The 226075-nt window shown below is 69.3% G+C and carries 192 protein-coding genes, 15 tRNA genes, 1 other RNA gene and 2 pseudogenes (1 of these 210 only partly in view); 125 read left to right on the plus strand and 85 right to left on the minus strand.

Annotated features, from left to right (window positions below; genetic code table 11):
- The first annotated feature begins 117 nt into the window (after nucleotides 1-117).
- Nucleotides 118-3477 (plus strand): error-prone DNA polymerase, encoded by a 3360-nt coding sequence (locus ABD679_RS07165; RefSeq protein ID WP_344759283.1) that lies wholly within the window; start codon nucleotides 118-120, stop codon nucleotides 3475-3477.
- A 12-nt stretch (nucleotides 3478-3489) separates the two neighbouring features.
- Here the strand turns inward: ABD679_RS07165 and ABD679_RS07170 are convergent, their stop codons facing one another.
- The 8 genes and pseudogenes from ABD679_RS07170 to ABD679_RS07205 all read right to left on the minus strand — a co-directional run bounded on the left by ABD679_RS07170 (nucleotide 3490) and on the right by ABD679_RS07205 (nucleotide 12860).
- Nucleotides 3490-4041 (minus strand): phosphatase PAP2 family protein, encoded by a 552-nt coding sequence (locus ABD679_RS07170; protein WP_425561859.1) that lies wholly within the window; start codon nucleotides 4039-4041, stop codon nucleotides 3490-3492.
- The gene (locus tag ABD679_RS07175; RefSeq protein WP_344759284.1) at nucleotides 4019-5164 is read right to left on the minus strand and encodes a glycosyltransferase family 4 protein; all 1146 of its coding nucleotides are present in this window, start codon (nucleotides 5162-5164) and stop codon (nucleotides 4019-4021) included. The genes ABD679_RS07170 and ABD679_RS07175 overlap by 23 nt, the downstream gene beginning before the upstream one ends.
- A gap of 190 nt (nucleotides 5165-5354) precedes the next feature.
- Nucleotides 5355-6611 carry a Ppx/GppA phosphatase family protein gene (locus ABD679_RS07180; protein ID WP_344759285.1) on the minus strand — a complete coding sequence of 419 codons (1257 nt, stop codon included), beginning with the start codon at nucleotides 6609-6611 and terminating at the stop codon, nucleotides 5355-5357.
- Between the two features lie 37 nt (nucleotides 6612-6648).
- A pseudogene (locus ABD679_RS07185) lies at nucleotides 6649-6729 on the minus strand.
- Nucleotides 6730-6898: 169 nt separating this feature from the next.
- Nucleotides 6899-8989 carry a polyphosphate kinase 1 gene (gene ppk1, locus ABD679_RS07190; RefSeq protein ID WP_344759286.1) on the minus strand — a complete coding sequence of 697 codons (2091 nt, stop codon included), beginning with the start codon at nucleotides 8987-8989 and terminating at the stop codon, nucleotides 6899-6901.
- Entirely contained in the window at nucleotides 8986-10326 is a 1341-nt protein-coding gene (gene phoR, locus ABD679_RS07195) for a phosphate regulon sensor histidine kinase PhoR (protein ID WP_344759287.1), read from the minus strand. The genes ppk1 and phoR overlap by 4 nt, the downstream gene beginning before the upstream one ends.
- A 179-nt stretch (nucleotides 10327-10505) precedes the next feature.
- Nucleotides 10506-11195, minus strand: a complete 690-nt coding sequence (gene phoB, locus ABD679_RS07200; protein WP_344759288.1) for a phosphate regulon transcriptional regulator PhoB — start codon at nucleotides 11193-11195, stop codon at nucleotides 10506-10508.
- Nucleotides 11196-11285: 90 nt separating this feature from the next.
- Nucleotides 11286-12860: a M48 family metalloprotease gene (locus tag ABD679_RS07205; RefSeq protein WP_344759552.1), complete on the minus strand. Its 1575-nt coding sequence runs from the start codon at nucleotides 12858-12860 to the stop codon at nucleotides 11286-11288.
- A gap of 184 nt (nucleotides 12861-13044) precedes the next feature.
- Between ABD679_RS07205 and grxC the strand changes: the two genes are divergently transcribed.
- The 4 genes from grxC (at nucleotide 13045) to ABD679_RS07225 (ending at nucleotide 16433) form a co-directional block, all read left to right on the plus strand.
- Entirely contained in the window at nucleotides 13045-13326 is a 282-nt protein-coding gene (gene grxC, locus ABD679_RS07210) for a glutaredoxin 3 (RefSeq protein ID WP_425561861.1), read from the plus strand.
- Nucleotides 13323-13715, plus strand: coding sequence for a carboxymuconolactone decarboxylase family protein (locus ABD679_RS07215; protein WP_344759290.1), 393 nt, complete (start codon nucleotides 13323-13325; stop codon nucleotides 13713-13715). The genes grxC and ABD679_RS07215 overlap by 4 nt, the downstream gene beginning before the upstream one ends.
- 191 nt (nucleotides 13716-13906) lie before the next feature.
- Nucleotides 13907-14920, plus strand: coding sequence for an isocitrate dehydrogenase (locus ABD679_RS07220; protein ID WP_344759291.1), 1014 nt, complete (start codon nucleotides 13907-13909; stop codon nucleotides 14918-14920).
- Nucleotides 14921-15107: 187 nt separating this feature from the next.
- Nucleotides 15108-16433 (plus strand): Na+/H+ antiporter NhaC family protein, encoded by a 1326-nt coding sequence (locus ABD679_RS07225; RefSeq protein WP_344759292.1) that lies wholly within the window; start codon nucleotides 15108-15110, stop codon nucleotides 16431-16433.
- 108 nt (nucleotides 16434-16541) lie between these two features.
- Here the strand turns inward: ABD679_RS07225 and ABD679_RS07230 are convergent, their stop codons facing one another.
- The 6 genes from ABD679_RS07230 to ABD679_RS07255 form a co-directional block, all read right to left on the minus strand.
- The gene (locus ABD679_RS07230) at nucleotides 16542-17300 is read right to left on the minus strand and encodes a Bax inhibitor-1/YccA family protein (RefSeq protein ID WP_344759293.1); all 759 of its coding nucleotides are present in this window, start codon (nucleotides 17298-17300) and stop codon (nucleotides 16542-16544) included.
- 112 nt (nucleotides 17301-17412) lie between these two features.
- Nucleotides 17413-17497, minus strand: a tRNA-Leu gene (locus tag ABD679_RS07235).
- Between the two features lie 62 nt (nucleotides 17498-17559).
- Nucleotides 17560-17635, minus strand: a tRNA-Lys gene (locus tag ABD679_RS07240).
- Between the two features lie 86 nt (nucleotides 17636-17721).
- Nucleotides 17722-17798, minus strand: a tRNA-His gene (locus tag ABD679_RS07245).
- Nucleotides 17799-17876: 78 nt separating this feature from the next.
- Nucleotides 17877-17953: transfer RNA gene (locus ABD679_RS07250), tRNA-Arg, on the minus strand.
- Nucleotides 17954-17998: 45 nt separating this feature from the next.
- Nucleotides 17999-18075, minus strand: a tRNA-Pro gene (locus tag ABD679_RS07255).
- 277 nt (nucleotides 18076-18352) lie between these two features.
- On the opposite strand from ABD679_RS07255, the gene tig reads away from it, so the two are divergent.
- From tig to ABD679_RS07315, 12 genes are all read left to right on the plus strand, one after another.
- Complete coding sequence (gene tig / locus ABD679_RS07260; RefSeq protein WP_344759294.1) at nucleotides 18353-19654, plus strand: trigger factor; 1302 nt, start codon at nucleotides 18353-18355, stop codon at nucleotides 19652-19654.
- A 65-nt stretch (nucleotides 19655-19719) separates the two neighbouring features.
- A complete protein-coding gene (clpP, locus tag ABD679_RS07265; RefSeq protein ID WP_344759295.1) occupies nucleotides 19720-20352 on the plus strand; it encodes an ATP-dependent Clp endopeptidase proteolytic subunit ClpP in 633 nt (210 codons plus the stop codon).
- A 101-nt stretch (nucleotides 20353-20453) separates the two neighbouring features.
- Nucleotides 20454-21743, plus strand: coding sequence for an ATP-dependent Clp protease ATP-binding subunit ClpX (gene clpX / locus ABD679_RS07270; RefSeq protein WP_344759296.1), 1290 nt, complete (start codon nucleotides 20454-20456; stop codon nucleotides 21741-21743).
- 54 nt (nucleotides 21744-21797) lie between these two features.
- Entirely contained in the window at nucleotides 21798-22997 is a 1200-nt protein-coding gene (locus ABD679_RS07275; RefSeq protein ID WP_344759297.1) for a PAAR domain-containing protein, read from the plus strand.
- 118 nt (nucleotides 22998-23115) lie between these two features.
- On the plus strand, nucleotides 23116-23526 hold the full coding sequence (locus tag ABD679_RS07280) for a hypothetical protein (RefSeq protein ID WP_344759298.1): 411 nt from the start codon (nucleotides 23116-23118) through the stop codon (nucleotides 23524-23526).
- Nucleotides 23527-23562: 36 nt separating this feature from the next.
- Nucleotides 23563-24075: a hypothetical protein gene (locus ABD679_RS07285; RefSeq protein WP_344759299.1), complete on the plus strand. Its 513-nt coding sequence runs from the start codon at nucleotides 23563-23565 to the stop codon at nucleotides 24073-24075.
- 13 nt (nucleotides 24076-24088) lie between these two features.
- On the plus strand, nucleotides 24089-24781 hold the full coding sequence (locus ABD679_RS07290) for a PAAR domain-containing protein (RefSeq protein ID WP_344759300.1): 693 nt from the start codon (nucleotides 24089-24091) through the stop codon (nucleotides 24779-24781).
- 291 nt (nucleotides 24782-25072) lie between these two features.
- A complete protein-coding gene (gene lon, locus ABD679_RS07295) occupies nucleotides 25073-27514 on the plus strand; it encodes an endopeptidase La (RefSeq protein WP_425561862.1) in 2442 nt (813 codons plus the stop codon).
- A gap of 219 nt (nucleotides 27515-27733) precedes the next feature.
- Entirely contained in the window at nucleotides 27734-28006 is a 273-nt protein-coding gene (locus tag ABD679_RS07300; RefSeq protein ID WP_344759301.1) for an HU family DNA-binding protein, read from the plus strand.
- 53 nt (nucleotides 28007-28059) lie between these two features.
- A tRNA-Val gene (locus ABD679_RS07305) sits at nucleotides 28060-28134 on the plus strand.
- A 36-nt stretch (nucleotides 28135-28170) separates the two neighbouring features.
- Nucleotides 28171-28247 (plus strand) — tRNA-Asp (locus tag ABD679_RS07310).
- A 117-nt stretch (nucleotides 28248-28364) separates the two neighbouring features.
- Nucleotides 28365-30347 carry a SurA N-terminal domain-containing protein gene (locus ABD679_RS07315; RefSeq protein ID WP_344759303.1) on the plus strand — a complete coding sequence of 661 codons (1983 nt, stop codon included), beginning with the start codon at nucleotides 28365-28367 and terminating at the stop codon, nucleotides 30345-30347.
- A gap of 103 nt (nucleotides 30348-30450) precedes the next feature.
- Here the strand turns inward: ABD679_RS07315 and ABD679_RS07320 are convergent, their stop codons facing one another.
- From ABD679_RS07320 to gloB, 3 genes are read right to left on the minus strand one after another with little or no spacing between them, the layout of a single operon-like run.
- On the minus strand, nucleotides 30451-31239 hold the full coding sequence (locus tag ABD679_RS07320; protein ID WP_344759304.1) for an enoyl-ACP reductase FabI: 789 nt from the start codon (nucleotides 31237-31239) through the stop codon (nucleotides 30451-30453).
- Between the two features lie 27 nt (nucleotides 31240-31266).
- Entirely contained in the window at nucleotides 31267-32508 is a 1242-nt protein-coding gene (locus ABD679_RS07325) for a lytic transglycosylase domain-containing protein (RefSeq protein WP_344759305.1), read from the minus strand.
- On the minus strand, nucleotides 32505-33269 hold the full coding sequence (gene gloB / locus ABD679_RS07330) for a hydroxyacylglutathione hydrolase (RefSeq protein ID WP_344759306.1): 765 nt from the start codon (nucleotides 33267-33269) through the stop codon (nucleotides 32505-32507). The genes ABD679_RS07325 and gloB overlap by 4 nt, the downstream gene beginning before the upstream one ends.
- 37 nt (nucleotides 33270-33306) lie before the next feature.
- Here gloB and ABD679_RS07335 point away from each other — a divergent pair, with 37 nt between their 5' ends.
- The 3 genes from ABD679_RS07335 to dnaQ are packed head-to-tail and all read left to right on the plus strand — an operon-like array spanning nucleotide 33307 to nucleotide 35165.
- Nucleotides 33307-33960 carry a methyltransferase domain-containing protein gene (locus tag ABD679_RS07335; protein ID WP_344759307.1) on the plus strand — a complete coding sequence of 218 codons (654 nt, stop codon included), beginning with the start codon at nucleotides 33307-33309 and terminating at the stop codon, nucleotides 33958-33960.
- Nucleotides 33957-34412 (plus strand): ribonuclease HI, encoded by a 456-nt coding sequence (rnhA, locus tag ABD679_RS07340; RefSeq protein ID WP_344759308.1) that lies wholly within the window; start codon nucleotides 33957-33959, stop codon nucleotides 34410-34412. The genes ABD679_RS07335 and rnhA overlap by 4 nt, the downstream gene beginning before the upstream one ends.
- 54 nt (nucleotides 34413-34466) lie before the next feature.
- A complete protein-coding gene (gene dnaQ / locus ABD679_RS07345) occupies nucleotides 34467-35165 on the plus strand; it encodes a DNA polymerase III subunit epsilon (RefSeq protein ID WP_344759309.1) in 699 nt (232 codons plus the stop codon).
- Nucleotides 35166-35177: 12 nt separating this feature from the next.
- Here dnaQ and ABD679_RS07350 read toward each other — a convergent pair whose 3' ends face one another.
- Both ABD679_RS07350 and ABD679_RS07355 read right to left on the minus strand, forming a co-directional pair.
- Nucleotides 35178-35882: a PP2C family protein-serine/threonine phosphatase gene (locus ABD679_RS07350; protein WP_344759310.1), complete on the minus strand. Its 705-nt coding sequence runs from the start codon at nucleotides 35880-35882 to the stop codon at nucleotides 35178-35180.
- A 277-nt stretch (nucleotides 35883-36159) separates the two neighbouring features.
- Nucleotides 36160-36250: transfer RNA gene (locus tag ABD679_RS07355), tRNA-Ser, on the minus strand.
- Between the two features lie 112 nt (nucleotides 36251-36362).
- Between ABD679_RS07355 and ABD679_RS07360 the strand changes: the two genes are divergently transcribed.
- Nucleotides 36363-36770: a DUF6165 family protein gene (locus ABD679_RS07360; RefSeq protein ID WP_344759311.1), complete on the plus strand. Its 408-nt coding sequence runs from the start codon at nucleotides 36363-36365 to the stop codon at nucleotides 36768-36770.
- Between the two features lie 18 nt (nucleotides 36771-36788).
- On the opposite strand, the gene ABD679_RS07365 is transcribed toward ABD679_RS07360, so the two are convergent.
- Nucleotides 36789-37139, minus strand: a complete 351-nt coding sequence (locus ABD679_RS07365; protein ID WP_344759312.1) for a hypothetical protein — start codon at nucleotides 37137-37139, stop codon at nucleotides 36789-36791.
- Nucleotides 37140-37207: 68 nt separating this feature from the next.
- Nucleotides 37208-38281 (minus strand): glycosyltransferase family 9 protein, encoded by a 1074-nt coding sequence (locus ABD679_RS07370; protein WP_344759313.1) that lies wholly within the window; start codon nucleotides 38279-38281, stop codon nucleotides 37208-37210.
- 20 nt (nucleotides 38282-38301) lie between these two features.
- Here ABD679_RS07370 and ABD679_RS07375 point away from each other — a divergent pair, with 20 nt between their 5' ends.
- The 6 genes from ABD679_RS07375 (at nucleotide 38302) to ABD679_RS07400 (ending at nucleotide 42236) form a co-directional block, all read left to right on the plus strand.
- Complete coding sequence (locus tag ABD679_RS07375) at nucleotides 38302-39066, plus strand: 3-deoxy-D-manno-octulosonic acid kinase (RefSeq protein WP_344759314.1); 765 nt, start codon at nucleotides 38302-38304, stop codon at nucleotides 39064-39066.
- 11 nt (nucleotides 39067-39077) lie between these two features.
- A complete protein-coding gene (locus ABD679_RS07380) occupies nucleotides 39078-39836 on the plus strand; it encodes an MBL fold metallo-hydrolase (protein ID WP_344759315.1) in 759 nt (252 codons plus the stop codon).
- A gap of 23 nt (nucleotides 39837-39859) precedes the next feature.
- Nucleotides 39860-40855, plus strand: a complete 996-nt coding sequence (gene moaA / locus ABD679_RS07385) for a GTP 3',8-cyclase MoaA (protein ID WP_344759553.1) — start codon at nucleotides 39860-39862, stop codon at nucleotides 40853-40855.
- Between the two features lie 222 nt (nucleotides 40856-41077).
- A complete protein-coding gene (gene moaC, locus ABD679_RS07390) occupies nucleotides 41078-41572 on the plus strand; it encodes a cyclic pyranopterin monophosphate synthase MoaC (RefSeq protein ID WP_344759316.1) in 495 nt (164 codons plus the stop codon).
- The gene (locus ABD679_RS07395; RefSeq protein ID WP_344759554.1) at nucleotides 41569-41814 is read left to right on the plus strand and encodes a MoaD/ThiS family protein; all 246 of its coding nucleotides are present in this window, start codon (nucleotides 41569-41571) and stop codon (nucleotides 41812-41814) included. The genes moaC and ABD679_RS07395 overlap by 4 nt, the downstream gene beginning before the upstream one ends.
- Before the next feature lie 2 nt (nucleotides 41815-41816).
- Nucleotides 41817-42236, plus strand: a complete 420-nt coding sequence (locus tag ABD679_RS07400) for a molybdenum cofactor biosynthesis protein MoaE (RefSeq protein ID WP_344759317.1) — start codon at nucleotides 41817-41819, stop codon at nucleotides 42234-42236.
- Nucleotides 42237-42479: 243 nt separating this feature from the next.
- Here the strand turns inward: ABD679_RS07400 and ffs are convergent.
- Both ffs and ABD679_RS07410 read right to left on the minus strand, forming a co-directional pair.
- Nucleotides 42480-42576: signal recognition particle sRNA small type (gene ffs / locus ABD679_RS07405), an RNA gene on the minus strand.
- A gap of 40 nt (nucleotides 42577-42616) precedes the next feature.
- A tRNA-Ser gene (locus ABD679_RS07410) sits at nucleotides 42617-42709 on the minus strand.
- Between the two features lie 199 nt (nucleotides 42710-42908).
- On the opposite strand from ABD679_RS07410, the gene dnaX reads away from it, so the two are divergent.
- From dnaX to ABD679_RS07430, 4 genes are all read left to right on the plus strand, one after another.
- A complete protein-coding gene (gene dnaX / locus ABD679_RS07415) occupies nucleotides 42909-44666 on the plus strand; it encodes a DNA polymerase III subunit gamma/tau (protein ID WP_344759318.1) in 1758 nt (585 codons plus the stop codon).
- Nucleotides 44667-44670: 4 nt separating this feature from the next.
- Nucleotides 44671-44991 carry a YbaB/EbfC family nucleoid-associated protein gene (locus ABD679_RS07420; RefSeq protein WP_344759319.1) on the plus strand — a complete coding sequence of 107 codons (321 nt, stop codon included), beginning with the start codon at nucleotides 44671-44673 and terminating at the stop codon, nucleotides 44989-44991.
- A gap of 171 nt (nucleotides 44992-45162) precedes the next feature.
- Nucleotides 45163-45756 carry a recombination mediator RecR gene (recR, locus tag ABD679_RS07425; protein WP_344759320.1) on the plus strand — a complete coding sequence of 198 codons (594 nt, stop codon included), beginning with the start codon at nucleotides 45163-45165 and terminating at the stop codon, nucleotides 45754-45756.
- An 85-nt stretch (nucleotides 45757-45841) separates the two neighbouring features.
- The gene (locus tag ABD679_RS07430; protein WP_344759321.1) at nucleotides 45842-46189 is read left to right on the plus strand and encodes a histidine triad nucleotide-binding protein; all 348 of its coding nucleotides are present in this window, start codon (nucleotides 45842-45844) and stop codon (nucleotides 46187-46189) included.
- Between the two features lie 213 nt (nucleotides 46190-46402).
- On the opposite strand, the gene ABD679_RS07435 is transcribed toward ABD679_RS07430, so the two are convergent.
- The 4 genes from ABD679_RS07435 to ABD679_RS07450 are packed head-to-tail and all read right to left on the minus strand — an operon-like array spanning nucleotide 46403 to nucleotide 50891.
- On the minus strand, nucleotides 46403-46891 hold the full coding sequence (locus ABD679_RS07435; RefSeq protein ID WP_344759322.1) for a Slp family lipoprotein: 489 nt from the start codon (nucleotides 46889-46891) through the stop codon (nucleotides 46403-46405).
- Between the two features lie 38 nt (nucleotides 46892-46929).
- Nucleotides 46930-48912: a transglutaminase TgpA family protein gene (locus ABD679_RS07440; protein ID WP_344759555.1), complete on the minus strand. Its 1983-nt coding sequence runs from the start codon at nucleotides 48910-48912 to the stop codon at nucleotides 46930-46932.
- Between the two features lie 34 nt (nucleotides 48913-48946).
- The gene (locus ABD679_RS07445) at nucleotides 48947-49933 is read right to left on the minus strand and encodes a DUF58 domain-containing protein (protein ID WP_344759323.1); all 987 of its coding nucleotides are present in this window, start codon (nucleotides 49931-49933) and stop codon (nucleotides 48947-48949) included.
- 4 nt (nucleotides 49934-49937) lie between these two features.
- A complete protein-coding gene (locus ABD679_RS07450) occupies nucleotides 49938-50891 on the minus strand; it encodes an AAA family ATPase (protein WP_344759324.1) in 954 nt (317 codons plus the stop codon).
- Between the two features lie 49 nt (nucleotides 50892-50940).
- On the opposite strand from ABD679_RS07450, the gene ABD679_RS07455 reads away from it, so the two are divergent.
- Entirely contained in the window at nucleotides 50941-52773 is a 1833-nt protein-coding gene (locus tag ABD679_RS07455; RefSeq protein ID WP_344759325.1) for an ArnT family glycosyltransferase, read from the plus strand.
- 30 nt (nucleotides 52774-52803) lie between these two features.
- Here ABD679_RS07455 and ABD679_RS07460 read toward each other — a convergent pair whose 3' ends face one another.
- Both ABD679_RS07460 and ABD679_RS07465 read right to left on the minus strand, forming a co-directional pair.
- Nucleotides 52804-53376 carry a Maf family protein gene (locus tag ABD679_RS07460; RefSeq protein WP_344759326.1) on the minus strand — a complete coding sequence of 191 codons (573 nt, stop codon included), beginning with the start codon at nucleotides 53374-53376 and terminating at the stop codon, nucleotides 52804-52806.
- A gap of 12 nt (nucleotides 53377-53388) precedes the next feature.
- Nucleotides 53389-53751, minus strand: a complete 363-nt coding sequence (locus tag ABD679_RS07465; protein WP_344759327.1) for a hypothetical protein — start codon at nucleotides 53749-53751, stop codon at nucleotides 53389-53391.
- Between the two features lie 137 nt (nucleotides 53752-53888).
- Between ABD679_RS07465 and ABD679_RS07470 the strand changes: the two genes are divergently transcribed.
- The 13 genes from ABD679_RS07470 (at nucleotide 53889) to ABD679_RS07530 (ending at nucleotide 65120) form a co-directional block, all read left to right on the plus strand.
- Nucleotides 53889-54407: a YceD family protein gene (locus ABD679_RS07470; RefSeq protein WP_344759328.1), complete on the plus strand. Its 519-nt coding sequence runs from the start codon at nucleotides 53889-53891 to the stop codon at nucleotides 54405-54407.
- Nucleotides 54408-54497: 90 nt separating this feature from the next.
- On the plus strand, nucleotides 54498-54692 hold the full coding sequence (gene rpmF, locus ABD679_RS07475) for a 50S ribosomal protein L32 (RefSeq protein ID WP_344759329.1): 195 nt from the start codon (nucleotides 54498-54500) through the stop codon (nucleotides 54690-54692).
- A 124-nt stretch (nucleotides 54693-54816) separates the two neighbouring features.
- Nucleotides 54817-55812 (plus strand): beta-ketoacyl-ACP synthase III, encoded by a 996-nt coding sequence (locus tag ABD679_RS07480; protein ID WP_344759330.1) that lies wholly within the window; start codon nucleotides 54817-54819, stop codon nucleotides 55810-55812.
- 48 nt (nucleotides 55813-55860) lie between these two features.
- Nucleotides 55861-56658: a BUD32 family EKC/KEOPS complex subunit gene (locus ABD679_RS07485; RefSeq protein ID WP_344759331.1), complete on the plus strand. Its 798-nt coding sequence runs from the start codon at nucleotides 55861-55863 to the stop codon at nucleotides 56656-56658.
- A gap of 78 nt (nucleotides 56659-56736) precedes the next feature.
- Nucleotides 56737-57678, plus strand: coding sequence for an ACP S-malonyltransferase (gene fabD, locus ABD679_RS07490; RefSeq protein ID WP_344759332.1), 942 nt, complete (start codon nucleotides 56737-56739; stop codon nucleotides 57676-57678).
- Between the two features lie 113 nt (nucleotides 57679-57791).
- Nucleotides 57792-58535, plus strand: a complete 744-nt coding sequence (fabG, locus tag ABD679_RS07495) for a 3-oxoacyl-ACP reductase FabG (protein ID WP_344759333.1) — start codon at nucleotides 57792-57794, stop codon at nucleotides 58533-58535.
- A gap of 155 nt (nucleotides 58536-58690) precedes the next feature.
- On the plus strand, nucleotides 58691-58930 hold the full coding sequence (gene acpP, locus ABD679_RS07500; protein ID WP_027081355.1) for an acyl carrier protein: 240 nt from the start codon (nucleotides 58691-58693) through the stop codon (nucleotides 58928-58930).
- Between the two features lie 178 nt (nucleotides 58931-59108).
- Nucleotides 59109-60344, plus strand: a complete 1236-nt coding sequence (gene fabF, locus ABD679_RS07505; protein WP_344759334.1) for a beta-ketoacyl-ACP synthase II — start codon at nucleotides 59109-59111, stop codon at nucleotides 60342-60344.
- 300 nt (nucleotides 60345-60644) lie between these two features.
- Complete coding sequence (locus ABD679_RS07510) at nucleotides 60645-61997, plus strand: aminodeoxychorismate synthase component I (RefSeq protein WP_344759335.1); 1353 nt, start codon at nucleotides 60645-60647, stop codon at nucleotides 61995-61997.
- Between the two features lie 81 nt (nucleotides 61998-62078).
- A complete protein-coding gene (mltG, locus tag ABD679_RS07515; protein ID WP_344759336.1) occupies nucleotides 62079-63134 on the plus strand; it encodes an endolytic transglycosylase MltG in 1056 nt (351 codons plus the stop codon).
- Nucleotides 63131-63790 (plus strand): dTMP kinase, encoded by a 660-nt coding sequence (gene tmk / locus ABD679_RS07520; RefSeq protein ID WP_344759338.1) that lies wholly within the window; start codon nucleotides 63131-63133, stop codon nucleotides 63788-63790. Before mltG ends, tmk begins: the two co-directional genes overlap by 4 nt.
- Entirely contained in the window at nucleotides 63787-64764 is a 978-nt protein-coding gene (locus ABD679_RS07525; RefSeq protein WP_344759340.1) for a DNA polymerase III subunit delta', read from the plus strand. The genes tmk and ABD679_RS07525 overlap by 4 nt, the downstream gene beginning before the upstream one ends.
- Nucleotides 64761-65120, plus strand: coding sequence for a PilZ domain-containing protein (locus ABD679_RS07530; RefSeq protein WP_344759341.1), 360 nt, complete (start codon nucleotides 64761-64763; stop codon nucleotides 65118-65120). The genes ABD679_RS07525 and ABD679_RS07530 overlap by 4 nt, the downstream gene beginning before the upstream one ends.
- A 215-nt stretch (nucleotides 65121-65335) precedes the next feature.
- Here ABD679_RS07530 and ABD679_RS07535 read toward each other — a convergent pair whose 3' ends face one another.
- Nucleotides 65336-67408, minus strand: coding sequence for a 3-hydroxyacyl-CoA dehydrogenase NAD-binding domain-containing protein (locus ABD679_RS07535; protein WP_344759342.1), 2073 nt, complete (start codon nucleotides 67406-67408; stop codon nucleotides 65336-65338).
- Nucleotides 67409-67634: 226 nt separating this feature from the next.
- On the opposite strand from ABD679_RS07535, the gene rpoE reads away from it, so the two are divergent.
- The 9 genes from rpoE (at nucleotide 67635) to recO (ending at nucleotide 76808) form a co-directional block, all read left to right on the plus strand.
- Nucleotides 67635-68264: an RNA polymerase sigma factor RpoE gene (rpoE, locus tag ABD679_RS07540; protein ID WP_344759343.1), complete on the plus strand. Its 630-nt coding sequence runs from the start codon at nucleotides 67635-67637 to the stop codon at nucleotides 68262-68264.
- Nucleotides 68261-69250, plus strand: coding sequence for a sigma-E factor negative regulatory protein (locus ABD679_RS07545; protein ID WP_344759344.1), 990 nt, complete (start codon nucleotides 68261-68263; stop codon nucleotides 69248-69250). Before rpoE ends, ABD679_RS07545 begins: the two co-directional genes overlap by 4 nt.
- Before the next feature lie 93 nt (nucleotides 69251-69343).
- Nucleotides 69344-70852, plus strand: coding sequence for a DegQ family serine endoprotease (locus ABD679_RS07550; RefSeq protein ID WP_344759345.1), 1509 nt, complete (start codon nucleotides 69344-69346; stop codon nucleotides 70850-70852).
- A gap of 193 nt (nucleotides 70853-71045) precedes the next feature.
- Entirely contained in the window at nucleotides 71046-72836 is a 1791-nt protein-coding gene (gene lepA, locus ABD679_RS07555; RefSeq protein WP_344759556.1) for a translation elongation factor 4, read from the plus strand.
- 154 nt (nucleotides 72837-72990) lie between these two features.
- A complete protein-coding gene (gene lepB / locus ABD679_RS07560; RefSeq protein WP_344759346.1) occupies nucleotides 72991-73800 on the plus strand; it encodes a signal peptidase I in 810 nt (269 codons plus the stop codon).
- Between the two features lie 31 nt (nucleotides 73801-73831).
- Nucleotides 73832-74221 (plus strand): DUF4845 domain-containing protein, encoded by a 390-nt coding sequence (locus ABD679_RS07565; protein WP_344759347.1) that lies wholly within the window; start codon nucleotides 73832-73834, stop codon nucleotides 74219-74221.
- Nucleotides 74211-74885 (plus strand): ribonuclease III, encoded by a 675-nt coding sequence (rnc, locus tag ABD679_RS07570; RefSeq protein WP_344759348.1) that lies wholly within the window; start codon nucleotides 74211-74213, stop codon nucleotides 74883-74885. Before ABD679_RS07565 ends, rnc begins: the two co-directional genes overlap by 11 nt.
- Nucleotides 74886-75027: 142 nt before the next feature.
- Nucleotides 75028-75933, plus strand: coding sequence for a GTPase Era (gene era, locus ABD679_RS07575; protein WP_344759349.1), 906 nt, complete (start codon nucleotides 75028-75030; stop codon nucleotides 75931-75933).
- A gap of 95 nt (nucleotides 75934-76028) precedes the next feature.
- Nucleotides 76029-76808, plus strand: coding sequence for a DNA repair protein RecO (gene recO / locus ABD679_RS07580; protein ID WP_344759350.1), 780 nt, complete (start codon nucleotides 76029-76031; stop codon nucleotides 76806-76808).
- On the opposite strand, the gene ABD679_RS07585 is transcribed toward recO, so the two are convergent.
- The gene (locus ABD679_RS07585) at nucleotides 76766-77491 is read right to left on the minus strand and encodes a response regulator (RefSeq protein ID WP_344759351.1); all 726 of its coding nucleotides are present in this window, start codon (nucleotides 77489-77491) and stop codon (nucleotides 76766-76768) included. The two genes, recO and ABD679_RS07585, sit on opposite strands and share 43 nt — an antisense overlap.
- A gap of 110 nt (nucleotides 77492-77601) precedes the next feature.
- Between ABD679_RS07585 and ABD679_RS07590 the strand changes: the two genes are divergently transcribed.
- The 7 genes from ABD679_RS07590 (at nucleotide 77602) to ABD679_RS07620 (ending at nucleotide 84546) form a co-directional block, all read left to right on the plus strand.
- A complete protein-coding gene (locus ABD679_RS07590; protein WP_344759352.1) occupies nucleotides 77602-79623 on the plus strand; it encodes a translocation/assembly module TamB domain-containing protein in 2022 nt (673 codons plus the stop codon).
- 95 nt (nucleotides 79624-79718) lie between these two features.
- Complete coding sequence (locus tag ABD679_RS07595) at nucleotides 79719-80324, plus strand: DUF1318 domain-containing protein (protein ID WP_344759353.1); 606 nt, start codon at nucleotides 79719-79721, stop codon at nucleotides 80322-80324.
- A 79-nt stretch (nucleotides 80325-80403) separates the two neighbouring features.
- Nucleotides 80404-81756, plus strand: a complete 1353-nt coding sequence (gene rlmD, locus ABD679_RS07600) for a 23S rRNA (uracil(1939)-C(5))-methyltransferase RlmD (protein ID WP_344759354.1) — start codon at nucleotides 80404-80406, stop codon at nucleotides 81754-81756.
- A gap of 190 nt (nucleotides 81757-81946) precedes the next feature.
- A complete protein-coding gene (locus ABD679_RS07605) occupies nucleotides 81947-82432 on the plus strand; it encodes a CYTH domain-containing protein (RefSeq protein WP_344759355.1) in 486 nt (161 codons plus the stop codon).
- 118 nt (nucleotides 82433-82550) lie between these two features.
- Nucleotides 82551-83540, plus strand: a complete 990-nt coding sequence (gene nagZ / locus ABD679_RS07610; protein WP_344759557.1) for a beta-N-acetylhexosaminidase — start codon at nucleotides 82551-82553, stop codon at nucleotides 83538-83540.
- Nucleotides 83537-84097, plus strand: a complete 561-nt coding sequence (locus tag ABD679_RS07615) for a hypoxanthine-guanine phosphoribosyltransferase (protein WP_344759356.1) — start codon at nucleotides 83537-83539, stop codon at nucleotides 84095-84097. The genes nagZ and ABD679_RS07615 overlap by 4 nt, the downstream gene beginning before the upstream one ends.
- 56 nt (nucleotides 84098-84153) lie before the next feature.
- Complete coding sequence (locus tag ABD679_RS07620) at nucleotides 84154-84546, plus strand: GFA family protein (protein WP_344759357.1); 393 nt, start codon at nucleotides 84154-84156, stop codon at nucleotides 84544-84546.
- An 86-nt stretch (nucleotides 84547-84632) separates the two neighbouring features.
- On the opposite strand, the gene tsf is transcribed toward ABD679_RS07620, so the two are convergent.
- Nucleotides 84633-85505 (minus strand): translation elongation factor Ts, encoded by an 873-nt coding sequence (gene tsf, locus ABD679_RS07625; protein WP_344759358.1) that lies wholly within the window; start codon nucleotides 85503-85505, stop codon nucleotides 84633-84635.
- A gap of 180 nt (nucleotides 85506-85685) precedes the next feature.
- Nucleotides 85686-86597: a 30S ribosomal protein S2 gene (gene rpsB, locus ABD679_RS07630; protein ID WP_344759359.1), complete on the minus strand. Its 912-nt coding sequence runs from the start codon at nucleotides 86595-86597 to the stop codon at nucleotides 85686-85688.
- Nucleotides 86598-86972: 375 nt separating this feature from the next.
- Here rpsB and map point away from each other — a divergent pair, with 375 nt between their 5' ends.
- The 7 genes from map to asnB all read left to right on the plus strand — a co-directional run bounded on the left by map (nucleotide 86973) and on the right by asnB (nucleotide 96981).
- The gene (gene map, locus ABD679_RS07635; RefSeq protein WP_344759360.1) at nucleotides 86973-87749 is read left to right on the plus strand and encodes a type I methionyl aminopeptidase; all 777 of its coding nucleotides are present in this window, start codon (nucleotides 86973-86975) and stop codon (nucleotides 87747-87749) included.
- A 1-nt stretch (nucleotide 87750) separates the two neighbouring features.
- A complete protein-coding gene (gene glnD / locus ABD679_RS07640) occupies nucleotides 87751-90378 on the plus strand; it encodes a [protein-PII] uridylyltransferase (RefSeq protein WP_425561863.1) in 2628 nt (875 codons plus the stop codon).
- Nucleotides 90375-91286 carry a 2,3,4,5-tetrahydropyridine-2,6-dicarboxylate N-succinyltransferase gene (gene dapD / locus ABD679_RS07645; protein WP_344759361.1) on the plus strand — a complete coding sequence of 304 codons (912 nt, stop codon included), beginning with the start codon at nucleotides 90375-90377 and terminating at the stop codon, nucleotides 91284-91286. Before glnD ends, dapD begins: the two co-directional genes overlap by 4 nt.
- Before the next feature lie 82 nt (nucleotides 91287-91368).
- On the plus strand, nucleotides 91369-93255 hold the full coding sequence (locus ABD679_RS07650; RefSeq protein WP_344759362.1) for a CocE/NonD family hydrolase: 1887 nt from the start codon (nucleotides 91369-91371) through the stop codon (nucleotides 93253-93255).
- An 88-nt stretch (nucleotides 93256-93343) separates the two neighbouring features.
- Nucleotides 93344-93703, plus strand: coding sequence for an arsenate reductase (locus tag ABD679_RS07655; protein ID WP_344759363.1), 360 nt, complete (start codon nucleotides 93344-93346; stop codon nucleotides 93701-93703).
- A gap of 36 nt (nucleotides 93704-93739) precedes the next feature.
- Nucleotides 93740-94870 (plus strand): succinyl-diaminopimelate desuccinylase, encoded by a 1131-nt coding sequence (gene dapE / locus ABD679_RS07660; RefSeq protein ID WP_344759364.1) that lies wholly within the window; start codon nucleotides 93740-93742, stop codon nucleotides 94868-94870.
- A gap of 416 nt (nucleotides 94871-95286) precedes the next feature.
- Entirely contained in the window at nucleotides 95287-96981 is a 1695-nt protein-coding gene (gene asnB / locus ABD679_RS07665) for an asparagine synthase B (protein ID WP_344759365.1), read from the plus strand.
- A 24-nt stretch (nucleotides 96982-97005) separates the two neighbouring features.
- On the opposite strand, the gene ABD679_RS07670 is transcribed toward asnB, so the two are convergent.
- The 5 genes from ABD679_RS07670 to ABD679_RS07690 all read right to left on the minus strand — a co-directional run bounded on the left by ABD679_RS07670 (nucleotide 97006) and on the right by ABD679_RS07690 (nucleotide 103360).
- Nucleotides 97006-99501 carry a penicillin acylase family protein gene (locus ABD679_RS07670; RefSeq protein WP_344759366.1) on the minus strand — a complete coding sequence of 832 codons (2496 nt, stop codon included), beginning with the start codon at nucleotides 99499-99501 and terminating at the stop codon, nucleotides 97006-97008.
- 158 nt (nucleotides 99502-99659) lie between these two features.
- A complete protein-coding gene (locus ABD679_RS07675; RefSeq protein WP_344759367.1) occupies nucleotides 99660-100319 on the minus strand; it encodes a thiopurine S-methyltransferase in 660 nt (219 codons plus the stop codon).
- Nucleotides 100320-100337: 18 nt separating this feature from the next.
- Complete coding sequence (parC, locus tag ABD679_RS07680; protein WP_344759368.1) at nucleotides 100338-102593, minus strand: DNA topoisomerase IV subunit A; 2256 nt, start codon at nucleotides 102591-102593, stop codon at nucleotides 100338-100340.
- 111 nt (nucleotides 102594-102704) lie between these two features.
- Nucleotides 102705-103127 carry a nucleoside diphosphate kinase regulator gene (gene rnk, locus ABD679_RS07685; RefSeq protein ID WP_344759369.1) on the minus strand — a complete coding sequence of 141 codons (423 nt, stop codon included), beginning with the start codon at nucleotides 103125-103127 and terminating at the stop codon, nucleotides 102705-102707.
- A gap of 146 nt (nucleotides 103128-103273) precedes the next feature.
- Nucleotides 103274-103360: transfer RNA gene (locus tag ABD679_RS07690), tRNA-Leu, on the minus strand.
- Between the two features lie 91 nt (nucleotides 103361-103451).
- Here ABD679_RS07690 and rnr point away from each other — a divergent pair.
- Both rnr and rlmB read left to right on the plus strand, forming a co-directional pair.
- Nucleotides 103452-105890, plus strand: a complete 2439-nt coding sequence (gene rnr / locus ABD679_RS07695; RefSeq protein ID WP_344759370.1) for a ribonuclease R — start codon at nucleotides 103452-103454, stop codon at nucleotides 105888-105890.
- 133 nt (nucleotides 105891-106023) lie between these two features.
- A complete protein-coding gene (gene rlmB, locus ABD679_RS07700; protein WP_344759371.1) occupies nucleotides 106024-106782 on the plus strand; it encodes a 23S rRNA (guanosine(2251)-2'-O)-methyltransferase RlmB in 759 nt (252 codons plus the stop codon).
- A 95-nt stretch (nucleotides 106783-106877) separates the two neighbouring features.
- Here the strand turns inward: rlmB and rnt are convergent, their stop codons facing one another.
- The 10 genes from rnt to pstS (ABD679_RS07750) form a co-directional block, all read right to left on the minus strand.
- Nucleotides 106878-107555, minus strand: a complete 678-nt coding sequence (gene rnt / locus ABD679_RS07705) for a ribonuclease T (protein ID WP_344759372.1) — start codon at nucleotides 107553-107555, stop codon at nucleotides 106878-106880.
- A complete protein-coding gene (locus tag ABD679_RS07710; protein ID WP_344759373.1) occupies nucleotides 107552-108355 on the minus strand; it encodes an HvfC family RiPP maturation protein in 804 nt (267 codons plus the stop codon). Before ABD679_RS07710 ends, rnt begins: the two co-directional genes overlap by 4 nt.
- Nucleotides 108345-109187, minus strand: a complete 843-nt coding sequence (locus ABD679_RS07715) for an HvfB family MNIO-type RiPP peptide maturase (RefSeq protein ID WP_425561864.1) — start codon at nucleotides 109185-109187, stop codon at nucleotides 108345-108347. The genes ABD679_RS07710 and ABD679_RS07715 overlap by 11 nt, the downstream gene beginning before the upstream one ends.
- A 30-nt stretch (nucleotides 109188-109217) precedes the next feature.
- Entirely contained in the window at nucleotides 109218-109646 is a 429-nt protein-coding gene (locus ABD679_RS07720; protein WP_344759374.1) for an EF-hand domain-containing protein, read from the minus strand.
- Between the two features lie 126 nt (nucleotides 109647-109772).
- Entirely contained in the window at nucleotides 109773-110477 is a 705-nt protein-coding gene (gene phoU / locus ABD679_RS07725) for a phosphate signaling complex protein PhoU (RefSeq protein WP_344759375.1), read from the minus strand.
- 102 nt (nucleotides 110478-110579) lie between these two features.
- Nucleotides 110580-111413, minus strand: coding sequence for a phosphate ABC transporter ATP-binding protein PstB (gene pstB, locus ABD679_RS07730; protein WP_344759376.1), 834 nt, complete (start codon nucleotides 111411-111413; stop codon nucleotides 110580-110582).
- A 38-nt stretch (nucleotides 111414-111451) separates the two neighbouring features.
- Nucleotides 111452-112333, minus strand: a complete 882-nt coding sequence (pstA, locus tag ABD679_RS07735) for a phosphate ABC transporter permease PstA (RefSeq protein WP_344759377.1) — start codon at nucleotides 112331-112333, stop codon at nucleotides 111452-111454.
- Entirely contained in the window at nucleotides 112333-113304 is a 972-nt protein-coding gene (gene pstC / locus ABD679_RS07740) for a phosphate ABC transporter permease subunit PstC (protein ID WP_344759378.1), read from the minus strand. The genes pstA and pstC overlap by 1 nt, the downstream gene beginning before the upstream one ends.
- 21 nt (nucleotides 113305-113325) lie before the next feature.
- Complete coding sequence (gene pstS / locus ABD679_RS07745) at nucleotides 113326-114423, minus strand: phosphate ABC transporter substrate-binding protein PstS (RefSeq protein WP_344759379.1); 1098 nt, start codon at nucleotides 114421-114423, stop codon at nucleotides 113326-113328.
- A gap of 392 nt (nucleotides 114424-114815) precedes the next feature.
- The gene (pstS, locus tag ABD679_RS07750; protein ID WP_344759380.1) at nucleotides 114816-115835 is read right to left on the minus strand and encodes a phosphate ABC transporter substrate-binding protein PstS; all 1020 of its coding nucleotides are present in this window, start codon (nucleotides 115833-115835) and stop codon (nucleotides 114816-114818) included.
- Nucleotides 115836-116057: 222 nt separating this feature from the next.
- Here pstS (ABD679_RS07750) and ABD679_RS07755 point away from each other — a divergent pair, with 222 nt between their 5' ends.
- Nucleotides 116058-117440: a LysM peptidoglycan-binding domain-containing protein gene (locus tag ABD679_RS07755; protein WP_344759381.1), complete on the plus strand. Its 1383-nt coding sequence runs from the start codon at nucleotides 116058-116060 to the stop codon at nucleotides 117438-117440.
- 88 nt (nucleotides 117441-117528) lie between these two features.
- Here ABD679_RS07755 and ABD679_RS07760 read toward each other — a convergent pair whose 3' ends face one another.
- Nucleotides 117529-118674, minus strand: coding sequence for an OprO/OprP family phosphate-selective porin (locus tag ABD679_RS07760; RefSeq protein WP_344759383.1), 1146 nt, complete (start codon nucleotides 118672-118674; stop codon nucleotides 117529-117531).
- 304 nt (nucleotides 118675-118978) lie between these two features.
- Between ABD679_RS07760 and ABD679_RS07765 the strand changes: the two genes are divergently transcribed.
- Nucleotides 118979-120598, plus strand: a complete 1620-nt coding sequence (locus ABD679_RS07765) for a M28 family metallopeptidase (protein WP_344759384.1) — start codon at nucleotides 118979-118981, stop codon at nucleotides 120596-120598.
- A gap of 200 nt (nucleotides 120599-120798) precedes the next feature.
- Here ABD679_RS07765 and nth read toward each other — a convergent pair whose 3' ends face one another.
- The 3 genes from nth to ABD679_RS07780 are packed head-to-tail and all read right to left on the minus strand — an operon-like array spanning nucleotide 120799 to nucleotide 122665.
- Entirely contained in the window at nucleotides 120799-121434 is a 636-nt protein-coding gene (nth, locus tag ABD679_RS07770) for an endonuclease III (protein ID WP_344759560.1), read from the minus strand.
- Between the two features lie 35 nt (nucleotides 121435-121469).
- Nucleotides 121470-121874 carry a hypothetical protein gene (locus ABD679_RS07775; protein ID WP_344759385.1) on the minus strand — a complete coding sequence of 135 codons (405 nt, stop codon included), beginning with the start codon at nucleotides 121872-121874 and terminating at the stop codon, nucleotides 121470-121472.
- An 8-nt stretch (nucleotides 121875-121882) separates the two neighbouring features.
- Nucleotides 121883-122665 (minus strand): enoyl-CoA hydratase/isomerase family protein, encoded by a 783-nt coding sequence (locus ABD679_RS07780; RefSeq protein ID WP_344759386.1) that lies wholly within the window; start codon nucleotides 122663-122665, stop codon nucleotides 121883-121885.
- Nucleotides 122666-122854: 189 nt separating this feature from the next.
- Between ABD679_RS07780 and ABD679_RS07785 the strand changes: the two genes are divergently transcribed.
- The 3 genes and pseudogenes from ABD679_RS07785 (at nucleotide 122855) to ABD679_RS07795 (ending at nucleotide 125446) form a co-directional block, all read left to right on the plus strand.
- Nucleotides 122855-123559, plus strand: a complete 705-nt coding sequence (locus ABD679_RS07785; RefSeq protein WP_344759387.1) for an FKBP-type peptidyl-prolyl cis-trans isomerase N-terminal domain-containing protein — start codon at nucleotides 122855-122857, stop codon at nucleotides 123557-123559.
- 203 nt (nucleotides 123560-123762) lie between these two features.
- Nucleotides 123763-124595 (plus strand): annotated as a pseudogene (locus ABD679_RS07790) (NUDIX hydrolase).
- Nucleotides 124592-125446 (plus strand): sulfurtransferase, encoded by an 855-nt coding sequence (locus ABD679_RS07795; RefSeq protein ID WP_344759388.1) that lies wholly within the window; start codon nucleotides 124592-124594, stop codon nucleotides 125444-125446. Before ABD679_RS07790 ends, ABD679_RS07795 begins: the two are co-directional and overlap by 4 nt.
- Before the next feature lie 13 nt (nucleotides 125447-125459).
- Here ABD679_RS07795 and ABD679_RS07800 read toward each other — a convergent pair whose 3' ends face one another.
- Entirely contained in the window at nucleotides 125460-126218 is a 759-nt protein-coding gene (locus tag ABD679_RS07800) for an enoyl-CoA hydratase/isomerase family protein (RefSeq protein WP_344759389.1), read from the minus strand.
- A gap of 67 nt (nucleotides 126219-126285) precedes the next feature.
- Here ABD679_RS07800 and ABD679_RS07805 point away from each other — a divergent pair, with 67 nt between their 5' ends.
- A complete protein-coding gene (locus ABD679_RS07805) occupies nucleotides 126286-126738 on the plus strand; it encodes a copper chaperone PCu(A)C (protein WP_344759390.1) in 453 nt (150 codons plus the stop codon).
- A gap of 17 nt (nucleotides 126739-126755) precedes the next feature.
- Here the strand turns inward: ABD679_RS07805 and ABD679_RS07810 are convergent, their stop codons facing one another.
- On the minus strand, nucleotides 126756-127169 hold the full coding sequence (locus tag ABD679_RS07810; protein ID WP_344759391.1) for an acyl-CoA thioesterase: 414 nt from the start codon (nucleotides 127167-127169) through the stop codon (nucleotides 126756-126758).
- Nucleotides 127166-130102 (minus strand): excinuclease ABC subunit UvrA, encoded by a 2937-nt coding sequence (gene uvrA / locus ABD679_RS07815; protein WP_344759392.1) that lies wholly within the window; start codon nucleotides 130100-130102, stop codon nucleotides 127166-127168. Before uvrA ends, ABD679_RS07810 begins: the two co-directional genes overlap by 4 nt.
- Nucleotides 130103-130752: 650 nt before the next feature.
- Between uvrA and rplU the strand changes: the two genes are divergently transcribed.
- The 3 genes from rplU to obgE all read left to right on the plus strand — a co-directional run bounded on the left by rplU (nucleotide 130753) and on the right by obgE (nucleotide 132652).
- Nucleotides 130753-131076, plus strand: coding sequence for a 50S ribosomal protein L21 (rplU, locus tag ABD679_RS07820; protein WP_344759393.1), 324 nt, complete (start codon nucleotides 130753-130755; stop codon nucleotides 131074-131076).
- A 12-nt stretch (nucleotides 131077-131088) separates the two neighbouring features.
- On the plus strand, nucleotides 131089-131349 hold the full coding sequence (gene rpmA, locus ABD679_RS07825; protein WP_344759394.1) for a 50S ribosomal protein L27: 261 nt from the start codon (nucleotides 131089-131091) through the stop codon (nucleotides 131347-131349).
- Between the two features lie 223 nt (nucleotides 131350-131572).
- Entirely contained in the window at nucleotides 131573-132652 is a 1080-nt protein-coding gene (obgE, locus tag ABD679_RS07830) for a GTPase ObgE (RefSeq protein WP_344759395.1), read from the plus strand.
- A 138-nt stretch (nucleotides 132653-132790) separates the two neighbouring features.
- On the opposite strand, the gene rpsT is transcribed toward obgE, so the two are convergent.
- On the minus strand, nucleotides 132791-133060 hold the full coding sequence (gene rpsT, locus ABD679_RS07835) for a 30S ribosomal protein S20 (protein ID WP_344759396.1): 270 nt from the start codon (nucleotides 133058-133060) through the stop codon (nucleotides 132791-132793).
- A 119-nt stretch (nucleotides 133061-133179) separates the two neighbouring features.
- On the opposite strand from rpsT, the gene murJ reads away from it, so the two are divergent.
- The 9 genes from murJ (at nucleotide 133180) to radA (ending at nucleotide 144039) form a co-directional block, all read left to right on the plus strand.
- Nucleotides 133180-134838: a murein biosynthesis integral membrane protein MurJ gene (gene murJ / locus ABD679_RS07840; protein WP_344759397.1), complete on the plus strand. Its 1659-nt coding sequence runs from the start codon at nucleotides 133180-133182 to the stop codon at nucleotides 134836-134838.
- 106 nt (nucleotides 134839-134944) lie between these two features.
- On the plus strand, nucleotides 134945-135901 hold the full coding sequence (locus ABD679_RS07845) for a bifunctional riboflavin kinase/FAD synthetase (protein ID WP_344759398.1): 957 nt from the start codon (nucleotides 134945-134947) through the stop codon (nucleotides 135899-135901).
- A gap of 116 nt (nucleotides 135902-136017) precedes the next feature.
- Nucleotides 136018-138813 (plus strand): isoleucine--tRNA ligase, encoded by a 2796-nt coding sequence (gene ileS, locus ABD679_RS07850; protein ID WP_344759561.1) that lies wholly within the window; start codon nucleotides 136018-136020, stop codon nucleotides 138811-138813.
- Between the two features lie 127 nt (nucleotides 138814-138940).
- A complete protein-coding gene (lspA, locus tag ABD679_RS07855; protein ID WP_344759399.1) occupies nucleotides 138941-139444 on the plus strand; it encodes a signal peptidase II in 504 nt (167 codons plus the stop codon).
- A 228-nt stretch (nucleotides 139445-139672) separates the two neighbouring features.
- On the plus strand, nucleotides 139673-140623 hold the full coding sequence (gene ispH, locus ABD679_RS07860) for a 4-hydroxy-3-methylbut-2-enyl diphosphate reductase (protein ID WP_344759400.1): 951 nt from the start codon (nucleotides 139673-139675) through the stop codon (nucleotides 140621-140623).
- A gap of 64 nt (nucleotides 140624-140687) precedes the next feature.
- Nucleotides 140688-140763 (plus strand) — tRNA-Thr (locus tag ABD679_RS07865).
- A gap of 24 nt (nucleotides 140764-140787) precedes the next feature.
- On the plus strand, nucleotides 140788-141105 hold the full coding sequence (locus ABD679_RS07870) for a hypothetical protein (protein WP_344759401.1): 318 nt from the start codon (nucleotides 140788-140790) through the stop codon (nucleotides 141103-141105).
- Between the two features lie 92 nt (nucleotides 141106-141197).
- Entirely contained in the window at nucleotides 141198-142529 is a 1332-nt protein-coding gene (locus tag ABD679_RS07875) for a hypothetical protein (RefSeq protein WP_344759402.1), read from the plus strand.
- Between the two features lie 133 nt (nucleotides 142530-142662).
- Nucleotides 142663-144039, plus strand: a complete 1377-nt coding sequence (gene radA / locus ABD679_RS07880) for a DNA repair protein RadA (protein ID WP_344759403.1) — start codon at nucleotides 142663-142665, stop codon at nucleotides 144037-144039.
- 180 nt (nucleotides 144040-144219) lie between these two features.
- On the opposite strand, the gene ABD679_RS07885 is transcribed toward radA, so the two are convergent.
- The 5 genes from ABD679_RS07885 to ABD679_RS07905 all read right to left on the minus strand — a co-directional run bounded on the left by ABD679_RS07885 (nucleotide 144220) and on the right by ABD679_RS07905 (nucleotide 149878).
- Nucleotides 144220-145824, minus strand: coding sequence for a DHA2 family efflux MFS transporter permease subunit (locus tag ABD679_RS07885; RefSeq protein WP_425561873.1), 1605 nt, complete (start codon nucleotides 145822-145824; stop codon nucleotides 144220-144222).
- A complete protein-coding gene (locus ABD679_RS07890) occupies nucleotides 145821-147017 on the minus strand; it encodes an HlyD family secretion protein (RefSeq protein WP_344759562.1) in 1197 nt (398 codons plus the stop codon). Before ABD679_RS07890 ends, ABD679_RS07885 begins: the two co-directional genes overlap by 4 nt.
- 8 nt (nucleotides 147018-147025) lie before the next feature.
- Nucleotides 147026-148531 (minus strand): efflux transporter outer membrane subunit, encoded by a 1506-nt coding sequence (locus ABD679_RS07895; RefSeq protein ID WP_344759405.1) that lies wholly within the window; start codon nucleotides 148529-148531, stop codon nucleotides 147026-147028.
- Nucleotides 148532-148534: 3 nt separating this feature from the next.
- Nucleotides 148535-148987 (minus strand): MarR family winged helix-turn-helix transcriptional regulator, encoded by a 453-nt coding sequence (locus ABD679_RS07900; protein ID WP_344759406.1) that lies wholly within the window; start codon nucleotides 148985-148987, stop codon nucleotides 148535-148537.
- Nucleotides 148988-149086: 99 nt separating this feature from the next.
- Nucleotides 149087-149878 carry a cytochrome C assembly family protein gene (locus tag ABD679_RS07905; protein WP_344759407.1) on the minus strand — a complete coding sequence of 264 codons (792 nt, stop codon included), beginning with the start codon at nucleotides 149876-149878 and terminating at the stop codon, nucleotides 149087-149089.
- Nucleotides 149879-149990: 112 nt separating this feature from the next.
- Between ABD679_RS07905 and ffh the strand changes: the two genes are divergently transcribed.
- From ffh to rplS, 6 genes are all read left to right on the plus strand, one after another.
- Nucleotides 149991-151361 (plus strand): signal recognition particle protein, encoded by a 1371-nt coding sequence (gene ffh / locus ABD679_RS07910; RefSeq protein WP_344759408.1) that lies wholly within the window; start codon nucleotides 149991-149993, stop codon nucleotides 151359-151361.
- Nucleotides 151362-151506: 145 nt separating this feature from the next.
- Nucleotides 151507-152358 (plus strand): aminotransferase class IV family protein, encoded by an 852-nt coding sequence (locus ABD679_RS07915; RefSeq protein WP_344759409.1) that lies wholly within the window; start codon nucleotides 151507-151509, stop codon nucleotides 152356-152358.
- A 50-nt stretch (nucleotides 152359-152408) separates the two neighbouring features.
- Entirely contained in the window at nucleotides 152409-152684 is a 276-nt protein-coding gene (rpsP, locus tag ABD679_RS07920) for a 30S ribosomal protein S16 (RefSeq protein WP_344759410.1), read from the plus strand.
- Nucleotides 152685-152717: 33 nt separating this feature from the next.
- Nucleotides 152718-153230, plus strand: a complete 513-nt coding sequence (rimM, locus tag ABD679_RS07925) for a ribosome maturation factor RimM (RefSeq protein WP_344759411.1) — start codon at nucleotides 152718-152720, stop codon at nucleotides 153228-153230.
- Between the two features lie 6 nt (nucleotides 153231-153236).
- Nucleotides 153237-154022 (plus strand): tRNA (guanosine(37)-N1)-methyltransferase TrmD, encoded by a 786-nt coding sequence (trmD, locus tag ABD679_RS07930; RefSeq protein ID WP_344759412.1) that lies wholly within the window; start codon nucleotides 153237-153239, stop codon nucleotides 154020-154022.
- A gap of 133 nt (nucleotides 154023-154155) precedes the next feature.
- Nucleotides 154156-154572, plus strand: coding sequence for a 50S ribosomal protein L19 (rplS, locus tag ABD679_RS07935; RefSeq protein ID WP_425561865.1), 417 nt, complete (start codon nucleotides 154156-154158; stop codon nucleotides 154570-154572).
- 554 nt (nucleotides 154573-155126) lie between these two features.
- Here rplS and ABD679_RS07940 read toward each other — a convergent pair.
- Nucleotides 155127-156581 carry an MATE family efflux transporter gene (locus tag ABD679_RS07940; protein ID WP_344759413.1) on the minus strand — a complete coding sequence of 485 codons (1455 nt, stop codon included), beginning with the start codon at nucleotides 156579-156581 and terminating at the stop codon, nucleotides 155127-155129.
- A 64-nt stretch (nucleotides 156582-156645) separates the two neighbouring features.
- Here ABD679_RS07940 and ABD679_RS07945 point away from each other — a divergent pair, with 64 nt between their 5' ends.
- Nucleotides 156646-156924 (plus strand): hypothetical protein, encoded by a 279-nt coding sequence (locus tag ABD679_RS07945; protein ID WP_344759414.1) that lies wholly within the window; start codon nucleotides 156646-156648, stop codon nucleotides 156922-156924.
- Nucleotides 156925-157069: 145 nt separating this feature from the next.
- Nucleotides 157070-157459, plus strand: coding sequence for an RNA-binding S4 domain-containing protein (locus tag ABD679_RS07950; protein WP_344759415.1), 390 nt, complete (start codon nucleotides 157070-157072; stop codon nucleotides 157457-157459).
- A gap of 226 nt (nucleotides 157460-157685) precedes the next feature.
- On the opposite strand, the gene ABD679_RS07955 is transcribed toward ABD679_RS07950, so the two are convergent.
- The 4 genes from ABD679_RS07955 to mutS all read right to left on the minus strand — a co-directional run bounded on the left by ABD679_RS07955 (nucleotide 157686) and on the right by mutS (nucleotide 163453).
- On the minus strand, nucleotides 157686-159209 hold the full coding sequence (locus ABD679_RS07955) for a catalase (RefSeq protein WP_344759416.1): 1524 nt from the start codon (nucleotides 159207-159209) through the stop codon (nucleotides 157686-157688).
- Between the two features lie 281 nt (nucleotides 159210-159490).
- The gene (locus ABD679_RS07960) at nucleotides 159491-160120 is read right to left on the minus strand and encodes a DUF937 domain-containing protein (protein WP_344759417.1); all 630 of its coding nucleotides are present in this window, start codon (nucleotides 160118-160120) and stop codon (nucleotides 159491-159493) included.
- A gap of 58 nt (nucleotides 160121-160178) precedes the next feature.
- Nucleotides 160179-160880 carry an MOSC domain-containing protein gene (locus ABD679_RS07965; RefSeq protein WP_344759418.1) on the minus strand — a complete coding sequence of 234 codons (702 nt, stop codon included), beginning with the start codon at nucleotides 160878-160880 and terminating at the stop codon, nucleotides 160179-160181.
- Complete coding sequence (mutS, locus tag ABD679_RS07970; protein WP_344759419.1) at nucleotides 160877-163453, minus strand: DNA mismatch repair protein MutS; 2577 nt, start codon at nucleotides 163451-163453, stop codon at nucleotides 160877-160879. Before mutS ends, ABD679_RS07965 begins: the two co-directional genes overlap by 4 nt.
- A gap of 286 nt (nucleotides 163454-163739) precedes the next feature.
- On the opposite strand from mutS, the gene ABD679_RS07975 reads away from it, so the two are divergent.
- The 9 genes from ABD679_RS07975 (at nucleotide 163740) to ABD679_RS08015 (ending at nucleotide 172985) form a co-directional block, all read left to right on the plus strand.
- Nucleotides 163740-166373 carry a TonB-dependent receptor gene (locus tag ABD679_RS07975; protein WP_344759420.1) on the plus strand — a complete coding sequence of 878 codons (2634 nt, stop codon included), beginning with the start codon at nucleotides 163740-163742 and terminating at the stop codon, nucleotides 166371-166373.
- 102 nt (nucleotides 166374-166475) lie between these two features.
- Complete coding sequence (locus tag ABD679_RS07980) at nucleotides 166476-166973, plus strand: CinA family protein (protein ID WP_344759421.1); 498 nt, start codon at nucleotides 166476-166478, stop codon at nucleotides 166971-166973.
- 31 nt (nucleotides 166974-167004) lie between these two features.
- Nucleotides 167005-167649 carry a transcriptional repressor LexA gene (lexA, locus tag ABD679_RS07985; protein ID WP_344759422.1) on the plus strand — a complete coding sequence of 215 codons (645 nt, stop codon included), beginning with the start codon at nucleotides 167005-167007 and terminating at the stop codon, nucleotides 167647-167649.
- A 196-nt stretch (nucleotides 167650-167845) separates the two neighbouring features.
- The gene (gene recA / locus ABD679_RS07990) at nucleotides 167846-168886 is read left to right on the plus strand and encodes a recombinase RecA (protein ID WP_344759564.1); all 1041 of its coding nucleotides are present in this window, start codon (nucleotides 167846-167848) and stop codon (nucleotides 168884-168886) included.
- 8 nt (nucleotides 168887-168894) lie between these two features.
- Nucleotides 168895-169431 (plus strand): recombination regulator RecX, encoded by a 537-nt coding sequence (recX, locus tag ABD679_RS07995; protein WP_344759423.1) that lies wholly within the window; start codon nucleotides 168895-168897, stop codon nucleotides 169429-169431.
- A gap of 150 nt (nucleotides 169432-169581) precedes the next feature.
- The gene (gene alaS, locus ABD679_RS08000) at nucleotides 169582-172245 is read left to right on the plus strand and encodes an alanine--tRNA ligase (RefSeq protein ID WP_344759424.1); all 2664 of its coding nucleotides are present in this window, start codon (nucleotides 169582-169584) and stop codon (nucleotides 172243-172245) included.
- Nucleotides 172246-172397: 152 nt separating this feature from the next.
- On the plus strand, nucleotides 172398-172622 hold the full coding sequence (csrA, locus tag ABD679_RS08005) for a carbon storage regulator CsrA (protein ID WP_344759425.1): 225 nt from the start codon (nucleotides 172398-172400) through the stop codon (nucleotides 172620-172622).
- Between the two features lie 57 nt (nucleotides 172623-172679).
- A tRNA-Ser gene (locus tag ABD679_RS08010) sits at nucleotides 172680-172772 on the plus strand.
- 136 nt (nucleotides 172773-172908) lie between these two features.
- Nucleotides 172909-172985: transfer RNA gene (locus ABD679_RS08015), tRNA-Arg, on the plus strand.
- Between the two features lie 329 nt (nucleotides 172986-173314).
- Here ABD679_RS08015 and ABD679_RS08020 read toward each other — a convergent pair.
- Genes ABD679_RS08020 through ABD679_RS08030 form a run of 3 tightly spaced genes read right to left on the minus strand, consistent with a single transcriptional unit; the run spans nucleotide 173315 to nucleotide 175992 of the window.
- Nucleotides 173315-174622 carry a cytochrome b gene (locus ABD679_RS08020; RefSeq protein WP_425561866.1) on the minus strand — a complete coding sequence of 436 codons (1308 nt, stop codon included), beginning with the start codon at nucleotides 174620-174622 and terminating at the stop codon, nucleotides 173315-173317.
- 19 nt (nucleotides 174623-174641) lie between these two features.
- Nucleotides 174642-175223, minus strand: a complete 582-nt coding sequence (locus tag ABD679_RS08025) for an OsmC family protein (RefSeq protein ID WP_344759426.1) — start codon at nucleotides 175221-175223, stop codon at nucleotides 174642-174644.
- A complete protein-coding gene (locus tag ABD679_RS08030) occupies nucleotides 175207-175992 on the minus strand; it encodes an SDR family oxidoreductase (RefSeq protein ID WP_344759427.1) in 786 nt (261 codons plus the stop codon). The genes ABD679_RS08025 and ABD679_RS08030 overlap by 17 nt, the downstream gene beginning before the upstream one ends.
- A 344-nt stretch (nucleotides 175993-176336) precedes the next feature.
- Between ABD679_RS08030 and ABD679_RS08035 the strand changes: the two genes are divergently transcribed.
- Both ABD679_RS08035 and ABD679_RS08040 read left to right on the plus strand, forming a co-directional pair.
- Nucleotides 176337-176816, plus strand: coding sequence for a carboxymuconolactone decarboxylase family protein (locus tag ABD679_RS08035; protein ID WP_344759428.1), 480 nt, complete (start codon nucleotides 176337-176339; stop codon nucleotides 176814-176816).
- 26 nt (nucleotides 176817-176842) lie between these two features.
- Entirely contained in the window at nucleotides 176843-177292 is a 450-nt protein-coding gene (locus ABD679_RS08040) for a cupin domain-containing protein (RefSeq protein WP_344759429.1), read from the plus strand.
- A gap of 320 nt (nucleotides 177293-177612) precedes the next feature.
- Here the strand turns inward: ABD679_RS08040 and ABD679_RS08045 are convergent, their stop codons facing one another.
- From ABD679_RS08045 to ABD679_RS08095, 11 genes are all read right to left on the minus strand, one after another.
- A complete protein-coding gene (locus ABD679_RS08045) occupies nucleotides 177613-178305 on the minus strand; it encodes an HD domain-containing protein (RefSeq protein ID WP_344759430.1) in 693 nt (230 codons plus the stop codon).
- A gap of 11 nt (nucleotides 178306-178316) precedes the next feature.
- A complete protein-coding gene (locus tag ABD679_RS08050) occupies nucleotides 178317-179369 on the minus strand; it encodes an alpha/beta fold hydrolase (protein ID WP_344759431.1) in 1053 nt (350 codons plus the stop codon).
- Nucleotides 179370-179393: 24 nt separating this feature from the next.
- A complete protein-coding gene (locus ABD679_RS08055; RefSeq protein ID WP_344759433.1) occupies nucleotides 179394-180194 on the minus strand; it encodes an alpha/beta fold hydrolase in 801 nt (266 codons plus the stop codon).
- Nucleotides 180195-180590: 396 nt separating this feature from the next.
- Entirely contained in the window at nucleotides 180591-181355 is a 765-nt protein-coding gene (locus ABD679_RS08060; protein WP_344759434.1) for an SDR family oxidoreductase, read from the minus strand.
- Nucleotides 181356-181545: 190 nt separating this feature from the next.
- Nucleotides 181546-182409 (minus strand): hypothetical protein, encoded by an 864-nt coding sequence (locus ABD679_RS08065; protein WP_344759435.1) that lies wholly within the window; start codon nucleotides 182407-182409, stop codon nucleotides 181546-181548.
- Between the two features lie 22 nt (nucleotides 182410-182431).
- Nucleotides 182432-183439 carry a LysR family transcriptional regulator gene (locus ABD679_RS08070; protein WP_344759436.1) on the minus strand — a complete coding sequence of 336 codons (1008 nt, stop codon included), beginning with the start codon at nucleotides 183437-183439 and terminating at the stop codon, nucleotides 182432-182434.
- Between the two features lie 176 nt (nucleotides 183440-183615).
- Complete coding sequence (locus ABD679_RS08075; protein WP_344759437.1) at nucleotides 183616-186531, minus strand: ATP-binding protein; 2916 nt, start codon at nucleotides 186529-186531, stop codon at nucleotides 183616-183618.
- Nucleotides 186532-186795: 264 nt separating this feature from the next.
- On the minus strand, nucleotides 186796-188331 hold the full coding sequence (locus ABD679_RS08080) for a tannase/feruloyl esterase family alpha/beta hydrolase (protein ID WP_344759438.1): 1536 nt from the start codon (nucleotides 188329-188331) through the stop codon (nucleotides 186796-186798).
- 47 nt (nucleotides 188332-188378) lie between these two features.
- Nucleotides 188379-189395: an acyltransferase family protein gene (locus ABD679_RS08085; protein WP_344759439.1), complete on the minus strand. Its 1017-nt coding sequence runs from the start codon at nucleotides 189393-189395 to the stop codon at nucleotides 188379-188381.
- 331 nt (nucleotides 189396-189726) lie between these two features.
- On the minus strand, nucleotides 189727-190278 hold the full coding sequence (locus tag ABD679_RS08090; protein WP_344759440.1) for an acyloxyacyl hydrolase: 552 nt from the start codon (nucleotides 190276-190278) through the stop codon (nucleotides 189727-189729).
- Between the two features lie 60 nt (nucleotides 190279-190338).
- Nucleotides 190339-191160, minus strand: a complete 822-nt coding sequence (locus ABD679_RS08095; protein ID WP_344759441.1) for an alpha/beta fold hydrolase — start codon at nucleotides 191158-191160, stop codon at nucleotides 190339-190341.
- Nucleotides 191161-191469: 309 nt separating this feature from the next.
- Between ABD679_RS08095 and ABD679_RS08100 the strand changes: the two genes are divergently transcribed.
- The 6 genes from ABD679_RS08100 to ABD679_RS08125 all read left to right on the plus strand — a co-directional run bounded on the left by ABD679_RS08100 (nucleotide 191470) and on the right by ABD679_RS08125 (nucleotide 197894).
- A complete protein-coding gene (locus tag ABD679_RS08100; protein WP_344759442.1) occupies nucleotides 191470-192219 on the plus strand; it encodes an SDR family NAD(P)-dependent oxidoreductase in 750 nt (249 codons plus the stop codon).
- A gap of 26 nt (nucleotides 192220-192245) precedes the next feature.
- Nucleotides 192246-193199, plus strand: a complete 954-nt coding sequence (locus tag ABD679_RS08105; protein WP_344759443.1) for an alpha/beta fold hydrolase — start codon at nucleotides 192246-192248, stop codon at nucleotides 193197-193199.
- Nucleotide 193200: 1 nt separating this feature from the next.
- On the plus strand, nucleotides 193201-193920 hold the full coding sequence (locus tag ABD679_RS08110) for an HD domain-containing protein (RefSeq protein ID WP_344759444.1): 720 nt from the start codon (nucleotides 193201-193203) through the stop codon (nucleotides 193918-193920).
- A gap of 251 nt (nucleotides 193921-194171) precedes the next feature.
- The gene (locus tag ABD679_RS08115; RefSeq protein ID WP_344759445.1) at nucleotides 194172-195140 is read left to right on the plus strand and encodes a bestrophin family protein; all 969 of its coding nucleotides are present in this window, start codon (nucleotides 194172-194174) and stop codon (nucleotides 195138-195140) included.
- Nucleotides 195141-195189: 49 nt separating this feature from the next.
- A complete protein-coding gene (locus ABD679_RS08120; protein WP_344759446.1) occupies nucleotides 195190-196299 on the plus strand; it encodes an HlyD family secretion protein in 1110 nt (369 codons plus the stop codon).
- Nucleotides 196299-197894 (plus strand): MFS transporter, encoded by a 1596-nt coding sequence (locus ABD679_RS08125; RefSeq protein ID WP_344759447.1) that lies wholly within the window; start codon nucleotides 196299-196301, stop codon nucleotides 197892-197894. The genes ABD679_RS08120 and ABD679_RS08125 overlap by 1 nt, the downstream gene beginning before the upstream one ends.
- A gap of 164 nt (nucleotides 197895-198058) precedes the next feature.
- Here the strand turns inward: ABD679_RS08125 and ABD679_RS08130 are convergent, their stop codons facing one another.
- Nucleotides 198059-198478, minus strand: coding sequence for a hypothetical protein (locus tag ABD679_RS08130; protein ID WP_344759448.1), 420 nt, complete (start codon nucleotides 198476-198478; stop codon nucleotides 198059-198061).
- A gap of 64 nt (nucleotides 198479-198542) precedes the next feature.
- Complete coding sequence (locus ABD679_RS08135; protein WP_344759449.1) at nucleotides 198543-198914, minus strand: SPW repeat protein; 372 nt, start codon at nucleotides 198912-198914, stop codon at nucleotides 198543-198545.
- A 1229-nt stretch (nucleotides 198915-200143) separates the two neighbouring features.
- Here ABD679_RS08135 and ABD679_RS08140 point away from each other — a divergent pair.
- The 4 genes from ABD679_RS08140 (at nucleotide 200144) to ABD679_RS08155 (ending at nucleotide 204054) form a co-directional block, all read left to right on the plus strand.
- Nucleotides 200144-200215 (plus strand) — tRNA-Pro (locus tag ABD679_RS08140).
- A 3-nt stretch (nucleotides 200216-200218) separates the two neighbouring features.
- Nucleotides 200219-200286: transfer RNA gene (locus ABD679_RS08145), tRNA-Asn, on the plus strand.
- A gap of 357 nt (nucleotides 200287-200643) precedes the next feature.
- The gene (locus ABD679_RS08150; RefSeq protein WP_344759565.1) at nucleotides 200644-201765 is read left to right on the plus strand and encodes a slipin family protein; all 1122 of its coding nucleotides are present in this window, start codon (nucleotides 200644-200646) and stop codon (nucleotides 201763-201765) included.
- A gap of 666 nt (nucleotides 201766-202431) precedes the next feature.
- Nucleotides 202432-204054: an ABC-F family ATP-binding cassette domain-containing protein gene (locus ABD679_RS08155; protein WP_344759450.1), complete on the plus strand. Its 1623-nt coding sequence runs from the start codon at nucleotides 202432-202434 to the stop codon at nucleotides 204052-204054.
- 136 nt (nucleotides 204055-204190) lie between these two features.
- Here the strand turns inward: ABD679_RS08155 and ABD679_RS08160 are convergent, their stop codons facing one another.
- The gene (locus tag ABD679_RS08160; protein ID WP_344759451.1) at nucleotides 204191-205030 is read right to left on the minus strand and encodes a methyltransferase, TIGR04325 family; all 840 of its coding nucleotides are present in this window, start codon (nucleotides 205028-205030) and stop codon (nucleotides 204191-204193) included.
- A 113-nt stretch (nucleotides 205031-205143) separates the two neighbouring features.
- Between ABD679_RS08160 and ABD679_RS08165 the strand changes: the two genes are divergently transcribed.
- Nucleotides 205144-205959, plus strand: coding sequence for a 4'-phosphopantetheinyl transferase family protein (locus ABD679_RS08165; protein WP_344759452.1), 816 nt, complete (start codon nucleotides 205144-205146; stop codon nucleotides 205957-205959).
- A gap of 222 nt (nucleotides 205960-206181) precedes the next feature.
- Nucleotides 206182-207570 (plus strand): TIGR03013 family XrtA/PEP-CTERM system glycosyltransferase, encoded by a 1389-nt coding sequence (locus ABD679_RS08170; protein WP_344759454.1) that lies wholly within the window; start codon nucleotides 206182-206184, stop codon nucleotides 207568-207570.
- A 24-nt stretch (nucleotides 207571-207594) separates the two neighbouring features.
- Here the strand turns inward: ABD679_RS08170 and ABD679_RS08175 are convergent, their stop codons facing one another.
- Together ABD679_RS08175 and ABD679_RS08180 are read right to left on the minus strand one after the other, a co-directional pair.
- Nucleotides 207595-208281 (minus strand): hypothetical protein, encoded by a 687-nt coding sequence (locus ABD679_RS08175; RefSeq protein WP_344759455.1) that lies wholly within the window; start codon nucleotides 208279-208281, stop codon nucleotides 207595-207597.
- 83 nt (nucleotides 208282-208364) lie between these two features.
- A complete protein-coding gene (locus ABD679_RS08180; protein ID WP_344759456.1) occupies nucleotides 208365-210041 on the minus strand; it encodes a GMC oxidoreductase in 1677 nt (558 codons plus the stop codon).
- 190 nt (nucleotides 210042-210231) lie between these two features.
- On the opposite strand from ABD679_RS08180, the gene ABD679_RS08185 reads away from it, so the two are divergent.
- The 6 genes from ABD679_RS08185 to ABD679_RS08210 form a co-directional block, all read left to right on the plus strand.
- Nucleotides 210232-210867, plus strand: coding sequence for a phosphopantetheine-binding protein (locus ABD679_RS08185; protein WP_344759457.1), 636 nt, complete (start codon nucleotides 210232-210234; stop codon nucleotides 210865-210867).
- A 38-nt stretch (nucleotides 210868-210905) separates the two neighbouring features.
- Complete coding sequence (locus tag ABD679_RS08190) at nucleotides 210906-211697, plus strand: alpha/beta hydrolase family protein (protein WP_344759458.1); 792 nt, start codon at nucleotides 210906-210908, stop codon at nucleotides 211695-211697.
- Complete coding sequence (locus tag ABD679_RS08195) at nucleotides 211694-212527, plus strand: alpha/beta hydrolase family protein (protein ID WP_344759459.1); 834 nt, start codon at nucleotides 211694-211696, stop codon at nucleotides 212525-212527. The genes ABD679_RS08190 and ABD679_RS08195 overlap by 4 nt, the downstream gene beginning before the upstream one ends.
- A 287-nt stretch (nucleotides 212528-212814) precedes the next feature.
- Nucleotides 212815-213774 carry a cupin-like domain-containing protein gene (locus tag ABD679_RS08200; protein WP_344759460.1) on the plus strand — a complete coding sequence of 320 codons (960 nt, stop codon included), beginning with the start codon at nucleotides 212815-212817 and terminating at the stop codon, nucleotides 213772-213774.
- Entirely contained in the window at nucleotides 213771-221033 is a 7263-nt protein-coding gene (locus ABD679_RS08205) for a hybrid non-ribosomal peptide synthetase/type I polyketide synthase (RefSeq protein WP_344759461.1), read from the plus strand. The genes ABD679_RS08200 and ABD679_RS08205 overlap by 4 nt, the downstream gene beginning before the upstream one ends.
- Before the next feature lie 2 nt (nucleotides 221034-221035).
- Nucleotides 221036-226075, plus strand: partial view of an amino acid adenylation domain-containing protein gene (locus ABD679_RS08210; RefSeq protein ID WP_344759462.1) — the 5' portion only. 765 nt of this gene lie beyond the right edge of the window; 5040 of the gene's 5805 nt are visible here — the first part of the coding sequence; it begins with the start codon at nucleotides 221036-221038; its stop codon lies beyond the right edge, outside the window.

The raw sequence follows: 226075 nt of genomic DNA on the forward strand, positions 1-226075 counted from the left end.
TGAGAGCAACCGCATCGCGGCCATGGCCGCTCCCACAGGGATCGCATGGTCACAGGAGGTTGGCGTGGATGAAGGCAGGCGCTGCGAGGTGAAGGCCTTCCCGGTGGAGGAAGCACCATGAGCGCCGACCGCGACTACGGCCTGCCTCCCGGCGTCGCCCCCGACACCCCGGGCGCGCAGGTCCCGCGCATCGTCCGCATGCGTGCGCGCCTGCGCGACGCCGCCAACGAAGATCCCCATGGCGATGCGCCTGCCTACGCCGAACTGCACTGCCTCTCCGATTTCACCTTCCTGCGCGGCGCCGCCAGCGCGGAAGAGCTGTTCGAACGCGCCGCGCGCTGTGGCTACGAAGCACTGGCAATCACCGACGAATGCTCGCTGGCCGGCATCGTGCGTGCGCGCGATGCGGCGGAGGTCACAGGCATCCATCTCGTCGTCGGTGCCGAGTTCCGCCTCGATGATGGCCTGCGGCTGGTGCTGCTGGTCGAAAACCGTGCCGGTTACTCGCAGCTGTGCCGGCTGATCACCGTCGCCCGGCGCGCGGCGGAAAAGGGCGAATATCGCCTCAGCCGCGTCGATGTTGAAAAGGAAGCCTTCGATGACGGCGCAACGGGCCTGTTCGCGCTGTGGCTGCCCGGCGCCGACCTGGATCCGGGCGAGGGCGCCTGGCTGCGCACCTTCTTCGGCGACCGCGCGCACCTGGCGGTGGAACTGCACCGCGACGACGACGATGCCACGCGCCTGGCGGACCTGCTCGCGCTGGCCGAGGCGTTGCAGCTGGCGCCGGTCGCCGCCGGAGACGTGCACATGGCCACCCGCCGCCAGCGCGTGCTGCAGGACACGATGACCGCGATCCGCCACGGCCGGCCGCTGGCCGAATGCGGCGCGCACCTGTTCCGCAACGGCGAGCGCCACCTGCGCACGCGGCGCGCGCTCGCCAACATCCATGCATCGGCCGAAGGCGGACGCGCGCTGTTGCAGGCGGCAGTGGAACTGGCGCGGCGCTGCAGCTTCAACCTGCGCGAGGTCAGGTACGACTATCCCGCCGAGCTGGTTCCCGAGGGAGAGACGCCGGCATCGCACCTGCGCAAGCTCACCAGGGTTGGCATGTGCAAGCGTTGGCCAGAAGGCGTGCCGCCCGAGGTCGCGAAGCAGATCGACGACGAGCTGGCGCTGATCGCCGAACTCAAGTACGAAGCCTTCTTCCTCACCGTCGAGGACATCGTCCGCTTCGCCAAGCGAAACGGCATCCTCTGCCAGGGCCGCGGCTCGTCTGCCAATTCAGCGGTCTGCTTCGCGCTGGGCATCACCGCGGTGGACCCGACTGAAAGTCGGTTGCTGCTGGCGCGCTTCCTGTCGAAGGAACGCAACGAGCCGCCGGACATCGACGTCGATTTCGAGCATGAGCGGCGCGAGGAAGTGATCCAGTACGTCTACAACAAGTACGGACGCACGCGCGCCGCACTGGCTGCCACCGTGATCCGCTACCGCGGCAAGAGCGCGGTGCGCGACGTGGCCAAGGCCTTCGGCCTGCCGCCTGACCAGATTGCACTGCTCGCGGAGTGCTACGGCTGGGGCAACGGTGAAACGCCAATGGAGCAGCGCCTGCGCGAGGCCGGTTTCGACATCGACAACCCGCTCATTGCGCGCGTGCTGGCGGTGACGGACATGCTGCGCGGCCGCCCGCGCCACCTGTCGCAGCACGTCGGCGGCTTCGTGATTTCCGACCAGCCGCTGTGGCAGCTGGTGCCGGTGGAGAACGCGGCGATGGCCGACCGCACCATCATCCAGTGGGAGAAGGACGACCTGGAGTCGATGGGGCTGCTCAAGGTCGATTGCCTGGCGCTGGGCATGCTGACCTGCCTGCGCAAGGCGCTGGACCTGGTGCGCGTGCATCGCGGGCGCGATTACGAGTTGGCAACGATCCCGAAAAAAGACACGGCCACCTACGACATGATCTGCCTGGCCGACACTGTCGGTGTGTTCCAGATCGAATCGCGCGCGCAGATGGCAATGCTGCCGCGGCTGCGGCCGAGGAAGTTCTACGACCTCGTGGTCGAGGTGGCGATCGTGCGGCCCGGGCCGATCCAGGGCGACATGGTGCATCCCTACCTGCGACGACGGCAGGGAAAGGAACGCGTGACATACCCGTCGGCGGGCATCGAAGAAATCCTCGGTCCCACGCTCGGGGTGCCGCTGTTCCAGGAACAGGTGATGGAACTGGTGATCCATGCCGGCTACTCGCCGGAAGAGGCGGATGGCCTGCGGCGTTCGATGGCCGCCTGGCGTCACGGCGGCGACATGGAGCCGCATCGCGAACGCATCCGCGAACTGATGCTGAAGCAGGACTACGCCCCGGAATTCATCGACCAGATCTTCGAACAGATCAAGGGCTTCGGTTCGTACGGGTTCCCGCAGAGCCACGCGGCCTCGTTCGCCAAACTGGTTTACGCCAGCTGCTGGCTCAAACGTCATGAACCCGCGGCGTTCGCCTGCGCGCTGCTCAACTCGCAGCCGATGGGTTTCTATTCGCCCAGCCAGATCGTGCAGGACGCGCGGCGGGGGAGGGCGGCGCGCGAGGGCGTGGAGTTCCTGCCCGTCGATGTGGTGCAGAGCGACTGGGACAACACGCTGGTCGATGGACCGGGAAATGGAGAAAACTCCAATCCCTCTCCTTGTGGGAGCGGCCATGGCCGCGATTGGGCAGGAGTGAGCCGCCGGTTTCCTGGCAAAAAGCATCGCGGCCATGGCCGCTCCCACAGTCATCCTGTCCAGCCGGCGATCCGCCTCGGCCTGCGCGAGATCCGCGGGCTGTCCGAAGAGGTGGCGGCTGCCATCGTTGCCGCGCGCAGGCAGCATCCGTTCCGCAGCGTCGCCGACCTGTGCCTGCGCGCGAACCTCGACGAGAAAGCGCGCAGTGCACTCGCCGAAGCCGGCGCACTGCGCACCCTGGCGGGCCACCGCAACGACGCGCGCTGGCTCGTCGCCGGCATCGAACGCCAGCGCCCGCTGCTGCCGGGCAGCCCCGACGAGGATGCGATCGCGTTGCCGGCCCCCGGCATGGGCGAGGAGATCCTGTCCGACTACCGCGCCACCGGCCTGTCGCTGGCCGCGCACCCGCTGTCGCTGCTGCGCGAACGCCTGCGCGCGCGGCGCGTGCTCGGATCGAAGGACCTGCACGGCCAGCGCCACGGCCGCAGCGTCTACACCGCTGGCATCGTCACCCAGCGCCAGCGCCCGCAGACCGCCAGCGGCACGATCTTCGTCACGCTCGAGGACGAACACGGCATGGTCAACGTGATCGTCTGGCCGCGCGTGGCGCAGCGGCGGCGCAAGGCGTTGCTCAATTCCACGCTGCTCGCCGTGCGCGGGCGCTGGGAGTGCGTGGATGGCGTCGAACACCTCATCGCCCGCGACCTGGAAGACCTGAGCGGCCTGCTCGGCGGCCTGCGCGCCGAGTCGCGTGATTTCCACTGAAGGCAGAAGCCCTCAGGCGAACAACTGCACGCCCGGCGCCAGCCACAGCGAGGCACCCGCCAGCGCGCAGCCGAGGCCGGTGGCGGCCAGCACGTCGCTGGGGTAGTGCAGGCCGAGCACCACGCGCGAGGCGCCCACTGCGGCGGCGAACGGAAGCACCAGCCATGCCAGCGCGGGGTAGTGGGCGACAGCCACCAGGGCGAAGGCGACTGCGTGCAGCGTATGGCCGGAAGGAAAGCTGAACTCGTCCAGCGGCGCCACCCAGGCACGGATGCGACCGTCGGCTGCATACGGCCGCGGCCGGCGCGTCCAGCGCTTGAGTGCCTTGTACATCGCCAGGGCGATGGCCCCGGTGGCGGCCATGTGCAACGACGCGAGCAGCCCGTCCGCGCCGTCCACCGCGACCAGCGCGGCCATCAACAGGTACCAGAACACGCCGTCGCCGAGCCGGCTGACGATGGCGAACAGGTGCCGTACCCCGTTCCTGGCGCACATGCGATTGGCGCGCAGGCACCAGCGGGCTTCGCGGGCGCGGATGCGGTCAAGCGGCGGCGAGGCGTTCATGCGGCTTGCTCCTGGCGAGGCGGGCGAGGATCCCGTCGAAGGCGGCGGCCACCTGCTCCGGCCGCAGGCCGGACACCGCTTCGCGCGCGGCCGTGGCCATGACGTGGCGCAGGTCCGCGTCGCTGCCGATGTGGCGCGCCGCGGCGATGAATCCTTCCTCGTCGCCCGGGGCGACCGCCGCGCCGTGGGCGCCGTCGCGCAGGTGCTCGCGGGTTGCGCCGTAATCGAAGGCGACCGTCGCCACGCCGCTGGCCATGGCTTCGAGGGTGACGTTGCCGAAGGTTTCCGACAGGCTCGGGAACAGGAACAGGTCGCCGCTGGCGAAGTGTCGTGCCAGCGCCTGTCCGCGCTGCACGCCGCAGAAGATGAAGTCCGGGTGTTCGCGCTGCAGGCGCGCGCGCTCGGGACCGTCGCCGATCCACGCCATGCGCGCTTCCGGCCGCACGCGCTGCAGCGTGCGGAAGGCACGGACCACCAGCCCGAGGTTCTTCTCGGCGGCGATGCGGCCGACATGGATCGCCACCGGCGCATCCGCCGCGACGCCCCAGGATTCGCGCAGTGCCGCGTCGCGCTGTGAGGGATTGAAACGTCGCGTGTCGACCGCTCGTGGCAGCAGCACCACGTCGTGGAACCCGTGCCCGAGCAGGAAGTCGCGCAACTCGCGCGTGGGCACCAGCGTGGCGTCGGCGAGGTTGTGGAAGTGGCGCATCCAGCGCAGCGCAACCGGTTGCAGGAAGGCGACGCCGTAATCACGCATGTAGCGGTCGAAGCGGGTGTGGAAACCGGTCGCCACCGGGATCCCCAGCCGCCGCGCCGCGCGCAGCGCCGACCAGCCCAGCGGCCCCTCGGTGGCGACGTAGATCGCGTCGGGCCGTTCCCCGGACCACAGTCGCAGCAGCGTACGCGTTGCCGGCAGGCCGAACTTCAGTCCCGGGTAGCGCGGCAGGTTTGCGCCCCGCACCAGTGTTTCGCCGGCGTCGGCGACCTGGCCGGGTGACTGCCGCGGCCGCACCAGCGACACCTGGTGCCCGCGCGACCGCAGCCCCTGTGCCAGCGATTCCACGGTCAGCGCGACCCCGTTGACCTCGGGTGGCCAGGTTTCGGTGACGATCGCATGGCGCATCGGTGACCCGGCGGAAGCGGCGGATACGGGCATCGTCGCGGGGCGCGGTGAAACGCGTGTTGCAGCTGTGTAGCGGAACGATGACAGCGCATGGCTTCCACACGTCCCGATGCTGGCCGTTGCCGCTGCCGTGGATCTTGATCTTGCGTTGCAGCGACGCGAGGAAGAAGAGCAAAAGTGCAAAAGCAACCTAGATCGGCTCAAACGCCAGCGCGATATCCAGCGCCGCGAAGTTCGCCGGCTCTCCCGCCAGGTCAGTCCGCAGCAGCGGACGCGGCTCCAGCCAGCTGCGGGCCAGCGCGACCGCCAGCGAGCGGCCTTCGGCGGCAGCATCCAGGCGCGGGATCTCGCGTGCGTCATAGCCGCGGTGCAACAGCACCGCGATGCGCAGCAGCGCCGCGCATCGACGCGCGGGGGACAGCAGGCGGTCGGGCAGGGCGTTGAACGCGGACTTGGGGATCTTGCGCCGGTGCGTGCGCACCAGCGCGGCCAGGTACTGCTGCTCCTGGCGCGAGAAGCCGGCGATGTCGGAGTTTTCCAGCACGTAGGCGCCGTGCACGTGGTACTGGCTGTGCGCGATGACCAGCCCCACCTCGTGCAGGCGTGCGGCCCAGCCGAGCATCAGGCGGTCGTCGGGCCCCAGCTTCCAGGCGGTGGCGACCTGGTCGAACAGCTGCAGCGCGGTGGTTTCCACCCGCAGCGCCTGGTCGGCGTCGATGCCGTAGCGCAGCATCAGCGCCGCCACGGAGGTGTCGCGCGGGTCCTCGTCGCGGCTCCTGCCGAGCATGTCGTGCAGCACGCCCTCGCGCAGTGCCGCCTTGCTCACCGCCATGCGTTCCAGCCCGAGCGCGGCGAATGCGGCCTCGAGTACCAGCACGCCGCCGGCGATGATCGGGCGGCGCTCTTCCGACAGCCCCGGCAGGTCGATCGCGTCGATGCGGCCGGCGTCGAGCAGGCGGTCGCGCACGACCGCCAGCGCCTCGGGCGTGACCGAACCCTTGGTCAGGCCCAGCTCCGCGCAGATCTCGCCGATGGCCTTGTTGGTGCCCGACGACCCCAGTACCTCCTGCCAGCCCAGCGTGCGGTAGGTGCCGGCGAACTGCTGGAACTCCGCACTGACTTCGACCAGTGCCTCGTCCCACTTCCTGCGCGTGAGCTTGCCGTTGTCGAAGAAACGCCGGGTGCTGGCGACGCAGCCGACCTGCAGGCTTTCGCGCTCGATGGCGTCGAAGCCGGCGCCGATGATGCACTCGGTCGAGCCGCCACCGATGTCCACCACCAGCCGCAAGTGGCCTTTCTTCGGCGGCTGCGCGTGGGCGACGCCGAGGTAGATCAGGCGCGCCTCCTCGCGGCCGGCGATCACTTCGATGGCGTGGCCGAGCGCGGTTTCCGCGGGGACCAGGAATGCCTGTGGCGCGGACAGCGCGCGCACGGTGTTGGTCGCCACGGCGCGCACGCGTTCGCGCGGGATGTCGCGGATCCGCTGGCCGAAGCGCGACAGGCATTCGAACGCGCGCTGCCGCACTTCCGCGTGCAGGCCGCCCTTGCCGTCGAGGCCTTCGGCCAGCCGCACCATCTCGCGCAGGCGGTCGACGGTGCGCAGCTGCCCCAGCGTGTAGCGCGCCACGACCATGTGGAAGCTGTTCGACCCCAGGTCGATGGCGGCCAGCATGTCGCCGTCGCGCAGTGGTTCGGCGGTGGTCGGCACGAAGGCGGGGATGGGCAGGGACGGTTTCATGCGCAGATCTTCGCCAGCAGCGCGGCCTGCGCGGAGTGTGGCGTTTCGTCGCCGGCCGGTTCGGCCTTGCGGTACTCGCCGTCGGCCTGCAGTTCCCAGGCATTGAGGTTGTCGGCCAGGTAGTTGTCGAGCACCTCGTCGCGGATTCGCGCGGCGACGGCAGGATCGAGGATCGGGAAGCAGGTTTCCACGCGCCGCAGCAGGTTGCGTTCGAGCCAGTCGGCGCTGGCGCAGAAGGTTTCCGGGTCGCCGTCGTTGCCGAACCAGTACACGCGGCTGTGTTCGAGGAAGCGGCCGACGATCGAGCGCACGCGGATGTTCTCCGACACGCCCGGTACGCCGGGGCGCAGCGTGCAGGCGCCGCGCACGATCAGGTCGACCTGCACGCCGGCCTGCGAAGCCGTGTACAGCGCGCGCACCACCTGCGGTTCGTTGAGTGCGTTCATCTTGGCGATGATGCGCGCCGGGCGTCCTGCGCGCGCGAACGCGGCTTCGCGTTCGATCCGTTCCAGCACGCCGGCGTGCAGGGTGAAGGGCGACTGCAGCAGGCGTTCGAGACGGATCGCCGGTGCCAGCCCCGACAGCTGCTGGAAAACAAGGTGCACATCGTTGCCGATCGCCGGGTCCGCGGTAATCAGCCCGAGGTCGGTGTACGCGCGTGCGGTGCCGGCGTGGTAGTTGCCGGTGCCCAGGTGCACGTAGCGGCGCAGCTTGCGGCCCTCGCGGCGCACCACCAGCAGCATCTTGGCGTGGGTCTTGTAGCCGACGACGCCGTAGACGACCTGCACGCCGGCCTCCTGCAGGCGGTCTGCGAAGGCGAGGTTGGCCTCCTCGTCGAAGCGCGCGCGCAGCTCCACCACCGCGGTGACGTCCTTGCCGTTGCGCGCCGCCTGCACCAGGTGCTCGATGATCGCCGAGTCCTTGGCGGTGCGGTACAGCGTCTGCTTGATCGCCAGCACGTTCGGGTCTTCCGCCGCCTGGCGGATCAGCTCCAGCACCGGCGTGAATGCGTCGAACGGATGGTGCAGCAGCACGTCGCCGGCGGCTACGCGCTCGAAAATCGCATCGCTGGCGGGCAGCTGGCGCGGTACGAACGGCGGGTACTTCAGGTCCGGGCGGTCGACCTGGTCGTAGATCTGGATGATGCGGTTGAGGTTGACCGCGCCGTGGATGCGGTAGACCGCGTTGGCCGGCAGCTCGAAGTTGTCCAGCAGCGTCTGCACGATCGGCTTCGGGCAGTTGGCGGCGATCTCCAGCCGCATCGCGCGCAGGTAGCCGCGGCCGATCAGTTCGTCGCGCAGTGCGAGCGCGAGGTTCTCGACTTCCTCCTCGTCGACGATCAGCTCGGAGTTGCGGGTCACGCGGAACTGGTACGCGCCCTTGACCTCCATCCCCGGGAACATTTCGGCGACGAATTCCGACAGCACCGAAGACAGGAATACGAAGTCGTGCTCGCCGCCGGATACCTTCTCCGGCAGCTGGATGATCCGCGGCAGCGAGCGCGGTGCGCGCACGATCGCCAGGTGGCCGCTGCGTCCGAACGCATCGGTGCCGTCGAGCACCACCACGATGTTGAGCGACTTGTTGAGGATCTTGGGGAACGGATGCGCCGGGTCCAGGCCGAGCGGCGACAGCACCGGCATGATCTCTTCGCGGAAATAGGCGCGCAGCCAGCGCGACTGGCGCGCGTTCCACGATTCGCGCCCGAGCACGCGCACGCCGGCGTCGCCCAGCGCCGGGCGCAGTTCTTCGCTCCAGCAGCGGTACTGTGCGTCGACCAGCTCGGCGGCGCGGTCGTGGATCCGGCGCAGCAGTACCGCCGGCGGGATGGCATCGGCCGAGAACGGCACCGCGAAGTCCTGCGCGTGGCGCACGGTGGCCGCGCGGATCTCGAAGAATTCGTCGAGGTTGGTGCAGGAGATGCACAGGAAGCGCAGCCGTTCGAGCAGCGGCACGGATTCGTCGCGCGCCTGCGCCAGCACCCGGAAGTTGAAGTCCAGCTGCGACAACTCGCGGTTGAAGTACAGCATCGGGTCGCGCAGTGGATCGTTGTCGAGCGCGGGCGCAGGGGGGACTGGAGGATTCATGGCTGTTCCACCGGGGAAGGCGCCGCACCGGCGCGGTCGCGCGCGATCACGCGCCCGGGACCGAAGCGGCAGGTGAAGACGCTTCCGCGCCCGACCTCGCTTTCGATGTCCAGGCGCGCCTGGTGCAGGTGCAGGATGTGCTTGACGATCGACAGGCCCAGGCCGGTGCCGCCGGACTCGCGCGAGCGGCTGGTCGAAACGCGGTAGAAGCGTTCGGTGATGCGCGGCAGGTGCGCGGCCGGGATGCCGTAGCCGCTGTCGCGCACCGACAGCGTCGCGCCGCCGTCTTCGCTGCGCGCCAGCACGATGGCGACATGGCCGCCGGCCGGCGTGTAGCGCACGGCGTTGGCGACGAGGTTGGAGAACGCGCTGTGCAGCTCGCGGGTGGAGCCGAGCAGGTCGATGCCTGCGTCGTCGTCGACCCGGATTTCATGGCGCCGCTGGCTCAGCGCCTCGGCCTCGCGGCGCAGCGTCACCAGCATCGAGTCCATGGCCACGTGCTCGTCGGCCACGCCGTCCTGCGCCTCCAGGCGCGACAGGGTCAGCAGGTCCTCGACCAGCTGGGTCATGCGCAGCGACTGGCGGCGCATCTCGTCGAGGATCGGTGCCCATTCGGGCTGGTCTTCCGGATCGAGCATGTCGAGGTAGCCGTGGACCACGGTCAGCGGCGTGCGCAACTCGTGCGAGACGTTGGCGACGAAGTCCTGGCGCATCTGCTCCAGGCGGGTGAGCTTGCTGACGTCGCGCGCGACCAGCAGCCACAGCGCGTCGGAGTAGGGGATCAGGCGCAGGCTCAGGCGCACGGCCGGGTCGACGGGCGAAGCCGCGTCCAGGATCGGCTCGGCGCGGCGGCCGCCGGCCAGCCAGTGCGAGAGCGGCAGCGGCTGCAGGCGCTCGCCGAGCGAGGCCTCGATGTCGTCGGGATAGCGCAGGCCGAGCAGCCCGGTGGCGGCGTCGTTGAACCAGCGCACGCGCTGGCTGTTGCGCTCCAGCACCACCACCGCATCGGGGAGTGCCGCGGCGGCGGCGCTGTAGGCGCGCAGCATTTCGACCAGGCGCCGGTTGCGGCCGCGCATGTCCTCCTGGCCGCGATGGACCAGGCGGTCGAGTTCGTTCCACACCCCGCCGTCGCCGGTGGGCGCGACGCGCTGGCGGGCGGCCAGGCGCAGCAGCAGGCCGTGCAGCTTCCAGCCGTGCCAGGCGGACATCCCGAGCGCGGCGATCGCGAGCGCCGGCCATGGATGCCCAAGCGCGAACCCAACCAGCAGCGCCACGGCCAGCACGATGGCGAGCTGGCCGAGCGTCCTGGTCCATGCGCTGCGGGTCTGTGGCGGCATTGTCAGGGGTTCGGGCGGGGCGTGGGGCACGTCGATCGGGAAAGCGGGTCCCGGTCGATGGTACGGGCCGCGGGCGCGCTTTGGAAAAGCGCGCTGCGCGTGGGGCGCCACGTGGCCGCGGCCGCGGACGGCACCACGGACAGGATGCGAGCCGCCCCGCGACGGCCCGCCGCGGCGCTTCACGGAGACGCGGAGAAGCGGTAGCCCGAGCCGCGCACCGTCTGCACCATGCCGTCCAGCGCGGAAGGTTCCAGCGTCTTGCGCAGGCGCCGGATGTGCACGTCGACCGTCCGCTCCTCGACATAGACGTTGCCGCCCCAGACGTGGTCGAGCAGCTGCGAACGGGTGTACACGCGCTCGGGGTGGGTCATGAAGAAGTGCAGCAGGCGGTATTCGGTGGGGCCGATCTGCACCGGCTCGTCGTGGGCGAACACGCGGTGCGCGGTGCCGTCGATGCGCAGGTCGCCGACGCGCACGCTGCCGTCCTCGTCGTCCTCGCGCGAGCGGCGCATCACCGCGCGAATGCGCGCGAGCAGTTCGCGCGAGGAGAACGGCTTGACCACGTAGTCGTCGACGCCGGCCTCGAGGCCGCCGACGCGGTCGTTTTCCTCGCCGCGCGCGGTGAGCATGATGATCGGGATCTCGCGGGTCAGGTCCTCGCGGCGCCAGCGGCGGGCCAGCTCGATGCCGCTGGTACCCGGCAGCATCCAGTCGAGCAGGATCAGGTCCGGGACGCGCTCGGCGATGGCTTCCTGCGCTTCGCGCGCGTCGCCGGCGTGGGCGGGTTCGTACTCGCCCTTGCGCAGCGCGAAGGCGACCATCTCGCGGATGGCGGGTTCGTCGTCGACGATCAGGATGCGTTTGTGCATGGCGGGCCGCGTGTTTCACTCCCCGGTTTTCCGGTGCGGCCAGTAGACTACGTTTTTGTGACAGCCGCATGACAGCCGCCGGCTGCGTGGTTACCGGCGCTGGAGGTCCGGGTCGCGCACGCCCTGGCGGCGCAGCTCCAGCACCACCGGGGTAATCGCGGCGATGCGCGCGTCGATCCGGGTGCGGGCGTAGTAGTCCAGGTCGTCGCGCTTTTTCAGGTTGTTGAGCTGGACCAGGGCGCGCTCCGGGCGGCCGTTGAGGTAGGCCGCTTCCGCCCAGGCTTCGCCGGCGCGGATCGGGTCGCCGGCGATTTCGTTGATGCGCGCGTAGGTGGACTGGAACAGCGGGTCGTTGCCGGCGTTGGCCAGCAGCGGCCGCAGCACGTCCTGCGCCCGCTTGCCGGCGGCCTGGTTGTTGCGCTCGGACAGCACCGCGGCGTAGGTCAGCGCCACCGCGCGGTTGCGCGGCATCCGCGCGACCAGGTTTTCGAAGATCGCGTCGGCTTCGGCCGGGTTGCCCGCGCGAGCCTTCGCCTGCCCCTGCGCCAGCAGCAGCCAGGTGTCGCCGGGATGCTTTTCCAGCAGCGGGGTCAGTTCCTTCACCGCCTCGCTGCCGTGGCCGGCGAGCAGGTGCGCATAGGCCAGTCCGTAACGCTGCGCGTCGTCCAGTTCCGCGGTGCGGCGCATGCGCTCGTATTCGTTGATCGCCGCGCTGGGCGTATTGGCGCTGAGCACGCGCAGGCGCTCGCGCACCCATCCGAAGCGGACGCCGTCGCCGCCCGCGGACGCCGTGCTGATCTGCAGCGTCGATGGCAGCAGCGGGTTGGCGCTGGTGGTGAAAGTGGGCGAGAAGCTGCCCTGCGCCTCCACCCTGGCCGCACGCTCCTTGGCCTCGGCGATGCGGGTAGTGGTGACCGGATGGCTGCGCAGGTAGTCGGGGGTGCGCTCCTTCTCGCCGCCGCGGTTGCTGCGTTCCAGCGCCTGCATGCGCTCGAACATGTCCGCCATCGCCTCCGGGTCGTAGCCGGAGCGCGCAAGCGTGCGGATGCCGACGCGGTCGGCCTCGGACTCGTTGCTGCGGGTGTAGTTGATCTGGCGCTGCGCGGCGATGCCCTGCGCGCTGGCCATCGCGGCCATCGCCGCGTCTCCCGAGGAGTTGCTGCCCGACTGCGCGATCGCGATCGCGCCCAGCATCGCCAGCAGGATCGGCACGCTGTCGCGCTGCGCGCGCTCGACGCTGCGCAGCACGTGCATCTGGGTGACGTGCGCGATTTCATGGCCGAGCACGCCGGCCACCTCGTCCTCGCGCTCGGCCACCAGCACCAGGCCGGCGTTGACGCCGACGTAGCCGCCGACCGTGGCAAAGGCGTTGACCTGGCGGTCGGCCATCATGAAGAAGGTGAAGTCCTGCTTCGGATCGTCGCTGGCCGCGGCCAGGCGGTTGCCGAGCCCGCGCAGCCAGCTGTCGACCAGCGGATCCTCGAGGATGTAGTCGTAGTTGCGCAGCTGGCTCAGCATCATCTCGCCGTAGGCCTTCTGGTCGGCGGGGCTGAGCACGGTGCCCGCGGACGAGCCGATATCCGGCAGCCGCGCACCCTCCTGCGCCGGCGCGCACACGCTGGCGACGGCGAGCATCAGGGCGGCAATGGCGGGCAGGGGGCGCATCGGCATCGGGAGGGGTCCGGCGGGCGGGAATGCAACATGCAGAATGGCGAGGAGCGGGGTCGGGCGTGTGAATCCGCGGTTAACCCCGCGCGGGCGATCATTACGTTCCATGCACGCGCGTTGAAATGGCGCGTCCGTGCCGCATCATTCGACCATATCTTGCCCACCAGAGTTTCAGGAGCCTGTGTTGAACGCCCCGTCCACCCCGCCGATCACCCTCTACACCAGCGCCGTGTGCGGCTACTGCGTCGCCGCCAAGAACTTCCTCCGCAGCCGGGGCCTGGAGTGGCAGGAGGTGCGCATCGACACCGATCCGGCCGAGCGCGAGAAGATGGTCGAGCGCACCCGCCGCACCAGCGTGCCGCAGATCTTCATCGGCGACACCCACGTCGGCGGCTACGACGAGATGATGGCACTGCACCGCGCCGGCAAGCTCGATCCGCTGCTGTCAGGTGAAACCCCGTGAGCGGGAGGGAAGGCGAGGCCGACCGCGTCCAGGCGTTCACCGAGTTCCGCCAGCGCATGAACGAGCGCATCCTGGCCGAGCCCAACCAGGTCGTGCGGCGCTTCTTCGCGCTCGACACCCAGGCCTACCAGGCCGGCGCGCTGGACGTGAAGACCAAGGAGCTGCTCGGCCTGGTGGCGTCGCTGGTGCTGCGCTGCGACGACTGCATCAGCTACCACGTGGCCCAGTGCCGCGAGGCCGGCGTCAACCGCGACGAGATGTTCGAGGCGTTTTCGGTGGGGCTGGTGGTGGGCGGCAGCATCGTCATCCCGCACCTGCGCCGGGCGGTGGATTTCCTCGACCGGCTGGAAGGCGGCGAGCCGGCACCCGCGCAGCACGCGCACGACTGAGTCTCGCCTGTTGCGGGCGTTGCGGGAGCGGCCATGGCCGCTCCCACTGTGCTTCCGCTGCATCGCGACGCCTGCCGCGCCGCGAGCCGATGGGCGTGGAATCGCCGCATCCGGCATAATAGGCGGCTGATTTTCCCGCTTTTGACGCCCGCGCCCCCGGCCGGCGTCCTCTCTGCATGGACCCCACGAAAATGCCCCACACGATTACGGTCATCCGCGGCGACGGCATCGGCCCGGAGATCATGGACGCCACCCTGCACGTGCTCGACGCCATGGGCCTCGGGCTGGTTTACGAAGAAGCCGACGCCGGCATGGTCGCGCTGGACAAGCACGGCGAACTGCTGCCGGAAGCGACCATGGAGTCGATCCGCCGCAACAAGGTCGCGCTCAAGAGCCCGCTGACCACGCCGGTCGGCGGCGGCTTTTCGTCGATCAACGTCGAGCTGCGCAAGCGCTTCGACCTGTACGCCAACGTGCGCCCGGCCAGGAGCTACCCGAACACGAAGTCGCGCTTCCCGTCGGGCGTGGACCTGATCACCGTGCGCGAGAACACCGAGGGCGCCTACATCGGCGAGGGCCAGGTGGTCACCGAGGACGGCGCCACCGCGACCCTGATCCAGAAGGTCACGCGCAAGGGCTCCGAGCGCATCGTCCGCTACGCCTTCGACCTGGCCCGCAAGACCGGCCGCAAGAAGGTCACCGTGGTGCACAAGGCCAACATCCTCAAGTCGACCTCGGGCCTGTTCCTGAAGGTCGCGCGCGAAGTGGCCGCGCAGTACCCGGAGATCGAGTGCAACGAGCTGATCGTCGACAACACCTGCATGCAGCTGGTGATGCGGCCAGAGCAGTTCGACATCATCGTCACCACCAACCTGTTCGGCGACATCATTTCCGACCTGTGCGCCGGCCTGATCGGCGGCCTCGGCCTGACCCCGGGCGCGAACATCGGCGAGGACGTGGCGATCTTCGAGGCCGTGCACGGCTCAGCCCCCGACATCGCCGGCAAGGGCGTCGCCAACCCCTGCGCGCTGCTGCTGGGCGCGGCGCAGATGCTCGACCACCTGGAGATGCCGGAGCAGGCCACGAAGCTGCGCGAGGCCATTGTCGCCACGCTGGAGGCGAAGGACTCGCTGACCCCGGACCTGGGCGGCGAAGGCACCACGATGGCGTTCGCCAGGGCGATTGCGGGCCGCGCCGCGGCCTGATCCCGCCGCGCCAGATGGACCACTGGACGGGGCGCTTCGGCGCCCCGTTTCCGTTTCCGGGGGCGGGATTCCCGCCCGTCCCGTGCTGCCGTCGTCCCGCTGCTGGAACGCCGCCTTCCCATCGCCGGCGATGGACAGCATCCGGGCGACTCCGCACAATCGCGGATCCTTTTATCCGGATGAAGCGATGCAGCAGTCCCGCCCTAGCGCCGTCGCCCTGACCCCGCTGCTGCTGTTCCTGGTGCTGTTCTTCGGCGCCGGGATCTGGTTCACCGTGCAGGGCGAGGCCATGGGCTTCTACCAGCTGCGCGCGCCGGTGGCGATCCTGCCGGCGCTGGCGCTGGCCGCGTGGATCGCGCACCGGCGCCGGCTGCCGGCGATGGACACGCTGCTGGCCGGCATGGGCGACAGCAACGTGGTGCTGATGTGCCTGATCTTCCTGCTGGCCGGCGCATTCGCGATGGTGTCCAAGGCGATCGGCGCGGTCGATGCAATCGTGGCGCTGGGCCTGGGCGCGCTGCCGCCGGCGCTGATCCTGCCGGGGCTGTTCCTGGTGGCCGGCTTCGTATCGCTGTCGATCGGCACCTCGATGGGCACGATCGCCGCGGTGGTGCCGATCGCGCTGGGCGTGGCCGACGCGGCCGGGCTGGACCGCGCGCTGGTGGTGGGCGCAGTGATCGGCGGCGCCATGTTCGGCGACAACCTGTCGGTGATTTCCGACACCACCATCGCCGCCACCCGGAGCCAGGGCTGCGAGATGCGCGACAAGTTCCGCGAGAACTTCAGGATCGCGGCACCGGCCGCGCTCGCCACCGCCGTGTTGCTGGGGTTCCTGGGCGATGCGGCGCCCGTGCAGGCGCCGGATGCGGCGACCGGCTGGCTTGTGCTGCCGTACGTGGCGGTGCTGGTGCTGGCGCTGTGCGGGATGAACGTGATCGTGGTGCTCGGCATCGGCATCGCGCTGGCGGGCGTGTGCGGCTTCGCCTTCTCGCCCGGCTACGACTGGCAGGCCTTCGCCGGCGACATCTACGGCGGCTACGAGAGCATGGTCGAGATCACCCTGCTGTCGCTGCTGATCGGGGGACTGGCGGCGCTGACCAAGGCCAGCGGCGGCCTGCAGTGGCTGGCCGACGCGATCGCCCGCTTTGCGCGAGGGCATGTCGGGCGGCGCACCGGCGAATTCAGCATCGCCGCACTGTCGGCGCTGGGTGACCTGTTCACCGCCAACAACACCGTGGCGATCCTGGTCGGTGGCGGGGTGGCGAAGGACATCGCCACGCGCCACGGGATCTCGCCGCGGCGCTCGGCCAGCCTGCTCGACATCTTCGCCTGCGTGGTCCAGGGCGTCCTGCCCTACGGCGCGCAGATCCTGCTGGCCGGCTCGCTGGCCGCGGTGTCGCCGCTGGCGCTGGCGGGCAAGGTTTATTACTGCTGGATCCTGGCCGCGGTGACGATCGGGTTCATGCTGTGGCCGGCGCGGCGGCCGGCGGCTGCGCTGCCGGATGCCGCATGACCGTCCCGCTGCAGGAGCCGATCCTGCGGATCCGTGCGATCGGCTTCTTGCCGGACCAGAAACGGAAAAAGGCGCCGAAGCGCCTTTTTCCATGAACCGCCGGTGGCCTCAGTTGCGCGACTGCAGCTTCGACAGCAGCCGCAGGAACTCGATGTACAGCCACACCAGCGTGACCATCAGGCCGAACGCGCCGTACCACTCCATGTACTTCGGCGCGCCGCGCTCGACGCCGGTTTCGATGAAGTCGAAGTCCAGCACCAGGTTCAGCGCTGCGATCACCACCACGAACAGGCTGAAGCCGATGCCGACGAGGCCGTTGCCGTGGATCATCGGGATCTCGACCCCGAAGAAGCCCAGCACGATCGTCGCCAGGTACACCAGCGCGATGCCGCCGGTGGCTGCGACCACGCCCAGCTTGAAGTTCTCGGTGGCCTTGATCAGGCCCGAGCGGTAGGCCATCAGCAGCGCGAACAGTGTGCCGAAGGTCAGCATCACCGCCTGGAACGCGATGCCCGGGTAGCGGGCCTCGAACACCGCCGAGATGCCGCCGAGGAAGAAGCCCTCGACCAGCGCGTACATCGGCGCGGTCACCGGCGCCCATTCCTTCTTGAACACGGTGACCATGGCCAGGATGAAGCCACCGATCAGGCCGCCCCAGACGTACAGGCCGCCGGTCATGCCGTCGGGCGTGACCTCGACCTTGCTCCAGGCGAAGGCCGCCGTGATCACGGCCAGCACCAGCAGCGTGGCGGTCTTGCCGATCGTGCCGTTCAGGGTCATCGCGCCGCCGTCGGCGCGCGAGACGACGGTGCCGCTGCCGAGGTCGAGGAAGGTGGATTCCTTCAGGACGGGGTTGCCGCTGCGCATGGGGATGGATCCTCAGGAAAGGTGTTCAGTCCGAAGATATGAGGATACAGGGCAAACGGTTTCAAGGCCGCGTCAAGGTGAACGGCGGCATGCCGTCGGGCAGGCCCGGGGATGGTGCGAAAGGGGGGACTCGAACCCCCACGCCTTGCGGCACCGGCACCTAAAGCCGGGGCGTCTACCAATTCCGCCACTTTCGCGATGTTTCCGGGCCGGCACCCGGTCAAAAAAAAGCGCCCGGCTGGGCCGGGCGCTTCGGGTTTGGTGGGCCGTCAAGGATTCGAACCTTGGACCTATTGATTAAGAGTCAACTGCTCTACCAACTGAGCTAACGGCCCCGGAAGACGAATGATAACGCAGCCCCGTGCCGCGCGACAATCGTTTTTGCATCGCCCCGGCAGGGCCGGGAAACGGTGCGAAAGGGTGGGGTGGCTGAGGGGACTCGAACCCCCGACATCTGGAATCACAATCCAGGACTCTAACCAACTGAGCTACAGCCACCACTGGAACGCTTCCGGGAAGATCCATCTCGGGATTCCCGCCGATGCCGGAAGGCACCGGTCGAACTGTCCGGCGTCGTGGCGCGCCCGGCAGGACTCGAACCTGCAACCACCGGCTTAGAAGGCCGGTGCTCTATCCGGTTGAGCTACGGGCGCCCGGAGAAGGACGCATGATAGCGGGCCGGAAGAGCCGTCGGCGGATGGTCGGGGTAGAGGGATTCGAACCCCCGACATCCTGCTCCCAAAGCAGGCGCGCTACCAGACTGCGCTATACCCCGCCGGTGCCGCACGGTTGGTTCGGGTTCCCCGGCCAGTGCCACGGTCGCGGAAGGCCGGCCATTGTCCGGAGCGCGCCTCGCGCTGTCAACGCGCGCGCGGGGCATGGCGCTCTCGGCGGACGGGGATTTTCGCTGGCGGCGAAGCGCGGAATCGGCGAAACTAGTCCGTTCCACTGTCCGGTCGGGCCGCCGGCTGCCTTCGCGCCGCGCTCCCGCCGACAGTCGCTGGTTTCCATCATCAATCCCCGCGAAGGCCTCGCGGGCTGCAGGAGTGGGTATGCAAGTTTCGGTCGAATCCCTGGGCAATCTCGAGCGCCGCATGACGTTCCGCCTGCCGGCGGAGCGCCTCGAGGACCAGGTCGGCGGTCGCCTGCGCGAGATCGCGCGCACGGCCCGCATCAAGGGTTTCCGTCCCGGCAAGGTGCCGGCCAAGGTCATCGAGCAGCGCTTCGGCAAGCAGGTCCGCGACGAGATCCTGGACGGCATGCTGCGCGAGGGCTTCGACGAGGCCGTGCGCGAGAACGAGCTGCGCCTGGCCGGCAGCCCCAACATCGAGCGCACCGAAGAAGAAGGCAAGGACCTCGCCTACGTGGCCACCTTCGAGGTCGTGCCGGACTTCGGCGAGATCGACGTGGCCAAGCTCAACGTCACCCGCCACACCGGTGAAGTGACCGAGGCCGACATCGACCGCATGATCGAGAACCTGCGCATGCAGCGCCGCAGCTGGACCGCGGTGACGCGCCCGGCGAAGGACGGCGACGCGGTCGACGTGGAGACCTGGTCGCAGGTGGGCGACGAGCGCCTGCCCGCCGAGGGCACCGAGCGCGGCGTGACCGTGATCGGCACCGGCGGCATGTACCCGGAGATCGAGAAGGCGCTGGCCGGCATGGCCAAGGGCGACGAAAAGGCGATCGACGTGGCCTTCCCGGCCGACTGGCGCGTGCCGCAGCTGGCCGGCAAGTCGGCGCAGGTGCACGTGAAGATCGAGCAGGTGTCCGAGCAGGTGCTCCCGGAGGTCGATGCGGCCTTCATCCGCAGCTTCGGCGTCAAGAGTGGCGAGATGGACCAGTTCCGCACCGACATCCGCACCAACCTGGAGCGCGAGCTCAAGGGCGCACTGATGAACCGCCTGCGCCGCGAGGTCGGCGAGAACCTGGTCGCCGCCTATGCCGACGTCGAGATGCCGCCGAAGCTGGTCGAGCGCGAGGCCCGCGCGATGCTGGCGCAGGCCGTCGAACAGGGCCGCCGCCAGGGCCAGCCGCAGCCGGAGGTGCCGGAAAACGCGCACGAAGGCTTCATGGACGCCGCGCGCAAGCGCGTGCTGGTCGGCCTGCTGGTGGGCGAGGTCGCCCGCCGCAATGAGCTGCGCCTGGACCCGAAGCGCCTGAACGAGACGCTGCGCCTGATCGCCTCGACCTACGAGGAGCCCGACCAGGTCATTGAGTTGTACCGCAACGATCCCCAGTTGATGTCGGGATTGCAGAACCGGGTGATGGAAGAGCAGGTGATCGACTGGATCGCCGAGCGCGCCCAGCACACCGAGCAGGCCCTGAGCTTCCAGGAAGCCATCGGGAACTGACCCGGGTCCCTCGCAAGAGCCCGCGCATCCACGTGCGGGCTTTCCAACAACAGCCAGGCGGACAGATGACAGTGCACAAGCCCGAAACAGCCCTGAACCTCGTCCCCATGGTGGTCGAACAGACCAGCCGTGGCGAACGGGCCTACGACATCTACTCGCGCCTGCTCAAGGAGCGTGTGATCTTCCTCGTCGGTCCCATCGACGACCACATGGCCAACGTGATCGTGGCGCAGATGCTGTTCCTCGAGGCCGAGAATCCCGAGAAGGACATCAGCCTGTACATCAACTCGCCCGGCGGCGTGGTGACCGCCGGCATGTCGATCTACGACACGATGCAGTTCATCAAGCCCGACGTGAGCACGATCTGCATCGGCCAGGCGGCGAGCATGGGCGCGCTGCTGCTGGCGTCCGGCGCCAAGGGCAAGCGCTACGCCCTGCCCAATTCGCGGGTGATGATCCACCAGCCGTCCGGCGGCTCGCAGGGCCAGGCGACCGACATCGAGATCCAGGCGCGCGAGATCCTGACCCTGCGCCAGCGCCTCAACGAGATCCTCGCCCGCCACACCGGGCAGTCGATCGAGACCATCGCCACCGACACCGAGCGCGACAACTTCAAGAGCGCCGAGGCCGCCCGTGAATACGGGCTGGTCGACGAGGTCCTGGAGCGGCGTCCAGAAGAGTCCATCCAGCCGGCGTAACTGGCTGATTTCATTGAAGCATCCGGTGTTCCGCCCCCGTCTTTGCGGGAGCGGACGCTATGCTATTCTCGAACCATGATCCAACAAGATCGACCAAGGGCATGACCGAAGATCGACAGGGCCGTTCCGGCGACAGCAGCAAGATCCTGTATTGCTCGTTCTGCGGGAAGAGCCAGCACGAGGTCCGCAAGCTGATCGCGGGCCCGAGCGTGTTCATCTGCGATGAATGCGTCGAGCTGTGCAACGACATCATCCGCGAGGAGCTCGAGGAGAAGGCCCAGTCGGCGCGCAGCTCGCTGCCCAAGCCGCGGGAGATCCTGGAGGTTCTCGACCAGTACGTGATCGGCCAGGCGCGCGCCAAGAAGACGCTGGCCGTGGCCGTGTACAACCACTACAAGCGCATCGAGAGCCGGCAGAAGAACGACGAGGTCGAACTGGCCAAGTCCAACATCCTGCTGGTCGGCCCGACCGGTTCGGGCAAGACCCTGCTCGCCGAGACGCTGGCGCGCATGCTCAACGTGCCGTTCACCATGGCCGATGCCACCACGCTCACCGAAGCCGGCTACGTCGGCGAGGACGTGGAGAACATCATCCAGAAGCTGCTGCAGAAGTGCGACTACGACGTCGACAAGGCGCAGCAGGGCATCGTCTACATCGACGAGATCGACAAGATCTCGCGCAAGAGCGAAAACCCGTCGATCACCCGCGACGTGTCCGGCGAAGGCGTGCAGCAGGCGCTGTTGAAGCTGATCGAAGGCACCGTGGCCAGCGTGCCGCCGCAGGGTGGACGCAAGCACCCGCAGCAGGAGTTCCTGCAGGTCGACACCAAGAACATCCTGTTCATCGTCGGTGGCGCGTTCGCCGGCCTGGACAAGATCATCCAGCAGCGCAGCACCGACGCCAGCGGTATCGGCTTCGGCGCCAAGCTCAAGAGCGCCGAGCGCAAGATCGAGGTCGGCAAGGTGCTGGCCGACGTCGAGCCCGAGGACCTGATCAAGTTCGGCCTGATCCCCGAGTTCGTCGGCCGCCTGCCGGTGGTCGCCACGCTCGAGGAACTCGACGAGGCGGCGCTGGTGAAGATCCTCACCGAGCCGAAGAACGCCATCACCAAACAGTTCTACAAGCTGTTCGACATGGAAGGCGTGGAGCTGGAATTCCGCCAGGACGCGCTGCTGGCGATCGCCCGCAAGGCGCTCAAGCGCAAGACCGGCGCGCGCGGACTGCGCACCATCGTCGAGTCGGTGCTGCTGGACACCATGTACGACCTGCCGTCGCTGGACAATGTCAGCAAGGTGGTCGTCGACGAGTCGGTGATCGAACACAAGTCCGACCCGTACCTCATCTACCAGACGCCGCCGGCGGCAGCCCCGAAGGTGGCCGCGGCCGAATAGCGGAAGGGACACCCACCGGCGGCGCGAGGCCGCCGGTCATGCACGGAGCGCATGATGGCGAAGAACTGGATCGTGGTGGGCGACCCCACCAGCAGTGGCGGAAGCGTGCTCACAGGCTCGTCCTTCACCGGTATCGACGGCCTGCCCGTCGCCCGCGTCACTGACCAGGCGACGTGCCCCAGCCACAAGGGCGCGTTCCCCATCGTCGACGGCGACGCCACGATCATCATCGACGGCCAGCCCGTCGCCCTGCACGGCAGCTCGCTCGCCTGCGGCTGCAAGGTGCTGTCGGCGAAGCAGATGCGGGCGTTCGTGGAGCCGGGCGGTGGCGGAAGCGGCGGAAGTGGTATAGCTGCTTCCGCGATTGCTTCCGTCTCCGGCTTGATGGCCGGGGCAGCGGCTGGCAAGCCCGAGGCCGAAGAGAACAACGAATATGACGAGGCCCTTCGCTTTTGCGGTGAGTCCGGAACACCATTGGCCGGCGTTCGATACACGGTGCACTTGGCAAGCGGGGAAACACGCAACGGTGTTACCGACAGTGACGGCAAGACCGAGCGCATCTGCACGAGTGCGTGCGAGCCGTTCCTCAAGGTCGTACTTTCACCACCAGACGGTATGGCTTCCTGCTGTTCGCTCCACGGCAGCGATGGCGGGGACGAGGTTGTCATCGAACTGGAGGATGTGCGGACCAATGCGAGTGGTCTGGGGCAGTCGACTGTCGAGGTCAGGGCGGAGGGCCATGAGAGAGAGCTGACCCAAGGCGAGCTGCGAATTGCGCGCCTGGTGTTTGGCGATTCGGTGGACTACACGAAAATAAAGATTCACAACCACGGATACTGGATGCTGTTCGGCTTCCAGCGTGACAGGACTGCTGTTACCCCAAATGGCCAGATGTATTTCCCGAAGCCGATCCATGTGGATGATTTTTCCGCGGCAGCGGACCACCGAGCATTGTTCATGCATGAGATGGTGCATGTATGGCAATACCAGCTCGGTTACTCCGTAAGGTGGCATGGGCTGTTTGTTTCATCCAAGGGGGCAGAAGCATACGAATATCGCCTTTCCCCCGGTTCATCCCTTTCCGACTACAACATGGAACAGCAGGGTGACATCATTTCCGACTACTACATGACGGTGATTTCGGGCGAACCGGAGTTCGCAAGGGGGTCAGGCGCATCCTCACTGCAGTTCAAGGAAGTGTTGAGGCTGTTTCTGGATGACCCATCATCAAGGGCCAACCTCCCCAAGCATTGAAAACAGGTTTCCTATGCAATGGTTTGTCGCTGCGGCCGTACTCGTCTCACTGCTTGCGTCATCATGCGCGAGCGCAACCTCACGGGCCCCGAGACCGCTCGAAATACGTTCCGAGGGGATGCGGGTTGTTGCCTGCATCCCCCTCGATGAGGGGGAAAGTGTTGCGGTGGAGGCTGCAGGGGTGTCGGCGGTGTGGGTCAACGGACAGGGTTTGCCGAAGCCGTGGGGAATTTCTTCTGAAGATGGCCAGCCAAAGTTCCGGCTTGCGCCGGGGGAATGTCTGGCGTACGGGCAAAATCCCGATGGCTATACCAACGTCTCTCTCGACGTCGAACTTCGGAACGACTGGCCCTATTCGTTCGCGATCAGGTCACCGCACTGGGGAAAGCATGGCACGCGCAATCATTCGGGCACCTTTTGCGTTCGGCAATCGGTTGGACAAACCACGGTTGTAACGGTTCCTCAGCAGGCGGCAGTGGTTACGCCGGCCATCTGCAGGCAGTTGTTGGATGCTGCCGAGAAGGAATGATTCTGCCCTGAATGCTCTGCACTTGGGTTTCCGAGTATGAGCACGGGGAACATCGTTAGTTGTTTGCTTGCCGGCTGCGCGCTGCTGCTGTCTTGGGGTTGCGTCTCTTCCACTGCCAGTAGTGGCGCCCGGCATCAGGCAGGGGTCGTCAAGGCGTCCGGGGGAAAACCCTGCTTTTCCGTTGGTGACAATCGGGAGACGCGCAGTTCCGGGCCATTGATCACCCTGATTGACTTGTACAAGCGGGTGGATGGACACGCGGAACGAATCTGGGAGAAGTCATTCGGCGCCGAAACCGGGGCTGTGGTGAAGCGGCTGCAGCCGGGCGAGTGCATCGAGTACCCCGGTCGTGGCGGCGGGCACGGCCAGACGCTTGTACCAGGTCAGGCGTACAGCGCCACGCTCTGGGCCTCGCTTACGCTGGACGGGGAAGCGCAGTCGCGCTGGTACCACATTTATTTCTGCATGATCGAGTCTGACAACGGGCTGGTCCCACACCAGGTGCTTGGGGATGATTGGAGTGCCTGCGGCGTGGGCGTCCGTTGGTGATCGCCGTACAGCTATGGCGACACTCGCATCCACCGGCATCAATGGCATTTCCGTCGCCCGCGTCGCCGACCAGGCGACGTGCCCGAACCGCAAGGGCGCATTCCCCATCGTCGACGGAGGCGTCCCCATTCTCATAGTGACTGTAAGGCCGAACGCATCTGCACAAGCGCGTTCGAGCCGCTCATCGAGGTCGCACTTTTCACCACCAAGTGGAATGGCCTCCTGTCGTTCGCTTCACGACAGCGATAGCGGGGATGCGGTTGTCGTCGAACTGCGCATTTCAATCCTGTTTTTGCTGGCGATCGCGGCGGGTTGTGCAAACTACAGTATCGAGGCAGCACCCATGGACCATGAAATTCAGTCCCTTGAAGAAGCTACGCTCACCCTTGACGGGAAGCCGGTCTCGGTCACTCCTGCTGATCTGGAGCAGATCAAGGGTGCGCTGTTGCAGAAACTGGGTGAGCATCCGGAAAGAGAGGATCTGAATTCTCTGCACGAGGCAACCAGTTCCGAGCCTTGCTTTATTACCGAGGATGGCGTGGGTCACATTGGAGCCTGGACGCTTCGGGAGCAGGCCGGAAGGGTAGTGCTCGTACGTACGGTGCAAAGAAGCAAGTCGATGCTCATTCCGATCGCAACGCTCTCGTTTGAGGAAGGGCGCTGGCAGGTGCTGCAAGTTGACGCGACCGTGGTGCGAGGTCGGTAGCACTCCCTTCTGCATGATCGACACGGATGAGGGGCTTCGCCCGCACCAGGTGCATGGTGGCGATTGGAATGCTTGCGCAGCGGGCGTGCGTTGGTGACTGCTGCGAAGCGTCGCTGTACGTGTATTCGCGTCTCCGAGATTGCGAGATCACGCAACTTGTTGTTTTTGCGTGAATTTGTGCTGGATTGGCCGCCTCGCCCGCGACCTGCGCTTGCATCCATCCGGCGCCAGCCCCATAACTCGACCGTGGCGGCCCGACCGGGCCGCGAGTCGTATTGATCTGGAGCCCGCATGCCTGACCGTCCCGACCACGAAACCCTGCAACTGCCGGTGCTGCCGCTGCGCGACGTGGTTGTATTCCCGCACATGGTGATCCCGCTGTTCGTAGGCCGCGAGAAGTCGATCCGCGCGTTGGACGTGGCGATGGAGGCCGACAAGCGCATCCTGCTGGTGGCGCAGAAGTCGGCCGAGACCGACGACCCGGGCGCCGGCGACCTGTACGGGATCGGCACGCTGGCGCAGGTGCTGCAGTTGCTGAAGCTGCCCGACGGCACGATCAAGGTGCTGGTCGAGGGCGTTGCGCGCGCGCGCGTGGACGGCGTCGACGAGATCGATGGTTGCCTGGTCGGGCAGGGCGCGGTGGTCGATTCGACCGCCGCCCGCGATCCGCGCGAAGTCGAGGCCGTAGCGCGCTCGCTGATGTCGCTGTTCGAGCAGTACGTCAAGACCAATCGCAAGCTGCCGCCGGAGCTGCTGCAGACCCTGTCGGGCATCGACGATCCCGGCCGCCTGGCCGACACCATCGCCGCGCACCTGGGCGTGCGCCTGGCCGACAAGCAACGCCTGCTCGACACCATCGACACCGCCGACCGGCTCGAATTGCTGGTCGGCCTGGTCGACGGCGAGATCGACGTGCAGCAGATGGAAAAGCGCATCCGCGGCCGCGTGAAGTCGCAGATGGAAAAAAGCCAGCGCGAGTACTACCTCAACGAGCAGATGAAGGCGATCCAGAAGGAGCTCGGCGAGATCGACGACGCGCCGAACGACATCGAGGAGATCGCGCGCAAGATCGCCGAGGCCGGCATGCCCAAGGCCGTCGAGGCCAAGGCGAAGAGCGAGTTCGGCAAGCTCAAGCAGATGTCGCCCATGTCGGCCGAGGCCGCGGTGGTGCGCAACTACCTGGACTGGCTGCTCGGCGTGCCGTGGAAGAAGCGCAGCAAGGTGCGCAAGGACCTGGCCGCAGCGCAGGAAGTGCTCGACGCCGACCACTACGGCCTGGACAAGGTCAAGGAACGCATCCTCGAATACCTCGCCGTGCAGACGCGCGTGAAGCAGATGAAGGGCGCGATCCTGTGCCTGGTGGGCCCGCCGGGCGTGGGCAAGACCTCGCTCGGGCAGTCGATCGCCAAGGCGACCAACCGCAAGTTCGTGCGCATGTCGCTGGGCGGCGTGCGCGACGAGGCCGAGATCCGCGGCCATCGCCGTACCTACGTCGGCTCGATGCCGGGCCGCATCGTGCAGAACCTCACCAAGGTCGGCACCAAGAACCCGTTGTTCATGCTCGACGAGATCGACAAGATGTCGATGGACTTCCGCGGCGATCCGTCCTCGGCGCTGCTGGAAGTGCTCGACCCGGAGCAGAACAACGCCTTCAACGACCATTACCTGGAGGTCGACCTCGACCTGTCCGAGGTGATGTTCGTGGCGACGTCCAACTCGCTCAACATCCCCGGTCCGCTGCTCGACCGCATGGAGGTCATCCGCATCCCCGGCTACACCGAGGACGAGAAGATCAACATCGCGACGCGCTACCTGGTGCCCAAGCAGATGAAGGCCAACGGCCTGCGCGACGGCGAGTTGAAGATCGCCGAGGACGCGATCCAGGGCATCGTGCGCTACTACACGCGCGAGTCCGGCGTACGCAACCTCGAGCGCGAGATCGCCAAGATCTGCCGCAAGGTGGTCAAGGAGATCGCGCTCCGCGGCCCCGAGCCGGTGGGCGCGAAGAAGAAGAAGCCGCGCGCGACCAGCGTGAACGCGAAGAACCTCGAGAAGTACCTGGGCGTGCAGCGCTTCGACTTCGGCCGCGCCGAGCAGGACAACGAGATCGGCCTGGTTACCGGCCTGGCCTGGACCGAGGTCGGCGGCGACCTGCTGCAGATCGAATCCACCCTGGTGCCGGGCAAGGGCAACCTGATCCTGACCGGCCAGCTCGGCGACGTGATGAAGGAGTCGGCTTCGGCGGCGCTGTCGGTGGTGCGTGCGCGCACCGAACGCCTCGGCATCGAACTGGACTTCCTGCAGAAGCTCGACGTGCACGTGCACGTGCCCGACGGCGCCACGCCCAAGGACGGCCCCAGCGCCGGCATCGCGATGGCGACTTCGCTGGTGTCGACGCTGACCAAGATCCCGGTCCGCGCCGACGTGGCGATGACCGGCGAGATCACCCTGCGCGGGAAGGTCACGGCCATCGGCGGGCTCAAGGAGAAGCTGCTGGCGGCGCTGCGCGGCGGCGTGCGCACGGTGATCATCCCCGACGAGAACCGCAAGGACCTGGCCGACATCCCGAAGAACGTCACCCAGTCGATCAAGATCGTTCCGGTGAAGTGGATCGACGAAGTCCTCGACCTCGCGCTCGAGCGCCCGCTCGCGCCCAAGGTGGTCGCCGAGGGCGTGAAGGAGGTCCGGCGCGAGGCAGGCAAGCCCACGACGGCCACCGATGTCAAGCATTGACGTTTTACGGTTTGCCCTGAAAATGCCTTCAAGCCCGGCGTTTTCAGCGGTTTTTTCGTATTGCACCCCCCATACCCCGCTGGTATAAACGGCGGCAACCACGAGGCATCGCACTCACGTGCATCGGGTCCACGCAGGCCGGTAGACCTGCGTATCCTCAGGGGCAATCCGGCCACCATCATCGAGCGGACGCTGTCCGCGCAGGGAGTTTGCAGTCCAATGAACAAGAATGAATTGATCGACGCCGTCTCGGCCAACTCCGGCCTGTCCAAGGCCGACGCCGGGCGCGCGGTCGACGCGGTCGTCGGCTCCATCACCGGTGCCCTGAAGTCCGGCGAGAACGTCAGCCTGATCGGCTTCGGCACCTTCGAGGTGCGCGAGCGCGCCGCCCGCACCGGCCGCAATCCGCGGACCGGGGAAGAAATCCAGATCGCCGCCGCAAAAAATCCTGCCTTCAAGGCTGGCAAGGCGCTGAAGGATGCCGTAAACTGAGCGGCCCGCTCACCGGCAGGCATCGCCGGGAGCCAGGCCCAAGCCCCAGGCGCGGGTGCTTAGCTCAGCGGTAGAGCGTCTCCTTTACACGGAGAGGGTCGGGGGTTCGATCCCCTCAGCACCCACCACCGCAAGGGGCGCCAGAGTTTCAAGGTTTCAAAAGCGGAGCGGTAGTTCAGCTGGTTAGAATGCTGGCCTGTCACGCCGGAGGTCGCGGGTTCGAGTCCCGTCCGCTCCGCCAGTTACCTGAAGAGGGCACCGGAAACGGTGCCCTCTTTTTTTGTGCCGCGCACGCGTTGAGGCCCGGCGAGGCCAATGCGGGTAAACTGGCCAGCTTTCACCCAGACGTCACCGACCGATGCTGCAGAAACTCCGCGATAAAACCTCGGGCTGGATCGCCATGGTGGTCCTTGGACTGCTGTGCATTCCGTTCGCCTTCTTCGGCATGGAACAGTACCTGTTCCAGCAGAACCAGACGTTCGCGGCCAAGGTCGAGGCGCCGCCGAAGTGGTGGCAGTCGGCGCCGTCGTGGTGGCCGGTGACGATGCTGTGGCAGCGCGAGGAAATCGACCAGAACGAATTCCGCAACGCGTTCGAACAGGCACGCCAGCAGGCGCGCACCACCCAGGGCGACAGCTTCGATCCGCGCCAGTTCGAAAGCGTGGAGAACAAGCTCGACGTGCTCGACGGCCTGGTCGACCAGGCGGTGATGCGGATGTCAGCCAGCCGCGCCGGCATCGCGGTCAGCGACGCGCAGGTGCGCGACGTAATCCAGTCGATCCCGGCGTTCCAGGTCGACGGCAAGTTCGATCCGCAGCGCTACCAGCTGGCGTTGGCCTCGCAGGTGCCGGCGATGTCGCCGCGCGGCTTCGAGCAGACGGTCCGCGAAGGCCTCAAGCAGACCCTGGTGCCGAGCCAGGTGGCGGCGTCGGCGTTCGTGACCAAGGCGCAGCTCGATCGCCTGATGAAACTCATCGGCGAACGCCGCGACGTGTCGTTCGTGGTGCTGCCGCCGCCGGCCGAGGACACCGCGCCGGTGAGCGATGCCGAGGTCGGCAAGTGGTACGAGGCGCACAAGTCCGGGTACCGCGCGCCGGAAACGGTCGCGATCGAGTACGTCGACATCGATTCGCAGTCGTTGCCGGAGCCGCCGGCGGCCGACGAGGCCGCGCTGCGCGAGCGCTACGAGCAGGAGAAGGCCCGCTTCGTGGACCCGGAGCAGCGCCTGGCTTCGCACATCCTCATCCAGGTCGATCCCGGTGCCGACGCGGCCGCGCAGAAGGCAGCCGAGGAGAAGGCCGCCAGGATCGCGGAAGAGGCCCGCAAGCCCGGCGCCGATTTCGCCGAGCTGGCGCGCGAGAATTCCGATGACGCCGGCTCGAAGCAGGACGGTGGCGACCTGGGCTGGGTGGCGCACGACGGTGGCATGGTGAAGCCGTTCGAGGATGCGCTGTTCGCGATGAAGGCCGGCGACGTGAGCGAGCCGGTCAAGAGCGAGTTCGGCTGGCACGTGATCCAGCTGCGCGAGGTCCGCAGCGGCAAGCAGGTCACGTTCGAGGAAGCGCGCCCGGATCTGGAGCGGGAGCAGGCCGAGGTCGACCGCGAGCGCAGCTTCAACGAGCTGACCGGCAAGCTGGTCGACCAGGTGCTCAAGAACCCGAGCGCACTGGTACCTGCGGCGCGCGCCGTGGGCCTTGAGGTGCAGAAGCTTGGCCCGTTCGCGCGCGGGCAGGGGACCGGGGTCGCGTCCAACCCGGCCGTCGAGCGCGCCGCGTTCTCCGAACTGCTGATCCAGGACCGCACGGTGAGCGATCCGGTCGAGATCGCGCCCGGCCACAGCGTGGTGCTGCGCGTGATCGACCACACGGCCGAACGCGCGCTGTCGCTGGACGAGGTGAAGGACCGTGTGGTCGCCGAGATTCGCGGCGACCGCATGCGCAAGGCGCTGGAGGCCGATGCGGACGCGATGGTCGCGAAGCTGAAGAGCGGGCAGTCGCTGTCCGAGCTGGCCTCTGCCCGCGACCTGGCCGCGCAGGACGTGCCGAACGTGCCGCGCAACGCGCCGGTCCCGCACCCGGCCGCGACCGAGGCGTACTTCGAGGTGCCGGTTCCGGCCGAGGGCAAGGTGTCGCCGGGCAAGGTGATCCTCGACAACGGCGGTGGCGCGGTGGTGTTCGCCGTCACCAAGGTCACGCCCGGCAAGCCCGAGGAGGCCAGCGAGCAGGAGCGCACGGTGCTGCAGCAGCAGCTGGCGCAGGTGGCCGGCAACGAGGATGCGCAGGGAATGCTGAAGTCGCTGCGCAAGCGGATGAAGATCACGGTGGCCGAGTCGCGACTGTAAGTCGCGCGGCCGCCGGCGATGACGGTCGCCGGAGGTTGGCGGACAGGAAAAAGCCCCGCGGTTGCGGGGCTTTTTTTCATCCGGCCTTCGGTGGATGCAGGCGCTACTCGATGCCGGGCATCCCCACCGTGCTGTAGCCGGCGTCGACGTAGGTGACCTCGCCGGTGATGCCGGCCGCCAGGTCCGAGCACATGAAGGCGGCGGCGTTGCCGACGTCCTCGATGGTGACGTTGCGGCGCAGCGGCGCGGCGGCTTCGAAGGTGCTGAGCATCTTGCGGAAATTGCCGACGCCGGAGGCGGCCAGGGTCTTGATCGGGCCGGCGGAAATCGCATTGACGCGCGTGCCTTCGGGGCCGAGATTGAGCGCGAGGTAGCGCACCGTCGACTCCAGGCTGGCCTTGGCCACGCCCATCACGTTGTAGTTCTGCAGCGCGCGGATCGAGCCGAGGTAGCTCAGGGTCAGGATCGCGCCGTTGCGGCCTTTCATCATCGGCCGCGCGGCCTTGGCCAGCGCCGCCAGCGAGTAGGCCGAGATGTCCTGGGCGATGGCGAAGTTCTCGCGGGTCAGGCCGTCGAGGAAATCGCCGCCAATCGCCTCGCGCGGGGCGTAGGCGATGCAGTGGACGAGGATGTCGAAGCCGTCGGTCCAGTGTTTGCCCAGCTCGGCGAAGCAGGTGTCGATCTGCTCGTCGGAGGACACGTCCAGCGGCAGGACGATGTTGGAGCCGTATTCCTTCGCAGCGTCTTCAACGCGGGAGCGAAGCTTGTCGGTCTGGTACGTCAGGGCCAGTTCGGCGCCCTGGCGGTGCATCGCCTCGGCGATGCCGCTGGCGATCGAGCGCTGACTGGCGATGCCCGTGATCAGGGCGCGTTTGCCTTGCAGGAAACCCATGGTGTTCTCGCAGGTTGAGCAACCGCTCTATTCTGGCATGGCCTGCGCGCCGCCGGCAGCCTGCACGGACGCGCTGGCGGGCGCCGGGTCGATCGCCAGCACCATGCCCGGGCGCAGCATGTCCGATGCGGACAGGCCGTTGCGTTCGAGCAGGTCCGCGCGCCGCACGTCGTAACGCTCGGCCAGGCGCCAGATCGAGTCGCCGCGCTGCACGACGTGCGTGCGCGGCGTGGCGACGGGTGCGGGGTCGGCGCTTGCCGCCGCGGACGCGACGGGTTGCGTCGCGGCCGGTTCGATGACGATGGCGTCGGCGGCGTCCGCCAGGGTCGTCGTCGCGGGCGCGGGCACCGGCGCCAGGACCTGTGCGGGGCGCTTGCCCCGGGCGACCTGTCCGCCGGCAAAGGCCGGGTTGATCTGCTTCACGCGCGCGGGGTCGAGCCGGTGTTGCCTGGCCCAGGTGTCGAGACTGACGGTGCCGGCGGGCAGGGTTGCCGGCCTGAGCACGGCGACCGGCCGGTCGAGCGCGCGCTTCCACTCCTCGCGATCATCCGCCTGGTCGAGCACGCACGACAGCGCGTGCAACTTGCGTACGTAGGCCCGGGTGATGCCGGACAGGCCGACCAGCTTTTCCGGGTCGGCGTCCATTGCCCGCTGGCCGCTGCGCTTGAGCGCGCCCAGCACGCGGTACTCGCCGGCGTTGTAGGCCATCACCGCCAGCCGCCAGTCGCCTGCGAACATGCCGTGCAGGGTCTTGAGGTAGCGCACCGCGGCGCGGGTCGATTCAACCGGCGACAGGCGGCCGTCGTAGCCGGCCCGGATCGGGATTTCGTGGTTGCGCGCGGTCAGGGCGATGAACTGCCACAGGCCGGCGGGGCCGCTGCCGCTGCGCGCGCCCGGCTTGTAGCCGCTTTCGACGAAGGGGATCAGCGCGTACTCGGTGGGCAGGTTCGCTTCGCGCAGGGCGTCGACGACGTAGCCGAACAGCGGCAGCACGTCGGTATCCGGCGCGGCCAGCTTCTTCGGCGCGGCGGCGAAATGGCGCTGCCAGCGCGCGCTGGTGTCCGGCCCGCAGGACGGGTCGGCCAGGCCTTCGCGGAAGCGGGCGTAAATCTCGCGGCCGTTGCGGGTGGCCGGGACCGGGGATGCGGCCGGCGCCGGCTGCGCTGCCGGCGTGGCGGTCGCTTGCGCCGGTTCGCCCGCGTGGGCGCCACCAAGCGCGAGCGCGGCCACGAGGGCGGCCACCAGCCGCCGGGCGGCGGGCCGCCTCATGCGCGGAAACCGTCCTTCCAGCGCCGCAGGGCGGCGAAGGTCGCGACGCGGTCCCCGGGCGCATGCCCGGCCTGGCTTGCCACCGCCGCGCGCACCGCCGGCGCGTCCACGCGCAGGAACGGATTGGTGTCGCACTCGCCGGCGAGCGTGCTGGGCAGGGTGGGGCGACCGGACTGGCGCATGGCCTGGGCTTCCTCGATGCGGCGCGCGAGCGCCGGGTTGTCGGGTTCGACTGCGCGCGCGAAGGCGGCGTTGGACAGCGTGTATTCGTGGCCGCAGCAGACCAGGGTGTCGCCGGGCAGCGCAGCCAGGCGGTCGAGCGATGCCAGCATCTGCGCGGGCGTACCCTCGAACATCCGCCCGCAACCGAGACTGAACAGGGTGTCGCCACAAAACAAGAGGCCATGGCCGTGGAATGCGATGTGGCTCACGGTATGGCCCGGGACGGCGAGCACGTCGAAGGCCCAGCCGCCGAGCTCGACCCGCTCGTCGTCGCCCACGCGGCGGCTGGCGACCGGGATCCTGTCGTCGTCCGGCGCGAGCACCGGCAGGCCGGGCCAGCGCCGCAGCAGTTCTTCGACGCCGCCGATGTGGTCGGCGTGGTGGTGGGTGAGCAGGATCGCTTGCGGCCGCAGGCCCGCGTCGGCGGCCGCAAGCACCGGCCCGGCCTCGCCCGGGTCGACCACGATCGCCCGCCCGTCGTCGCCGCGCAGCGTCCAGATGTAGTTGTCCTCGAACGCGGGCAGCGGCGTCGGATGCATCGGGGAGGGACTCCCGGTGGCCGGTAGAATGGCGACCATGCCCCCCCCTCCCGCCACCGGTCAACCTGACAGCGCCCGCGCCTGGTTCGGGTCCGATGCCGGCCTGGCGCTGCTCCAGAGCGAGCAGCCGACGGTCCTGCGCGCCCTCTCCGAACGCCCGGCATTGCCGTGGCTGTGGTTCGGCCCGGTGGAACAGGTCGCCCGCGTGGAGGGCCGCGGCCTGCGCCTGGCCGCCGACCACGGCGGCTGGTCGGGCGCCGCGCGCTGCAGCCTGCCGCTGCCGCTGGCGACCGAGTCGGTCGGCGTGGTCGTGCTCCAGCACGTCATCCGGCCCGGTCGCGACGGCCGCGGGTTGTTCGCCGAATGCGCACGCGTACTGGCCCCGGGCGGGCGGCTGTGGGTGTTCGCGCTCAACCCGTTGGCGCCGTACCGCTGGCGCTGGCGCGGCAACGGCCTGCGCGCCTCGGAGCCGCTCACCTGGCGGCGCAGGATGCGCGAGGCCGGACTGGTGCCCGAGCCGGTGTCCGAAGGCCTCGGCCCGGGCTGGAAGGTGCACGTGTCCCACGAGCCGCAGGATGGCCCCGGCCTGCGCGCGGCCTACGCCGTCCGCGCCGAGAAGCGCGCCTGGCCGCTGACCCCCATCCGCCAGCGCGCCCGGCTACCGATGCCCGAAGGAATCCCCGCTGCATGAAACAGATCGAAGTCCACACCGACGGGGCCTGCCTCGGCAATCCCGGCCCCGGCGGCTGGGCGGCGCTGCTGCGCTACGGCGCGCGCGAGCGCGAACTCGTCGGCGGCGAGGCGCAGACCACCAACAACCGCATGGAGCTGATGGCGGCGATCATGGCGCTGGAAACGCTGACCGAACCCTGCGAAGTGGTCCTGCACACCGACTCGCAGTACGTGCGCCAGGGCATCACCGAATGGATGCCCAACTGGCTGCGCCGCAACTGGAAGACTACCGGCGGCGCCCCGGTCAAGAACCGCGACCTGTGGGAGCGCCTGCACGCGGCCACCGACCGCCACCGCATCGACTGGCGCTGGGTGAAGGGCCACTCCGGCGATCCCGACAACGAGCGCGTGGATGTCCTGGCCCGCGACGAAGCCATCAAGCTCAAGTCCGCCGCGAACGCCCTGCTGTAGGCTTTCCCGATTCCCGATTCCCGATTCCCGATTCCCGATTCCCGATTCCCGCCCATGCGCCAGATCGTCCTCGACACCGAAACCACCGGCCTGGAATGGAAGAAGGGCAACCGCGTCGTCGAGATCGGCTGCGTGGAGATGGTCGAGCGCCGGCCGACCGGGCGCACCTATCACCAGTACATCCATCCCGAGCGCGAGTTCGAACCCGGTGCGCAGGAAGTCACCGGGCTGACGCTGGAATTCCTCGCCGACAAGCCGAAATTCGCCGCGATCGCCGACGAGTTCCTCGCCTTCATCGACGGCGCCGAGCTGGTGATCCACAACGCCGCGTTCGACGTCGGCTTCCTCGACCACGAACTGTCGCGGCTGGGCGACCACTACGGCCGCCTTCGCGACCGCGCGCAGGTGCTCGACTCTCTCGAACTTGCCCGCCACCGCTATCCCGGCCAGCGCAACTCGCTCGATGCCCTGTGCAAACGGCTGGGTGTGGACAACGCGCACCGCCAGCTGCACGGCGCGCTGCTCGACGCCCAGCTGCTGGCCGAGGTCTACCTCGCGCTGACGGCGGGCCAGAGCGAGATCGGCTTCGGCAGCGTCGAGGCGGCGGAAAAGCGGACGGCTGCCGTGTCGTTCGCCGGCGCCGCGCTGGGTCCGCGGCCGGCCGTGGTGGTCGACGCCGAAGACCTGGCCGCGCACGTGGCGCGGCTGGAGGCGATCCGCAAGAAGGCGGGGAGCGTGGTCTGGGACCTGTAGCAGCCCGGCGGCTCAGTGCCGCCGGACCAGCACCACGGTGACGTTGTCCGAGCCGCCGCCGTCGAGTGCGGCCGCCACCAGCCCGTCGACGCATTCCTGCGCGCTGCATTCGGTGTGCGACAGCACCCGCGAGATGCCGCGGTCGTCGACTTCCTCGGTCAGGCCGTCGCTGCACAGCAGCAGCTGCATGCCTGGCAGCAGTTCGCCCGACAGCGTCTCGACGTTGAGGTTCTGCGGGTCGGTCACGCCCAGCGCCTGGGTGACGACGTTGCGGTGGGGATGGGTGCGCGCCTGGTCGACGCTGATCGTGCCCTGCGAGATCAGCTCCTGCACGTAGCTGTGGTCGTGCGACAGCTGGGCCAGCCGGTCGTCGTGCCACAGGTACACGCGGCTGTCGCCGACCCAGGCCACCTCGAAGCGGTTGTCGACGATCCGCGCGGCCACCACCGTGGTGCCCATCGGCAGCGAGTCGCCGCGCTTGCGCGAGGCGCGGATGATTTCCTCGTCGGCGATCCGGATCGCCTGCGGCAGCGGCGTGCCCTGGCGGATCTCGCGCACGATCGCCTCGCGCGCCAGCGCGCTGGCGACCTCGCCGTACTCATGCCCCCCCATCCCGTCGGCCACCAGCCACAGACCCAGTTCACTGTCGCCGTAGTACGTGTCTTCGTTCAGCTCGCGCCGCAGGCCGACATGGGTCAGGTGTCCGAATTCGATCATGGGCGACTCTGCGGGCGGCGGCGGACGGGAGCCTTCTTGTCCGGGCCAACGCACAGATGAGGCTGAACAGGACGCAGACAGGGCTGGCTGGTGGTGAATCTTGGCGGGCAGGGCATGATGCCGGAGTGGAGATGTGACACGGGTGGGCAAAGCCTACAGGTTGGCATTGCCTGCCGGACCTGCACTTGAGTACGAAAAAACCTTGCCGATCGTGCCAGCCTGGCGCCGCCGGGGCCGGGACAAGCAAAGGCCCCCTCGCGGGGGCCTTTGCACGATCTGGCGGAGAGGGGGGGATTCGAACCCCCGAGGCGCTATAAACGCCTGCCTGATTTCGAGTCAGGTACATTCAACCGCTCTGCCACCTCTCCGGGGCATCCCGGGCGCAGGCCGCGACCGGGGGCGCAATGATACGGGCCGCCGCGGTGGCGGACAAGGACGGGGCGGTACACTGCGCGCTGTTTTCCAGCCGTTGAAAGGGCCATGTCCGAAATCTCCGTTCCCGTGTCATTCGGCGAGCTGCTCGACAAGATCGCCATCCTTCAGATCAAGTCCGAGCGCATGACCGACCCGGCCAAGCTGGCCAACGTCCGCAACGAGCTGGCCGCGCTGGAAAAGACCTGGATGGCGCACCCCGCCGCCGGAAACGACATCGCCCGCCTGCGCGCCGACCTGAAGGCCGTCAACGAGCGGCTGTGGGTGATCGAGGACGACATCCGGCTCAAGGAGAAGGCGCAGGCCTTCGACGACGAGTTCATCCGCCTGGCGCGCAGCGTCTACGTGGAGAACGACACGCGCGCGCGGATCAAGAAGGAGATCAACCTGGCCCTGGGCTCGAGCTACGTCGAGGAGAAGTCGTACCAGGACTACCGGGCCGACGCGGCGTCCTGACCCGGCGCTTCCGGCCGCTCAGGCGGCAAGCGCCCAGGCCGACAGCGCGAACGCGAGCAGCGCCGCGGTGGCGGCGACCAGCGAGAACCGGTTCGCCCGCCGCAGCTCGCCTTCGAGCACGCTGTTGCGCTGCTGCAGCGCGACGAGGGTGTTGTCCAGCTGGGTGGCGCCCTGCTGCAGCGAAGCCAGCGTGCGCTGCATCTCGCCGGCCAACTGCTTCACCGCGTCGGCGTTCTGCGTCGCCGCGTCCTGCAGCTCCTTGATCTGCTGCGGGACCTTCTCCGCGCCCTTGTCGCGGGTGAACATCGGCTTGGCCATCTGGATGATGTCGGGCAGGAACGGCGCGACAACGGTGAACCAGGCTGCCATGGGAACTCCTGTGGAAATGGACGGCGGTTGCCGGCGAGTATGCCAGCGACCGTCCGCGCGGCCGTTTGCTATCGCGCCGAGGCGAAGCGTTCGAACGCCGTGATGCCGTCCTCGACGGTCACCAGGTCCATCACCCCGTCGTGTTCGATCTTCGTGCCCCATTTCAGCGCGCTGGCGGGTTTGCCCAGGTACCTGCGCGCGGCATCGTCGTAGCGGTCCACGCAGTAGCGGCGGTCCGAGTACGGGCCGCTGCGCGCCGGGTTGCTGGCCGCGTGCAGGCCGAGGACCTTCGTGCCCATGGCGTTGGCGATGTGCATGGGGCCGGAGTCCGGGGTCATCACCAGGTCGGCGCGTTCGAGCAGGGCCGGCAGCTGCTTGAGCGTGTCCTTGCCGACCAGGTCCAGTGCGGGCGACTGCATCGCGGCGAGGATCGCGTCGGCGGTGTCGCGCTCCAGCTGGCTGCGGCCGCCGCACAGCACGATGCGCCAGCCGCGCGTGGCGGCGTGGTCGGCGACGGCGGCGTAGCGGTCGCTGCGCCAGTTGCGCAGGGCGTGGCTGGAGCAGGGCGAGATGAGCAGCGTCGGGCTGCCGTCGTCGGCCCATTGCGCGCGGGCCCAGTCGCGGGCGTCGGCGGGCACCGGCAGGTCCCAGACCACCTCGTCCTGCCGCAGCCCCAGCGGTTCGCAGAAGCTGCCGATGGCGTCGAGCACGTGGATGCCCGGTCGGGCGGGGATGCGCTCGTTGATGAACAGCCCGTGCAGGTCCTTCGAACGCGCGCGGTCGTAGCCGATGCGCCGCTTCGCGGACACGAATGCCGACAGCAGGTTGGCGCGCGCGGCCACCTGCATCTGCAGCAGGGCGTCGAAGCGCCGGCCGCCGAACTGCCGCCGCAGCGCGCGCATCCCGGCCAGGCCGGTCTTCTTGTCGTAGACGACGAACTCCACGCCCTCAAGCCCGTCCAGCAGCCTGTGTTCGGCCCTGCCGATCACCCAGGCCAGGGCAGCGTCGGGCCACGCGCGGCGCAGCGTGCGCACCAGCGGCACGACGTGGGTGGCGTCGCCCAGCGCCGACAGCCGCAGCAGGCACAACGTGCGTGGAATGGCCGCGCGCGCGGCGGCCGGAATAACGGGATCGGAAGGCATGCGCTTGTTAGACTCGCCGGATGGCCGCGTTCGATGCTACCGAAAGCCTGACGCCGTTCCGCGCCGGCCGCGGGGATCGCGGCATTGGCTCGATTCTGTTCGACGGCACGCAGCTGCGGCAAGTCGACCCGCGCTGGTTCAACCCCGAGGCCTGGGGCGACCGCGCGCAGCGGGTGGGCGAGGGCGGCCGCGGCGGCGCCTGGTACATCGACGCCTCGCACGGCCCCTGCGTGCTGCGCCAGTACCTGCGCGGCGGCTGGGCCGCGAAATTCAGTCGCGACCGCTACCTGTGGCGCGACGCCGACCACGTGCGCAGCTTCGCCGAGTTCCGCCTGCTGCGCGAACTGCTCAAGCAGGACCTGCCGGTGCCGCGGCCGATCGCCGCCGCCTACGTGCGCGAGGGGATGCATTACCGCGCCTGGATCCTGATGGAGCGCCTGCTCGACGTGCGTTCGCTGGGCGAGCTGGCCACGCTCGACGGCCACAGCGCGCCGTGGGACGAGGCCGGGCGCCTGGTCGCGCGCTTCCACCGCGCCGGGCTCGACCACGCCGACCTGAACGCCCACAACCTGCTGTTCGACATCGACCCGGCCGGGCAGGGCTGGATGATCGATTTCGACCGCAGCAAGCTGCGCATTCCCGCCACGGGCTGGCGCGAGGCCAACCTGGCGCGGCTCAGGCGCTCGCTGCTCAAGCTGCGCGGCCACCGCAGCGTGGCGGACGTGGAGGAGGATTTCGCCCGCCTGCGCAAGGGCTACGACGCGCAGTGGGACCGCGGGATCTGACGGCCGCACGCATGGCCTGGTCGCTGCGCTTCCATGGAGTCGGCAATGCCTCGGCGGTCGAGCTGGGCTCGCCGATGGCGACCATCGAGCGCGACGGCGCGCCGTGGCTGACCATCGACTGCGGCGCCGAAGGCCTGACCGCGTACCTCGCGCACTACGGCCAGGCGCCGCGCGCGCTGTTCGTCACCCATGTGCACCTGGACCACGTGGCCGGCTTCGAGCGGCTGTTCGTCGCCGACTACTTCGATGCCGCGCGCCGTGGCCGGACCCGGCTCTACGTGCCGGCGACCGTGGTGCCGCTGCTGCACCGGCGTGTGGGCGACTACCCGAACGTGCTGGCCGAGGGCGGCGCCAACTTCTGGGACGCCTTCCAGCTGGTGCCGGTGGGCGATGCGTTCTGGCATGCGGGCGTGCGGCTGGAGGTGTTCCCCGTGCGCCACCACTGGCCAGAGACCGCCTACGGCCTGCGCCTGCGCGGCAGCCTGGCGTGGAGCGGCGACACCCGGCCGATCCCGGAAACGCTGGCCAGGTTCGCCGACGCCGGCGAACTGGTCGCGCACGACTGCACGCTGCACGGCAATCCCTCGCACAGCGGCGTCGACGACCTTGAGCGCGAATACCCGCGCGACCTGCTCGAGCGCTGCCTGCTCTACCACTACGCCGGTGTTGCCGACGGCCAGGCGCTGGCCGGCCGCGGGTACCGCGTCGCCACGCCGGGCGAAGTGGTGGCGCTGGCCGAACCGACCGCGGAACAGGGGCTGGCGCCGTGAACGCCGTGCTGCACGCCCCGCCGATGCCGCTCGACCGCCTCGGCCGGCCGCTGCACGACCTGCGGCTGTCGGTGATCGAGGCCTGCAATTTCCGCTGCGGCTACTGCATGCCCGCCGACCGCGTACCCGACGATTACGGCATGGATGCGGCGGCGCGGCTGTCGTTCGACGAAATCGAAACGCTGGTGCGCGGCCTCGCGCGGCTGGGCGTGCGCAAGCTGCGCCTGACCGGCGGCGAACCGCTGCTGCGCAAGCGTCTGCCGGAGCTGGTCGCGCGGCTGGCCGCCATCGACGGCATCGACGACCTGGCCCTGACCACCAACGGCGCGCTGCTGGCCGGGCAGGCGCGCGCGCTGCGCGCGGCCGGGCTGCGACGGATCACGATCAGCCTCGACGCGCTCGACCCGGTGCTGTTCCGCGCGCTGTCGGGCGGCCGCGGCGACCTCGCCGGCGTGCTGGCCGGCGTCGCCGCAGCGGAGGACGCCGGCTTCGCGCGCATCAAGTTCAATTGCGTAGTGCAGCGCGGGGTCAACGACGGCCAGGTGCTGCCGCTGGTCGAGCGCTTCCGCGGCAGCGGCCACATCGTGCGCTTCATCGAATACATGGACGTGGGCACCTGCAACGGCTGGGATGCCGCGCGGGTGGTGCCGTCCGCCGCGCTGCGCGACCGCATCCATGCGCGCTGGCCGCTGCATCCGCTCGACCCCAACTACCGCGGCGAGGTCGCCTCCCGCTACGGCTTCGACGACGGCGCGGGCGAGGTCGGCTTCGTCAGCTCGATCAGCGCGCCGTTCTGCGGCGAGTGCCACCGCGCCCGCGTGTCGGCCGACGGGCGCCTCTACACCTGCCTGTTCGCCGCTGAAGGCACCGACCTGCGGCCCGTCCTGGCCGATGGAGAAGCCGCACTGGCCGACCACGTCGCCGGCCTGTGGACGCGCCGCGGCGACCGCTACAGCGAATTGCGTGGCCGCGCAGGCGTGTCGCGGCGGCACGTGGAGATGTTCCTGGTCGGGGGATAGGACTCCGGTAACCCGTCCCTGTTCTCTTTTTGTAGGAGCGGCTTCAGCCGCGAGCTCTTTCCCTGCGAAGGGCCTCGCGGAAACGGATTGGTCGCCTCGAAAGGATCGAAAGGACTCGCGGCAACTTCAAAAACTCGCGGCTGAAGCCGCTCCTACAAGGGCAGCGTGTGTTGCGTTGCCACGACCTACAATCGTCACGACTGTTGCCGCCGCCAGACCACCATGCCGCCCAAACCTGCCCGCAAGCTCAGCCATCTCGACGTCGAAGGCCGCCCCGCGATGGTCGACGTCTCGGACAAGGCCGTCACCGCGCGATCGGCCGTGGCCGAATGCCGGGTGAAATTCCCGGCCGTGGTCGCCGCGCAGCTGCGCGCCAGCGGCCTGAAGAGCGCCAAGGGCGGCATCGTCGAGACCGCGATCATCGCCGGCACCATGGCGGTCAAGCGTACCCATGAACTGATCCCGTTCTGCCACCCGCTGCCGATCGACGGCGTGCGCATCGGCATCGACTGGCACGGCGAGCGCGAGCTGCGTATCGAGTGCGCGGTGAAGACCACCCACCGCACCGGCGTCGAGATGGAGGCGCTGACCGGCGCCACCGTCGCCGCGCTGACCGTCTACGACATGTGCAAGGCGCTGTCGCACGCGATTGTGCTCGGCCCGGCGAAGCTGCTCGGCAAGCGCGGCGGCCGGCACGATTTCGGGAGTGCGGGCTGATGGCGCGGGTCACGGTGCTGTACTTCGCCAGCCTGCGCGACGCCGCGGGCGTGGCCGAGGACACGGTGGAAACCGCCGCCACCAGCCTGCGCGCGCTCTACGACGGGCTGCGCGAACGCCATGGCTTCGCGTTGCCGGCCGAGCGCCTGCGGGTGGCGGTCGACGGTGCCTTCGCGCGCTGGGACGACGCGCCGGCGGACGGCAGCGAGGTGGCCTTCATCCCGCCGGTCAGCGGCGGCTGAGCGTGGCGCGCTTCTCGCTGTCGCCGGAACCGTTCGACATCGCGCCCCTGCGCGAAGCGCTGGAAGACGCCAGCGCCGGCGCCTTCGCGGCCTTCGAGGGCCGCGTGCGCAACCACAACGACGGCCGCGCCGTGGACGGCCTGCATTACGAGGCCTACGCCGCGCTGGCCGAAGCCGAGGGCGAGCGCGTGCTGGCCGAGGCGCTGGACCGCTTCGACATCCTCGACGCCCGCTGCGTGCACCGCACCGGCGACCTGGGGGTCGGCGAGATCGCGGTCTGGGTTGGCGTTGCCGCCGCCCACCGCGACGCCGCCTTCGCGGCCTGCCGCTACGTCATCGACGAGGTCAAGGCGCGGGTGCCGATCTGGAAGCGCGAGGGCTACACCGGGGGCGGTGAGGACTGGCAGCATCCCCTGCCATAGCAACCCCGGGTTTCGCAGGCGCGTGCGTGGGCGCGGCAAGGCATTACCGGCAAAGCCCGACCGCGCCCAAGTGTGAGCAGCGAAGAATGCGGCGCGAACGCCGGTGTCATGGATGTCGACCGAAGGAAAGCCCCCCTTGGCAACGGGTGCCCCGAAGGGGCAGGGATCGGAAGCACATGGCCGGGGCCCGTGATTTGCGAAGCAGATCATGGGTTTCTCATGCGAAGCATGGAAAAGGCGATGGCCCCGCCGGCTGACCTCGGCACCCGCGTCGATCGATACCGTTGCTGCCTTCCGGCCCTGGCGGGGTTTTCGACCTAGCGTCGCGAGGGGCCGACGGGGCCACCATAGAGACTGCGTCACGTCACGACGCGAAAAACTGGCGGAGAGAGGGGGATTCGAACCCCCGAAGCGCGGTTTAGACGCTTACACACTTTCCAGGCGTGCTCCTTCAACCACTCGGACACCTCTCCGCTGGAACCTGAAGGAAGCTTCCGGCAACGCTCAGGGGCGCCGATTCTAGCCGTGGCAGGCAGCGGGGACAAGCAACGATGGCGGGCTGCGGCGACATCGGGTGCCCGCTGGCGGTGGTCCATTCACATGCGCCGCGATCACCGCCCCGGGGCTGCCACCGCGGCGGGATCGTCCGGTGCGGCATGGCAGAATGCCCCCATGTCCTACCTCGTCCTCGCCCGCAAGTGGCGCCCCAAGCGTTTCGCCGAACTGGTCGGGCAGGAACACGTGGTCCGCGCACTGTCCAACGCGCTCGATTCGGGCCGCGTGCACCACGCCTACCTGTTCACCGGCACCCGCGGCGTCGGCAAAACCACCATCGCGCGCATCTTCGCCAAGAGCCTGAACTGCGAGCGCGGCACCGGCGCCGATCCCTGCGGCGAGTGCGAAACCTGCCAGGCGATCGATGCCGGCCGCTACATCGACCTGCTGGAGATCGACGCGGCCTCCAACACCGGCGTCGACAACGTCCGCGAGCTGATCGAGAACGCGCAGTACATGCCCTCGCGCGGCCGCTACAAGGTCTACCTGATCGACGAAGTGCACATGCTGTCGAAGCAGGCGTTCAACGCGCTGCTCAAGACGCTCGAGGAGCCGCCGGAGCACGTCAAGTTCCTGTTCGCGACCACAGACCCGGAAAAGCTGCTGGTGACGGTGCTCAGCCGCTGCCTGCAGTTCAACCTCAAGCGGCTGGACGAGGATCAGATTTCCGGCCAGATCACCAAGATCCTGGGCGCCGAGGGCATCGCCGTCGAACCCGGCGCGGTGCGCCAGCTGGCCAGGGCCGCCGACGGCAGCCTGCGCGACGGCTTGTCGCTGCTCGACCAGGCGATCGCCTACACAGGCGCCAACGGCGACAACGCGCTGACCGACGCCGCGCTGGCGAGCATGCTCGGCACCGTCGACCGCACCCGCGTCGGCGCGCTGCTGTCCGCGCTGGCGGACGGCGACGGCAAGGCGCTGCTGGACGAGGTGGCGACGCTGGCCGAAATCTCGCCGGACTGGTCGGGCGTGCTCGACGCGCTGGCCGACGCGCTGCACCGGGTGCAGGTGAAGCAACTGGTGCCCGCGATCGATGTCGAGGCCAACGGCGTGGACGTCGACGTGCTGGCCGCGGCGCTGCGTCCGGAAGTCGTGCAGCTGTGGTACCAGATGGCGCTCAACGGTCGCCGCGACCTGTCCCTGGCGCCGAGCGCGCGCGCGGGCTTCGAGATGAGCCTGCTGCGGATGCTGGCGTTCCGCCCTGCCGAAGGCGGCGCGGTGGCCGGCGACGCGTCCGCCGCGGCGCGCAGGACCGGCCCGGCCGCGGCGCGCGCCGCGCTGGAGGGCGCAAGCGCGACGAAGCCGGCGCGTGCGCCGGAACCGCCGCCGCCGCGTCCCGCGCCGGTTAAGCCGCCGGTCGCACAGGCGCCCGTGCCGCAGGCGCCCGTCGAGCCACCGCCGCCGCGCGCCGAGGAATCGAAGCCGGCACCGGCACCGGCAACACCGCCGGCGGCCGCGGCGCAAACCGCGTCACCGGTCGACCTCGATGCGGCCACGTGGCCCGACTTCGTCGCCGCGCTCGACCTGCGCGGACCGGTGAAGGAACTGGCCGCCAGCGCCGGCTTCGTCGGCTGGTCCGACGGCGTGCTGCAGCTGTCCCTGCCGCCCGCCGACGACCACCTCAAGGCGCCGTTCCTGGTGTCGCAGCTGGCCACGGCGCTGGCCGCACCATTCGGCGTGCAGCCGCAGATCCGCTTCGGCACCGCGCAGGTGGTGGCCGAAACCCTGCATGCGCGCAACGAACGCCAGCGCGACGAACGCCAGGCCGCCGCCGAGAGCGCCTTCCTCGCCGACCCGCAGGTGCAGCGGCTGATGTCGCAGCACGGCGCGAAACTGGTGCCCGATTCGATCCGCCACTACGAAGACCAGGAATAACGACATGCGTGGAAACATCGCCCAGCTGATGCAGCAGGCGCAGAAGATGCAGGAGAACATGCAGCGCGTGCAGGAAGAGCTCGCCAGCCTCGAGGTCACCGGCAACGCCGGCGGTGGGATGGTGGCGGTGACTCTCACCGGGCGCATGGAGTGCCGCAAGGTACGCATCGACCCGGGCGTGCTGTCGGACCCGGAAATGGCCGAGGACCTGGTCGCCGCCGCCTTCAACGACGCGGTCAACAAGGCCAACGCCGCCTCGCAGGAAAAGATGGGCGCCGCCACCGCCGGCATGCCGCTGCCGCCGGGGATGAAGCTGCCGTTCTGAGGGCCTTGATTTGGTGATTGGCGATTCGAAAGAGCCGGTGGTATGGCTGTCATCCCGAGCGCAGCGAGGGATCTGCTTGTTGGGTGACGCCGATGGAACAGATCCCTCGCTGCGCTCGGGATGACATCGTCGAAACCGGCTTTACGAATCACCAATCGCCAATTCCCCTCCATGTCCTCATTGCTCGAACAACTGATCGAAGCCTTCCGCGTCCTGCCGGGCGTGGGGCAGAAGACCGCGCAGCGGATGGCTTACCACGTGCTCGAACGCGAGCGCGACGGCGGTCGCCGGCTGGCCGAGGCGTTGTCCGAGTCGATCGAACGCATCGGCCACTGCGCGCGCTGCCGCGACTTCAGCGAAACGGAGATCTGCACCACCTGCGCCAGCGCCGCGCGCGACGTGCAGCAGCTGTGCGCAGTGGAGTCGCCTGCCGACCGGCTGGTGATCGAGCAGGCGACCGGCTATCGCGGCCTGTACTTCGTGCTGCAGGGCCGGCTCAGCCCGCTCGACGGCATCGGACCGCGCGAACTCGGCCTGGAACAGCTGGCCGAGCGCCTGGCCTCGGGCGAGGTGCAGGAACTGATCATCGCCACCAACCCGACCGTCGAAGGCGAGGCCACCGCGCACTACCTCGCCCAGCTCGCCCGCAACCACGGCGTGCGCCCCAGCCGCCTCGCCCACGGCGTGCCGCTGGGCGGGGAACTGGAATACGTGGACCGCGGCACGCTGTCGCATGCGTTCGGGTCGCGGAGCGAGATGCCGTAGGGCTCGGGACTCGGGACGGCGGGGGTGCGCGCGGCCGGCGCTATCATCGAGTCACCCGCCCAGTCCCCAGTCCCGGCTTTCCACCATGACCACCATCTTCCACAAGATCATCCGTCGCGAGATTCCGGCCGACATCGTCTACGAGGACGACGACATCATCGCCTTCCGCGACATCGCGCCGCAGGCGCCGGTGCACGTGCTGTTTGTGCCCAAGACCGATGTCGCCACGCTCAACGACCTGCGCGAGGACCAGGCCGCGATCGTCGGCCGCCTCGCGTTCGCGGCGGCGCGCTACGCGAAGGAACAGGGGTTTTCAGAGGACGGTTACAGGATCGTGATGAACTGCAACGACCACGGCGGGCAGACCGTGTTCCAGATCCACCTGCACCTGCTGGCAGGCGCGCAGCTCGGGCGCTTCGGTACGCCGGGCTGAGCCGCGATCGCACATGATGCGATGCGCGCATCCGGATATGCGCATCCGGATGCCAGCCCAAAACAACTCGCTGTCATCCAAAAACTCGTCGCCATTCCCGCCTGCGCGGGGATGACGACGGGGCGGCCGTGTCAGACCGAAGGTGGCTGCCATGAAAAACGCCCGGCGGCCCGGGCGTTTTTCATTTGAACTTTCAAGCCGGAAAGCGGCGACTCACCACCAACCCCACCACGGCCACGGCGCCGGCCGCGTTACCACGTTCACCCGCTCGCGGATCGGCCACAGGTAGACCACGTCCGCGGCGACGTGTGGAAAGCGGTAGTCGTAGCCGCCGATGCGGCGGTTCTCGTAGCCGTCGATGTGGCCGGTGAAGCTGATCTCGCGGTTGCGCTCGAACACCGCCGGGTCGTAGAAGCCGGCGCGGCAGGCGATGAAGCGGCCGCCGGTGTCGTCCTCGGCCCAGTACGGGCGGCCGCTGGCGGTCAGGCGCGTGGAGACGATCTCGAAGCAGGTGCGGTTTTCCTTCGGTTCGACCTGCACGATGCGGCCGCCCCAGCGCACGGGGGCGCCGGTGCTGTCGAGCTGTGCGGCTTCGCGCGGGGTGATCGGGTTGAACTCGCCCTGCAGCGGCTGCGGCACGGTGGAGCAGGCGGCGAGCAGGACGCTGGCGAGGCCGGCGGCGGCGAGCGTGCGGACGTTCATGCGGATCTCTCCGGTGGCATGCGGTCGACTGTAGCGGATCAGGGGCGATGCCTGCGCAGTGCGCGGACCAGTGCGTCCAGTTCGCGCCGCCCCTGTGTGCGCCCGTCCAGGGAAGCGTACCGCCATTGGGCGAAACGCGCGCTGAGCGACTGCAGCTCGTCCGACCCCGGCCGCGCGGCGGCCACGCGTGCGGCCCATGCGCCGGCGGGTTCATGCGCTGCACGCGCGAATCCGAGCCGGGCATAGCGGGCGCCGAGCCGGTGCCAGGCGCGCAGCAGGCGGTCGCCTTCGCGCTCGGCGCGGGCGGTGAGCCAGAGCATCCAGCCGATCGCCAGCGTGGCCGCGGCGGCGAACAGGGCGATCAGGCCGCGCGGGTCGAGGCGCTCGATGCCCAGCGGCTGCAGCAGCTTCTGTTGCCGCGCGGCGTCGAAGCCGAGCACGAAGTCGTTCCAGCCGCGGCGCATCCAGTCGGCGACGTCGCGGACCGCCGCCAGCCGGTCGGTGAGGCCGCCCAGGCCAGCGAGTCCACCGCCGCCACCGCCGGCGCGATCGGCGAGCGTGTCGTAGATGCGTTCGGGCGCGACGGCGGCGGTCGGGTCCACGCGCGTCCAGCCGCGGCCGGCGAGCCAGACTTCGGCCCAGGCGTGCGCGTCGGAGCGGCGCACGATCCAGTAGTCGCCATAGCGGTTGCGGTAGCCGCCGACGTAGCCGGTCACCACCCGCGCGGGAATCCCCGCCGCGCGCATCAGCACCACGAACGCGGAGCTGAAGTGCTCGCAGAAGCCGGCCTGCTGTTCGAACAGGAACTCGTCCACCGAGTGCCGGCCCAACAGCGGCGTGGTCAGCGTGTAGGCGAAGTCGTCGCGGATCCATGCCAGCGCGCGCTCGACGATGGCGGCGTCGTTGTCGCCCGCCTCGAGCCGCCATTGCCGCGCCAGTGCCACGGTGCGCGGGTTGTAGCCTTCGGGCAGGCGCAGCGCGAGCTGGTGCAGGTAGGGGCGCAGCTCCGGTTCGAACGCGACCGGCGCGGCCGACTGCATGCGCCAGCGGGTCAGGGTGCCCAAGGGCCGCGGTGCCTGCAGGCCGTAGTCGTGGTCGAGGTGGGTGCCGTCCGGCGCCGCGACCGGAAGCTCCAGTGCGACCATCTGCCGGCGCTCGGTGGGTTCGAGTGCCATCTCGTAGTCCCAGGTGCGCGCGGCGCGGGTGACCGCTGGCGGCGGCAGGCTGCGCAGCCAGCGCGAGCCGGTCCAGGTGCGGCCGTCGAAGTTCCACAGCACCGGGCCGCGCCAGTACATCTGCGAAGTGGGCGGCGTCGGGCCGAAGAACGTCACCCGCAATGCCGGCGTGTCGTCGTTGATGAAGTCGATCCATTCGCCGGGCGACATGTGGTCGGACAGGCCGGGGCGGGCGAGCGCGCGTTCGGGCACGCCCCACAGCGGCGTGGCGATGCGCGGGAACAGCCAGAACGCCGCCAGCGCCAGCGGCAGCCCGATGGCGACCAGCCGCCACACGCCCAGCAGGCGTCGCCAGGGCGGTGCGGCGTGCGCGATGTCGCCCGATTCCAGGTCGGCCACGCGCAGCAGCGCCGCCAGTGCGAGCGTCACGCCCACCAGCCCCAGGGCCAGCGACAGCGGTCCCTGGTCGAGCAGGAAGGTGGAGAACGGCGCGAACAGGGCGAAGCCGAGCAGGCTGCGGGCGTCGCGCACGCCAGCCAGTTCGACCGGCTTGATGGCCAGCATTGCCGCGAGCAGCGCACAGGCCGTGTCGCGCCCCAGCGCGAAGCGTGCGCTGGCCAGCACGTAGCCGACCAGCGCCACGGCCAGCAGCAGGCGCAGCCAGCCGGGCAGGCGGCGGCGGGACGTCACCGTGACGATCACCGCACCGATCGTGGCGATCGCCAGCGCCATGGGAATTGGCAGCTGCCGCAGCAGTGGCAGCAGGCAGGCGGCGGCCGCGGCGAGCGTCCACAGCCGGCTTTGTGGATCGAGCGGGGCCGCCGTGAAGCGCGCGCGCGGCTGCATGGCGCCGGGTTTTTCCGCGGCGGGCGGCAGGGCGTCAGCGCGGGCCGACATCGCCGCCTCCGGCTTCGGGCATCAGCGCCAGTGCACGCAGGCAGGCGTGGCGATGTTCGGCGCCACGTGCGGGGCCGAGCGCGGGTTGCCCCGGCAGTTGCAGGCGCCAGCGGCGGCCTTCGCGCTCGGCCTCGTCGACCCAGCGCGCCAGGCGCCGGATGCGGTCTTCCCACGCCAGCGCGCGCACGTCGTGCCAGTCGAGTACGAGGTCGGCGCCCAGTGGTTGCTCGTACTCGCGGACCAGCAGCGTGCCGTGGCGGGCGGAGGGCTTCCAGGCGATCGCGCGGCGGCTGTCGCCGCGGCGCCAGGCGCGCAGATGATGGACGTCGTCGCCGGCCGGGTGCAGGCGTGCCTGCGCACCGTCGCCGCTGCCTTCGGGCAGGGGCGGGCCACCGGCTTCCGGGGCCGGGTAGACCAGCAGCGGCCGCTCCGGCCACGCCCAGGCCCAGGCGCGGGCCAGGCCCAGCGGCCGGGTGGTGGAGATGCGCAGGCGCCCGGGGTGCAGCCGGCCGCGTCGCCGGGTGGGGATTTCCAGCGTCGTCGTGCCCGCGTCCTTGTCCAGCGAAAGCACCGCGCTGGCATCCAGGCATTCCACGCGCAGCCCGCGGCGGGTGCGTCCCGGCTGCGCGCGCACGTGCACGTCCAGCTGCAGCGGCTTGCCGGCCGCGACCGGTTCGGCGTCGATCGCGACCACCTGCAGCCCGCTCAGCTGCAGGTGCGCGGCGAACAGGCTGGTGTTGGCGGCCCCGGCCAGAAGCAGCGCCAGCAGCAGCGCCGGGTTGTTGTTGTAGTTGAGCGCGCCCACCGCCATCGCCAGCAGCAGGAGCAGGAAGAACCAGCCGAACGCGGTCGGCAGGATGTAGACGCGGCGGCGGTCGAGCGTGGCCGGCAGCGGTTCGGGACGGCGCGGCCGCGCCAGCCGTTCCAGGCGCCCGCGCCAGCCGGCTTTCGGCGCGGCGGCCGCAGCCACGGGCCTAGTCCACCCGCACGCCGTGCAGGATCGACTTCGCCAGCGCGTGGCCGTCCCCGGCGTCCGCGTCGCCTACCAGCCGGTGCGCGGCGACCGCGGGGAACAGCGCCTGCACGTCCTCCGGCACGACATGCGCACGGCCGAGCAGCAGCGCATGCGCGCGTGCCGCCCGCAGCAGGGCGATGCCGGCGCGCGGCGACAGCCCGACGCGCACGCCGGGATGGTGGCGGCTGCGGGCCAGCAGCGCCTGCACGTATTCGACCAGTGCGTCGCTGGCGTGGATGGCGGACGGCGCGCGCAGCAGCGCCAGCACGCCGCCGTCGCCGAGCACCGGCAGCGCCTGCGCGATCAGGTCGCGGCGGTCGTCGCCGGCGAGCAGGGCGCGTTCGGCGTCGCGGTCGGGATAGCCCAGGGTGAGCCGCAGCAGGAAACGGTCGAGCTGCGAGTCGGGCAGGGGATAGGTGCCGGCCAGGTCGACCGGGTTCTGCGTGGCGATCACGAAGAACGGATCCGGCAGCGCGTGCGTGCTGCCGTCGACGGTGACCTGGTGTTCGGCCATCGCCTCGAGCAGCGCGCTTTGCGTGCGCGGCGGCGCGCGGTTGATCTCGTCGGCCAGCAGCACGTGTGCGAACACCGGCCCGGGGTGGAACTCGAAGCGCTGCGCCTGCGCGTCGAACAACGACACGCCCACGATGTCCGAGGGCAGCAGGTCGGAGGTGAACTGCACGCGCTGGAAGCCGAGCCCGAGCGTGGCCGCCATCGCATGCGCCAGCGTCGTCTTGCCCAGCCCGGGCAGGTCCTCGATCAGCAGGTGGCCGCCCGAGAGCATCGCCACGAAGGCCAGCCGCACCTCGTGCTGCTTGCCCAGCACCAGCGTGTTGACCTGCGCCTGCGCGCGCTTCACCGCGTCGCGCACGTCGTCGGTTAGCATGTGCCGCTGCGCGGGAATGGCGGTCATGCGTCGTCGCTCCCTGGAGAAGTATCCGAGTGTAGCGAGGTCGCGCCAGATGCGGAAAACGATCGACATGCGCGTGCTGTTCATCGCGCTTTGGGCGGGCATCTCGCTGCTCAAGGTGATGATGGCCGCGCGCCTGCCGCTGTTCGTCGACGAGGCCTTCTACTGGCAGGAAAGCCGCCACCTGTCGTGGGCGTACTCGGACCTGCCGGGGCTGACCGCATGGCTGATCCGGATCGGCGATTTCGTGTTCGGCGAAGGCAGGCTGGCGCTGCGCACGCCGTTCCTGCTGATCGCCGCCGCCTTGCCGTGGCTGGTGGTGCGGATCGCCGCGCGCGAATTCGACATGCGCCACGCATGGCTGGCGGGTATCGCCGCGCTGCTGCTGCCGCTGGCCGGTTCGCTCGGCCTGCTGGCGCTGCCGGACGTGCCGATGGCGCTGGCGACCCTGCTGTGCATGGACGCCGGCGCGCGCCTGCTGCGCAACGTCAGCGACGGCGCAGCGCTGCTGCTCGGCGCCGGGCTGGCGATCGGTGCGCTGAGCCACTACCGCTTCATCGCGGTGATCGGCGTCGGTTTCGTCGTGCTGCTGTCGACCCCGGCCGGCCGCCGCGTGCTGGCCGACCCGCGGGTGTGGATCGCAATCGCCTTCGGCGCCGCGGCGTGGACGCCGCTGATGGCGTGGAACATGGACAACGCCGAGGCCGGGCTGCGGTTCCAGCTCGTGGACCGGCATCCGTGGGCGTTCCATGCCGACGGCCTGCAGTTCATCGCCATCCAGGGCCTGCTGGTGACGCCGCTGTTGTTCGTCGCGCTGCTGTCGGCGGCCTGGCACGGGCGCGCGGCCGATGCCGGACGCCGCTACCTGGCGTGGCTGGGCGGGCTGGTCGTGCTTGGCTTCTTCGTGCTCGGCTTCTTCGCCGACACCCGGCGGGTGAGCTTCCACTGGCCGCTGCCCGGTTACCTGGCGCTGCTGCCGCTGCTGCCGGCGCTGCTGGATCGCTGGGCGCCCTGGCTGCGGCGCCTGACGTGGGCGCTGGCGGCCTGCGGCCTGGTCGCGGTGCTGGGCTATTACGCCGCCGTGTCCGCGCCGTCGGTGCGCGAACAGACCGCGGCGCTGAAGTGGTACCCGTCCAACTTCGCCGGCTGGGATGCGCTGGCCGCCGAAGTGCAGGCGCGGCGCGCGCGGATGCCGGGTCAGGTACAGCTGGTCGCCGGCAACTTCAAGATCGGTGCCGAGCTGGGGTTCGCGCTCGGCGAGCCGGATATCCCGGTGCTCCCGCATCCGCTCAACCGCGAGCACGGCCGCGCGCCGCAGCTGCGGCTGTGGGGGCTGCGCAGCGACACGGCGTTCGACCGGCCCACGCTGCTCGTCGTCGGCGCCAGTGACGTGGAGTACAAGAACCTGCTGCAGCGCTACCACGCGCTGTGCCAACAGCTCGGCCCGCTGCCGGCGCCGCACGCGCTCAACATCGACCACGGCGCGCAGCGCTACGTGCTGTTCGAGTTCGATGGCAAGCCGGCCGCCGCCGATGCGCCGTGCACGACGCCGGCGATGGCCTGGTTCGACGCGCCGGTGTCCGGGGCGAAGGTCGAACGGCACTTCGACGTGTCCGGCTGGGCATTCAAGGACGGCGTCGGCCTGTCGGGCGTGGAAGTGCTGCTCGACGGCAAGCCGATGGCGAAGGCCGAGTACGGGCTGCCGAGCCCGGGCACGGCGTCGTACTGGAAGATCTCCACCGACCCGCAGCATCCGAAGGTCGGTTTCCGCGCCCGCGTCGATGCCGGCGGCCTGGCGCGCGGGCGGCACTGGCTCGGCCTGCGCCTGCACGGCCGCGACGGCAGCGTCGAGGACTGGAGCGAGCAGCCGGTGGATATTCAATAGGGCCTGCCAGGATCCCGGTCGGCATCGACCCTACGGCAAAGCGAATCCCGCCTCGCGCAGCAGGCCTGCGGTGGCGATCAGCGGCAGCCCGACCAGCGCGGTGGGGTCCCGTGATTCGATCGCCGCGAACAGGGTGATGCCGAGGCCTTCGGATTTGAAACTGCCGGCGCAGTCGAAGGGCTGCTCGGCATCGACGTAACGCGCGATCTCGTCCTGCGACAGCGTCCGGAAGCGCACCGTGGTGGTGTCGAGCGCAGCCAGCTCGCGGCCGTCCGGCCCGGCCAGCGCGACCGCGGTGCGGAAGGCGACCGCGCGGCCCGACATCGCCTCCAGTTGGGCGACGGCCCGTCCGCGGCTGCCGGGCTTGCCCAACGGCGCACCGTCGAGTTCGGCCACCTGGTCGGAGCCGATCACCCAGTCGGCCGGGCGCCGCGTGGACACCGCCGCGGCCTTGGCCAGCGCCAGGCGCGCGACCAGTGCCACCGGCCTCTCGCCGGGGAGCGGGGTCTCGTCGACCTCGGGCCGCTCGGCGTCGAACGGCAGCCGCAGCCGCGCCAGCAGTTCGCGGCGGTAGACGGAGGTGGAGGCGAGGACCAGGCCCATCGGGACGGCCGATCAGGGCATCGTGGCGCGGGCGCGCTCGACCTGCACCAGCTGCTGGTCGATCCTCAGGCGCGCGGCCTCGATCGAATCGCGCACCAGGCGCAGCTCGTCCAGCGAGGCGTCGCCGCCGTGCTGCTGCAGCCACAGCCGCTGGCGCAGCATTTCCTGCATGGCTTCGCGCACGGGATTCTCATCGCTGCCTGCGACGGCCTCGATCTCGGCCCGCGCCTCGCGCAGGCGCGCCTCCAGGCCGTCGGCGGCGTCCAGCAGCCCGGCGACCGCGCGGTGGCGCTCGCTGTCCCGGCGACGGCGCAGCAGCAGGACGAGGAGGAGGGCCGCGACAATGGCGGCCGGCAGCGCGAGGATCGGGGTCAAGAACGGGCCATCGGGCGGGCGGATCGGCAGTCTGCCCCGAGCCGGCCGCGACGGGCAAATTCCCTGCCGCCGCGGGCACTTGGCGACAGGGGGCGGGTTTGACAGCGGTGGGCGCCATCCTTAACATTCCCCGGCTTATGTCCACGGATGTCCCCGAGATCCTCGACGCTTGGCGCATGGTCACGGCCCGGCGCGGTTTCGCGGGGCGCCTGCCGTTGTCGTCGATGCCGCGCCTGCGCGATGCATTGGTCGATGACCGGGGCGAGGTGGCGTTCGCGCTCCAGTTCGACCGCGACGCGCTGCAGGTGCCGTACGTGGAACTGCGGATCGATGCCGCGCTGCCGCTGCAATGCCAGCGCACGCTGCAACGCTTCGAGTTCCCGGTGGCGATCGTGCAGCGGCTCGGCCTGATCGCCGCCGGTGGCGACGAGGAGGTCGAGGAAGCCGCGCTGCCGGAGGGCTACGAGGCATTGCAGCTGCCCGCGGACGGGATGCTGCGGCCGGCGGAGCTGGTCGAGGACGAGTTGATCCTCGCCGTTCCGGTGGTGCCGGTGAAGCCGGGCTCCGAGGCAGTGGAGCGCGACTGGCCGGTGCAGGCGGACGAGGAATTGCGCGCCAACCCGTTCGCGGCGCTGAAGGACCTGAAGAAACACTAGCGGCAAGCAAGACGAAGCATCGCAACATCCATTCCGCCGGCGGCAGGCGCCGCCCGGCCCGAGCAACAAGATCGTTCCCGGAGCAATCCCATGGCTGTCCAGAAGTCCCGCGTTTCCCCCTCCCGCCGTGGCCAGCGTCGTTCGCACGACTCGCTGACCGCCAAGCAGCTGTCGACCGACCCGACCTCGGGCGAGACCCACCTGCGCCACCACGTCACCGCCGACGGCTACTACCGCGGCAAGCAGGTGATCGTGCCCAAGGCGCAGGTCGTCGAGGAAGACTGATCCTCGCCAGCCCCGCCATCGCGGCGGGGCGTGGTCATAGCGTTGCAGCATTGCCCCGCACTGGTCCCGGCGTGCTGTTCATCAGCCGGCTCGCCGGCACGAACCACGTGAGGGCAGCACCGACATGAGCGAGCAAGCCTCGAACCAGCGCATTTATTCGCGGATTGCCGGCACCGGCAGCTACCTGCCGGAAAAGGTGCTCACCAACGACGACCTGGCCAGGGTCGTCGATACCAGCGACGAGTGGATCGCCAGCCGCACCGGCATCCGCCAGCGCCACATCGCCGCCGAAGGCGAGACCACCGGCGACCTGGCCTACCACGCCGCCGTGCGCGCGCTGGAAGCAGCCGGCGTCGATGCGTCCGAAATCGACCTGATCGTGCTCGGCACGACCACGCCGGACCTCATCTTCCCGTCCACCGCCTGCCTGCTGCAGCACCGGCTGGGCGCCAACGGCTGCCCGGCGTTCGACGTCAACGCGGCGTGCTCGGGCTTCGTCTACGCGCTGTCGGTGGCCGACAAGTTCATCCGCAGCGGCGCGGCGAAGACGGCGCTGGTGGTCGGCGCGGAAACGCTCACCCGCATGGTCGACTGGAGCGAGCGCACCACCTGCGTGCTGTTCGGCGACGGCGCCGGTGCGGTCGTGCTCAAGGCCGACGACGACACCGGCATCCTCAGCACCCACCTGCACGCCGACGGCGGCAAGAAGGAACTGCTGTGGAACCCGGTCGGCGTTTCCGTCGGCTTCAAGGAAAACGAGAAGAACGCCGGCGTGCGCATCCGCATGACCGGCAACGAGGTGTTCAAGCACGCGGTGAAGGCGCTTGACGCGATCGTCGACGAGACGCTGGACGCCAATGGCCTCGACCGCCACGACCTCGACTGGCTGATCCCCCACCAGGCCAACCTGCGCATCATCGAGGCCACGGCCAAGCGCCTGGACATGCCGATGGAGCGTGTCATCGTCACCGTCGACCAGCACGGCAACACCTCGTCGGGCTCGGTGCCGCTGGCGCTGGACGCCGCGATCCGTTCCGGTAAGGTGCAGCGCGGCCAGCTGTTGCTGCTGGAGGCCTTTGGCGGCGGCTTCACCTGGGGTTCGGCGCTGTTGCGCTACTGAGTCCCTGCCACGCGCATTGCGTGGCGCGCCAAGCGAGCGAGGTGCGCGATGTCCGTCACACGCAGGACGATCGAAGGCCGCAAGGCCTGGGAAAAACGCTATCGCGATGACGGCCGCATCCGTCGTCGCGTGGGCCTGCGCGCGCTCGATTCCGTCGCCCGCCGGCTGGGCATGGCCGCGCTGCGCCCGCCGCCGCACTACGCCGGCGGCAGCGCGCTTGCGGTCGAGGCGCGGCGCCTGCGCACGCTGCGGGCGCAGGGCGTGCGTGTTCCCGAAGTGCTGTCGGAGGCCGACGGCGCGCTGTGCATCAGCGACATGGGCCGGACCCTGGCGGCGCAGCTGCGTGAAGCGGCCGGCGACGCCGCCGCGACCGACGCACTGACGCGCGCCGCGGTGTCGGCGATCGTGGCCGCACATGCGCGTGGGGCCTACCTGGGCCAGCCGCTGCCGCGCAACATCACCTGGGGCGCGGGCGGCATCGGATTCCTCGACTTCGAGGAGGATCCGCTCGAAGTCATGACCCTCGAACAGGCCCAGGCCCGCGACTGGGTGCTGTTCGCGTTCGGCATGTCCAGGTATTACGACCGCCGGCCCGAAGCGCTGACCGACATCATCTCCGAGTCGATCCGCAGCGCGCCGGGGGAAGTGACGCGGCACGTGCGCCGGGTGGGCGAACGCCTGCGCCGGTTCGGCTTGGCCATCCGCTGGCTCGGGCGCTCGGCGCGCGCGCTCGCGCATTCGATCCTGGTCATCCACGCCGCGACCACCTGGACCCTGCTGATGGCGCTGCTGCTGGTGGACTGGATCAGCGATGGCGACCTGGATATCGTCGATTTCCTGTTCTGAGCGGCATACGGCGGGGTACAGACAACCGCGCCGGTTCGCCCGTATCATCGCGGCTCGCTTTTTCCGCAGGACCGGCGCTTGACCGCTTCTACGCTCGCATTCGTGTTTCCCGGCCAGGGCTCGCAGTCTCTGGCGATGCTGGCCGAACTTTCGGAGCTGCATCCGCAGGTGCGCGACACCTTCGCCGAGGCCTCCGACGGCGCCGGCGTGGACCTGTGGGCGCTGTCGCAGGGCGGCCCGGAAGAACAGCTCAACCGGACCGAATACACGCAGCCGGCGCTGCTGGCCGCCGGGGTGGCGGTATGGCGCGCCTGGCAGGCGCAGGACGGGGCGGCGCCGCTGGCGCTGGCCGGCCACAGCCTCGGCGAGTACACCGCGCTGGTCGCGGCCGGCGCGCTGTCGCTGCACGACGCGGCGCACCTGGTGCGCATCCGCGGCCAGCTGATGCAGGACGCCGCGCCCGCGGGCACCGGTGCGATGGCCGCCGTGATCGGCGCCGACGACGATCTCGTGCGCAGTACCTGCGTGGAGGCGTCCGGCGACGAGGTCGTGGTGCCCGCCAACTTCAACTCGCCCGGCCAGGTGGTCATCGGCGGCCACGCGGCCGCGGTCGACCGCGCGCTCGCGTTGCTGTCGGAAAAGGGCGTGCGCAAGATGGTGAAGCTGGCCGTCAGCGTGCCCTCGCACACGCCGCTGATGCGCGAAGCCGCCAACCGTCTGTCCGAGACCATGTCCGGCCTGTCGTGGCAGGTGCCGGCGCTGCCGGTGGTGCAGAACGTCGACGCCGAAGTGCACGACGGCCTGCAGTCGATCCGCGACGCGCTGGTGCGCCAGCTTTACCTGCCGGTGCAGTGGACCGGCGTGGTGCAGGCGCTCGCCGGCATGGGTGCCACGCGCCTGGGCGAGTGCGGCCCGGGCAAGGTGCTGACCGGGCTGGCGCGCCGCATCGACAAGTCGCTGGACGCGCGTGCGCTCGGCACCGTCGGCGACTTCGACGCCGCGCTGGCCGAATGGAAATGAATCGTCAGCCGCGGATGCGGCGGATGCGCACGGACAGGGCGGCATCAATGAAAAGGCCTTGTCCGCATTCATCGGCGTCATCGGTGGCAACGAAAGTTTTTTGAGGGATGGTGATGGACAAGGTATTGCAGGGTGAAGTTGCGCTGGTGACCGGCGCGAGCCGCGGGATCGGCGCGGCGATTGCCGACGAACTGGCCGCGCGCGGCGCGACCGTCATCGGCACCGCGACCAGCGATTCCGGCGCGAACGCGATCGGCGAACGCCTGGCCGCGTCGGGCGGCCATGGCCGCAGGCTCGACGTCAACGAAGCCGGCGCCATCGAGGCGCTGGTCGATGCCGTCGGCAAGGACATCGGCGCGGTTTCGATCCTCGTCAACAACGCCGGCATCACCCGCGACAACCTGCTGATGCGGATGAAGGACGAGGACTGGCAGGCGATCCTCGACACCAACCTGACCAGCGTCTACCGCAGTTGCAAGGCGGTGATGCGCGGGATGATGAAGGCGCGCCGCGGCCGCATCGTCAACATCGCCTCGGTCATCGGCGTCACCGGCAACGCGGGGCAGGCCAACTATGCCGCGGCCAAGGCCGGCATCATCGCCTTCAGCAAGTCGCTGGCGAAGGAGATCGGTTCGCGCGGCGTCACCGTCAACGTCGTTGCGCCCGGTTTCATCGCCACCGACATGACCCGCGACCTGCCCGAGGCGTCGAAGGAAGCACTGGTGCAGCAGATCGCACTCGGCCGCCTGGGCGAGCCGTCGGACATCGCGCGGGCGGTGGCGTTCCTGGCCGGCCCGGAGGCGTCCTACATCACCGGCGAAACCCTGCACGTCAACGGCGGCATGTACATGCCGTGACCTTCGGGCCGGCGAAAGCCGCTTCGCGAGGCGAGAACCTCCGCAAGAAACGGGGCGCAAGCCCTTGAACGAAAAGGAAGCCGACGGGCCGTGTCCATGGCCCGGCTTTCCCTTACACTATCCACCGCAACAGCCTCCACCGGAGCCAACAACCAATGAGCAGCATCGAAGAACGCGTCAAGAAAATCGTCGTCGAACAACTGGGCGTCAAGGAAGAAGAAGTCAGCAACAGCGCTTCCTTCGTCGACGATCTCGGTGCCGACTCGCTCGACACCGTCGAGCTGGTGATGGCGCTCGAGGAAGAGTTCGAGTGCGAGATCCCCGACGAGGAAGCCGAGAAGATCACCTCGGTGCAGCAGGCGATCGACTACATCAAGGCCCACGTCAAGGCATAAGCCCTTGTGGGGGCCCAAGCCCGGCGCCAGCGCCGGGCCCTGCGGCGGCAGGGAGCACGCGCTTCCTGCCGCCGCGTCGTGACAATCCGGGGCCGCGCTTGCGGCCTCGGGCGTTTCCGGCGCGCATCCGCCGCGACGCGGCGCGCGCATCGCAACCGAATCCGAAACGGAGCCAGCAATGTCCAAGCGTCGCGTCGTCATCACCGGTCTCGGCATCCTGTCCCCGGTCGGCAACGGCCTGGAGGCGAGCTGGGACGGCATCGTCAACGGCCGTTCCGGCATCGGCCCGATCACCCATTTCGACGCGTCCGCGTTCCCCACCCGCATTGCCGGCGAGGTGAGGGGCTTCGATCCCACCGCCTGGATCGCGCCGAAGGATGTCAAGAAGATGGACCCGTTTGTCCATTACGGCGTGGCGGCGGCGATGATGGCCATCCAGGACGCCGGCCTCGACATCGCCGCCGATCCCGAGAACATCGGCGTGGCGATCGGCGCCGGCATCGGCGGCCTGCATGGCATCGAGGAGACCACGCTCAAGTACGCGGCGGGCGGCCCGCGCAAGATCTCGCCGTTCTACGTGCCCAGCACGATCATCAACATGATCGCCGGGCATGTGTCGATCATGACCGGCGCCAAGGGGCCGAACATCGCCGCGGTCACCGCCTGCACGACCGCGACCCACAACATCGGCCTGGCGATGCGCATGATCCAGTACGGGGAGGCCGAGGCGATGATCGCCGGGGGCGCCGAATACGCTACCACCCCCACCTCGCTCGGCGGGTTCTGCGCGATGAAGGCGCTGTCGACGCGCAACGACGAGCCGGAACGCGCTTCACGCCCCTGGGACGTCGAGCGCGACGGCTTCGTCATGGGCGATGGCGCCGGTATCCTGGTGATCGAGGAGTACGAACGCGCCAAGGCGCGCGGCGCGCGCATCTACGCCGAGCTCGCGGGCTTCGGCATGAGTGGCGACGCGTTCCACATGACCGCGCCCAGCGAAGGCGGTGAGGGTGGTGCGCGCTGCATGGCCGCGGCGATCCGCGACGCCGGCGTCGATCCCTCCCAGGTTGGTTACATCAACGTCCACGGTACCTCCACGCCGCAAGGCGACCTCGCCGAAACGATGGGCATCAAGAGCGTGCTCGGCGACCACGCCTACAAGACCATGGTCAGCTCGACCAAGTCGATGACCGGCCACCTGCTCGGCGCAGCCGGCGGCGTGGAAGCGGTGTTCTCGGCGATGGCGCTGCATACCGGCGTGATCCCGCCGACGATCAACCTCGACAACCCGTCCGAAGGCTGCGACCTGGATTACGTGCCGCACACCGCGCGCGAGAAGCAAGTCGACGTCGCGATGTCGAACTCGTTCGGCTTCGGTGGGACGAACGGCTCGCTCGTGTTCCGGCGGATCTGAGGCGCGCGGCTCATCCGGGGGCAAGCGGTTCACGGCGGCAGTTCGTCTGGCCGTCATCCCCGCGAACTTCCCCGATCCGGTCATTCCGCGCGAGCGGGAATCCATGGACGTCGGCCCATCCAAAGCAAAGTCCGGAGCAGTTCGTGCCACGGATGAACACGGATCGACGCGGGTCGGGCAATTGAAATGGATTTCCGCCCTCGATCTTGAATGGCTCGAGGGCGGGTCCTGTCGGAATGAGGAACTTGCAGACGCCGGCGATTGCGGCGTCCCATTTCGTGTGAGAGGCAAGCCGCGCAGATGCTCGTCACCCGAACGCTCCCTCCCGAGACCACCGACCTGCTGGCCCTGCACCGGCTGGCGCCGTCGCGCTATCCGCTACTGCTCGAATCGGCCGCCCACGGCACCGCGCAGGGACGCTGGGACATGCTGCTCGTCGCGAACGGCGAATCGCTGGCCCTGCACGTCGACGGCACCGTGCGCGACGCCGGTGGCAGGGAAGTGCCGGGCGATTTCCTGTCCGCGCTGGACGATCAATGGCGGCGCCTGCAACTCCCGCGCGAAGAACCGCGCTGGCCTTTCCGCGGCGGCTGGGCGCTGTTCCTCGCCTACGAACTCGCCGCGCAGGTCGAGCCGGTGCTCTCGCTGCCGGCGGCGCCCGGCGCGCTGCCGGTCGCGCTGGCGCTGCGCTGTCCGGCCGCGGTGCTGCGCGACCGCGCCACCGGCGAATGCGTGGCGGTGGCCGAGGCCGGCCGCGAGGACCTGCTCGCATGCATCGACGCCGATGCGGATTCCGCGCGCGCGCTGCCTCCGCTGCCGCCGTGGCAGCCGCCGCATCGCTGCGGCGAAGACCTCCCGGCTGCCTTCACCGGCGGCGTCGCCCGCATCCTCGACTACCTCGCCGCCGGCGACGTGTTCCAGGCCAACCTGTCGCGCGGCTGGAACGCGGAATTCGAAGCGCCGCTGGACCCGGCGCGGCTGCACGCGCGCCTGCGCGAGTTCAACCCGGCACCGTTCGCCGGCCTGTTTGCCGGCGACGGCTGGGCCGTGGCCAGCGCGTCGCCCGAGCGCCTGGTTTCCGTGCGCGGCGACGTGGCCGAAACCCGCCCCATCGCGGGCACCCGCCCGCGCTTCGCCGGCGACGACGACGCGGCCCGCATCCACGAGCTGGTTGGCCACCCCAAGGAGCGCGCCGAACACGTGATGCTCGTCGACCTGGAGCGCAACGACCTCGGCCGCGTGTGCGTGCCCGGCAGCGTCGAGGTCGACGAACTGATGGCGGTGGAGAGCTACGCCCACGTGCACCACATCGTCAGCAACGTGCGTGGACGGCTGCGCGCCGATGCCACACCCGGCGACGTGATTCGTGCGGTGTTTCCCGGCGGCACCATCACCGGCTGCCCCAAAGTGCGCTGCATGCAGGTGATCGCCGAACTGGAAAGGGTCGGTCGCGGCGCCTACACCGGGGCCATGGGCTGGCTGAACCGCGACGGCGACCTCGACCTGAACATCCTTATCCGCAGCGCCGAAATCGAGGGCCGGCAGCTGCGCTTCCGCACCGGCGCCGGCATCGTCGCCGACTCCGATCCCGCACGCGAACTGGACGAAACCCGGGCCAAGGCCCGCGGGATGCTGCGGGCGCTCGGCCTGTAGCGCGCGGGCCGGCCGCAGCGGCGGCGGCCACGGTATCCTGCACCCCATGCTTTCGAACATCATCACCACGGGCGGCCGACCATGAGCGCCACCGGCAAGCGCGGCCGCGGCCTGCGCATCTTCTTCATCCTGTCCGCGCTGCTGGTGGGCGCGTTCGCCTACTGGGCTTACGACCGCTACACCGGCTTCGTCGACGCGCCGCTGTCCGGGCTGGAGGCGGGCGAAAGCCTGGTGGTCGAGCGCGGCGACTCGTTCGCCAGGGTGCTGCAGCGCCTGCGCGACCAGGGCGTGCGCGAGGGCCACGAGCTCGAATGGCAGCTGCTCGCGCGCCAGCTCAAGGCGGCGGGGAAGATCCAGGTCGGCGAGTATCCGCTCGCACCCGGCACCACGCCGCGCACGCTGCTGGTGGCCATGCGCGACGGCAAGGTGCTGTCGTACCGCTTCACCATCGTCGAGGGCTGGAACATCCGCCAGCTGCGTGCGGCGCTGGCGAAGGCGACGCCGCTCAGGCAGGAAACCGCGGAGCTGGACGATGCCGCGCTGATGGAGAAGCTCGGCCATCCCGGCGAGCATCCGGAAGGGCGCTTCCTGCCCGAAACCTACGTCTACACCCGCAACGACACCGACCTGGCCCTGCTTGGCCGCGCCCACGCCGCGCTGGACAAGGCGCTCGACGCCGCATGGCAATCGCGCGACGCGGACCTGCCGCTGCAGTCGAAGGAGGAAGCGCTGGTGCTGGCCTCCATCGTCGAGAAGGAAACCGGCATCGCCGACGAACGGCCGCAGATCGCCGGCGTATTCCTGCGCCGGCTGAAGCTGGGCATGCGCCTGCAGACCGATCCCACCGTGATCTACGGCATGGGCAGCACCTACGCCGGCAACCTGCGCAAGGTCGACCTGCTTGCCGACACGCCCTACAACACCTACACCCGCGACGGCCTGCCGCCGACGCCGATCGCCATGGTTGGTGCGGACGCGCTGAAGGCCGTGACGCACCCGGCCGACGGCGACGCGCTGTATTTTGTCGCCGTCGGCGACGGCAGCGGCAGGCACGTGTTCTCGAAGACGCTGGCCGAACACGAGGCCGCCGTGCGCGAGTACATCCGCCGCTACCGCGCGCAGTACGGGCCGAAATGACCGGACTGCGATCGCATCCGCGCTTCGTGTCGCTGGAAGGCGGCGAGGGCGCCGGCAAGACCACGGTGCTGCACGCGCTGCGCGACGCCCTGCGCGAGGACGGCGCGGAGGTTGTCAGCACGCGCGAACCCGGCGGCACGCCGCTGGCGGAAATGATCCGCGACCTGCTGCTGGACCCCGGGCACGAGCCGCCGGCGGCCGAAACCGAACTGCTGCTGATGTTCGCCGCACGCGCCCAGCACGTGCGCGAGACGATCCTGCCGGCGCTCGAACGCGGCGCGTGGGTGATCTGCGACCGCTTCACCGATTCCAGCTACGCCTACCAGGGCGGCGGGCGCGGCCTCGATGCGGGCCTCATCGCCGAACTCGAGCGCCGCGTGGTCGGCCTGCAGCCCGGACTGACCCTGCTGCTGGACGTGGACATCGCCCAGGGCCGCGAGCGCACCCGCGGCCGCGACCTGGCGCGCGGCGCGAATGGCCCCGACCGCATCGAACGCGAGCGCGACGAATTCTTCGAACGCGTACGCGCGACCTACCGCGCGCGCGCCGACGGCGAGCCGGCGCGCTTCCGCGTGATCGACGCCTCGCAGCCCGCGCAAGCCGTCGCGGCCGAGGCCGTCGCGCGGCTGCGCGAGTGGCGGGACGCGGCGGCATGAGCAGCGGGCCGGACTTCGCGCCGTGGCAGCAGCGCGTGCACGACCACGCCGCGGCGGCGCTCGACGCCGGCAGGCTGGGGCACGCGCAGCTGTTCTGCGGGCCGGCGCGCCTGGGCAAGCACGCCGTCGCCCTGCAGCTCGCGCGGCGCCTGATGTGCACCCGGCCCGTGGCCGGCGGCGGACCGTGCGGCCGCTGCCGCGGCTGCGAGCTGATGGCCGCCGGTTCGCATCCGGACTTCATGGACATCTCGTTCGTGCCGACCAAGGACGGCACGAAGCTGCGCACCGAGATCATCATCGACCAGATCCGCACGCTGTCCGAGCAGCTGGGTCTGACGCCGCAGTTCGGCGGCGCGCAGGTCGCGATCATCGACCCGGCCGACGCCTTCAACCACGCCGCCAGCAACGCCCTGCTCAAGACGCTGGAGGAGCCGGTGCCCGGGCGCTACCTGTGGCTGGTCACTGCGCGCCCGGAGCGGCTGTCGGCCACCATCCGCAGCCGCTGCCAGCGGCTCGAGTTCCGCCTGCCGCCGCGCGAGGAAGCACAGGCGTGGCTGCAGGCGCAGGGGCATGCGCGCAAGGCCGCCGACGAGGCGCTGGACGCCGCGCGCGGCCATCCGGGACTGGCCGACGCCTGGCTGCGCGACGGCGGCATCGCGCTGCGGCGCGAAGTCGCCACGGACCTGGCGAAGCTTGCGCGCGGCGAACTGGGCGCGGTCGAGGCCGCGCAGCGCTGGACCAGCGGCGACGACGCGGCGATGCGCCTGGGCCACGCCGCCGACCTCGCCCTGGCCGAGGCCGCGAACTTGACCACGCCGGCGCGAATCCGGAAGCTGGCCGCCTGGTTCGACGCGGCCAACCGCACCCGCGAACTGCTGCGGACCACGGTGCGCGCCGACCTGGCGGTCGCCGAGCTGCTGTTGGCCTGGCGCGACGACGACGGCACCCATGCGGGGCAAAGGGGCAGGGCATGAGCACGACAGCAGGCGGCGCACGGCAGGGCATCCTGTCGCTGGCGGTGAAGGACAAGGCGCAGCTCTACGCGGCCTACATGCCATACCTCAAGCACGGCGGCATCTTCGTGCCCACGCCCAAGCGCTACTTCCTCGGCGACGAGGTGTTCCTGCTGCTGACCCTGCCCGAGTCCAGCGAGCGCCTGCCGGTCGCCGGCAAGGTCGTCTGGGCCACGCCCACCGGCGCCCAGGGCAACCGCACCGCGGGCGTGGGCGTGCAGTTCGCCGACACGCCCGAGGGCGAGACGGTGAAAGGCCGGATCGAAACCCTGCTCGCCGGCGCGCTGGGCGCGGACAAGCCGACGCATACGATGTAAAGCGCCGCCGCGCATCCCGGAGCCCATGTAGGAGCGGCTTCAGCCGCGAGCTCTTTCAAGCCGTGACAGGCAACTGGAAGGGGCATGCAACCGGGTGTCGCGCGCGGCCGACGAAAAGCTCGCGGCTGAAGCCGCTCCTACAAAAGCCGGGATGTTCCGGCGACGGGTTCGGGCGTGGAAGCCGGAGCGCAGGGCGGTCGCGGCTTCCGCCGCTCCTACGCTGCCGTGGCCGACGCCTGCCGCAGCGCTTCCGAATCCCAGCCCGGCCGCGGCGCGAACCGGTCGCCGTATTTGCCCTGCAGGGCCCGCAGCCGTTCCAGCACCGCGTCCACGCCGGTTTCGCGGATGTACTGGATCGGACCGCCGCGGAACGGGGCGAAGCCGGTACCGAAGATCACGCCGGCATCGAGAAGGTCGGCGTCCGCCACCACGCCATCGTGCAGCGCGGCCACCGCCTCGTTGAGCAGCGGCAGCACCAGCCGGTCCTCGAGGTCCTCGGGCACCTTGTAGTCCTTCGGCACATCGGGCTTCTTCGGCTTGCCCTCGACCCAGGCGTACAGGCCCTGGCCGTCCTTCTTGCCGCGCTTGCCGGCTTCCGGCGGCGTCGCCAGCGCGGGCGGGATCTGCAGTCCGAGGAAGGGCGCGAGCTCCTGCCCGACGCCCGACGCCACGTCCAGCCCCACGGTGTCGATCAGTTCGATCGGCCCCATCGGCATGCCGAACTTCACCGCCGCCCTGTCGATCACCGCGCCCGGGATGCCTTCCGAATACGCGGTCGCCGCTTCGAGCATGTACGGGAACAGCAGCCGGTTGACCAGGAAACCGGGCGTGCCGGCCACCGGCACCGGCAGCTTGCCGATGGCCTTGCAGAACGCGGCCAGGCGCTGCCCGGTTTCCGGCGCCATCGCGTCGTGGTGGACGATCTCCACCAGCGGCATCAGTGCCACCGGGTTGAAGTAGTGCAGGCCGGCGAACTGCGCCGGGCGCTGGATGTGCCCGCGCAGTTCGACCAGCGGGATCGACGAGGTGTTGGTGGTCAGCAGCGCGTCGGGCTTCAGCCGCGGCTCCACCGACGCGTACAGCTCGCGCTTGGCGCCGGCCTGCTCGATGATCGCCTCGATCACCAGGTCCGCGCCGGGGATGCCATCGCCGGCGAGGTCGGACTTCAGCCGCGCCGCCACTTCCGGCCGCTTCGCCTCGTCCTTGACCTTCTTCGCGAACAGCTCCTGCGCACGCACCTGGGCGCCGTCGATGAAGCGTTGCTCGCGGTCCTGCAGGGTGACCTCGAAGCCCTTGTACGCGGCCCACGCGGCGATGTCGCCGCCCATGACGCCGGCACCGACCACGTGCACCTGCTTAATGCCGGAGTCCTTGCCGCCGAGGCCCTTGAGCCGCTCCTGCAGGAAGAACACGCGGGTCAGGTTGCGCGCGGTCGAGGTGCCGGCCAGCTTGACGACCGACTTGCGTTCGGCCGCCAGCAGCGCCTGCGTGCCGCCGCCGCTGCGGCGCCAGGTTTCGACCAGCGCATACGGCGCCGGGTAGTGCGCCTTCGGCGCCTTGCGCGCGACCTGCTTGGTCATCTGCGGCGCCAGCAGCTGCCGCGCCGGCCAGGTGTTGGTGATCCATGCCAGGAAGCGCTGCTTGAACGGCCGCGTCGTGCCCTTCTGCACCAGCGCCACCGCGGCGTCGAGCAGCGTCGCCTCGTCGACGACCCTGTCCACCAGCCCGATCGCCTTTGCCGCCGACGCCGACAGCGTGCGGCCGGTCAGCATCATGTCGAAGGCCGCAGGCGCGCCGACCAGCCGCGGCAGGCGCACGCTGCCGCCCCAGCCCGGGTAGATGCCGAGCTTCACCTCGGGCAGGCCGATGCGCGTGGACGGATCGTTGGAGGCCACGCGGTAGTCGCAGGCCAGCGAGATCTCGGTGCCGCCGCCCATGCAGAAGCCGTGGATCGCCGACACCGTCGGGCAGCGCAGCTCGGCCAGGCGCTGGAACGCCTGCTGGCCGCGGCGGATCGAGTCGCCGATGGTGCCCTTGGCGTCGAACTCGGCGAATTCGCGGATGTCCGCGCCGGCGATGAAGCCCTTCGCCTTGCCCGAGCGCAGCACCAGGCCCGCGGGCGGGTCCATCGCCAGGCGCTCGAGCAGGGATTCCAGCTCGATCAATACGTCCTGGGCGAAGGTGTTGACCGACTCGCCGGCGCGGTCAAACGAGAGGACGACGATGCCGTCCTCGCGCTGCTCGGCTTGCCAGTGGCTGAAGCGCAGTCCGTCGAGCCCTGCAATCATGGGGAATGGTCCGTTACGGTGACTTGGAGGCCGTTATCATCCAGATGATGTTCGATCGGCGTCAAATCGGCGCTTGAAACGCCCCGATCGGGCGCCAGCCGCCCCCCATGGCTTGTGGCAGGCGCCAGGCGGCCCCAGATGCAGGAGGATGCCGCGGAACTTTCCTTCGCAAGCCCATGTCATATCGCCCAGCCGGACGGCCGGGCCCCAAGGGAGCACCGGCCCGATGGCCGAAGTCGTGGACACACAAGCTGGACAGCAGGAACTCGACCAGGAACTGGTCCGGCGCGTGCAGCGCGGAGACAGCGCCGCCTTCGACCTGCTGGTGCGCAAGTACCAGCACCGGATCGCGGCGCTGATCGGGCGCTACATCAGCGACTGGAGTGAATGCCAGGACGTGGCCCAGGACACCTTCATCCGCGCCTACCGCGCGATCGGCAACTTCCGCGGTGACGCCCAGTTCTATACCTGGTTGCACCGCATCGCAGTGAACACCGCCAAGAACCACCTCGTCGCGCAGAAGCGCCGTCCGCCCACCGACGACATCGACGTCGGCGATGCCGAGCAGTTCGACTCGGGCATCCGCCTGCGCGACACCGATACCCCCGACCGCGAGCTGGCCCGCCAGCAGATGGAGCAGGTGGTGATGCGCGCGGTCAACGCGCTGCCCGAGGAACTGCGCACCGCAATCACGCTGCGCGAGGTCGAGGGCCTGAGCTACGAGGAGATCGCCCAGCGCATGGATTGCCCGATCGGCACCGTGCGCTCGCGCATCTTCCGCGCCCGCGAGGCGATCGATACGGAACTCCTGCCGCTGATGGATGTCGAAGGCGGGCAGGAACGCGCAGCCCGATGAACCATTCCGACGACATGACCCAGACCGACACCCGAATCGACAAGCTCCACGACCACCACCGCCAGCAGCTCTCGGCGATGCTGGACGGCGAGTTGCTGCCCGACCAGGCGCGCTTCATGCTGCGCCGGCTCGAGCATGACGGCGAACTGGCCGCATGCTGGGAGCGCTGGCAGGTCTGCGGCGACATCCTGCGAGGCCGCCACGAGGCGCTGCTGCCGGCCGATTTCTCGCGCCGGGTCGCCGACGCCATCGCCGGGCAGGACCAGGCCGCCGCCGTGGCCACGGACGAGGCGTCCACAAGGCGTCCGCGCTGGGCCCGCTGGGGCGGTGGCGCGGCGCTTGCCGCATCGGTGGCGATGGCCGCGCTGTTCGTCGGCCGCCAGGCGCCCGAACTCGTCGAGCCAGAGCCCAACCAGGAACAGATGCAGGTGGTGGCCAGCACGTCCACGCCGGATGCCGCCGCGCGTACGCCTTCGCCGGCACCCGAATCCGCGCCCGCCGCACCGGTCGGCGCGCCCGACACGACCAGCACGCTGGCGGCCGCCGCTGTTGCCGTGGCCGAAGTGCCGCGCCGTGCGGCCGAGCGGCGTTCCTCGAATGCCCAGCAGCAGCGCGCCGCGGCGCGGAACCGCCGCACGGCCGAAGCCCCGGTGCGGGTGGCGGCGGCAAGCCGCGCCGCGCCGGCCGGCGCCGTGAATTCAGGGGCCGCGGCAAACGCGGTCGCATCGAACCCGGTGCTGGTCGCCGACACCGGCGTCGTGACGGCCGCCCCGGCGGCGACCGCCGCCGACCTGTTCCCCGTCGAACCGGCGCAATCGCGCCCGTGGCCGCGGGCGATCCTGCCCGGCTTCCCGGCGCAGGATGCGTTCACCGCCAGCTATGGCGGCGCGGCGCCGGAACAGCATCCGTTCCATCCGTTCGAGCCCCACGTCGAACTGGACCTGCCGGCCCGGGGCCCGCAGCCTGGTGCCAGCGGACCGCGCTGATCGCGCGTACCCCCGCCGGCACGAGGTGCGCGACCCGCGCCCGCGACGTGTTGCCGTCCATTCCATTGCCAGAGAAATGAAGGTGCTTCGCCGATGAAAGCTCCGCTGCAAGCTGCTGCCCTGATTGTCCTGACCGCCGCGGCCACCACCGCCGTGGTGCTGCCCGTGGCCACGGCCACCGCGCAGCAGTCCACCGTGTCCTCCGCGCCCACGCCTGTGGCCGGGCTGCCCGATTTCTCGCAGCTGGTCGAACAGGTCGGGCCGGGCGTGGTGAGCGTGTCGGCTGAAATCGGCGGCGGCGCCTCGCCGCGTTCGCGCGCGGCGCAGCAGCAGGACATCCCGGAGATCTTCCGCCGTTTCTTCGGCCCGGACGGCTTCCCGTTTCCGGACATGCCCGACCGCGGCGCCCGCCCGCGCGGCGAGTCGATGGGCAGCGGCTTCATCATTTCCTCCGACGGCTACGTGCTGACCAACCACCACGTCGTCGACGGCGCCAGCGAGGTCAAGGTCAAGCTGTCCGATGGCCGCGAATTCAAGGCCAAGGTCGTGGGCAGCGACGAGCAGTCCGACGTCGCCCTGCTCAAGATCGACGCCAAGGGCCTGCCGGCGCTGCGCATCGGCAACTCCGACGCGCTCAAGCCCGGACAGTGGGCGATCGCGATCGGTTCGCCGTTCGGCCTCGACCATTCGGTGACCGCCGGCATCATCAGCGCGGTCGGCCGCAACAACCGCTTCACCCAGCAGCAATACGTGCCCTTCATCCAGACCGACGTGGCGATCAATCAGGGCAACTCAGGCGGCCCGCTGCTCAACGCGCACGGCGAGGTGATCGGCATCAACTCGCAGATCTTCAGCAACTCCGGCGGCTACATGGGCGTGAGCTTCGCGATCCCGATCGACCTGGCGATGGGCGCGGTCAAGCAGCTCAAGGAAACCGGCAAGGTGCGTCGCGGCATGATCGGCGTGACCCTGCAGGAGATCGACGCCGAGACGGCCCGGGGCCTGGGCCTGCCCGATACCCACGGCGCCCTGGTCAACGACGTGACCCCGGGCAGCGCCGGCGAGAAGGCCGGCCTGCGCGTGGGCGACGTGATCCGCTCGATCGACGGCAACGACATCCGGCAGTGGAGCGAACTGCCGCCGATCGTCGGCAACAAGACCCCCGGTACCAAGGTGGAACTGGGCGTGCTGCGCGACGGCAAGACGAGGAGCATCCCCGTGACCCTCGGCGAACTCGATCCGGGCCTGCTGCCGGGTGCCTCGCGGCAGTCGGCGCCGGGCGGTGCCCGCGGGCCGGCGGACGCTTCGGCCAACCCGCTGGGCCTGGTCGGGCAGGAGCTGGACGCCGACGATCGCCGCCAGGCCGGCCTGGAATCGGGCGAGGGCGTGGGCATCGCCCGCATCGACGGCGCAGCCGCGCGCGAGGCGGGGCTCGCGCCCGGCGATATCGTGCTGCGGGTGGGCGGCACTACCGTCGGCAGCGTCCAGGCGCTCGATCGCGCGCTGGCCGGCGTGAAGCCGGGGCAGACGGTGATGCTGCTGGTCCGCCGCGGCAGCATGACCCGGTTCTTCGCGGTGACTCCGCGGGCGGACGGGAACTGAGCCCGCGGTGACCGCAGGAGCGGCCGTGGCCGCGATACCGGCCGGTGAAGATTCGCGGGCCGGGCATCGCAACCATGGCCGCTCCCACACGGCTTGTGCGGGGGGCGGACGTGCGGCGCCATGCGATAATGCCGCGTTTACCCCGCAAGGCCGCGCCGTCGGCCGCCACCGGCGCCCACACATGTCCGATCCGATGCGGAATATCCGCAACTTTTCCATCATTGCCCACGTCGACCACGGCAAGTCGACCCTGGCCGACCGCATCATCCAGATCTGCGGCGGCCTGACCGCGCGCGAGATGGAAGCGCAGGTGCTCGACAACAACCCGATCGAGCGCGAGCGCGGCATCACCATCAAGGCCCAGTCCGTGTCGCTGCCGTATACCGCGCGCGACGGCCAGACCTACCACCTGAACTTCATCGACACCCCCGGCCACGTCGACTTCAGCTACGAGGTCAGCCGCTCGCTGGCCGCCTGCGAGGGCGCGCTGCTGGTGGTCGATGCGGCGCAAGGCGTGGAGGCGCAGTCGGTGGCCAACTGCTACACCGCGGTGGAGCAGGGGCTGGAAGTGGTGCCGGTGCTCAACAAGATCGACCTGCCCACCGCCGACATCGACCGCGTCAAGGCCGAGATCGAGGCCGTGATCGGCATCGACGCCGCCGATGCGGTCGCGGTCAGCGCCAAGACCGGGCTCAACGTCGAGGACGTGCTGGAGGCGATCGTCACCCGCATCCCGCCGCCGCAGCCGCGCGACACCGACAGGCTGCAGGCGCTGATCATCGACTCGTGGTTCGACAACTACCTGGGCGTGGTCAGCCTGGTGCGCGTGATGCAGGGCGAGATCAAGCCCGGCGACAAGATCCTGGTGATGTCCACCGGGCGTACCCACCAGGTCGACAAGGTCGGCGTGTTCACGCCCAAGCGCAAGGACATGCCGGCGCTGCGGGCCGGTGAGGTGGGCTGGATCAACGCTTCGATCAAGGACGTGCACGGCGCGCCGGTCGGCGACACGCTGACGCTGGCCGGCGACCCGGCGCCGAAGCCGCTGCCGGGCTTCCAGGAGATGCAGCCGCGCGTGTTCGCCGGCCTGTTCCCGGTCGACGCCGAGGACTACCCGGACCTGCGCGAGGCGCTCGACAAGCTGCGCCTCAACGACGCCGCCCTGCGCTTCGAACCCGAAAGCTCCGAGGCGATGGGCTTCGGCTTCCGCTGCGGGTTCCTCGGCATGTTGCACATGGAGATCGTGCAGGAGCGCCTGGAGCGCGAGTACGACCTCAACCTGATCACCACCGCGCCGACGGTGATCTACGAAGTGCTCAAGACCGACGGCTCGATCCTGCCGCTGGACAACCCGGCCAAGCTGCCGCCGGTGAACCAGATCGAGGAAGTCCGCGAGCCGATCATCCGCGCCAACATCCTTACCCCGCCCGACTACGTCGGCAACGTGATCACCCTGTGCGAGGAGAAGCGCGGCAGCCAGGTCGGCATTACCTACATGGGCAGCCAGGTGCAGATCGCCTACGAGTTGCCGATGGCCGAGGTGGTGCTGGATTTCTTCGATCGCCTCAAGTCGGTGTCGCGCGGCTACGCCTCGCTCGATTACCACTTCCTGCGTTTCGACGCCGGTCCGTTCGTGCGCGTGGACACGCTGATCAACGGCGACAAGGTCGATGCGCTGTCGCTGATCGTGCACCGCAGCCATGCCGACCGCCGCGGCCGCGAGCTGACCGAAAAGATGAAGGAACTGATCCCGCGGCAGATGTTCGACGTCGCCATCCAGGCCGCCATCGGCTCGCAGGTCATCGCCCGCACCACGGTCAAGGCGATGCGCAAGAACGTGCTGGCCAAGTGCTATGGTGGCGACGTTTCGCGCAAGAAGAAGCTGCTGGAGAAACAGAAGGAAGGCAAGAAGCGGATGAAGCAGGTCGGTCGCGTGGAGATCCCGCAGGAAGCCTTCCTCGCCGTGTTGCAGCAGGACAAGTGAAGCGGGGATGGGTGATTCGAAATCCTGGAACGGGAAATGCCACCGCTCCGCGCCCATGATTCTTGCGTGAGCGTCGGTCCACCCGCATCCCGGTTCCAGCCAATCCCTGGTCCCTGGTCACCACAACCCCAATCCCTGTTCCAAAGGAACACCAATGCGCTGGTTTGAAATCGCCCTGGTCGTCCTGACCCTCCTCAGTGGCCTGATCTGGCTGCTCGACAAACTGGTTCTGGCAAGGCGCCGTGCCGCGCATGCCGGCCTGCTCGATGACGGCCGGGACCCGTGGTACGTCGACTACGCCAAGGCGTTCTTCCCGGTGCTGGCGGTGGTGCTGGTGCTGCGAAGCTTCGTGGCCGAGCCGTTCCGGATCCCGTCCAACTCGATGATGCCCACGCTGCTGACCGGCGACTTCATCCTGGTCAACAAGTTCGCCTACGGCCTGCGCCTGCCGATTACCAATACCAAGATCGTCCCGGTCGGCGAGCCGCAGCGCGGCGACGTGGTGGTGTTCAAGCCGCCGCGGCACCCCGAGCAGGACTGGATCAAGCGCGTGATCGGGCTGCCCGGAGACACCATCGAGTACAAGGACAACCAGGTCTTCGTGAACGGCAAGCCCTTCGGCTACGCCCGCATCGGCGACTACGTCGGCGTCGGCAGCGGCGCCGAGATGACCGGCGCCAGCCTGCTGGAAGAGGACATCCCGGGCCACCGGCACCAGGTCCTGGAGATCGACCGCCTGCCCTTCGTCGACCAGGGGGAGACGGGGCCAAAGACCGTCCATGCCGGGTACTATTTCGTCATGGGCGACAATCGTGATAGAAGCGACGACAGCCGGTTCTGGGGAGAACTGCCGGAGCAGAACATCCGCGGCAAGGCGTTCCTGGTCTGGCTCAACTGCGACAGCGTGACCAACCTGTGCAAGCATAATTTCGATACTTCGCGCATCGGCAACCGGATTCCTTGATCGCTGCAAGCCATCCACTGGGGGAAAACTGATGAAACGCACGCAACGCGGCATGACCCTGCTGAGCTTTGTGATCGTGCTGGCCGTGGTCGGCTTCTTCGCCTACGTGGGCATGAAGCTGTTCCCGATGTATTCGGAGTACTACTCGGTCAAGCAGGCGCTCAAGGGCCTGCAGGGCGAGATGGGCATCGCCAACCAGGACCCGGCCCGGATCAAGGACCTGTTCTTTCGCCGCCTGTATATCAGCTACTCGGACAACGTGAAGCCGGAGAACGTGAAGCTGCAGCGGCTCCAGAAGGGCAGTCCGGGCTGGGAGATGACGGTCAACTATGAAGTCCGCAAGTCGCTGGTCGGCAACCTCGACGTGGTCGGCAAGTTCCACGCCAGCGAGAACCTGACCAACGTGGGCGATGGCGGCTGACGTCGAACCGGTGCGCTTCGCCGGGCACGCGTTCGGCGACCAGGACCTGCTCGCGCAGGCGATGACCCATCGCAGCGCGGGTGTACCGCATAACGAGCGGCTGGAGTTCCTCGGCGACGCCGTGGTCGGCCTGATCGTGGCCGAGGCGCTGTACCGGCGCTGGCCGAAAGCCGACGAGGGCGCGCTGACCCGCGCCCGCGCCGAGCTGGTCCGGGAGTCCGCGCTGGCGGCCGTCGCGCGCACGCTGGACCTGGGGTCGAAGCTGATCCTCGGGCCCGGCGAGATGAAATCCGGCGGCCACCGCCGCGACTCGATCCTGTCGGACGCATTCGAGGCGCTGGTGGGGGCGATCTACCTCGACGCCGGTTTCGAGGCCTGCCGCGCGGTGGTCCTGCCGTGGTTCGAGGCCGCGATCAACGACACGCCTGCCGGCAAGGTGGGCAAGGACGCCAAGACGCGTCTGCAGGAGTGGCTGCAGGCACGGCAGAGTCCGCTGCCGGCCTACGAGCTGGTGTCCGAATCCGGCGACGACCACGCCAAGCTGTTCCGCGTCGCCTGCACCCTGGGCGAGCCGGCCATCGCGGCCGAAGGCGAGGGCGGTTCGCGCCGCGCCGCCGAACAGGCGGCCGCCGAGGCCGTGCTCGCGCAGCTGGAGGCTGCCTGACCCCTGGTGGCTGGTGGGAGTGGCTATCGCCGCGAGTCCTTGAAGACCGGGAATCGGTAACCGGAAACTGCATCTGCAGGCCGGAGGCCGGCCCTGCATGTCCCCCCACAAGACGCCCACCCGCAGCGCCTACAATGCGCGCATGAAACCCGCCCTCCACCGCGCCGGCCACGTGGCCGTCATCGGCCGCCCCAATGTCGGCAAGTCCACCCTGGTCAACGCGCTGGTCGGCGCCAAGGTCAGCATCGTCTCCAACCGCCCGCAGACCACGCGCCACCGGCTGCTGGGCATCGCGACCTTCCCGGAGGGGCAACTGGCGCTGGTCGACACGCCCGGCATCCACCGCGGCGAGGGCAAGCAGTCGGCCACCGCCATGCACCGGATGATGAACCGCGCCGCGCGCGGCGCGCTGGAGGGCGTGGACGCGGCCGTACTGGTAGTGGAGGCCGGGCGCTGGGACGAAGAGGACACGCTGGCGTTCGAGGCCCTGCGCGAAGCCGGCGTGCCGGTGGTGCTGGCGGTCAACCAGATCGACCGCATGCGCGACAAGGCGGCCCTGCTGCCTTACCTGCAACAGGCGACCGAAGAACGCGACTTCGCCGCCGTGTACCCGGTGTCGGCGCTCAAGCGCAACGGGCTGGAGGCGCTGGTCGCCGGGTTGCTGGAACTGCTGCCCGAGCAGCCGTCGCTGTACGGCGAGGACGAGATCACCGACAAGAGCCAGCGTTTCCTGGCCGCGGAGCTGCTGCGCGAGCAGCTCATGCGCCAGCTCGGCGCAGAGCTCCCGTATGCGACGACGGTGGAAATCGAATCGTTCACCGTCGACGGCACGATGCTGCGCATCGGCGCGGTGATCTGGGTCGAGCGCGACGGCCAGAAGGCGATCGTCATCGGCAAGGGTGGCACCCGTCTGCGCGAAATCGGCACCAAGGCGCGGCAATCGATGGAGCGCCTGTTCGACAGCAAGGTCTTCCTGCAGACTTGGGTGCGCGTGCGCGCCGGCTGGTCGGACGACGAGGCGGCGCTGAAGACACTTGGCTACGAGTAAGCGGCCGCCTGTGGGAGCGGCCATGGCCGCGGTGCTTTTCCGGCCGCCTCCCATCGCGGCCATGGCCGCTCCCACGGGCATGGGGGGTGCACCCGGTGCGCTACGACGCTGAACCCGCCTACGTCCTCCACGCCCGCCCCTGGCGCGAGACCAGCCTGCTGCTGGAACTGTTGACCGAACACCACGGCCGTGTCGGCGTGGTCGCGCGCGGGGTGCAGGGACCGAAGCGGCACGTGCTGCGCGCCGCGCTGCAGCCGCTGCAGCACATCCGCTTCGACGGCGTGCAGCGTGGCGAACTGGCGCAGCTGCGCGCGGCCGAGGCGATCGACGCCGCTCCGCGACTGTCCGGCGACGCCGGGCTGGCGGGCTTCTACGTCAGCGAACTGGCCCTGCGGCTGGCGCCGCGCGAAGACCCGCACGCCGGGCTGTACGACCTGTACGGCCAGGTGCGCGAACGCCTGCGCGAAGGTGCGCCGCTGGCGTGGACGCTGCGCCGCTTCGAGCGCGACCTGCTCGATGCGATCGGCTTCGGCCTGGACCTGTCGCAGGAAGACGGCGGCGCGCCGGTCGACCCGGCGGCGCGTTACCGCGTGGATCCCGAGCATGGCCCGCGCCGCGTGCTCAGCGAGCGCATCGACGCCGCCCACCGCGGCCAGACCGCCACCGGCCGAGCGCTGCTGGCGCTGGCGGGCGACCGGATGCCCGACAGCGACGACCTGCAGGGCCTGCGCCGCGTGATGCGCAACCTGCTGGCCCACCATCTGGGCGGGCGCGGGCTGAAGTCCTGGGAGCTGATGGGCGAGCTGGGCCGCATCGCGGGCCCGGCGCGGCCTCAGTCGGCGGCGCCCACGGGTACCGACGACAGCGTGTCCTGAGTCGCCTGCTCGAAGCGCTCCAGCGCCTGTGCCGAATCCGGGGAATCCTGCAGCTCAGCCACCGCCGCGGTCAGGCGCGCGGCGCCGACGAAACTGCAGCTCGCGCGCAGCCGGTGCAGCGCCGCGCGCACGGCGCCAACGTCGCCCGCCTGCGCGGCCTTGCGCACGACCCCGCAGGCAGCCGGCAGCTCGGCGACGAACAGTTTGCGCAGCGCGTCGACATGCGCCTGTTCGCCGTTGAGCGCGGCCAGCGCGGCAGCATCGTCCCACGCGTCCGCCGACGTTTCCGGAAGAACGGCCGGCGCCGCGTCGCGCACCTGCCGGGACAGCGCGGCGCGCACCGCGGCCTGCAGCGCGTCGACCGGCATCGGCTTGACCAGTACGTCGCGGAACCCGGCCGCGCGCAGGTCGGCGAGGGCGTCATGGTCGCGGGTCGCGGTGTGCGCCAGTGCGGCCGCGCGCAGGCCGCGCGCGCGCAGGGTCGCCAGCAGGCCCGCGCCGTCGCCGTCGGGCAGGTTGGCATCGATCAGCCACAGGTCGTGGCGGTCGGCGTCGCCAGCAAGAGCCAGTGCCGTCGCGCAGCTGTCGGCCACGTCGACCTCGGCGGGCACGCCGCGCGCCGCGGTGGCGAGAAATGCGCAGGTGGTGGGATCGTCCTCGACCAGCAGGATTCTTGCCGTCATCCGGTCCTCCATTGACTTGGCTGTGTCATGCCTCGCGCCGCATGCTTTCGTGCTGCGGGCACCGCGCCGCGCATCAGCGGCCGCTCACGCGTGCCCGGTATGCTGCTTCCATGCCCCGGGCGATCCTACACCTGCTGCCATTGCTGCTGCTCGCCTGCAGCCTGCAGGTGCAGGCGCGGACGGTGACGGCGAAGATCGCGCGCGTCACCACCGCGGTCGCCACGCTGGAAGGCGTGGAGGTGCGCCTGGACTGGCCGGCGGATGCGGACAGCGGCGAACTGTTGCTGCGCGCCGCGCGCGTGGACGCGCCGGACGTGGGCTACCGGTTCCGCGCGCTGGCGTGGCGCTGCCCGCTGATGCGCGACGGGCAGGGCGGCTGGCGCTGTGACGGCGAACTGCGCGCGCACGGCGGCAAACCGCTGCGGCTGTCGCTCGCGCTGGCCAGCGGCAGCACCGATGCCACGCTGTCGCAGGGCGCGGCCAGCGTCGCGCTGCACCGCAATGCCGCCACCCCCGACGACACCGCCATCGACTTGGCGCAGGTGCCGGTGGCCTGGGTGCAGGCCCTGTCGTCGCAGGCCTGGAGCGACGGCCGGCTGACCGCAGGCACCGTCGACGGCGCGATCGCAGTGCGCACGCCGGCGCAGCGCCCGATGCAGGTCGAAGGCGACTTCAAACTTGCCGGCATCGCGCTGGAGACCCCGGACGGCGCCATCGCGGGCGAACAGCTGGGCGGCCGCTTCCACGTCGACTACCGCAAGCCCGGCAACGCTGCGATGCTGTCGCTCGATGGCGCGCTGCGCGGCGGCCAGTTCCTGTACGACACCACCTACGTCGTGCTGCCCGGGCACGACGTGCCGGTCGGCCTGGACGCCATGCAGCGCGGCGGCCAGGGCTGGGCGCTGTCGTCGATCCGCTGGGATGACGGCGACGCGCTGGCGGCGCGCGGCACGGCGTCGTTCGGCCCGGATGCGACGCTGCGCGACCTCGACATCGAACTGCACAGCCGCGACATGCCGTCGCTCGCCGCCCGCTACCTGTCCGGCTGGCTGGGCATCGCCGGATTGTCGGAACTCGACGCCAGCGGCGCGCTCGATGCCCGGGTGCGGATGGCCGATGGCGCACTGGCGTCGGTCGACGCGCGCGTGCACGACGTCACCCTGGAGGCAGCGGGCAAGGGCCTGTCGTTCACCGGCCTGGACGGCGACCTGCGCGTGTCCGATGGCGACGCGCCGGTCGACAGCACGCTGCGCTGGCGCTCCGGATCGCTGCAGGGCATCGCGTTCGGCCCCGCCACCTTGCCCTGGCGAAGCGCCGGCGGCGTGCTGCGCAGCCGCGCGCCGGTGGTCGTGCCGGTGCTGGGCGGGCAGCTGCGTTTCGACGGCCTGGTCATCCAGCCGCCCGCGGGGGGCGAAGGCCTGCAGGTCGGTTTCGGTCTCGCGCTGCAGGGCCTGGAGCTGGGCGAACTGTCACAGGCGCTGGGCGGACCCGCGTTCGGCGGCACGCTGGACGGCAACATTCCCGCGGCGCGCTACGCCGGGGACCGTCTCGATTTCGACGGCGGACTGTCGATGCAGGTCTTCGACGGCAGCATCGACGTCACTGCGCTGTCGATGGAGCGCCCGTTCGGCGTCGCGCCCACGCTGTCGGCGGACTTCGCGCTGCGCGACCTGGACCTGCTCGCGATCACGGAGGTATTCGACGTCGGCAGCATCAGCGGCCGCCTGGACGGACGCATCGACGACCTGCGCCTGGTCGACTGGACGCCGGTCGCCTTCGACGCGGAACTGCACACGGTGCGCCGCCACGGCGTGCGCCAGCGCATCAGCCAGCGCGCCGTGCAGGACATCTCCAGCGTCGGCGACGCTTCGTTCGTCGGCAGCCTGCAGGGTCGGTTGATCGGGCTGTTCGACGACTTCGGCTACGCCCGCATCGGCATATCCTGCCGGCTGGCCAACCAGGTCTGCGCGATGGACGGCCTGCATTCATCGGGTGATGGATTTACTATCGTCGAAGGTTCCGGGATCCCGAGGCTGGACGTGGTGGGATTCAACCGCAACGTCGACTGGCCGACCCTGGTCGAACGCATTACCGCAGTAGGCAGTGGCGACGTCACACCCGTGTTCGAATGAAGCAGGGCTGGAGGCCGGAAGACAAACGCTTGTATGCCGTTGCCCCCCACCCAGTCCCCATGACCCCCAACCCCTAGCCCCCACAGGAGAGACCCATGCGCCGCTGGATGGGAATGCCGATCGCCGCCGCACTGGCCCTGACCGCCTGCGTCACCATCAACGTCTACTTCCCCGCCGCCGAGGCGCGCGAGGCGGCCAAGGAATTCGTCGACAAGGTGATCGGCGAAGACGCGCAGCCGTCGACGCCCGTCCCCGCGTCCGACGAGCCGGCCGGCGATGGCGGCGGCATGGCGCTGCACTTCGACCCGCTGCTGCTGCTCGGCATCGGGACCGCCCAGGCACAGGGCACGCCGGACATCACCATCAAGACGCCGGCGATCCAGGCGATCCAGTCGCGCATGGCCAGCCGCTTCGACAGCAGCCTGCGCAAGCACTTCGACGCCGGGGCGCTGGGCTTCACCGGCAACGGCGAGGTCGCGGTGCGCGACGCGTCGAAGATCGCGCTGTCCGACCGCGTTGCCGTCAATAAGGCGGTGGCGGACCAGAACCGCGACGCACGCGCGGTGTATCGCGAGATCGCGGTGGCCAACAAGCATCCCGAGTGGGAATCGCAAATCCGCGAGGTATTCGCGAAGCAGTGGATCTCCAGCGCCCGGTCCGGCTGGTGGTACCAGTCCGGCGGAAGCTGGAAGCAGAAGTAGTACGGCGCCGCCGCGCCCGGACCGCCGGGCGCGGTGCATCTGCGACAATGCGCGGCCCTGTACGCGCAGCCTTCGCCACGTGGCCCGACTCGACCAGACCCCGTTCCCCGCCGACATCCTCGACCTGAGCCACGACGGCCGTGGCGTCGCCCGCCTGGACAGCGGCAAGACCGTGTTCATCGGCGGCGCGCTGCCCGGCGAGCGGGTCATGGCCAAGCGCACCGCGCGCTCGCGCAGCTTCGACGAAGCGGTGACGCTGGAGGTGCTGCAGGCCTCGCCCGACCGCGTCGAGCCGCGCTGCATCCACTTCGGCACCTGCGGTGGCTGCGCGCTGCAGCACCTGGAGGAGTCGAAGCAGATCCTCGCCAAGCAGCGCGTGCTGCAGGAGAACCTCGAACGCATCGGCCACGTTGCGCCCGATGCCGTGCTGCCGCCGCTGACCGACGCCGCCTGGGGCTATCGCCGCAAGGGACGGTTCTCGGTGCGGCGAGTGGAGAAGAAGGGCAAGACCCTGGTCGGTTTCCGCGAGCGCGATCCGCGCTTCGTCGCCGACCTGTCCGAGTGCCATACCGTGATTCCCCGGGTCGGTGCGCTGATCACGCCGCTGTCGGCGCTGGTCGACGGTCTCGACGCGCGCCGCGACGTCCCGCAGATCGAGTTCATCGCCGGCGACGTCACGGATGACCACGACGGCCTGGCGCTGGTGTTCCGCCACCTGCAGCCGCTGTCCGACGGCGACCGTGCCGCGCTGCTGGCGTTCGCACAGGCGCAGCGCCTGGCGCTGTTCCTGCAACCGGGCGGTGTGGATTCGGTGCACCCGCTGTGGCCGGCCGACCCGCAGCTGTCATTCCGGCTGCCGGACTGGGACATCGAGCTGAAGTTCCGCCCGCTGGACTTCATCCAGGTCAACGCCGGGCTCAATCGCAAGATGATCGCGCGCACGCTGGAGCTGCTGGACGTGCAGCCGGGCGAGCGCGTGCTCGACCTGTTCTGCGGACTGGGCAACTTCACTCTGCCGCTGGCGCGCGTCGCGGACGCGGTGGTGGGCGTGGAAGGCGATTCGGGCCTGGTGGTGCGCGCGCGGGAGAACGCCGGCCACAATGGGCTGGCGAATGCGCAGTTCCACGCCGCCGACCTGGCGCAGGACCTGTCCGGCCATGCCTGGATGCGCGCCGGCCCCTCGGCTGCGCCCGGGGCAGGCTTCGACCGCCTGCTGCTCGACCCGCCGCGCTCGGGCGCCGACGTCGTGCTCAGGCAGCTGCCGCTCAAGGGCCTGAAGCGGATCGTCTACGTCAGCTGCCACCCCGCCTCGCTGGCGCGCGACGCCGGCTACCTGGTCAACGAGCGAGGCTGGAAGCTGCGCGCGGCGGGGGTGATGGACATGTTCCCGCACACCGCGCACGTGGAGTCGATCGCGATGTTCGAGCCGTAACCCCGGTTGTGCACGCCGCGGCTTCCGGCGCACCCGGGCATCCTCCTCGACTGTCACCCCGGGCGCAGCGAGGGACCTGCTTCATGCTCCGCGCCGGAAAGCAGATCCCTCGCTGCGCTCGGGATGACAGTGAAAAAGCCCGGCGCGCCTTTCGTGTTCTCCATTCCCCATTCCCCATTCCTCATCTCCCATGCCCATCGAAATTGAACGCAAGTTCCTCGTCACCGACGACCGCTGGCGCGCCGCCGCGCACAAGGTCGTGCCGATGGCGCAGGGCTACATCAACGACCAGGCAGCGATGGACAGCGGCGCGCAGCGGGCCTCGGTCCGCGTGCGCATCGCCGGCGACGAGGCCTTCCTGAACATCAAGTCGCGCGCGGTCGGGCATACGCGGCAGGAATTCGATTACCCGGTCCCGCTGGCCGACGCCCGCGCACTGCTGGCGCTTTGCGTGGGCGGCACGATCGACAAGCAGCGCCACTACGTGGAGCACGCCGGGCGCCTGTGGGAGGTCGACGAGTTCCTGGGCGACAACGCGGGACTTGTCGTGGCGGAGATCGAGCTTGGCCGCGCCGACGAGGCCTTCGAGCGGCCGGACTGGATCGGCGCGGAAGTCACCGACGACGTCCGCTACTACAACCTGGCGCTCGCCTCGCACCCGTTCTCGTGCTGGTAAGTCGGGTGGAGCGGGTCGCCCGGCCCTTGCGGGCGTTCACGGTGGGGCCGGAACTGCCCTACATCCGCCATCCCGAGTGCGCGACAATGGCGGCCGTGAACACCCGAGGCCCATGCCCATGCTCGTGATCGGCGTCGCCGGCACCGAACTCAACGCCCAGGAGCGCGACTGGCTGCAGCACGATGCCTGCGCCGGCGTGATCCTGTTCAAGCGCAACTTCGCCTCGAAGGCCCAGGTCGCCGAACTGTCCGCCGCGATCCGCGCGGCCGCGCCGCGGCCGCAGCTGGTCTGCGTCGACCAGGAAGGCGGGCGCGTGCAGCGCTTCCGCGAGGGCTACAGCGCGCTGCCGCCGCTGGAGGAATTCGGCCGCCAGTACGCGGAAGACCCCGCCGCCGCGCTCGAGCGTGCGAAGGAACACGCCTGGGTGATGGCCAGCGAAGTCCGCGCCAGCGGCGTCGACCTGAGCTTCGCGCCGGTGGTCGACTTGGGCCGCGGCAACCTCGCGATCGGCGACCGCGCGTTCTCCGACGAGCCCCGGGTGGTCGCCGAGTTCGCACGTGCCTACATCCACGGCATGCACGCGGCCGGAATGGCGGCGACGATCAAGCACTTCCCCGGCCATGGCACGGTACGCGAGGACACCCACTTCGACAGCGCCGTCGACAACCGCACGCTGGACGAAATGCGTGCGACCGACCTGGTCCCGTTCGCCGCCGGTATCGAGGCCGGCGCGGACGCGGTGATGCTCGCGCATATCGCCTATCCGCAGGTCGCGCCGGAACCGGCCGGCTATTCGCGGCGCTGGATCGAGGACATCCTGCGCCGCGAGATGGGCTTCCGCGGCGTGGTGTTCTCCGACGACATCGGCATGGCCGCGGCGTTCTCCGCCGGCGGGGTGAAGGCGCGCGTCGATGCGCACCTGGACGCCGGTTGCGACGTGGTCCTGGTCTGCCATCCGGAACTGGTCGAGGAATCGCTGGCCGCGATCGAAGGCCGCAAGCTCAACACGATGGCGCTCACGGGCCTGATCGGGCGCGGCGCGATGGGGTGGGACGGGCTGCTGGCCGACGTGCGCTACGCGCAGTCGCGTTTCGGAGACGTGGCATGAACCCGCCGCGCCTGGCCGACGTGCTCGGCAACGCTGACCTGATCCACGACCGCGCGACGCTGGAAGCCGCGATCGGGACGATGGCCGACGCGGTCCGTGCCGATTATGCCGGCGACGCGCGCCCGCCGCTGTTCGTCACGATCATGCATGGTGGCATGCCGTTCGCCGCGCAGCTGGCGTTCGCGCTCGGCGAGCGCGGGCTGGACGTCGAGTTCGACTACCTGCACGCGACCCGCTACCGCGGCAACACGTCCGGTTCGGGCCTGGCCTGGCTGCACCGCCCGGCCACGCCGATGGCCGGACGTCGCGTGCTGCTGGTCGACGACATCCTCGACGAGGGGCACACACTCCAGGCCGTGACCCGCTGGTGCGAGGACCAGGGCGCCGCCGACGTGCGCGTGGCGGTGCTGGCGACGAAGCTGCACGACCGCTGCGTCGACGGCGTCTGCGCCGACTACGTGGGCGTGGAGGTACCGGACCGCTACGTGTTCGGTTACGGCATGGACTTCCACGAACAGGGCCGCAACCTGCCGGCGATTTACGCGCTGGCGGACTAAGCGGGTCCTTCGCGGCGCATCGGCGCCGTTTCGCCAACTCCCGAAGGAGGCGCGACATGGAGCGATTTACCGGCGGCTGCCTGTGCGGGCGCGTGCGGATCGAGGCATCCGGCCGTCCGTACCGCGTCGGCCTTTGCCATTGCCTCGATTGCCGCAAGCACCACGGCGCGCTGTTCCATGCGTCGGCGATATTCCCCGCGGATGCCGTGGTCGTCGAGGGCGAGACACGCGATTACGCGGGACGGTTCTTCTGCCCCCGCTGCGGCTCTTCCGTCTTCGGGCGCAGCGGCGACGAAGTCGAGGTGAACCTGGGCGCCCTGGATGTCCCCGGCCAGCTGGCGCCGACCTATGAACTGTGGACCGTGCGCCGTGAATCCTGGCTGCCGCCATTCCCCGGCGTGAAGCGATTCGAACGTGACCGCGACGCCACCAGCCGGTCCGAGGCGTAGGTGCGGCACGACTGCGCGCGCGGGAAACGCGCCCATGAAAAAGGCCGCGGTCTCCCGCGGCCTTCTTCGTCTGCGGCAGGGGCGGCTTACGCCAGGCCGGCCTGCTTCATCACTTCGGCGGCGTAGTCCTCGACCACCTTCTCGATGCCCTCGCCGACGGCCAGGCGCTGGAAGCCGACCACGTCGGCGCCGGCGGCCTTGAGCACGGCCTCGACCTTCTTGTCGGTGTCGAGCACGTAGTCCTGGCCGTACAGCGTGACCTCGTTGACGATCTTGGCGATCTTGCCGCCGATGATCTTCTCCAGGATCTCCGCCGGCTTGGCCCTGTCCTTGTCGGACATCTTGGCCATCTCGATCTCCTTCTCCTTGGCGATGAAGTCGGCCGGGACGTCGGAGGCCTTCACGTGCGGGGGGTTCATCGCGGCGATGTGCATCGCCAGGCCGCGGGCCAGGTCGGCATCGCCGCCCTTGACCTCGACCAGTACGCCGATGCGGCCGCCGTGCACGTAGGCGGCAACGTTGTTGTCGCTGTCGATGCGGGCCATGCGGCGCACCTGCACGTTCTCGCCGACCTTGGCGATCAGCTCGGCGCGGGCCTCTTCCACGGTCTTGCCGTCGATGCTGGCCGACTTCAGTGCGTCGATGTCGGCGGCGCCGAGCGCGGCGTTGGCGACGGCTTCGGTGAAGGCGACGAAGTTGGCGTCCTTGGCGACGAAGTCGGTTTCGGAGTTGATCTCGACCAGGGCCGCCTTGCCGGCCTCCTGGGCCATCGCGACGCGGCCTTCGGCAGCGACGCGGCCGGCCTTCTTGTCGGCCTTGGCCAGGCCGGACTTGCGCAGCGCCTCGGCGGCGGCGTCGACGTCGCCGTTGCTCTCGGTGAGCGCCTTCTTGCATTCCATCATGCCGGCGCCGGTGCGCTCGCGCAGTTCCTTGACCAGGGATGCGGTGATTTCAGCCATGGGTAAAACCTCGTGATTCGTGGGCGTTGGAGCGGCCTGGGCCGCGGGCTTCATGCCACTGGAATGGGGCGGGGCGATGGCCCGGCAATGGCGCGCGCAAGGGTCTGCGGCGGCCTCCGTTCCCGCGGTGGAAAGCAGTGGACGCAGCCGCGCGGCATGGCGCGGCTGCGTGGTGGCCGCTTACTCGGCGGCCGGGGTCGCGTCGGCTTCGGCCTTGGCTTCGGTCGCGACTTCGGCGTCGGCGGCAGGCGCCGCGTCGGTCGCGGGGGCGGCTTCGGCGGCAGCGGCCTTCTTCACCGGGGCTCCTTCGGCCTTGCCCGGGGCAGGCTTCTTGGCCGGGGCGCGGCGGGCGGACTTGTCGGCGTCGCCGTCAGTGAAGTCCTCTTCGCGCACGGTGGCGGCGCTCGGCGCGGCGGCCTTGCCTTCCAGCACGGCGTCGGCGGCGGCGGCGGCATACAGCTGCACCGCGCGGATGGCGTCGTCGTTGCCGGGGATGGCGTAGTCGACCAGGGCCGGGTCGTAGTTGGTGTCGACCACCGCGATCACCGGGATGCCCAGCTTGCGGGCTTCCTTGACGGCGATGTCCTCGTGGCCGATGTCGATCACGAACAGGGCGTCGGGCAGGCGGTTCATGTCCTTGATGCCGCCCAGCGAGGCTTCCAGCTTGTCGCGCTCGCGGCGCAGGCCCAGCACTTCGTGCTTGACCAGCTTTTCGAAGGTGCCATCGGTCTCGGCGGATTCCAGCTCCTTCAGGCGCGCCACCGACTTCTTCACCGTGGCGAAGTTGGTCAGGGTGCCGCCCAGCCAGCGCTGGGTCATGAACGGCATGCCGCAGCGCTCGGCTTCTTCCTTGATCGCGTCGCGGGCGCTGCGCTTGGTGCCGACGAACAGGACGATGCCGCGCTTCTGGGCGATGCCGGAGATGAAGTTCATCGCATCGCCGAACAGCGGCATGGTCTTTTCGAGGTTGATGATGTGGATCTTGCCGCGCGCGCCGAAGATGTACGGCGACATCTTGGGGTTCCAGTAGCGGGTCTGGTGGCCGAAGTGGACGCCGGCTTCCAGCATCTGGCGCATGGTGATCTGGGGCATTGCGGTGACTCCTGATGGGGAACCCGGCCGCCGGAAAGGGTGGGGCGGCTCGCCACGGCTGCCTGCATGGGCCGCCTGGGCGAAAGGTTCCGGGGTTGGGCCTCCCCGCTGCCTCCGTGGCCGACCCCGGCTTCCGTGGATCAATCCCATGGAAAGCAGGGCACCCCGGCACGGGTGGTTGCAGCGGGTGTGTATTCGCCGGTGACGCCCGGCGTGGGCGGTCCCGGGCCAGTTGCGGCCGGGGAACCGCGGAATTGTAGCTGTTCCGCCCGGTCCGCGTAAACCGGGCGGTCCAGCCGTGCCCGGGGCCGGACCGGGATGGCCCGTTCCGGCGCCGGAGGGCAGCCGGGCGCCGCAATCGGCGATAATCGCCGCATGAGCATCCACCTGAAGACCCCCGACGAGATCGAGAAGATGCGCGAGGCCGGCCGGCTGGCCGCCGAGGTGCTGGAGATCGTGACCCCGCACGTGAAGCCCGGCGTGAGCACCGAGGCGCTGGACCGCATCTGCCACGAGCACATCGTCAACGTGCAGCAGGCCACGCCGGCGAACGTCGGCTACCGCGGCTATCCCAAGGCGACCTGCATCTCGGTCAACAACGTCATCTGCCACGGCATCCCGAACGAGGCCAAGGTCCTGAAGGACGGCGACATCGTGAACATCGACGTCACCGTGATCAAGGACGGCTGGCACGGCGATACCAGCCGCATGTATTACGCCGGCACGCCGTCGGTGATGGCGCGGCGGCTGGTGGAGGCGACGTTCGAGGCGATGTGGCGCGGCATCCGCGCGGTGAAGCCGGGCGCGACCCTGGGCGACATCGGCCATGCGATCCAGGAGTACGCCGAAGGCGAGCGCTTCTCGGTCGTGCGCGAGTACTGCGGCCACGGCATCGGCAAGGTCTACCACGACGAACCGCAGGTGCTGCACTACGGCCGCCCCGGCGAGGGCATGGTGCTGCGGCCGGGCATGACTTTCACCATCGAGCCGATGATCAACGAGGGCAAGCGCCACGCGAGGGTGCTGCCGGACGGCTGGACCGTGGTCACCAAGGACCGCAAGCTGTCGGCGCAGTGGGAGCACATGGTCGCCGTGACCGAGACCGGCGTGGACGTGCTCACGCTCGGGGCGGGCGACACCGCCGGGCAATGACGTGAACGACGCCGCAGCCCCCGACGCGGCGATCCCCGTGGGCGCGGACGAAGAGGCGGCCTGGCTGCAGGCCGCGCGCGATGCGCTGTCGCGCGCGGACGCCGCGCTGGCCGAACGCTTCGACCGCGGCGAGGCCGTCGAGCGTCTGGTCGCCGACCGTACCCGCGCCATCGACGGCCTGATCCGCGATGCCTGGTCGCGCTGCATTCCCGCCGGCGCGCAGCTGGCGCTGTTCGCCGTCGGCGGCTACGGCCGCGGCGAGCTGTTCCCGCATTCGGACATCGACCTGCTGGTGCTGGCCGCCGAACCGGAGCAGCACGCCCGGCGCGAGGCGCTGGGCTGTTTCTTCGCGCTGCTGTGGGACATCGGGCTGCAGGCCAGCCACGCGGTGCGCTCGCCGGAGCAGTGCACGCAGGCGGCAGCGGACCCGACCGTGCTCACCGCGCTGATCGAATCCAGGCCGCTGGTGGCCGACATCGCCGACCGCAGCGCGCTGGCCGCGGCGATCGCGCCGGGCAGGGTCTGGCCCGCGCGCGACTACTTCTTGGCCAAGGCCGACGAGCAGCTGCAGCGCCACGAGCGCTTCGGCGACACCTCCGACAACCTCGAGCCCAATCTCAAGGACGGTCCCGGCGGCCTGCGTGACCTGCACACGCTGGGATGGATGGCGCTGCGCAGTTTCGGCGTGCGCGAGTTCGATGCGCTGGTCGGGCTGGGCCACGTCGGCGCCGACGAGGCCGCGGCGCTGGAGCGCGAGCAGCGCGCGCTGGGCCGGCTGCGCTTCGGCCTGCACCTGGTGGCCGGACGCCACGAGGAGCGCCTGCGCTTCGAATACCAGAAGCCGCTGGCGGCGCGCCTGGGCTACGCCGACGACGACCGCAACCTCGGCGTCGAGCAGATGATGCAGGGCTTCTACCGCGCCGCGGCGATCGTGCGCCGGGTCAACGACCGCCTGCTGCAGCGATTCGAGGAGCACTTCGACGGCACCGCCGTGCCCGAGCCGCTGGACGCGCGCTTCGAGCTGCGCCGCGGTTACCTGGCCGCGCGCGATCCGGGCTGGCCGCACGGCGATCCGATGGAAGTGTTCGAGCTGTTCGCCACTTGGGCCGCGCTGGGCGAGGCGCGCGGCCTGCACTCGCAGACCGCGCGCGCGCTGGCCGAAGCGCTGGACCTGGTGCCCGGTTACGCCGCCGCCACGCCCGCGCTGCGCGAGCGCTTCATGGCGCTGCTGCGCGGCGTGCGCCCGGTGCGCACGCTCGAACGCATGGCGCGGCTGGGCGTGCTGGGGCGCTGGATTCCCGCGTTCGCGCAGGTGTCCGGACGCATGCAGTTCGACCTGTTCCACGTCTATACCGTCGACCAGCACACGCTGGCGGTGCTGCGCAACATCGCCTCGTTCGGCAATCCCGCGCCCGAGGACGACCGCTTCGCCACCGCGCGCGAGGTCTGGCCGACGCTGCGCAAGCCCGAACTGCTGCTGCTGGCCGGCCTGTTCCACGATATCGCCAAGGGCCGCGGCGGCGACCACTCGGAAGTCGGCGCCGAGGACGCGCAGGTGTTCTGCGCCGCGCACGCGCTGCCGGCGACCGACATCGCGCTGGTCGTGTGGTTGGTGCGCAACCACCTGCTGATGTCGATCACCGCGCAGAAGCAGGACATCTCCGATCCGGTCGTGATCCACCGCTTCGCCACCCGCGTCGCCGACCGCGAGCGCCTGGACCACCTCTACCTGCTGACCTGCGCCGACATCGCCGGCACCTCGCCCAAGCTGTGGAATGCGTGGAAGGACCGCCTGCTGGCCGACCTGCGCACCTCCACGCGACTGGCCCTGCGGCAGGGGCTGGAGCACCCGGTGGCCGCGATCGAGCACATCGCCGAGACGCGCGCGGCGGTGCGCAACCTGCTGTCGGCGCGCGATATCGACGACGACGAGGCCAGCACGCTGTTCCTGCGCTTCCCCGAATACAGCTTCCTGCGCGCGCGGCCCGACCAGGTCGCGTGGCAGGCGCTGGCGTTGCGCGGCCGCAGGCCGGGCGACGTGGTCGTCGCGGTGCGTTCGCTGGATGCCGGCGACCGCGCGCTGGAGGTGTTCGTGCATTCGCCCGACCGCGACGGCCTGTTCGCCGCGATCGTGATCAGCCTCGACCGCCTGGGGCTGGAGATCCAGCAGGCGCGCGCGCTCGACGGTCCCGGCGGGACGATCTTCGACAGCTTCCAGGTGCTGCCGGGCGAGGGCAGCCGGCAACTGCCGGTGGAAGTGATCGAGCGCCGGCTGGCCGAGGCGCTGTCGGGCCCGCTGGAGAAGATCCGCCCGGCGCGGCGCACCCAGCCGCGCCACCTGCGGCACTTCCGCATCGTGCCGCGGATCCAGTTCGACGACGGCGCGGAGGGCGGCCAGACCGTGCTCAGCCTGGTCTGCACCGACCGCCCCGGCCTGCTGGCCGACATCGCGCACGTGCTGCGCTCGCGCCACCTGCGCGTCCACGATGCGCGCATCGCCACCTTCGGCGAGCGCGCCGAGGACGTGTTCCGCATCAGTGAACCCGACAACACCGCGTTGAACCCGGACAGCCGCGAAGCGCTGCGCGAAGCGCTGCTGTCCCGCATCGATGGAGAAGCAGACCGATGAGTCCCCCCAGGGCCGCCGCGAAGAAGAAGCCCGCAAAGAAGACCGCAACGAAGAAGACCGCGCCCGCCCGGCCGGCGCAGGACGAGCTTGAGTTCATGGTCAACAGCGCCTGGGAGCGCCGGAGCACGCTCACGCCGGAAGAGCTGGACGGTTCGACGCGTCCTGTGGTCGAGCGCGTGATCGAACGCATGGAGCGCGGCGAGCTGCGCGTGGCCGAGCCCGACGGCAACGGCGGCTGGACCGTCAACGAGTGGCTGAAGAAGGCCGTGCTGCTGTACTTCCGGGTGCAGGACATGGAGCTGGTGGAAAGCTATCCGTCGCCGTTCTGGGACAAGATCCCGCTGCGCTTCGAGGATTTCGACGAGGCCGCGTTCCGCAAGCTCGGCGTGCGCGTGGTGCCGGGCGTGGTGGCGCGCCGCGGCGCCCACATCGGCAAGGACGTGGTGCTGATGCCGTCGTTCGTCAACATCGGCGCGCACATCGGCGCCGGCACCATGGTCGATACCTGGGCCACGGTCGGGTCCTGCGCGCAGGTCGGCAGGCATTGCCACATCTCCGGCGGTGCCGGCATCGGCGGCGTGCTGGAGCCGCTGCAGGCAAGCCCGACGATCATCGAGGACCACTGCTTCATCGGCGCGCGCTCGGAGGTGGTCGAGGGCGTGGTGGTCGGCCACCACAGCGTGATCGGCATGGGCGTGTTCCTCGGCCAGTCCACGCGCATCTACAACCGCGCCACCGGCGAGGTCAGCTACGGCGTGGTGCCGCCGGGCAGCGTGGTGGTGTCCGGCCAGCTGCCGGCGAAGGACGGCTCGCATTCGCTGTACTGCGCCGTCATCGTCAAGCAGGTCGACGCGAAGACCCGGGCCAAGACCTCGATCAACGACCTGCTGCGCGGTTTGGCCGACTGATCGGGCCGGACATGACTTCCGGCAGGGGTAGGGAACTGCCGGACGTGCGACACAGGCATGATCCGTCGCTGGGGAGCCACTGATGACCAAGCCGTTTGCCACGTTCGTGATGATGGTGGCCCTGGTGGCCGCGTCCGCCGCATCCGCACAGGACCTGTCGCGCTACAGCGACGAGGGCCTGCGCGCGGAGCTGGCGTCCATCGCCGATTCACAGACCGCCGTGCTGGTGCCGATGCGCGACGGCATCGGCCTGTCGACCAATGTCTGGCGGCCGAAGGGGGCAACCGGCAAGCTGCCGACGGTGCTGTGGAAGACGCCGTACAACGAGCACAACGTGCGCGGCGGCACCGCGCGCTACGCGATCGAGGCGGTACGCCGCGGCTACGCGTTCATCGTCCAGAACGAGCGCGGCCGCTACTTCAGCCAGGGCAAGTACGAGATCCTCGGCCATCCGCAGACCGACGGCTACGACACGCTGACGTGGATCGCCGACCAGCCGTGGTCGAACGGCAAGGTCGGCACGCTGGGCTGCTCGTCGTCGGCCGAATGGCAGCTCGCGCTGGCCGGCATGAACCACCCGGCGCACGCGGCCATGGTGCCGATGGCTTCGGGCGCGGGCATCGGCAAGGTCGGCCGGTTCTGGGAGCAGGGCAACTTCTATACCGGCGGCGTGCCGCGCACGCTGTTCGCGGTGTGGATGTATGGCGTCGACAATCCCCTGCGCGCGCAGCTGCCGCAGGACCTCGCAGGCGAGATGCGCGCGCGCGTGGCGCAGTACAACGACCTGGACACGACCAAGCCCAAGGTCGACTGGCCCGAACACATCCGCCATCTCCCGTACGCCGAGCTGCTGTCGTCGCTGGGCGAGCCGCCGGCCACCTTCGAGGAACTGATCGCGCGCGGCCCGGGCGACCCGGCGTGGAAGAAGGGCGGCCTGTACGACGATTCGATGGGCTGGGGCGTGCCCGCGCTGTGGTTCAACAGCTGGTATGACGTGTCGATCGGCCCGAACATGGAGCTGTTCAACCACGCCAGCACGGTCAACTCCGACCGCGAGGCCAGCGCCAACCAGTACGTGGTCATCGGCCCGAACCCGCACTGCCGGTTCAAGTACAGCGAGCACTACAAGGTCGGCGACCGCGACATGGGCGACGCGCGCTTCCCGGTGGACGACCAGATCTGGGCGTTCTTCGATCGCTGGCTGAAGGACAGGCCGGCCGCGTTCGCGGCCGACACGCCGCACGTGCGCTACTACACCATGGGCGCGAACCGCTGGCAGTCCGACAGCCAGTGGCCGCCGAAGGCGGCGCAACCGGTGCGCATGTACCTGCGTTCGGATGGCCACGCCAACTCGATGTACGGCGACGGCGTGCTGTCGTTCGAAGCGCCGGCCAACGACGAACCCGGGGACAGCTACCGCTACGACCCTGCCAACCCGGTGCAGACCATCGGTGGCGGTGACTGCTGCAACGGCGGGCTGGTGACCGCCGGTGCGTTCGACCAGCGCCAGATCGAATCGCGCCACGACGTGCTGGTCTACACCAGCGAACCGCTGGAGGAGGCGATGGAGGTCAGCGGCTTCGTCGATGCGGTGCTGAAGGTGTCCTCCAGCGCGCGCGACACCGACTTTGCGGTCAAGCTCGTCGACGTGGCGCCGGACGGCACCGCGTGGATCATCGGCGACACCATGCAGCGCGCCCGCTACCGCGACAGCTACACCCAGCCCGAGCTGATGCAGCCGGGGCAGGTGTACACGCTCAAGCCCACGCCGATCACGACCTCGATCCGCTTCGACAAGGGCCACCGCATCCGCGTCGAGGTGACCAGTTCGAACTTCCCCAAGTTCGCCCGCAATCTCAACACCGGCGGCCCCAACGAAACCGAAAGCGAGGCGGTGGTGGCGGACAACGCCGTGCACCATTCCGCCGACGCGGCCAGCTACATCGAGCTGCCGGTGGTGAAGCGCTGAGGGTGCCTGCCCGCGCGCGGCGACGCCCGGTCGCCGCGCGCCGCGGTTCTTGGCATCATGCCGTGCATCGCGAATACCGGGACATGGCATGACCACCACGCTGTACGGCCTGAAGAACTGCGACACCTGCCGCAAGGCGCGCAAGTGGCTCGACCGCTTCGACATCGAACACCAGTTCGTCGACTACCGCGACGACAAGCCCTCGCCGGACACGCTGGTTGAGTGGGCGCGGCAGGCAGGCGGTTTCGCGTCGCTGGTCAACAAGTCCTCGACCACCTGGCGGCAGCTGCCGGACAACCGCAAGGCCGCCGCTTCGGATCCGGAGTGGAAGCTGCTGCTGCGCGAATACCCGCAGCTGATCCGCCGCCCGGTGGTGGTGACCGGCGACGGCGTGATGACGCAGGGCTTCAGCGACAACGGCTTCAAGAAGCGTTTCGGTATTTCGTAGGACGGGCCCCGGCTGCCCTGCGGCTACGATAGGCGCATGAGCGACGTCCTTGACCTGGCCTGCGAACTGATCGCGCGGCACTCCGTCACCCCCGACGATGCAGGCTGCCAGCCGTTTCTGGCCGCGCGCCTGCGCCGCGCCGGCTTCGCCTGCGAGCAGCTGCGCTTCGGCGACGTCGACAACCTCTGGGCGACGCACGGCCAGGGCGGGCCGGTGCTGGTGCTGCTCGGGCATACCGACGTGGTGCCGCCTGGGCCGCGCGAGGCGTGGGCGAGTGATCCCTTCGCGCCGGAAGTGCGCGAGGGCGTGCTGTATGGACGCGGTGCCGCCGACATGAAAGGAAGCGTGGCCGCGTTCGTGGTCGCGCTGGAGCGCTTCGTCGCCGCGCACCCCGGCCACGCCGGCACCGTGGCGCTGCTGCTGACCTCGGACGAGGAGGGCGACGCCATCGACGGCGTGCGGCACGTGGCGAAGGTGTTTGCCGAACGCGGCCAGCGCATCGACTGGTGCATCACCGGCGAACCATCGTCGACGCGCGTGCTCGGTGACCTGCTGCGCGTTGGCCGCCGCGGTTCGCTGACGGGCACGCTGGTCGTGCGCGGCGTGCAGGGCCACGTCGCCTACCCGGACCAGGCGCGCAATCCGCTGCACGGGGCGCTACCGGCGCTGGCCGAACTTGCGGCGCGACGCTGGGACGACGGCTACGAAAGCTTCCCGCCGACCAGCCTGCAGATGAGCAATATCCACGCGGGTACCGGCGCCAGCAACGTCATCCCGGGCGAACTGCGGGTGCTGTTCAACCTGCGCTACAACCCGCACTGGACGGCCGGGAAGCTGGAGGCGGAGATCGCCTCGATGCTCGAGCGCCATGGCCTCGATTTCGGACTGTCCTGGCACCGCAGCGGCGAGCCGTTCTTCACCCCCGAAGGCCCGCTGCGCGTCGCGGCGCGCGAAGTGCTGGCGGCGTTCGCGGGCGGGCTGCCGGAAGAGAGTACCGGCGGCGGCACCTCGGACGCGCGTTTCATCGCGCCGCTGGGCGCGCAGTGCATCGAGGTCGGGCCGGTGAATGCCAGCATCCACAAGGTCGACGAACACGTGCGCGTGGCGGACCTGGAAGCCTTGCCGGAACTTTACCTGGCGCTGATCGGGCGCCTGTTGCCGGGTTGACCGATCCGCAATGCGGCGACGGCCCCCGGCATCGGGTGACCGTCGCTTCAAGTTTGGGGGCGACGGGTGAAGTTGGCGGTGATTCCGGGTCGCGCCTGCGCGTGCGTTCGGATACCGGTGGACCGGGCCGGGATGTCGCGGGGCGGCTTGACCGCGCCCGCGCCGGTCGCTAGCTTCGACGCATGTCCTGCCGTCCCGCCGCCCGCAACGCCCGCAACGCCCGCAACGCCCGCAACGCCCGCAACCGCAACAATCGCGGTTCGAATAATCGCGTGCGCAATCCGCGGGCGGGCAACGGGGCAGGCCACTAGCAACAGATCCAGCCAGGAATCCCGAAACCCGCGCCCGGCGCGGGTTTTTCGTTCTCGCGCAGGGCGCTCCCACCGCCGGCACGGCCGGCCACAAGGAGTCGTCCCATGTGTTCCATCCTCGGTGCATTCGACCTGCGGCCCGGCGCCGACCTGCGTCCGCTGCGTCCGTTCGCCGTGTCCCTGTCCGCGCTGCAGCGCCATCGCGGCCCGGACTGGAGCGGGGTGCACGCCAGCCCGCACGCGCTGCTGGTGCACGAGCGCCTGGCGATCGTCGATCCTGCCGGCGGTGCGCAGCCGATCCGTTCGGCGGACGGCGGCCTGGTGCTGGCGGTCAATGGCGAGCTCTACAACCACCGCGAACTCGAACAGGAGCTGCACGGCGGCTACGCCTTCCAGAGCGGCTCGGACTGCGAGGTGGTCAACGCGCTGTACGCCCGGGACCCCGATCCCGGTGCGTGGCTGGACCGGCTCAACGGCATCTTTGCCTTCGCGCTGTGGGACGAAGCGCGCGGGCGTGCGGTGATCGCACGCGACCCGATCGGCGTGTGCCCGCTGTACTGGGGCCACGACGGCGACGGTCGCCTGTGGGTGGCGTCGGAGATGAAGGCGCTGGCGCGGCTGTGCGAGGACATCGCGCAGTTCCCGCCCGGCCACTGGTATGACAGCGATACCGCGCAATTGCGCCGCTACTACCGGCGGCCCTGGCGCGAACACGACGCGACGCTCGGCGCCGAAGTGTCGCCGCGGGAACTGCGCGAAGCGTTCGAGCGCGCCGTGCATCGGCAGATGATGAGCGACGTGCCCTACGGCGTGCTGCTGTCGGGCGGACTCGACTCGTCGCTGGTCGCCGCCTGCGCCGCGCGGTTCGCGCGCCGGCGGGTCGAGGACGACGACGGTTCGGAAGCCTGGTGGCCGCGCCTGCATTCGTTCGCGATCGGGCTGGAAGGCTCGCCCGACCTGGCGGCCGCGCAGGTGGCAGCCGACGCGCTCGGCACCGTGCACCACGGCTTCACCTATACGGTGGAGGAGGGCATCGACGCGCTGCCGGATGTGATCAGCCACATCGAAAGCTTCGACGTCACCACCGTGCGCGCGTCGACGCCGATGTTCCTGCTGGCGCGGCGGATCCGGGCGATGGGGGTGAAGATGGTGCTGTCGGGCGAGGGCAGCGACGAAATCTTCGGCGGCTACCTGTATTTCCACAGGGCGCCCGACGCGCGCGCCTTCCACGAGGAAACCGTGCGCAAGCTCGACGCGCTGCACCAGTACGACTGCCTGCGTGCCAACAAGTCGATGATGGCCTGGGGCGTGGAGGCGCGGGTGCCGTTTCTGGACGTTGAATTCCTCGACGTTGCAATGCGCATGGACGCGCGCCACAAGATGGTGGGCATGCGCGCCGACGGCACGCGCCGGATCGAGAAGGCGGTGCTGCGCGAGGCGTTCGAGGGCGTCCTGCCCGATGCGATCCTGTGGCGGCAGAAGGAACAGTTCAGCGACGGCGTCGGCTACGGCTGGATCGACGGGCTGAAGGCGCATGCGCAGCGCATCGTCGGCGATGGCGAACTGGCAGCGGCGGCAGGGCGCTTCCCGGTCAACCCGCCGCAGACGAAGGAGGCGTACTGGTATCGCAGCCTGTTCGAGGACGCCTTCCCGGGGGAAGCGTGTGCGCGCACGGTGCCGGGCGGCAAGTCGATCGCGTGTTCGTCACCGGCGGCGATCGAATGGGATGCCGCGTTCGCGGCGGCGGTCGATCCCTCGGGACGTGCCGTGGCCGGCGTGCATGACGCCGCGCTGGGCTAGCGCAAGCCACTCCCGCGCGCGTGCCTACCTCGGCCGCAGCGTCAGCGTGTGCTCGGATTCGCCGGGCAGGAACGGCGTCGGCCGGCCGTGCACCCAGTCCTCGTGGCCGGCGCCCCAGAACGGCGACAGCGGATGGCCGCTCTGGCCGCCGGGCATGTGGAGGATGCCGTCGGCCTCATGCCCGGGCGACACGACCATGCGCTCGGACGCGCCGAAGTCCGGCGCGGTCACGCGCGGCATATTGCCGTCGCCGTCCAGCGGGTCCGGCGGCATGCACAGCAGGCGTTCGCCGACCAGCGGAATCGCGGCCGCGAGCGGATGGCAGATGTGCGCGGTGTTGCGCTCGCCCCAGGTGCGCGCGGCGAGCGGGCCGGCGGCAGACAGATCGCCCTGCACCTGCGCGGCGGCATCCTCCAGCAGGGCATCCCAGCTGTCGAACCGGCGCGGCAGCAGGTGTGCCGGGCGCTGCTGCAGCAGCGGCCACGCGACGCCTTCGAACTGGGCCAGCTGCGGCATCGTGAACGCCTCGCCCAGCCCCGCGCGCGCAGGTGCCGCCAGGCCGTCCTGCAGGCGCGCGATCACCGCCAGCCGCCAGCCGCGCACGAGGCGATAGCCGACCGAGTCGGCGCTCGCGCGTTCCGGCCGCTCCTTCGCGGCGTCGGCCAGTGCCGACAGGGCGGGCGAGTGCGTGCGCCCGGCCTCGTCGCGCAGCAACTGCCACCAGCGCTGCAGGAACAGCGCGCGGTCGTCGAGCTGGATCGCGAGCAGGTCGCGCTCGTCGAACCGGTCGCGCGCTTGCAGTGCGTCGCGGATCTGCGCCGCGCGCGCACCCAGCGCGTAGCCGCCGTCGCCGATGCGGGCGAGGTCGCCATCGCCGACGACGCGGGCGTTGGCCGTCCACAGCCGGTGATCCACGGGATCGATGTCCTGCGGCGAGGCGGCGGTTGAGATCGTCCAGGGGCGGCATTCGCCCGCGGCGTCCTGTTCGCCGTGCGCACCGGTGCCGGTATCGCCTTCGACCAGCCGTTGCGTCGAGCAGCTGCCGGTGCGTTGCGGCAGCGGACCGAGCAGGCGCCAGGCGATGCGGCCCTGGCTGTCGGCGAGCAGCAGGTTCTGGGTCGGGAGCGCGGCGTGGTCGGCGGCGCGCAGCGCGGTCGCCAGGTTGCCGGCGCGCGCGAACTCGGCCAGGCCGAGGTTCAGGCCGCCGGGCAGGTGGGCCGTCCAGCGCAGCGCCAGGGCGCTACCGTCGGGTTCGCGTTCGAGGATCGGTCCCCAGGTGGTGTCCTCGACGACCAGCGTCGCCGCGCCGGCGCCGGCCACCTCGATCGTCTCGCGGTGCCGGGTCACCGGCGCGCACGCGGGCGCGTCCCGGCCATCCGCGCAGGGATGCACGCGTTTCCAGTCGGTGGTGTCGACGTAGCTGTTGGTGAACGCCCAGGCGACGTGGCCGTTGCTGCCGACGATCATCGCCGGCAGGCCCGGCAGGGTGAGGCCCTGCACGTCGATCTTGCCCCCGGGCGCGCGCAGGTCCGGATAGCGCAAACGCGCGCGGAACCAGATCCCCGGCGCGCGCAGGCCCAGGTGCATGTCATCGGCGACGATCGCGCGGCCGTCGCGGGTCAGCGTGCCGTCAACCGCGAAGTTGTTGCTCCCCCTGTAGAGATCGGCCGCCGCAGGTGGCTCGCCAACGCCTCTGTCCCGCACCGCGGGAGAAAGGGGGGCCATCCGCGAAGCAGCGGGTGGAGTGAGGGAAGCCGCCCGTGCGGACGACGCCGGGGACTCCGCCGCACCTTCATCCGGCGCCGGCAAACTGCGCAGGTCCACCTCGTCCGCGCCGGGCAGCACCGCCTCGCCGATGGCATCGCCAGACAGCGGCGCATCCCAGCGCGTGCCGCCGTGCGCCAGCAGCGCGTACAGCGCCGGCGGCAGGTGCTGGCGCAGCTTCCAGAGCCCAAGTTCGCGCTCGCCCCCTTCGTCCTGCAGGTCGAAGTACATCGCGTAGCCTGCCAGCGCGGAATCCTCGACGCGCCACGGGCGCGGCGACTGGCGCAGCAGCAAATAGGGCCAGGGACGCGCCTTCAGCGCGGCCAGCCCGGCATTGACGCCTTCGGTGTAGGCCTGCAGCGCCGCCATGCGGTCACCGCTGATCGTGGAGAGCTGCGCAACGGTGCGGGCGCGCATGCGGTGGACGCGGCGGGCCTTGTCGTACTCCAGCGCCACCGGGCCGAACAGCGCGGCCAGCTCGCCGGCCGCCGAACGCCGCATCAGGTCCATCCCGAAGAAACGCTCCTGCGCGTGCACGTAGCCCAGTGCACGCATCGCGTCGGCCTCGTTGTTGGCATCGATGGTGACCACGCCGAGCCGGTCGCGCTGCACCGTCACCGCCGCGGACAGGCCGGTCAGCGCGGACTGTCCGTCCAGTTTCGGCAGGCTGCCGCGCAGCAGCATCCAGGCCGCGAACAGGCAGATGGCGACCAGCGCGACGAGCAGCAGTGCGATGCGTTTGAGCCAGCGGAGCATGCGTGTCTTCCCCTGTGGAGCGATGCCGCGGCCAAGGCCGGCCGCGGGCTTCCGGCCCCATTGTAGGAGCGGCTTCAGCCGCGAGCTTTTCACCGACCCGGCCAGCGGACAAAAACTTGCGGCTGAAGCCGCTCCTCCTGCGGGCGCAAAACAGGAAGTCAGCAGGTCTTGGCCAGCCGCCAGACGGTGGTATGCAGCGCGGTGACACCCTCGTCGATGAAGCGCGGCTGCGAGGCGAGGATGTCGCGGCGCTCGACCTGCTCGATCGCCCAGTCGCGCGCGTACAGGCGCCGGACCTCGTCGGCATCGATCGCGAACGGCGGGCCGGCCTTTTCGCCTTCCGGGTATTCGAGCGTGATCAGCAGTTCGCGGCAGCCGGCCGGCAGGCGCGCGTGCAGTTCGCCGACGTAGCGGTCGCGCATCGGCCGCGGCAGGGCGATCAGCGCGGCGCGGTCGTACACGGCCGCGCAACCGGCGAGCGTCGCCGCGTCCAGCGCGAAGGCGTCGCCGCGGATGATCTCGATCGCGCCGGCGCTGAAGTGCGTGCCCAGCGGCGATTCGCGGGTGTCAGGCGACAGGCCGTTCTCTTCGAAGAACTGCGCGACCGCGATCGGCGACAGCTCGACGCCGAGGACGCGGAATCCCTGCGCGGCCAGCCACGCCATGTCCAGCGACTTGCCGCACAGCGGCACCAGCACCCGGCTGCCGGGCGCCAGGCCCAGCGAGGACCAGTGCTGTTCCAGCAGCGGCATCACCCGGTCGTTGTGGAAGCCGGTGCGGCCTTCCTCCCAGCGCTGCTGCCAGTAGCCGGCGTCCATCAGGCGTTCGCGCGGTGGTCAGGCATCGACATGCAGTCCATCCACCTTCTGCCACCCGCGCGGCAGCAGCCCGCCGCGGCTGGCGCGCGCGCCGAGGTATTGCTCCAGGTCCCTGAACGACAGCGACATCGTGCGCGCGCCGGACTTCACCGACAGCGTGCCGCCCGGCGGCACCACCGCGATCGCCACCACGCGCTCGGTGCCGCGCTTGGCCTTGGGGATTTCGATGATCTTGTTGCCCTTGCCCTTGTCGAGTTCCGGCAGCTCGGAGACCGGGAAGGCCAGCAGGTGGCCTGCGCTGGTCACGGCGACGATGCGGTCGGCCTCGACGCTGGCAACGGCGGCCGGCTGCAGCACCCGCGCACCGCCGTCCTTGCCCAGGGACAGCAGCGACTTGCCGGCCTTCTGCCGCCCGGTAAGGTTCTCGAAGCGGGTGACGAAGCCGTAGCCCTGCGACGAGGCGACGACGAAACGGTCGTCGTCGGCGCCCGTGGCCAGCGCCTGGAACGACGCCCCGGCCGCGGGCGAGAAACGCCCGGTCAGCGGCTCGCCATTGCCGCGCGCCGAGGGCAGCGAATGCGCCAGCGTCGAATAGCTGCGGCCGGCCGAATCGAGGAACGCCACCTGCTGCGTGCTGCGCCCGCGTATCGCGCCCAGCAGGCCGTCGCCCTCGCGATAGGACAGTCCTGCCGCGTCGACGTCATGGCCCTTGGCCGCGCGCACCCAGCCCTTCTGGCTGAGCACGATGGTCATCGGCTCGCTGGCGACCAGGTCGGTCTCGGCGAGCGCGTGCGCGGCCTCGCGTGCGACCAGCGGCGAGCGGCGGGCGTCGCCGAATTTCTTCGCGTCGGCCAGCAGTTCCTCCCTGATCAGTTTCTTCAGCTTCGCCTTCGAGCCGAGCGTGGCGATCAGGCGGTCGCGTTCGCTGTCGAGCTCGTCCTGCTCGCCGCGGATCTTCATCTCCTCCAGCCGCGCCAGCTGCCTGAGCCTGGTCTCCAGGATGTACTCGGCCTGGTCGTCGGACAGCTCGAAGCGCGCGATCAGCGCCGGCTTCGGCTCGTCCTCGGTGCGGATGATGCGGATCACTTCGTCGAGGTTGAGGAAGGCGACCAGCAGGCCTTCGAGCAGGTGCAGGCGGCGCTCGACCTTCTCCAGCCGGTGCTGCAGGCGCCGGGTGACGGTGTCGGCGCGGAATGCCAGCCATTCGGACAGGATCGCCTTGAGGTGCTTGACCTGCGGCCGCCCGTCCAGGCCGATGATGTTGAGGTTGACCCGGTAGCTCTTCTCCAGGTCGGTGGTCGCGAACAGGTGGCCCATCAGCTGTCCGGCGTCGACCCGGTTGCTGCGCGGGATCAGCACCACGCGCACGGCGTTGGCGTGGTCGGACTCGTCGCGGATGTCCTCCAGCCACGGCAGCTTCTTGGCGCGCATCTGCGCGGCGATCTGCTCGATCACCTTCGACGGCGACACCTGGTAGGGCAGCGCGGTGATGACGATGTTGGCGCCTTCCTTCTCGAAGGTGGCGCGGGCGCGGATGCTGCCGTTGCCGGTCTCGTACATCGCCAGCAGGTCGGCGGCGGGGGTGATGACCTCGGCGGTGGTGGGGTAGTCGGGGCCGCGCACGTGCTCGCACAGGTCGCGCACGCTGGCATCGGGATCGTCGAGCAGGCGCACGCAGGCGCTGACCACCTCGCCCAGGTTGTGCGGCGGGATGTCGGTGGCCATGCCCACGGCGATGCCGGTGGTGCCGTTGAGCAGCAGGTGCGGCAGACGCGCCGGCATCCAGGTGGGCTCCTGCAGGGTGCCGTCGAAGTTGGGCGCCCAGTCCACCGTGCCCTGGCCGAGTTCGCCCAGCAGCACCTCGGCGATGGGCGTGAGCCTGGACTCGGTGTAGCGCATCGCCGCGAACGACTTGGGGTCGTCCTGCGAGCCGAAGTTGCCCTGGCCGTCGATCAGCGGATATCGGTACGAGAACGGCTGCGCCATCAGCACCATCGCCTCGTAGCAGGCGCTGTCGCCGTGCGGGTGGAACTTGCCGATCACGTCGCCGACGGTGCGTGCGGACTTCTTCGGCTTGGCGGTGGCGCCGAGTCCCAGCTCGCTCATCGAATAGATGATCCGCCGCTGCACCGGCTTGAGCCCGTCGCCGATGAAGGGCAGGGCGCGGTCGAGCACCACGTACATCGAGTAGTCGAGATAGGCGCGCTCGGCGTACTCGCGCAGCGGGATCTGCTCGAAACCGTGGAAGGCCGGGCGGACGTCTGGATCGGTCATTCGGGGGAAGCCTGGAGCGGAAGCGATCGTACGATTCTACCGGCCGCCAAAGCAGGCAGGCAGAAAAAACCCCCGCGGAAGCGGGGGTTCACGGTTCTCGCCGCGTTTGTCTCAGCGATGCAGCTCGCCGGCCGCCTCCGGCTGGTACTTGATCGACAGCACGCGCAGGTTGAGCGTGCGGTTGCCCGGCATCGGCCAGTCGATGCTCTGGCCCACGCGCAGGCCGAGCAGGGCGCTGCCGACCGGGGCCAGGATCGAGACGCGGCCCGGCTCGCCGGTGGCGTCGCGCGGGTAGACCAGGGTCAGTTCGCGCTCCTCGCCGCTGCTCTCGTCGACGAAGCGGGCGGTGGAATTCATGCTGATCACGTCGCCGGGCATCTGCGCCGGTTCCACGACATCGGCGCGCTCCATTTCCGCCTCCAGCGAGGCGGTGTCGATCCCGCGCTCGTTGGCGCCTTCGAGCAGGGCCTCGATGCGGTCGTAGTCCAGGCGCGACATGACGATCGAGGGGCGCGCGGTTTCGGGTGTTGCCATGGGTGGACTCCAAGCGGGAACGGGCGGCGCGCCGGGCGCGCCGTCCGCGGATCAGTTGCTGATGGTTCGAAGTTAGCCCCGAAGCCGGCGGGCGGCAAGCGGGCGCACATGCGAAAAACCCCCGCAAGCGGGGGTCTTCTACAACCTGGTGCCCGGGAGAGGACTCGAACCTCCACGGAGTTGCCCCCGCTAGCACCTGAAGCTAGTGCGTCTACCAATTCCGCCACCCGGGCGGGTGCAGGCCGCGTATGTTGCGGTGCGGGGCAGCACTTGTCAACGCCTGTCGACACCGGAAGTTCGCGGACCGGCGTGTAACATCCGCCAATGGCAAAAACTCCCAGCAAGCGCGGCAGCGGCCGCGGCAAGACCGGTGCCCGCGACGGCAAGCCGGCGACGAAACAGGGCGGCCGGAAGGGCGCGGGAGGAAGCAAGCTGCCGGGCTGGATGCCGGAACCGCCGCCGAAGCCCGCGCGCCAGCCCGACCGCGCCGCGCCGAAGTCCGGCGGCAAGCGCGGCGGCCTGCAGGACCCGCATGCCGCACGCGAGGCCAGCCGCTACGAGAACCCGATCGCCAGCCGCGAGGCCATCCTGCAGCTGCTGGTTGACGCCGACGGCCCGCAGTCCGCCGACGCCCTGGCCGAGCGCCTGCAGCTGACCGAGCCGGACCGCTTCGACGCGCTGGCCAAGCGCCTGGCGGCGATGGTCCGCGACGGCCAGTTGCTGCAGAACCGTCGCGGCGGCTACGTGCCGGCCGAGCGGCTCGACCTCATCCCGGGCACGGTGATCGCCAACCCCAACGGCTTCGGCTTCCTGCGCCCGGATTCGGGCGTCGGCGACGACCTGTTCCTGCCGCCGGCCGAGATGCGCAAGGTGCTGCACGGCGACCGCGTGCTGGCATCGGTCACCGGCATGGACCGCCGCGGCCGCGAAGGCGCGATCGTCGAGGTGCTGGAGCGGCGCCTGAACCGGCTGATCGGCCGCTTCGAGGTGGAGTCCGGGATCAGCTTCGTGGTGCCTGACGACGCGCGCGTGCAGCGCAACGTGCAGGTGCCGTCCGACGCGCGGCTGGACGCGAAATCCGGCCAGCTGGTGGTGTGCGAGATCATCCAGCCGCCGACCGCGCACCGCCCGCCGATCGGCCGCATCCTCGCGGTGCTGGGCGACAAGCTCACCGCTTCGCTGGCGGTGGAGGCCGCGATCCACGGCCACGAGATCCCGCACGAGTTCCCGCCCGAGGTGCTGGCGCAGGCCGCGGCGGTGCCGGTCGAGGTCGACGCCGCCACCGCAGGCAAGCGCCTGGACCTGCGTGGCCTGCCGCTGGTGACCATCGACGGCGAGGACGCGAAGGACTTCGACGATGCGGTGTACTGCGAACCCAACCGCAGCGGCTTCCGGCTGGTGGTGGCGATCGCCGACGTCTCGCACTACGTGCGCCCCGGCACGCCGCTGGACGACGAGGCGCAGACGCGGGCCACGTCGGTGTATTTCCCCGGCTTCGTGGTGCCGATGCTGCCGGAGACCTTGTCCAACGGCATCTGCTCGCTGAAGCCGCAGGTCGACCGGCTGTGCTTCGTCTGCGACATGCAGGTCAGCCGCGCCGGGCGCGTGACGAGCTCGGAGTTCCACGAGGCGGTGATGAACTCGCACAAGCGCCTGACCTACACCCAGGTCTGGAACGCCGTGGGCGAGGGCGTGCCGGCGGAAGACCGCGACCAGGCGCGTGCCTTCATCGGTGACCAGCTGCCGCAGATCGAAAACCTGCACCGGCTGTACCAGGTGCTCGACAAGGCGCGGCGCCAGCGCGGCGCGATCGACTTCGAGACCTCGGAAGTGCGTTTCGTGCTCGGCCCGCAGGGCGAGGTGACCCAGGCCGGCATGATCCAGCGCAACGACGCGCACAAGCTGATCGAGGAGTGCATGATCGCGGCCAACGTCGAGGCCGCGAAGTTCCTGCTCGACGCCGGCGTGCCGGCGCCGTATCGCGACCACGACAAGCCGCCGGAGGCGAAGTACACGGACCTGCTGGAATTCCTCAAGGAATTCCAGCTGCGCATGCCGGCTTGGGCGAAGGTGCGGCCGATGGACTTCCGCAACCTGCTCGAAACCGTGCGCGGGCGGCCCGACGCCGCGCTGCTCGAATCGGTGGTGCTGCGCAGCCAGAGCCTGGCCGTCTACGCGCCGGAGAACATCGGCCACTTCGGCCTGGCGCTGGAGGCATACGCGCACTTCACCTCGCCGATCCGCCGCTACCCGGACCTGCTGGTGCACCGTGCGATCAAGCACGCGCTGTCCGGCGGCAAGCCGGAGAGCTACCGCTATTCGCACAGCGACATGGCGGCACTGTCGCTGCAGTGCTCGGAACGCTCGCGCCGCGCCGACGAGGCCCAGCGCGAGGTGGACGACCGCTACCGTGCGGCATGGATGGAAGAGCACGTCGGCAGCGAGTTCGACGGCGTGATCAGCGGCGTGACCAGCTTTGGCCTGTTCATCGAGCTCGACGAGTCCAAGGTCAACGGCCTGGTGCACGTGACCCAGCTGCCGAACGACTACTACCACTTCGACCCGATCCGCAAGACGCTTACCGGCGAACGCACCGGCCGCCAGTACCGCCTCGGCGACCGCGCGCGCATCGTGGTGCTCAAGGCCAGCCTGGAGGAGCGCAAGATCGACTTCCGCCTGGTCCGAGAGGAGGGCGATGGCGGTGGTGCGAAACCCCTGCCACCGCGCGGGCAGCCGGCCAAAAGGGCCAAGAAAAAGTACTGATCCCATGTTTCCCTTGTAGGAGCGGCTTCAGCCGCGAGCTCTTGCTCCATTCCCGTGCAGGCGAAAAGCTCGCGGCTGAAGCCGCTCCTGCGGGGCGTGCCACCCATCCCCAACTCCCAATCCCAATCCGCCCATGAGCAAGGAAAACCAGTGGATCGCCGGCATCAACGCCGTGGCCGCGGCCGTCGAGCATGACGCCGGCAACGTGCGCGAGGTGCTGCTCGAAGCCGGCGCGAAGAATCCGCGCATCGCCGAAATCGAGACCAGCGCGCGGCGCAAGGACATCGACGTGCGCCGGGTGGCGCAGAACGCACTCGATGGCGTCGCCGGCGGCCTGCGCCACCAGGGTGCGGTGGCGCGCTACGCGGCCGCCAGGACCTGGGGTGAGGACGCGTTGCCCGGACTGGTCGAAGCGGCTGGGGGCAAGGCGCTGCTGCTGGTGCTCGACGGCGTGCAGGACCCGCACAACCTCGGCGCCTGCCTGCGCAGCGCGGCGGCGGCCGGCGTGACCGCGGTGGTGATCCCGAAGGACAAGGCGGTGCAGGTCAACGCCACCGTGCGCAAGACGTCCGCGGGTGCGGCCGACAGCGTGCCGGTCGTGCGCGTGACCAACCTGTCGCGCACGCTGCGCGAGGTGCAGAAGCTGGGCGTGTGGATCTACGGCCTGGCCGGCGACGCAGGCGCGTCGCTGTACGCGCTCGACCTGCGCGGCAATGTCGCGCTGGTGCTCGGTGGCGAGGCCGACGGCCTGCGCCGGCTGACGCGTGAGCAGTGCGACCAGCTGGTGACCATCCCGATGCCCGGCATGGACGCGCAGGGCGTGGAAAGCCTCAACGTGTCGGTAGCGGCCGGCGTGACGCTGTTCGAGGCGGTGCGGCAGCGGTTGGGGTGAGTTCTTCTTGCAGGAGCGGCTTCAGCCGCGAGCTTTTTCCCGCCCGTCCGTAAATTATCCGTCCGTGAATCAAAGGCTCGCGGCTGAAGCCGCTCCTACAGGTCTGCGGGGGGCGCGGGGTTTGCGGCGGGCGCGTCGCCGTCGCCCATCGCCCGCGGCCAGGCATTGGCGATCCTGCAGAACACCTGCGCGGTGCGTTCGGCGTCGTAGACGGCCGAGTGCGCCTCCTCTGTGTTCCATTCCAGCCCGGCCGCCTTCACCGCGCGCGCGAGCACGGTCTGGCCGTAGGCCACGCCGGCCAGCGTCACCGTGTCGAACACGCTGAACGGGTGGAACGGGTTGCGCTTGTGCGCCACGCGCGCGACGGCGGCGTTGAGGAAATTGAGGTCGAAGTGCGCGTTGTGCCCCACCAGGATCGCGCGCTGGCATTCGTGCCGCTTGACCGCCGCGCGCACCGCGGCGAACACATGGTCGAGCGCCTCGCGCTCGGGCTTGGCCATGCGGAACGGGTGGTCGAGGACGATGCCGGTGACTTCCAGCGACTTCGGGTCGATGTCGGTGCCTGGCGCCGGCACCACGTGCGCGCAGGCGACTTCGCCGGGCACGAGTTCGCCTGCGGCGTCGAGTTCGATCGGGATCGCCGCGATCTCCAGCAGCGCGTGGCGGTTCCAGTCGAAGCCGCCGGTTTCCACGTCCACCACCACCGGCAGGTAGCCGCGGAAGCGTTCGGACATCTTGCGGAAGGCGGGGGTGGAAGCGTCGGTTTGCGTCATCGCGCCAGACTAGCAGACGGGTCTTCCCCGGCCCTGCGGATACCGAGGATCGTGCCCTCCCTGCGCAGCCGCGCCAGCATCGCCGCGCCATCATGGACGAACGCGTCGAGGTCGGTGGCCTGCGCTTCCCCGGCAAGGGCGAGCAGTTGCGCGCGGCCCGGCAGGTCGGGCGCCTCGTCCAGCCGTTGCAGCAGGCGGAAGGTCAGCGGACTCAGCCCGTGGAAGCTGACCCGGCCGTCCGCCTCGCGCCGCAGCAGCAGCAGCGTCGGTTCGGCCGGCGGCTGCGTGGGCAGGTAATCGGGACCGATGCGGTGCACCGGCCACGCATAGGCCAGCGGCCAGGCCAGCGGCGAGGGCAGCGGACATCCGGTGAGCAGGTCGCCGTCCGGGTCGTGCGCCACGTCGTCGCGCGTGGCCTGGCTGGTCTGCAGCGCCAGCTCCATCCATTCGTAGTGCGCCAGTTCGCGCAGCCACGGCATCGCGGGGTCTTCCCCGCGTGCTTCGAGATAGCGCAGGAACTCGCGCGGCAGTTCGGTGAACAGTGGCGTGCGGCTGCCGTGGTCGCGGTAGAACGCGTGCACCAGCGCCCGCCAGTGCCCGTCGCCATGGATGCGCCGCAGCACCGGGAAGTTGCCGCCCAGCAGGCTGGCGACGTTGTTGAAGAACAGGGCGCGGTAGACGTCCAGCCGCCGCTGCTCGACGCCGGGCGGCGGCGCGGTGCCGGATGGGTTGCGGATCCAGCCGGCGAGTGCGTCGAGCTGCGCGCGCAGGCCGTCCCCGGTGGGCGCCTCAGGCGACATGGCGGGAGGCGTCTCCGGCGTCGGCCAGGTGCCGGCGCACGGTGTCCAGTTCGTCGACCAGCTCGGCGAACGGCGGGAAGTTGAAGTCGCGCTCGAGCAGGGTCGGCCGCCGGCCGTGCACGCGGTAGGCCTCGGCCAGCAGCGCCCAGACCGGGTCGGACACAGCGGCACCGTGGGTGTCGATCTTCAGGTCCAACGCCTCGTCGCGGTGGCCGGCGACGTGGATGTAGCGTACGCGCGACGAGGGCAGGGCGCGCAGGAACGTGCCGGCGTCGTAGCCGTGGTTGGTCGCGTTGACGACGATGTTGTTGACGTCCAGTAGCAGGTCGCAGTCGGCTTCGGCCAGTACCGCGTTGACGAAGTCGATCTCGGGCATGGCCTGGAACGGCGCCGCGTAATAGGAAATGTTCTCCACCGCGATGCGCCGCCCGAGCACGTCCTGCACGCAGCGGATGCGCGCGGCGACGTGCGCGACGGCCTCTTCGGTGAACGGCAGCGGCAGCAGGTCGTAGAGCTGGCCGAGGCTGTCGCCGCAGGCGCTGAGGTGCTCGCTGTAGATCGCCGCGTCGTGCGCGTCGAGGAACTCACGCAGCCGGCGCAGGAAGGTTTCGTCGAGTTCGGCCGGTCCGCCGAGCGAGAGCGACAGCCCGTGGCAGACCAGCGGCTGGCGCGCGGCGAGCACGGCGAACGCGTCGCCCGGCCCGCCGCCCACGCCGATCCAGTTTTCCGGTGCGGCCTCGAGGAAGTCGAACGCGCCGGTCGGCGCGGCCTGCAGCGATTCCATCAGGGAACGCCGCAGGCCGAGGCCGACGCTGTCTTCCTTCAGGGGCACGGCCGGGCGGGTGTCAGCGCGTGGCCGGCATCACATGCCGCCGCACTTGCCCTCGCCGCACTTGCCTTCCATGCCGGACTTGCCGGCGGGCTTGGCATCATCGGCCTTCTTGTCCGAACCGCAGCGGCCTTCGCTGTGCGCCTTGCTCTCGTCGGCGTCCAGGAAGCCGTCCTTGTTGGTGTCGATCTCGTCGAACACCGCGCCCTGGCCGGCGTGCATGGCCTCGAACTCGGCGCGCGAGACCTTGCCGTCCTTGTCCGAATCCATTGCCGCGACCCCGCAGCTGCCTTCCTTCTTCTTGTCGGCGTGCGCGTCGGCCGCGGCCGTGCCGGCCTCCTGCGCGCCGAGCAGGTAGCCCTGCGCAAGCGGGGTGGAAGCGAATGCGGAACCGGACAGCGCCAGGCCTCCGGCAAGGGTGGCGCCGATCGCGAGGGCGACGGGTTTCCTGTTCTGGGACATGGCTCTCTCCTCGGGTAGGGCGGTGGCCCGGATGTGGAGGACCGATGTTACCCCGTTGCCCGGCACCGGGAATTGTCCGCGGCGGGCATCTTCCGCCCCCGTTCACGCCCGCGTTGCGGATGATCGTCAGCTGGCGGTATTGGTCTCGTCGCGCTTCTCGCGCGGCGGCAGGTTGTCGTCGCCGTGCACCAGGAACCAGATGTTCTCGGCGATGTTGGTGGCGTGGTCGCCGATGCGTTCGAGGTTCTTGGCCATGAACAGCAGGTGCGTACAGGGCGTGATCGCGCGCGCGTCCTCCATCATGTAGGTCAGCAGTTCGCGGAACAGGCCGGTGTACTCGGCGTCGAGTTCCGCGTCGCGCGCGCGGACCTGCTGCGCGGCCTCGGCGTCGCTGTCGCGGTAGGCGGCCAGCACCGCGCGCACCTGGGCCACGGCGAGCATGCCCAGCGCATGCAGACCGCGCGTGTGCGGCAGCGGCGGCGAGGTGTTGAGCGCGATCGAGCGCTTGGCGGCGTTGGCCGCATAGTCGCCGATGCGTTCGATGTCCGAGGCGATGCGCAGCGTGGCCAGGATCTCGCGCAGGTCGCGCGCCAGCGGCCCGCGCAGGGCCAGGGTCATGGCGTCGTGGCTGATCTCGCGCTCGAGGGTGTCGATCGCCTCGTCGTTGGCGACGATGCGCTCGGCGGCCTTGTCGTCGCGGCGGGCGACCACGTCCAGCGCGGCCTCCAGCTGCGCGGCGGCCATCTCGCCCATGCGCAGGATCTCGCCGATGATGCGGTTGCGTTCGTCGTCGTGGCTTTTGACGATGTGGTTGTGGGGCTGCGTGGTCATGGCGGGGCTCGCGGTTGGGGCGGGGGTTGGAGACTCGGGACTCGGGACTCGGGGATGCGGGGATGCGGGGATGCGGGTTTTGCGATTCCCGGTTCCCGGCTCTCAGCCAAACCGCCCGGTGATGTAATCCTCCGTCTGCCGCTTCGAGGGATTCGAGAAGATCGTCTCCGTCGCGCCGTGCTCGACCAGGTCGCCCAGGTACATGAACGCGGTGAAGTCGGACACGCGTGCGGCCTGCTGCATGTTGTGGGTGACGATGGCGATGGTGTACTCGGTCTTCAGTTCCTCGACCAGCTGCTCGATGCGGCTGGTGGAAATCGGGTCCAGCGCCGAGGTCGGTTCGTCGAGCAGCAGCACGCCGGGCCTGAGCGCCACCGCGCGGGCGATGCAGAGGCGCTGCTGCTGGCCGCCCGACAGGCCGAGCGCGCTCTGGCCGAGCTTGTCCTTGACCTCGTCCCACAGTGCCGCCTGGCGCAGGGCCTGCTCGACGCGGACGTTCATTTCCGCCTTCGACAGCTTCTCGTGGTGGCGGATCGCGTAGGCGATGTTCTCGTAGATCGTCATCGGGAACGGCACCGGCTTCTGGAACACCATCCCGACCTTGCTGCGCAGCCGGTTCATCGGGTACTTCGGCGACAGGATGTCCTCGCCGTCGAGCAGCACCTGGCCACTGGCGGCCTGCCCGGGGTACAGCGCGTAGATGCGGTTGAAGATGCGCAGCAGCGTCGACTTGCCGCATCCCGACGGGCCGATCAGCGCCGTCACGCGCTTCTCCGGGATTTCCAGGTCGATGCCCTTGAGCGCGTGGAACTTGCCGTAGTGGAAGTCGAGGCCGCGCGCGGCCAGCTTGACCGGCGCCGCTTCCGCCGCCGCACGGGCGGTCGTCGCGACGGCGATCCGCGGTGACGCATCGACGGGAGCATGGATGTCGTTCATGGCGTTGTTCCGGGAGGAAGAAGTGAACATGGCGGTCCTCAGTCGTTGGCCACGCGCTTGCGCAGCAGCAGCGCGCGTGCGACGAGGCTGACCAGCAGCACGAATACGGTCAGCACCAGCGCACCGGCCCAGGCCAACTGCTGCCAGGTTTCGTAGGGGCTGCCGGCGTACTGGTACATGACCACCGGTACGCTGGCCATCGGCCGCATGACGTCGGCGTTCCAGTACTGGTTGCCGAAGGCGGTGAACAGCAGCGGCGCGGTTTCGCCGCTGATCCGCGCCAGCGCCAGCAGGATGCCGGTGACGATGCCTGCCGAAGCGCTGCGGTACAGCACCTGCACGATCACCTTCCACTGCGGCACACCCAGCGACAGCGCGGCCTCGCGCATCTGCACCGGCACCAGCCGCAGCATCTCGTCGGTGGTGCGCACCACCACCGGCAGCACGATGAAGGCCAGCGAGATCGCGCCGGCCAGCGCCGAGAAGTTGCCGCCGGTCTGCATCACGATCAGCGTGTAGACGAACAGCCCGAGCACGATCGACGGCGCCGACAGCAGGATGTCGTTGACGAAGCGCACCACCGTACCGGCCTTGCGCGCGTTGCCGTACTCGGCCAGCCAGGTGCCGGCAGCCACGCCCAGCGGCGTGCCGATGGCGATCGCCAGCCCGCACATCACCGCGCTGCCGAAGAAGGCGTTGAGCAGTCCGCCTTCTTCCATCGGCGGCGGCGTCATCTGCGTGAACAGTGCCGGGTTGATGCCGCCGATGGCCTTGGTCACCAGCGTCCACAGGATCCATCCCAGGAACGCCAGGCCGAACACCGCGGCCGCGCAAGAGAGCGTCAGCGCGAATCCGTTGAGGAGCCTGCGGCGTGCGTACAGGCGGTCCGCGACGGCGAATTCACGGGCGACGGCGTTCATCAGTTGCCCTCCCGGCGCGCGAGCCGCGCCAGCATCAGCCGCGCCAGCGCCAGCACCACGAAGGTGACGATGAACAACACGAAACCCAGCAGCAGCAGTGCGGAGCGATAGGTCTCGGTGGCTTCGCCGAAGTCGTTGGCGATCAGTGCGGCGATGGTGGTGCCGGGTTCGAGCAGCGACGGCGATAGCCGCACCGCGTTGCCGACCACGAAGGCGACGGCCATCGTTTCACCCAGTGCGCGCCCCAGGCCGAGGAAGATGCCGCCGATCACCGCCGAACGCGTGTACGGCAGGACGATGTCCCAGCTCACTTCCCAGCGCGTGGAGCCCAGTGCGTAGGCCGACTCCTTCAGCCGCGTCGGCACGGTGAGGAACACTTCGCGCATCACCGAGGTGACGAACGGGATCACCATGATTGCCAGCACGAAGCCGGCGGTGAGGATGCCGATGCCCAGCGGCGGGCCCTGGAACAGCGCTCCGATGAGAGGCAGCGTGCCAAGGTTGTCGTTGATCCACGGCGTGACGTATTCGGTCATCACCGGCACCAGCACGAACAGGCCCCACATGCCGTAGATGATCGACGGGATGCCGGCGAGCAGCTCGATCGCGGTGCCGACCGGGCCGCGCAGCCAGCGCGGCGCGACCTCGGTGAGGAACAGCGCGATGCCGAAGCTCACCGGCACGCCGATGAGCATCGCGATGACCGCGGTGACCACCGTGCCGTAGATCGGCGCCAGCGCGCCGTACCTGTTCTCGACCGGGTTCCATTCGGACGAGAAGAAGAAGCCCAGGCCCTCGTGCGCCAGCACCTCGCGCCCGCCCCAGAGCATGGACAGCGCAGCGCTGGCCAGTGCGACCAGCACGAACACGACCGCTGCCGTCAACGCGCGGCGGAACAGGCGGTCGTTGCGGGCGTCACGCACGTCGCGCCCGGTGGGCGCGACGGCGGAGGAGAGCGTGGTGGCGTTCATCGCAGGCTCGTTCGCGGCCGGTCAGCGGGCGAACTCGGATGCCCAGTAGGCTTCGATCTGCTGCACCAGTTCCGGCGGCAGCGCGACGTAGTGCAACTCGTTGGCCTGCGCCTGGCCGTTCTCGAGGGCCCACTTGAAGAACGCCAGCGCATTTGCCGAGCGCTGCGCGTCCCGTGGCTGCTTGTGCATCAGGATGAAGTTGGTGGCGGTGATCGGCCAGGCCTGGTCGCCGGGAGCGTTGGTGATGACCAGGTTGAAGTCGCGGGCGTTCTTCCAGTCGGCGCCGGCGGCGGCGGCCTGGAACGTCTCGGCGTTGGGCTGCACCCAGTTGCCGGCGGCGTTCTGCATCGACAGCCAGGTCATTTTGTTCTGCAGCGCGTAGGCCAGTTCGACATAGCCGACCGCGCCCTTGATCTGCTGCACGTACGAGGCCACGCCTTCGTTGCCCTTGCCGCCGACGCCGCCGGCCCACTGCACCGACTTGCCTTCGCCGACCTTCGACTTCCACTCCGGGCTGGCCTTGGCCAGGTAGTTGGTGAAGTTGAACGTGGTGCCCGAGCCGTCCGAGCGGTGCACGAGGTTGATCTTCAGGTCGGGCAGGGCGGCGCCGGGGTTGAGCGCGGCGATCGCCGGGTCGTTCCACTTGGCGACCTTGCCCAGGTAGATGTCGGCGAGCACCGCGCCGGTCACGCGCAGCTTGCCGGCCTCGAAGCCTTCCAGGTTCACCACCGGCACCACGCCGCCGATCGCCGACGGGAACTGGCCGAGGCCGGCTTCGGCCAGTTCTTCGCTCGACAGCGGCGCGTCGGAGGAGCCGAAGTCCACGGTGCCGGCCTTGATCTGGGCGATGCCGCCGCCGGAGCCGATCGACTGGTAGTTGACCTTGTTGCCGGTTTCCCTGTTGTAGTCGGCCGACCACTTGGACACCAGCGGGAAGATGAACGTCGCGCCGGCGCCGGTGATTTCGGCGGCGACCCTGTCGCCGGATCCGGCGGGTGCGGCCGTGCCGCCGGCGTTGGGTTCGCCGCTCGCCGGCTGCCCGCCGTCCGGCTGGCACGCGGCGACGAACAGGAGACTGGACAGGGCGAGCGCGGTGGTGCGGAAGGTCGAGGTCTTCATGTGGGCTCCGGGTGTGGGCGCTGTCGCGCCTGCTTGGGATGCGCACATGAAATGATGTTTTTGTTACATCACGATGACAGTGGCGCCGCAATCCCCATCGGGCCACTGGAACCGGGTAGGAGCGGCTTCAGCCGCGAGCTTTTCGAGGCCATCCGCGCGTGATCCCGCCGTCCGTGCAGGAAGAAAAGGCTGCATTGGCTCGATCGCGCTGAAAGCAGCGCGCTGGTTGCAGCGGGGCCCGTCAGTTTGCGGTTCGGCCTGCGATCGGACCTTCGGCTCGCATCGTGTCCCCGGCATCGAGTGAAGAACCAAAAAAAGCGGGCCCGAAGGCCCGCGAAGAAGAGGGAGAGAGGAGAGTCCGGACAGCAGGCGCGTCCTGCGCCGTGCAGCGATCAGTACGCCATGGTCTGCGACCAGTACGCCTCGATCTGCTGCACCAGTGTGTCGGGAAGCGGCACGTAATCGAGCGTGCGCGCCTGCTCGTCGCCATTGGCATACACCCAGCGGAAGAACTCGCGCGCTTCCTTTGCCGATTCGGCGTTCTTCGGCTGCCTGTACATGAGGATGAAGTTGGTCGCGGTGATCGGCCAGGCGTTTTCGCCGGGCGCGTTGGTCATCACCAGGTGGAAGTCCTTCGCGCTGGCCCAGTCGGCGCTGGCGGCCGCGGCGGAGAAGGTCTCGTCGCGCGGCTGCACGAAGTTGCCCGCGGCGTTCTTCATGCGGGTGAAGCTCAGATTGTTCTGCAGCGCGTACGACAGTTCAACGTAGCCGATGCCGCCGTCGATCTGCTTGACGTAGGCGGCCACGCCCTCGTTGCCCTTGCCGCCGATGCCGGTCGGCCACTTCACCGAGGTGCCTTCACCCACCTTTTCCTTCCACTCCGGGCTGACCTTGGACAGGTAGTTGACGAAGTTGAAGGTCGTACCGGAGCCGTCGGAGCGGTGCACGATGGTGATCTTCCGGTCGGGCAGCGGCAGGCCGGCGTTGAGCGCGGTGATCGCCGGGTCGTTCCACTTCTTGATGCTGCCGAGGAAGATGCCGGCCAGGGTCTCGCCGTCGAGCTTCATCGCGCCCGACTCGACGCCCTTGATGTGGACCACCGGCACCACGCCGCCGATCACCGACGGGAACTGCGCCAGGCCGGCCTTCTCGAGTTCATCCGGCGGCAGCGGCGCGTCGGACGAGCCGAAATCCACGGTGCCGGCCTTGATCTGCGCGATGCCGCCGCCCGAGCCGATCGACTGGTAGTTGACCTGCTTGCCGGTGGCCTTGTTGTAGTCGGCCGACCACTTGGTCATGACCGGGTAGATGAATGACGCGCCGGCGCCGGTGATGTCGGCGGCGTGGGCGCCGAGGGCGAAACCGCCGGCGAGGATTGCGACGATCAGGCGGGATTTCAGGTTCTTGGACACGAGCAGTGGCTCCGGTTCAGGAAAACGGGCCTCGGCGAGGCCCCTGCCGTGCATTGGATAACGGTCGTATTGCAGGAATTTGACTGTCGCGGGTCTTGCCCCGCTAGGGACGGCCCCAGCTTATTTTCGGCCGCGCTGGCGTGCTTCCATGGTGTCGGGCATCCGGTCCGCGGGGCCGGTACACGACGCAAAGTACAGAGAAGATTCGAGGAGCAACGGACAATGACAGGCATCGGCACCGACACCAACGGGATCCGGAACCCGATCAACGGGAGCCCCAACGGCGTACTTCCGGGGCAGGAGGGGCAGAAGGCGGACTACACCGTTGTCTCCGGCGATACCCTCTATGAAATCTGGCAGAACAGCGGTTGCGACTGCACCTGGGAGGAATTCCTGGCGGCCAACCAGCACATCGACAACCCGGACTGGATCTATCCCGGCGACTCGGTCTTCTACCCGGAGGCCAAGACAGACACAGGTGGTACGGGGGAGACCGGCGAGACGGGCGAAACAGGTGAGACGGGCGAGACGGGCGGCAAGGAGCAGCCGGGCAGCAACTCGCCCGAAGCGAAGGAGGTCGACCAGGCGCAGGAGGACTATGACACCGCCGTCAACAACTACAACGCCCACCCCACCGACGAGAACTGGGAAGCGGTCGGCAAGGCCCGCGAAAAGCTGGAGGCCGCCATCCTGGCCGAGGCCGAGGCCGACGTCGGCGCGCTGGATCCGCCGCCGTCCACGTACGAGGAGTACCAGCAGGAAGTGGCGAAAGCCATAGAGCGCATAGCGGCGCGCTACCCGGGTGACTCCGTCGTGGCCGCGGCCACGGAAGCGGTCGGGAGCAAGATGACGTCGGTCGAGTACCTGGAAGGGAAGTACGAGGAAGCAAGCAAGGGCCTGTCCCCGCCAGAGCAGGAAGAGGCCGGCAGAATCCTTGACCTGCTGGAGGGCGCGCGGGCGGTCCACGAGAGCCCGGAGGCGAAGCAGACGCAGTCCGCGGCGGAGAAACTCGCAGCGGCTGAAGAGAACCTCAAGACGCAGCAGAACGAAGGCACGCCGAACGAGATCAGCGAGGCGGAGGAGGACGTGGCAGAAGCGCAGCAGGAGCTGGAGGAAGCCATCGCCGCGGAGATCAATGCCAGGGTCGAGGCTGCCGGCGCTACCGATCCCGAGGAAATCGCGAAGATCGAGCAGCAGGTGCGCCAGGACATCCTCGACAGGACCGGCACCGGTTCGCAGGACGCGGTGAACGCCGCGTTCGAAGGTGCAACGCAGCTCGCACAGACCCGCCGCACCACGGACGGCGCTGCCACCGACTACGACGATGTCAAGACGGCCTTCGACAACAAGTACGGCGAGGGCAACCTCGACGGCGGCTACACGTCCATGCGGGACCGCGTCGAATCGACCAGGGGCGCGCTCAAGTCGGCCGTCGAGGCGGAAATCGCGGCCGGCATCGAGGACTACAAGGCACAGCACCCGGATGCGTCACCCGAGGAGATCGAGGCTGAAGCCAAGCGGCTTGGCGACGAAATCGTGTCCCGCAACGGCGGCAGCGAGAACGTCCAGGAGGTGGTCGACACCGTGGTGGACGACTACAACTGATCCTGCAGCTGGTTCAGCCTGCGCAAACCGGAAAGGCGCGACCACTGGCCGCGCCTTTTCCTTTGCAGGATGCAGGATGCGCGATGGACTACCAGTAGAACTGCGCCCGCGCCTCCACGATGCCCGGATCGTCGCTCACGCCCTGGCGCTCGCTGTCGACCTTCACGTAGTTCAGCGCGAACTTGAAGTTGGAGCGCCAATACCAGTTCACGCCGGCGGTCCAGGTGCTCATCTTGCCGCCCTCGACCGCGCCGTCGTTGAGGTCGATGGTGTCGTAGCGCAGCCCCAGCTGCCACAGGCCGCTGCCGGGCTGGTCGGGCAGGGGCGTGGTCGCCACTCCGCCCTTGTAGCCCCAGGTTTCGCCGGTGAGGTTCCACAGGCCCTGCAGGTAGCCGGCGGTGCTGGTGTAGTCGCTGTTGGCCAGGCGCTTGATGTCGCTGGTGTAGTACTCGCCCTGCAGCTTGAACGGGCCGCGGATCCACAGGCCTTCGAGGCTGGTGGTGGCGACGCGGTCGGCATCGGTCATGTCGCCGGCATCGACTAGGCGCACCGTGGCCAGGTCGGCATCCGGGCGTGCGCGCACGCGGAACGTGTCGGCGTCGGTGTCGTAGTTCGCGTACGCCAGGCCGAAGTGCAGGATGTTGCCCTTCTCGTTGACCGGTGCCCAGGTGCCGCGCAGGCCGTAGCCGCTGCCGTGGGCGAGGTTGCGGGTCAGCTCGCGCCCGAACCAGCTGGCCGTCACGCTCCAGTCGTCGGTGCCGAAGCCGTAGCCCGCGCCGAGCCTGCGCGCAACCGCGTAGGTGTTGGTGGCCATCGACTTGGAGATGAAGTCGTTGTTCTTGGTCGACGACAGCTCCTCCATGCTGTTGGGCTGCTTGAACTGGCCCACCTGCAGGTAGTGGCTGCCGTTGCCGCCGAGCTTGTACTTGACGTTGGTGTCGAGGAACTTGTCGGCCTTGGCGTCGTAGCCGATGACCCATTCGTAGTTGCCCGGGCCCTTGCCCTTGAGCACGATCTCGGCGCGACGCAGCTCGAATTCGCTGTCCTTGCCGTTGTTGCCGATGCCGTTGAGGTCGGCCAGGTCGTTGTCGAACCAGTTGCCGTCGGCCTGGACCAGGCCTTCGAGGGACACGTCGGAGCCGGCGATCGAGTCGATCGCGATCTCCGCGTGGGCGGCGGGGGCCGCGATCACGGCGAGCAGTGCGGCGGGGAGGAGCTTGCGGGAGAGGTTCATGGGAGGCCCGGGGCGTGGAGGGACGCCGCGCAGGCTATGGCGTGAACATTTCGTTGCGATGACAGTTTGCCGGCGTCGAAGCGGGCAATCGTGGCCTTCGCCGCCGCAACGCGCCGCGGCCAGTGGCGGATCCGTGACACTGGATGACACAGGCATGACCAAAGGCAGGGCGCGACCCGGTGCCGCGCAGGTTACCTTGCCTGATCGCGCCCGCGCCGCAGCCACGCGGCGGCGGGCATTCATGTCGCGCATGGCCGGCCACCGGCCGTGCTGTGGGGGTCGGACGATCCGGAGAGGGGGAACGATGGCTGGCAGGTTGCGTGCGTGGTGTTTCGGGGCGGGGCTGGCGGTGCTGGGCGCTGCATCGGCGGTACAGGCGGCCGAGCCGGTCGACCTCGACATGGTGTCGCGCATCCGCGACGAGGCCTTCCACCATTCGCAGGCCGCGGCGCTGCTCAAGGAGCTGACCGAAACGGTCGGGCCGCGGCTGACGAACTCGCCGGCCTACGACCACGCCAGCCGCTGGGCGGGCGACAAGCTCGGCGGCTGGGGCCTGGCCAACGTGCACGACGAGGTATACGACCCGGCGTTCGGCCGCGGCTGGGAGTTCCGTTCCGCGCGCGTGGAGATGCTGTCGCCGCGCCAGCTGCCGATCCGCGCGCTGCCCAAGGCGTGGACGCCGGGCACCGACGGTCCGGTCGAGGGTGAGGTGGTCAAGGTCGAACTGGCCAAGCAGGAGGACCTGGACGCGCAGAAGGGCAAGCTGCGCGGAAAGATCGTCCTGCTCGACGATGCACGCGCCTTCGAGCCTGCGGACAAGCCCGATTTCCGGCGCTACGACGAGGAAGCGATCGGCGAGCTGCGGACCTTCCCGGTGCCGGAAGACCGGGACGCCGGCGCGACGGACAAGCGCCTGGCCGAATTCCGCAAGCGCCAGGCCTTCGGCAAGGCGCTCAACGGGTTCCTGGTCGAGGAAGGTGCGCTCGCCACGCTGTCGATCAGTTCGCGCGACAACGGCATCCTGCGGGTGATGGGCGGCGGCTCGCGCAAGGCCGGCGAATCGGCCGGGGTGCCGGCGCTGACGGTGTCGGCCGAGCATTACAACCAGCTGGTGCGCGCGGTCGAGGGCAAGCAGGACGTGCGGCTGCGCATCGACGTGGACGCGCGCTTCACCAGCGACGACAACCTGCCGGCCACCAACACCTATGCCGAGCTTCCCGGCTCGGGCAAGGCGAACGAGCTGGTGGTCATCGGCGCGCACATGGATTCCTGGCACACGGGTACCGGCGCCAGCGACAACGGCGCGGGCGTGGTGGTGATGATGGAGGCGATGCGCATCCTCAAGGCCGTGGGCGCCAAGCCGAAACGCACCATCCGGCTGGCGCTGTGGGGCGGCGAGGAGCAGGGCCTGAACGGCTCGTCCGGCTATGTCTCGAAGTACCTGGCCGCGTACCCGGAGCCCACCGATCCGGAGCAGAAGGCGCTGCCGTCCGCGTTCCAGCGCGGGACCGGCCCGCTGCAGCGCAAGGCCAGCTACGACCGTTTCTCCACCTATTTCAACTTCGACAACGGCACCGGCCGCATCCGCGGCATCTACGCGCAGGAAAACCACGCCGTGGTGCCGATCTTCAAGGCCTGGCTGGAACCCTTCCACGACCTGGGCGCCACGGTGGTGACCACGCGCAACACCGGCAGCACCGACCACATCCCGTTCGATCGCGTCGGACTGCCGGGCTTCCAGTTCGTGCAGGACCCGGCCGACTACTTCAGCCACGTCCACCACACCGACCTGGACACCTACGACCACGTGGTGCCTGAAGACCTGAAGCAGGCCGCGGCGATCATCGCCTCGTTCGCGTACAACGCCGCGATGCGCGAAGAGCGCCTGCCGCGCAAGCCGTTCCGGGAGCGCGACGAGCAGTAGGAGCGGCTTCAGCCGCGAGCTTTTCGTTTGTCGCGGCGAAAGCTGAAACGCGACTCCGGTATCCCCTGCAAAGGTTCTTCTCCCAACCGAGAGGGCCGGGGACCGGGGATTGGAAACCGGAGACCGGCAAGAGGCTGCAGGCGACGTTGCGGATTGTCATCCCTGCGGGCCAGTAGCGGCATTCACTGGCGTGTCGCCTGTCAGCCCGGCGTCTTGTCCGCGAACCGGCACAGGTCGCGGACCACGCAGTGCGGGCAGTCGGGCTTGCGTGCCTTGCAGGTGTAGCGGCCGTGCAGGATCAGCCAGTGGTGTGCGTCGAGCCGGTAGTCCTCCGGCACGACCTTCATCAGCCGCGCCTCGACCGCGCGCACGTCCTTGCCGCGGGCAAGGCCGGTGCGGTTGGAGACGCGGAAGATGTGGGTGTCCACCGCGATGGTCGGCTCGCCGAAGGCGGTGTTGAGCACCACGTTCGCGGTCTTGCGGCCGACGCCGGGCAGGGCCTCGAGCGCCTCGCGCGTGCGCGGCACCTGGCCGTCGTGCAGGTCGAGCAGCTGCTGCGACATCGCCACCACGTTGCCGGCCTTGGCGTTGTACAGGCCGATGGTGGCGATGTACGGCTTCAGCCCCTCGACGCCGAGCGCGACCAGCTGCTGCGGCGTGTTCGCCACCGGGAACAGCCGCCGCGTGGCCTTGTTGACGCCGACGTCGGTGGCCTGCGCGGACAGGATCACCGCGACCAGCAGCTCGAACGGCGTGCCGTATTCCAGCTCGGTGGCCGGCTTCGGGTTGATTTCCTTCAGGCGTGCGAAGAACTCGCGGATCTCCGCCGCGGTCATGTTGCGGCTGCGGCGCGCGGGCCGTGCAGCGGTGCTCAAGGCTTGCCCGCCGCGCGCGCCTTCGCGCGGGCGAGCGCCGCGGCCGCGGCCGGTGGCAGCGCCGGCTTGCGCGGGCCGTGGGCGGCCGCCAACGGCGCCGCGCGTCGCTCGGCCCGTTCGGCGGCGCGGCGCTGCAGGCGCGCCGTACGGGCGCGGTAGCGTTCGCGCGCATCCCAGGCCGTGCGCAGGCGCTGCTGCGCCGCCGACACCAGCGCGCAGTCGTCGACGATGGCGCCCGCGCCCGCGCCCGCGCAGCGCGGGCAGGGTACGAATTCCATCAGTCCCGCCTCGATGGCCGTATCGACGTCGTCATCCCGCAGCAACGCGGCCAGCCGCCGCGCCTGCGCGACGCAGGCATCGTCGGAACAGTGCGCGGCCGGATCGTCTGGAAGGGCAGCCATCGCGGGCGTCAGCGGTTGCGGAATTCCGGCTTGCGGCGTTCGAGGAAGGCGCGCGTGCCTTCGCGCATGTCCTCGGTGGAGAACACCAGGCCGAACTGTGCGGCCTCGTACTCCATCGCTTCGGCCAGCGCGCAGTCGGCGCCGACGTTGACGCAGTCGAGGATGCCGCGCAGCGCCAGCGGCGCCGCGGCCGCGAGCTGTGCGGCGAGCTTCATGGTCTCGGCTTCGAGATCGGCCGCCGGCACCACGCGGTTGACGATACCCAACTGCTGCGCGCGCGCCGCGTCGATGGGGGCACCGGTCAGGCACAGCTCCAGCACCGCCGCGCGCCCGGCCAGCCGCAGCAGGCGCTGGGTGCCGCCGAAGCCGGGGATCAGGCCGAGGTTGATTTCCGGCTGGCCGACCTTCGCCGTGTCGGCGGCAATGCGCAGGTGGCAGCACATCGCCAGCTCCAGGCCGCCGCCCAGCGCGAAGCCGTTGACCATCGCGATCACCGGCTTGGGCATCTTTTCGACCCGTCGCATCATGCGCTGGCCGCGCAGCGCGAAGTCGCGGCCCTGGGCCGGGGTCAGGCCGGACATCTGGGCGATGTCCGCGCCGGCCACGAAGGCCTTGGGGCCGGCGCCGGTCAGCACCACCGCGCGGACGGCGTCGTCGTCGGCCGCAGCGTCGAAGGCGTCGTGCAGGGCATCCAGGGTGGCGGCGTCAAGCGCATTCAGCTTGTCGGGGCGGTTGACGGTGACCACGCGCACGGCGTCGCGGTCGGCGATCAGCAGGGGGGAATCGGTCATCAGGAGGTCTCGCGTGGCAGGCGGGCGCCGGCGCGCGGAACTTGTCCGGGCCGTCGCGGGTCGGAAGGCGGTCGTCAGTGGCGGTTAAGCCCTGCGACCGTTATCCTACCCCGTCCAAATGGGGCGGTTCGACCGCCCCGCTTGCTTGATGGACCCCTACACGGACCAAACCCACTGGAGATCCACCGAATGAAGTTGCGTTTGCTCGCCGCCAGCCTTGCGGCCCTGACCCTGTATGCCGGCGTCGCGTCGGCGCAGGACACCTCGTCCGAGAAAGGCCAGCTGAGCTACGCGCTCGGATACGATCTCGGCCGCAACCTGGTCGAAAGCGGTGAAGCGGTCGACATCAACACCGTGGTGAAGGCCGTGCAGGACGGCTACTCGAAGAAGGAACCGGCCGTGCCGGTCGACAAGCTGCGCACCGCGGTGCAGAACATGCAGCAGCGCCAGGTCGCCAAGGCCAAGGCCGAGTTCGAGAAGGTCTCCGCTGACAACAAGGCCAAGAGCGACGCCTTCCTCGCCCAGAACAAGGCCAAGGCCGGCGTGAAGCAGCTGGCCGGCGGCATCCAGTACCGCGAAGTCACCGCGGGCAAGGGCGCCAAGCCGACCCAGGCCAGCGAAGTGTCGATCAACTACAAGGGCTCGCTGGCTTCCGGCGGCCAGACCTTCGTCGACACCTTCAGCCCGCCCGAGGGCCAGCAGCCCGGCCCGGTGACCATGAAGGTCAGCGAGATTCCGCTGGTCGGCCTGCGCGAGGCGCTGATGCAGATGCCCGCCGGCTCGCGCTGGGAAGTCGTGCTGCCGGCCGACAAGGCGTATGGCAACACCCCGCAGTCGCCGATCGGCCCGAACCAGGCCGTCGTGTTCGACGTGCAGCTCGTCAGCGTGAAGTGAGTCACCGGCGCGCGTCATGCGCGCCCTCGCCACCGCGCCATCCCCGCATCGGCGGGGACCCGGTGGTTCCGGTTTCCCGCCGATCCCGGCAGCGGCACGCCGACGCGGGAAACGTCGGATCATCGCTCCACCAGGCTGCGTCGATCCACGTCGACGCAGCCTTTTTCTTGCGCGGGCATCGCCGCGCACCGAGTAGAGAAACAATGGATTCCCCGTTCCGCGCCGTGCTCAGTCCCTGCATCGGCGTGTGCACCATTGCCGAAGACGGCTACTGCGACGGTTGCCACCGGACCACGGCCGAAATCTCGCGATGGATCCAGATGGGCGACGACGAACGCCTGCGGCTGATGGAGGACGTGCTTCCGGAACGCGAAGCGCGGCGCAGCCGGTGACCGGCCGCAGCCGGCACCCCGACGGCCTGACCCTTCCGCGCCTGCGCGAAGCCCTGCATCCGCTCGCCGACCTGCCCGCGGGCAGTGGCTGGAACCATGACGAACTGGCCGACCTGCTGGCCGCGGACGCGCGTCTGGCCGATGCCGCCGTGCTGGTACCGCTGGTCCCGCGCGGTTCCGGGCTGGGCGTCGTGCTCACCCGCCGCACCGACGCGCTGCGCCACCATCCGGGGCAGGTGAGCTTTCCCGGCGGCCGGGTCGAGGACGACGACGCCGACCTGGTCGCCGCCGCGCTGCGCGAGGCGCAGGAGGAAGTGGGACTCGCGCGTTCGCAGGCGCAGCCGCTGGGCTACCTCGATCCTCTGGCGACGATCACCGGCTTCCGCGTGCTGCCGGTGGTGGCGCGGATCGACCCGGACTTCGTGGCCGTGCCCGATCCGGCCGAAGTCTCGGACGTATTCGAGGTGCCGCTGGACTGGCTGATGTCGCCGGGCAACCTGCGCAACATCGCGATGGACTATCGTGGCAGGCGGCGCGAGGTGTTCGAGTTCCTGCGCCCGCCAAGCGCGCCCGGCCAGCGCATCTGGGGCGCGACCGCGTCGATCCTCTACAACCTGCGCCAACGACTGGAGCGACTGCCATGACCGCGCCGTGGACCACGCTGGTGGATGCCGGAACGCTCGCCGGAGAGCTGGGTCGCGACGACCTGGTGATCCTCGACTGCCGCTTTTCGCTGGCCGCGCCGGAGGACGGTCCTGCCGCGTACGCCGAGTCGCACCTGCCCGGCGCGCGCTACGCGCACCTGGACCGGGACCTGTCGGACCACCGCAAGCAGGGCGGTGGACGCCACCCGTGGCCCGACGCGGACGCTTTCAATGCGCGCCTGGGCGACTGGGGCGTGACCGCCGCGCACCAGGTCGTGGCCTACGACGACGGCGACGGTGCCCACGCCGCGCGGCTGTGGTTCCTGCTGCGCGCGATCGGCCACCAGCGCGCCGCGGTACTCGATGGCGGCTGGGCGCACTGGATGGCGCTCGGACTGCCCACCGAAACCGGCACGCAGCGCGACATCACGCGCGTCGCCCGCGACGGGCGTTTCGACGCCGCGCGCCTGCTCGACGCGGCGCAGGTGCAAGCGCACCTGGCCGGCGGCGGGATGCTGGTCGACGCCCGCGCACGCGAGCGCTTCCGCGGCGACGTCGAACCGATCGACCGCGTCGGCGGCCACGTGCCCGGCGCGGTCAACCGGCCTTACGCCGCCAACCTCGTGGAGGGCCGCTTCAAGCCGCGCGAACAGCTGGCCGGGGAGTTTGCCGAACTGCTCGATGAACACGACGCTTCCAACACCGTGGTGATGTGTGGTTCCGGCGTCACCGCCTGCCACCATCTGCTGGCGATGGAATACGCCGGCCTGCCGGGCGCGAAGCTGTTCACCGGCTCGTGGAGCGGCTGGATCGAGGACCCGGCGCGACCGGTGGCGAAGGGCGACGCCTAGGGCCGGCTCCGGCTCACTTGCCCAGCTTTGCCACCAGCGCCTGCAACCCGGCCTGCGTGTCGGGATCGTTCCACGCGTCGATGAAACGATCGAGTTCGATGTTCTCCGGCCGCAGCGCCTCGACGATATCGGCGCGTGCGATCGCGCGCGTGGCCAGCACCGGCTTGCGCGGCAGCTGCAGCAGTTCTTCCAGCCACGCCAGCGCGCGCGCCGGCACGCTGTCGATGTCGGTGAGTTCGTCCACCAGTCCGATCGCCAGCGCCTGCTGCGCTTCCAGCATCTCGCCGGACACCAGCAGCCGCTCGGCGCGGTGCGCACCGACCACGCGTCGCATCAGGTGCTGGATGCCCACCGGTGCGACCAGGCCGACCCGGGTTTCGTTCAGGCCGATGCGGTACGGGCCGTCCGCCATGACGCGGTAGTCGCAGCACAGCGCCAGCACGCAGCCGCCGGCCGGCGCGTGGCCGTTGAGCGCCGCCGCCACCGGGACCGGGCAGGCGGCCAGTTCGCGCGCGGCGAGGAAGAACTGTTCCCACGCCGCCTTCAGCGCGTTGCGGTCGGGCAGGGTGAGCAGGAAAGGCACGTCGAGCCCGGCCGAAAACACCTTCGGTCCGCCGGAAAGGACGATCCCGTCCACGCCGTCCGCCACCGCCTGGCGGATCGTCTCGGCCAGCTGTGCGCAGAGCATCGGATCGAGCGCGTTGACCGGCGCGCGGTCGAGCCGGAGTTCGCGGATGTCGCCGTGGTCGATGCGCTTGATCAAAGTTGTCATGCCGCTCCTTGTGGAATGCCGCTTCGGGCCGGAATTCAGGGGGAACGGCTATCATAGGCGCATGGGCATGCATCGAATTCTCGCCACACTCGCGCTCGCATCCGCCTGCGCGCTGGCCGTTGCTTCTTCCCCCGCATCCGCGCGCGACTGCAAGCCGCAGGTGCGCGAAGGCTGGGTGCGGCTGGGCCCGGCGGGGATGCCGATGATGGCCGGCTTCGGCCGCATCGAGAACGCCTGCGCGACGCCGGTCACCATCACCGGCGCGAGCAGCCCGGCATTCGGCAGCGTCGAGCTGCACGAGACGCGGCTGGTCGATGGCGTCAACCGCATGCGCCATCTGCAGGAACTGCGCATCGCGCCCGGCGACGCGGCGGTGCTCAAGCCCGGCGGCATGCACCTGATGCTGATGCAGCCGCACGCGCAGCTGAAGGCGGGGAGCCGGGTGGTGGTGTCGTTCGCGCTGTCGGGCGGCGGCGAACTGCTCGGCGAGTTCGAGGTGCGCAAGCCCGACGCGCTGTAGCCGCGCGCCGGGGACCGCTATCCCGCCGCGACGCGGCGCACCACGTCCGGCAGCGCCGTCGGCCGCCCGCTGGCACGATCCACCCACACCATCACCACGTGCCCGTCGGCGTGCAGCGTGGCGCCGTCCGCGCTGGCGATGACATGGCCGATGGTCACGCTGCTGTTGCCGACGCGATCGGCGAACAGCTCGACGACGACGTCGGAGGGGTAGGGAATCGGCACCCGGTAGTTCATCTGCACCGCCGCCAGCAGCGGCGCGGTGGCGTCGGTCACCCAGTCCTCGCCCAGCGACTCGAACCAGCGGATCCGCGCCTCCTCGAGGTAGGTCATGAAGTTCGAGTTGTTGACGTGGTTGAACGCGTCCAGGTCGCGCCAGCGCAGCGCGATCGGCAAGCGGTACAGCGCCGTGCGGCCGTCGTCCCGGCTCATGCCGCGGACTTCCTGCGCGAGGCGGCCTTCTTCGCCGCCTTGGCAGCCCCGGGCTTGCCCCTGGACTTGCCTGCGGTCGCGGGCTTGTCCATGCCCAGCGACTTGGCGAGGAACTGGCCGGTGTAGGACTGCGGCATCGTCGCCAGGTCCTCCGGCGTGCCCTCGGCGATGATCATGCCGCCGCGGTGGCCGCCCTCGGGGCCGAGGTCCACCACCCAGTCGGCGGTCTTGATCACGTCCAGATTGTGCTCGATGACGACGATGGTGTTGCCGTCGTCGCGCAGCCTGTGCAGCACCGCGAGCAGGTGCTCGATGTCGTGGAAGTGCAGGCCGGTGGTGGGCTCGTCGAGGATGTAGAGCGTGCGTCCGGTATCCCTTCGGGAAAGCTCCTTCGACAGCTTCACCCGCTGCGCCTCGCCGCCCGACAGCGTGGTCGCCGGCTGGCCGAGCTTGATGTAGCTCAGGCCCACGTCGAGCAGGGTTTCGAGCTTGCGCGCGATCGACGGCACCGGCTCGAACAGCTTCAACGCGTCCTCGACCGTCATCTCCAGCACGTCGTGGATGCTGTAGCCCTTGTAGAGGATTTCCAGCGTCTCGCGGTTGTAGCGCTTGCCGCCGCAGACGTCGCAGGGCACGTACACGTCGGGCAGGAAGTGCATCTCGACCTTGATCAGGCCGTCGCCCTGGCAGGCCTCGCAGCGGCCACCGCGCACGTTGAACGAGAAGCGCCCGGGCGAATAGCCGCGCGCGCGCGATTCCGGGACCTGCGCGAACAGCTCGCGCAGCGGCGTGAACAGGCCGGTGTAGGTCGCCGGGTTCGAGCGCGGGGTGCGGCCGATCGGCGACTGGTTGATGTCCACCACCTTGTCGAACAGGTCCAGTCCCTTCACCCCGCGGTGCGGCGCGGGCTTGTGCGAGGCGCCGTTGATCTCGTTGGCGGCCAGCTTGTACAGGGTGTCGTTGACCAGTGTCGACTTGCCCGAACCGGACACGCCGGTGACCGCGGTGAACAGTCCCGCGGAAATCGTCAGGTCGACGTCCTTGAGGTTGTTGCCCGACGCGCCGAGCAGTTTGAGCTGCATCTTCGCGTTGCCCTTGTGGCGGCGCTGGGGCACGTCGATCCGCTTCTTGCCGCTGAGGTATTGCCCGGTCAGCGAGCGCGGCGCCTCGAGTACGTCGGCGTAGCTGCCCTCGGCGACGACTTCGCCGCCGTGCACGCCCGCGCCAGGGCCGATGTCGACGATGTGGTCGGCCAGCCGGATCGCGTCCTCGTCGTGCTCGACCACGATCACCGTGTTGCCCAGGTCGCGCAGGCGGGTGAGGGTGCCGAGCAGGCGCTCGTTGTCGCGCTGGTGCAGGCCGATGGACGGTTCGTCGAGCACGTACATCACGCCGACCAGGCCGGCGCCGATCTGCGAGGCCAGGCGGATGCGCTGCGCCTCGCCGCCGGACAGGGTGTCGGCCTTGCGCTCGAGGGTCAGGTAGTCCAGGCCCACGTCGACCAGGAAGGTCAGCCGCTCGCGGATTTCCTTGACGATCTTGGTCGCGATCTCGCCGCGCCAGCCCGGCAGCTGCATCGAACCGAAGAACGCCAGCGCCTCGTCGATCGGCAGCACCACCAGCTCCGGCAGCGGCCGGTCGGCGACGAACACGTTGCGCGCGGCGGCGTTCAAGCGCGCGCCACCGCACTCGGGGCAGGGGCGCTCGCTGATGTATTTGGACAGCTCCTCGCGTACCGCGGCCGACTCGGTCTCGCGGTAGCGGCGTTCGAGGTTGGGCACGATGCCTTCGAACTTGTGCTTGCGCTGGGTGCGGCCGCCGGCGTCGGTCAGGTAGCTGAAGGTGATCGTGTCCTTGCCGCTGCCGAACAGCACCGCCTGGCGCGAGGCTTCGGTCAGCTCGTTCCAGGGCGTGTCGACGCTGAAGCCGAAGTGCTTGGCCAGCGACTGGATCAGCTGGAAGTAGTAGGCGTTGCGCCGGTCCCAGCCGCGCACCGCGCCGGCGGCCAGCGACAGCTCGGGGTGCACGACCACGCGCGCCGGGTCGAAGAACTGCGACACGCCCAAGCCGTCGCAGCCGGGGCAGGCGCCGACCGGGGAGTTGAACGAGAACAGGCGCGGTTCGAGCTCCGGCAACGCGTAGTCGCACACCGGGCAGCTGTACTTGGACGAGAACAGCAGCGGCTCGGCCTTGTCGTCGTCGAGCGACTGCACCGTGGCCATGCCGTCGCCGAGCTTGAGCGCGGTCTCGAAGGACTCGGCCAGGCGCTGCTTGAGGTCCTCGCGCACCTTGAAGCGGTCGATCACCGCTTCGATGGTGTGCTTCTGGCGCAATGCCAGCGGCGGCACGGCGTCGATCTCGTGCAGCACGCCGTCCACGCGCACGCGCACGTAACCCTGCGCGCGCAGCTGCTCGAACACCTGCGCATGCTCGCCCTTGCGCTCGCGGATCACCGGCGCCAGCAGCATCCAGCGCTGTTCGGCGGTCTTGGTGTCGTTGCCCAGCGCCAGCACCTGGTCGACCATCTGGCTGACGGTCTGCGCCTCCAGCGGGTAGCCGTGGTCCGGGCAGCGCGGCAGGCCCACGCGCGCGTACAGCAGGCGCAGGTAGTCGTAGATCTCGGTGATGGTGCCCACGGTCGAGCGCGGGTTGTGCGAGGTCGATTTCTGCTCGATCGAGATCGCGGGCGACAGGCCCTCGATGGTGTCGAGGTCGGGTTTCTCCATCACGCTCAGGAACTGCCGCGCGTAGGCCGACAGCGACTCGACGTAGCGGCGCTGGCCTTCGGCGTAGATCGTGTCGAACGCCAGCGACGACTTGCCCGAGCCGGACAGCCCGGTGATCACGATCAGCTGGTCGCGCGGCAGGTCGAGGTCGATGTTCTTGAGATTGTGGGTACGGGCTCCGCGGATGCGGATGGTGTCCATCGCCATCGGGGGTGGGGACCTTGGAAGCGGGGGAGGCGGCCGGCGGCGGAATCGCGACCGAACAGGGGAGCGTAGCGAGCCACCGATTTGGGGGCAAATGACGGGAAATGCCAGTTTGGCGTGCCGGCGTCGCAGCCGGTGCGATGCGGGGCGTTCAGCCGACGCTTTATCTGGGAAGCCGGCTGGATCGCCCGCCTGTAGTTGATGCAGCGGCGGCACGCGGCCGGGCGGGACGGGCCTCGCTTTTCGCTCAGTCAGGGCATCCTGCCCTGATTCGCGCGCCGGCCATCCATGGCCGGCTTGACGCGAGGCCCGCCCCGCCCAGCCGCTCGGGTCGCTTCTGGACGCCTTTGGAGTCAGAAGAGCCAGCACCCTCACAGAGCGAGTGGAACGCCCCGGGGCTGCGTCCAGCGCCATGGTGCATGCCCCGAGTCAGGGGAAGAGCCTGCTCCGCGGGAGGGGTTGCCCTGATCGAGACAAGAGCAGCCTCCGGGCTTTCCGCCCGTGGGCCGGCACACCCGATCCCGGTCAGTCCAGTGTTGGGCCAGTTGACCCTAACCCCATGAAACCCCTACAATTCCGCTTCTGTCCGCCCTCGATGGTGGCCAGGTCAAAGAAGAACTACAGAAGATCCACGACATCAGGAAATCGCAAACATGTACGCAGTTCTGGTCACCGGCGGTAAGCAATACCGCGTGATGAAGGGCGAGACGCTCCGCGTCGAGCTGCTTGGCGAACACGAGGCCGGCAAGGAAATCACGTTCGACAACGTGCTCATGCTCGGCGATGGCGACGGCATCAAGCTCGGCGACGCGCTCAAGGGCGCCAGCGTCAGCGCCAAGGTCGTCGGCCACGGTCGCGCCGACAAGATCCGCATCGTCAAGTTCCGCCGCCGCAAGCACCATCGCAAGCAGATGGGCCACCGGCAGCACTACACCGAAATCGAGATCACCGGCATCGCCGGTGGCGACAAGCAGTAAGGAGAAGCAGCCATGGCACATAAAAAGGGCGTAGGTTCCTCGCGCAACGGCCGCGACTCCAACCCGAAATACCTCGGCGTGAAGATCTATGGTGGCCAGGCCATCGAGGCCGGCAACATCATCGTCCGCCAGCGCGGCACCCAGTTCCATCCGGGCATGGGCGTCGGCCTCGGCCGCGACCACACCCTGTTCGCGCTCGTCGACGGCAAGGTCGAGTTCGCGGTCAAGGGCCCGAAGAAGCGCCGCACGGTCAGCGTCGTCGCCGCGGGATAACGCGCGCGACGCCGCAACAGCGAGAGGCCCCGCTTCGGCGGGGTTTCTTGTTTTTGCCCGGAACAACGGGCGTGATGGAGCGGGAATGAAGGACGGGAATGGGGAACGATCCATTTCTGTCGCCGGCTGCCTGCCGACGCCCGTACCAGCGACCGTCTAAACTTCGTTCCCGCTTCACATTCCCGCTCTATCACTCCCGCTCAACCATTCCCGGCTCCTGCCCATGAAACTCGTCGACGAAGCCGAAATCACCGTCACTGCCGGCAACGGCGGCAACGGCTGCGTGGGATTCCGCCGCGAGAAGTTCATCCCGCTGGGCGGCCCTGACGGCGGCGACGGCGGCGACGGCGGCAGCGTGTGGCTGGAGGCGTCGGAAAACCTCAACACCCTGGTCGACTTCCGCCACCAGAAGCAGTTCCGCGCCCAGCGCGGCGAGAACGGTATGGGCCAGCAGCGCTACGGCAAGGGTGGCGAGGATGCGGTGATCGTCGTCCCGGTCGGCACCGAGGTCATCAACGTCGCCACCGACGAGGTGATCGGCGACATGACCCGGCATGGCGATCGCCTGCTGGTGGCCAAGGGCGGCAAGGGCGGCCTTGGCAACATGCATTTCAAGAGCTCCACCAACCGCGCGCCGCGGCAGTTCACGCCCGGCGAGGAGGGCGAGGAGCGCCTGCTGCGGCTGGAGCTCAAGCTGCTGGCCGACGTCGGCCTGCTGGGCTTCCCCAACGCCGGCAAGAGCACCCTGATCCGCGCCGTGTCCGCGGCCACGCCGAAGGTGGCCGACTACCCGTTCACCACCCTGTACCCGAACCTGGGCGTGGTCAGCGTCGAGCCCGGCCGCAGCTTCGTGATCGCCGACATCCCCGGCCTGATCGAGGGCGCGGCCGATGGCGCCGGCCTGGGCAGCCTGTTCCTGCGCCACGTGCAGCGCACGCGGCTGCTGCTGCACCTGGTCGACATCGCGCCGATGGAGACCGGTGTCGAGGCCGAACCGGCCGAGCAGGTGCGCGCGATCGAGGCCGAACTGCGCAAATACGATCCGGCGATGCTGGACAAGCCGCGCTGGCTGGTGCTCAACAAGGCCGACCTGATGTTCGAGGACGAGGCGCGGGCCAAGGCGGAGGAAATCGTCGCCGGGCTCGGCTGGGAGCAGCCGTGGTTCCTGGTCTCGGCGATCGGGCGCGAAGGCACCTGGCCGGTCATGCTGGAAGTGCAGGCGTTCTTCGACCGCCTGCGCGCGGACGCGCTGGAAGAGGCCGCCGCCGCCGGCACGCTGCCGGCGGGCCGGGATGCGGACTGAGGTGACGCAGGTGCCGATGCAGGGCCGCGCGCCGTTCCGCATGCGCGGGGACGCTGGCCTGCAGGCAGCAAAAACCCGGCGCAGGCCGGGTTTTTCGATGATCGCCACCGCCCGGCCGCGAAGCCGGGCGCTGCGGGATCAGGCGGCCTTGAGCGCCTTGATGCGCGCGGTCAGGCGGCTCTTGTGGCGGGCGGCCTTGTTCTTGTGGATCAGGCCGCGGGCGCTGAACCGGTCGAGCAGCGGCTGCGCCGCGTTGAAGGCTTCCTGGGCGCCGGCGGCGTCGTTGGCGTCGAGCGCCTTGATCACTTTCTTGACGGCGGTGCGCAGCATCGAACGCTGGCTGTTGTTGCGCATGTTGCGCACGACGGCCTGCTTGGCGCGCTTCTTGGAGGACTTGATGTTGGCCACAATGAATTCCTGGATGGCCCGGACATGCCGGGTTTGAGCGTTGGGCGGGGAAACGAACGGGAAATTATGGGCAATTCAGGGGCTTGCGTCAACAACCCGGCAGGACCGGGAGGCAACCGGTGAGCGCGCCGGACCCGGCCGCCGCCGCACCCCGGCGCGTGGGCCTGCTGCGCTCGACCGCGGTGTTCAGCGCGATGACCTTCCTGTCGCGCGTCAGCGGCCTGGTCCGCGACCAGGTCTACGCGGCGGTGTTCGGCGCCAGCCCGGCGATGGACGCCTTCGTGGTGGCGTTCAGGATCCCCAACTTCATGCGCCGGCTGTCGGCCGAGGGCTCGTTCTCGATGGCCTTCGTGCCGGTGCTGTCCGAGTACAAGAGCCGCCACGGCCAGGACGCGGTGAAGGCGCTGGTCGACCGGGTCGCCGGTACCCTGACCGCTTTCCTGCTGGTGCTCACCGCCGCGGCGGTGCTGCTGGCGCCGTGGATCATGCCGGTGTTCGCGCCCGGCTTCGGCGCCGGCACCGAGCAGGGCAGGCTGGCCGCGGAGATGCTGCGGATCACCTTCCCGTACGCGCTGTTCATCTCGCTGGCGTCGATGGCCGGCGGCATCCTCAACAGCTACGGGCGCTTTGCGATCCCGGCGCTGTCGCCGGTGCTGATGAACCTGTCGATGATCGCAGCGGCGCTGTGCCTGGCGCCGCTGCTGCAGTCGTGGGGCTACGACCCGGTGCTGGCGCTGGCCTGGGGCGTGTTCGCCGCCGGCATCCTGCAGTTGGGCTTCCAGCTGCCTTCGCTGGCGAAGCTGGGCCTGCTGCCGCGTCCGCGTTGGGGCGTGGCGCACGCCGGCGTGCGCAAGATCATGAAGCTGATGGTGCCGACCCTGTTTGGCGCCTCGGTGGCGCAGGTCAACCTGCTGCTGAACACCATCGTTGCCTCGTTCCTGATCGGCGGCAGCGTGACCTGGCTGTACTACACCGACCGGTTGCTGGAGTTCCCGCTGGGCATGTTCGGCGTCGCCATCGGCACGGTGATCCTGCCGCACCTGTCCAGCCGCCACGCTTCGACCGACCCGGAAGGCTTTTCGAAGGCGCTCGACTGGGGCTTCCGGCTGTGCCTGCTGATCGGCGTGCCCGCCTGCCTGGGACTGATGCTGTGCGCCGAGCCGCTGATCGCGACCCTCTTTCAGCACGGCAACTTCAGCGCCCACGACACCGCGATGGCGCGCCTGAGCCTGGTGGCGCAGGCCACGGCGGTGCCGGCGTTTCTGCTGGTGAAGGTGCTGGCGCCGGCGTTCTATTCGCGCCAGGACACGAAAACGCCGGTGAAGGCGGCCGTGGTGGCGGTAATCGGCAACGCGCTGTTCACGGTGCTGCTCATGGCCGGCCTGCTGTTGGTCACCGGGCCCGGCCGTGAGGCGCTGGAGGCGTCCGGCGGCAGGCCGTTCGAGGCGCTGGGCCGGATTCCTGGCGCGCACGCCTGCCTGGCGCTGGCGATCGCGCTGGCCGGCTGGCTCAACGCGATCCAGCTGTGGTGGTACCTGCGGCGGGCGCAGGTGTACGCGGTGCAGCCGGGCTGGCGACGCTTCCTGCGGCAGTTGCTGGTGGCCGCCGTGGTGCTGGCGGTGGTGGTGGCGGCCGTGCTGTGGCAGTGGCAGGACTGGACCATCTGGCCGTGGTGGGAGCGAATCTGGCGGCTGGCGATGGTGGTCGGCGCCGGCGCGCTGGCCTACGCCTCGGCGCTGTGGCTGCAGGGCATCCGCCCGCGCGACCTGCGGCACTGACGGCCTTGGGTTTGTTGCGCCGCAGCTATACTTTTCGACTTCGGGCGACGCGAATCCCTCGCGGCGACCGGTCTTCCACGACCGGGCGGCCCCACATCGAGATCCCATGAACCGGCTGTTCCGCGACGTCGAAGGCGGGCCCCTGTGCCCCGACGGCAGCGTGGCCTGCATCGGCGCCTTCGACGGCCTGCACCTGGGCCATCGCGCGCTGCTGCGCCACGCGGTCGGGCGCGCGCGCGCGCTGGGCGTGCCGATGGTGGCGCTGAGCTTCGAGCCGCTGCCGCGCGAATTCTTCGCCAGGGGCGAGCCGCCGCCGCGGCTGCAGCTGCCGCGTGCGCGGTTCGAGGGCATGCGTGCGCTGGGCGCGGACCTGGTCGGCCTGCTGCGTTTCAACGACCGCATGACGCAGATGAGCGCGGAGGAATTCGTGCGCCGGGTGCTGGTCGACCGCCTTGCGGTGCGCGAGGTGCACGTCGGCCCGGACTTCCGCTTCGGCCACCGCCGCGCCGGCGACCTGGCCACGCTGCAGCGCGAGGGCGCCGCGCACGGCTTCACCGCCGGGGCCATCGCGACGGTGGACCTCGACGGCGGGCGCGTGTCCAGCACCCGCATCCGCGCCGCGCTGCAGGCCGGCGATTTCGACACCGCCACGCGCCTGCTCGGCGCGCCGTACGCGATTTCCGGGCGCGTGGTGCACGGGCGCCAGCTCGGGCGCACGCTGGGCTATCCCACCGCCAACCTGCGCTTCGACGGCAAGCGGCCGGCGCTGTCGGGCGTGTACGCGACCCGGGTGCACGGCGTCGGCGATGCGCCGTGGCCGTCGGTATCGAGCTTCGGCACCCGGCCCACGGTGGGCGGCGTGGAGCCGCTGCTGGAGGCGCACCTGTTCGATTTCGACGGCGACCTGTACGGTCGCAGGATCGAAGTCGAGTTCGTCGCCAGGCTGCGCGACGAGGAAAAATTCCCCGACCTGCCGGCGCTGGTCGCGCAGATGGACCGCGACGCCCGCCAGGCGCGCGATATCCTCGGCGCGGAGCAGGCCTGCACCGTGCATGCGCGCTGAGCGCAGGCACCCCCCATGAAACAACCACAGCGGCGACGAGTGTGAGCGCAGACAAGACCAGCAAGCCCGACAACCCGTACAAGGCCACCCTGCACCTGCCGGCCACGGACTTCCCGATGCGCGGCGACCTGCCCAGGCGCGAGCCGGCCACGCTGGAGCGCTGGGAGTCCGAAGGCCTGTACGCGCGCCTGCGCGAGCACGCACGGGGGCGCGAGCGCTTCGTGCTGCACGACGGCCCGCCGTACGCCAACGGCGTGATCCACCTCGGCCACGCGGTCAACAAGATCCTCAAGGACATCATCGTCAAGTCGAAGACGCTGGCCGGCTTCGACGCGCCCTACGTCCCGGGCTGGGATTGCCACGGCCTGCCGATCGAGATCGCGATCGAGAAGAAGTACGGCAAGGTCGGGGCGAAGCTCGACGCGGTCGAGTTCCGGCAGAAGTGCCGCGAATACGCCAACGGGCAGATCGACATCCAGCGCAAGGACTTCAAGCGCCTGGGCGTGCTGGGCGACTGGGAACATCCGTACAGGACGCTCGATTTCAAGTACGAGGCCGACGAACTGCGCGCGCTGGCCAAGGTGATCGACAACGGCCATCTGGTGCGCGGGGTCAAGCCGGTGTACTGGTGCTTCGACTGCGGCTCGGCGCTGGCCGAGGCCGAGATCGAGTACCAGGACAAGGTCTCGCCCGCGGTCGATGTCGCCTACGCCGCGCGCGACGCAAAAGCGCTGGCACGGCTGTTCGGCACCGACCTGCCCGAAGGCGTCGAGGTGGTGGTGCCGATCTGGACCACCACGCCGTGGACGCTGCCGGCCTCGCTGGCGGTGTCGCTGGGCGCGGACCTGGAGTATGCGCTGGTCGAAGGCCCGGCACGCGATGGCGGCCGCCGCTGGCTGGTCGTGGCCGAGGGACTCGTGGACAAGGCGCTGCAGCGCTACGGCGTGGACGAGGCGGTCGTGCACGGCCGCGCCACCGGCGCCGCGCTCGAAGGCCAGCTGCTGGCGCATCCGTTCTACGCCGAACGCGACATCCCGCTGATCCTCGCCGACCACGTCTCGGCCGAAGACGGCACCGGCGCGGTGCACACCGCGCCCGGGCACGGCCAGGAGGACTTCGTTGCCGGCCAGAAGTATGGCCTGGTCGGGAAGTACACCGCGGCCCAGCTCAACCCGGTCGACGGCCGCGGCGTGTACCTGCAGTCGACGCCGCCGGCGGGCGACGCGGTGCTCGCCGGCACCCACATCTGGAAGGCCAACGACGCCATCGTCGAGGTGTTGCGCAACAGCGGCGCGCTGCTGGCGTTCTCGAAGATCGAGCACAGCTACCCGCACTGCTGGCGGCACAAGACGCCGGTGGCGTTCCGGGCCACGCCGCAGTGGTTCATCTCGATGGAGCAGGCCAACCTGCGCCGCGACGCGCTCGACGCCATCAAGGGCGTCAAGTGGTATCCGGCCTGGGGCGAGGCGCGCATCGCGGGCATGGTGGAGGGGCGTCCGGACTGGACGATCTCGCGCCAGCGCACCTGGGGCGTGCCGATCGCGCTGTTCGTGCACCGCGAGAGCGGCGAGCCGCATCCGCGCAGCACCGAGATCATGCGTGCGGTGGCCGACCGGGTGGAGCAGGGTGGGGTGGACGTGTGGTATTCGCTCGATCCGGCCGAGCTGCTCGGCGACGAGGCGAAGGACTACGACCGCATCACCGACATCCTCGACGTCTGGTTCGACTCCGGCGTCACCCACGAGGCCGTGCTGCTCGAGCGCGGCCTCGGCAAGCCGGCCGACCTGTACATCGAAGGCTCCGACCAGCATCGCGGCTGGTTCCAGTCGTCATTGCTGACCGGCATCGCGATCGACAAGGCAGCGCCGTACCGGCAGTGCCTGACCCACGGGTTCACCGTCGACGAGCATGGCCGCAAGATGTCCAAGTCGCTGGGCAACGGCATCGAGCCGCAGGAAATCATGAAGACGCTGGGCGCGGACATCCTGCGCCTGTGGATCGCCTCGGCCGACTACAGCAACGAGATGTCGCTGTCGAAGGAAATCCTCAAGCGCAACGCCGACGCCTACCGCCGCATCCGCAACACCGCGCGTTTCCTGCTCGGCAACCTGCACGGCTTCGATCCGCAACGGCACCTGCGCCCGCTCGACGACATGGTCGCGCTGGATCGCTGGATCGTGCATCGCGCCTGGGAAGTGCAGGAGAAGATCACCGCCGCATACGCGCGCTACGACTTCGCCGAAATCGTGCAGGCGCTGCTCAACTTCTGCAGCGTCGACCTAGGCTCGCTGTACCTGGACGTAACCAAGGACCGCCTGTACACGATGCCGGAGGATTCGCGCGGCCGCCGCAGCGCGCAGAGTGCGATGTACCGCATCGCCGAGGCCTTCGTGCGCTGGATTGCGCCGGTGCTCAGCTTCACCGCCGACGAGATGTGGGGCTACCTGCCCGCGCCGGTGGGCGATGCGCGCGAGGACAACGTGCTGTTCGCCACCTGGTACGACGGCCTGGCGCCAATTGCCGGGGACGCAACGCCGTCGGCCAAGGAGTTCGACGCACTGCTGGTGCTGCGCGAGCAGGTTTCGCGCGTGCTCGAACCCATGCGCGCCGGCGGCGCGATCGGCGCGGCGCTGGAGGCGGAGATCGCGCTCAAGTGCGGCGTCTCGGACCAGAACTGGCTGGCGCCGCTGGTCGACGAGCTGCGCTTCCTGTTCATCAGCGGCGATGTGTCCATCGTCGCAGACGGCGACGCGCACGAGATCACCGTGATCGCGCAGCCGACGGAAAAACCCAAGTGCGCGCGCTGCTGGCACCACCGCGCCGACGTGGGCGACAACGCCGCGCATCCGCTGCTGTGCGGGCGCTGTGTGTCCAACATCGAAGGACCGGGCGAAGACCGGAAGTGGTTCTGAGGCATCCCCGGCCGTCGTTCCGCGCAGGTGGAAGACGGTTCACGACAGCCGCGGCCTGGTCATCCAGCAGGCGCGCGCAGGCAAAGTCACTGGATCCCCGCATGCGCGGGGATGACGAGTGGAAAACATGGTCCAACGTCCAAACCCCAACGCGCTGACCTGGCTGGTCCTGTCGGCCGTCGTCATCGCCATCGACCAGTGGACCAAGGCCTGGGTGCTGTCCAGCCTGCCCGAGTACACCCCGGTGCCGGTGATCGACGGCGTCTGGAACTGGTACCGCACCTACAACACGGGCGCGGCGTTCAGCTTCCTGTCCGATGCCGGCGGCTGGCAGACGTGGCTGTTCGCGGCGTTGGCCGTCGGCATCAGCGGGCTTCTGGCGTTCTGGCTGTCGCGCACCCCGCGCAGCGACTGGCGCACGGCGCTGCCGTTCGCGCTGGTCGTGGGCGGCGCGGTAGGCAACGTCATCGACCGTCTCGTCCACGGCCACGTCGTCGACTTCATCCAGTGGTACTGGCGCGACCACTACTGGCCGGCATTCAACATCGCCGATTCGGCGATCGTGGCCGGGGCGGTGGGGATCGCGCTGTTCGGGCTGTTCCAGCGCAAGCCGGAGGCCGGCGGGACGTGAGCCAGCCCTTCTCCCGATTGCGGGAGAAGATGCCCCGAAGGGGCGGATGAGGGCGCTTTTGACTTTGCCGTGTTCAGCCCTGGCTCCGTTCAGGCAAGCAGCGACCTGACCCTCCCTCACCCCATCCCCTCTCCCGTCAACGGGAAAGGGGCGTATGTGCCGTGCGGGAGTTGCCCCGATGACCGGACGGACGGGTTTTAGGGTCTGGTCTCCGGTAAAATCGGGTTCATGGACATCGTCCTTGCCAACCCCCGCGGCTTCTGCGCCGGCGTCGATCGCGCGATCGAGATCGTCAAGCGCGCGATCGAAACGCTGGGCGCGCCGATCTACGTGCGCCACGAGGTGGTGCACAACCGCTACGTGGTCGACGATCTCAAGCAGCGCGGGGCGATCTTCGTCGAGGAACTCGACGAGGTGCCCGACAACGCCACGGTGATCTTCAGCGCCCACGGCGTCTCGCAGGCGGTGCGCAACGAGGCCGGGCGGCGCGGGCTGAAGGTGTTCGACGCGACCTGCCCGCTGGTGACCAAGGTGCATTTCGAGGTGGCCCGCCACTGCCGCGCCGGCCGCGACGTGGTGCTGATCGGCCATGCCGGCCATCCCGAGGTCGAGGGCACGATGGGGCAGTGGAGCCGCGAGCGCGGGACCGGCCGCATCTATCTGGTCGAGGACGTCGAGGACGTGGCGGCGCTGGAAGTCGGCCAGCCGGAGAACTTCGCCTACACCACCCAGACCACGCTGTCGGTCGACGACACCCGTAGCGTGATCGAAGCCCTGCGCGACCGCTTCCCGGCCATCCAGGGCCCGAAGAACGACGACATCTGCTACGCCACCCAGAACCGCCAGGATGCGGTGCGCGAACTGGCCGCCCGGTGCGACCTGGTGCTGGTGGTCGGCTCGCCCAACAGCTCCAACTCCAACCGCCTGCGCGAGCTGGCCGAGCGCGAGGGCGTCGAGGCCTACCTGATCGACGGCGCCGACGAAATCGATCCCGACTGGGTCGACGGCCGCCGCCACATCGGCGTCACCGCGGGTGCCTCGGCTCCCGACGTGCTGGTGCGCGGCGTGATCGAGCGCCTCCAGGCGCTGGGCGCCGCCGGCCTGCGCGAATTGTCCGGCGAGCCGGAAAGCATGGTCTTCGCCCTGCCTAAGGAACTGCGCGTCCAGCTGGTCGATTGACCGCCGCGGCCGCGAAACCTAGAATCCACGGCCCGCGCCGGCCTTTGCCGGCGCCCGTGACAACGCCGGAATAGCTCAGTTGGTAGAGCGGCGCATTCGTAATGCGTAGGTCGCAGGTTCGACTCCTGTTTCCGGCACCACTTCGCAACATTGCGGGCAGGCCCATGGACCCGATCGCCATTGAAGACCTGGCGCTGCTCGAGGTACTGCAGCGGGTCGACCAGTGCCTCCCGCTGGAATCGGGCGACACCAAGATCCACCAGCGGCTGATCGACAGCGGGCTGGTGACCGTCGGCACCGATCCGCTGCAGTTGACCTCCGCCGGCATCGAGCTGTGCAAGTCGCTGCAGCACCGCGTCGCGGCGGATGCGCAGGCGGCGAAGATCGTCGAGCAGCGCCAGAGTGGCGACGCGGCCGTGGAAGGCAATGTCAGCGGATCTGCCGACCTGCCGATGAACGGCGTCGACCCCGACAGCCGCTAGGGCGCATGCAGGCGCGGACGCGCCGGTGATGGCCCGTCCCCCACGCGGATGGCGTTGTCCTTCCCGTGGACACTGGAAACAATGAATGGCGCGTGCGGATGCGCTGGCTCGCCGCGGGCTGCGTGCTGCTTGTCGTGGCCGCCGCGACCGTGCATGCGACCTGGCCGCGCGCGCAGGAGCAGGCGGCCGCCGACGGCGCGGTCGCGGTGCCGTCGCCCGAAGTCACGGAGCCGGACACCACTGCGGCGTCTGATGCCGCGGTTGGGGACGCCGGCTTCACCTTCCTGCGCGACCGGACGCTGCTCACGGCCGAGTACGGCAAGCTGCCCGCGCTGCGCGAGGAGCGCGTACAGGCCGGCACCGGTGCGCGCATCCGTCGCGTGTCCGCCGGCGGCCTGGTGGTGTATTCGCGCTACACGCCGGTCAGCTTCGACAACCGCCTGATCGTCATCCATGGCGAGGACAGCACCAGCGCGCGGATCGAGGAACTGGCCACGGGCAAGGTCGTGCGCAGGCTGCCAAAGATCGGCGAGGTCAACGAGATCCGCTGGCATTACGGCGACGATGCTCCATCGCGCTTCTACTACGTGCGCGACATGCAGTTCCGGCAGATGGACGCGATCACCGGCAAGGACGAGCTGGTGCACGACTTCAGCGCCGATGCGCCGAACGGCGACCAGCTGTTCACCGACGTCGAGGGCGACAGTTCCGACGACAGCCGCTACTGGTGCTGGATGGTGCGGCGGGAGGTGCCGGAGGGCAGCTATCCCGTCGAGCTGCTGGTCAGCTACGACCGCGTCACCGGCACCGTGGCCACCGCGGACGCCGCGCGCCTGGGACGCAGCGAGATGGGCCGGCCCAACACGATCGAATCCTCGCCGCTGGGCACCGCCTGCGTGGTGCACTGGCCGGACGACGAGGGCAGGCCGCAGGCTTGGCGGCGCGACTTCAGCGCCATGATCCGGCCGGTCGCCGTGGATGCCACGCACTCGGGCTGGATCGTCGACGATGAGGGCGACGAATGGTTCGTGTCGCAGAACAACCGCAACGACTGGATCGAGGCCGTGTCGCTGCGCAGCGGCCGCGTGCGCAGGCTGCTGCACCACGGCGACCTGGGATGGGACAACGGCATGCACTTTTCCAAGAGCTACGCCGCGCGCGGCTGGCTGTTGCTGTCGACCTGCAGCCCGGGCAATGCCGAATGGGGCGAGAACCAGCTGGTCATGCTGGGCCTGGACGGCCGCATCCTGCGGATTGCACATACCCACAACGCGTATCCGGGCGACGATGCCTACCGCAACGAGGCCGCCGCCGCGCTGTCCCACGACGGTCGATCCGTGTACTGGACCGGCAACTGGGGCGACGGCAACCGTCGCCGCGACGTCTACGCGATCGACCTGCCGTCGCAGTGGTGGAAGCGCTGAGCCGCTGCGCGACGGCCCTTGCCTGACCGCTGCCCGCGCAGCTGGCGGCCGGGATTCCGCCGTCGCGCCCGTCTCAGCCGGCGGGACGCGACTCCGGTACGCTGTCGACCCGATCAGCAGCTTCCAGGACACCATGGCCAAGGCCCGGACCGCCTACGTCTGCAACGAGTGCGGTGCAGAGTTCAACAAGTGGCAGGGCCAGTGCGGCGAATGCGGGGCGTGGAATTCGCTTTCTGAAATCGTGCTCGAATCGGCCGCCGCGGCGAAGTCCCCGGCCTCGCGGCGCAGCGGCTGGGCGGGCAAGGTCGACGCGCCTAAGGTGACTGCACTCAAGGACGTACGCCACCACGAGGACGCGCGCGTGACCACCGGTATCGGCGAGTTCGACCGCGTGCTCGGTGGTGGCCTGGTCGAAGGCGCGGTGGTGCTGGTTGGCGGCGACCCGGGCATCGGCAAGTCGACGCTGCTGCTGCAGGCCGTGGCACAGATGGCGGCGACGCTGCCGGGCTTGTACGTCACCGGCGAGGAGTCATTGGCGCAGGTGGCCGGGCGCGGTGCGCGGCTGGGGCTGCCGCTGGACGGCGTCGACGCGCTGGCCGAAACCTGCGTCGAGCGCGTGCTCGAACACGCCGCCGCGCGACGGCCGCGGCTGCTGGTCGCCGATTCCATCCAGACCCTGTGGACCGAATCGCTGACCGCCGCGCCCGGTTCGGTCAGCCAGGTGCGCGAATCCGCCGCGCGCCTGGTGCGCTACGCCAAGGAGACCGGCACGGCCGTGTTCCTGGTCGGCCACGTGACCAAGGAAGGCGGCATCGCCGGCCCGCGCGTGCTCGAGCACATGGTCGACGCGGTGCTGTACTTCGAAGGCGACAGCGGCAGCCGCTTCCGCGTGCTGCGCGCGTTCAAGAACCGCTTTGGCGCGGTCAACGAGCTGGGCGTGTTCGCGATGGGCGAGAAGGGCCTGAAGGAAGTGCCGAACCCGTCGGCGATCTTCCTGTCCGGCGGCAGCACCCGCCAGCCCGGCAGCTGCGTGATGGTCACCCGCGAGGGCACGCGGCCGCTGCTGGTGGAGGTACAGGCGCTGGTGGATGCCTCGCCGCTGTCCAACCCGCGCCGCGTCGCGGTGGGGCTGGAAGGCAACCGCCTGGCGATGCTGCTGGCGGTGCTGCACCGCCATGGCGGTGTCGCGGTCGGCGACCAGGACGTGTTCGTCAACGTCGTCGGCGGCATCCGCGTGCAGGAAACCGCGGCCGACCTGCCGGTGCTGCTGGCCGTGCTGTCCTCGCTGCGCGATCAGCCGCTGGCCGACAAGACCATCGCCTTCGGCGAGGTCGGCCTGAGCGGCGAGATCCGCCCGATCCCCAACGGCGAGGAGCGGCTGAAGGAAGCCGCCACGCACGGCTTCAGGCGCGCGATCGTGCCGAAGGCCAATGCGCCGAAGGGTGGCAGCTACAAGGGCATGGAAGTGGTCGCGGTGGAGCGGCTGGCGGACGCGCTGGACGCCGCCTGAGGCCGGGCTGCCCTGTAGGAGCAACTTCAGCCGCGAGCTTTTGGTTCGTAGGAGCGACGGAAGTCGCGAGAGGCTTGCCCCGCGACCCCGGTCGCGACTTCCGTCGCTCCTACAAGACCGACCAAAGCTCGCGGCTGGGAGCCGCTCCTGCAACAGCAGGTTGCTCCGCGGCGGCGCGGCTCAGTGCCGGCCGCCCGCCGCGGCGCCCACTTTCGCCGCGAACGGCGGCTTGGCGAACCAGACGAACACGATCACCACCAGGAACAGGATCCCGAGCAGGTGGAAGATCTCGTTGAAGCCGATCTGCACCGCCTGCTGCGAGATCATCTGGTTGAGCACCAGCGCGCCGCGCTGCACGTCGCCCTGTCCGAGCTGGGTCACTGTCTGCAGCATGCCCGGATCGTGCGCGCCGATGTGTTCGGTCAGCTGCGCATGGTGGATGGTGCTGCGCTGGTTCCAGCCCCAGGTCGTCAGCGACGCGGCGAAGCTGCCGCCCAGGGTGCGCACGAATGTCGCCAGCCCCGAGCCGGCCGCAATCTCGTGCGGCTCAAGGTCCGACAGCAGGATCGTCAGCACCGGCATGAAGAACAGCGCCACGCCCAGGCCCTGCCACAGCTGCACCTCGGCCACGCGGTGGAAGTCGACGTCGAGGTTGAACCCGGCGCGGAAGAAACTGGTGAACGCCATCACGATGAAGGCGAAGGTCGCCAGCCAGCGCAGGTCCATGCGGGTCGCGTACTTGCCCACGAACGGCGTCAGCAGCACCGGCAGGATGCCGATCGGCGCGCTGGCGAAGCCGGCCCAGATCGCGGTGTAGCCCAGGTTGCGCTGCAGCCACAGCGGCACCAGCAGGCCGACGCTGAAGAACGCGGAGTACGCCATCACCATCGCGATCGTGCCGCTGGTGAAGTTGCGGTGGCGGAACAGCTTGAGGTTGACGATCGGGTCCTTGTCGGTGAGTTCCCAGATCACGAACACCACCAGGCCGACCGTCGCGATGATCGCCAGCGCGATGATCTTGGTCGAGTTGAACCAGTCCTCGTCGTTGCCCAGGTCGAGCATGATCTGCAGCGCGCCCACGCCCAGGATCAGCGTGGCCAGGCCGATGTAGTCCATCTTCGGCTTCTCCAGCCGTTCCGGCCGGCCCTTGAGCTGGCGGCCGACGACGACGCTGGAGAAGATGCCGATGGGAATGTTGATGAAGAAGATCCATTCCCAGCTGTAGTTGTCGGTGATCCAGCCGCCGAGGATCGGGCCCGCGATCGGCGCGACCACCGTCACCATCGCCAGCAGCGCGATCGCCTGGCCGCGTTTCTGTGGCGGGTAGATCGAGATCAAAAGCGCCTGCGTGATCGGATACATCGGCCCGGCGACGAAGCCCTGCAGCGCGCGCGCGACCACCAGCTGGCCCATGCTGCTGGCCAGCCCGCACAGGAACGAGGCGATCACGAACGCCAGCGTCGCCCACATGAACAGCTTGCGCTCGCCAAAGCGGCGGGCGAGGAAGCCGGTCAGCGGCAGCGCGATCGCGTTGCTGACCGCGAACGAGGTGATCACCCAGGTCGCCTGGTTGGCGCTGGCACCGAGATTGCCGGAGATGGTGGGCAGCGAGACGTTGGCGATCGTGGTGTCGAGCACCTGCATGAACGACGCCAGCGCCAGCCCGATCGTGGTCAGCGCGAGGTTGGGCGGCGCGAAGCTGCGCGCCGCCGGTTCCGGCGTGGCCGGAAGCCCGAACCGCTCTTCCTGTTCGACGATGCTGGACATGGGGGCGTGTCCGCTCAGCCGTGCGCGCTGTCAGGCAGGTTCTGCTCGATGATCTTCGTGATCAGCACGTTCGCCTCGGAGAGCTGCTTGGCATAGGCGCCGGTCGAGAACAGCGGCTTGCCGCCCTTCGGCGCGCTGCCGGCGAGCACCTTGCCGTCCTGGTCGCGGATCGAGACATCCACGTCCATGCTCAGCCCGATGCGCAGCGGGTGCTCGACCAGCTGCTTCGGATCCAGCTCGATCCGCACCGGCACGCGCTGCACGATCTTGATCCAGTTGCCGCTGGCGTTCTGCGCCGGCAGCAGCGAGAACGCGCTGCCGGTGCCCATGCCGAGGCTGGCGATCCTGCCTTCGTAATTGACGCCGCCGCCGTACAGGTCGGCGTGCACCTCGACCGGCTGGCCGATGCGCATTTTCGTCAGCTGGGTTTCCTTGAAGTTGGCTTCCACCCACATCTGCTCGATCGGCACGATCGTCATCAGCGTGGTGCCCGGCTGCACGCGCTGGCCCAGCTGCACCTGGCGCTGGGCGACGTAACCCGATACCGGCGCGACGATCGAGGCGCGCTGCAGGTTGAGGTAGGCCTGGCGCAGCTGCGAGGCCGCGGCCTGCACCTGCGGCTGCTTCTGCAGCGTGGTGGCGTCGACCAGCGCGCTGCTGCGCGCAAGCTCGCCGTGCGAGGCGGACAGGGCGGCTTCGGCGGCGGCGAGCATGTCGCGGGCGTGGGCGAGTTCCTCGCGCGAGACCGCACCGCTGGCCACCAGTCCTTCGCGACGCTTCACGTCGGCACGCGCCTGCGACACCGCAACCTGGCGCGCCTTGATGTCGGCCTGGCCGGCGTCGACGCTGCTGTACAGGCCGCGCACCTGGCGCACGGTGCCGGCGAGGTTGGCGACGGCCTGGTCGTAGGCGACCTGGGCATCGTTGGGATCGAGTTCCACCAGCGGCTGGCCGGCCTCGACCTTCATGCCGTCGTCGGCGTCGATGGCGATCACCGTCCCTACCGTCTGCGGCACGATGCTCACCACGTTGCCCTGCACGTAGGCGTCGTCGGTGCCCTCGTGCCAGCGCGCGATGAGCAGGTAGTACGCCAGCCAGGCGAGGCCGGCCAGCAGCACCACGGCGGCAACGACCAGCAGCGCGCGGCGGCGCTTGCCGTTCTTCGGCGCGGGCGGCGCGGCGGCGGGGGTGGCGGTGGCTTGCGGATTGATTTCGGACGTCATGGCGTGGGGGCCCTGGCAAGGTCGGGGTTGGTGTCGGAGCGGGGATGCGCGTCGGGGCCGGCGGGCGCGAGGCCGCCGCCCAGCGCGCGGTCGAGGTCGATCGTCGCCGCGTAGCGCTGTGCATTGAGCGCGGTGAGCTGCTGTTCGAGCTGCAGCAGCGGGCGCTGCGCGGAGAGCACGTCGAGCTGGGTGCCGAGCCCGGCGTCGTAGCGCGCGGCTGCGATGTCCAGTGCCGACTGCGCGGCATCGCGCGCCTGCGTGGCCGAGGCGATCTGCGCATCGAGGGCGCGCGCGGCCTGCACCGCGTCGGTGACTTCATGCAGTGCGCCGACCAGGGTCTGGTTGTAGCCGGCGACGGCCAGGTCGTAGTCGGCATCGCGCGCGGCCAGGTTGCTGCGCAGCCGGCCGCCGTCGAAGATCGGCAGGCTGACCGCGGGACCGCCGAAGCCGAGCAGCGCATCGCTGCTGAACAGGTCCGACAGGCCGACCGACGCCAGGCCGGCCAGTGCGCTGAGGTTGACGCTGGGCTTGAACGACGCCTTCGCCGCGTCGATGCCGCGGCTGCTGGCCTCGACGCGCCAGCGCGAGGCGACGACGTCGGGGCGGTGGCCGAGCAGTTCGCTGGGCAGCACGCCGGGCAGCGCCGGCGCGGGTGCCTGCAGCAGTTGCGGGCGCGCGATCTCCAAGCCGCGGTCCGGGCCCTTGCCCAGCAGCGCGGCCAGCGCATTGCGCCCGGCGTCGATCTCCTGTTGCGCGGCCTGGGCCTGTTGCCGTGCCGAGGCGATGAGGCTTTCGGCCTGGCGCAACTGCAGCTGGTTGTCGAGGCCGGCGTCGACGCGCTGCTTGCCCAGGTCGTGCAGGCGCGTGGCGCGCGCCTGCTCGCGCTGCGCCACGTCGAGAGCATCGAAGGCCTGCGCCAGTGCGACGTAGCCGCGGGCGACGTTGGCGGCGAGCGCCAGGCGCGCGGCCTGCGCGTCGACTTCGGTCGCGCGCGCCTGGCCGAGCGCGGCCTCGTATTCGGCGCGCTTGCCGCCCCAGACGTCGAGCGGCCACTTGAAGTTCACCGTCAGCACGGTGTTGTGCATGACCTTGTCGCTCATCTCGCCGGGCGCGAGGGTCTTGGGCAGCTGCGCGACGGCGTACTGCGCGCTGCCGTCGAGGGTCGGGCCGCGGGCCGCGTCGGCGAGGCCGGCCTGGGCCTGGGCCTGGCGCACGCGGGCATCGGCGGCGGCCAGCGAAGGACTGTCCTGCAGCGCTTCGCGGACGAGGGCATCGAGCTGCGGATCGCCCAGTGCCGTCCACCAGTCCGCGGCGGGAAAGGCGGCGTCGCTGAGCGCGTGCGGTTCCAGGCTGCGGCTGCTGGCCAGGGCGTCCGCTTCGACGGCATGGCCCTGCGGCGCAAGCCCGCGGGTGCTTGCGCAGCCGGCCAGCAGCAGCGCTGCGGCAATCGCAGGAAGCACGAAGGACAGCCCGCTGTACGGGCGATGGGGTTGGGCGGCCATGGCTCAGGATTCCGTGGAAGTGAGGTTGTCGCGCGCGCGTTCGAGCAGGCCCGTCAGGACGGCGCGTTCGTCTTCGCTCATGCCCGCCATCGCGCGCTCGCGCACGCGTTCGCCGCACTTGTTGATGTCCTGCCAGATGGCAAGGCCGGATTCGGTGAGCTCGATGTTGAGCGCCCGGCGGTCGGCGGGATCGGCGGTACGCGACACCAGGCCCTTGGCCTCGAGGCGGTCGAGCAGGCGGGTCATCGCCCCCGGATTGACCTCGGCGGCGCGCGCCAGGTCGGTGACGCCGGCGGTGCCCATGGCCAGCTTCTTCAGCGTGATGTACTGGCTGAAGGTCAGGTCATGGCCCAGGTTGGCCAGCTCCAGCTTCATCCGCGCCCACATGGCGTCGCGGACCTGCCGGAACAGGAGGCCAAGGCTGGCGCCGCTGTGGGGGAAGGCGGTGGAATTCATGAGGGGCGGGATTTTGCTCGCCCGGGCAATAGTTGTCAATGCAACTATTGTTCCGGCAACGGGATTCTGTATCCCCGGGATTTACCCATTCACGTGGGGTCAGAGCGTGCGGTGCAGGACCAGTTCCAGCACGAACTTGGTCCCGAAGAAGGACAGCACCAGCAGCGCCATCGCCGCCAGCGTCCAGCGCACCGCCACCGCGCCGCGCCAGCCACGGCGCCAGCGGCCGAGCAGCAGGGCGCCGAACGCCAGCCACGACAGCACGCTGAGCACGGTCTTGTGCACCAGATGCTGGGCGAACAGGTCGTCGACGAACAGCACCCCGGTCAGCAGGGTGGCGGTGAGCAGCACGAAGCCCGCCGCGATGGTGCGGAACAGCAGCGTCTCCAGTTCGGTCAGCGGCGGCAGCACCCGCAGCCAGGCGTGGAAGTCGCGGCGCCGCAGCGCGCGTTCCTGCAGCCACAGCATGATCGCCAGCAGCGCGGCGACCGCCAGCGTGGCGTAGGCGAGCACCGCGCACCAGGCGTGCAGCTGGACGCCCGGGTCCATCGTGTCCACCAGGCGATGTCCGTAGCCGGCGTAGCCGGCGAGCGTCGCCGCCGCGATCGGGAACACCACCACGCCCAGCGTCGCCATCCTGCCGCGCGCGCCGACCAGCAGGGTCAGCAGCGCCATGCCGAGGCCGACCAGCGACAGCGCCGAGAAGAAGTGCAGGTCGGTGCCGCCGGCCGCGCGCCACGCCAGCGCGTGGTGGACGACGTGCAGCGCCACGGCCGGCAGTGCCGGCAGCAGCCAGGCGCGCCCGGGGCCGGGCCGGCCGCGCGCCACGCCCAGCACCAGCGCGATCGTGGCGGCCAGGTAGAGGACGATGGCGATGAGAACGATTGTCATCGGGAAAGTGTCGCACAAGCCCGAGCCCGCGGCGCACGGGATCCCGCACGGCCGGTCCGCACACCTCGCCAAGCTATAATCCGCAGCCGTTTTCCCGAGCGATTCCGCGCCCATGTTCGAATCCCTGACCCAGCGCCTGTCCGGCACCATCGAGCGCCTGCGTGGCCGCGGCCGGCTGACCGAGTCCAACATCAGCGAAGCCCTGCGCGAGGTGCGCATCGCGCTGCTGGAGGCGGACGTCGCGCTGCCGGTGGTGCAGGCGCTGATCCAGCGCATCAAGGTGCGCGCGGTCGGCCAGGAAGTGCTCAAGTCGCTGACCCCCGGCCAGGCGCTGATCAAGGTCGTGCGCGACGAACTGACCCTGGTGATGGGCGCGTCGGCCAACGACCTGGACCTCAACGTCCCGGCGCCGGCCGTGATCCTGATGGCCGGCCTGCAGGGCGCGGGCAAGACCACCACGGTCGCCAAGCTGGCCCGGCACCTGAAGGACAAGCGCAAGAAGAAGGTGATGGTGGTCAGCGCCGACGTCTACCGTCCGGCCGCGATCGAACAGCTCAGGACGCTGGCGCAGCAGGTCGACGTGCAGTTCTTCCCGTCCACCGCCGAACAGAAGCCCGAAGCCATCGTCCGCGCCGCGATCGACGACGCGCGCAAGTCCTTTGCCGACGTGCTGATCGTCGACACCGCCGGCCGCCTCGCGATCGACGAGGCGATGATGGCCGAGATCAAGGCGCTGCATGCCGCGGTCGATCCGGTCGAGACGCTGTTCGTCGTCGACTCGATGACCGGCCAGGACGCGGCCAACACCGCCAAGGCCTTCGGCGAGGCGCTGCCGCTGACCGGCGTGGTGCTGACCAAGACCGACGGCGACGCCCGCGGCGGCGCGGCGCTGAGCGTGCGCTACATCACCGGCAAGCCGATCAAGTTCATCGGCACCGGCGAGAAGGTCGACGGGCTGGATGTGTTCCATCCCGATCGCGTCGCCAGCCGCATCCTCGACATGGGCGACGTGCTGTCGCTGGTCGAGCAGGTGGAAAGCCAGGTCGACAAGGACAAGGCGCAGAAGCTGGCCGAGAAAGTCGCCAAGGGCCGCAAGTTCGACCTCAACGACATGAAGGACCAGCTCGAGCAGATGCAGAACATGGGCGGCCTGGGCGGCCTGATGGACAAGCTGCCGGGCATCGGCAAGATCCCCGACAACGTCAAGGCGCAGGTCACCGGCAAGGAAGTGCCGCGCATGGTCGCGATCATCAACTCGATGACCACGAAGGAGCGCCGCAACCCGGCCCTGCTCAACGGCTCGCGCCGCAAGCGCATCGCCGCCGGCGCCGGCATGAGCCCGGCCGACGTCAACAAGCTGATGAAGCAGTACCAGCAGATGGAAAAGATGATGGGCAAGCTGGGCCGCGGCGGCATGAAGGGCATGATGCGCGGCATGAAGGGCATGATGGGGGGCATGGGCGGCGGGATGCCGTTCCGCTGAGGCGGCGGCGGATGCCGAACCCGGCCGCGCGCGAACTGCCTGTGGGAGCGGCCATGGCCGCGATTGAACCAGCGGCGACCCATCGCGGCCATGGCCGCTCCCACAAGGTCGTGGTGTCCGCCTGCATCGCCGTTGGATGCAGGACTTGAACATCATCCTGTGCAACGGCCGCCGCGCCGAGGCCGCCGACTTGGTGGCGCTGGCGATGCGCAACCATGGCCACTTCACCACGATGCAGGTGCGCGACGGTGCCGTGCGCGGACTCGACCTGCACCTGGCGCGGCTGCGCGAGGCCACCGGGGAGCTGTTCGATGTCGCGCTGGACGACGCGCGCGTGCTCGACGGATTGCGGCGGGGCATGGAGGCGGCCGGCAGCGGCGACTGCACGGCGCGGGTAAGCGTGTGCGCGCGGGAGTTCGAGCGCGCCGCGCAGGCCGCGCAGCCACTGGTGGCCGAGGACCTGGACGTGGTGGTCGCGCTCACGCCGCCCGCCGACCCGGCGCCCGAACCGATGCGCGCGGCCAGCTTCGTGCACGAACGCGCGCTGCCGCACATCAAGCACCTGGGCACCTTTGCCCAGTTCCACCTCGCCCGGCAGGCGCGCGGCCGGGGCTTCGACGACGTGCTGTTCACCGATGCCGACGGCCGGGTCAGCGAGGGGACGGTGTGGAACGTGGGCTTCTGGGACGGCGCCACCGTGACCTGGCCGGACGCCCCGGCGCTGCGCGGGACCTGCGAGCGGCTGCTGCAGGCCGGGCTGGCGGTGCTGGGCGTGGTGCAGGCGCGGCGTGCCGTGGTGCTGGATGAGTTGCCGCGGTTCCGGGCCGCGTTTTCCTGCAATTCGCGCGGGGTGCGGGCGATCGGGGCGGTGGATGCGGTGGCCTTCGCGCCGGACGGCGAGCTGGCGGAACTGCTCGGGCAGGCGCTGGCGCTGCAGCCCTGGCAGCCGGTTGCCGGGGGGCAGGGCAGGGTTTCCTCCGGCCCCGGAATTGGCTAGAATTGCCGGCTTACCTCGCCATCCTGGCGACTGGGCAACACGAGAACACCATGGTCAAGATCCGCCTTACCCGCGGCGGCGCCAAGAAGCGCCCCTTCTACCACATCATCGTCACCGACCACCGCAGCGCGCGCGACGGCCGCAACATCGAGCGCCTGGGTTACTACAACCCGGTCGCCTCGGGCGCCGAGAAGCGCATCGAACTCGACACCGCCCGCGTCGATCACTGGGTCGGGCAGGGCGCGCAGCTGAGCGACAAGGTCCGCAACCTGTACAAGGAAGCGACCAAGGCCGCCGAAGCCGCCCCGGCCGCGCCCGCGGCCTGATCTTCCGGCCGCGCGCCGCGCGGCCAATCCGGCATGGAATCCCAGGCGCGCCGCATCCTGCTGGGCAGGGTCCACGGCGCGTTTGGCGTGCGCGGCGAACTCAAGCTCGAGTCGTTCACCGACCCCGCCAACGCGATCTTCCGCTACCAGCCGTGGGTCCTGCGCGACGCGCAGGGCCACGAACGCGAGCTGGCGGGCGCGCGTGGCCGCGTGACCGCCAAGGGCATCGTTGCCACCTTTCCCGATGTCGCCGACCGCGACGCCGCCGAGGCGCTGCGCGGCAGCGAGGTCTGGGTGCCGCGCTCGGCGCTGCCGCCGCCCGGGCCGGGCGAGTACTACTGGGTGGACCTCGAGGGCCTGCGCGTGGTCAACCAGGAAGGCGCCGACTTCGGCCGCGTCTCGCACCTGTTCTCCACCGGCGCCAACGACGTGCTGGTGGCGGAAGGCGACCGCGAGCGGATGATCCCGTTCCTGCAGCCGGACTACATCGTGTCCATCGACTTCGAGGCCGGCGTGGTCACCGTCGACTGGGACCCGGAGTTCTGAGGCGCCATGCGCATCGACATCGTCAGCCTGTTCCCCGAGTTCGTCGCCCAGGTCGCCGGCCACGGCGTGGTCGGGCGCGCGCAGGAGCGCGGCCTGCTGGCGCTGCACGGCTGGAACCCGCGCGACCACGCCGAGGGCAACTACCGCCGCGTCGATGACCGCCCCTTCGGCGGCGGCCCGGGCATGGTGATGATGATCGACCCGCTGCGCGCCTGCCTGTCCGCCGCGCGCGCGGCCGACCCCGCACCGGCCCGCGTCATCTACCTCAGCCCGCAGGGTCGGCCGCTGACCCAGGCCCGGGTCCGTGCGCTGGCCGCCGAACCGCGCCTGGTCCTGCTGTGCGGCCGCTACGAGGGCGTCGACGAGCGCCTGCTGGCGGCCGAGGTCGACGAGGAAATCTCCATCGGCGACTACGTCCTGTCCGGCGGCGAGCTGGCCGCGGCGGTGGTGGTCGATGCCGTGGCCCGGCTCCAGGAGGGCGCCCTGAACGACGCCGAATCCGCCATCCAGGACAGTTTCGAGGGCGACGGCCTGCTCGACTGCCCGCATTACACACGCCCGGTCGAGCATGCACTGGGCGTCGTGCCGCCGGTCCTGCTGTCCGGCAACCACGCCGAAATCGCCCGCTGGCGCCGCAAGCAGGCCCTGGGCCGCACCTGGCTGCGGCGCCCGGACCTGCTGGACCGCGGGGCGCTGCCGGCCGGCGACCGCAGGTTGCTGGAGGAGTTTCTGGGGGAGCAGGGGCTGGGGCTCGGGGACTCGGGACTTCAGCCCCCAGCCTCTAAACCCTAGCCCCGCAAAGAGTTTTCCCGCTATAATCCCCGGCTTCGCTCCACCCATGCCATGACGCGGGTCCACGTGCACTCGCGCAACAACAACGCCCAAAGGGCACTCCAACAGGCATCCAACCAAAGGCATCACCGCAATGAACAAGCCCTCGCTCAACACGCTGCTGCAGGAATTCGAAACCGGACAGGCGCAGCGCAAGCTGCCGGAATTCGGCCCGGGCGACACCGTCGTCGTCAACGTCAAGGTCAAGGAAGGCAACCGCGAGCGCGTCCAGGCCTACGAGGGCGTGGTCATCGGCAGGAAGAACGCCGGCCTCAACTCCGCCTTCACCGTGCGCAAGATCTCGCACGGCTACGGCGTCGAGCGCGTGTTCCAGGTGCACAGCGCCGCGATCGAGTCGGTCACCGTGAAGCGCCGTGGCGCCGTGCGCGCCGGCAAGCTGTACTACCTGCGTGGGCTGGAAGGCCGCAAGGCGCGCATCAAGGAAGACCTCGCCGGCAACGCCAAGGCGCGTGCCGCCGCGAAGGCTGCCGCAGAAGCCGCCGCCGAGTAATCCTGCGGCGTCCCGATGCGCGAACGGCCACCTTCGGGTGGCCGTTTTCGTTTGTGGCGCCGCGTCTGCGCTGTCCGGGCGCGGCCATTTAGTTGATCGATCGCTCCCGCTCGCGGCCACGCAGCCACGCAGCCACGGCGTCAAGGCGTCAAGGCGGATTGCCGGCGCGCGTATAGGTCGCGACATCGCCTTGGCGGTCACGCAGCCGCAGTTCATGCGCGTCTATGGCGATGCTGTACTCGAACGGTCCCGGACCATCCCCGCGGGCAACGATGACGAGCCGACAGCCCTCGACCGACACGTTGCATCGATCACATCGGGGCGATCGTGCAACCACGAGTCGAACCTGCGCGACTGGCCATCGACCGAGAACGACATCGCCTCGAAAAAACCGGGGCCTCCCGTGTTGAGCCACGCGCCAGTCAGCCGGTCTTCCAGTCCGGTGCACTCCCCGTCGCCGGCTGCGAAGAGCGGGCTGGCCCATGCCAGTCCAAGCACCAGCCAGCAAAGCCAGCCAGGCCCGGTCCGGCGCACGGATCGGTGCCGCAACACGATCACGATCGCGGTCCCTGGTCCGCCACCGGCGCCGAAACGTGCGCGGGTACCTCCGACGGCACGGCGACCTTGTCCGGGTCCGGTTCCAGCATCTTCGCCTTGCGCCAGTTGCCCCAGCGGTAGTACGCCATCGACATCAGCATCGAGCACAGCGCGCTGACCGGGAAGCTCCACCAGATCGCGTCCACGCCCAGCGCCGGCTGCAGCAGGCTGGCGAACGGGATGCGGATGCCCCACATCGCGATCCCCAGCATCACCAGCGGCGGAATCACCGCTCCAGTCGCGCGTACCACGCCGGAGATGACGAAGCTCACGCCGAAGAACAGGAACGACCACACCGCGATGTGGTTGAGGTGGCGGCCGTGCTCGAGCGCAGCGCTGCCGTCGGGCAGGAACAGCGACAGGGTGGTGTGGTCGAACAGGATCACCGGTGCGATCAGCGCGCCGGTCATCAGGAAGTTGAATATCGTGCCCGTGCGCGCGGTGGCGTCGACGCGGTCCCAGCGCGCCGCGCCCACGTTCTGCGCGGCCATCGACGAACACGCCGCGCCGATCGCCATCGCCGGCATCTGGATGTAGGTCCACAGCTGCAGCGCGGCGCCGTAGGCGGAGGCGTAGTCGACGCCGTAGGCATTGACCATGCTGATCATCATGATCATCGCCAGCGAGATCACGATCATCTGCAGGCCCATCGGCACGCCCTTGACCACCAGCGCGCGCAGGATCGCGATGTCCGGCTTGTAGACCGAATTCTCGTGGCGGCTGATCCATAGCGGATGGCGGCGATGGCGCAGCCACAGCAGCATCGCGGACAGGCTGACGAGGTTGGCGACCAGGGTCGATGTCGCCGAGCCGGCGATGCCCATCTCCGGGAGCGGCCCGATCCCGAAGATCAGCAGCGGGTTCAGCACGATGTCCAGCACCACCGCCAGCATCAGGAACACGAACGGCGTGCGCGTGTCGCCGGCGCCGCGCAGGATCGCCGACAGGAACGCGAACATGTACAGGAACGGCACTGCCATGAAGATGATGCGCAGGTAGGCCTCGGCCAGCGCAAGCGATTCGGCGGGCGTGCTCATCCACACCAGGATGTGCCGCGACAACGGCATGCCGGCGAATGCGATCACCAGCGACACGCAGAAGAAGAACGTCGCGCTGGTGCCGATCACGCGCTTGGCCTGCGCGGTGTCCTTTGCGCCCATTGCCTGGCCGACCAGGATGGTCGCGGCCATGCCGACGCCGAACACCGCGCCGATCAGGAAGAACATGATGTTGTTGGCGTTCGCCGTCGCGGTGAGCGCCTCCTCGCCGAGGAAGCGCCCGACCCAGATGGCGTTGACCGAGCCGTTGAGCGACTGCAGCACGTTGCCGCCCATGATCGGCAGTGCGAATACGAACAGCGTGCGCCCGATCGGGCCCTGGGTGAGGTCGCGCGTCCTGGCTGTTTTCGGCATCGCGGCATCTTGCCAGAGCCCGCGTGACGATTCGGCGCGAGTGGATGCGCGGGGATGGGGCACAATGGAGGTCCTCGAAGACCCGGGGTGGCATGTGGTGCGGATCGCAACCGGACTTCTTCTCCTTGGCCTGCTGGCCGGCTGTGCTAGTACCTACGACGCACCGGTCGACGCGGGATCGCCATTCCCGCCGTGGTGCGCGGACATCGCGCGTCGCCATGCCGAAATGCCCGCGCCGCGCGACGGGCGCAAGTCGGACGTGCGCCTCCCGCCCGAGTGCACGGAGGCGACGAACGCACCGCTGTTCCCGCCGCGCAAGCCGGCGCCCCTGCCCGGAGGGTGAACCGGCGCGCATTGCGTGCGCGCTGCGTGGACCGGCGTGCACGTGCGATGCAGGCGGGGCGCGCTAGGATGCCCGCCATCGTGGATCGCGCCCGGAGAAGCTTGCGAACGGGACGCGGCCGCAACCGGTGGGAGACCCGCACCCGATGACCGCGACGACGAGGCTCGACATCTGGCTCTGGGCGGCGCGGTTCTACCGCACCCGCAGCTTGTCCAAGCAGGCGGTCGAGACCGGCAAGGTCGAGGTCGGTGGCGAGCGCGCCAAGGCCTCGCGCGGCGTGCGCGTGGGCGATGCGCTGCGGATTGTGCGCGGAGAAGAGATCTTCGAGGTCGAAGTCGCCGCGCTCGGCGAGCAGCGCGGACCGGCCGTGGTGGCGCGGACGATGTACGTCGAGTCCGAAGCCTCGCGCGTGGCGCGCGAAAGCCGCCTGGCCGAACTGCGCGCCGCGCGCGCCGGCTACCAGGCGCCGCAGGGCAAGCCGGACAAGCGCGCACGGCGGCTGATCCGCGCGCTGGGCGACATCGACGCGTCCTGACCGCGTGAGACTGCCCTGGCAGGAGCGGCTTCAGCCGCGAGCTCTGGGTTCCGTTGGTAGGAGCGACGGAAGTCGCGACCGGGTTCGCGGAGGAAGCCTTCGCGACTTCCGTCGCTCCTACACAAGCAGAGGCTTCGCGGCTGGGGCCGCTCCTGCAGGATTCCGAACGCAACGAAAAACGCCGGCAGGCGAACCTGCCGGCGTCCGTCCGACGCGGGGGGCGTCCTTACGACGTGACCGGCGACTCCTCCTCGCCCAGGCTGTTGGGCGAGGTCGTGCCGGCAAACGCACCCAGCTTGCGCAGCGCCGCCGCGACGCCCGCGCCGTAGGCCGGGTCGGCCTTGGTGCAGTTGTCGACGTGGCGCTGCTTGATGAAGTCAGGCGCGTCGCCCATCGCGCGGGCGGTGTTGTCGAACAGCACCTGCTGCTGCTCCGGCGTCATCAGCCGGAACAGGTCTCCGGGCTGCTTGTAGTAGTTGTCGTCGTTGTCGCGGTAGTTCCACCAGTCGGCATCGCCGTTGATCTTCAGCGGCGGCTCGCGGTACTGCGGCTGCTCCTGCCACTGGTTGAAGCTGTTGGGCTCGTAGTGGAGCACGCCGCCGTAGTTGCCGTCGGCGCGGCCCTGGCCGTCGCGGTGGTTGCTATGCACCGGGCAGCGCGCGGCGTTGACCGGGATCTGGTGGTAGTTCACGCCCAGCCGGTAGCGCTGCGCGTCGGCGTAATTGAACAGGCGCGCCTGCAGCATCTTGTCCGGCGAGGGCGCGATGCCCGGCACCAGGTTGCTCGGCGCGAACGCGACCTGTTCGACGTCGGCGAAGAAGTTTTCGGGATTGCGGTTGAGCTCGAACTCGCCGACCTCGATCAGCGGGTAGTCGCCCTTGGGCCACACCTTGGTCAGGTCGAAGGGATGGTAGGGCACCTTCTCCGCGTCGGTCTCCGGCATCACCTGGATGTACAGCTTCCATTTCGGGAAATCGCCGCGGTCGATCGCGTCGTACAGGTCGCGCTGGTGGCTCTCGCGGTCGTTGCCGATGATCTCGGCGGCCTCGGCGTCGGTCAGGTTCTTGATGCCCTGCTGGGTGCGGAAGTGGAACTTCACCCAGAAGCGCTCGCCGGCCTCGTTCCAGAAGCTGTAGGTGTGCGAGCCGAAGCCGTGCATGTGGCGGTAGCTGGCCGGGATGCCGCGGTCGCTCATCACGATGGTGACCTGGTGCAGCGTCTCGGGCTGCAGCGTCCACCAGTCCCAGTTGTAGGTGGCCGAGCGCAGGTTGGTGCGCGGGTCGCGCTTGACCGCCTTGTTGAGGTCGGGGAACTTGCGCGGGTCGCGGATGAAGAACACCGGGGTGTTGTTGCCCACCATGTCCCAGTTGCCTTCCTCGGTGTAGAACTTCAGCGCGAAGCCGCGGATGTCGCGCTCGGCGTCGGCCGCGCCGCGTTCGCCGGCCACGGTGGTGAAGCGGGCGAACATCTCGGTCTGCTTGCCGACCTTGGAGAAGATCGCCGCGCGCGTGTATCTGGTGATGTCGTTGGTGACGGTGAAGGTGCCGAAGGCGCCGGAGCCCTTGGCGTGCATGCGCCGCTCCGGGATCACCTCGCGCACGAAGTTGGCCAGCTTCTCGTTGAGCCACACGTCCTGCGACAGCAGCGGGCCGCGCGGACCGGCGGTCAGGCTGTTCTGGTTGTCCGGCACCGGGGCGCCGAACTGGGTGGTGAGATGGGTGGGCTTGGGCTTGTCGGAGGGCTTGCTCATGGCGCTGGCTCCAGCAGGTGATGACGAACCACCAAGCTAGCCCGGTTGCGCAGAAAGGGGAAATCGAACGAAGTGAAGCAACCGATAGATGCCGACTATCGCCAAGGTGCAGCCCACAGGAGCGGGTTCAGCCGCGAGCTTTTCCTGGGTAGCGCCGGAGCATCAAAGTAGGAGCGGCGGACGCCGCGAGCTCTTGATCTCTGGCGCAACCGGGACAAGTTCGCGGCTTCCGCTGCTCCTGCAGCGTTCCACGCTATGCGAAGGAGCCGGCGCTTCCTGAATCAGCGGCCGCCGCCAAGCAACCCACCGCCGATCTTCATCAGGTCGCCAATGCCCAGCTCCCCGTCGCCGTCCTGGTCGAGCACGGCACCGAGCAGGCCACCGCCGAGGCCGCCCTGCTGGCGGATCTGCTGTTGCTCCTGGCCGAGGAGGCCGCTCAGGGCATCCGGGCCTGCAGCGGCGGCGCCGGCCTGCGCGCCCTGGCGCTGCTGGAACATGCGCTTGGCCAGATACGCCATCACGATCGGCGCGAGAATCTTCAGCAGCTGGTTCGCCTGTCCGCCCTGCAGACCGGTGGCCTGTGCGACGCCGGCCTGCGCGCGCTCCTGCTGGCCGCCGAAGATGTGGCCGAGGATGCCGGCACCGTCGGTCTGCCGGCCCTGCGCGCCGCCAAGTACAGCGCCGAGCACGCTGCCAATGTCGCCGCCGGCATGGTCGTTCTGCAGCGCGCCGAACAGCGCCTGCGCGCCCTCGGGCTGGCTGGCGTTGCGGCCCAGCGCGCCCATCAGCAGTGGCAGTGCGGCGCTGATGGCGGACGAGGCTTGCGAGGAGTCGATGCCAAGCTGCTGTGCGACCTGCTGGGCCGGTGCGCCTTGGAGCTGGGAAGCGAGGTCGTCGGTGAGGGTGGCCATCGGGCGTTTCCTTGGGGATGTGGGACCGCCATCCTACGATCCGGGCGTTGCGCCCGTGTCAATCCCGCGCCGGACCATCGATGCGCCGCGTCCAGTCCTCGACGCCGTCCAGCTGCAGGCGGCGCTCGATCAACTTGCGCCACGATGGCACCAGCGGCAGCTGCAGGGCCGGCTCCAGCGCCTCGCGCGACAGCACGCGGTCGAACAGCAGCGCGTTGAGCCGGCGCAACGTCCACTCCGGGTACGGGCGCGCGTCGAGCCGCAGCGTGTCCCCGGCCCGCGCATTGCCCGGCTGCAGCACGCGGTAGTACCAGCCGGTGCGGCCGGTAGCCTGCACGCGGCGCGCCATGTCGCGCACGCCGAAGCGGTCGTTGAGCTTCCAGCACGGTTGCCGGCCCTGGCTGACTTCCAGCAGCGCGCTGCCGAGGGCAAAGCGGTCGCCGAGGCAGACGTTGCCTTCGTCGAGGCCGCGGGTGCTGATGTTCTCGCCGAACGCGCCCGGCGCGTGCAGCAGCGGTGAATCGCCGATGTCACCGCGCCAGGCCCGATAGTGGTCGAAGGCGTAGTGGTGGACCGCCTTGTCTGGTCCGCCGTGGACGCGCGGGTCGCCCTGTTCGTCGCCGTCGAAACCCAGCGTGCCGATCGCAACCATGCCCGCAAGCGGATGCTTGTCGATCGCGCTGCGGCTGCCCGGGCGCGTGTAGGGCCTGGCGGCGCCCGCCAGCAGGACGTCGACGCGCACGGCGGCCGGCGTGGTCATGCCAGCGACTTGAGCCGGTACAGCGCTTCGAGCGCCTGCTTCGGCGTCAGATCGTCCGGGTCGATGCCGGCCAGTGCGTCCATCGCCGCCGATGACGGCGCGAACAGCCCGATCTGCTGCGGCGCGTCCAGGGCATCGGCCGACAGTGCCGGGGCACCGTCGCGCATGTGCCGCTCCAGCTCCGCGAGCCGGCTGCGCGCCTGCGCGATCACCGCCTTCGGCAACCCGGCCAGCGCCGCCACCTGCAGGCCGAAGCTGCGGTCGGCCGGGCCGTCCTTGACCGCGTGCATGAACACCAGCGATTCGCTGCCGTCCTGCGCGCGGTGCTCGACCGCGTCCAGGTGCACGTTGGCGATGCCGCTGCCCGGTTCGGCCAGCGCGGTGAGTTCGAAATAGTGCGTGGCGAACAGCGTGTAGCTGCGGTTGATCGCCGCCAGGTGGCGTGCGCACGAATCCGCCAGCGCGAGGCCGTCGTAGGTCGACGTGCCGCGGCCGATCTCGTCCATCAGCACCAGCGAACGCTCGGTGGCGTGGTGCAGGATGTAGCTGGTCTCGCTCATCTCGACCATGAAGGTCGACTGCCCGCGCGCGAGGTCGTCGCCGGCGCCGATGCGGGTGAGGATGCGGTCGATCGGGCCGATCGTCGCGCGCGCGGCCGGCACGAAGCTGCCGATGTGGGCGAGCAGCACGATCAGCGCGTTCTGGCGCATGTAGGTGCTCTTGCCGCCCATGTTGGGGCCGGTGATGACCAGCATGCGGCGATCGTCATGCAGGTCGAGGTCGTTGGGTTCGAACGGCTCGTCGCGCACGGCTTCCACCACCGGGTGGCGGCCGCGTTCGATGCGCAGGCAGGCGTCGTCGACCAGCGCCGGCCGCGACCAGTCCAGCGCCTGCGCGCGTTCGGCCAGGCAGGCCAGCACGTCGAGTTCGCTCAGCGCAGCGCCGCAGCGCTTGAGCGATTCGAGGTGTTCGTTGAGGGCGTCGAGCAACTGCTCGTACAGCAGTCGCTCGCGCGCCAGCGAACGCTCGCGCGCCGACAGCACCTTGTCCTCGAAGGCCTTGAGTTCCTCGGTGATGTAGCGCTCGGCGTTGGCCAGCGTCTGCCGCCGGGTGTAGTGCGTCGGCGCCTTGGCCACGTGCGCCTTGCTGATTTCGAGGTAGTAGCCGTGGACGCGGTTGTAGCCGACCTTCAGCGTCGGGATGCCGCTGGCCTCGCGCTCGCGCTGCTCCAGGTCGACGAGGAACTGGTCGGCGCTGGTCGACAGCCGCCGCAGTTCCGCCAGTTCCGCGTCGTAGCCGTCGGCGAACACGCCGCCGTCGCGCGCCAGCACCGGCGGCTGCTCGACCAGCGCTTCGGCCAGCAGCGACGCCTGCGCCTCGTGCTCGCCGAGTCCGGCCACCAGTTCCTGCAGGCGCGGCGAGTCCAGCGGCGACAGCAGTTCGCGCAGCTGCGGCAGCATGCCCAGCGCGTCGCGCAGCGTGCCCAGGTCGCGCGGCCGCGCCGAGCGCAGGGCCACGCGCGAGAGGATGCGTTCGACGTCGCCGAGCGCGCGGAAGGTTTCGCGCAGATCGGCCTCGCGACCACTGTCGATCAGCGCCGCGACCGCGTGGTGGCGCTGGCCGACCACGTCGCGGTCGCGCAGCGGCCGGTGCAGCCAGCGTCGCAGCAGGCGCCCGCCCATCGGCGTGACGGTGCTGTCGAGCACGCCGAGCAGGGTGTGCTTCTGTTCGCCGTCGATGCGGGTGTCCAGTTCCAGGTGGCGGCGGGTGGCGGCATTCATCGCGATCGCGCCGTCGCTCGATTCCATCGCGATCGAGGTCAGGTGCGGCAGGCGCTGCTTCTGGGTTTCCTCGACGTAGCCGAGCAGGGCGCCGGCGGCGGCGATGGCCAGCGGGCGCTCGTCGATGCCGAACGCGGACAGGTCGTGCAGGTTGAAGAACTGCAGCAGCTGGCGGCGCCCGCTGTCGGCGTCGAACAGCCACGGCGCGCGCCGGCGCAGGCCGCCGCGGGTGCTGGCGAAGGCCGGCCAGCCGTCCTCGTCGGGGAGCAGCAGTTCGGCCGGGTCCAGGCGCGCGAGTTCGGCCTCCAGCGCATCGTCGTTGCCGACCTCGTTGACCAGGAAGCGCCCGCCGGCCAGGTCCGCCCAGGCCAGGCCGTAGCCGCCCTTGCCGCGGGCCATGGCGAGCAGCAGCGTGTCGCGCCGCTCGCTCAGCAGCGCCTCGTCGGTGACCGTGCCCGGGGTGACGATCCGCACCACCTTGCGTTCGACCAGCCCCTTGCTCGCCGCCGGGTCGCCGATCTGCTCGCAGATCGCCACCGACTCGCCCAGCGCCACCAGCCGCGCGAGATACCCCTCGGCGGCGTGGTAGGGCACGCCGGCCATCGGGATCGGCTTGCCGGCCGAGGCGCCGCGCTGGGTCAGGGTAATGTCGAGCAGCTTCGCCGCCTTGCGCGCGTCGTCGTAGAACAGTTCGTAGAAATCGCCCATGCGGAAGAACAGCAACACGTCCGGGTGGTCGGCCTTGGCTGCGAAAAACTGGCGCATCAAGGGGGTGTGCTGTTCGTGGGACATCGGTTCCGGGGCGGGACTCGGGGAAGGACCGCTAGTGTGCCCGAACCCCCCGCGCGACCCGAAACCGACCGGTCCCCGGCACGGTTGCCAAAGCGCCCGGAGACTGTGCTATACGTCACCGTATTCAAGGGTTCCGCGGCACAGCCGCGGAGGTGCGGCCTTTCCCCCACGATGGCCGCGCCAACCCGGTGCACGAGGGCGGTTTGCCCGCGTCGCGCCGGGCAGGAAGTTGAGTGACCGCATCGCGCGGGACAGGGCACGCTCATCCAACCATTCGGGGGAATCCATGGCCATTCGCCATCTGCAACTGCAACGCCAGACGCTCGCCGCCGCGGTGTTCGCGGCCTGCCTGACGATGTCCGTCGCCGCACAGGCACAGGAAACCGGAGACGCCGGCGCGCCCGCGCAACCGGTCGCCGACGATGACCGGCCGGTGACGCTGGCCACCATGACCGTCACCGCGCAGAAGCGCGAGGAGGCGCTGCAGGACGTGCCGATCTCGGTGACGGTGCTGGACGAGCAGCTGATCCAGGACATGGGCGTGCACGACATCAAGGACATGCAGATCCTGGTGCCCGGCCTTACCGTGACCAGCACCCAGAGCGAGGCGATCACCACCGCACGCATCCGCGGCATCGGCACCGTCGGCGACAACGTGGGCCTGGAGTCGTCGGTCGGCATCGTGATCGACGGCGTCTACCGGCCGCGCAACAGCGTCGGCTTCGGCGACCTCGGCCAGATCGAGCGCATCGAAGTGCTCAAGGGGCCGCAGGGCACCGTGTTCGGCAAGAACACCTCGGCCGGCGTGATCAACGTCGTCACCCGCCGCCCGAGCTACACCCAGAGCGCGGAAGGCGAGATCACCGCCGGCAACTACGGCGCGTTCGGCGTGTCGGGCAGCTACAACGACGCGCTGGGCGAATCGGCGGCCTTCAGCGTGTACGCGGCCAAGCGCAAGCGCGACGGCTGGATGGACGTCCGGACCGGCAGCGGCCCGCGCACCGAGGACAAGGACTACGACCAGAACTATCACACCCTGCGCGGCAAGTTGCTGCTGGAGCCGAGCGAGTCGCTCGACATCCTGTTGTCCGCCGACTTCACCAGCCGCGAGGAGAACTGCTGCACCGCGGTGCAGACCACGGTCGGCGCGACCGCCGGCATCCTCAACGCGCTGGTGGGCGGCAAGGCCGTGGCTGCGCCCGGCGACGATCCGTTCGACCGCGTCGCCTACAGCAACCGCCCGACCACGCAGGACATCAAGGACAAGGGCGTGTCGGCCCAGATCGACTGGGAGTCGCCGTGGATGGGCGGCGCCACGCTGACGTCGATCACTGCGGGGCGCGAGTGGCAGTCGATCAACGGCCTGGACTATGACTTCTCCACCGCGGACATCCTCTACCGCAACCCGGACGAGGACGAATCGTTCACCGGCTTCAAGACCCTGAGCCAGGAGTTCCGCCTCACCGGCGCGACCGAGCGGGTGGACTGGATGGTCGGGTTCTTCTACGCCGACGAGGACCTCGACCGCACCGAGACCTATCGCATCGGCCCGCACTACGAGCCCTACCTGTCGATCGCGCTGCTGTCGCTGGTCAATCCTGCGCTGGGGCAGCTGCCCAACGCGCCGACCATGCTGGCCGACGCCACCGGGCGCGCGCCGGGCACGGTGTTCGCCGGTCTCGGCGCGCTCGACCGCTACCAGCAGAACGCGAAGAGCGCCGCGCTGTTCACCAACAACACCTGGCACGCGACCGACGCGCTCGACCTGACCCTGGGCCTGCGCTACACGCGCGAGAAGAAGACGCTCGACGCGCACTACAGCAATCCCAACGGCAGCGCCGGCTGCGCGGCCATGCTCGACCCGGTCAACGGCCAGGCGCGCATCGCCGCGGCGCTGATAGCGCGCGGCGTGCCGGCAGCGGCCTTGCCGCAGGTGATCCCGCAGGTCATGGGTTACAGCTGCCTGCCGTGGGCCAATCCGCTGCACGTGATGCGTACCGACGCGGCCGGCAACTTCATCGGCGGCGACACCTACCAGTCGCGCGAGGACAAGGAATGGTCGGGCACGCTGAAGGCCGCCTACCGCTGGAACGAGCACGTCATGACCTACCTGTCGGCCGCGCGCGGCTACAAGGGCGGCGGTTTCAACCTCGACCGCGTGCAGTCCAGCACCGGGCTCTCCAGCGGCGGCACCGGCATCCTGCCGGTCAACGACACCTCGTTCCCGGCGGAATTCGTCGACAGCTACGAGCTGGGCGCCAAGACCACCTGGGCCGACGGCTCGCTGCTGCTCAACGCGACACTGTTCCTGCAGGAATACGAGGACTTCCAGCTCAACAGCTTCCTCGGCACCAGCTTCGTGGTGCGCTCGATCCCCAAGGTCACGTCCAAGGGCCTGGACGCGGAAATCCTGTGGCAGCCGCGCGCCGTACCCGGGCTGATGCTGCAGGGCGGCGTGATGTACGCCGACACCACCTTTGGCAACAACATCCCGGGCGACGATTTCATCGAACCCACCGGCGCGCTGTACAAGCTGCCGGGTGCGACGATGCCGTTCGCGCCGGACTGGTCCGGCTCGGCATCGGTGACCTACGCGTGGGACATGGGTAGCCGCCTGCAGGGCCGTTTCAACATCGGTGCCAGGTACATGTCCGACTACAACACCGGCTCGGACCTGGACGTGGAGAAGGAGCAGGGCGCCTACACCGTGGTCAACGCGCGGGTAGGCATCGGCGCGCGCGACGACCGCTGGTCGTTCGAGCTGTGGGCCACCAACCTGACCGACACCGATTACGTGCAGGTGGGCTTCGACGGGCCGCTGCAGAACGTCTCGCCGGTGCCGAACAACCCGTTCAACACCTTCAACGCGTTCCCCGGCGCGCCGCGGATGTACGGCGCCACGCTGCGCGTGCGCTACTGAGCGACCGTGCCGTCCCCGCGCGAACGGGCGCGCGGGGCGGCGCCACGCCCACGGCGCCGGCCGGATGGAGTACAACGTGCGTTTTCGCCGGAGCGAACACGCATGTCCGAGCCCATTCCAAGCGACGAGGAACTGCGCATCGTCGCCGACGCCGTCGGCGTGCGCCTGCGCGGGTCGCGCGACTCCCTGGTCGCGGCCGAAAGCTGCACCGGCGGCTGGATCGCCAAGACGGTGACCGACATCGCCGGTTCCTCGGATTGGTTCGACTGCGGCATGGTCGCCTACAGCTACGAGGCCAAGCAGGCGCTGCTGGGCGTGCGCCCGGAGACGCTGGAAATCCACGGCGCGGTCAGCCGCGAGACGGCGGTGGAAATGGTCTCCGGCGCGCTGGTCAACTCCGGCGCGACCATCGCCGTGGCGGTGACCGGCATCGCCGGCCCGGGCGGCGGCAGCGACGACAAGCCGGTCGGCACGGTCTGGATCGGCTGGAAGCGCCGCGGCGGCTACGCCCGCGCCGAGGTCTTCCATTTCGCCGGCGACCGCGACTGCGTGCGCCGGCAGACGGTGGCCGCGGCGCTGCGGGGGCTGGGGGAGTTGTAGAACCGGTCCGTTAGTAGTATTACTACTAACCATGGACCTGTCCGATACCCAGCAAGCCATCCTCGCCCTGATCGCCGAGCGCATCGAGGCCGAGGGCATGCCGCCGTCGCAGACGGAGATCGCCCGCGCCTTCGGCTTCAGCGGGGTGCGCGCGGCGCAGTACCACCTCGACGCGCTGGAAGCCGCCGGCGCCATCGAGCGCGTGCCCGGCCGCGCGCGCGGCATCCGCCTGCTGCACGCGCCCGAAGCCGCGCAGCGCGAGCTGGCGCTGCCGGCATCGGCCAACGAGGACGTGCTGGAGCTGCCCGTGCTGGGACAGGTCGCGGCCGGCCTGCCGATTGGCGCCGACATCGGCTCCGAGCAGGTGGTACTGATGGATCGCGCCTTCTTTTCGCCGGCACCCGATTACCTGCTGAAGGTAAAAGGCGACTCGATGCGCGACGAAGGCATCTTCGACGGCGACCTGATCGGCGTGCACCGCACCGCGGACGCCCGCTCGGGGCAGATCGTGATCGCCCGCATCGACGACGAGATCACGGTCAAGCTGCTGAAGGTCGGCAGGGACCGCATCCGCCTGCTGCCGCGCAATCCCGATTTCGAGCCCATCGACGTGATGCCCGACCAGGACTTCGCCATCGAGGGCCTGTACTGCGGCCTGGTGAGGCCGAACCGGTGACCGCCCGCTGCGCGGGCGGGGCTTTCCCGCACACTCCCCGCGGCATTTCCCGACCCGCCGGCGCGGCGTGCACCGACTGCATCGGCCACGGCACCGCGGCCATCCTGCGCCTGTCGGCCGCGGTCGCAGCCCCTGCGACCACGCCCGGCCACACTCTTTCCAACGCCCCATACACACCATGACGAGGACCACCACGATGGACGAGAACAAGAAGCGCGCGCTCTCCGCGGCCCTGACCCAGATCGAGAAGCAGTACGGCAAGGGCTCGGTCATGCGCATGGGCGACCGCGTCGCCGAAGTGGTGCCGGTGATCCCGACCGGCTCGTTGCTGCTCGATACCGCCCTGGGCATCGGCGGCCTGCCGCGCGGCCGCGTGGTCGAGATCTACGGCCCGGAGTCCTCGGGCAAGACCACGCTGACCCTGCAGACCATCGCGCAGTGCCAGAAGCTGGGCGGCGTGTGCGCCTTCATCGACGCCGAGCACGCGCTCGATCCCACCTACGCGCAGAAGCTGGGCGTCAACGTCGAGGACCTGCTGGTCTCGCAGCCCGACACCGGCGAGCAGGCGCTGGAAATCGCCGACATGCTGGTGCGCTCCAACGCCGTGGACATGGTGGTCATCGACTCGGTCGCCGCGCTCACCCCGCGCGCCGAGATCGAGGGCGAGATGGGCGACCAGCTGCCCGGCCTGCAGGCGCGGCTGATGAGCCAGGCCCTGCGCAAGCTCACCGGCAACATCAAGCGCAGCAACTGCATGGTGTTCTTCATCAACCAGCTGCGCCACAAGATCGGCGTCATGATGCCGGGGCAGAGTCCGGAAACCACCAGCGGCGGCAATGCGTTGAAGTTCTATGCCTCGGTGCGCATGGACATCCGCCGCATCGGCTCGGTCAAGAAGGGCGACGAGATCATCGGCAACCAGACCAAGATCAAGGTGGTCAAGAACAAGATGGCGCCGCCGTTCAAGCAGGTCATCACCGAGATCCTCTACGGCCAGGGCATCAGCCGCGAGGGCGAACTGATCGACATGGGCGTGGACGCCAAGCTGGTCGAGAAGTCCGGTGCCTGGTACAGCTGCGACGGCGAGCGCATCGGGCAGGGCAAGGAGAACGCCCGCCAGTACCTCAAGGACAACCCGGAAGTCGCCGCCAGGATCGAGGCCGCGCTGCGCGAGAAACTCGCGCCGGCGGTGGTGGTGGCCGAGGACAAGGCCGAGGAAGAAGACACCAAGGCCTGACCTGCCTGATGCGTTCCCCGGATCGCCACGACACGCCTGCAGCCGGGGCACCGGCCGGCGAAGGCCGGCGCAGGCGCCGCCGGCCGGAGCCGACCCCGGCACAGCGCGCGCTGGGGCTGCTGGTGCGGCGCGAACACTCGCGCAAGGAGCTGGCCACCAAGCTGGCCGCGCGCGGCGTGCCCCCCGAAGAGGCGAGCGCCGCCGTCGAGCGGATGGCGGCCGAGGGCTGGCAGGACGACGCCCGTTTCGCCGAAAGCCTGGCCCGTTCGCGTGCCGGTTCCGGCTACGGCCCGCTGCGGATCCGCGCCGAGCTGGGTACCCACGGCCTGGACGAGGCCGTGATCGCCCGCGCCTTCGACGCCCTGGCCGAAGCCGGCGGGGACGACTGGATTGCGCGCGCGCGGGACCTGGTCAAACGCCGCTTCGGCGACGGCCTCGCCACCGATATCGCCCGCCGGCGCAAGGCGGCCGATTTTCTCCTGCGCCGGGGCTTCGATGGCGACACGATCCGGCGCGCGACCCGCGGTAGTCCCGACGACGATTGAGCGGGGCGTCGGCGCGCGAAAACGCGTTCCGGCGCGGGCCTGCGGCCTGTTAATCTAGGCAATTGGGCCGCCAGACAGGCGCCGTGTCCGGGCTATTTGCCGCGGATCCGGTACCGGGTCGCGCCCGCCAGCCCAGACGCCAGCCAGAGCATGTCCACCAAGACCCCGACCACCGCCGACATCCGCCGCGACTTCCTCGATTTCTTCGCCGCCCGCGACCACACCATCGTGCCCTCGGCATCGCTGGTTCCCGGCAATGATCCGACCCTGTTGTTCACCAACTCCGGCATGGTCCAGTTCAAGGACGTGTTCCTCGGCGCCGAGAAGCGCAGCTACGTGCGCGCGGCGGACGTCCAGCGCTGCCTGCGCGCCGGCGGCAAGCACAACGACCTCGACCAGGTCGGTTACACGGCCCGCCACCACACCTTCTTCGAGATGCTGGGCAACTGGTCGTTCGGCGACTACTTCAAGAAGGACGCCATTGCCTGGTCGTGGGAACTGCTGACGAAAGTCTGGAAGATCCCGCCCGGGCGCCTGCTGGTCACCGTCTACCAGACCGACGACGAGGCCTACGGCATCTGGCGCGACGATATCGGCCTTGCGCCCGAACGCATCATCCGCATCGGCGACAACAAGGGCGCGCCGTACGCCTCCGACAATTTCTGGCAGATGGCCGACACCGGCCCCTGCGGCCCGTGCACCGAGATCTTCTACGACCACGGCGCGCACATCGCCGGCGGGCCTCCGGGCTCGCCCGACGAGGACGGCGACCGCTTCATCGAGATCTGGAACCTGGTGTTCATGCAGTTCGACCGCCAGCCCGACGGCAGCCTGCAGCCACTGCCGGCGCCGTGCGTGGACACCGGCATGGGCCTGGAGCGCCTGGCCGCGGTGCTCCAGGGCGTGCACGGCAATTACGAGATCGACCTGTTCCAGGTACTGATCCGCAAGGCCGCCGAACTGACCGGTACCGCGGACCTGGAGAACAAGTCGCTGCGCGTGATCGCCGACCACATCCGCGCCTGTAGCTTCCTGATCGTCGACGGCGTGCTGCCCTCCAACGAGGGCCGCGGCTACGTGCTGCGCCGGATCATCCGCCGCGCGCTGCGCCACGGCTGGATGCTGGGCGTGCGCCAGCCGTTCTTCCACAGGCTGGTCGCCACCGTCGACGAGTTGATGGGCGAGGCCTACCCGGAGCTCCGCCGCAGCCGCGAGCTGGTCGAGCGCGCGCTGAAGGCCGAGGAGGAGCGCTTCGCCGAGACGCTCGATTCGGGCATGCGCATCTTCGACGAGATCGCCGCACGCAGCGGCGACGCGAAGGGCGGCACGATCCCCGGCGCCGATGCGTTCCGCCTCTACGACACCTACGGCTTCCCGGTCGACCTCACCGCCGACATCGCGCGCGAGCGCGGCCTGTCGGTGGACATGGCCGGCTTCGAGGCCGCGATGGAACACCAGCGCGAAACCGCGCGCGCGGCCGGCAAGTTTTCGTCCAGCACCGGCCTGCCGGCCGACCTGGTCGCGAAGCTTCAGCCGACCGGTTTCCTTGGCTACGACACGCTCACCGCCGGTGGCCTGGAAGTGGTCGCGCTGCTGCGCGGCGGCCGTCCGGTCGATTCGATCGAAGCGGGCGACGAGGCAGTGGTGTTGCTCGACCGCACCCCGTTCTACGCCGAGTCCGGCGGCCAGGTCGGCGACATCGGCGAGCTGGACGGGCAGGGCGTGCGCTTCTGCGTGTCCGACACGCAGAAGTACGCCGGCCAGTTCCATGGCCACGTCGGCAGGCTCGCCGCCGGCACGCTGAAGGTCGGCGACCACGTCGTCGCCTCGGTCGACGGCGCGCGACGCGGCGCCACCATCCTCAACCACAGCGCCACCCACCTGCTGCACGCCGCGCTGCGCAGCGTGCTGGGCACGCATGTCACCCAGAAGGGCTCGCTGGTCGCGCCCGACCGCCTGCGCTTCGACTTCTCCCATTTCCAGCCGATGACGGCCGCGGAGCTGGCCGAGGTCGAGCGCCGCGTCAACGCCGACATCCGCGCCAACCACGCCGCGGAAGTGCACCAGATGGGCATGCAGGAAGCGCTGGACTTCGGCGCGATGGCGCTGTTCGGCGAGAAATACGGCGAACGCGTGCGCGTGCTGCGCATGGGCGACGCCTCGACCGAACTGTGCGGCGGCACCCACGTTGCCCGCACCGGCGACATCGGCCTGTTCAAGATCGTCTCCGAGGGCGGCGTGTCGGCCGGCGTGCGCCGGATCGAGGCGCTGACCGGGCAGGGCGCGCTCGACCACGTTGCCGCCGAAGAGCGGCAGCTGGATGAGACCGCGCACCTGCTGGGCGGCACCCCGGCCGAGGCCGCCGCCAAGCTGCGCGTCCTGCTGGACCGGCAGAAAAAGCTCGAGCGCGAACTCGAGTCAATGAAGGCCAAGGCCGCCAGCGGTGCCACCGCGGACCTCGCGTCCAGCGCCGTGGAGATCGACGGCATCAAGGTGCTCGCCGCGCGGCTGGAAGGCTTCGACGCCAAGGCATTGCGCGAGGCGGTCGATCGCCTCAAGCAGCAGCTGGGCGATACCGTCGTCCTGCTCGCCGGCGCCAGCGGCGGCAAGGCGGCCCTGGTCGCCGGTGTCGGTGGCGCGGCGCTGAAGCGGGTCAAGGCCGGGGACCTGCTGTCCCACGTGGCCGGGCTGACCAACGGAAAGGGCGGCGGGCGTCCGGACATGGCCCAGGGCGGCGGCGAAGACGGGCCGGCACTGGCGGCCGCGCTCGAGGGCGTCCCCGGCTGGGTCGCTGGCCGCCTGCAGGCTGCATGAATAGTGCCCCAAGGCATGACCTTTGACTGGTTGCCGGTGGCCGGTATCAGCCCTTAACATCGTTCTCTTTTCCGACTTGTAAACGTTTTTTCGGCGCGAACCGCCGGAAGCGTCCGGCCGGGTTTGCCCGGTCGGCCCATGGAGACAGACAAATGTTGATCCTCACCCGCCGCGTCGGCGAAACCCTGATGATCGGAGACTCGGTCACCGTGACCGTGCTCGGCGTCAAGGGCAATCAGGTGCGCATCGGTATCACGGCACCCAAGGACGTGGCCGTTCATCGCGAGGAAATCTACGAGCGCATCCAGCGCGGCGAGGACGCCGAGTCCGGCGCCAAGGCTGCTGGATCGACGGGAGGTTTGCCGGACCCCGAATGACCCGGTATCCTTCGCGTCCTGTTTCGCCGCCGGCCTGATGCCGGTGTCGACAGGCCCGGAGAGTTGCCCGAGTGGCTGAAGGGGCTCCCCTGCTAAGGGAGTATAGGGTTTATAGCTCTATCGAGGGTTCGAATCCCTCACTCTCCGCCAGTTCAAGTACCACCCCGCGAATGTTCCCGCATCAACTGCACGACGCCCCGAGGGCTACGCGCAGGAAGGAACGATCAAGGGATTTTGATTGACGGACCTGCCGGTATTCCGGCAAAATTCCGCTTCTGTTTCACACGCGCCCGTAGCTCAGCTGGATAGAGCACCAGGCTACGAACTTGGGGGTCGGAGGTTCGAATCCTTCCGGGCGCGCCATCTGAAAAGTATTAGGGCCAACGGGCTAGCGCTCGTTGGCCCTTTTGCTTTTTCGGGTCGGGACTGTCCCCGTGCCCATTCCGTGCCCGTGCCTCTCCCGGGTGCGTGCCCAAACCAAGAAAAATACTCGAAACGTTTGGTCGTCCTACCATTTGCGATATGGGGGCATCATCCCTCATGAATGGCTTTCAGTTCGCGTGGCCACATCAAAGCGTGGCTGTTCGCGCAGCGGCAACAGGGGAATGGTGCTGGAAGGAGTCGCGGCACCCCGCGCACGGGTACTGATTCGGGACGAGGAATGGCTGGTCCGGCGCAGTAAGGCGGTCGCCTCACGCGTGGGAGGTCAGGCGCTCCGGCACCGGCTTGGTCTTTTCCAGGCCGAAGCGCGTGTATGCCCATACGAAGGCGAAAAACCCGAAGTAGATGGCCGTCCAGAAGCGCCCGAACCAGGTCTCGATGCGGTTGGCGTCGACGTCGTGCCCAAGCCAGTGCGGGAGTGCCTGGGCGAACACGCCCGCGCCGATGGCGCCGAGCATCAGGAACGACAATGCAAACAAGACGAGCGCAACCTTGTAGCCCTGGCCGCGGTAGCGGATTGACTTCACCTTCCCGCGATCCAGCCACGGCATGAAGAACAGCACGGCGATTGCCGCGAACATGACCAGCACGCCCCACAGCTTGATCCCGAGGAACGCGGGCACGACGCGCAACATCGCGTAGTAGGGGGTGAAGTACCACACTGGCTTGATGTGTTCCGGCGTCACCAGGCGGTTGGCCTCGACGAAGTTGTCGTGCTCGAGGAACCAGCCGCCGAAGGTGGGGGCAAAGAAAATGATGAAGGCGCCCACGAGCAGGAACACGGCCGTGCTGAGAAGATCCTCGACGCTGTAATAGGGATGGAAGGGAATGCCGTCGAGTGGCACGCCTTTCGCATCGAGGCTGTCGCCGATCTCGATCCCGTCCGGATTGTTGGAGCCCATCTCGTGCAGCGCCAGGATATGGATCGTCACCAGCAACAGCAGCGCCAGCGGCAACGCGATCACGTGCAACGCGAAGAAGCGGTTGAGGGTGGCGTCGCCCGGCAGGTAGTCGCCCATGATCCATTCGGTCAAGCCGTTGCCGACGACGGGTATCGCGCCGAACAGCGAGATGATCACCTTGGCGCCCCAGAACGACATCTGGCCCCACGGCAGCACGTAACCCATGAACGCCTCGGCCATCAGCACCAGATACACCAGCATCCCCAGCACCCAGACCAGCTCGCGCGGCTTCTTGTACGACCCGTACAGCAGCGCGCGGAACATGTGCAGGTAGACGACGACGAAGAACAGCGAGGCGCCGGTGCTGTGCATGTAGCGGATCAGCCAGCCCCACGGCACGTCGCGCATGATGTACTCGACCGACGAGAATGCTTCGGCCGCGGACGGCTTGAAGTGCATCGCCAGGAAGATGCCCGTGAACAGCTGGTTGACCAGCGCCACTCCCGCCAGCGCGCCGAACAGGTACCAGACGTTGAAGTTCTTCGGCGCGTAATAGGTCGCGGTGTGGGCCGAGACGAAAGACAGCCAGGGCAGGCGCTCCTCGATCCAGCCCAGCACGCGGTTCTTCGGATGCAGGCGGACGATCTTCAGGGCCATGGCTTCATCACTCCCGGCTCTAGTCCGGCGATGATTCGTCGAGGGCGATGACGTGCTTGATGCCTTGGCGGAACATCTTGGTGTAGGGGCAGATGCGCTCCGTGCTGCGGACCAGTTCCGCCGCGAGTGCGCGATCGAGGCCGGGCAGGCTGATCCGGGCTTCGGCCGTGAGCAGGAACAGACCGTCGACCGGGTCCCGGGCGGCGGTCACGGTAGCTTCCACGCTGGCATCGAGCAGGGCGATCCCGGCGCGCGCGGCGAGCAGGCTCAAGGCGCCATGGAAACAGGCTGCGTAGCCCGCAGCCAGCAACTGCTCGGGATTGGTGCCACCACCCGGTCCGCCGAGTTCCAGTGGCAGGCGCATGGCGACGTCGAGTGCGCCGTCATCGGATTTCACGATGCCCGAAGCGCGTCCATGCGCGGCTTCCCCGCCGGTCACGCGTACGCGACCGGTGTAGATCGGTTTGGCGTCCTCGCCGTGGTACTTGTCCAGAAGGCTCTGCGGAGGTGGCTGTAAAGGCGTCACGGGAAGACCATTGGTGTGATCGGAGATGCGGATGGGCGAGGCCGGTACACGGCTGGCATCACGACGCTTGCGCATGCGGCGCGTCGGTTGGAACGAAGCGGGGCTGGTCGACGACCCAGCGCTCGAAGCTCAGTTCGCCGTGCCAGGCAGACGCGCCCGGCATCAAGGTGTCGTTGTCGAGCTCGGCGCCGAAGTAGGGTGCGTGCACGTCGCTGACCACGTCGCGCGGATCTCCGGTGATCGCCATGAAGCGCTTGGCCAGGCTGGCCAGCGACTCGCTCTGGGGGCCGGCGATTTCGATGATGCCGTTGATCGGTGCCTCCTGTGCCAATCGCGCCACGTTCCTGGCGACGTCTGCGGCGGCGATGGGCTGCACCAGCGCCGGTGACAGCCGCACCGTGTTGCCGTCGGCGGCCGACTGGATCATGCGCGGCAAGAACTCGAAGAACTGGGTGGAATGGATGATGGTGTAGGGCATGCCGGACTCGCGGATCAGGGCTTCCTGCGCGATCTTGCCGCGGAAATAGCCACTGGCTTCCAGTTTCTCGGTACCCACTACCGACAGCGCCACGTGGTGGCCGACACCGGCCCTGGCTTCGGTGCCCAGCACGTTGCGGCCTGCAGTCTGGAAGAAGTCGAGCACTGCGGCGTCTTCGAACGAGGGCGAATTCGCCAGATCGATGACCACGTCCGCTCCTGCCATGGCGGCGTCCAGGCCCTCGCCGGTCAGGATGTCGATGCCGGTGGAGGGCGCCGCCGCAATCACCTCGTGACCTTGTCCGGCCAGTCGCGAGACGACCTTGCTGCCAATGAGTCCGGTACCACCGATCACTACGAATTTCATGTTGTTTCTCCACGCTGGGATTTGGGGGGAGGGCGATTGGAGTCCCGTTTCCGGGAGTGCCGGAACACCTGGGGATGCTAGGGAGCGTGCGTCGATGGCAGAAGACTCGTGTCGGCCTGCATGGTGTTGCCCTTTGCGCACCAATCCCGTGCGCTTCGACTGTGCCGACAAGACGCTTGCGCAAACCAGCGGTGGCAGCCGCGGCAATGGCACTGTTTCCGAGTGCGCAACACCATGCGTACGCCCTCGGGTCTACCGCGAGGCCGAGGCGCTATCTAACGTCGACCCGGGCGCGGAAGCCTTCGCGCCATCCCAGACCTTCCCCCTTTCCAAGGAGCATCGACATGAGCCAACGCGCCGATTTCATGCAGCAATCCCCGGAACTGACCAGGAAGCTCGTCGAGCTCGACGCGCTGTTCAAGAAGACGACCATCGAGGAGTCGATCCAGGACCTGGTGAAGATTCGCGCCTCGCAAATCAACGGCTGCGCCTTCTGCCTGGACATGCACGTCAAGCAGGCCACGATCCGCGGTGAGCGTCCGCTGCGCATCCTCCATCTCCCCGCATGGCGCGAGTCGCCGTTGTTCAACCCGCGCGAGCGCGCGTCGCTGGCATGGGCCGAAGTGCTCACGCAGATCCCGGCGCAGGGCGTGGCCGACGACTACTACGAGCGGGTCCGCGCGCAACTCTCGGAAAAGGAAATGTCCGACCTGGCGTTCATCGTTGCGTCGATCAATGCCTGGAACCGGATCAACATCGGTTTCAGGACCGTGCCCGGCAGCCGCGACAAGGCGTACGGACTGGACAAGGCAAACCTCGCCTGATCCAAGGCATCGGCCGGGCACTGCCGGTGCCCGATCTCCCCCACGTCCCCCAAAAGGAGCCTTCGATGAGCATCCATCATTGCCTCGGCTTTTGCCTGCTGCTCTCGTCAACCGTGGCGATGGCGCAGGAACCTGTCGCCGCCGCGCCATCGCCGATCGCCACGCCGGTCATGACCCAGCCATTGCCAGAGTTTCCGGGCAAGGAAGTCCTGCTCCTGTCGGTCGAGTTCCCGCCGGGCGCGGTCGATCCGGTCCATCGCCACGATGCCGAAGCGTTCGTCTATGTCCTGGAAGGAAACGTCATCATGGGCGTTGCCGGTGGCAGCGAAGTCACCTTGGGTCCCGGCGATACCTTTCATGAGCGCCCCGAAGACCTGCACACGGTCGGGCGCAATGCCAGTTCACGGAAGCCGGCCAGGTTCCTCGCGTTCCTGATCAAGGACGCCGGCAAGCCCGCGGTGATTCCCGCCGACTGAGGCCCGCGCCACGAATCTCCGTCAGAACCGTGTCTTTCCCAGGCATTCTGGGGCCCCGGGTAGAACCGGGGCTTTTTCTCAGCGCGGATCCTGGGGGAGCAACGCGCCGATGCAATGTCGGGCGTCGAACGCAAACTGATCGGGGGATGACACGAAACGGTGCGGCTTCGTGACACCACACGAAAGACATGCCAGTTGCGCGCGTGCGAAGTCCGGTGCCGATGGGCGAGCGTGATCGCGGAGAACCACCGCCCGGGCAAGACCGACCGCAGGTCCGGAGCCCGCGGTCGCGGATCGCCCGGCCGGTTCGCGGAACCGCGCTACTCCTCGAACGGGGATTCCAGCAGCGCTTCCACCGCCGAAGGCGGATCGTAATCCGGCACGAAACGCTTGCCGAAATCCCTGGCGAAGTTGTCGTATGTGGTCTCGGGTCGCGCCTCGGCGATCCTGCAAACCGCATGCGCGAAGCGATGCTTCATGCCCAGGCGGGGGAACGTCTCGAGGATCCGCGCCATGTCGGCTCGCGGAATCGATTCATGGTGCCATCCACCCCAGTCGACGCCAACACCCAGGGTGCACAGCGCGGCTTCGGTTTCCTTGTGGAGGCAGATCGAGGGCGTGGAGTTGAGCGCGATGCTGTCCCAGACCAGTTGGGCGCGACGTTCATCCAGGCCCTCGCGGCGGACAAACGCACGCGCGGCATTGGCGCCTTCCACCTCGAAGCGGAGAGGACCACTGGCTGCCTTCGTCAGGCCGAGATCGTGCAGCAGCGTCGCAACGGCCAGCACTTCGGCATCGTAAGGTTCGCCCTTCTGCTCCGCCAGTATCACTGCGAACAGCCAGGATCGCATGACGTGGTTGAAAAGGTAGGGGTCGGAGTTTTCGCGCACGTACTCGAGGGCCCGCGAGACCAGGAGCGTGTCAGGCAGAGTGATTCCGGCCAAAGTACGCGTGGCGGGCTCGGGGGAATGGCGAGAGTGCGGGGGCGGGGCGATGCGCGACAGCGCTTGCATGGGAATCCCTCCTATGGAGATCCGGTTGGCGCAAGCAGGTCCAGCACTGCGTCGGCGAATGCCCGTGGTGCTTCCTGCGGCAGGTTGTGTCCGACGCCATCGACGATGCGATGCGTCCTGCGACCGGCAAACAGCGCCGCGCTGGACTTGCCGTCCGTCGCCGGAACAACGCCGTCCGCATCACCGTCCAGGGTGATTGCGGGCACGGTAATCGGCGGCAGCGAGGCCAGCCGGTTCTCGATTTCCCGATAGCGGGCGAACCCATCCGCCAAACCCATCCGGTGACGATACGAATGAATCACCACGTCTACGAAATCCGGGTTGTCGAAGGCCTCTGCGCTGCGCTCGAACGTCGCATCGTCGAACGCCCAGGTCGGTGAATTGTTCTCCCACAGGATCCGCGCGACTTCCCTTCGGTTTGCCGTCAATCCAGCGCGGCCACGTTCGCTCTGGAAGTAATGCTGGTACCACAGGCCCCATTCGATGCGTGCGGGCGCAGGCCGTCCCGCGTGCGCAATATCCTGGATCAGGTAACTGTTCACGGAGACCAGGCCACGACACCGGTGAGGCCAAAGCGCGGCAGCCACGCACGCGGCCCTGCCACCCCAGTCGTAGCCAGCCAGGACGGCGCTGTGCATCCCCAGGGCATCCATCAGGTCGATGACATCCGCTCCGATCGCGCCCTGCTGTCCCGCGCGCGGCTCATTGGCATCGATGAAGCGCGTTGGTCCATGCCCACGCAGGTAGGGGACCACGACGCGGCATCCCCGCGAGGCCAGTATCGGTGCGACTTCCTGATAGCTATGGACGTCGTATGGAAACCCGTGGAGCAGGAGGACGGGGTTCCCGTCCCGTGGCCCGGATTCGAAATAGGCCACGTCCAGCTGGCCGGCCCGGATCGTCCTTGCTTGCCCCAACCCGGCACGCAGTCCGGCGCGTGGGGACGCCGTGGCTGCGCGGGAGATCAACGAATGGCCGGCAGCCGCGGTGATGCCGCCCACGGCAATCCCCTTTGCAGCGGCGCCGATCATCGCACGCCGCCGCCGGTCGATGTGTTCCTGCATGGGATTTCTCCGGTGGTTGCGAACTCAACGCGATTCCGCGGCTTCGACGATGAGACGGGCTACTTCATCCGGGTGCGACACCATGACGAGGTGCGAGGCGCCATCGATCTCGACGACCCGGTGCGACCGTGCGCGTCGGGCCATGAAACGCAGGGATTCCGGCGGAATGTTCCTGTCCAGGCTGCCAAAGACCGACCACGACGGAATCGATCCCCACGCGGGTGGGCCGGATGCTTCATTCAGCGCCTTGTCGGTCACGGGGCGCTGGGCGATCGCCGCCGCGGCTGCCGGACCGGCGGGGACGTCGGCCGCGAACTGCTGGTGGAAGCGTGCCTGCTGGATGTAGAGATCATTGCTGCCATCGGGCAGCGCGACGGGCGGCCCCAGGGCGGCGGCGAGCGTGCTCCCGGGAAACCTCGCGGAGAGGCCGGCAGCGGTTTCGCCGGTCTCCGGCGCGAATGCCGCGACATAGACCAAGGCCTTGATCTCGTGGCGCCCGGAATCGACGTTGCTGATCACCATCCCGCCATAGGAATGACCGACCAGCACGACCGGCCCGGTGATTGTCTCGAGCAGGGCGTCAAGATAGGCGGCGTCGTACTTGACGCTGCGCAGGGGATTGGCAGCGGCGACGACGGGAAAGCCGCGGGCAACGAGGTTGCCGGCCACGTCGTTCCAGCTGGAGGAATCGGCGAATGCGCCATGGACGAGGACGATCGTGGGCCTGGCCGCGGGACGCGCGACTTCCTTCGATTCGGCACAGAGCGCAGAGAAGGCGAGGAACAGGACGCTGAAGAGCGCCAGTCGCTTGATCAGTGTGTTCATGGAGGCCTCCGTGGATTCGGTGGGGAAAGGTGTGCTGGATGGGATCGACTTGATTGGATTCCCGGATGAGAGGCTTCCCGCCCATGGCGTCGTCGTGTGGCTGATTGGCACTCCGCGGGGACGCCGCGCCAACGTGGGTTTGTCCCGTGCACGAACGGGTGGAAAGTGCACGTCCCGTTACAGCCGCCTCGACGAACTGACACCCGTCGTCTTCGTTGCCATGGGTGGGAAGCTGGAGAAATTCTGGGTCCGGGCGTGGGTGAGCGGAAGACGAGAAACGGTCGTCACCGTGTTGTCGCCCGGGCATCAATCCGGGCCGGCATGCATGCGGCACGCGCGCGATCTCCGGGTTCGGCGTACGCGGGCATGCCCATGACATCGATGCCCGGATGGGGATCACCAGTTGGCGAGCGCGTACTCCGACCGTTCGATCCAGGCCTGGAATCCCAGCTTTCCGCGTTCGGCGTCTTCGCGCGGGAGCAGGACGCATTCGTCCAGCGTGGCGCCGAAGTAGGGTGCGCCGGGATCGGTGCACACCTCGTAAGGTGCTTCCATGTCGATGACGAATTGCCGGATGAGTTCGGACATCCTGGCACGCTCTGGTCCGGCGATCTCGATCGAACCATTGACGGGCGCGTTGGCGGCGACACGCGCGATTGTCGCGGCGACATCGTCGGAGGCAACGGGCTCGATGTAGGCGGGTGACAGGCGAATAGCCTGGCCGTCGATGGCGTAGGTGATGATGTCGAGGAGGAACTCGAAGAATTGCGTCGCGTGCACGATGGTGAACGGGATGCCAGACGAGGCGATTGCGTGTTCCTGCAACGCCTTTCCACGAAGGTAGGGGCTTGCGTCGAGGCGGCCCGTCCCTACCACGGAAAGCGACACGTGGTGCTTCACGCCGGCGCGCTTCTCGGCATCGAGAAGATTGGAAATGGCGGTCTTGAAGAACTCGAAGGCAGCCATGTCGTCGAAAGTTGGCGAATTGCTGACATCGACAACGACATCGGCGCCAACCAGGCTGTCCGCCAATCCTTTCCCGGTGATCAGGTCCACGCCTGTCGATCGGGATGCGGCCGACACGCGGTGGCGCTGTGCGCGCAGTCTCTCGACGATGTTCCGGCCGACCAGGCCCCTTCCACCCATGACAACGATGTTCATGCCTGCCTCGTGGTGAGTTGCCGGTTGGCGTGTCGATGAGCCCGCATCCCGGCTTGCGCTTCGATGCTAGGAGTCCCCTCCGTACTCCGGTAGATCCGCAGCCGGAACGGCGGCGCTTCCCTGGATGCACCAATGCCGGACACGTGCAGGCGAGACGCAGTCCGGGCGATCCGCCATTCGGAGTCGGACTTCAGCCGCCGAGCCAGAAAGCGACGTTGCGGACGTACTGCTTCGTCGAGCGGAGCGCTTCGGGAAACCGGGTGATTGCATCGCCGGCAGGCTCGCTCACGAAGGAGGGGCAGCCGGCCTCGGGGTTCCAGTTGTAGTCGGTGAAGTGATGGAAGCTCGATTGGGCGATGGCGCGTCCGCCGTGTCCGGAGCGTTCGAAGGCGACGGCGACGTTGAATCGCCGGGTCGACGCCAGACTCTGCCCCTCCATGACGACCCGGGCGCTCGGATCGTCCGGCGGAGCGCTCACGGCGCCCTCGTGCGGATGGGCCGGGAGGTACTGGATGACGCCGGTGGGCGACTGCCTGTCCCGCATCACCGGGTGGATGTTGCCGACGGGCCGGACGCGCTGGAAATCCCCGTTGGCGCCGGAGTAGTAGTTGGGCCAGGAGATCGGGGATGAGAAGAGGTTGTCGACACAGCGACGGGCTTCGTCGCGCTCCGGGTTATGGCTGTGGAAGTGATGCGCGGCGCCGATGCCACCCAGGTTGCAGATCGAGCTGCCCAGATCCATGTGATCGCGCGTGACCACCAGGCTGCCACCGCGCTGGCGGAACCGGCTGATGCCCGCGCAGTCCTCGGCGGTCAGGCCGTCACCGCCATCGACGGCGAGAAGCCACAGTTGGTGGAAGCCCGATGCATGCAGGTTTGACAGCACGGGATCCGGCTTCCCGCGTGCGGCGCGATTGCGCGCGGTCACCCCGAAGGCAAGTAGCCCCTGGTCGTCCCTGAGTTGCGACAGGAATTCGCTCAAGCGGCTGAACCGCCCGACGTTCCAGTCGTCCGGCACGTCGTCGATCGTGGTTTGCAGCAGGATGTTCAGCATGGTCTCGGGAGTGCATGCGCTATCAGGCGGCCTCGGCCGCCGGCTTTTGGAAGCCGTATGCCAGCCCGGTCGGGCACTGCAGGTCCGAAGCCCGGATCCTGGCGATCATGAAGTCGATGAACACTCGCATGCGCGACGGCATGTGCTGTCGGCTCAGATAGCAGATGTGGTGGCCGCGGTCATCGGGCGCGTATTGCATCAGGCAGGGAATCAGGGCGCCGGACCTCAGTGCCTCACAGACCAGGTAACCAGGCATCTGGGCGATGCCTTGTCCGTCGAGCACGGCCTGCAGCACCGTTTCGGGATCGTTGCAGGTGAGCCTGGCCTGCGGCAGGAGCTTGCGGATCTGGCCCTCTACCTTGAACTCCCATTCGGCTATCCGGCCGGAGCCAAGCCGATAGTTGATGCATTCGTGATTGGCCAGGTCGTCCATCATGGCGGGCAGCCCGTGGGCCTTCTGGTATTCGGGGGAGGCGCAGACCAGCAGCTGCATGGGGATGACCTGCCTGGCGATGATCTCGGCGTCCTCCATGCGTCCATTGCGGAACGCGATGTCGATGCGGTCGGATGTGAAGTCGGTCGGCTTGTCGCTCAGGAGCAGGTCGATCGATACCTCGGGATAGATGGCCTGAAAGTCGCGCAACAGCGGCGCCACCACCTTACGACCGAAACCGGTTGCCGAACTGACGCGAAGATGACCACGCGGCGGACCATCCCGAAGGTCCCGCATTTCCTCGACTGCCTGGACGATCCGGGAGACCCCGCTATGACAGCTTGCATAGAACAGGTCGCCTTCGGGGGTGGGTGCCGTGCTCCGCGTGGTTCGATGCAGGAGCCGAACGTTCAACTGGTCCTCCAGCTTCTGGACATTGCGGCTCACCGCGGAGCGGCCGATGCCCAGGCGGTCGCCCGCCCGCGCGAAACTGCCCTCCGCGACCACGGCGATGAAGGCGACGACGCCGGCATAGGTGGTGGCGAAGCTGGTGGCCAGGGGATCCGTGGGCGGAGAGAGGAGCGTGGGGGAGGTCATGGCGGCGGCTTCCGGCTTGGTGAGGGCGGGGCGTTCGATCTCGCGATGCGAACCGCTTGCCTACCGTGCTCGCCCGGACGCCTCAAGCGCCAGTTAATGCCTGTCAATCGATGTAAAGGACATGACCGGCGGCCTGTCCGCCGTGGGTTCCTGCCGGCACGACCATGTTCGCGGCTTCAACCGCCGTCAGCGTGGGGCAATCCTGCTGCTTTCCGGTCGTCGTGGGCCAAAGGCAGGCCCCGGGCGATCTCGTCACGCAACCCGCAGGCCTGCGCGATCGCCGGGCCGCCTTGGTCGGGAACGTTCGCGCAGGTCTGCTCAAGCAGTTGCAGCGCCTGTTGCGGCCGGCCCAGGTACGCCCACATCCTTGCCAGACTCAGCCCGGCGCGCAATTCCCAGGACTTCGCGCCTTGCTGCCTCGAGGTTTCGAGCGCCCGGAAATAGAAACCTTCGGCTTCATCGGTCACACCGCGCAGCTCGCTTTGCCGACCAAGGGCACGCCAGACTTCGGCGGCGCTCCACAGGCCTTCCCCGTGCGAGAGCCGCGCGACCATTCCGTCATCGACCCAGTCGGTGCAGAACGTCACGAGCATCTCCCTGCGCGGCGGGTCGTAGTTCGCGAACTGGCCGGACACCTCGCGGACATGCAGAGCGGGATCCTGGGCGGTGAACAGCTGCAGCCCCTGGAAGTACCAGTCGGCGTACCGGAGCCAACCCACCAACCCCTTGCGCTGCGCTTCGTCCGTCATCACGCGGATCCACTTGCCGGCAAGCTCGAGCTCGCCCGACCACAGGGCGACGGGGCAGGCACCGTAAAGCGCGGCGCACAGCGAGACGGCATGCCCGGACGATTCGGCGCGGCCCACCGCATCGCTGGCCGTCTCCAGGGCCTTCGCCGTTTCGCCCTGGATCCAGAGCGTCCGCGCCAGCATCGCCTTCGCCGCGACGGCCGGGTCCACCCCGACCATGTTGGTGCGCGTGCGGCCGGCGCCGCCGCTCAATTGCAGCGACGTTTCGCAGTGCTGCCTGGCCGCGGCGAAACTGCCGCAGAAATGGTTTGCCATCGCACTCACGCGGTGAGCGAGATTGAGTGCCGCCGGGTTGGACCACGATTGTGCGATCGCAAGCAGCGTAGCCGACTGCTGCAACGCAGCCGCATAATCGCCGCGAAACATGTCGTGCGTGCACCGTCCCCAGCGGACCTGCAGTTCCAGCACTCGCGATTCGACTGCCAACGCACCGGCAAGGGCGCGGTCGCAGACCGAACCCAGGTCGGGGTTCAGGACGTCGGTGTGCAGCAACGCGATGATCAACGCGTTCAACAGCCAGGTTTCCGTTTCCGTGTCGGGCTCCAGCTGCTGCTCGACCAGTTCGAGCGCCGCCGCGACCCTGTCGCGATACTCGGCGACCTGGGATACGTGGAACCACAATGGTGCGGACGACGTGACCAACGCCGCGGCGGTCTTTGCATCCGGCGGTTCCGCCAGGCAGGTCCCGAGCGCAAAGCGAACGTCATCCAGGTGGTGGGCATACCGGTCGCCCCAATCGTGCGCGGTGAGGTTTGGCAGATCCGCCGTCGCCGCCTTCATCAGGTCAAGCATGAACAACGCATGGCGTCGCAGCAATGCCGGATGCTCATCGCTTTGCGCAAGCAGCGAAGCCGCGTAGCTTCTGGTCGTATCAAGCAGCCGATACGGCGCGATGGCGTCGTTGCCATCGAAGGACACCAGCGACTTGTTGGCCAACGAGATCAACGCGTCGAACGCAACGTCCGGATCCATGTCGCCAGCGGTGACGCCGAGCGCGGATTCGACATTGAAGCGGTCCCTGAAGACCGACAGCCGGCGGAAGACCCGCGACTCGTCCTCGTCCAGCAGGGCAATGCTCCAATCGAGTGCCGCCGCAAGCGACCTGTGGCGCGCCAGCGCCGCCCGATTGTCGATGGAGAGAAGCCGCATGTGGTCGTCGAGCCTGAGCGCGAGGTTGCCGGCGGACTGGACGCCGAGGCGCGCGGCCACCAGCTCGATGGCCAGGGGAATGCCGTCGAGCTGGCGCGAAATCCTGGCAAGCAGCGGGCCATCCGATTCCTCGAAACCGCCAGCGCCGGCAGCCTTGGCCCGTTCGATGAGCAGTTCGACTGCGGGCCAGTGCAGTGCCTGTGCAAGCGTGAGGTTTTCGGCATCGGGGACCGCAAGCGTGGACAGGCGCAGGACGTACTCGCCCGACACGCGCAGCGGCTCCCGGCTGGTCGCAAGGATGCGCAGGCCCGGCAGGGCCCCCAGCAGGCGCGTGACCGGCAGCGCGAGTGCATCCGCGACGTGTTCGCAGTTGTCGATCAGCAACAGCACATCGCGTCCAGCCGAATTGCGGGTGATGCGCTGGAGGGGGTCGGGCAAGTCTGCGGCGACGCCCAGCGACCGCGCGATGGTGCCAAGCACGTGATCCGGCGAAATCAACGGAGAAAGATCGGCGAAGGCCACCTGCATGGCCGGCTTCTGCTGGCAATGCTCCGCGGCGCGGATCGCAACGCTGGTCTTGCCGATGCCGCCCGCGCCGACGATCGTGACCAGGCGGTGTCCGTCCAGCGATGCCAGGACACCGCTCACATCAGCGTCGCGGCCGACGAGATCGGTCAGCCGCACCGGCAGCTTCGCCAGCGAGGCAGGCGACTGTGCCAAAGTCCTGCTCGGGGCGTCGGCCGGCTCCCGAACAACCTGCCCGTTGAACCGGTAGCCTCGCAGTGGAACGTTGGTGATCCACTCCTTGCAACCGTCACTGGCATCGGGTTTCCCCAGGGCCTTGCGGAGCAGGGACATGTGGACCCTGACGCTGGCTTCCTCAACCACGACACCGGTCCAGACGGCAGACAGCAATTCTTCCTTGCTCACCAGTTCGCCGGCCCGCTTGACCAGGTGCAATAGCAGATCGAACGAGCGCGGTCCCAGCCGCACCGTTTGGCCGGACGATTCGAGCCGACGCTGGTTCTCCCAGAGGACGAAAGAACCGAACCGCAGGCGAATATCGCCGGATGCCGGGGCGATGGTTGGGGGCGATGGCGCGGAGTCGGATGGATCCTTGGATTTTGCTTGCATGATTGAGCGCCTGTGGCTCGCCTCATGGCCCGGGTGCATCGTGAAGCAGTTCGATCGAATCGATTGTTCGAGCGCAACAGGCCATGTCGCGCTCAATTCACGATTAAACCATCATCCCCGGCGCTTGGCATCCTTGGCCGCCAAGGCTGGTAAGCGGGTTGCTTGACTGGCGGCTATCGCCGCTCGATCGGTTGAGGCGATTGGACCGGCGATCGTGCTGCGCAGGCGCGAATCGAGGGGCTGGATTGGAACGCATTCCCGCTCTCAGTGCGGGAGAGTCGGTTCGCAGCGGAAATTCTTCTCATCATCCGTACTCCCGGTGCCGGAATACACCGCTTCCCGGGGGAAAGGACAGAGCGGACGCGTGCGCGCAGGCGCGCCCGGCGGATTGCTTGCGACGATGCGCTCGGGCGCGCGGCCCGTCTCGACCCATTGGTCGAGGATGGCGATGACATCGAACACAAACGGCCCATCGCCGCCGCCGCAATGGCCCATGCCGGGAATCATGAAGAGACGCGCGTTCGTAGCTGCTTCCGTGTCCAGATGCGCGGCCATGGCGCGATAGAACTCGACGCTCGCCATCGGCGGAACGAGGGGGTCCGACCAGCCGTGAGACAGGAGCAGTTTGCGGCCGCTGGAGAGGTAGGCATCAAGACCGGATGCAGGAACGCCCGTTGCTCCGTCGTGCGCGGCCATCGCAAGACTGACGTCCCGGTCGTAGTCGAAGCTGCGGAAGTCCCACTGCGGATCGTTGTAGACCAAGTCGCGGAAATAGCTGAGCACCGGTGCGATAGGTCCCTCGCCGGAGGCCTGGGTCGGCAGCATGGTTTCGCTTCCAAGGGCGAAGCCGGGGTAGATGGGTTGGCCCGTGCGCGGATTGCGTGGTCCCTGGAAGATTGCGCGCAAGGCCCCAACCTGGGGAGCGGTGAGGCAGTCGACAGAGTCGGCACCGGGCTTGCATTGCAGTGCAGCCGGGTCGAAATCGCAGCGCTGCGGCGCGCCGATGATGCCGTCCCTCACCCCATCGTTGGCATCGCAGTGCGCCAGTACGGCCTTGTGCACGAGGTCGAACGCCGCTGGCGGGATCCGGCTTGCCGTGTCCTTCGATACGGCGGCGCTGGTCCACAGCGAGCCAACCATCAGTGCCACCACCGGGTTCGCCGGTGCCATGGACGAGATGCCGTCGTAGTCGTGCGGATAGCGATACGCTTCCATCAATCCCTGGCGCCCGCCGGTCGAACAACTGGCGAACAGCGAGCGGCTTGCCTGCCGATCGTAGTACGCGTGGATGGCGGCCTTCGCGATCACTGTCGTTTCGTGCAGCGCGCGATGGCCGAAGTCGACGAGTTTTTCCGGATGCCTGGCCGCGAAGCTGGCGTCGAGGGGGCTGCCCTCGTGCCCGCCATCGGTCGCGGCGGTCGCATAGCCTTTCGAAAGCGTATCGACCATCGCGGGATAGGGCATGGTGCCGGCCCACGCGCCATTGCCAACGCCGACGAACTTGCCGTTCCAGCCGGACATCGGCATCCAGACTTCGAAGCGAATGCTGGAGCCCGCGACAGGCCGGCTGATGCCTGCCACGCGACAGAAGGCCGGCAGGGGCGGGTATCCATGGGCCGGCGCGGCATTGGCAGGCGGCGTGAACGCGCCTGCCTCGACGATGACGGCGGATGTGATTGTGGCGTGTGGAAGTTCAAGTCTTTCGAGGCGTCCGCATTCCGCCGCGCCGGCGTCTGAGGCATGCAACGCTGCTAGCAGCGTGATCACGGCGAACCCGGAAGTGACAAAGCGACGGATCAAGTCTGACTCCCTTTATGTGGTTGGGTTCGCATGGCGATGTCTCCTGGTCATGCAACCGCGGAATGGCCGGGCGCGGACGAAGCCTGCTTGCGCCACCGCTTGAGCGGGACGTCCACAAGATGCAGGCAGATCGCAGCCATCGCGAACGAGAAGACGAGCGTTGCGGGCACTGTGACCCACCAGGGCTGCGCGTGGTCGTCCCTGAGCAGCAGGACGAACGGAAAATGCCAGACGTAGATGCCGTAGGACAGCCTGCCGATGTAGGCCATCGGGCGTGAAGCAAAAAAACCGCTGCCTCCGTGCTCGGCCAGGTGACAGATCAGTGCGAAGCCCGCGACTTCCGCCAGGGTGATTTCCAGCGTGACCGCCTCGTTCGGAAGGCGCAAGGGCAGCGACGGCATGAACGGCGCGGCAATACAGAACGCCAGCACGGCGCAGGCCACGAAGGCCACGGGCTTCGATACCTGCGGGCGCATGACGGCCCCGATCGTCCCGAGCACGATGCCGCTCATGCGCGTGTCGAAGGAGAAATAGGCCTGGTCCCAGTTCCATGTCAGCGCCGTCGCATAGCGCCAGCCAGTGACGAGGGTGAATGCCGCCAACAACCACGTAATGGGGCGCTGCGTTCGTAGCAGTGCCGGCAGCAGAAGCGGCCAGAGCAGGTAGAATTTTTCTTCGACACCGAGCGACCAGGTGTGGCCGATTGTCCAGGAGATGTGCCAGAAGGCCAGCGCATAGTCCATGACATAGAAGCCGGCGGCTCCGGCGGCCAGCCAGCGGTCGTCCGCCGGCCTCAGGAGGGGGGCCAGCGTGACGTAGGCCGCGATCAGTAACAACAAGGTCGGATAGAGCCGCAGAGCGCGCTTGATGTAGAACGCGCCGATCGCGATGCCTCCATGGCGGTGTTCTTCCAGCAACAGCGTCGTGATGAGGTAGCCGGACAGGACAAAGAACACGTCCACACCGATGAATCCGCCATCGCCCCATGGTGTTTCACAGTGGAACGATACGACGGCCAGGATCGAAAGGGCGCGAACACCGTCGAGTGCCGGGTTGTACTGCATCAGCGGACGAAAACCGCACGCGGGATGCCAATCGTTCCGGTGATCCGAATGCCTGCAAGGCCCGTGGTTCGCCCTTTCATGATCGTTGCGCCATGCGTTTTCCGAATGGTGCCCATGCGTCGTCCCGATAACCCGGCGTGTACCCGCCGGATTCTAGGCCGACTGGCCCCGTACCGCGATAGACCGGTCACCGGCCGCACGATGCCGCGCGGAATGCATCAATGGCTCCTGCAGCGGCAGGGGGGCGCACGCCGCCCTGACCGTCTTTCGACCGGAAGCGCAACCTGGCCAGCTTCCCTTCGGGGCATCCGGAACGTCGAGATGGCCCCGGCTAGAAGCGATATCCCATGAGCAGCATTGTTTCGCCATGATTTGGCTCATGAAGTCCGGCATTTGAGATGTGCCTGGCCTTCACCTCCCATGATCCATGCGCATAGCCGAAACCATTGGCAAACTGGAGGTGCCCGGACAGCGATGGAGTATCCCCTGACGATGCGAGCAAGAAGGACTCACAGAACCAGTGCTTCCTGCCGTGGCCTGGCCGCGTGACGCGCAGGCCTGCGCCGGCCAGCCAGGCGTCACGGCGATGGATGCCTTGACCGCGACCCGCCACAAAGCCGGCCGTGACGACGGGTTGGATCTGCAGCTTGCCGCGAAGCAGGGGATGGCGATGACCGGAGCCAATCTGGATGAAGCCGGCGTGCGTAGTGCCTAGACCGGATTTTCCACTCCAGCTTTGCCCGGCCTCGATCGCGAACTCCGCCGCTCGCGCCATTGGCGCTAAAAGTGCCAGGTATCCGATCAGCAGGAGTACGTGCAGCTCATGGTTTCCGCGATGCCGCACAGGAGCGGCAGGCGTTGACTGGAGATGAAGGCTTGTCACGGTGAATGCTCCGTGGAGACGCGCCGGCGCACGGGGCGCCGGCGCGGCCGGCCATATCGGTCAGCTGCGGATGAAGGCGAGCAGATCGCGATTGATGGTGTCGGCGTGTGTCGTGCACATGCCGTGGGGCAGCCCGGGATAGACCTTCAGCGTTGGGTTGCGCAGAAGCTTGGCTGAAAGCAGTGCAGAGTCCGCGATCGGCACGATCTGGTCGTCGTCACCGTGCATCACCAGCGTCGGTACGGAGATCGCGCGCAGGTCGTCGGTGAAGTCGGTTTCCGAGAAGGCCTGGATGCAGTCGTACTGCGCCTTCGCCCCACCCAGCATCGCCTGTCGCCACCAGTTCTGCCGCACGGGTTCGGACAGCGGATTCCCCTCGCGGTTGAAGCCATAGAAGGGCACCGGGAAATCCCAGTAGAAGCCGGCGCGGCTTGCAGCGAGCTGCGCGCGCAGGTCGTCGAAGACCTCGATGGGCAAGCCGCCGGGGTTTGCTTCGGTCTTGACCATCTGCGGTGGCACGGCGCCGATCAGCACGAGCTTGGCAACCCGGCCCGCACCATGGCGCGCGACGTAGCGTGCCGCCTCGCCGCCGCCGGTGGAGTGGCCGATATGGATTGCGTCGCGCAAGTCCAGGCGCGACGCCAGTGCGGCGACATCGGCGGCGTAGGTATCCATGTTGTTGCCGTCCGCGCTCTGGCTGGAGCGCCCGTGGCCGCGGCGGTCATGGGCGATGACGCGATAGCCCTGCTCGAGGAAGAACAGCAGTTGCGTATCCCAGTCGTCGCTGCAGAGCGGCCAGCCGTGATGGAAGACGATGGGCTGGCCACGCCCCATGTCCTTGTAGAAGATCTCGGTGCCGTCTTTGGTGATGATGGATGTCATGTCGGGGGTCCTGCGTTGGGGAGGGTGGGTGGTTCCGATCGACCACCACGGTGCGATCGAACCCGCGACCTGACGCTACGCGCGCGCCTGCGTGCCCGGTAGACGTCCGGCGCCGCGCACCGTGTTGAGCCGGCAGCATCAATCTGCACGCGGCGGCGCGCGGGCAGCGACGTGCGGCGATTGGTGCGCGCAGGGCAACGCGGTGTGTTCCGTTGCCGCCTGTCCCCGTTGCTGCAGGCTCCATAAGGTGGGCGTCCCTGATGACTACCGGGCGCGGCGGAGAACGCTCCCAGGACTGGAGCGAATGCAATGAAGACACTCACCGGAAAGGTCGCGCTGATCACGGGCGGCAACAGCGGCATTGGCTTGTCGGCGGCCACGCGTTTTGCCGCCGAAGGGGCACAGGTCATCATCACCGGCAGGCGTGGGCGAGCGGTCGATGAGGCCGTGGCCAGGATCGGTGCCGGTGCGCTTGGCATTCAGGGAGACGTCGCCAGCATCGACCATCACGAAGCCGTCGCTGAGCACATTCGTGCGACGTTCGGTGCACTGGACATCTACATGGCCAATGCCGGCATCAACACCATCAACCATTCCGCGCAGGTCTCGCCGGAGGAGTACGACGCGCAGTTCGCGGTCAATGCGCGGGGCGCGTTCTTTGGCGTGCAGAAAATGGTGCCGATCATGCGTGGCGGAGGCTCGATCATCCTCACCGGCTCGATTGCAAGCGAGAAAGTCCTGGATGGCCATGCGGTGTATGCCGGCTCGAAGGCGGCGATCGGTGCGTTTGCGCGAAGCTGGGCGATTGAACTCAAGTCGCGCGGGATCCGCGTCAACGTACTCAGCCCAGGGCCGGTGGACACCGAGATCCTTGCCAAACTGGGCATTCCCCCCGGGGAACGGGACGCCTTCGAACATGCCATCGCCGAGGCAATTCCGCTGGGCCGGCTCGGCAGGCCGGAGGAACTGGCGAACGCGGCACTGTTCCTTGCTTCCGACGCCAGCAGTTTCATCAATGGCGTCAACCTGCGCGTGGATGGCGGCATGACGCTGTTGTAGATGGCGGGGCCCAACTGCTGCCTTCCGTGCAACAGCGCATCCCCATGTTCCGGTCTTCCGGCAGCCGGGAATGGCATCGCACGATGCCGCCCCAGGCAATCCCGCCTGCACGCAGCGCGGCCCGGCACGGTACGGGATCGCGAATCGAGGACATCATGAGAAGAACACTTGCGGCCCGACTGATGCTGTGCAGCATCCTGCTCCTGGGCCTTGGTGCCATTGCATTTTCCGCCAGGTCGGCCACGCCCACGGCGCACGAGGAAACGGACCTGCCGGCCAAACCAGCCATCGTCCTGGTCCACGGCGCATTCGCGGATTCAACCAGCTGGACCGCGGTTGCGGCGCGGTTGCAGTCACGTGGCTATCGCGTGGTGGCTGCTGCCAACCCGCTGCGCGGCGTCAAGGCGGATGCCGCCAATCTCGACAGCCTGGTTGCGTCGATCGGCGGACCGGTCGTGCTGGTGGGGCATTCCTACGGTGGCATGGTGATTTCCAACGCCGGCAACGCTGGCCATCGGATCAAGGCGCTGGTGTACGTGTCGGCGTTCGCGCCGGAAATGGGCGAGTCAGCGATTGGCCTGTCCGCAAGTTCGCCGGGAAGCACGCTGGGGGACGCATTGCTGCCTCCGGTTGCGCTGCCGGACGGTAGCCATGACCTCTACATCCGCCACGATCTTTTCCACGCGCAGTTCGCCGCCGATGTTCCTGCCGTCGAGGCTGACGGCATGGCCATCGCCCAGCGGCCTGTGACGGACAGCGCGCTCGCGGAACCATCCGGCCCACCCGCGTGGGCGTCCGTCCCGTCGTGGTCGATCTACGGCAGCAAGGACCGCAACATCCCGCCTGCGGCAATGGCCTTCATGGCCAGGCGCGCACGGTCACGCCACATCGTGGAAGTCGAAGGCGCATCGCATGCGCTGATGATCTCGCATCCGGATGAAGTGGCGAATCTGATCGTCGAGGCTGCGGAGTACCACTGACATGTGGGCGTCCCCTTCATTGGATGAGGTCCCGGCAGCGCGCCCGGGATCGTCGGTCGCGGCGGACGGCCCGGCGTCGCGACCGTCCACGCGGACGATCGCCGGCGTCCGGGTGCCGGACACGCCGCTCGTGTCGCGCGCGCTCAGGTATGCCGGCACCCATCTCGAACCGTACCTGTTCAACCACGCTGTGCGCTCCTGGCTGTTTGCGGTATTGCTGGGCAAGCAGACTGGAGCGCCATACGACGGTGAGGTCCTGGCCGTGGCCACGCTACTGCACGACCTGGGCCTGGCGCCGGCCTTCGACGGGCCGCTGCGGTTCGAGGTGGAGGGGGCCAATGCCGCGCGGAAGTTCACCCGCGGCCAGGGAGTCGGCGAGGATCGATGCCGGCTGGTCTGGGACAGCATCGCGCTCAGTTCCACGCCATCGATCGGCCTGTACAAGGAAATCGAGGTTGCCCTGTGTGTCCTCGGTGTGGGCGTCGACTGGGGCGGATGGGCACACGAAGCGATCCCGACCGAAAGCATGCACGGGATCCTGCAGGAATTCCCGCGATTGGGGATGAAGCACTACCTTGCGCACGCGATCTGCCGGATCGCCGAGCGGCGTCCCCAAGCGACGTATGACGGCCACGCCAGGGACTTTGGCGAGCGCTTCGTACCCGGTTATCGGGCGCCCTCGATGGTGGACGCGCTGTTCGAGGCACCGTTCGAGGAATAGGGCCGCTACGTCGCCGCGCCGCTGGGGATTGCATGTGTCTCGCCGATTGGTGCCCGCCGGGCAACACTGCGCGCACCGGCGCGGGTCTACCCGCGACCAACGCTGCTGCCTAGCATCCGGGCCGTGTTCGCAACTACGCCCCGTGCGGGTAACGGCCATTCCTGGCTTCGCCCCTTCGAGGCGGCCCGACCACGCCGCAGTACCGGAGAACCGACGTGCTTGCTGGTAGATCTTACAGATTCACCGAATTCGTGTTCTGGACCCGACGTTCGATCTACGTGCTGGTCGTCGTGGCCACGATCCCGGTGTTCTTCTACGAGGTGCTCGGGATCAAGTGGTTGGCCATGCCCTGGGGCGTGGTGCTGTTGCTGGGTACCGCCGCGGCGCTGATGGCCGGCTTCAAGAGCACGCAGACCTATGGAAGGTACTGGGCGGCGCAGCAGGCGTGGATGGCGATCGTGGCCAGGAGCCGTGTCTGGGGCACGATGTGCCGCGACCTGGTGCGCGATCCGGAGGAGTCGAAGAAGCTCATCTACCGGCACTTCGCCTGGTTGACCGCGTTGCGCTATGCGATGCGGCAACCCAAGCCGTGGGAGACGGTGGACAAGGCGAACAACGCCGAGTACCGGCGTTCCTACACGGTGCCCGAGAAGGAAGCCTCGCTCGAGGACGAACTGATGATGTACGTGCCCTGCGAGGAGGTCGCCCAGATCCTCGTCGCCAGCAACAAGGCCGCACGCGTGCTGAGCCTGCAGGGCATGGCGATCCGCGATGCGCTGGACCGGGGTGCCATCGATCCCGGCGCGTTCGCACGGCTGCTGGGCGCGATAGGCGACTTGCACGGGCAGCAATGCAACAGCGAATTGATCAAGGGCTTCCCGTATCCGCGGCAGTACGCGATCGTCAACATGATCTTCGTCAGGATCCTGTGCGTGCTGCTGCCGCTGGGGTTGATCCAGGAGCTCGAGAAGCTCAACGGCATTGTCAACGGATTCATGGCCGGGAACATGGTCTGGCTGGCGATCCCGCTGAGCGTACTGGTCTCGTGGATGTACACCTCGCTCGACCAAGTCGGCGAGAGCACGGCAAATCCCTTCGAAGGCGGATCCAACGACGTACCGATCACGCGGCTGTGCCGCGAAATCGAGGTCGACCTGAAGGAAATGCTCGGCGAGATCAACCTGCCACGGCTTGACGGCGGAAAGCATGTCGTCCTTTGAGCACGACGACACGGACGCGACAGCCGATCCACACGTGAGGCCTACCCCCATGAAATCCCATGCCCTTTCCCCCAACCGCAGGCGTCGAGCCCGCCTCCTCCTCGCCGCGTCATGCTCGGCGCTTGCGGTCCTTTTTTTCTGGTACGCGGCATGCCATTGGCTGAGTAGCGACACTTCGGTTGCGACCGACAATGCCTACACGCGTGGAGAGATCACCACGGTTGCGCCGCAGGTCGCCGGTTACGTGTCGGAGGTTTTGGTCAACGACAATCAGGCCGTCACGCGCGGGCAGGTCCTCTTCAGGATCGACGACGCGGACTACCGCGCACGGATGAACGAGGCCGCGGCCGGCGTGGAGCGCCAGACGCGCGGCCTGGAGCGGATCGACCGGGAAATCAGGCTGCAAGGCGCGGTGATCGCGCAGGCAGTCGCGGACGTTGAATCCGCCAAGGTCGAAGCCCGTCGCACCGCGCTCGATGCGCACAGGTACAAGGCGCTTGTCGAACGCAGCGTCGTGAGCCGGCAAGCGTATGACGCCGCGGACGCCGCGCGACTGAAGGCAGTCGCCGCCACCGACGCTGCAGCGGCCCGGCAGCAGGCCGAAGCGAGCCGGCGTGAGGTGCTCAGGGCCCAGCGGCAGGAATTGGCTTCGGCACTCGTGCAGGCCAGGGCCGCGCAGCGGCTTGCGGCCAACGCGCTGCGCCATACCGTGGTCAGGGCCCCCGTCGACGGCGTGGTGGGGAATCGCCAGATCCGGATCGGACGCTATGTGTCGCCGGGTGCGCCGGCACTTTCCCTGGTGCCGCTGCGCGACTTCTGGGTGGTTGCCAATTTCAAGGAAACACAGTTGACAGAAGTGCGCGTCGGCGACCGGGCGACGGTGGAGGTGGACATGTATCCCGGTGTCAGCATCGCGGGTACCGTCGACAGCATCGCGCCCGGCAGCGGCGCGCAGTTTGCCCTGATTCCGCCCGACAACGCCACCGGCAACTTCACCAAGATCCCGCAGCGGGTACCGGTGAAGATCGTGCTCGACAACGACGGTCCGCTCGCGGGCAAGCTCTATGCCGGCCTGTCCGCCGAGGTCACGATCGCCCTGCGCAAGCAAGGTGACACGAACGAAGGCGGGCGCGGACTCGCGCGCGCGCAGGAGGACTGATGTACGCGCCGCCGCCGCCCGATGCGCGTGCGGGCGGTTTCGGGCCAACCCGCGCAGCCACCTGCGTGGCGGCCATCGTCACAATGCTGGCGCTGGACGGCGTCAACAGCACCTTGCTGGTGGTGAACCGTGGTCCCGTGGCAGGGAGTTTTGCCGCGACCCCCGATGAGATCGCATGGCTGAACATCGCCTACCTGGCGGCGAAGATCACGGCATTCGCGCTGTCGCCGCGGCTGCTGGAACGTTTCGGTCCATGGCGCTGCCTGCTGGCAACCAGTTGGGGACTTGCGTTGGCCACGGCCGCGCTGGGGTTGACGGCAGGTACGCTCTGGCCGGCGATGGCATGCAGGGTGGCGCAGGGCGCGCTTGGCGGCCTGCTGCTGGTCACCGGGCAGTCGCTGGTGTTCGCACTGCAACCCGCCCGGCGCCAGCCGTTGCTGCAGGCGTTGCTCGCCCTGCCGATCGTCGTGCTGCCCACCACGATCGCGCCGGCATTGCATGGCTGGTCGACGGACGAACATGCCTGGCAGCTGCTCTTCCTGCTGTCCGGCGCGATTGGCATGCTCGGCAGCAGCGCGCTGGCGCTCGCGGGCGGGCAGGATCAGCTGGATCGGTCGACGCGGCTTCCCGGCGTCGACGTCTTCGTGCCGCTGGTGCTGGCGGCCACCGGCTTCGTCTACGTGCTGCAGAAGGGCGCGCGCTACGACTGGTTCGACGATCCGGGCTTCGTCGACGCCTGCGTGTGGACGCTGCTGGCGTTCGCCGGGCTGGCGCTGGCGTTGGCGCGTTCGAAGGCATCGTTGTTCTCGATTGCCGTGTTCCGGGATCCGCGGTTCTCGTTCGGATTCTGTGCAACCTTTGCGGCCGGCTTCATCCTCTTCGGCAGTGCGTCGGCGATCTCGTTGTTTGCCGCGAACGTGCTGCAACTGACGCCGGCGCATGTCGGCCAGGTGACGCTGTCCAGTTCGATCATGGTGGCGCTGGGCCTGCTGTCTGGAGGACTGGTGATCCAGTACACGCGGGTGCGGGTGGAACTGCCCATTCCGGTGGGCATCGTGCTTTTCATGACCGGCATGTGGCTGCTTTCGCACGCCACGCCCGACAGCGGCCGCAATGAACTTGCGGTTGCCACCTGGTGCCGCGGGCTTGGGATGGGCGCGTTGTTCATGTCGCTCACCATGCTGACCCTCGGTCACGTCGAGCAACGGTTCAAGGCCCACGGCGTCGCCCTGTTCAATCTGGGCAGGCAGGTAGGCGGCCTGGCGGGATCGGCATTCGTGCTCAGCTGGCTGGAGTGGCGGGTGCCGGCGCAGATGACCGTGCTCTCGCAATACCTGGTGGCAGGACGGCCCGCTGTTGATGCGGCCAGGTCGGCGCTGGCCGGTGCGTTGGTCGCGAATGGCGTCGATGCGTCGCAAGGCCCCGTCGCCGCGCTGGCCGTCCTGGCTCGGGCACTGGCCACGCAGGCGACCGCGCGCGCGTTCAACGAGTTGTTCCTGGGGCTGGGTGCGTTCTTCTTCGTCGCCATCCCCGTGCTGGTGACAATCAGGGTGGTGCTGGAGCGGATGCAGCGGGGCCGCACGCAACCGACGTAGTCGGCCGGACCATGTGCTCCTCCAGCTTTCCATCCGTTGCGGACGTGCGCATGCGAAAGCCGCTCGACCTGTTCCCCGCAGCCGACAACCGGGACGGGATCCATCCTGCACCAGAGCGAATGGATGGATCCCGTCCCGGGTCAAGAGCGACTAGTGACGATGGCCTACTTTGTGCGCGGGGGCAGGAATCCCCGAGCCGTGGCCAGGTCAGGCCAGGGAAGAACGGTTTCCCCCGTCACCAGCCATTTGCCATCGAGCCTGCGCAGGCGCAGTTCGTAGAGCGCGGGATCGGCCTGCGGGCTCATGCGCCGATACAGGATCGCGGTTGCTTCGTCGTCCCGCTCCTCGATGTGCAGGACCCGCTTCTCCGTGGACAACGGTGGCTCGCCGGCGTCGCGGCGGCTCCTGAACTCGTCGAGCATCTCCGTCTTCGAAAAGCGCGTGATGTCTCCCTGCGGCGTGAGCACCAGGAAGCCGAGGTCGTCGAGGTAGAGGCGTTCCATCGCCTGCATTCGGTAGTGACTGCCGGTTTCGGCCAGCACGTCGATGAATTCCAGGATTTCCGGATTGTGGTTGTTGGACATGGTCTGCAATTCCCGTGATGAAGGTGCGTCTGGCCGGTGCTTTCGGCGTCCATCCGTAGGGGCATCAGCCTCGTGCGGTACGTCCCAGCCGGGTGATCTGAATCCCGGAGAAGCAGGCAACTGCAAGGCCGATGAGGATGCTGGTCCAGGTGGCGCCTGCATTGCCCGAGAACCCGGCAATCCAGGGGGCGACCAGCAACCACACGCCCAGCCACGCGTTGGTCTTCTCCGCGCCTGGCGAGGGCCTCGCAAGCGCAACACCGGCAGCGCAGGCAATCACGAAGCCGCAGATCACGGCATTCGCCGCAACGGCTCCGCCGCCGCCCAATCCGAGCCAGGGCGAAACGAGCAGGAAGGTGCCGAGTACCAGGTTGGTCCAATCGATCCATGACTCCGTCTTTGTGCCGGAAGTCCTCTTCAGGGCATTCGAGTTCACGATATTTCTCCAGGATGTGGGGGCGCGACGTGCTGCGGCGGAGAGGCATGGAAACCCCTCCGGGTCGCAGCTCACGACGCATTTCCACACTAGGCGGGAACCCGTGGTGCCGGAAGACACATTGCGGGCTTCGCAATGTTGTGTCCGAAAGGACAATCACGGAGAAGGAGCAATGAGCGTGACCCTTGGACTGAAGTCAACATCCAGAGTCTCTCGCATGCGGTCGTCGCAATCGATGGCAGAAAGCTCAAGTCGGTGAGCAGCCTTGGATGCAACTTCAATGCCCCGGAGATCCTCGCGTGCAGGCAGGCAAGGATCATCCCGCTGGTACCAAACCGCGCACATCGAACAGCAGGGTCGAAGGCCGGTTCGATAAACGGGACTTCACCTGTGATCCGGCGGCGGATAGGTACGCACGTGCGGCGGGCGAACGTGCGATCCACCGCTTTACTGCCAAAGAGAACGGGCTGACCTTGCACGTGTACTGGCCGTGCGCCTGACCTCGCTGCCCGATATGGGCGGGGTGCACAACCGCCAGCTACCGAAGAATCACGCGGTGGGAGCGCGAGATGTGCGTCGGCGGGCGCCTTCCGGGATTCCGCCTGGTCGCGAAACAGGACCGTCTGTCGTGATGAAAAAATTCCGCTTGCACACACTTTCCAACGCGAGTAAGGTGCGCACCCTCGCGGATTCCCGCGGCCCGTTCCTTTGAGTTGAACCGCACTTCGACCATGTTGATACCGAACCACATCGCCGACCGCCTGATGCCATCGCTGCCAAAGCGCGATGCGGGCCCGTGCGCGCGGTTTGCGTACGAAGGCGCGGCCACCCAACCCTGATCGACTCCTTCTCCGGGAGATCGGTCACCCCGATCTTCCGAGGAACCGCGAATGCCCTCGGACTCCATGCCGGGGGCATTTTCGTTTCTGCGTTCGCAAAGGAAGTCAGGAACAAGCGTGCATCGCGCGATCCCGAGGCATTCGGGCCCATTGGCCCGTGGCAAGGGGAGCGGAAGACGCGACGATGCGGGGTCACGCCCGTGTTCGGCGCGGCGCCTGGGTGCCTCGGTGCAAGCCGCGGCGCGATGCGACGCAAACCAATTGCCGTTTCGAAACAGGCGGCAATGCGCAGTCGAATCTTGGCCGGTGACAGCGGTACGGGCTTTGCGTCCCGTCCGGTGCGCGCGGCGTTGCCGTGGCGTATGCCGATGCTGGTTCGAGGCGACTGCGACAACGTTGGCTCAAAGGGAGAGCAACAGCTTTGGATGCTGTCGGTTGCGGGTTCGAGTCCCGCACGTTGACCTCTGGATAGCTCAGACGGGTAGAGCAGTGGACGGTTAATCCACGTGTCGCGGGTTCGAATCCCGCTCCAACGATCGCTGGCCACAAGCCGGCTCACCGGGCGCAAGCCCAACCCGGGACCGCCCCGTGTGCGGTTCGCCAGGCGCCGCTGTGGATCGCGGCGCGCAACGGACCACGCAGCGGGTGCCCGACCGGCGCCGCGTCCTGGCGGCGGCCGACAACGTGGGGAATCGGATGCGCGCCGGCATGGGCGCAACCGACAGCCACGGAAGACGCCGACGTCAGCACCGGTCGCCCGTCCGGCATCCGTCAGGGGCGTTCCCTCTTCTTCCGCCGGATGCACGACGCGTCCGGCACAAGGCGGCAACCGGTTCCCCGCATTCCAGCGAGCCGGATCACCAGAGCCATTCACAAGGAGAATTCCCATGATGTTCTGGACCCGTCGGGTCGTGATCGGTGACGCTGAGCGCGGCCTGGTGTATCGCAACCGTCGTTTCGAGCGCGTCCTCGCGCCGGGCGTGTATCGCCTGTTCGCGTGGCGCGACCAGCTCGACGTCGTCGTGCACGACATCCGCAAGCCGGAGTATGCCGGCGACGATGTCGACGCGCTGATTGCCGCGCTTGGCAGCAGGCTCGGCGAAACCTTCGTGCTGGCCGACATCGGCATGGACGAGGTTGGCCTGGTGTCGAAGAACAGCAAGCTCGAGGACGTGCTGCCGCCGGGCTTGCGCAAGCTGTACTGGCGCGGCCTGGTGCAGGTCGATGTCGAGAAGGCATCGCTTGCCGAAGGCCTGCGCGTCGCGCCGGACGTGGCGCGACGCCTGCGCCAGCTGGGCGTGCTCGGCCGCGTGGCCGTGGTACTCGAGGTACCGGCGGAGTCGGCGGGCCTGGTGTTCGTCGACAACACGCTGGTGCAGGTGGTCGAAGCCGGCAGCTACGCCTTCTGGAACTTCCGGAAGAACGTGGCGGTGGAGACCGTCGAGCTGCGCGTGCAGTCCATGGAAGTCTCGGGCCAGGAGCTGTTGACCCGTGACAAGGTGAGCCTGCGTGTGAACCTGGCTGCTTCGCTGCGCGTGACCGATCCGGTCGCCGCGCGCACGCGGGTGGCCAAGTACGGCGATTACGTCTACCGCGAACTGCAGTACGGCCTGCGCAAGGCCGTGGCCGCCAGGACGCTCGACGGGCTGCTCGGCGACAAGGCCACGCTGGACGCGGAAATCTTCGCCTACGTGCGTGGCCGGGTGGAGGCGCTGGGCATCGACGTGCTCGGCGTGGGCATCAAGGACGTGATCCTGCCGGGCGAGATGCGCGAGATCCTCAACGGGGTCGTGCAGGCGGAGAAGCTGGCGCAGGCCAACGTGATCCGCCGCCGCGAGGAGGCGAACGCCACGCGCTCGCTGCTCAACACCGCCAAGCTGATCGACGACAGCCCGGTCCTGATGCGCCTGAAGGAGCTGGAGGCTCTGGAGAAGGTGACGGAAAAGATCGACAAGCTGACCGTGTTCGGCGGCCTGGACGGCGTCATCAGGGAACTGGTGACGCTGAAGTAGCAACATCCCGCGCGCCGAATGGACGTGGCGCGCGGGTTCTTCAGGAAAGAACGGCATCGGCCACGGCGCACGTCGAACGCCGGAAGGACCAGCGCGTGATCGACGAATCGCCCGCTATCCTGAAGTCGTGCACGCGCTGCGGCAGGTGGTCTGCGTCAAGGAATAGGGAGAGGCCCCGCGGAAGCGGGGCCGTTTTCTTGGGCTGCCCCCTGCGGTGGAGAAACGCTGTTCTGTCTGGATGCGGCCGCCGACGAGGATCTTCTTGCAGTACTGACGAACGGTGGCCGTGATGGTCGGACCTGGTTTGCTATTGCAGGGAAGACAAGCTGGCATGCCGAGTGCACCAGCTGGAAGCGATATCCCACGAGCAGCATCGTTTCGTCGTGGTTTGACTCGTGCAGCCCTGCGTTGGAGATGTGCCTGGCCCATCTCCCATGGTTCATGCGCATGGCCGGACGCCGGCAGGCGTTCACCGCGCGGCGGCCCATGTAGAATTCCGCCGCACGAACGGAGACAGCGCAGCGATGTGAGCAAGCCGGCCCTTGTTGACCCATCACGCACGACCCGGGATCAGGCGCGCCGACCGCGGCCGATCCTTCGCGGTCGCCATGGTCGACCCGTCGAACGGGAGTGCGTTCCCGTCGGCGTCGAAGGAGAACCGACTCCATGTCCGAACCCCTGGTTCGCGCCTCCAATCTCTGTTTCTCGTGGCCGGATGGCACGCCGGTCTTCGACCACCTGTCGTTCGTCCTCGGACCGTCGCGCACGGGAATCGTGGCCGCCAACGGCGCGGGAAAGAGCACGCTGCTCAAACTGCTGGCCGGGCGCCTCGATCCGATCGCGGGTACGGTCGAGGTGCGCGGCGCACCGGCCTACCTTCCCCAGCACCTGCCCCTGAGCGGAGCGCTGCGTGTTTCCGAAGTGCTGGGGATCGCGGCAAAGCTGGAGGCGGTACAGGCCATCGCCGCAGGCCGCGCCGATGCCACCCTCTTCGATGCCGTCGGCGACGACTGGGACATCGAGGAGCGGACACGCGCGGCATTGGCGCGCCTGGGGCTGGACGGGATCGCGTTCGATCGCCGGCTGGCGACCTTCAGCGGCGGCGAAGCCATGGCACTGGGCCTGGCGGCACAGTTGATCCGGCAACCCGACGTGTTGCTGCTCGACGAGCCGTCCAACAACCTCGACCGCGGCGCGCGGGCGCACCTGTATCGCCTGTTCGAGGACTGGAGCGGCTGCCTGCTCGTGGCCAGCCACGATCGCGAACTGCTGGAACGGATGGACCAGATCGGAGAACTCGGCCGCAGCGCGCTTCGCCTCCATGGCGGAGGCTTCGGTTTCTACCAGGAAGCGGTGCGCGTCGAACAGGAAGCGGCCGAGCAGGAGGTCCGCACCCTGCGCCAGGAAGTGAAGCGCGAACGCCAGCAACGACAGCAGTCACGCGAACGCAGCGAGCGCCGGGCGGGCAATGCCGGTCGCAACCTGCACAGCGCGGGATTGCCGCGCATCGTGGCGGGCAATCGCAAGCGAAGCGCACAAGTCGCAGCCGGCAAGTCCGCCGATGTCCACGCCGCGCGCGTCGACGATGCACGCAGGCGGCTCGGGGAGGCGGTCCAGGGGCTGCGCGAGACGCCGGACCTGGACCTGGCATTGCCGGCAACGCGGGTGCCCGCGGGCCAGCAGGTCTTCTCCGGCAAGCACCTCCAGGTCATCCGCGGCGCGCAACCGCTGTTCGCCGATCCCGGCGTGAGCCTGGAGATCCGCGGCCCCGAGCGGATCGCCATCTCCGGCGCGAACGGCGCCGGCAAGTCCACCTTGCTGCGCGTGATCGGCGGCGACCTGGCGGCCGACGCCGGCGACATCCGGCGTGGCGCGGGACGGACGGCCTACCTGTCGCAGCGCCTGGACCTGCTCGATCCGGAGCGCACGGTCGCCGAAAACTTCGCCGCGTTCGTCCCGGACATGCCGGAGCCGGAGCGCGCCAACCTGCTGGCGCGCTGGCTGTTCCGCGGCGCGCGCATGCACTTGCCCGTCGGCGCCCTGTCCGGCGGCGAACGCCTGCGCGCATCGCTGGCCTGCGTGCTGCACGCCGAACCCGCGCCGCGGCTGTTGCTGCTGGACGAACCGACCAACAACCTCGATCTGGACACGGTGGGCGAGCTGGAGGACGCATTGCGCGCCTACGAAGGCGCACTGGTGGTGATCAGCCACGACGACGTGTTCCTGGACGCCATCGGCCTGACGCGACGCCTGCTGCTGGCGGGCGGGATCCTGGGCGAAGCAGGGTAGTGCCGTCCACGATGGCGGGCCGATCCGACTGCCGGCCTGCAGTGCCAGGTCATGGCCGATGGCGCTCGGTTACGCACAGCGCCCGCCGTCCCTGTCCGACAGCGACCAGTACGGTGCTGTCGGTTGCATGCCCGGCTCATCGCTGGAAGTAGAACCCCTCGTAGCCGTCGATGCGGCAGTCGGGTTCGAAGGGCACGCGCAGGTTGCGTTCTTCCGAATGCCACTGGTCGCGTTTGCGGTAGCCCAGCGCTTCCATCCGGGAGATGAAGCCGGGCATATGGGACACGCGGTAGGGCAGCACGGCCTTGCCGATGTTCTGCAGGGTGAAGTAGCCCCTGCTCGGGTGCATCGGCACGAGGTTGACCAGCACGTGCGGCGGCGGTTCGGGCAGCGTCGCGAGCAGCTCCGGCAGCGTGTAGTCGAGGTATTGCAGCGCGCCGCTGGTGAGCAGCACGTCCTGCCCGCTGGCGTCGTCGCGCGAGGGCGCGAAGGCCAGGTGTCCGGCCGGGTCGTGCGTGGCCGCCCGCTCCGCGCCGGCGGCCATCACGTCCGGCACGTCGTGCACCGTCCAGCGCAGGCCGTCGGGGTAATCGATGTAGTTGCGGAAGCCGTAGTACGTCACGCCGAGGTGCCCGCCGAGGTCGAAGAACGTTCGCCGGCCTTCGTCGAGCAGGTGCCGGACCCAGTAGAGCAGGGGGTAGTCGCTGACCCGGATCGCGTGGTGCTGGTCGAGGTACATGCCGGACGCGCCGGCGTTGGCATAGGTCCCGGGCAGTGCCGCGGGCACGGCGGCCCTGGCTTCGGCATAGGTGTCGTAGGCGCCGAAGTAGATGTGCCCGCCACGGAACGGACGCTGGAACATCCGCCGGTACAGCGCTTTGCCGACGAGGCTGATGATGGGCAGTTCGGCACTTTCGTTTGCGATGTGGCGCAGCTTCTGCGGCAGCCAGTGGGTCTGGGAGCGGGCCGTTTCCATGGGCGTCCTGTGTGCGGGGGTCGGTTGACTCCAACGCAATTCCCCGCGACGTGCGGCCGGCGCCGCGTGGCGCCCGCGTGCAGCGCGATCGCGGGCGGGATAGGCTGCCGCCCATGCCACAGCGACCGTTGCCGCCGTCCAGCCTGCCTGCTGGTGCATCCGCCAGCCGGGTACGCGGGGCGACGCCGCTGGAGGCTGTCTTCCGGCAGTCGTGGGCGAATGCCGATGGCGGCGGGCTGGAAGCGGCCGCGGCGCAGGGCGTGCTCGTGGCGTTCTTTGCGCTGGAGGACTGGCATCCCTGGCTGGACGGAATGCGCGCGATGCTCGATGCGGCCGAACGCGAGCGCGTCGCGCGAAAACGGCGCCAGCGTGACGGCGACGACCTCGCCCTGGCCTACGGCCTGCACCGGCTGGTACTCGGCCACGTCATGGCCTGCGAAGCGCGGGCGGTCCCGCTGGCGCGCGATGCACGCGGTCGCCCCTGCGTGCAGGGCGAAGCCGTGCAGACCAGCCTCAGCCACGCCGATGGCGCGGTTGCGGTCGCGGTGGCGCGGCGCGGCCCCGTCGGCGTCGACATGGAAGCCGCGGCGCGCTCAGCGCAGATGGAAGAGATCGCCGATGCGGTCCTGCATCCGGCCGAGCAGGCGGCCATGGCGGCGCTCCCCGGGTCCGCGCGCGCCGGGGCGCTGCTCGCGCTGTGGGTGCGCAAGGAAGCGCTGCTGAAGGCGGCGGGCATCGGGCTGGCGCGCGAGATGCCCGGCTTCCGGGCGCCGGAAGCAGCGCCGGTTCCGCTGCCGGCCATCGAGGGACCGGACGGCCGTGACGTCGTGCTGCGCATGATCGATGCAGGTCGCGGCTGGATGGCGGCCGTGGCCACGCTGCCGGGCGCTCCGCTCGTCTCCGCGTGGGTGCATCGCCCGGCGCGCTGATCCGGAGGCGGGAGCGCCGCATCGCGGAGGCCGGTGATCCCGGCACGGCGTCCCGTCGTCCGGAATGCGGGGGATCGCGCGTTATCAGAAGGGTCACCACCCGGAGAGCCACCGCTGACCGCGGCCCGGCAGGGGGAGCCCAATGAATCCAGTCGCAGTGTGTCGGTACGTGCCCGCGGGCGCGCGCAGCAGCCTGTTCGCGGGGGCCACCCGCCGATGAAGATGCCCCTGAAAAGCCGCAAGAGCCGCGCGGTCTTCAATCTGTGGCTGGTGGAACTTGCGCTGATCTGCGTCGCCGTCACCGTCGCCGCCTGGCTGCGCTTCTACGGCGATCCGGAGACGCACCTGGCATTCGCCAAGGACGCGCCGTTGCGCACCGCGCTGGTGGCGTTCTGCACGACGGGCGCGATGGCGGCGTTCGGGCTGTACCAGGTGCACGCGCGCTACCGCCGCGTGGATCTGGTGCTGCGGCTGGGCATCTCCTTCATTTTCGGCGGGGTGGCGCTGCTGGTGATGTACTACGTGGTACCGCGGACCTACATCGGCCGTGGCGTGCTGGCGATGGCGCTGACGCAGGCCTTCCTGATGCTGCTGTTGCTGCGGCTTTGGCTGCAGGGCGTGTTCGACGGTGATTCGTTCAAGCGCCGCGTGCTGGTGCTCGGCGCGGGCCAGACCGCGGACCTGATCAACCGCCGCCTGCGCCGGCGCAGCGACCGGCACTCGTTCCGGCTGGTGGGCTTCCTGCCCGCGCGGGGGCAGCCGGAGGTGGTGGACGCGGGTCTGCTGGTGCGCAGCGACCTGGACCTGGTGTCGCTGGCCTGCGAGCAGGGCATCCACGAGATCGTGGTGGCCGTCGACGAGCGTCGCGGCGGCATGCCCACCGACCAGCTGCTGGCCTGCGCGCAGCGCGGAATCCAGGTGACCGACCTGCCGGATTTCTTCGAACGCGAGGCCGGCATGATCAAGCTCAATGTGGTCGAGCCCTCGGTGCTGATCTTCGGCGGCGGCTTCGACCACTCGCTGCCGCGCCAGCTCAGCAAGCGGTTCTTCGACCTGGTGGCGGCGTCGGCGCTGCTGCTGGTGGCGTGGCCATTCATGCTGCTGGTCGTCGCCTGCGTGTGGCTCGAATCCGGCGCGCCCGTGCTCTACCGCCAGGTACGCGTGGGCGAGAGCGGCAAGCGCTTCGAGCTGGTCAAGTTCCGCAGCATGCGCATCGATGCGGAGAAGGACGGCGTGGCGCGCTGGGCCGACGCCAACGACGACCGCACTACGCGCGTGGGCCGCTTCATCCGCAAGACGCGACTCGACGAGCTGCCGCAGCTGTTCAACGTGCTGCGCGGCGACATGAGCTTCGTCGGCCCGCGCCCGGAGCGGCCGCAGTTCGTCGACCAGTTCAACCGCGAGATCCGCTACTACGGCATCCGCCATTCGGTGAAGCCCGGCCTGACCGGCTGGGCGCAGCTGCGCTATCCCTACGGCGCTTCGGCGGCCGACGCCGAGGAGAAGCTCAAGTTCGATCTGTTCTACGTCAAGAACCAGGGGCTGGTGTTCGACCTGATGATCCTGCTGCAGACGGTGGAAGTGGTGCTGTTCGGCCGCGGCGCGCGCTGAGGGCGCGCCGCGCGTAAGTCCGCGTCAGCGCGGCGGCGTGCGCGTGGACGTGTGCAGCGGATGCAGCGGAGAGCTGTACCAGTCGACCAGCGAGCCGTCCTCGAAGCGCAGCCAGGACGGCCCGTAGACCCACTCCGATCCGTTCCACTGCAGCGGCTCGCCCTGGATGGCGCGCACGGTTTGCTCGTCCATGCCGATCTCCAGCCGGGCCGGCGCTTCGCCGAGCTGTGCAAGGCCGGGATCGGACAGCGGCATCGCATCGTCGGGCGTGCGCGGCGGCGCATCCTGGCGGTCGCTCCAGCCGCCGATGAGCGCCAGCGTCGCGACCACGCCAAGCGAAGCCAGCAGGGGGCCGCGCAGCGATCCCGGGCGCGTTTCCCGCGCCCGCGACGGACGCCGGCGCACGGACATGGCGGCCTCCTGCGCGGCCGGCGGAAAGTCCTGGGCATGCAGCGACGTTGCGCCATGCAGGGGCGCACCCGGCAGCCTGCCGTGGCGGCGGTGGAAGCGCAGCGCCTTGGCATAGAGCGGCAGCAGTTCGACCAGCGGGATCTGCGGCTCGCCCGCCGGCCGGCGATGGCCGGTACGCGCGTGCAGACGGTCGGGATGCTGGTCCTGGATCCGTCGCCGGCAGGCCTGCTTGAACTCGTCCAGGCTGCAGTCCTCCCGCAGCCCGAGGTGCGCGTACAGGCGGGAGAAGTCGTCGTTCATGGCGACCACTCCGCGGCTGCGCCTGCAGCCTGTGGCGGCATGGGTCCGGGCATGGGCGCGTCCGTGTCCATGCGTCGCGGCGTTCAGACGATGAACGGCGTCACCAGCGAGGCCAGTTCGAGCCGCGAACGCAGGTGTTCGGCCAGGCGCAGGCTGAGGGCGACGATGGTGAAGGTGGGGAAGGCCCAGCCGCCGGTGGGGAACACCGAACTGCCGGCCACGTACAGGTTGTCGATGCCGTGCACGCGGCATTCGCGGTCGACCACGCCCTTGTCCGGTGTGTCGGCCATGCGCGTGGTGCCCAGGTGGTGCGAGGTGCCGTAGACCGGGGGCGCGATGTCGTCTTCGCGTTCCACCCACGGTTCGGGCTGGAAGCGGCCGTTGCAGGCGCGCGCCAGCTCGTTGCCGAACAGCTGCGCGGCGGTGCGGTAGGTGCGGCAGTCCAGCGGCGTCAGGCGCCAGTCGACGCAGACCTTGCGCTGCCCGAGCGCGTCACGCTCCTCGCCCAGAGTGACGCGGCTGTCGGGATTGGGGACCTGCTCGAAGTAGCCCACCAGCGCCACGTGGTCGGGGTCGACGGTCGGCCTGCGCGCCAGCTTGCGGGCCGCGCCGCGGGCGATGTCGCCGATGCCCAGCCCGACGCGCAGCGCCTGCCGGGCGAGGCCGTCCGTGCCGGCCGCGTCGAGCCGGACGCCGGACGCCGGCTCGCCGTTCTTGCGTGCCGAAAGCCGCGACGCCAGCCGGCCGTCCTCGTCGACGTGGCGCGCCTGCAGCGTGGATTTCAGCTCGCGCAGCGCACGGATGCCCTTGGGCACGGGACCCTCGACGGCGAACGGCCGCACCCGGCCGCTCAGGATGCGATGCGCGCGCTGGGCGTCGTCGGACAGGCAGATCTCCGGGAACGAGGTGGCGTAGTCGATGTCGCGGTCGTAGGGACGGGCCAGGCGGCCGGGATCGTCGGTGTGGATCACGCCCAGCTTGCCGCTGGGGTGGTCCATGAAATAGCGGCCGACCAGATCGTGCGCGTTGCCCAGCCCGTGCGGCACCACCGAGTCGGACAGCAGCAGCAGGCGCGCGTTCTCGATCCCGCCGCAGGCCAGCACGTAATGCCGGGCGCGGACGGTGCCGCGGCGGCCGTCGAGCGAGCCGATGCGGGCCTGCCGCACGGCTTCGCCGGTGGGCACGGCCTCCAGTTCCAGCAGGTTGGCGTGCAGCAGCACGGTGATGTTGGGCGCCTGCTCCAGCCGCGGTCCGCAGCTGCGCCCGAACAGCACCGGGCTGCGGGCGAAGATCTTGTTGACGACCGTGCCGCGGTCGAACTCGATCGGCCGCCGGCGCGGGCGCGTCAGGAAGGAGTCGTGCACGAACTCCTGCGAGGCGATGCCGCAGAACTCGCGTGCGTTCGCGTAGTGCGGCTGCAGCTCGTCGTAGCCGATGGGCCAGCCGCTGGCCGGCACCCACTCGCGCGGGTGCAGTTCGCCCAGCGGGATGCAGCCGCCGCCCCACAGGTTGCAGCTGCCGCCGAACACGCGCATGCGCGAGATCGAGGGATCGAACGGCACTGCGCCGATCGAGGAGCCTTCGTACAGCGACTGCGCGCTTTCCTCGCCGGCCCGGCCGCCGCTTTCGACCACGCAGACCGTCGTGCGGCTGCCGATGAAGGCGCAGGCGATGGCGAGTCCCGCCGCGCCCGCGCCGATGATGCACAGCTCGACGTCGATGTCGGCCGGGGTGGAGGTGTTCCTGTAGTCGATGAGCAAGCGGGCTTCTCCCGAACGTGGTCGGACCGACCGGCTTTCCGCGGCCTGAGGAGTGCAACGCAGATCGGCGCCGGAATTGGCCAGCCGCCGCGAAGGCCGCCGGTGGCCGGCCCGCGGCGGGGAGGCCGGCGCCCGTCCGGTTTGCCGTTCTCCAGCGCAGGACCGGATCGGGGAGGCAGCAAACGTGGAAATGGATGCAGTGCGCGAGCAGCGGATGCAGGCCCAGCTGCAGGCCATCCAGGCGCGGCTGGACGCGCATCCCGGGGTGGTCGCCAGCGTGGCCGCCATCCGCGGCGAGCGCCTGGTGGCCTACGTGGAGCCGGTCGCCGGTGCGTCGCCCACGCCGGACGACCTGCGCGCGCACGCCGCGGCCGGGCTGCCGGCCTACATGGTGCCGCGCGATTTCGTGCTGCTCGCCGCGTTGCCGCGGGCCGCGGACGGCAGCGTCGACCGCGCCGCGCTGCCGGATCCCGCGGCCGCAGCCGCCCCTGCGCGCGACGCCGCCACCGGCGGTACGGACGACCGGGTGGCCTACCTGGCCGGGCTGTGGTCGCAGCTGCTCGGCCGCGAAGCCGGACCGGACGACAACTTCTTCGACCTCGGCGGCCACTCGATGCTCGCCGTGCAGATGGCCAACCGGGTCAAGACCGACACCGGCGTGCGCATCCAGCTGATGACGCTCGCCTCGCAGACGCTGGCGCAGATCGCGGCCGAGCTGCCGGCGACTGCCGCGAAGCCGAAGGCGCCGGGCCTCGGCGCCCGCCTGGCCGGCAACCTCCGCGGCATGCTGCGCGGCGCCGGTGCCGGCATGGCCGGACACTCATGACCGGAAGCCGCGATCGCGTCGCATCCATTCATTCCGACATGCCCCAACCCTTCTACTTCGGCAACCCGGACCGTCCGCTGCTCGGCCTGCGCCATGCGCCGGCCACGACCGCGCGTGCCGCGATCCTGCTGTGCGCGCCGCTCCTGCAGGACGGCATCTGCTGCCAGCGCGCGCTCTGGAGCCTGGCCGAATCGCTGGCCGCCGCCGGCGTGGAAACGCTGCGCTTCGACTGGCACGGCAGCGGCGACTCGCCCGGCGACAGCCGCGACCTGCGCGCTGAAGGACTGGTGGACGACGTCGCCGCCGCTGCGGCGTTCCTCGCCGCTTCCGTGCCCGGCCGTGCGCGCTGGCTTGCCCTGCGCGAGGCCGCGTTGCCGCTGCTCGCCCACGCCGGCCGCGCCGGCGTGCCGGTGGACGTGGTGCTGTGGGACCCGGTGCTCGACGGGCGCGCGCTGGTCGCCCGTTGGCGGCGGCAGCACGGGCAACAGCTGCACGCCGCCGGGCGTTTCCTGTCGAAGGACGTGGACTGCGGCGGCGACGAGCTGCTCGGCTTCGTGCTCGATCCCGCGCTGTCCGCCGGCCTGGCCGGGTGCGATGGGACGCGCGTAGTGCTGCCCGCGGGCAGCCGGCTGGCAGTCGCGCGCTGGCCGCACTCGCCGTTGGACGAGGCGTTCGTGGCGCGGCAGCGCGCGGCCGGCGTCGAAGTCGAAACGATCGCGCTCGATGCGGCAGACGCGCCGGACTGGGACGATCCCGGGCAGTTCGAGTTGCAGTGGTTCCCGCGCCGCGCCGTGAACCGGCTGGCGGCGCGACTGGCGGCCGCGGCATGAACGCGCTCGGCATGCCTGCACAGGCGCCCTGGCAGTCCGGCATGGCCGGTGGCGAAAGCGTGCATGGGTTCGGCGACGGCCTGGTCGGGACCATCACCCATCCAGCCGCCGGGGCGCCGCGCCGCGACGCGGCCTTGGTGCTGTTCAACGCGGGCATGGTCCAGCGCAGCGGGCCGCACCGCGGCTCGGTGCAGCTGGCGCGCGCGCTGGCCGCGCGCGGCTTCGCGGTGCTGCGCTTCGACCAGTCGGGCCTTGGCGACAGCGCGGTGTCGACGAAGGCGACGGGCAACCGCCGCAGCGAGGAGCTCGCGGCGGCGATCGACCTGCTGGCGGCGGAAACCGGGGCGCGACGTTTCGTCGTCGGCGGCATCTGCTCCGCGGCCGACAACGCGTTCCGCCTGGCCGCGAACGGGCCGCGCATCGACGGGCTGCTGATGCTCGACGGCCTGGCCTACCGCAACGTCGGCTGGTGGTTGCGCCACCTGCCGCCGCGGCTGCGCCCGCGCAAGCTGTGGCACTGGTGGCGCCGGCGCGGTTCGGACGCGGACATGGCGAACTTCCGCGATTTCCCGACCCGCGCCGAGGCCGTCGCGCAGATGCGGGCGATGGCGGGGCGGGGGATGCGGATGCTGTTCGTCTACACCGGTGGCGCCTACCGCTACTTCAACCACGCCGGGCAGTTTTCCGCGAGCCTGGGACCGGGCGCGCGTTCGCCGCATGTCTGGCTGGCGTACTGGCGCGATTGCGACCACACGTTCTATCGCGCACGCGATCGCGAGCGGTTGCAGGCGCTCGTCGGCGACTGGCTGGAGCGCGAGTTCGGCGCCTGACGTCGCTTGCAGGACCGGATCAGGGGGCGACGAGGTTTTCGTCGTTTTCAGCAGGGCTTCGATTGGGTGCGCGAGGGAAACCGGCGGCCGGGGAATCGCTCTTCCCCCGCCGCAGGATTCCTCCCGACGCGTGTCGCTCCGGTTGCAGGAAGCGTTCATGCAGCGAACCGACGCGCAGGCTTCCCGCCTCGGCGCTCCGCTCCGTTGATGTCTGGCCTGAACGGGCAGCCGCATCCGTTTGCCCCCGTATGCGATGCGAATCCGCAGCGTACTTACGGGGGAAACAGATGGCGGCAAATCCGCGCTGGCAGCAGGGACAGGCGCAGGCGGTCGGTTTCGACGGCCCGCTGATCGAGTTCGACGACGCCACGTTCGATCCGTGGCGCGTCCAGACCGTTCGCCACCATCTGTGCGCGCATCCGCTGCTGCAGCTGCCCGCGCTGGCCGGCCTCGGTGAACGACTCGAAGCGCGCGGCAGCATCCGCACCCACGACGGCAGCGCCACCGCCGGCACCCCGTTCGGTGAAGCGCCCGCGCTGCACCCCAACCGCAAGGGCGCCGCCGGCACCCTCGCCGACGTCGCCAAGGCCAACGCCTGGATGTCGCTGCTCAACGTGCAGGTCGACCCGACCTACCGCGAGCTGGTCGGCACCGTGCTCGACAGCATCCAGGGCCAGGTCGAGCGCCACGACCCCGGCATGTCGCACCGCTCGGGCTGGATCTTCGTCACCTCGCCCAACGCGGTGACGCCGTTCCACTTCGACAAGGAACACAACTTCATCCTGCAGGTGCACGGCCGCAAGCGCATCTACGTCTGGGACCCGGACGACACCGTGGTGGCCAGCGAGCACGCGCGCGACCGCTTCCATCACCACCACGACCGTCACCTGCTGCAGTGGCGCGAGGAATTCCGCGCGCGCGCCCACGTGTTCGACGTCGGCCCGGGCGAGGGCGCCTACATGCCGTCGACCGCGCCGCACCTGGTCGAGAACGGCGACGGCCCGTCGGTGACTGCGAGCTTCACCTACTACACCCGCTCCACCCGCCGCGACGCGCTGCTGCACAAGGCGCACTCGATCCTGCGCGAGGCGGGCGTCCCGCCGCCGCCGGTCGGGCGCCATCCCTGGTTCGACGCCATGACCCACGCAGGCATCTCCGCCAGCGTCGGCGTGCGCCGCATCGCCACCACCCTTGCCGGCCGGCCGGAACTCAGCCGCCGCGCACGCTTTGCCCTGGTACCCCAATGAACGCTCCCAGCCTGCTCGATGTCCTTCCCTGCCGCGCCGATGCCGGGGGCGATGCGCCGCCGTGCTCGCTGGAAGCGACCCTCGCAGGCGACATCGCCGCCGGCCTGCGTGGCCGCGGCGAACCCGCGGATGCGCTGCTGCATGCCGCGCTCGAACTGGTGGAAAGGCGCCTGACCGGCGCCGGACCGGATGCGGCTCCCGGACCATCGATGCCCTGCGGCACCACGGCCTGGACCGTGGGCGAAGCCGCGTTGTCCGCGGGCGCGGCTTCGTGCTGGACGCTGTCGCTCGACGACGGCCGGCTGCGCGTCGCGTATCGCGCGCCGTTGACCGGCGAGGCCGCCGCGATCCTGTCCGCCTGCACGCAACGCGCGCTGGCCGCGATCGCGCGCGGCGACGACCCCGCGGCGGTCGACCTGATCGATCCCGACGAGTACCACCGCATGCTGGTGGAGTGGAACGACAACGCGCGCGGGCGCCCGGCGTTTGCCAGCGTGCATGCAGGCTTCGCCGCGATGCGCGACGCCCATCCGGACGCGCCGGCGGTGGCCGACGGCAACGCCAGCCTCAGCTACCGCGAGCTCGACGCCCGCGCCACCGCGCTCGCGCGCCGCCTGCGCGGCCACGGCGTCGCGGCCGGCGAGATCGTCGCGGTCGCGATGGAGCGTTCGATCGATGCCGTCGTCGCCATCCTCGGCGTGCTCAAGGCCGGCGCGGCCTACCTGCCGCTGGACGCGGCGCACCCGGCGGACCGCCTGGCCTACATGCTCGACGACGCGGGCGTGCGCGTGGCGATCGTCGGCCACGCGCGCGGCGACCTCACGCTGCCGCCGCGGGTGCGCGCGATCACCCTGGACCACGCCGATGCCGGCGACGGCGTGCCGGGCGAGGCGGACGTCGCCGTCGACGGCGAGGCGCTCGCCTACGTCATGTACACCTCGGGTTCGACCGGCCTGCCCAAGGGCGTGGAGATCCCGCACCGCGGCATCCTGCGGCTGGTGGTCGGCGTCGACTACATCAAGCTGGGCCCCTACACCCGCATGCTGCATTGCGCGCCGCTGGGCTTCGACGCCTCGACGCTGGAGATCTGGGGTCCGCTGCTCAACGGCGGCTGCGTGGCCGTGCACGACGAGGGCGTGCCGACCGGCAAGGGCCTGGCCGCGTCGATCGCGCGCCACGACATCACCACGCTGTGGCTGACCTGCGCGCTGTTCAACGCGGTGGTCGACGAGGACCCGCGCCTGCTCGCGGGCGTCGGCGAGCTGTTCACCGGCGGCGAGGCGCTGTCGGTCGACCACGTGCGGCGCATGCGCGAGGCAATGCCGCAGGTCGCGCTGTTCAACGCCTATGGCCCGACCGAATGCACCACCTTCACCACCACCTGGCCGGTGCCGGCGACGCTGCCGGCAAACCTGGCCTCGGTGCCGATCGGCCGCCCGGTCCCGGACACCGCGCTGTACGTGCTCAACGCGCGGCGCGAGCCGGTGCCATTGGGCGTGGTCGGCGAGCTGTATGTCGGCGGCGGCGGCGTCGCGCGCGGCTACCTCAATCGCCCCGAGCTGACCCGGGAGCGCTTCGTCCCCGACACGTTCACCGGCCAGGGCCGGCTGTACCGCACCGGCGACCAGGTGCGCTGGGCCGCCGACGGCACCATCGAGTTCTTCGGCCGCAGCGATACCCAGGTCAAGATCCGCGGCTTCCGCATCGAGCTGGCCGAGATCGAGCACGCGCTTGCCGGCCATCCCGGCGTCAAGGCCTGCGCGGTGCTCGCGCGCGCCGACCGCCCCGGCGACAAGCAGCTGGTGGCGTACTTCGTCGCCGACCCGGCCGCCGGCGCCGCGCCGTCGATGGCGCAGCTGCGCGCGCACCTGGCGGCGACGCTGCCGGAGTTCATGGTGCCGGCGCACTACCTGCAGCTGGACGCGCTGCCGGTCACGGTCAACGGCAAGCTCGACCGCCGCGCGCTGCCGGCGCCGGACCGATCGCGGCCGGAGCTGGCGAATGCCCACGAGCCGCCGGTCGGCGCCGACGAGGCGCTGGCCTGCGAGGCCTTCGGCGAGCTGCTCGACATCGATGGCGTCGGCCGCCACGACAACTTCTTCGCCCTCGGCGGCAATTCGCTGCTGGGGCTGCGCCTGCTCGAACGCATACGCGCCGCGCGCGCCGCGGCGGGGCGGGGCGGCGATCCGATCGCCGCGACGCTGCTGTTCCAGCACCCGACGCCGGCGTCGCTGTGCGCGGCGCTCGCGGGCAGCGGCGAGGCCGCGATCGAAACGGCGCGAATGGCGCGCGGGCGCCAGGCCGACGCGCGGCGCGAGGCCAACGAGCCGATCGCGATCATCGCCATGGCCGGGCGCTTCCCCGGCGCCGCCGACGTCGAGGGCTTCTGGGACAACCTGTGCGAAGGCCGCGACAGCATCACCTTCTTCGGCAAGGACGGCCTCGACCCCGGCGTCGGCGCCGAGCGCGACGATCCGGCCTACGTGCCGGCGCGCGGCGTGGTCGACGACGTGGAGATGTTCGACGCCGCCTTCTTCGGCATCGGCCCGAAGGAGGCCGAGCTGATGGACCCGCAGCAGCGCATCTTCCTCGAGCTGTGCTGGGAGTGCCTGGAGCGCGGCGGCCACGTGCCGGAAACCGCGCGCGGGCCGATCGGCGTGTTCGCCGGCATGTACAACGCGATGTACTTCCAGCACCACGTGATGGCGCACCCGGACCTGGTCGCCAAGGTCGGCGAGTTCCAGGTGATGCTGGGCAACGAGAAGGACTACATCGCCACCCGCACCGCGCACAAGCTCGACCTCACCGGCCCGGCGATCAGCGTGCACACCGCCTGCTCGACCTCGCTGGTGGCGATCTGCCAGGCCGCCGACAGCCTGCGCGCGGGACAGTGCGACATGGCGCTGGCCGGCGGCTCCTCGATCAACTGCCCGCCGCGCAAGGGCTACCTGTACCAGGAAGGCTCGATGCTCTCGCCCGACGGGCACACCCGCACCTTCGACGCCGATGCGCAGGGCACGGTGTTCAGCGACGGTGCCGCCGTGGTGCTGCTCAAGCGCCTGTCCGACGCCGTCGCCGATGGCGACACCGTCTACGCGCTGCTGCGCGGCGGCGCGGTCAACAACGACGGCGGCGACAAGGCCAGCTTCACCGCGCCCAGCAGCGAAGGGCAGGCGGCGGTGATCGCGATGGCGCACGACAACGCCGGCGTCGACCCGCGCAGCATTTCCTACGTCGAGGCGCACGGCACCGCGACGCCGCTCGGCGACCCGATCGAGATCGAGGGCCTGACCAAGGCTTTCCGGCGCCATACCGCGGACACCGGGTTCTGCCGCATCGGCTCGGCCAAGAGCAACGTCGGCCACACGGTGATCGCCGCCGGCGCCACCGGCGTGATCAAGACCGCGCTGGCGCTGCACGGGCAGCGCATCCCCGCGAGCCTCCATTACCGCGCGCCCAATCCCGCCTTCGACCTCGCGGCGACGCCGTTCGTCGTCAACGCCGAAGCCAGCGACTGGCCCCGGGGCGCCGTGCCGCGCCGGGCCGGTGTCAGCTCGTTCGGCGTCGGCGGCACCAATGCGCACGTGGTGATGGAGGAAGCGCCGCCGGCCGCGGCGTCCGAACCGGCGGACGGCCCGCAGCTGCTGGTGCTGTCGGCGCGTACGCCGGCCGCGCTGTCGCGCGCCGCGCAGCGCCTGGCCGACCACCTGGAAGCCGACGCCGATGCCAACCTCGCCGATGTGGCGTGGACGCTGGCGGTCGGCCGCAAGGCCTTCGCGCACCGCGTGGCGCTGTGCGCCGGCGACGGCGCCGAGGCCGTCGCGCGCCTGCGCAGCCCCGACACCGAGGCCGCGATCGCACGCAGCTGCCCCGCGCGGCAGAGCGAGGTGGTGCTTGCGTTCCCGGGGCAGGGCAGCCAGTACGCCGGCATGGGCCGCGAGCTGTACGCCTCCGAGCCGGAATTCCGCGCCGCCTTCGACGCCTGCGCCGACGGGCTGCGCGACGCGCTCGGCTTCGACTTGCGCGAGCTGGTGTTCGGCGACGACGCGGAAGCGTTGTTGCCGACCTCGGTGATGCAGCCGGCGATCTTCTCGATCGAATACGCGCTGGCGCGGATGTGGATGGGCTTCGGCCTGCAGCCCGCGGCGATGCTCGGCCACAGCGTCGGCGAGTTCGTCGCCGCCACGCTTGCCGGCGTCTTCGAACTGCCCGACGCGCTGCGCCTGGTCGCCCGCCGCGGCGCGCTGATGCAGGCGCAGCCGGCCGGCGCGATGCTGTCGGTGCGGCTGCCGGTGGACGCGCTGCTGGCGCGGCTGCCGGACGACCTGTCGCTGGCGGCGGAGAACTCGCCCGGCGCGTGCGTGGTTGCCGGCACTTTCGAGGCGATCGCGCGCTTCCAGTCGCAGCTGGAGGCCGACAACGTCGCCTGCCGCCCGCTGCGCACCTCGCACGCCTTCCACTCGGCGATGATGGATGCGGTGGTGGCGCCGTTCCGTGCCGAGGTCGAGGCCGTGAAGCGCGCCGCGCCGCGGCTGCCGATCGTTTCCACTGTCAGCGGCGAGCCGCTCGACGCCGGCACCGCCACCTCGCCCGACTACTGGGCGCGCCACCTGCGCGAGCCGGTGCGCTACGCCACCGCGCTGGGCCGCGTGCTGGAGACGCCGGCGCGGGTCGTGCTGGAGGTCGGCCCGCGCACCACGCTGGCCACCCTGGCGCGCCAGCACCCGATGCTGGCGAAGCAGCATGCCGCCGCGGTGTCGACCCTGGCCGACGGGCCCGTTTCCGAGCTCGAGAGCGTCCGCCTGGCCGCCGGCCAGCTGTGGAGCCGCGGGGCCGCGATCGATCCGGCGCTGTTCGACCGCCGTGCCGCGCGCCGCCGCGTGCGGCTGCCGACCTATCCGTTCGAGAGACAGCGTTATTGGGTAGAGGCGGCCGTCGCGGCGCCCTCCAACGTCATTCCCCATCCCGCCATCGCCGCCACGCCGGCTCTGGAGACCGTCATGTCCGCACCCCTGCCCCAAGCAGGCTTGTCCGCCACCCCCACCGCCGCTCCGCAGGCCGCGCCCAGCCGCCTGCCGGGGCTGCTCGCGCAGTTGCGGGAGGTGTTCGAGGACACCGCCGGTTTCGACCTGTCCGACGCCGACACCGGCGCGAACTTCATGGAACTGGGGCTGGACAGCCTGATGCTCACCCAGGTGGCGCTGCAGCTGCAGAAGAGCTTCGGGGTGAAGGTCAGCTTCCGCCAGCTGATGGGCGAATGCAGCAGCATGGACCGGCTGGCGGCGATGCTGGATGCCGAGATGCCGGCCGAGGCCGCGCCCGCAGCGCCGGCACCCGTCGCCGCGCCGCAGCCCGCCGCTGCGGCTGCGCCCGCGCCCGCGCCGATGGCGATGCAGATGCCCGCGTTCGCGCCGATGGCCGCCCCGGCCGCCGGCGGCGACTACGTGCGCGGCGTGATCGAGGCGCAGATGCAGTTGATGGCCGCGCAGCTCTCGCTGCTCGCCGGTGGCGGCAGCGCCGCGGTGATGCCTGCCGCGCCCGCGTCGGCATCGACGCCTGCGCCGGTCGCCGCGCCCGTGCCTGCCGCCGCGCAGCCCGCGCCCGCGCCCGCGGCCACCGCCACCGCCACCGCCACCGCCACCGCCACCGCCACCGCCACCGCTGCGCCGATGACGGATGCCGAGGAAGAAGCTGCCGTCGCCCACACCAAATACGACGTCAAGAAGGCTTTCGGCGCCATCGCCCGCATCGACAACAGCGGCAACACCGTGCTCAGCGACTTCCAGCGCGGCCGGCTGGACGCCTACATGCAGCGCTACATCGCCCGCACCCGCAAATCGAAGGAATACACCGAACAGCATCGCCCGCACATGGCCGACCCGCGCGTGGTCAACGGCTTCCGCCCGCTGACCAAGGAGATCACCTACCAGATCGTGGTCGGGCGCTCCAAGGGCTCGCACCTGTGGGACCTGGACGGCAACGAATACGTCGACGCGCTCAACGGCTTCGGCATGAGCCTGTTCGGCTGGCAGCCGGACTTCGTGCTCGACGCGGTGAAGCAGCAGCTCGACCTGGGCTACGAGATCGGCCCGCAGCACCCGCTGGCGGGCGAGGTCTCCAGGCTGGTCTGCGAGGTCACCGGCCACGACCGTGCGGCGCTGTGCAACACCGGTTCGGAAGCCGTGCTCGGCGCGCTGCGCGTGGCCCGCACCATCACCGGGCGCGAGACCGTGGTGCTGTTCACCGGTTCCTACCACGGCATCATCGACGAGATGATCGTGCGCGGCACCCGCAAGCTCAAGGCGGTGCCGGCGGCGCCGGGCATCCTGCGCAACACCTCCGAGCACGTGCTGGTGCTCGACTACGGCACGCCCGAGTCGATGCAGATCATCCGCGAGCGCGCCGGCGAGATTGCCGCCGTGCTGGTCGAGCCGGTGCAGAGCCGGCGCCCGGACTTCCAGCCGGTCGAGTTCCTGCGCGAGCTGCGCCAGGTCACGCAGGACGCCGGCGCGCTGCTGGTGTTCGACGAGGTGGTCACCGGCTTCCGCTCGCACCCGGGCGGCATCCAGGCGCTGTTCGACATCCGCGCCGACCTGTGCACCTACGGCAAGGTGGTCGGCGGCGGTTATCCGATCGGCGTGATCGCGGGCAAACGCCAGTTCATGGACGCGCTCGACGGCGGCCAGTGGCAGTTCGGTGACGACTCGATCCCGACCGTCGGCGTGACCTATTTCGCCGGCACCTTCGTGCGCCACCCGCTGGCGCTGGCCGCGGCCAGGGCCGTGCTCGAGCACGTGAAAGAGCAGGGCCCGCAGCTGCAGGAGCGGCTCAACGCGCGCGTCACCGCGATGTGCGACGAGCTCAACGCATTCTGCGCCGACATGGGTGCGCCGATCGAGGTCAGGCACTTCGCGTCGGTGTGGAAGACCTTCTTCCTCGAGGACCATCCGCTGCAGGACCTGCTGTTCGGCATGATGCGCAACCGCGGCGTGCACATCCTCGACAACTTCCCGTGCTTCCTGACCTCCGCGCACAGCGAGGCGGACTTCCAGAAGATCATCGACGCGTTCAAGGAATCGGTGGTCGAGCTGCAGGAATCGGAATTCCTGCCGCGCCACGCGGCGACGCCGCGCACGGTGATGGACGCCGCGCAGCCGATCGTGGCCGGCGCGCGCCTGGGGCGCGAGCCCGACGGTCGCCCGGCCTGGTTCGTGCCGGATCCGGCGCAGGACGGCAAATTCATGAAAGTGGGTGGATGACGATGGCTGCACTTCCGCGGTACACGGCAAGGAATGCGGTGGACTACGACCCGTTCGCCGGCGGCGAACTGCTGCGCGTGGTGCCCACCACCGAGCCGCAGCGCGAAGTCTGGCTGGCCGACCGGCTCGGCGAGGACGCCTCGCTGGCGTTCAACGAGTCGGTGTCGCTGCGGCTGCGCGGGACGCTCGACGCGGCGGCGCTGGAATCGGCACTGCTCGAACTGGTGAACCGCCACGATGTGTTGCGCGCGAGCTTCGGCCCGGACGGCGAGACGCTGTGCGTGCTGGAGGATGCCGGCTTCGCGCTGGCACACCGCGATTTCTCCGGCCCGGACGCGGCCGCGCGCGAGGCCGCCGTGGCCGAGCGCCTGCGGCTGGCGGTGGAGACGCCGTTCGCGCTCGACAGCGGCTCGCCGTTCCGCGCCGAACTGCTGCGCCTGTCGGCCGAAGAGCACGTGCTGGTGCTCACCGCCCACCACATCGTCTGCGACGGCTGGTCGTGGTGGGTGCTGGTGCGCGAGCTGTCCGCGCTGTACGCGCAGGACGTGGGCGCCGGCGCGGCGACCTTGCCAGCGCCGGAATCGTTCGCCGACTACGCGCTGGCCGAGGCCACCCAGCCGGCCACGCGCCAGTACGCCGAGGACGAGGGCTACTGGCTTTCGCGCTTCGTCGAGGAAGCGCCGGTGCTGGACCTGCCCACCGACCGCCCGCGGCCGGCGCAGCGCACCTTCGCCTCCAGGCGCGAGGACTACGTGCTCGACGCCACGCTGGTGTCCGCGATCCGCGCGATGGGCGCGCGCCGCGGCACCAGCCTGTTTGCCACCCTGCTGGCCGGCTTCGCCGCCACCCTGTCGCGGCTGACCGCGCAGGCCGACGTGGTGATCGGCATCCCCGCCGCCGGCCAGTCGGTCGACGGCCACGACGACCTGGTCGGCCACTGCGTCAACCTGCTGCCGCTGCGCTGCGACGTGCCGCCGGCGCAGCCGTTCACGCAGACCCTGGACGCGCTGCAGGTCACGCTGCTGGACGCCATCGAGCACCAGCGCTACACCTTCGGCACCCTGCTCAAGAAGCTGCGCGTGCGCCGCGACCCGTCGCGCCTGCCGCTGGTGAGCGTGATGTTCAACATCGACCAGGCGCTGGACCAGCAGGCCACCGCGTTCCCGGGCCTGTCGCTCGACTTCCAGAGCAACCCGCGCAGCTGCGAGAACTTCGAGCTGTTCATCAACGCCGTGCAGGCGCATGGCGAACTGCGGCTGGAGTGCCAGTACAACACCGACCTGTTCGACCGCGCCACCATCGTGCGCTGGATGCAGGCCTACGAATCGCTGCTGCGTGGCGCGGTGGCCGCGGTGGACACGCCGTTGGGCCGCCTGCCGCTGCTGCCGCCCGCGGAGCTTCAGGCGCTGGCCGCGCTGCAGCCGCCGCGCACGCCGTATCCGGCCGAGCGCGGCATGCACGAGCTGTTCGAGCTGCAGTGCGACCGCGCACCCGAGCGCATCGCGCTGCGCTACCGGGACCAGGCGCTGACCTACGCGCAGCTGGAAGCGCGCGCCAACCGCATCGCTTCGCTGCTGCGCGCGCGCGGCGTGCACGCCGGCGCGCTGGTGGGGCTGGCGGTGGACCGCGGCGTCGACATGCTGGCCGCGCAGCTGGCCATCCTCAAGACCGGCGCGGGCTACGTGCCGCTGGATCCGGCGTTCCCGCAGGAACGGCTGGCCTACATGGTCGGCGACGCGGGCCTCGCGGCGCTGGTCACCCAGCGCAGCCACGCCGACCGCTTCGACCTGCGCGGCCGCCCGGTGCTGGCGCTCGACGCGCTGGCCGACGAACTCGCGCAGGCGTCTGCCGAACGCGAGACGCAGCGGATCGACCCGGAGTCGATCGCCTACGTCATCTACACCTCCGGCTCCACCGGCAAGCCCAAGGGCGTGCAGGTGCCGCACCGCGGGGTGACCAACTTCATCGCCTCGATGGAGCAGCGCCCGGGCATGGGCGCCGACGACAGGCTGGTCGCGGTGACAACGCTGTCGTTCGACATCGCCGTGCTCGAGCTGTTCCTGCCGCTGAGCGTGGGCGCCGAGGTCATCCTCGCCGACCGCGAAACGGCAATGGATGGCGAACTGCTGTCGATGCTGCTGCGCGAGCGCGGCGCGACCCTGATGCAGGCCACGCCGGCCACCTGGCGCGTTCTGATCGACGCCGGCTGGCAGGGCGGCCAGGACTTCCGCGTGCTGTGCGGCGGCGAGCCGCTGCCGCCGGACTTGGCGCGTGCGCTGCTCGCGCGCTGCGGCCAGCTGTGGAACCTGTACGGCCCGACCGAGACCACGGTGTGGTCGACCTGCGCGCGGGTGGAAGACCCGGCGCGCGGCATCTCCATCGGCACGCCGATCGCCAACACCACGGTATGGATCGTCGACGCGCAGGGCCAGCCGTGCCCGCTGGGCGTGCCCGGCGAACTATGCATCGGCGGCGACGGCGTCACCCTCGGTTACCTCGGCCGCGCCGACCTCACCGCCGAGCGCTTCATCGCCGACCCCTTCAGCGACCGCCCCGGCGCGAAGCTCTACCGCACCGGCGACCGCGCGCGCTGGCGCAGCGACGGCACGCTTGAGCACCTCGGCCGCCTCGATTTCCAGGTCAAGGTGCGCGGCTACCGCATCGAGCTGGGCGAGATCGAGGCCGCGCTGGCCGCGTGCCCCGGCGTCGCGCAGTCGCTGGTGCTGGTGCGCGAGGACCGTCCCGGCGACGTGCGCCTGGTCGGCTACGCAGTGGCGCAGCCGGGCGCGAAGCCGATTGAGCGCGAAACCCTCGACCTGCTCAAGCGCGCGCTGCCTGAATACATGGTGCCGCAACACATCGTGATGCTCGACGCGATGCCGCTGCTGCCCAACGGCAAGGTCGACCGCAAGGCGCTGCCCGCGCCGGACCTGGACGCGCGCAGCGAGGACATGGTGCCGCCGCGCAACGACACCGAGCGCGCGATAGCGAAGCTGATGGCGCAGGTGCTGGGCCAGCCGGCGGTCGGCATCCACGACAACTTCTTCTCGCTCGGCGGGCATTCGTTGCTGGCCGCGCAGCTGACCTCGCGCCTGAACCGCGAGCTGGGCGCCGCGCTGACGCTGCGCGCGCTGTTCGACACGCCGACCGTCGCTGGCCTGGCCGGGATCGCCGCGGCCACCCTGGGTGCGCCCCCGCGCGAGCCGATCAAGAGGCTCGCCGACCAGTCGACCGCACCGCTGTCGCTGATGCAGGAGCGGCTGTGGCTGCTGGAGCAGTTCACGCCGGGGCAGGTGACCTACAACACGCCGTCCGGCCACCGCCTGCGCGGGCCGCTGGACCTCGACGCGTTCAAGCGCGCCTTCGATGCGGTGGCGCAGCGGCAGTCGGTGCTGCGCACCTCGATCGGCACGCTCGGCGGCGAAGCCTTCCAGGTCGTCCATGACAGCGTCGACAGCGGCCTGCTGCCGGTGGTCGACCTCGGCCATCTGCCCGAGGCCGACGCCGAAGCGCAGGCGCTGGCCGACATGAACGCGCTGATCGCCATGCCCTTCGATCTGGGCGAGCCGCCGCTGTTCCGCGCGCGACTCTACCGCCTGTCCGACGACCACCACCTGATGATCTTCCTGGTCCACCACGCGATCTGGGACGGCTGGTCGTTCGACCTGCTGTACCAGGACCTGTCGGAGTTCTATGCCGCCTTCATCGAAGGCCGCGAACCGACGCTGCCGGAACTGCCGGTGTCCTACGGCGACTTCTCGGCTTGGCACCGCGAGTGGATCGAGGGGCCGGAATACGCGAAGCAGGTGGAATTCTGGCGCGAACGCCTGCGCCCCGGCGACGAGCCGCTGCAGGCGCTGCCCACCGACCTGCCGCGCAAGCCGGGCATGTCCGGCGGCAGCCGCCAGTACCCGGTCGCGTTCCCGCGCGAACTCGGCGACGGCCTGCACGCGGCCGCGCTCAAGCTCGATTCGACCCTGTTCGTCACCATGCTCACCGCGTACTTCGCGCTGCTGCAGGGCGTGAGCGGCCAGCGCGACCTGATCGTCGCCACGCCGGTGCGCGGGCGCAACAGCGACGAGACCGAGAACCTGATGGGCTACTTCACCAATACGCTGCCGCTGCGCGCGCGGATCGATCCGGCGCTGCCGTTCGCCGAGGTGCTGCGCGAGGTGAAGTCGGTGCTGCTCGACAGCTTCGCCAACCCCGACATCCGCCTCGAGGACCTGATGCGTGAACTCAGCGTGCGCAGCGCCAGCGGCGGCGGACAGGTGCTGTATCACGCGATGTTCTCGTTCCAGGACGTGCGCCAGCGCAACCTGCAGTGGGGCAGCATCCGGCATTCGCGCATAGAGCTGGCCGACCCCGGCGCCACCCAGGACCTGGGGCTTTGGCTGGTGGAGAACGGCGGTGGCCTGGCCGGCGCAGTGGTCTACAACGCCGACACCCTGCTCGAATCCACCGCGGCGATGCTGGCCGCGCGCTTCCGCGCGATGCTCGAATCGCTGGTGCGCGACCCCACCCAGACGATCGCGCAGCTCACCCGCTTCGACGACGACCAGCCGGCACGGATGGGGCGCGAGCACGCGGCCGGGGCGCCGGTGCCGGCTGCTGCCGCAGCGGCTTCGCCTGCACCGGAAGCAGCGCCGGCCGCGCTCGCCGCCGACGATCCGCTGGTCGTGCAGGTCGCCGACATCTGGGCCGAGCTGCTGGGGCGCGGGCGCGTCGGCGTCGACGACGACTTCTTCGCCCTCGGCGGCCACTCGCTGCAGGCGGTACGGATGTTCCATCGACTGAGCAAGGCCACCCGCGTCAACCTGCCGCTGGCGACGCTGTTCGCCGCGCCGACCGCGCGCTCGCTGGCGGCCGCCTACCGCGCCGCGGGCGCGACCGTGCCCGGCGAAGCGCATGCGCCATCGGCCGCCGTCGATCCGTGGGCACCGCTGGTGCCGATCCGCGCGGGCACCGATCCCGACGCGCCGGCGCTGTTCTTCGCCCACGCGATCGGTGGCAACGTGCTCAACTACCGCGCGCTGGCCGCG

The organism is Luteimonas lutimaris, from assembly GCF_039537065.1.
GTDB lineage: Bacteria > Pseudomonadota > Gammaproteobacteria > Xanthomonadales > Xanthomonadaceae > Luteimonas > Luteimonas lutimaris.

What these genes read in the sequence shown, in the direction of transcription:
- ABD679_RS07165 (WP_344759283.1), top strand. Translation starts at nt 118, where the DNA reads ATGAGCGCCGACCGCGACTACGGCCTGCCTCCCGGCGTCGCCCCCGAC.
- ABD679_RS07170 (WP_425561859.1), bottom strand. Translation starts at nt 4,041, where the DNA reads ATGAACGCCTCGCCGCCGCTTGACCGCATCCGCGCCCGCGAAGCCCGC.
- ABD679_RS07175 (WP_344759284.1), bottom strand. Translation starts at nt 5,164, where the DNA reads ATGCGCCATGCGATCGTCACCGAAACCTGGCCACCCGAGGTCAACGGG.
- ppk1 (WP_344759286.1), bottom strand. Translation starts at nt 8,989, where the DNA reads ATGAATCCTCCAGTCCCCCCTGCGCCCGCGCTCGACAACGATCCACTG.
- phoR (WP_344759287.1), bottom strand. Translation starts at nt 10,326, where the DNA reads ATGCCGCCACAGACCCGCAGCGCATGGACCAGGACGCTCGGCCAGCTC.
- phoB (WP_344759288.1), bottom strand. Translation starts at nt 11,195, where the DNA reads ATGCACAAACGCATCCTGATCGTCGACGACGAACCCGCCATCCGCGAG.
- ABD679_RS07205 (WP_344759552.1), bottom strand. Translation starts at nt 12,860, where the DNA reads ATGCGCCCCCTGCCCGCCATTGCCGCCCTGATGCTCGCCGTCGCCAGC.
- ABD679_RS07220 (WP_344759291.1), top strand. Translation starts at nt 13,907, where the DNA reads ATGCCCCACACGATTACGGTCATCCGCGGCGACGGCATCGGCCCGGAG.
- ABD679_RS07225 (WP_344759292.1), top strand. Translation starts at nt 15,108, where the DNA reads ATGCAGCAGTCCCGCCCTAGCGCCGTCGCCCTGACCCCGCTGCTGCTG.
- ABD679_RS07230 (WP_344759293.1), bottom strand. Translation starts at nt 17,300, where the DNA reads ATGCGCAGCGGCAACCCCGTCCTGAAGGAATCCACCTTCCTCGACCTC.
- tig (WP_344759294.1), top strand. Translation starts at nt 18,353, where the DNA reads ATGCAAGTTTCGGTCGAATCCCTGGGCAATCTCGAGCGCCGCATGACG.
- clpP (WP_344759295.1), top strand. Translation starts at nt 19,720, where the DNA reads ATGACAGTGCACAAGCCCGAAACAGCCCTGAACCTCGTCCCCATGGTG.
- clpX (WP_344759296.1), top strand. Translation starts at nt 20,454, where the DNA reads ATGACCGAAGATCGACAGGGCCGTTCCGGCGACAGCAGCAAGATCCTG.
- ABD679_RS07275 (WP_344759297.1), top strand. Translation starts at nt 21,798, where the DNA reads ATGGCGAAGAACTGGATCGTGGTGGGCGACCCCACCAGCAGTGGCGGA.
- ABD679_RS07280 (WP_344759298.1), top strand. Translation starts at nt 23,116, where the DNA reads ATGCGGGTTGTTGCCTGCATCCCCCTCGATGAGGGGGAAAGTGTTGCG.
- ABD679_RS07285 (WP_344759299.1), top strand. Translation starts at nt 23,563, where the DNA reads ATGAGCACGGGGAACATCGTTAGTTGTTTGCTTGCCGGCTGCGCGCTG.
- ABD679_RS07290 (WP_344759300.1), top strand. Translation starts at nt 24,089, where the DNA reads ATGGCGACACTCGCATCCACCGGCATCAATGGCATTTCCGTCGCCCGC.
- lon (WP_425561862.1), top strand. Translation starts at nt 25,073, where the DNA reads ATGCCTGACCGTCCCGACCACGAAACCCTGCAACTGCCGGTGCTGCCG.
- ABD679_RS07300 (WP_344759301.1), top strand. Translation starts at nt 27,734, where the DNA reads ATGAACAAGAATGAATTGATCGACGCCGTCTCGGCCAACTCCGGCCTG.
- ABD679_RS07315 (WP_344759303.1), top strand. Translation starts at nt 28,365, where the DNA reads ATGCTGCAGAAACTCCGCGATAAAACCTCGGGCTGGATCGCCATGGTG.
- ABD679_RS07320 (WP_344759304.1), bottom strand. Translation starts at nt 31,239, where the DNA reads ATGGGTTTCCTGCAAGGCAAACGCGCCCTGATCACGGGCATCGCCAGT.
- ABD679_RS07325 (WP_344759305.1), bottom strand. Translation starts at nt 32,508, where the DNA reads ATGAGGCGGCCCGCCGCCCGGCGGCTGGTGGCCGCCCTCGTGGCCGCG.
- gloB (WP_344759306.1), bottom strand. Translation starts at nt 33,269, where the DNA reads ATGCATCCGACGCCGCTGCCCGCGTTCGAGGACAACTACATCTGGACG.
- ABD679_RS07335 (WP_344759307.1), top strand. Translation starts at nt 33,307, where the DNA reads ATGCCCCCCCCTCCCGCCACCGGTCAACCTGACAGCGCCCGCGCCTGG.
- rnhA (WP_344759308.1), top strand. Translation starts at nt 33,957, where the DNA reads ATGAAACAGATCGAAGTCCACACCGACGGGGCCTGCCTCGGCAATCCC.
- dnaQ (WP_344759309.1), top strand. Translation starts at nt 34,467, where the DNA reads ATGCGCCAGATCGTCCTCGACACCGAAACCACCGGCCTGGAATGGAAG.
- ABD679_RS07350 (WP_344759310.1), bottom strand. Translation starts at nt 35,882, where the DNA reads ATGATCGAATTCGGACACCTGACCCATGTCGGCCTGCGGCGCGAGCTG.
- ABD679_RS07360 (WP_344759311.1), top strand. Translation starts at nt 36,363, where the DNA reads ATGTCCGAAATCTCCGTTCCCGTGTCATTCGGCGAGCTGCTCGACAAG.
- ABD679_RS07365 (WP_344759312.1), bottom strand. Translation starts at nt 37,139, where the DNA reads ATGGCAGCCTGGTTCACCGTTGTCGCGCCGTTCCTGCCCGACATCATC.
- ABD679_RS07370 (WP_344759313.1), bottom strand. Translation starts at nt 38,281, where the DNA reads ATGCCTTCCGATCCCGTTATTCCGGCCGCCGCGCGCGCGGCCATTCCA.
- ABD679_RS07375 (WP_344759314.1), top strand. Translation starts at nt 38,302, where the DNA reads ATGGCCGCGTTCGATGCTACCGAAAGCCTGACGCCGTTCCGCGCCGGC.
- ABD679_RS07380 (WP_344759315.1), top strand. Translation starts at nt 39,078, where the DNA reads ATGGCCTGGTCGCTGCGCTTCCATGGAGTCGGCAATGCCTCGGCGGTC.
- moaA (WP_344759553.1), top strand. Translation starts at nt 39,860, where the DNA reads ATGCCGCTCGACCGCCTCGGCCGGCCGCTGCACGACCTGCGGCTGTCG.
- moaC (WP_344759316.1), top strand. Translation starts at nt 41,078, where the DNA reads ATGCCGCCCAAACCTGCCCGCAAGCTCAGCCATCTCGACGTCGAAGGC.
- dnaX (WP_344759318.1), top strand. Translation starts at nt 42,909, where the DNA reads ATGTCCTACCTCGTCCTCGCCCGCAAGTGGCGCCCCAAGCGTTTCGCC.
- ABD679_RS07420 (WP_344759319.1), top strand. Translation starts at nt 44,671, where the DNA reads ATGCGTGGAAACATCGCCCAGCTGATGCAGCAGGCGCAGAAGATGCAG.
- recR (WP_344759320.1), top strand. Translation starts at nt 45,163, where the DNA reads ATGTCCTCATTGCTCGAACAACTGATCGAAGCCTTCCGCGTCCTGCCG.
- ABD679_RS07430 (WP_344759321.1), top strand. Translation starts at nt 45,842, where the DNA reads ATGACCACCATCTTCCACAAGATCATCCGTCGCGAGATTCCGGCCGAC.
- ABD679_RS07435 (WP_344759322.1), bottom strand. Translation starts at nt 46,891, where the DNA reads ATGAACGTCCGCACGCTCGCCGCCGCCGGCCTCGCCAGCGTCCTGCTC.
- ABD679_RS07440 (WP_344759555.1), bottom strand. Translation starts at nt 48,912, where the DNA reads ATGCAGCCGCGCGCGCGCTTCACGGCGGCCCCGCTCGATCCACAAAGC.
- ABD679_RS07450 (WP_344759324.1), bottom strand. Translation starts at nt 50,891, where the DNA reads ATGACCGCCATTCCCGCGCAGCGGCACATGCTAACCGACGACGTGCGC.
- ABD679_RS07455 (WP_344759325.1), top strand. Translation starts at nt 50,941, where the DNA reads ATGCGGAAAACGATCGACATGCGCGTGCTGTTCATCGCGCTTTGGGCG.
- ABD679_RS07460 (WP_344759326.1), bottom strand. Translation starts at nt 53,376, where the DNA reads ATGGGCCTGGTCCTCGCCTCCACCTCCGTCTACCGCCGCGAACTGCTG.
- ABD679_RS07470 (WP_344759328.1), top strand. Translation starts at nt 53,889, where the DNA reads ATGTCCACGGATGTCCCCGAGATCCTCGACGCTTGGCGCATGGTCACG.
- rpmF (WP_344759329.1), top strand. Translation starts at nt 54,498, where the DNA reads ATGGCTGTCCAGAAGTCCCGCGTTTCCCCCTCCCGCCGTGGCCAGCGT.
- ABD679_RS07480 (WP_344759330.1), top strand. Translation starts at nt 54,817, where the DNA reads ATGAGCGAGCAAGCCTCGAACCAGCGCATTTATTCGCGGATTGCCGGC.
- ABD679_RS07485 (WP_344759331.1), top strand. Translation starts at nt 55,861, where the DNA reads ATGTCCGTCACACGCAGGACGATCGAAGGCCGCAAGGCCTGGGAAAAA.
- fabG (WP_344759333.1), top strand. Translation starts at nt 57,792, where the DNA reads ATGGACAAGGTATTGCAGGGTGAAGTTGCGCTGGTGACCGGCGCGAGC.
- acpP (WP_027081355.1), top strand. Translation starts at nt 58,691, where the DNA reads ATGAGCAGCATCGAAGAACGCGTCAAGAAAATCGTCGTCGAACAACTG.
- fabF (WP_344759334.1), top strand. Translation starts at nt 59,109, where the DNA reads ATGTCCAAGCGTCGCGTCGTCATCACCGGTCTCGGCATCCTGTCCCCG.
- ABD679_RS07510 (WP_344759335.1), top strand. Translation starts at nt 60,645, where the DNA reads ATGCTCGTCACCCGAACGCTCCCTCCCGAGACCACCGACCTGCTGGCC.
- mltG (WP_344759336.1), top strand. Translation starts at nt 62,079, where the DNA reads ATGAGCGCCACCGGCAAGCGCGGCCGCGGCCTGCGCATCTTCTTCATC.
- tmk (WP_344759338.1), top strand. Translation starts at nt 63,131, where the DNA reads ATGACCGGACTGCGATCGCATCCGCGCTTCGTGTCGCTGGAAGGCGGC.
- ABD679_RS07525 (WP_344759340.1), top strand. Translation starts at nt 63,787, where the DNA reads ATGAGCAGCGGGCCGGACTTCGCGCCGTGGCAGCAGCGCGTGCACGAC.
- ABD679_RS07530 (WP_344759341.1), top strand. Translation starts at nt 64,761, where the DNA reads ATGAGCACGACAGCAGGCGGCGCACGGCAGGGCATCCTGTCGCTGGCG.
- ABD679_RS07535 (WP_344759342.1), bottom strand. Translation starts at nt 67,408, where the DNA reads ATGATTGCAGGGCTCGACGGACTGCGCTTCAGCCACTGGCAAGCCGAG.
- rpoE (WP_344759343.1), top strand. Translation starts at nt 67,635, where the DNA reads ATGGCCGAAGTCGTGGACACACAAGCTGGACAGCAGGAACTCGACCAG.
- ABD679_RS07545 (WP_344759344.1), top strand. Translation starts at nt 68,261, where the DNA reads ATGAACCATTCCGACGACATGACCCAGACCGACACCCGAATCGACAAG.
- ABD679_RS07550 (WP_344759345.1), top strand. Translation starts at nt 69,344, where the DNA reads ATGAAAGCTCCGCTGCAAGCTGCTGCCCTGATTGTCCTGACCGCCGCG.
- lepA (WP_344759556.1), top strand. Translation starts at nt 71,046, where the DNA reads ATGCGGAATATCCGCAACTTTTCCATCATTGCCCACGTCGACCACGGC.
- lepB (WP_344759346.1), top strand. Translation starts at nt 72,991, where the DNA reads ATGCGCTGGTTTGAAATCGCCCTGGTCGTCCTGACCCTCCTCAGTGGC.
- ABD679_RS07565 (WP_344759347.1), top strand. Translation starts at nt 73,832, where the DNA reads ATGAAACGCACGCAACGCGGCATGACCCTGCTGAGCTTTGTGATCGTG.
- rnc (WP_344759348.1), top strand. Translation starts at nt 74,211, where the DNA reads ATGGCGGCTGACGTCGAACCGGTGCGCTTCGCCGGGCACGCGTTCGGC.
- era (WP_344759349.1), top strand. Translation starts at nt 75,028, where the DNA reads ATGAAACCCGCCCTCCACCGCGCCGGCCACGTGGCCGTCATCGGCCGC.
- ABD679_RS07585 (WP_344759351.1), bottom strand. Translation starts at nt 77,491, where the DNA reads ATGACGGCAAGAATCCTGCTGGTCGAGGACGATCCCACCACCTGCGCA.
- ABD679_RS07590 (WP_344759352.1), top strand. Translation starts at nt 77,602, where the DNA reads ATGCCCCGGGCGATCCTACACCTGCTGCCATTGCTGCTGCTCGCCTGC.
- ABD679_RS07595 (WP_344759353.1), top strand. Translation starts at nt 79,719, where the DNA reads ATGCGCCGCTGGATGGGAATGCCGATCGCCGCCGCACTGGCCCTGACC.
- ABD679_RS07605 (WP_344759355.1), top strand. Translation starts at nt 81,947, where the DNA reads ATGCCCATCGAAATTGAACGCAAGTTCCTCGTCACCGACGACCGCTGG.
- nagZ (WP_344759557.1), top strand. Translation starts at nt 82,551, where the DNA reads ATGCTCGTGATCGGCGTCGCCGGCACCGAACTCAACGCCCAGGAGCGC.
- ABD679_RS07615 (WP_344759356.1), top strand. Translation starts at nt 83,537, where the DNA reads ATGAACCCGCCGCGCCTGGCCGACGTGCTCGGCAACGCTGACCTGATC.
- ABD679_RS07620 (WP_344759357.1), top strand. Translation starts at nt 84,154, where the DNA reads ATGGAGCGATTTACCGGCGGCTGCCTGTGCGGGCGCGTGCGGATCGAG.
- tsf (WP_344759358.1), bottom strand. Translation starts at nt 85,505, where the DNA reads ATGGCTGAAATCACCGCATCCCTGGTCAAGGAACTGCGCGAGCGCACC.
- rpsB (WP_344759359.1), bottom strand. Translation starts at nt 86,597, where the DNA reads ATGCCCCAGATCACCATGCGCCAGATGCTGGAAGCCGGCGTCCACTTC.
- map (WP_344759360.1), top strand. Translation starts at nt 86,973, where the DNA reads ATGAGCATCCACCTGAAGACCCCCGACGAGATCGAGAAGATGCGCGAG.
- dapD (WP_344759361.1), top strand. Translation starts at nt 90,375, where the DNA reads ATGAGTCCCCCCAGGGCCGCCGCGAAGAAGAAGCCCGCAAAGAAGACC.
- ABD679_RS07650 (WP_344759362.1), top strand. Translation starts at nt 91,369, where the DNA reads ATGACCAAGCCGTTTGCCACGTTCGTGATGATGGTGGCCCTGGTGGCC.
- ABD679_RS07655 (WP_344759363.1), top strand. Translation starts at nt 93,344, where the DNA reads ATGACCACCACGCTGTACGGCCTGAAGAACTGCGACACCTGCCGCAAG.
- dapE (WP_344759364.1), top strand. Translation starts at nt 93,740, where the DNA reads ATGAGCGACGTCCTTGACCTGGCCTGCGAACTGATCGCGCGGCACTCC.
- asnB (WP_344759365.1), top strand. Translation starts at nt 95,287, where the DNA reads ATGTGTTCCATCCTCGGTGCATTCGACCTGCGGCCCGGCGCCGACCTG.
- ABD679_RS07670 (WP_344759366.1), bottom strand. Translation starts at nt 99,501, where the DNA reads ATGCTCCGCTGGCTCAAACGCATCGCACTGCTGCTCGTCGCGCTGGTC.
- ABD679_RS07675 (WP_344759367.1), bottom strand. Translation starts at nt 100,319, where the DNA reads ATGGACGCCGGCTACTGGCAGCAGCGCTGGGAGGAAGGCCGCACCGGC.
- parC (WP_344759368.1), bottom strand. Translation starts at nt 102,593, where the DNA reads ATGACCGATCCAGACGTCCGCCCGGCCTTCCACGGTTTCGAGCAGATC.
- rnk (WP_344759369.1), bottom strand. Translation starts at nt 103,127, where the DNA reads ATGGCAACACCCGAAACCGCGCGCCCCTCGATCGTCATGTCGCGCCTG.
- rnr (WP_344759370.1), top strand. Translation starts at nt 103,452, where the DNA reads ATGGCAAAAACTCCCAGCAAGCGCGGCAGCGGCCGCGGCAAGACCGGT.
- rlmB (WP_344759371.1), top strand. Translation starts at nt 106,024, where the DNA reads ATGAGCAAGGAAAACCAGTGGATCGCCGGCATCAACGCCGTGGCCGCG.
- rnt (WP_344759372.1), bottom strand. Translation starts at nt 107,555, where the DNA reads ATGACGCAAACCGACGCTTCCACCCCCGCCTTCCGCAAGATGTCCGAA.
- ABD679_RS07710 (WP_344759373.1), bottom strand. Translation starts at nt 108,355, where the DNA reads ATGTCGCCTGAGGCGCCCACCGGGGACGGCCTGCGCGCGCAGCTCGAC.
- ABD679_RS07720 (WP_344759374.1), bottom strand. Translation starts at nt 109,646, where the DNA reads ATGTCCCAGAACAGGAAACCCGTCGCCCTCGCGATCGGCGCCACCCTT.
- phoU (WP_344759375.1), bottom strand. Translation starts at nt 110,477, where the DNA reads ATGACCACGCAGCCCCACAACCACATCGTCAAAAGCCACGACGACGAA.
- pstB (WP_344759376.1), bottom strand. Translation starts at nt 111,413, where the DNA reads ATGAACGACATCCATGCTCCCGTCGATGCGTCACCGCGGATCGCCGTC.
- pstA (WP_344759377.1), bottom strand. Translation starts at nt 112,333, where the DNA reads ATGAACGCCGTCGCCCGTGAATTCGCCGTCGCGGACCGCCTGTACGCA.
- pstC (WP_344759378.1), bottom strand. Translation starts at nt 113,304, where the DNA reads ATGAACGCCACCACGCTCTCCTCCGCCGTCGCGCCCACCGGGCGCGAC.
- pstS (WP_344759379.1), bottom strand. Translation starts at nt 114,423, where the DNA reads ATGAAGACCTCGACCTTCCGCACCACCGCGCTCGCCCTGTCCAGTCTC.
- ABD679_RS07755 (WP_344759381.1), top strand. Translation starts at nt 116,058, where the DNA reads ATGACAGGCATCGGCACCGACACCAACGGGATCCGGAACCCGATCAAC.
- ABD679_RS07760 (WP_344759383.1), bottom strand. Translation starts at nt 118,674, where the DNA reads ATGAACCTCTCCCGCAAGCTCCTCCCCGCCGCACTGCTCGCCGTGATC.
- ABD679_RS07765 (WP_344759384.1), top strand. Translation starts at nt 118,979, where the DNA reads ATGGCTGGCAGGTTGCGTGCGTGGTGTTTCGGGGCGGGGCTGGCGGTG.
- nth (WP_344759560.1), bottom strand. Translation starts at nt 121,434, where the DNA reads ATGACCGCGGCGGAGATCCGCGAGTTCTTCGCACGCCTGAAGGAAATC.
- ABD679_RS07775 (WP_344759385.1), bottom strand. Translation starts at nt 121,874, where the DNA reads ATGGCTGCCCTTCCAGACGATCCGGCCGCGCACTGTTCCGACGATGCC.
- ABD679_RS07780 (WP_344759386.1), bottom strand. Translation starts at nt 122,665, where the DNA reads ATGACCGATTCCCCCCTGCTGATCGCCGACCGCGACGCCGTGCGCGTG.
- ABD679_RS07785 (WP_344759387.1), top strand. Translation starts at nt 122,855, where the DNA reads ATGAAGTTGCGTTTGCTCGCCGCCAGCCTTGCGGCCCTGACCCTGTAT.
- ABD679_RS07795 (WP_344759388.1), top strand. Translation starts at nt 124,592, where the DNA reads ATGACCGCGCCGTGGACCACGCTGGTGGATGCCGGAACGCTCGCCGGA.
- ABD679_RS07800 (WP_344759389.1), bottom strand. Translation starts at nt 126,218, where the DNA reads ATGACAACTTTGATCAAGCGCATCGACCACGGCGACATCCGCGAACTC.
- ABD679_RS07805 (WP_344759390.1), top strand. Translation starts at nt 126,286, where the DNA reads ATGCATCGAATTCTCGCCACACTCGCGCTCGCATCCGCCTGCGCGCTG.
- ABD679_RS07810 (WP_344759391.1), bottom strand. Translation starts at nt 127,169, where the DNA reads ATGAGCCGGGACGACGGCCGCACGGCGCTGTACCGCTTGCCGATCGCG.
- uvrA (WP_344759392.1), bottom strand. Translation starts at nt 130,102, where the DNA reads ATGGCGATGGACACCATCCGCATCCGCGGAGCCCGTACCCACAATCTC.
- rplU (WP_344759393.1), top strand. Translation starts at nt 130,753, where the DNA reads ATGTACGCAGTTCTGGTCACCGGCGGTAAGCAATACCGCGTGATGAAG.
- rpmA (WP_344759394.1), top strand. Translation starts at nt 131,089, where the DNA reads ATGGCACATAAAAAGGGCGTAGGTTCCTCGCGCAACGGCCGCGACTCC.
- obgE (WP_344759395.1), top strand. Translation starts at nt 131,573, where the DNA reads ATGAAACTCGTCGACGAAGCCGAAATCACCGTCACTGCCGGCAACGGC.
- ABD679_RS07845 (WP_344759398.1), top strand. Translation starts at nt 134,945, where the DNA reads ATGAACCGGCTGTTCCGCGACGTCGAAGGCGGGCCCCTGTGCCCCGAC.
- ileS (WP_344759561.1), top strand. Translation starts at nt 136,018, where the DNA reads ATGCGCGGCGACCTGCCCAGGCGCGAGCCGGCCACGCTGGAGCGCTGG.
- lspA (WP_344759399.1), top strand. Translation starts at nt 138,941, where the DNA reads ATGGTCCAACGTCCAAACCCCAACGCGCTGACCTGGCTGGTCCTGTCG.
- ispH (WP_344759400.1), top strand. Translation starts at nt 139,673, where the DNA reads ATGGACATCGTCCTTGCCAACCCCCGCGGCTTCTGCGCCGGCGTCGAT.
- ABD679_RS07870 (WP_344759401.1), top strand. Translation starts at nt 140,788, where the DNA reads ATGGACCCGATCGCCATTGAAGACCTGGCGCTGCTCGAGGTACTGCAG.
- radA (WP_344759403.1), top strand. Translation starts at nt 142,663, where the DNA reads ATGGCCAAGGCCCGGACCGCCTACGTCTGCAACGAGTGCGGTGCAGAG.
- ABD679_RS07895 (WP_344759405.1), bottom strand. Translation starts at nt 148,531, where the DNA reads ATGGCCGCCCAACCCCATCGCCCGTACAGCGGGCTGTCCTTCGTGCTT.
- ABD679_RS07900 (WP_344759406.1), bottom strand. Translation starts at nt 148,987, where the DNA reads ATGAATTCCACCGCCTTCCCCCACAGCGGCGCCAGCCTTGGCCTCCTG.
- ABD679_RS07905 (WP_344759407.1), bottom strand. Translation starts at nt 149,878, where the DNA reads ATGACAATCGTTCTCATCGCCATCGTCCTCTACCTGGCCGCCACGATC.
- ffh (WP_344759408.1), top strand. Translation starts at nt 149,991, where the DNA reads ATGTTCGAATCCCTGACCCAGCGCCTGTCCGGCACCATCGAGCGCCTG.
- rpsP (WP_344759410.1), top strand. Translation starts at nt 152,409, where the DNA reads ATGGTCAAGATCCGCCTTACCCGCGGCGGCGCCAAGAAGCGCCCCTTC.
- rimM (WP_344759411.1), top strand. Translation starts at nt 152,718, where the DNA reads ATGGAATCCCAGGCGCGCCGCATCCTGCTGGGCAGGGTCCACGGCGCG.
- trmD (WP_344759412.1), top strand. Translation starts at nt 153,237, where the DNA reads ATGCGCATCGACATCGTCAGCCTGTTCCCCGAGTTCGTCGCCCAGGTC.
- rplS (WP_425561865.1), top strand. Translation starts at nt 154,156, where the DNA reads ATGAACAAGCCCTCGCTCAACACGCTGCTGCAGGAATTCGAAACCGGA.
- ABD679_RS07940 (WP_344759413.1), bottom strand. Translation starts at nt 156,581, where the DNA reads ATGCCGAAAACAGCCAGGACGCGCGACCTCACCCAGGGCCCGATCGGG.
- ABD679_RS07945 (WP_344759414.1), top strand. Translation starts at nt 156,646, where the DNA reads ATGGAGGTCCTCGAAGACCCGGGGTGGCATGTGGTGCGGATCGCAACC.
- ABD679_RS07950 (WP_344759415.1), top strand. Translation starts at nt 157,070, where the DNA reads ATGACCGCGACGACGAGGCTCGACATCTGGCTCTGGGCGGCGCGGTTC.
- ABD679_RS07955 (WP_344759416.1), bottom strand. Translation starts at nt 159,209, where the DNA reads ATGAGCAAGCCCTCCGACAAGCCCAAGCCCACCCATCTCACCACCCAG.
- ABD679_RS07960 (WP_344759417.1), bottom strand. Translation starts at nt 160,120, where the DNA reads ATGGCCACCCTCACCGACGACCTCGCTTCCCAGCTCCAAGGCGCACCG.
- ABD679_RS07965 (WP_344759418.1), bottom strand. Translation starts at nt 160,880, where the DNA reads ATGACCACGCCGGCCGCCGTGCGCGTCGACGTCCTGCTGGCGGGCGCC.
- mutS (WP_344759419.1), bottom strand. Translation starts at nt 163,453, where the DNA reads ATGTCCCACGAACAGCACACCCCCTTGATGCGCCAGTTTTTCGCAGCC.
- ABD679_RS07975 (WP_344759420.1), top strand. Translation starts at nt 163,740, where the DNA reads ATGGCCATTCGCCATCTGCAACTGCAACGCCAGACGCTCGCCGCCGCG.
- ABD679_RS07980 (WP_344759421.1), top strand. Translation starts at nt 166,476, where the DNA reads ATGTCCGAGCCCATTCCAAGCGACGAGGAACTGCGCATCGTCGCCGAC.
- lexA (WP_344759422.1), top strand. Translation starts at nt 167,005, where the DNA reads ATGGACCTGTCCGATACCCAGCAAGCCATCCTCGCCCTGATCGCCGAG.
- recA (WP_344759564.1), top strand. Translation starts at nt 167,846, where the DNA reads ATGGACGAGAACAAGAAGCGCGCGCTCTCCGCGGCCCTGACCCAGATC.
- recX (WP_344759423.1), top strand. Translation starts at nt 168,895, where the DNA reads ATGCGTTCCCCGGATCGCCACGACACGCCTGCAGCCGGGGCACCGGCC.
- alaS (WP_344759424.1), top strand. Translation starts at nt 169,582, where the DNA reads ATGTCCACCAAGACCCCGACCACCGCCGACATCCGCCGCGACTTCCTC.
- csrA (WP_344759425.1), top strand. Translation starts at nt 172,398, where the DNA reads ATGTTGATCCTCACCCGCCGCGTCGGCGAAACCCTGATGATCGGAGAC.
- ABD679_RS08020 (WP_425561866.1), bottom strand. Translation starts at nt 174,622, where the DNA reads ATGGCCCTGAAGATCGTCCGCCTGCATCCGAAGAACCGCGTGCTGGGC.
- ABD679_RS08025 (WP_344759426.1), bottom strand. Translation starts at nt 175,223, where the DNA reads ATGCGCAAGCGTCGTGATGCCAGCCGTGTACCGGCCTCGCCCATCCGC.
- ABD679_RS08030 (WP_344759427.1), bottom strand. Translation starts at nt 175,992, where the DNA reads ATGAAATTCGTAGTGATCGGTGGTACCGGACTCATTGGCAGCAAGGTC.
- ABD679_RS08035 (WP_344759428.1), top strand. Translation starts at nt 176,337, where the DNA reads ATGAGCCAACGCGCCGATTTCATGCAGCAATCCCCGGAACTGACCAGG.
- ABD679_RS08045 (WP_344759430.1), bottom strand. Translation starts at nt 178,305, where the DNA reads ATGCAAGCGCTGTCGCGCATCGCCCCGCCCCCGCACTCTCGCCATTCC.
- ABD679_RS08050 (WP_344759431.1), bottom strand. Translation starts at nt 179,369, where the DNA reads ATGCAGGAACACATCGACCGGCGGCGGCGTGCGATGATCGGCGCCGCT.
- ABD679_RS08055 (WP_344759433.1), bottom strand. Translation starts at nt 180,194, where the DNA reads ATGAACACACTGATCAAGCGACTGGCGCTCTTCAGCGTCCTGTTCCTC.
- ABD679_RS08060 (WP_344759434.1), bottom strand. Translation starts at nt 181,355, where the DNA reads ATGAACATCGTTGTCATGGGTGGAAGGGGCCTGGTCGGCCGGAACATC.
- ABD679_RS08065 (WP_344759435.1), bottom strand. Translation starts at nt 182,409, where the DNA reads ATGCTGAACATCCTGCTGCAAACCACGATCGACGACGTGCCGGACGAC.
- ABD679_RS08070 (WP_344759436.1), bottom strand. Translation starts at nt 183,439, where the DNA reads ATGACCTCCCCCACGCTCCTCTCTCCGCCCACGGATCCCCTGGCCACC.
- ABD679_RS08075 (WP_344759437.1), bottom strand. Translation starts at nt 186,531, where the DNA reads ATGCAAGCAAAATCCAAGGATCCATCCGACTCCGCGCCATCGCCCCCA.
- ABD679_RS08085 (WP_344759439.1), bottom strand. Translation starts at nt 189,395, where the DNA reads ATGCAGTACAACCCGGCACTCGACGGTGTTCGCGCCCTTTCGATCCTG.
- ABD679_RS08095 (WP_344759441.1), bottom strand. Translation starts at nt 191,160, where the DNA reads ATGACATCCATCATCACCAAAGACGGCACCGAGATCTTCTACAAGGAC.
- ABD679_RS08100 (WP_344759442.1), top strand. Translation starts at nt 191,470, where the DNA reads ATGAAGACACTCACCGGAAAGGTCGCGCTGATCACGGGCGGCAACAGC.
- ABD679_RS08110 (WP_344759444.1), top strand. Translation starts at nt 193,201, where the DNA reads ATGTGGGCGTCCCCTTCATTGGATGAGGTCCCGGCAGCGCGCCCGGGA.
- ABD679_RS08120 (WP_344759446.1), top strand. Translation starts at nt 195,190, where the DNA reads ATGAAATCCCATGCCCTTTCCCCCAACCGCAGGCGTCGAGCCCGCCTC.
- ABD679_RS08125 (WP_344759447.1), top strand. Translation starts at nt 196,299, where the DNA reads ATGTACGCGCCGCCGCCGCCCGATGCGCGTGCGGGCGGTTTCGGGCCA.
- ABD679_RS08130 (WP_344759448.1), bottom strand. Translation starts at nt 198,478, where the DNA reads ATGTCCAACAACCACAATCCGGAAATCCTGGAATTCATCGACGTGCTG.
- ABD679_RS08150 (WP_344759565.1), top strand. Translation starts at nt 200,644, where the DNA reads ATGTTCTGGACCCGTCGGGTCGTGATCGGTGACGCTGAGCGCGGCCTG.
- ABD679_RS08155 (WP_344759450.1), top strand. Translation starts at nt 202,432, where the DNA reads ATGTCCGAACCCCTGGTTCGCGCCTCCAATCTCTGTTTCTCGTGGCCG.
- ABD679_RS08160 (WP_344759451.1), bottom strand. Translation starts at nt 205,030, where the DNA reads ATGGAAACGGCCCGCTCCCAGACCCACTGGCTGCCGCAGAAGCTGCGC.
- ABD679_RS08165 (WP_344759452.1), top strand. Translation starts at nt 205,144, where the DNA reads ATGCCACAGCGACCGTTGCCGCCGTCCAGCCTGCCTGCTGGTGCATCC.
- ABD679_RS08170 (WP_344759454.1), top strand. Translation starts at nt 206,182, where the DNA reads ATGCCCCTGAAAAGCCGCAAGAGCCGCGCGGTCTTCAATCTGTGGCTG.
- ABD679_RS08175 (WP_344759455.1), bottom strand. Translation starts at nt 208,281, where the DNA reads ATGAACGACGACTTCTCCCGCCTGTACGCGCACCTCGGGCTGCGGGAG.
- ABD679_RS08185 (WP_344759457.1), top strand. Translation starts at nt 210,232, where the DNA reads ATGGATGCAGTGCGCGAGCAGCGGATGCAGGCCCAGCTGCAGGCCATC.
- ABD679_RS08190 (WP_344759458.1), top strand. Translation starts at nt 210,906, where the DNA reads ATGCCCCAACCCTTCTACTTCGGCAACCCGGACCGTCCGCTGCTCGGC.
- ABD679_RS08195 (WP_344759459.1), top strand. Translation starts at nt 211,694, where the DNA reads ATGAACGCGCTCGGCATGCCTGCACAGGCGCCCTGGCAGTCCGGCATG.
- ABD679_RS08200 (WP_344759460.1), top strand. Translation starts at nt 212,815, where the DNA reads ATGGCGGCAAATCCGCGCTGGCAGCAGGGACAGGCGCAGGCGGTCGGT.
- ABD679_RS08205 (WP_344759461.1), top strand. Translation starts at nt 213,771, where the DNA reads ATGAACGCTCCCAGCCTGCTCGATGTCCTTCCCTGCCGCGCCGATGCC.